The organism is Phyllobacterium sp. P30BS-XVII (genome assembly GCF_014138335.1).
Taxonomy (GTDB): Bacteria; Pseudomonadota; Alphaproteobacteria; order Rhizobiales; family Rhizobiaceae; genus Phyllobacterium; species Phyllobacterium meliloti.
The window spans coordinates 110,861-341,546 of sequence record NZ_JACGXO010000006.1; the positions used below are offsets into that span (position 1 = coordinate 110,861).

A 230,686-nucleotide genomic window follows, 5' to 3' on the forward strand; every position below is an offset into this window, starting at 1 on the left:
TATGCTGCGTGCAGTTGCTGAACACCCGCGCATTGATGTCGGCAGGATTATCGCAATGGATCAGTGGACTGACCTTGCCAGACGTTGTGCAGCCGATAAGCAGGAGCAGGGTGCACAACACAAATGGAATATGACGCGACATGGGATCGGTCCTCTCTCTGATTGTTCAACCAAAACCGGAAGTTTAGAGATAAGATCGAAAAACTGCGCAACCCACCCGAATTCAGCCATTGAATCTGCATCACATAAAAAGTGATCGCCAGATCATTGCCCGTTAACCAAAGTCACCTGATGTCAGCGATATCAACCTATTCTGTTAAGGTGCTGTCAACCTATCGGTGCGAGTTATAGACTTGGTGCAATCGTCCATGATGGGTTCTGGGGTTGCGCTGACATTCTTGTCTGTTTATCGATGCGTAAAAAGTGTGGGGACGGCGTCCAGCCGGTGGTTTGCATTGTCAAAAGCCAAAGCTTTTCGAATTGCTGGAGTTGTTGCGATGGGCGCCTTGATGGCTGCCTGTGCATCGTCACCTAAGGTGAAAGTCGGCAAACGTACCCACGGTAAGGAATATTTCGCAGAATCCGAATATGGCGTCAAAGCCAGCCCCCGCGTGGTTACGGATTTTCGCAACATGCCCCGCGGCGGTGGTCGCGATCAGCTCGGCCGACCCTATCAGGTTCGTGGCAAGTGGTATTACCCCAAGGAAGAACCCGGTTATAAACGTCAGGGTCTTGCTTCATGGTATGGCTCGGCATTTCATGGTCGTCTGACTGCCAATGGCGAAGTCTATGACATGAACCATCTGTCTGCGGCGCATCCCACCATGCCTTTGCCCAGTTATGCGCGCGTCACCAATCTTGCCAATGGCAGCTCGGTAATCGTGCGCGTCAATGATCGTGGACCCTATCATAGCAATCGCGTCATTGACCTTTCGCAAAAGGCAGCAACCATGCTGGACTATCAGCATACGGGTACGGCTGATGTGAAGGTCGAATATGTCGGACGTGCGCCGCTTGAGGGGCGCGATGATGGATTCCTTATGGCCTCCTATCGCGGTCCCGGCGTGCGCAATCCATTGGGCCAGCCAGATTCAGGCACAATGATTGCCATGAATGGTTCGACACCCACGCGGCGCAATACGGTTGAAATTCCGGGAATGCAGCCATCGCGTCCGGTAGGCGTTCAGGTAGCAAGCCTCAGCATGCAGCCGGTATCGTTTAATGATCAGGCTGCTAATCTTGGTGCGCCAGCGCAGCCGCAGACGGCGGATATGGCCGCAATGTCGGGAGGCGCCATGCCTTTCGGCTATGACATACAGCCGGTTCTGCCGCTGATCGGCCCCTATATCGATGACAAGCCTGCGGTGCTGCTGGGATCGCTCAAAGGCGGCTCCAAGCGCCCATCACCATTTGTCAGTTCCTATGCCAGCGAGCGCGTGGCGAGTGCCAATGGTACAGCCGTGGCGATGAACAGCCTTATTTCGCCGCAGGCTATTTCCGGCGCTTGGAAAAATCAGGCCAAGCTGGATGATGTCGCTGCGCCTGCGGGTGAATATGTGGATATCGGTCTTTTTGCTGACAAGGCCGCTGCTGGCCGTGTCATGCGAGCGCTTTCGCCGCTGGGTAAGGTCGATCTGTCCGAGGTCGCCAGCCCGGATGGTCCGCGCATTGCCCTGGTGGCGCGCGCCAATGCCGGGAAAAACACCGATGCCTTGCTGCAGGCTGCATGGAAGGCGGGGGCAGGCGATGCGTTTGTCGTACGCGATGATGGAAACTGATCTCCCACACCATAAACTATCCGTGAAACAGCAATTCCGCATGCTTGCCGCTGGCCTTCTTGTGGCACTGTCAGCCTATGGCTCAGCCCATGCGCAAGAGGCGCTGTTTGATACCAAGGCCAAGCAGGCTTTGATGCTGGAAGACCAGACCGGCACCATCCTTTATGCCAAAGCGCCGGATACGCTGATTGAACCGGCGGCGCTGGCCAAGCTGATGACCATGGAACTGGTTTTTCATGAGCTGAAAACCGGTAACATCAAGATTGATACGCAATATACGGTCAGTGAAAATGCCTGGCGCACGGGCGGTGCGCCTTCCGGCGGGTCGACCATGTTTGCCAAGCTCAAATCATCGATCAGCGTTGGCGATCTCATTCAGGGTGTCATTGTGCAGTCGGCCAATGATGGCTGCATCATTCTGGCGGAAGGCATTGCGGGTTCTGAGCAGAAATTTGCCGAGATGATGAATGAGCGGGCCAAGGAAATTGGCCTGAAGAACTCGACATTCCGCAACTCGACCGGCTTGCCAGATCCGCAGCAAAAAGTATCGCTGACAGATCTGGTTACACTGGCTCGCTACATCAAACACGAATATCCTGAGTATTACCGCACCTACACGCAGGAGAGCTTTACCTGGAACAATATTTTCCAGCGCAATCGCAATCCGCTGTTGCGGCTGGATATCGGTGCCGATGGCATGGGAACCGGCTATACGGAACAGTCGGGCTATGGTCTCGTAGGCTCTGCCGAACATAATGGGCGCCGCTATATTGTTGCGCTGAGTGGTCTTGCTTCGGACAAGGAACGGGCAGAAGAGGCCAAGAAGGTGTTTGAATGGGCCTACAACGCTTTTGAAGAGATCAGCATTTTTACCGAAGGCGAGACTGTTGGCGAGGCCAGCGTGTTTGGCGGTGTGAAGTCAAGCGTTCCCCTGAAAGCGCATGAAAAGATCAGCCTTTTGATACCAACCGCCAACAAGGACCGCCTCAAGGCCCATGTGGAGTATAAGGGGCCGCTCATTGCGCCAGTGAAGGCGGATGAACAGGTTGGCGTGCTGCGAATCTGGATTGGCGATGCCTTGGCGCAGGAAACACCTGTTTATACGGGAGAAGCCGTTGAATCAGGCGATTTGCAGAAGCGGACAATGGATGCCGTGCTGGAACTGACTACAGGCTGGACACGCCACCTCAAGCTTTAGTGCTTTCACGGCTCGACCTTTTCTTTCCCGGGCATTAGAACCAGCTGTAAAGAGTGACTCTTTAGCGAAAGACGGCTGACGGCGTGCAACAGGGACTATTCATTACCTTTGAAGGCGGCGAGGGCGCTGGCAAATCTACCCAGATCACCCGTCTGGCTGAACACATGCGCGCGGGCGGTGACGATGTGTTGGTGACACGCGAACCGGGCGGCTCGCCGGGTGCAGAGGCCGTGCGTCATGTGATCCTGAGCGGGGCCGCCGAGCCATTTGGTCCGGCTATGGAAGCCATGCTTTTTGCCGCCGCGCGCAACGATCACGTCGAGCAGGTCATGCGCCGGGCACTGAATACGGGCAGCATGGTGCTCTGCGACCGCTATATCGATTCCAGCCGTGTCTATCAGGGAGTCACTGGCGATCTGGATGCTGGTCTCATGCGCGCAATTGAGCGGGCAGCCATCAATGGATTGATGCCCGATCTGACTATTATTCTCGATCTGCCTGCGGAAACCGGATTGCAACGCGCAAATGCACGGCGCGGCGCAGAGACTGCTGATCGTTTTGAGAAAGAGACGATCGAAATGCATCGCAAGCGGCGGGATGCCTATCTGGCCATCGCCGAGGCGGAACCGGGTAGATGCAAGGTTGTTGCAGCCGACAGACCGGTTAACGATATTGCCGCCGATATTGCCGAACTTGTCGACCGGTTGAAGGCAAGCCGTACCATCAAGGCCAAGCCCAAGGCGGGAGCGGCACAATGAGCGATGCTGTTCTTGATGTTCCAGCCACGCATGATTCCATTGACGGCATTCCAGCGCCGTCAGCCAATCCAGCCTTGTTTGGCCATATGGCTGTGCGCTCGTTTCTGGCACAGGCCTATCAATCCGGCCATATGCACCATGCATTGCTGCTCGAAGGGCCACAGGGCGTCGGCAAGACCACACTGGCATTCCATCTTGCCGGCCACATGCTCAAACATCCGATTCAGCATGATGCGCCGCTGGAGCTTGATAACCCTGACTATTCCGTTGCGCCGTACCGGCAGATTGCCACGGGTACGCATTTGGCCATCTTGCATATCAGCCGTCCGCTTGATGCGAAAACCGGAAAATTCAAGACCGGCATTACTGTCGACGAGATCCGCCGCGTCACGCACTTTCTCAATCGAACAGCGCATGATGGTGCTTGGCGCATCGTGATCGTCGATCCGGCTGATGACATGAATCGAAATGCTGCCAATGCTTTACTGAAGACTCTTGAAGAACCACCGCAGCGTACGCTGTTCATTTTGATCTCACATTCCTCCGGGCGTTTGCTGCCGACAATCCGGTCGCGCTGCCAATCTATTCGCTTTGAAGGACTGGACCGCCAGGACCTGTTATCAGCGCTTGAAACAATCGGTCTTGGTGCGGATCAGGTGCCCGATACGGAAGCGCTCGTCGCCCATGCGGATGGCAGCGTACGCAAGGCGGCTCTGCTGGTGGCCTTTGGCGGCCTTGAAATATCCCAGACGATTGATGCCATCCTGACCAAACCGGTTTTCGATGTGCCGAAGGCCCAGGCGCTTGGAACGGCCTTGTCGGGCCGTGATTCCGAAATCCAGTTCGATCTCTTTCTTGAAGACATTTTCTCGCGCCTGGCGGCAAAGGCGAGGGCCGCCGCCGCAAAAGGCGCTGTTGCCGAGGCCAATCAATGGTCGACGCTTTGGCAGGAGATGCAGAGCGAAGCACGGGAAGCCGATGCTTTCAATCTTGATCGCAAGCAGTCCGTTCTTATCTTTCTGGACAGGATGCACCGCGCACTGCTTGCCGGTTGATCGGCTGAACGCATAGAAGCGGAATATTATTTCAATCAGATCATGAGTTTACGACCGGTATAGCAATCAGGCCAGACATGGGTTATGTCAGCCTGACGCCTTCCCAAGATGCCAATTCCGAAGCAAATCAGGTTACGTATGAGCCGCGAAACATTTTACATCACAACAGCCATTTCCTATCCGAATGGCAGTCCGCATATCGGTCACGCTTACGAGCTGATCGCGACGGACGCGATTGCCCGTTTCAACCGTCATGACGGTAAGGATGTGTTCTTCCTCAGCGGCACCGACGAGCATGGCATCAAGATGCATCAGACGGCACGCAAGGAAGGCATTACGCCGCGCGAATTGGCCGATAGAAATGCCAAGCTTTTCCGTGACATGGGCTATGCTTTGAATGCGTCCTATGATGATTTCATCCGCACCACCGAGGAGCGGCATTACAAATCATCGCAGGCGATTTGGCAGAAGATGGTGGAAGCGGGGGATATCTACAAGGATTCCTATGCCGGTTGGTATTCCGTGCGCGATGAAGCCTATTATCAGGAAGATGAAACGGAAGTGCGCGCCGATGGCGTACGTTATGGTCCGCAGGGTTCTCCGGTCGAATGGTTGGAGGAGGAAAGCTATTTCTTCCGCCTTTCAGCCTATCAGGATCGTCTTCTCACGCTTTATGCGGATAATCCGGGCTTTATCGGGCCGGATGAGCGGCGCAACGAAGTCGTATCCTTCGTCAAATCAGGGCTCAAAGACCTGTCCATATCGCGCACGACATTCGACTGGGGCATTCCTGTTCCCGGCGATGAAAAGCATGTCATGTATGTCTGGGTCGATGCGCTGACCAACTATCTTACCGCCATAGGCTATCCTGACGAGACCGCCGAAAAGTGGCGCTATTGGCCAGCCGATGTACACATTATCGGCAAGGATATTATTCGCTTCCATGCTGTCTATTGGCCCGCATTCCTGCTTTCCGCAGGCATTGAGCTGCCAAAGCGCGTGTTCGGCCACGGTTTCGTGTTCAACCGCGGCGAGAAAATGTCAAAGTCGGTCGGCAATGTCATCGATCCGTTCACATTGGTTGAGCATTACGGGCTTGATCAGGTGCGCTATTTCCTGCTGCGTGAAGTGCCTTTCGGTCAGGACGGCAATTACAGCCACGAGGCCATTGTCAATCGCACCAATGCGGACCTTGCCAATGATCTTGGTAATCTGGCGCAGCGCTCACTGTCGATGATCAACAAAAACTGTGAAGCCAAGGTGCCGCAGCCCGGCGCATTGACAGAGGTCGATAAGGCAATCCTTGATCAGGCCGTGGCGGCGCTGGAAACCGCCCGCAAGGCGGTTGGAAGCCAAGCCATGCATCTGGCGCTTGGAGCAATCTTTGCGGTGGTGGCCGAAGCCAACAGGTATTTCGCCTCACAGGAGCCATGGGCGCTGAAAAAGACCGATCCGGCGCGGATGGAAACCGTTCTCTATGTGACGGCGGAAGTGATCCGGCGCGTGGGTATCCTGTGCCAGCCGTTCATTCCGGGCTCAGCGGCGAAGCTGCTTGATGTTCTTGCTGTACCCGCAGACAAGCGTAACTTTAGCGACCTGCTTGGTGGCAGCGAACTTGTGCCCGGTGCGGCTTTGCCTGCACCGCAGCCGATTTTCCCGCGTTACGTCGAGACTGACAAAGAAGCCTGATAGGAACCGGATCTTTCATGCTTGTCGACAGCCATTGCCATCTGGATTTTCCGGATTTTGCCGAAGAACGCGATGCCATTGTCCAGCGGGCGCTGGATCTTGGCGTTGTGCGGCTCGTGACCATCTGTACGCGCGTTCGCAAGTTTGATGGCATCATCAAAATCGCCGAACAGTATGACAGCGTTTACGCCTCTGTCGGTACACATCCCAACAATGCGCATGAGGAACTCGACATTACTGCCGATGATCTCATTAAACTCGCTGAGCACCCGAAAGTGGTGGCGATCGGTGAGGCGGGGCTCGACTATCATTATGACTATGCACCGCCGGAAGCGCAGGCGCAGGGGCTTCGCACACATATTGCTGCTGCCCGTGTCACCGGCTTGCCGCTCGTCATTCATGCCCGCAGCGCCGATGAGGACATGATTTCAATCTTGCGGGAAGAATCAGGGAAGGGGGCCTTCCCTTTCATTCTGCACTGCTTTTCCTCTGGTGCCGAATTGGCGCGCGTCGGCGTCGAGCTTGGCGGCTATGTTTCCTTCTCCGGAATTTTGACGTTCAAGAACTCGCCCGAGATACGCGAAATCGCCAAAAATGTGCCGCGTGACCGGCTGCTGGTTGAAACGGACGCACCGTATCTTGCGCCAATGCCGCATCGTGGCAAGCGCAACGAGCCAAGCTTTGTTACGCATACCGCTGCTGTTCTGGCGGAGACCATCGGCGTCAGCGTTGAGGAAATTGGCCGGCTGACCACTGACAATGTGTTCCGCTTGTTCACCAAGATGCCAAGGCCCGCTCATGCCTGATCGCTTGCGCTTTACCATTCTCGGCTGCGGTTCGTCTCCGGGCGTGCCACGCATCAATGGTGACTGGGGCAATTGCGATCCTGACAATCCAAAAAACCGCCGGCGTCGCGCTTCACTGCTGGTGGAACGCATTGCCGATAATGGTGGCGTTACCACTGTGATTATCGATACGGGGCCGGACTTCCGCTCGCAGATGATCGATTTCGGCTCCGGACGGCTCGATGCAGTTGTCTATACCCATGCGCATGCGGACCACATTCACGGACTTGACGATCTCAGGACCTTTGTCATCGACCGGCGCAGCCTGATGGATATCTATGCCGATCTGGCAACGCAGCGCCGTCTCGTTGAGGGATTTGGCTATTGTTTCAAAACCCCCGAAGGTTCCAGCTATCCACCGATCCTGCGGCCACACGAGATCGTGCATCACGAAGCTTTTGAAATTGAAGGAGCGGGCGGTTCCATCCGTTTTCTGCCATTGCCGCAGGTGCATGGCGATATTCTGTCCCTGGCTTTCCGGATTGGTGATGTGGCCTATTGTTCCGATGTCAGCGCCTTTCCGGAGACGACAGCGGCGCAACTGGATGGCCTTGATATTCTGATCATTGATGCCCTTCAATATCGCACGCATCCAAGCCATTTTTCTCTAGATGAATCAATGGAGTGGATCGACAAGCTAAAGCCGCGTCGAGCAATTCTCACGCATATGCATGTGCCGCTGGATTATGAAACAGTCATGCAGGGCACGCCTGATAATGTGGAACCGGCCTTTGATGGCCTGTCATTTGAGGTTGAGGCATGAGCAAAAGCGTTGAGCGCGTTCGTCAGGCAGCCCACGAAGCGGGTCTTGAGATCGAAATCCGCCAGATGGCCGATTCAACCCATACGGCCGAAGATGCGGCTATCCAATGCGGTGTGACGGTTGCGCAGATTGTTAAATCGCTGATTTTTCAGGGTACAGATACGCAGCAGCTCTATTTGTTTCTGGTTTCCGGGCCGCGGCAGCTTGATCTTGCCAAAGCAGCAAAATTGACCGGCGAAACGCTGCATCGCGCCGATCCCAAACACATCCGCAAGGAAACCGGCTTTGCCATTGGCGGCGTATCGCCATTGGGCCACCTGATCGATATCAAGGCCTATGCGGACGACACACTGATGCAATTTGATGTTGTGTGGGCTGCAGCAGGCGGGACAAACTTCGTTTTTCCGGCAGAGCCGCAGGCACTGATGAAGGCGGCAAAAGCAGAAATCGCTGATATTACGAGTTAATTCGCTATTTTTTCTGTGTGATCCAATATTGGATAGTGTGTTTTAGTTTCATGTTCTGACCTTTGATAGATTGAAATACCGGGACGGCAATGTATTACTTGTCATCAGACTTCACGGTGTTATTGCCTCGCGAATTTGCCGAGCAAACGACCAGATATGGCAGGTAGAACATGGGATTAGTACCGCGCACGCAACCGACAGGTCCGAAAACAACAACAGCAGACGATGATTTTCGTCTGATACCGCTTTCAAACAGGCCGCTTTTTGGCGAAGGCTTGCAGTCAGGTATCGTTTTTGGTGGCCATTCTCTCGACGCGGTCATCGACAGTTCTCTATCGTGCTGTGGGAAGTACACCCTTAGAAACACACAGCACCACAGTGTTGCCGGACTGACGAGCGATGGCTGTCTGCTTTTTGCTGTAAATTGCCAGATTGGAGGCCGGTGTTGCACGGCAATGGGCGGTTACGACCCCATGGGCGAGCCCATTGTCCCGACACTGGCCCAGCAGACCCTGCTGAAAACGCGTTTGCCCAACGCCGATAATCTGATGGTATGGGACGCCAAACCCGGTTCCATCGGCCTCAAAATGAACGGCGCCAATCCCAACGCCAGTGTCTATTTCAACGCTCTGAAAAAGGAACTCAATTTCCATATCAATGCGAGTTGGGCTGATCCGGATATCAAGGCCCACACGAGTCTGACTGTTGATAAAGATCTGAAATTTGCCGGAGGCTCACTTGATGTCGAGGCTGCTGTAAAGGGTTTTAAAGCGATTGCCAGCACAGATTTCGACAACAAACTTCGCGCCACCAATAGTTCATTGCAACTCGCTGCTACTCATAGAAGCCTGACGGCGACGGGAAGCATGAAGACAGCCGGGAAGGAAACGACGCGGCAACTGGATCTCAGTTATCAAGCCACGAAGCGGGTTAAGATTACAGCGTCCTGGCTGCCTGATAATAAACCACAGCCAGCGCCCAAAGTGGAATTTCCGTTCAAGCCTGCATCATTCCATGACGCCAGCAAATTTCGCATCGAGCTTAAAATAGACCTTTGGTGACTATTCAGGTCGTTTTGGCATATGGTTTAGTTCCATAATCTATCTTATGCGATCTTTGTGCCGATATTCTGCAAGGCGTCTGCTCTGGCCCTCTTTCCCATTTGACTGCTCTTTCCAACGGCTTTGAATTGACCCTATCTCATCGCTCGCCAAATTGAATCTGCGTCGCTAAGCTTATTGCGAGTCGCACACGTGCCCTGGACTTGTAGACACAAGAAAGGATGACCACCGTGGATTTGAAAACTGTACGTGCCCTGAAAACAGAGATCGCCGAACAGATCATAAAACCTCTTATTACCGAAATTCGCGCCGAACACAGGATTGTCCGTTCGACGGCAATCCGTCGCCTGACTGGTGCTGAAGGCGGAATTGCGCTTGGCATTGCTGCTGGTGATGGCAAGAATGATTATCGGCTGGCTGTGCGCGTTCAGCGGCGTGCGCTTGAAACCAATATCCATCTGCGCGCTCAGATCGAGGAAGCTGCTCGCAATAAGGCAGATATCACCTATATCGGTACAGTTTTCAAAGGCGGTGCGGATGCAGCCCCCGCAGCCTTGCCGTGGCATCAGTTGCGGCAAAGACCTCTGCTGATTGGCGCTTCAATTGGACATTTTTCCATCACGGCAGGTACGCTCGGTGGTTTTGCGCAGCATACTGAGAGTGGCAAGACGGTCATTCTCAGCAATAATCATGTGCTGGCCAATGAAAACAAGGCGAAGATCGGCGATGCGATCCTGCAGCCTGGCGCCTATGATGGCGGCAAGAAAAACAAGGATAAGGTGGGCGAACTGCTCGCCTTTGTGCCCGTTAAATCAGGCATGAACAATCTGGTTGATGCGGCCATTGCTTCAATCGATGCAGATATCGGTTTTGATGCTGTTACCTTGACAGGCGCTGGCAAGCTCAAGGGATTGCGCAAGACCCCGCTCCGTCCCGGCGACAAAGTATTCAAGGTCGGCAGAACAACCGGTGTAACGCAGGGCACCGTTACGGCCATTGAAGTCGATGATGTGGTTGTCAGCTACGAATTTGGCGATATCGGTTTTGACAGCCAGATTGAAATCGAAACATCGGGCAGCGGTCCGTTCAGCTCCGGCGGTGACAGTGGATCGGTTATCATGGACGAAAAGGGCTATGCATGCGCCCTGCTGTTTGCCGGCAGTGATCAGGGTGGCACCAATGGCAAGGGCGTGACCTTTGCCAATGACCTTTCCATTGTGCTGGAACAATTGGGGCTGACAATGCCTGTCTGAGTGTGAAAACACCCTCGCCAGCTTTAATATGGTCTGGCTCTAGCCGCGGCCTGTAGGATGCACTAAATTAAGGGACATGAGCACCTCCATCGAACAAGCGCGGCTTGCCAAGCCGAAAGCGAAAGAGATTGCCGGATCGTGCGGGACCGTTGTCGGTGTCGGCCTGATCCGCATCGGTGACTCCTACGCCATCAAGGTCAATCTACGCGATCATGTGCCTGAAACAGCTGATTTACCCGACACCATTGATGGTGTGAAGATTGTCTATGATGTCATTGGCCCGATATCGCTGCACCAGCATTAACCGATCCTGTGGACAAATGCGGGCCTTTCGGGCTCCGTCATATCGGCCACCCTGCTCCTGTCCTAATGTGCTTGCATGAAACCATCACGCGACATCACCCGCCTTCTCGACATCATGCAAGCTCTGCGCACGCCTGTAACCGGCTGTCCCTGGGATATTGAACAGGATTTCAAATCCATCGCGCCCTATACGCTTGAGGAAGCGTTCGAGGTGATCGATGCCATTGAGCGTGATGATATTGATGATCTGCGCGAAGAACTGGGTGATTTGCTGCTGCAGGTCGTGTTCCATGCGCGCATGGCTGAAGAGATGAACGCCTTTAATTTTGGCGATGTGGTTCAGGCGATCACTCACAAGATGATCCGCCGCCATCCGCACGTTTTTGGCGAGGAAGCTGCGCGTGGCGCGGGCATGGCCAAAGGCATGTGGGACAAGATCAAGGCCGAGGAAAAAGCCGAACGGCGTGAACGCCGTGCTGCACTCAATCTTGGTGCCGTGGAGCCGAGCGGCTTCCTTGACGATATTCCGCATGGCTTCCCTGCCCTGATGCGTGCGCTCAAACTACAGCAGAAGGCCGCCAAGGTAGGCTTTGACTGGTCGGAGGCTGCGCCCATTCTCGACAAGATCGAGGAAGAAATCGGCGAGTTGAAACAGGCTATCGCCAATGGTGACAAAGAAAATACGGAGGAAGAATATGGCGACCTGCTGTTTGCCATTGTCAATCTCGGCCGCCATCTGAATCTCGAACCAGAAAGCGCCCTGCGCGGAACCAACGAAAAGTTCCGCTCCCGTTTTCACTATATCGAGCGCAAGCTGAACGAGCAGAAACAGACGCTCGACGCGGCAACGCTTGATGAGATGGAAGCGCTTTGGCAGGAAGCAAAAACCGCCAAATAACGCGTCAAGGCCAGCATTGATTACATACGAGCAGACAACTGTTCGATGAACAGCTCGTGTCCCGGTTTGCACGAGAGTGTCAAAACGCCGGGACCGCCCGGCTGTACTTCCACACCCTCGAAGTCGGGGATGACGATCTTTGCACCGCTGCGCATTAATTCTTCACCGCCAATGCCAACACAATATGCACCGGCTGTTACTGCCGATGTGACACCGCTGATAGCGTCCTCGAATACCATTGTTCTGGAGGCCGGAATGCCCAGCCGTTCAGCCGCAAGCAGATAAGGATCGGGATATGGCTTGCCGCGCACCAGATCATCGCGCTGAACAATCACTGAGAACAGCGACTGTGCATGGAGCAATTCAAGCACGCGATCGATTTTATACTGCCATCCACTGGTCACAACACCAATCGTGATCCCGGCGGCAGCGAGGCGGGCAATGGTCCGCTCAACGCCCGGGATGGGCTCGTAATCGGCAGTGTTCTCTATGTGGATGACGTGCGCCTGAATCTTCTCCTGGTCGGAGCGTGGTAGATCATGAAACAGCGTACGGATGGTGTGCGGTCCGAGCTGACCATGGATGTGGTTGTGGATATCGTCCTCGGTGATCTGGCGTCCGTAAAGCTGTGCGGCTTCGCGCCATGCATGTTCAATGACGGCTCTGGAATCAACCAGAACGCCATCCATATCGAACAAAACCGCCGATATCCTCACCGCAGTTTCACTCATTCCACCCTCATTTATTATGGGTTTAACTGTTGTTCCGGCGCAATAATTTCTCGTCGAGATTGGCGTGAGATGCGACAGTCATATCCATGGTGAGTGCAACAGAACCGTCGTCCAGATCCTTGCGCTTCACATTGCTGGAATGCTGGTAAATCCAGTCCATCAGGCGCATCTGGTCGGGCCGCAGGGTGATCTTGACATGCTCAAGCTTGCCGGCAATGCGGTTCTCGATTTCCTTGAGCAGAGCATCGACGCCCTCACCTGTGATTGCCGATACTGGAATGGGATGTTCAATGCCCTTGACCGCAGCGCTGAGACGCTGTGCGGACTCGCGGCCCGCCTCATCGAGTTTGTCGATCTTGTTCCACACTTCAAGAATGCGTTTTGTATCGCCGCGCTCAATGCCAAGGCTGGTCATGATTGCATGCACATCTTCCGACTGTGCGGCGGTATCCGGATCGGAAATATCTCTGATATGCAGGATAAGATCGGCTTCCACCACCTCTTCCAGCGTCGCCCGGAAAGCAGCGACGAGGTGCGTCGGAAGGCTGGAGATGAAACCCACCGTATCGGACAGGATAATCGTCTCACCATGTTCCAGCCGGATACGGCGCAGCGTCGGGTCAAGCGTGGCGAAGAGCATATCTTCAGCCACAACCCCTGCTCCGGTCAGCCGGTTGAACAGTGTTGATTTGCCCGCATTGGTATAGCCAACAAGCGCCACAACCGGATGCGGCACTTTTTTGCGCTTGCTCCGGTGCAATGTGCGTGTCTGTACCACTGTTTCCAGCTCGCGCTTGATGCGCAGGATCTTTTCCTGCAAGGCGCGTCTGTCGGCCTCAATCTGCGTTTCACCCGGACCGCCGAGGAAGCCGCCACCGCCGCGCTGGCGTTCAAGGTGGGTCCAACTGCGAACCAGACGGCCCTTCTGATAGGTCAGATGGGCAAGTTCCACCTGCAAGGCGCCCTCTTTCGTCTGCGCGCGCCGCCCGAAAATTTCAAGAATGAGCCCGGTTCTGTCGAGAACCTTGGCATTCCATGCTTTTTCGAGATTACGTTGCTGTACCGGCGTCAGCGAATGATCAACGATCACCAATTCCGCGTGGGAGGCTTCGATGATCTCGTGGATGGTTTCGACTTTGCCAGTGCCCAGCAAAGTGGCTGGACGCGGAGCCGAAACCTGCACGATGTCAGAATGAACAATATCCAGATCAATGGCACGCGCCAACCCTTCAGCCTCTTCCAGCCGCGCATCGTCGCTGCGCTGGAATTCCGGCTGGTGCTTCATGCGGCCATGGTCATCGTCCTTACCGCCCACGGAAAAGCGTTGCGGCAAAACCGGTACAATGACGATTGCGCGCGTGGCTTCTCTGGCGGTCTCACCATTATTGGTGGTTCCGCCAGGATTTTGCGCGTTACGCCGTGTTTCTTTGGTCAAATGTTATCTCAGTCGCTGTCTTCGGCCTCAGCTTCGAACATCTGGACAGGCTGGCTCGGCATAATGGTCGAGATGGCATGTTTGTAGACGAGCTGTGAATGGCCGTCGCGGCGCAACAGCACGCAGAAATTGTCGAAGGAAGTGACAATACCGGTCAGTTTGACGCCATTGATGAGGAAAATTGTCAGAGAAATCTTCTGTTTTCTGACGGAGTTCAGAAAAAGGTCCTGAAGATTCTGCGATCGTTCAGCCATTGTTTTTGTCCTTTTATGCGATCAGCAAACGTGTCTCATACAAAATTCGGCAACGGGAGCAGAAAAAACTACTCCTGCAGGAGGTGAAAAATAGCTTTGTTAGTCCCCTCATACTCCGGTTAACAGGATGGCGTTTTTTCCGCAATGTCAAAAAACGCTTCTCGTAACGAAAGTGCGATCGTTCCCGGGTGTCCATTTGCCACCGATTCGCCGTCAATCGCAACGATTGGCATGACAACTGTTGTGGCTGCCGTCATGAAAACCTCACGCGCCCGCTTGGCTTCCTCGACGGAAAAGCCGCGTTCTTCGATCTTTAGCCCGAGTTTTTTGGCCACATCGAAGATGGTTGTGCGGGTAATACCGCGTAAAATTCCGGTTTCTGCCTGTCTGGTCACCAAAACACCGTCCTTGGTGACAATCCACGCATTTGTTGCTGCGCCCTCTTTTACGGTGCCATCAGGATCAACAAACCATGCTTCCTGAGCGCCCTGCTCCTTGGCCTGCTGGCGCGCCATAACATTTGGTAAAAGGCCGATAGATTTAATGTCCACCCGCTCCCAGCGGTTCTCCGGCACGGTGATGACGTTGATGCCCTTCGCGGCCCGTGCAGCCGAGGCATTGGGATCAGTGCGTTTGGCAGTGATGACGATAGACGGCTGCGTATCAGGCGAAGGAAATACGTGGTCGCGCCTGGCAACACCGCGCGTGACCTGCAGATAAACCAGACCATTGCGGACACGATTACGCCTGACAACCTCGGCAATCACACCCTGCAGCGCCTTGCGGTTCATTGGCCAGGCTATCCGGAGTTCCGAAAGCGACCGGCCAAGCCGATCAAGATGGCGTGTCATGTCCATGATGTTGCCACGGGCAATTTCACAGACCTCGTAAACACCATCGGCAAACTGATAGCCACGGTCTTCAATATGAACACCGGCGCTGGCATGCGGGATATATTGACCGTTGACATAGGCAATGCGGGACATCGGTAGAACTCCTATTCGAACTGACCAAAGACGATGCGCATGGGTGTTGGCAGGTCGACGCGCTTGCCGGTGTCTTCCAGTGCGCCAGTTTCGATATCGCGGCTGAATACAGCGATACCGCCGCCCTTTTGATTGGCCACGAGCATGAATTTGCCCGATGGATCGATCACAAAGTTGCGCGGCCCAAGGCCCTGTGAGGCTGTCCAGCCGATCAGCGAAATACTGCCATCGGCACCAATCGCATAGCTGACAATGCTGTTGTGCCCACGGTTCGATCCATAGAGAAAGCGGCCATCGGGACTCACGGCGATCTCGGCGCAGGTATTGGTGTCCTTGAAGTCTGCCGGGATAGACGGAAGCGTCTGGCCAAGCGTCAATTCCGCGGTTTCCGGATCATAATGAAGAACTGAAACAGTACTGTTCAATTCATTGATAACGTAAGCTATTTTGCCATTCGGATGAAATGTAAGATGGCGCGGCCCTGCTCCATCGGGTAGCTGCGTGAATGGCGTTGCTGCCAGTTCAAGCTTTCCACCTTTGGCCGGAAGCTTGTAGGCCATGATCCGGTCAAGGCCGAGATCGCAGACAAATACCGTGCGGTTATCAGGGCTGACCACCGCACAATGACCGTGTTGGCGCTTGTCCGTGGGCAGGATCGCGTTCTTGCCCTCATGGATAGCGGCAGCAAAAGCTGGTTCCAGCCCACCATCAGCGCGGATTGCGAAAGCAGCTACCGCATTGCCCGGACGCTCGCCAAGATCGGCGACGGTATAGTTTGAAGCAAAGATGGTTTCGCCCAACTGGTCAAAGCCGAGATGGCAGGTCGTATTGCCGAGCGTCGGCTGCATATTGATATAGGACAGCGCGCCCGTTGCCGGGTTGATATCAAAAGCAACGGCCATGCCCTCGTTCCAGCTGGGAATTTCAACGGCTGCATAAAGACGTTTGCGCTTCTCATCAATGGCCAGATAGCCCGGATTGTCGATGGCGAGATACTCGCTGACGAGTGTGAGATCACCGGTTTTGTCATCAAAACTGAAGACGCTGATACCCTTTCCCTCATCGGGCAAAGCATTGCGATTCAGGTTGCCGACAAAAGCGTAAGTCTTTGACATGATTGGTCTCATGAGTTGGGGGCTGTGAGATGGAGGGTTTCTCCATCGAAAGGAATGATCAGCTTATGGGAATCGATATTCTGCGCCTGCGCATAAGCCTTGAGATCGTCGCGGGTGACCGTCGCGTGGTCAAGAGCTTCCATGTGCGTTGCGATGATTTTTGTCTTCTGCGGAGCAATCCGGCAAACCTCGACGGTCTGCTCGGCATCCATGACAATCAGAACGCCATCCCACTTGGCACCGCAGGAATGGGTAACGACAATATCAGGCTGTGTTGTCTCGATGGTTTGACGCACCGGCGGATAGAGGATTGTGTCACCTGCCCAGTAGATGGAGGGCTCGTTCTCCGCTTCGATCGTGAAGCCGATTACATTGCCCATGAGCTTGAGCACTTCCCCGGTGCCATGATTGCCGTCCCGGTGTGTCAGGCGAATGTTCTTCCACCTGATATCGGCGGTCAGCGGCGTGACATCCGTAAAACCAAAGGAGCGGATCGTGTCTTCGTCGCCCGGCTGGCAAATCAGGGGCAAATGCTTGGGAACCAGCTCCTGCGCCACAGGATCAAAATGATCCGCATGCAGATGTGAAACGAGAACAAGCTCGACACCTTCCAAGATTTCGTCTGTTGATACCGGAAGATCGGTCATCGGATTGGGCGAACGGCCTGTGAATGACGGACGGCTGTGTTTTGGTGCGAAGAACGGATCAATCAGGATCGTGGAACCGGCATAGTCAAGTTTTAGCGTGGCATTGCGAAGGAGTTGCAGTTTCATTTGTGCGCTTCTTTCTGCTGATCAGAAGAATTCAAGGCTGACGCGGAACATCTGCTCGACCTGTTTGACGGCTTCCGCAGTTGCGAAAATAACCACCCGGTCCTGCGGCTTGATGCGAACAGAACCATCGGGCCGGATCACCTCACCATTGCGATAGATCGCGCCGATACGCAGGCCATCGGGTAAATCGAGATCGCGTAAGGGGGCGCCGACGAGCGGTGAGGTTTCGAGCGCCTCTGCTTCGATAATCTCCGCCCGGCCCTTCTGGACACTGTGTACGGCCCGGATACGGCCCCGGCGCACATGTTGAAGCACACGCGAAATCGTGACGCTGCGCGGGCTGATATGGGCATCGATACCCAAAGATTTGCTCAGGTCCAGATAATCCGGGTTGTTGATAAGGACTAGGCTGGATTTGCAGCCAAGGCGCTTGGCCATGACGCCCGCCAGCATATTGACCTGATCATCATTGGTCAGCGCCACCAGAAGGTCCGCATCCTGAATTTCCGCTTCAAGCAGAAGTTTCTGGTCCAGCGCGCTGCCGTGCAGCACCATGGAACGGCGCAGACCATCGGCAATGGCATTGGCACGCGTCAGATTGGGCTCAATCAGCTTGACTTTGGTCTTGGGCTGTTTTGCCTCAATGGTCTGGGCAACATAGAGACCGACATTGCCACCGCCCGCTATAACGATGCGTGTGGCTTCAGGCTCCTCATGTCCGAACAAGGCCAGCGTGCGGCGCACCTGCGCTTTGGTCGTCGCCACATAGGCTATATCACCCGCAAAAAGCTGATCGACCGAACGCGGAATGAACAATTTGTCGTTGCGGATGATCGCCATGACCGTTGAAGGCAGATCGGGAAAAAGATCGCTCAGCTGGATCAGCGGCGTATTGATGACGGGACAGTCTTCCAGACACTCAATTGCCATCACCACAATATTCTCGTCGGCAAAGCGCACGACATCGCTCACACCAGGCAAGGCGATACGGCGCAGCACCATTTCACCCACCTCAAGTTCAGGGGAAATGATGACGTCAATGGGCATATGATCGCGGGAAAACAGATCCTGATAATGCGGCTGCAGATAGGCCTGCGCGCGGATACGGGCAATTTTGGTCGGTACGTTGAACAGGGCGTGCGCGACTTCGCAGGCAACGATATTGACCTCGTCATAGAGCGTAGCCGCGATGATCATATCCGCCTGTTCGGCACCGGCTGCTGCCAGAACATCCGGATGGGCGCCATGACCGACGAAACCGCGCACATCAAGCGTATCACGTATCACCTGAATAAGCTCAGCCGAGGTATCGATAACCGAAATATCATTGTCTTCGGCTGCCAGACGTTCGGCGATACCATATCCTACCTGCCCTGCGCCGCAGATGATGACACGCATCAGCCAGTCTTACCTTCGGCAATGACGGCCATCGCGTCCACTTCTATCAGAACATCGGGGTGAAACAGTGCAGCCACGCCAATCAGGCTGCTGGTTGGTGGACATTGCGTATTCACCCAACGATCACGAACAGCGCGTATCTGCGGCAACATGGCCTGATCAAAATCCCTGATATAATAGGTCAGCCGGACAATACTGCTGAAATCTGTGCCAGCTGCTTTAAGCGTTGCCTCCATATTGGCAAAGACCAGATCAAGCTGTGCGGCCACATCCTTCGTCGGAATTTTTCCCTCTGCGTCGAAAGGAACATGCCCTGAGAGCATAAGAAGCTTGCCGCCTTCGATCAGCATGGCCTGAGACAGGCCCGGTATGGACGGACCGGACGGATTGACAGGACGAAACATTCCTCACTCCCATGATAAAAGCCGATGCCGGAGAGCAAAGGCCGCCAACTTTCCCGCAAAACCGGGAGAGTCGCAACCGAATACTGCCGTGTTGAATGACGTCTTAGAGACGCATTGAACCGGTCAGACGCCGAGCGATTTCAGCTTACGATGCAATGCCGAGCGCTCCATGCCGACAAATTCCGCCGTACGGGAAATATTGCCGCCAAAGCGGTTGATCTGCGCAATGAGATATTCCTTCTCAAATCGCTCGCGTGCTTCGCGTAAGGGCAAAGCCATGATGTGCTGATCGGATTCAGTTGGAGCCTTTGGCAAGGTGTCACCGATTTCCGCTGGCAAAAGATCGGCAGTAATGACCGCTTCCGGATCATCGCCGCGTGCAAGGATGATCAGCCGTTCGATATTGTTGCGCAACTGGCGGATATTGCCCGGCCAGGAGTGTGACTGCAAAACAGCCATGGCATCCGGTCCGATCTTGCGCGGCTTGATGCCGGCCTGTTCGGCAATCTGCGTCATGAAGAACTCCACAAGCGCAGGGATATCATCGCGGCGGTCAGCCAAAGGCGGAACGATAACCGGAACTACGGCCAGCCGGTGGAACAGGTCTTCGCGGAAACGGCCCTCGGCAATCATGGCTTCGAGATTCTGCGCGGTTGACGAGATGATGCGCACATCCACCTTGATGCGCTTGGTGCCGCCTACCCGCTCAAACTGCTGATCAACAAGCACGCGCAGAATCTTGTTCTGCGTTTCGCGCGGCATATCGGCAATTTCATTGAGGTACAAAATACCGCCATGGGCTTCTTCCAGCGCACCGACCTTGCGTTCGCCGCCATCGGATTCGGTGCCGAACAGCTCCACTTCCATCCGCTCCGGCGTAATGGTTGCGGCATTCAAATTGACGAATGGCCCCTTTGAGCGGGCAGAAAGGGCGTGGATAGCGCGGGCGGTGAGTTCCTTGCCTGCCCCCGATGGACCTGTAATCATGATACGGCTGTTGGTCGGTGCAACGCGCTCAATCGTCTGGCGCAGATGATTCATCGACAGTGACGTGCCGAGCAGTTCAAAACTCTCGGTGGAACGCTTGCGCAGATCCGAAACTTCGCGACGTAGCTTCGATGTCTCCAATGCCCGTTCGGCAATGAGGATCAGGCGGTCTGCCTTGAACGGCTTCTCGATAAAATCATAAGCGCCGCGGCGAATGGCTGAAACTGCGGTTTCAATATTGCCATGACCCGAAATCATCACCACGGGAATCTCCGGATGACGGATTTTGATTTCGTCCAGCAGGGCAAGGCCATCGAGACGGCTGCCCTGCATCCAGATATCGAGAAAGATCAGCCGGGGAATGCGATCATCGATCGCAGCCAAGGCGCTGTCAGCATCAGAAGCCACACGGGTTTCGTGGCCTTCATCGCTCAATATTCCTGCAACAAGCTCGCGGATGTCGACTTCATCGTCGACGACAAGAATGTCAGATGCCATTTGAATTCACCTGTTTCGCCGATTGAGTGGTATGTTCGGCTGTCTGTGTATCGGTATGGGTAGTTGGAAATACCATGCGGATCATTGCACCACGTCCGCCGTAAAAATCTTCAGGGGCGTCGTGCAATTCAATTTGACCGTCATGTTCTTCGACGATCTTTTTGACAATTGCGAGGCCAAGGCCTGTGCCCTTTTCGCGTGTTGTCATATAGGGTTCGAGCAGGCGCTGCCGATGTTCCCTTGGCAAGCCTTTGCCATTGTCGGTAACTTCGACGATCAACTTATCCCCTTCTTGCTTGGAACGGACGCGGATATGCCCCTCCCCTAGCCCTTCTTTAACAACGGATTCAATAGCTTCCGCTGCATTCTTTATCACGTTTCCGAAGGCCTGGCCGATCAATCGGCCATCAAACTGACCCACAAGCGGAACGTTGCCAAAATCCCGCTCAAAACGGATATCACTGCGGCTGACTTCCACAAGAAATGAAGCCTCGCGCAGCGCTTCGCGCAGGTCCATCGCCTTGATTTCCGGCTTGGGCATCCGGGCGAAGGATGAAAACTCATCCACCATACGGCCGATATCACCCACCTGCCGGATGATTGTTTCCGTGCATTGGTCAAAAACCTCGCGGTCTTCGGTAATCACCTTGCCGTAGCGTCGGCGGATACGTTCGGCGGAAAGCTGGATCGGTGTCAGTGGATTTTTGATTTCATGGGCAATGCGCCGCGCTACATCGGCCCAGGCCGAGGAACGCTGTGCTTCCACAAGATCAGTGATGTCATCCACCGTCACGACATAGGAATGTTCTGCGGATTCGGCGTCTTCAACCGTGACCTGAACATTGAATGTGCGGGCGCTGCCGCGGCGCGACATAGACACCTGTTCGCGATAAACCGGGCGGCCCGTGGCGTGGGCCACTTCGAAAACCAGCCCGATCTCAGGCACAAGTGCCGTCAGATTCTTGCCAACGGCGGTGACCGGATCAAGCTCGAACATGGTTTCTGCAGATCGGTTCATGATGCCGATAACGCCATCACCGTCTACGCTGATCACACCGGCGGTGACACCTGACAGCACAGCTTCCGAGAAACGGCGGCGTTCATCGATCTGGTCTTTTGCTGCTACAAGATCACGACGTTGCGTCCCAAGCTGCCGCACCATGGTGTTGAATGTTTGGGAGAGCGAGCCAACATCGCCGTCGGAACGGCGCACGGGCACGGCAACATCAAGATTGCCGGTGGCGACATCACCCGCCGCCCCGATTAGCAAGCGAATGGGACGCACGAGCCTGTCGGCCACGGCAATACCTGTCCAGATTGCCGATAAGAGCAAAGTCAGGGTGAGCCCGAAATAAAGCAGAGCAAACAGAATCTGTGTGTTAACGCCATTGGCGGCGAGCTGGCGCGCTTCCGGCGTATTGCTCTCAATCGCCCGCATGGAGTTCAGAATGTCTCCGTCTACGGGCCGGACCGTATAAAGAAACATGTCGGGTATTTGCTGCAACTTCACCACAGCACTCAGCAGATTGGTCTGTTCCGGCGGTATCAGAACCGGCCTGCCATCTTCAGCTGTCTTCAAAATGGATTTCGCCACGGGCGGGATTGTTATGCTGGTGCGTATATCGGCACGAACGGCCACGTCTCCGCTGGAACGGATGATGAAAGCACCGATCAGACCACGGCCATTCGCCTGCTGGGTGAGGAACCGCGTGAAGCTGGTGCGATCAAGATTGTAGAGCGAGCGCTGCGAATCCACATCGCTGACCATTTCCAGCGTTGTTCCCTGCAAATTGCGGGCACTTTCCTGAATATAGGAATTGGCAAGGCTGATTGAGGAATTGACGATCGTCGTTGTTCGCATCTCGAACCAACGGTCAAGTCCAAGGTCAAGCGTAACGGACGCAACGATTGCAACAAGCATGGCCGGAACGGCGGCAACAAGCGAAAACAGCACAACAAGACGCACATGCAGGCGTGCAGCGGCCTTCCCCCGGTTTCTGGCCTGGCTGATACGATAGATTTCCCGGCCGATCAGAACAATCAGCGCGAGAATCAGCACGGCATTTATACTGGTGAGGAAGAAGGAAATGTTGCTGTCAGGACGAAGCGGTGTCATTCCGGTCAGGATGAAAAACGTTATGCCGGTGGTCAAAAGCGCCAGCACAACCGTGATAACACCAATACGGGAGTAAAAACGCTGCGTGTTGCCGCCAGCGGCAGCCGTGAGCGAATTCCCGAACTGATTGACCGAATTTGATAAGAGCATCGCTTATGCCATCCCAACCACGTTGCACTCATGCAACACATTGTGGCGGAAATGCAACGCCCTGTCGTTGAAAGTTGTGCAGAATTTACTTGGAGATTCACTAGTGAACCTGATTGACGCGTTAAAAGTCGGCGGAAATTCGATGAAATAGCCCGCTGGCTTACCCTAATATTTCCGTGCGCAATCCAAATTGTATGAATTTCAGAGAAAGAAAAGGCAGGCGTAATGCTCGCGTCAAAATTTAGCCGGAGTATTAATGCACGGGTAGGAAATATCGTTTTGCATTCAGGAGATACTCGTTGTTTAACATTCAAAAATTGACCTTGTCTTTGCTTGTCGTCTCGGCGATGGCTGTGCCCGCCATGGCGCAGGCGCCCGATATAACGGGCACCTATGTCAATGATACGGGACGCACGAAGGTCCGGTTGAGCGATTGCGGTGCGGGAATTTGCGGCACGGTGATCTGGATGAGCAACCCTGTTAATGACGTCAACAACCCTGATGCGTCCAAGCGCGATCGGCCGGTTGTGGGAATACAGGCAGTCACATTGAAGCCGACGGATTCGGGAACCTATACCGGTTCTCTCTACAACACAGAAAATGGCAAAACCTATTCCGGCAAAGCCAAGCTTTCAGACAAGGGCATTCAACTGTCAGGTTGTGTGCTTGGCGGGCTTCTCTGCAAGGATTCGACCTGGCGGCGGGTTGATTAAAGCCATCATCTCCACGGATTGCCGATGCGCTCAAAACCGCTGGTGATATTCGGCGCGGCCCTTTGCCTTTTGTGCTTTCCGCTTGCCCTGTTCTTTGCCGGGATTTCTGTCATGGCATCGGATGGCGGCGTGACGCCTGAATCGCGCATGATTTTTTACGTGATGTGCGGTTGGCCGATCAGCGCGCTTGGTGGTCCTATCGGCGCAGCATTGACCCACCGCCGGATCGGCGGATGGGCCTTGCTGTGGTTTGTTCCGTGCCTGGCCTATGCCATTGCCATTCTCGGCCTGAACGTGTTTGGCCATTGACGGCAGAACCGGCTGTCAGAGTTCCATGAAGGACTGAAAGCCGCCATAGATCATGCGCTTGCCATCAAATGGCATTTCCCATTTTTCGCTGTCAAGACGAGGATCGGCCATGACCTTCTTGTTAATCTCGTCCCGCTCCGCCCGTGAATTATAGACAATCCATGAGAATACAACGACTTCGTCGTCCTTGGCCTGTACCGCACGCGGGAAGGATGTGAGTTCACCATAGGGAACATCGTCGCCAATGCATTCGACGTAGGCGAGTGCTCCATATTCTTTCCAGACGCCGCCTGCCGCATTGGCCATGGCCTTATACGCGTCGATCTTGTCCTTGGGTACGGCGAGTACAAATCCATCAACATATGACATTTTGATCTCCTCACTTGTTTCAACTGCCCTAGGACGATTGAACGGAGCACTATCCGACATCGTTCCTTCATTTTTTTAAATGTATATCGAATGCCCAATGATCTGGCGAAATCGTGCAACGGCCCGCCCAACTTTTTCGGGGTGGGCAGGCCTGTTGCGGCTTGAAGCGTGATCAGAGCCCGTTCTTCTTCAGTATCTCGGGCGCATTTTCTTTGGTGATGGTTTCAGTACCAAGGACGATTTTCTTTTCAACCTTTTCGCCAGCAAGGACCTTTAAGGCCTGCCGCAATCCCTCAGCGCCCGGTGTTGGATAAAGGAATGTGGCGGCAAGCTCGCCTTTATTGACCCACTGGACACCTTCATTCGGCAGGCCATCAACGCCAAGGAACAGAATGTTCTTTTCACGCCCCGCATCCTTGGCGGCAAGATAAGCACCGTAGGCCATGGGATCATTATGGCCATAGACCAGACTTATGTCTTCGTGGTTGCGCAGGGCTGTCGCCATGATGTTGTAGGCCTGATCCTGTTTCCAGTCGCCGGACTGTTTATCCAAAAGATAGGTAATGCCCTTTTCCGCGTCGGTATATTTGTGGAAGCCGTTGCTGCGATCATGGCTCGCCTGCGTGCCGAGACCGCCCCAGATTTCAACAACAGTGCCCTTGGCTTTGCCCTTGCCGCCAAGCAATTCCACCGCATGTTGCCCGGCGGCTTCACCGATGACGACGTTATCGCCGCCAATCCACTGGGTGAACTTGTCCGTATCCACATTGCGATCAAGTACGATCACTGGAATACCGGCATCCATGGCCTTTTCCACAACGCCGGTCAGGCCAGCGGATTCCTTTGGCGAAATCAGGATAGCGTCAACCTCCTGCCGGATGAAATTCTCAACGTCTGCCACCTGTTTTTCCGTCTTGTCCTGTCCATCCGCTACAAGCAGTTCGACATTCGGGTGGTTCTTGGCCTCGGCCACCAGATCCTTGTTGAACTGGACGCGCCAAGGTTCAACGGTCGTGGTCTGGCTGAAACCGATGACGTATTTGTCTTTGGCCTCCGCGCTTGGCATGTGAAGCGCCAGTGGCGCTATGAAGGCGGTTGCCATTGCCAATTTGGCAAAATGTCTGCGTGTCAGATGCATGATTTCCTCCCTGTTATTTTCTGGCCCGATGTTCTTTGCTGTCAGTTCATTCACCCTGCCCTTGCCTGTTTTCTGGCTTGTCGGGCGCGGATTTCTTTGAAGGATTGGCTGTCATTAACTGGGAGAGGAAAAACAGCCACCCGCTGGAGCGTCGCTCCTGCAGCAACACCGCAACGATGATGATGATGCCTTTGAGCACCAGCTGCGTATTGCTGTCGATATTGTTCAGCTGCAGGATATTGCTGAGAAAACCGAAGATGAGCACGCCGACAAGTGTGCCGATCATCGAACCGCGGCCACCCATGAGGCTGGTTCCACCGATAACCACGGCGGCAATTGCATCAAGCTCCAGCCCCATGCCCGCATCGGGCTTTCCCTGCCGGTATTGCGCAACGTAAAGAATGCCTGCGAGCGCGGCGAGATAGCCCGAGATGGCGTAAACGGTGATTTTCACACGCCAGACCGGCACACCGGCAAGACGCGCGGCCTCTTCATTGCCGCCGATTGCGTAGATATAGCGTCCAAACTTCGTATATTTGAGGATCACCCAGAACAGCAGGATAATGCCTGCGAAGATCAATCCGGGCACAGGCACAAGTCCAAAGATCAATGAACGAAGGAATTCGAAATTCTCCGTGGCGTTGCTGCCTGTATAAACAGGCCAGACGGCCGTGTTCTGACCTGCAGTCAGGCGCGCAATACCAAGTCCAGCAACCATCATGGCGAGCGTCACAATGAACGGCTGTAGGCGACCGCCGACAATGACAAGGCCATTGACCATTCCCAGCATGAAACCAACCGCCGGAACCACGACCAGCACCAGCAGCACTCCGGCCTTTGCGTCGGCGCCCGATGCGACCCACCAGGCGATTGCCGCTGCGCCGATAATGGCGACGAGGGCAATAATGCGATTCAATTGCGTCTGATTATCCGTTTGCTCACCAACCGACCGGGCGCGAGCCTTTGCGATGAATAATCCCGCCCCCAGAACCACGAGAAATGCCAGAATGAAAATAGCGGGCACGCCAATCGAATAGGCTGCCGACCAGCCTTCATTGGTCAAAAGCATGGCGCAAACGACGGAACCGAGTGCAAGGACCGATCCGACGGACAGGTCAATGCCTGATATCAGGATCACCAGTGTCATGCCGACAGCGGTAATTCCCGTAACGGAAATTTGCCTGAAAACATCGGACAGGTTGCCATAGGACAGGAAAATATTGTGCCCTTTGGACGAAACGGGCGACGACAGGACGCCTACCAGAAACAGCAGTACCAATCCCCAATAAAGCTTGGTTGCGTTGAGGACGCTTTTCATGCGGCCCAGATTGCGTTGGGATGACTGCATGGCCTGCTCGCTTGTCTGTGTCATGCCGCGTCCCTCGAAAGGGCTGTTCCCAAGGGCGTTGCCAGCTCCATCACCCGCTCTTCGGAAAATTCGGTATTGTCGATGATGCCGGTGGCCTTGCCTTCACACATTACGAGGATACGACTGGAAAGTGCGAGAAGCTCTGGCAATTCCGAACTCACCATGATGATGGCTACACCTGAGAGCGCGAGTTTCTTCAAAAGGTCGTAGATTTCGTCTTTCGCGCCTACATCGATGCCGCGGGTTGGTTCATCCAGCAGCACGACGCTTGGCCGGGTTTCCAGCCATTTACCCAGCACGACTTTCTGCTGGTTGCCACCGCTTAACTGATCAATCTTTTGATCCGGACCATCGCAACGCACATGCATCGATTTTATCACCCGGTTTGCAACGGGATTTTCACGCCGCCGGTTGATCCAGCCAAGCGCTGCGAGCCATGGCAGTGAAGGCAACACGGCGTTTGACCGGATATCAGCATCCATCAACAGGCCGGTTCCCTTTCGGTCTTCAGTCAGGAAAGCAATACCCTTGGTCACTGAACGTCGAGGCGTCAGCGAGCGGGCGTTGAGATGCGCACCACCACGGATGACTGTGCCAAAACGCTCACCGGTGGCGGCTCCGAAAATGAGTTCGAGCACTTCTGTGCGGCCCGATCCGAGCAACCCGCCAATCCCAAGGATTTCGCCCGCATGGAGATCAAAACTCACATCATCGACGACATTATGCATTCTGCCGCGTGAATTGGGGCGGCGGAGGCCGAGATTGCGTGCGCAAAGCACGACCGGTCTGTCCGTTACGTCTGCCTTCGGTTCGGGAGCGGCGAGATCCCGGCCAACCATCATGCGGATGAGATCGCGTTCGCTTAAATCCTGCGCTTTGCGTGTGGCGATAAAATTCCCGTCGCGCAGAACGGTGATCTTGTCAGCCAGTGCAAATATTTCATTCATGCGGTGCGAGATGTAGATAATGGCGACACCATTTCGAGCCAGTTCGCGCACGAAATTGGCGAGCCGCTGTGCCTCGGTTTCCGACAATGCGGAGGTTGGTTCGTCCAGTATGAGTACATCCGCATTCAGGGACAAAGCGCGCGCAATCTCCACAAGCTGCTGCTCGCCCACCCGCAAATTCTCCACATCGGCGCGTGGATCGATATCGATGCCAAATCTGCCAAGCAGTTCGGCACTCTTCTTCTCGATGCTGCTCCGATCAATAAACAAGCCTGCGATAAGAGGTTCGCGGCCAAGAAAAATATTCTCGGATACGCTGAGGCTTGGGATGAGGTTAAGTTCCTGATGGATGATGGCGATGCCGTTGCGCTCGGCTTCCTTGGGTGAAGCAAAGTCGACCTCCTGCCCGCGCACAAGCATGTCACCGCCGCTGCGACGATGCACGCCACTGAGGATTTTCACCAGCGTCGACTTGCCCGCACCGTTCTCTCCCATGACAGCATGAATCTCGCCTGGATAAATATCGAGATCGACGCTGCGCAGGGCAACAATATGGGCAAATGATTTGCTGATGCCGCGCATTGATACGATCGGCAGCTGACTATCCAAAATGTTCCTCCCAAAACATTCTTTCAAGCTAATATGTAACATGTTAGATGTTATTGGGCGGGAGTCAAATGCTTCATTCCAATGAAATGAGGTTGGGTCGAATCTTTTGAATTGGGCATTTCGGGGAGCTTGGAACGTGCAGTTGGGATCAGGCGGCAAGAACTACCGGGAACAGAAAGTTGTCGCGGTCACACGCAAGGACCAGGTCTATTCGATCCTGCGCCAGGCCATCATTTCATCGCAGCTCGCTCCGGGCGAAGCTATCCGGAAAGAGCTTGTAGCCCTGCAGCTTGGTGTATCGCGCACCCCTGTCAGCGATGCCATCAATCGTCTCGCCGATGAGGGTCTGGTGGAGATCTACCCGCAAACCGGGACGTTCGTTGCAAGATTGCGCCTCGACAAGATCGAGACCGCCCAGTTTGTGCGTATTGCGCTGGAAACGGCTGCGATCCGGCGAGCAGCGGAGCAAAGCTCGCCAGAGACGGTCATCCGTCTTCAGAACAATCTGGCGCAACAGCGTAAGGCAGCTGATTCCAGAGATTTTGAAGGCTTCTACGCGCTTGATGAGGAGCTTCACGATATGATCTGCGATGCTGCAGGTCTGGTTGGCTTGCGCGAGATCGCCTCGAAGGAGCGCAGCCAGATCGACCGGGTGCGGCGCCTCCTCCTCCATTACGAAACGCGCATGGTTGAAACCCTGAAAGAACATGAGGCGATTGTCGCTGCCATTGCTGATAAGAGCGTTGAACGCGCGGTGGCTACAATGGAAGATCATATTTCCAAAATGGGAAAAATGCTGCTGCAGTTGCAGACCAAGCGGCCGGAACTCTTCGCCAGCTAGAAGCCTGCCCTACTCCGCATGGAGATCCCGTGCAATTGCCGGGCCGACCTGCAAATCCCGAAAGGTCGCTTCAAAGCTTGCCCGCTGCGGTGAACATGCCATGATACCAACCGATGCATCTGCATTGGAAAATGGTGCAAGGCGCGCAAGCTGCCATGGTGCATCATTGATCGCAAATTGCACACGCACGGCGTCGTCATGCCGGGTAAGCCTTATATGCACATTATCGCCGGTATGGGCGCCATGCAGCGGAATAACCGACCAGTCTGAAATCCGGTTTGTCACAACGACACTGAAATGCATCAAGCCATCTGTGTATTCGATGCCAGTCTTGATCCAGTTCCCGGCGTCAATGCGAAGCATAAGCCCCGCCTGATCATAAAGCTCCTTGTAGTCACCACGTACAGTGACGCTCGCGCTGAAGTCACCGCTGACCGGTGTCAGATAGGCGTGGCCATTGTCACGCTCGAATCCATAGAATGTTCGCTGCCAGAAATCGGTGTTTTGACCCGTTGAAAGCGAGAGTTCGCGTGCATCGCCCCGAAAGGATGCGGGCTCATTGAGCCAGTGGAACAGCATGGTCATGAATATCTCTCCGCAAGCGAATCCAATCGGGATATGGCGCAAACGGGTAATAGCAGATTGTCACGCGCGCAAAAACTGTGCCGCCAGCAGTGCAATCCTGCTTTTAAACAGGTGTTTTACGAGTGGAGTGTTTCAGGGCGTTTGTTAGTTGGTGTAAAACGAAAGGGTTGCTGAAAATACCCCTTCTCCGCCAGAACATTCAGTTCGCGATTTGCCGCCATCACCGCCAGTTCATCAACATCGTGGACGCCGCTTTCATAGATGGCGATCACGATCTTGGCGAGCTGGTTGCAACGCACATGGGTTTTCGGGCAGCGATCCAGCATCTTTGATGCCCGGTCATGGGCGTGCTGCATGATATCCCAATCCGTGGTGGAGTGGATGCGTTGGTCCCTGCTTGAAAAAGGCATGACACACTCCCTGATATGGCTAAGTCGTTTGCTGTGCCGCTATTGTAGCCAAGACTGGCAGATAAGATTTGCGGGGCTGAAATTCAGTAGATTCCTCTTTGCCTGGTATGGCAAATCACACTCTTTGAAATCATACATAACATCTTCGTGATGCCGGTTTCATGGCCAAACCGCGGTCATTTTTGTTGACCGTACCGCTCATGTTTTGTATGGCTCGATTGTTCCGTGGGCAGTTGCCGATACGACAAAAATTTGCTCTGCAAGCCTTACAAATCAAAGGGGTTTTTATGAAAATCAACTTTCCGACTATTGCCAGTGTCGCCGCGCTCGCGGTTGCCATCATTGCTTCACCCGCTCTGGCGCAAAATGCCGACGGTATTGTTGTGTACAACGCCCAGCACGAAAGCCTGACCAAGGAGTGGGCCGATGGCTTTACCAAGGAAACAGGCATCAAGGTGACGATCCGCAATGGCAAGGACATGGAACTGGCCAACCAGATCGTTCAGGAAGGTGCCGCCTCACCCGCCGATGCGTTCCTGACGGAAAACTCTCCGGGAGTGGTGCTTGTCGATAATGCCAAGCTCTTCGCGCCACTCGACAAGGCTGTGCTTGATCAGGTTCCAGCGAATTTCCGCCCTGAACATGGCCGCTGGACCGGCGTTGCTGCCCGTTCAACCGTATTTGCCTATGACAAGACGAAGCTGACTGAAGACAAACTGCCAAAGTCCCTGCTCGACCTTGCTGATACCAGCTGGAAAGGCCGCTGGGGTGCAGCACCAGCAGGCGCTGACTTTCAGGCCATCGTCAGTGCGCTTCTGGAACTGAAAGGTGAAGAAACCACAGCCAAATGGTTGAAGGCACTGAAAGAAAATTCAAAAGCCTATAAGGGCAACAGCGTTGCCATGAAAGCCGTTAACGCGGGTGAAATCGAAGGCGCCGTCATTTATCACTACTACTATTTTGGCGATAAGGCCAAGACAGGCGAAAACACCAAGAATGTTTCCCTGCACTACTTCAAACATGAAGATCCGGGTGCATTTGTCAGCATTTCCGGTGGCGGTGTCCTCGCTTCAAGCAAGCATAAGGAAGACGCGCAGGCATTCCTGAAGTGGGTTACGGGCAAGGCTGGTCAGGCAATCCTGAAGGACGGCGATTCCTTCGAATATGCCGTTGGCAAGGATGCTGCTTCCAATGCGGCACTCGTGCCCTTGGCTGATCTGCAGGCCCCGAAGGTTGAACCTTCCAAGCTCAACAGCAAGAAGGTCACTGATCTGATGACTGCTGCGGGTCTGCTGTAATCCTGACGCCGATAATCCGGCACTGAAAAAACAACCGGCACCCCCTGCAGCGACATTTGGTCCTGCGGGGGGTGTTCTTCTATTTTCCTTCAGATAAGAAGGCCAATCAGGCCGCTGCGAAGCGCCCATGCCCATGAAAGCAAATGTGAATTGGTATCATCAGGATCAATAAGCAGCACAGCCGCTACGCCGCTGCCGCCGGTGTCACTGAAAGTCAGGCGCCGCTTGCCGTTCCTGTCTGTTTTTGGCCTTGCGGGTATTGTCGCGGCTTTTAGCCTGCTTCCACTCGGGTTTGTTATCTGGGTTACTGTTCAGACCGGCTGGGACACGGTCATTGCATTGGTGTTTCGCGGCCGCGTCGGGGAACTCCTGATCAATACGGTCTTGCTGGAAGTCTGGACGATCCCGCTTTCAATCCTTCTCGCAGTCAGTCTCGCATGGCTCACGGAGCGCACTGATCTGCCCGGTGCGCGGCTTTGGGCATGGCTGGCCGTTGCGCCGCTTGCTGTACCGGCATTTGTCCACAGCTATGCCTGGATCAGCATTGCGCCAAGCCTGCATGGCCTGTCCGGCGGGGTTCTCGTTTCCGTGCTTGCCTATTTCCCGTTTCTTTATCTGCCGGTTGCTGCCCAGATGCGACGTGTCGATCCGGCCATGGAAGATGTCGGCGCATCGCTTGGGCTTGGTCCGTGGCGTGTGTTTTTCCGCGTATTGCTGCCGCAGCTGCGCTTTGCGATTTGCGGCGGTTCGCTGCTGATCGGTCTACACCTTCTGGCGGAATACGGTCTTTTTGTCATGATCCGGTTCGATACTTTCGCCACGGCAATCGTCGACCAGTTCCAGTCCACGTTCAACGGCCCTGCTGCCAATATGCTGGCGGGTGTATTGGTGTTGTGTTGTGCGGGTTTGCTGGGGCTTGAAGTCCTGATCCGCGGCAATGAACGCTATGCACGCGTGGGCTCAGGTTCAGCGCGGCCGATCACCAGACATCGGCTTGGCTGGTTTACCCTTCCCTGTCTGCTGATCCCTTTGACTACTACGGCACTGGCGCTCGGTGTTCCCTTTGTGACACTGACACGCTGGCTTATTGCCGGAGGAGCGGCTGTCTGGGATATTGATGCCATCAGCACGGCATTTTCCACTACACTTCTTCTGGCTGTTGCCGGAGCCCTTCTGGCCACGGTTGCGGTCATCCCCATGGCATGGCTTTCCGTCAGAGCGCCCGGCCGCGTCCAACGCGTGCTAGAGGCTTGCCATTATTATGTCGGTTCCCTGCCCGGCGTTGTTGTTGCGCTGGCTCTTGTAACGATCACGGTGCGCGTTGTCCTGCCGCTCTATCAGACCGTAGCGACGCTGCTTCTGGCCTATGGCCTGCTTTTTCTGCCGCGTGCATTGGTGGGCCTGCGCTCCAGCATTGCCCAAGCTCCCGTCGAGCTTGAACGCGCTGCTATGGCGCTTGGACGAACGCCCGCGCAGGCGGTGATGCAGATTACCATGCGACTGGCGACACCGGGCGCTGCCGCCAGCGTGGCGCTCGTTGCACTTGGTATTACCAATGAACTGACGGCAACGCTGATGCTCGCCCCCAATGGTACACGCACACTGGCCACGGAATTCTGGGCGCTGACCAGTGAGATTGATTATGCGGCGGCGGCACCCTATGCACTGATGATGGTTGTGCTGTCACTCCCGTTGACACTTCTGCTGCACGCCCAATCAAAACGGATTGTTGGACGATGACCTTTCTCGACATTCAGGGCGTAACAAAACGCTATGGCGTGACCTCAGCGGTTGATGATGTGACGCTCTCCATTGAAGCGGGCAGCCGCACGGCCATTGTGGGACCGTCAGGGTCTGGCAAGACAACATTGCTCCGTCTTATCGGCGGCTTTGAAGCGCCCGATGAAGGCCGGATAACACTTAAGAACGAGGTTCTGGCGGAAGGCCCCTCAATCGTTCCCGCGCACCGTCGCAGCGTCGGCTTTGTCACGCAGGATGGCTCGCTGTTTCCACATCTGACCGTTGCTGCCAATATCGGGTTTGGGTTGGACAAACGAAGCCCGGACCGTGATCGACGTGTTCTGGAACTCATGGACATGGTGGAACTTGACCGCGTCATGCTTCACCGTCGCCCGCATCAACTGTCGGGAGGACAGCAGCAGCGCGTGTCCCTTGCGCGCGCACTCGCACGGCAACCCCAATTGATGCTGCTCGACGAGCCGTTCTCGGCCCTCGATACGGGCTTGCGTGAAAACATGCGCAAAGTGGTTGCGGAAGTACTGAAAAGAGCTGGGATTACGACCATTTTGGTGACGCATGATCAGGCGGAAGCCCTTTCCTTTGCCGATCATGTTGCGGTGATGCGGCAGGGAAAACTGGTTCAGGCAGGCCCGCCGCGCACCTTGTATCTCAACCCGACAGACCCTACGACAGCATCCTTTCTCGGCGATGCCATTCTTTTGCCGGCAGAACTTGGTGACGGATGGGTTGATTGCGCCTTTGGCCGCCTCGCCGCAAAGACCCATAAGCGTCTTGGTGCTGCGGAAATCATGCTGCGCCCGGAACAGTTGAGCCTCGTCACAGTGCCCGAAAAGGAAGCCATGGCGGCGCTCGACAATACCGTTCGCTATGGCAAGGTGGTTGATATTGAATTCGGCGGCGCCGTATGCACGTTGATGGTTGCGATCCTTGATAATCAGAGCGCTTTCAATGGCGGGACACCCGCGCCGGTACAGATCAGATGTTCTGCAGTCAATTTGCCTTCAATTGGTGATCACGTCCGCATTGAAGTCCTTGGCGAGCCGCATATATTTGCCTGATGCGATTGCTGTTCCGATTATCGGAAGAGCAATATGCCAAACAAGCATGCTCCCCGGAAGGAACGCTCCATGTCGCTTTCAATGTACCAGATTTCAGTCCCGGTCTTTATCCGCGGCTTTTCAATCCTCTCGGCGCTGATTGCCAAAGCCGAGGCCTATGCCGCGGAAAAGAAGATCGACCCTAACGTACTCGTCAATGCCCGTCTTGCACCGGATATGCTGCCGTTCTCAGGTCAGGTCCAGCGTGCCAGCGATACATCCAAAGCAACGATTGGCCGCCTGACCGACGTCAAAACACCAAGCTTTCCTGATACCGAGACAAGTTTCGCCGATCTGAAAACGCGCATTGCCAATACGGTGGCTTTTCTGGAAGGCCTCGACGCATCGGCGCTTGACACCAGTGATCAGCGTGAAGTGACCTTGAGTTTCGGTGAAAACAAGGCACATCTCGACGGGCATGGTTACATGTTGAAGTTCGCTTTACCGAACTTCTTTTTCCACATCACCACGGCACACGACATCCTCCGGCACAATGGTGTTCCCATTGGCAAGCTGGATTATCTGGGTGCTTACAGCAACTGAATGTAGGCGTCAGAGCGACTAGCGCTGCCTGGCTTTGCGGGCAGCGTAGCGGCGATCACGTTCGGCCTTGCGTTCGGCTTCGTCAGCAAGAACGCGCGCGATGCGGTTGCTGGATTCAGCCTGCATCGCATTTGCTGCAGCCGCTGCTGCTTCGGCAGCTACGGCGGCTTCCGCAAGTTTACGGTCCCGCTCTTCCTGCTTTATCCGCTCGCGTTCTGCCTGCCGTGCTGCGCGCGCAGCGGCGATTGCTTCCCGTTCCGCACGCTTGGCCAACATTTCAGGGTCTGTCGGCTTTGGGGCTTTTTCGAACTTTTTGAGAAGCAGTTGCTTAGCCTCGGCCGCCGCTTTGCGGCGATCGGCAAATTCATTAAGGTGTTTCAATCCGGGGTAGTCCTTGTATGGGTCATCTGGATATCTGCTGGAGGCGCCCTCGGCAATATTGCCGGTTGCGCAACAGTGCGCCGCATCGTGCAGCACCGCAGATATGCATCCTGTAACCTACCCGGCACGCTGTGACAATAAAAGCTCGTCGCAAACCGCAATTGAATTATCAAGTTTTCAGGCTCAATGTAACATCTGGTGTCGATGACACAAAAAGAAGGTGAAAACCCGAGGGCTAATCACCATATCTGTGATGTATCGAGGCACAGAAACCTGTCGCTCTGAACAGGTGCCTAGGGGAGAGCAAAATGGCTCACATTGAATACCAGCTGCATGCCTTTGATCTTGATAGCAAATTTGGTTTTGCTGATGGTAACATGTTTGGGTCTTTGCTGCGCGAAAAGCTCGGCAAGCTGGCTCCCAACAAACGTGAGGTTCTGGTGGAATGCGTCAAACGCTTTCTGCTTCCGGCAATTCCGCGCCGTGTCAGGACCATGATTGTTGCCAAGGGACACAACCCGATCCGCCTTGTTGACGGCGAAACGATCGATGATGTGGAAGATGTGACCGTCGGCATCAAGGAAAAAGACGTGTTGCACATAGCAATTGAGCTTTTGCGCCGCACGAAAAAGTAACGCCGCATGGTTCCACGCGGCGCTTAGCGGTGATCAGTCGACAGCGACCATAACATCAGACGCTTTCACAACCGCGTAGGCGCTGTTGCCGACCTTGAGTTGCAATTCATCGACTGCCTCATTGGTGATGGATGCAGTGACGATTGATCCGCCCACATCGATACGCACATGAGCCGTCGTGGCTCCCTTGGTGACTTCGACGATGGTACCCTTCAAGCGATTGCGCGCGCTGATTTTCATGGTGTTTCTCCTGTTGTTTGCCGCACTTTAGACGGCGTGCAGTTCAATACAATGAATGAAAGAAAAGACCTCGAAAAATGAGGCTGTTCTTATCAAGATTTATGCGAAAGTTTATCATCCTGATCAGGCTGAATAGTCGGTATCACTGGCTGACTAAGGTTTAAAGAAGCGCTCTGTTTCTTCAATCGTCACGAGATCGCCTGATGACTGCCACTGATCGACACCTGATCGCAGCAGCGTTTCATTGTTTGCACGCCCTTCCAGCCCATCAGCGCTGACCACCAATCCCAGCCCCTGCCCAAGACCGGCAAGTGCGCGCACCATTTTCGCGGTTTCTTCCTCGTTCATGTTCTCAATGAAACGGCGGTCAATCTTGATCTTGTCGAGCTTGAATTCCTGAATGTGGTAGAGGTTGGAATATCCCGTGCCAAAATTGTCGAGGGTTAATTTTACTCCGGCTGCGCGCAGTGGTCCGAGTGCGAGCTTGGCGGCCTCCAGATCATGCACGACGAGGCTTTCAGTGATTTCAATATCCAGCTGCTGTGCGGCGAATCCGGTTGATTGAAGCAATTGCAGGATTGTCTTGCCAAACTCCCGGTCTCTAAGCTGTCCGGGAAGCACGTCTATCGACAAGGTAACGTTGGCGGGCCATTGCCGGGCTGCCATGAACGCTTTTTCAAAAATACGCTGACCAAGGGCGTAAATCAGCCCCGTTTCTTCCGCTATCGGCAAAAACCGGTCTGGTGGCACTTCCTTGCCATCTGCAGCAATCCAGCTGGGCACGGCCTCAAAACCGATCACCTTACCGGAACGCAGGTCAAATGAAGGACGGAAGCGGACATTGATACCATCATTGGCAACAGCGGCGCGCAAATCACGCTCAAGCTGTTCGCGCTCCTGCACCAGCCGGTCCATATCCTGTTCAAAAAAGCGGAACGTCGAACGGCGTTCTGCCTTGGCACGATAAAGTGCCACGTCAGCCTTACGAACAGCGTCTTCACCCGAGTGAGCATCCGTTGGCAGCAATGCGATACCAATGCCTGCGCCTGCATCATAATGGATTGACCCGACAACGATCGGCTCCCGCAATTCATCGACAATGCGCAAAGCGATATTGGCGGCAGATTCCGCTCCAGCCAAATGCTGGGCCAGAATAATGAATTCATCACCGCCAAGCCGTGCAAGAAGATCGCCATCGCGAATGGTACGCTGCAGCCTCTGGCCGATCACAACAAGCACGTCGTCGCCGACACCATGACCATAGGCATCATTGATCTGTTTGAAGCCATTGAGATCAAGAATGATCACGGCATGGACGGCGCCGGTGCGTGGTGGAGACGCAATCGCCATCCGCAACGCTTCCTCAAATTGCCGGCGATTGGCAAGGCCCGTCAAAGGATCTTGATAGGCCAGAATGCGGGCCTGTTTCTCCGCTTCGATCCGGCGCGCGATTTCACGTTTCTGCTCAAGATAACGCCTTATGGCAAAGCCGAGCAATCCGAGTGCAAGGACGGACCCGAGCAGCAATGTCTCATCCAGCTCGATCAGCAATTCGCCTGAACTGACGCTTCCTTCGGTTTCGAAAATATCGATCTGAAAAGCCACATAGGCAAGCACCAGCAAAATCGCCAGCAGAATACCCAAATCCTGTATGCTCACACGGTTGCGCACAACGAAACTCCAAAAGCGCGCATAAAATCCGACGGACTCATTCTCACGTTTTCCCTGCATAATCTGTTCGTTTCCAACCCCAGACCGATCATTTGTGTCCAGCAGCATTGCTGACTGCCCGAGCAGTTGCCGCAATGGGGCAATGTGATCAGAAATCACGCATTCCATTGCGGCAGCTCGTATCTCGCCGGTCTTTTATCCATTTTACTCTAGTTGAAGTAAAAGGCGTAAGACGCAAAGTTTCCTTCGAAGATATTGGTAATCTGGCTCCATTCGCCACTGGTCATGGCAGGGCCATCCTGCAGATACGGTACGGCAGCCGGGCCCGTTACCCAAAGCACAAAGTCGAAGGGTTTTGGATCATCGAAAACCTTTGCAAGGTTGATGCCTTTATCAAAGCGCCAGTGAGGAACGAGAATCTTGCCATCAAGGGCCGCTTCAAACTGCGAGAGCACGGCAAGCCAGGCCTGAATACGTTCAGGCGTCACCTCAAAGGATGGCAGAACGCCGCTCTTCTGTTTTGGTCCTGGCAGCCATTCGTGATCGTCATCGGTTTCCTTGTCAATCAGCGCCCAGGTTTCGCGGTTGAGAACAATGACCTTTTTCAGATGATCGCGTACCTCGCCCCACATCGCCTTGTCGGCAACGGGCCAGCGGATTGTGTGGATGAGTGTAACAAAATCGGCGATATCATCAGCTTGCGCTTTTCTGACACCGAACATCGTCTCGTCTTCGCCGCCCTTGCCATTGGCCTCTGACATGGTCGAGACGGCTCGCGGAAAGACAACACTGAAACTGCTGTTCCAGCTTTCGGAAAAATCGTGGGAAAGCCATGCCTTGGCGACAGCCATCAGAAGGTTATCATAGCCTTGCAGCCATTTCGCATCGGCGGTGTCAAAACCAACGATGAATGGTACAGGCTCGCCCTTCTCATCCGTATCTGAGAAAGCTCGGCCAATGTGATCCTCCGGCCCGACTGTCCCGTCACCATTCCAGTCAAACCGCGCAACGGATAGATCAACTTTCAGCTTTGCCGGCTTGTTGCCAACGGCTGCAAGCGCCTTGTCAGCGGAATCAAGATCAGCAATGAATGCTGCGAGAATCCCGCGAAACTGGTCGTAAGTGATGGGCTCCGGATTATAATTTCTGGCAATTTCGCTGGAACCGCGTCCGAGAAACATCTCATAGCCGTCCGACTTTGAAGCAAATCCATAACGATAAAGCGATTGTGACAGCTTTTCGAAGGCCCGGGCGGAGCGCACGAGTCCAAGACCTAGCTGCGCATCGGCGTTATCAGTGGCTTTGGCAGCCAGAGCAATCATTTGCTCATCGGCTTCGCCGATCCGGCCATTGGCCAGATATTTCTGGAACAATTCAGTTGCGGCACTTTCTGCCCGCGCTGCCGCCGACAGGTTAAAACAGGCAAAGCTTGCCACGACGATCAGGGAAATGAGTTTTTTCACGCAGATTTTCCGTTGTTGATGACATCAAACAACGGATTGATAGTCTGGAGAAACGCAAAAGTCTGCAAAATACAATCAAGCCGGTCAGTTATACACTTTTAGCTTTCGTGTTTTTAAAGCGAAAACTTATCGTCCTGTGTAAATTGATCTGTCTTTTCAGACTCTGATCGCAAGACTTCCTGCATACGATCCAGTGCGCGCATGGCAGCGAAAAGCACTTCCCGGTCATGCTGGTGTGCTTCGAAAAGAGCGACGAAGGCAGGATTGGTGATTTCATGCGGTTTTGGTGCCGCCTTGGCCTTGTTCAAGCTCTCATCAGCAGCGCGTCTTGCTTTATCGACCTGACTACGCGCCGCATCCACATCCGACAACGTCTTGAAATACTGGCTCATTGTGCGCTTTGCCGATTTTGGTGAACGTCCGACGGCACCGGAGAGCAACAGCTGATGGCCCTGCTCTAACGGAGTGCTGTTCCCGGCTCGCCCGGAAGATCTGCTGTTCAAGTCGGATATGCTTTTCATGGGCCATTCTCTTACGATTGGCCTGAGCATAGGGCATCAGTCCCCAGGCTGAAACGAAAGCGCGGTTAAAACATCGGCAAAAACAGGCACCGGATTCCGGTTCTGTCCCTCTTGCTAGAACCAGATTGCGTTTTGCCAGCCTCCCAACTCTTTGGGAGGCTCGCGCCTCCAGAATCATATTCTGGGTTTTGCGGGATGATGGGCGGTCTGCAACCATCGCATGTAAGCAGTTTTACACGGGTTCGAGCATACCAAACCATGCCACAAGCCCGAGCACGGCAAATCCCAGAACAATCTCCATAAGCGTTCCATACCATATCGCCTGTATCGAATTTACGTTGCGGGTTCGCATGCGCGGCACAAAGACATAGCGGTTTACAATGGCCAGCGCCGTCAGGAGGATTACAAGAATGATCTTCAACGCCAGCAATGCCTGATAGGGCGAGGAAAAGTCCGTTGGAACATGTCCAAGGGTAAGAATGGTGTTGATCACACCGGATAAGATCACAAGCGCAACAGCAATATGACCTGCAGTGGAAAATCGCATCAGTGCCAATTGTGCAGACTGATGATATCCGGGCTGGCGCAACAGACCGAGGACCAACAGGACGGGGATCAGCGCTCCGATCCAAGCGCCGCCCGATAGGACATGCACCATGTCATTGAAACGATGGGCCAAGCCAATCCAACCATCTTGCATTGTTGCGTGGCCTGAAAAAGCCAAACTTATCAGGAGCAATCCAGATGCGACCATCGTAACAGCACCCGCTTTTCCTGCTGGCAGCACGAGCGCGGGCGTAAGCAGCGTTGCTGCAATTGCCTGAATGAACCATGCGTTACCAACGCTGGTTTCGAGCAGAACGTCCCGGATCGTCGATAGATCAACAGCATCGCTCCAACCCTGCCCGATGGCTCCCGTCTGAAACGGAAGCGCCAGGAATGTCGATACAATAGCCAGAATAATGGCGCTGAGACGCGCGGTGCGAAGGCGTTGCCCGATGTCGAATCTAAGAGCTTGAGGTACAAGCACCGTCAGATAGGCAAACGCACCCCACAGGAACATCGCAGATAGGTTGCGAATAAGCCTGCACAGAATGAGCGCAGTTTCCGGTTCCATCAGGGCTTAACGGTGAAGGTGTAGCTGCCCTTTGTCTTATGGCCATCGGTTGAAAGCACCTGCCAGTTAACCGTGTATCCGCCCGCCGAAAGAGGTTTGGAGATTGGTATCACCAGTGTCGTGTTGTCGCCGGTTGCCAGCTTGGCCTTATCAGTCGCAACGGCGGCTTTGTCTGTTCCGGTCACGGTTGCTGACGAGAATTTCAGGTTAAGCCCTTCGGAAAATGTCAGATCAAGCTCAGTGGGCGATGTGGTGACAACAGCGTTTTCGGCGGGTGTTGCGCTCTTCAGATGTGCGTGAGCAAATGCCTCGCCCGCTATGCCTGTACTGAGAACGGCGGCAATGGTGAGAATATGGGTTAGCTTGGACATAGGAACTCCTTGAGGCGATGTTTGAAAAGACGCTGTTGCACAGTTGCAGCGCAAATTAAGCCGGAATTTGGCCTGTTCATGTCGTGTTGCCTTCTATAGGCGATGGCAAATTGGCACAGGCCCGCAACATCCATCTTCGCCCATCGCTGCGCAGTTCGGTGAAACTCAATGGCTCGACATCAACACGCCAGAATGCGGAAACGGGTGCCTGCAAAGTATAGAGAATGGCGGCGCGGATAACCAAGGCGTGGCTCACGACGATTGTATGGCCACCATCATCCAAATGTGCCTCCATCCAGCCCGAAATCCTTCGAAGAAGATCGTTGAAGGACTCACCCCCATGGGGTGCCGAATCGGGATCATTCATCCAGTTCCCTGCATTGTCAGGATCTGACGCATGAATATCGGTGAGCGACCTTCCTGCCCAACGTCCATAATCCATATCTGCCATAGCTGCATCGACTGTAGCTTCCAGCCCTAAAGCTTCGGCAGTCTGCCGCGCACGCAGCGCAGGGCTGGTCAAAAAATGGTGCGCATGGCGCAATTGACCGGCGAATCCAGCCGCGCGCTGTGTCTCTCCCGGAGTAAGCGCTTCATCAAGCGGAAATGCACCCGCATGCGTCGCCGATGTCGCTCCGTGACAAACAAATGTCAAACGCGTGGCTTTTGTCAAAATATCCCCTGCAAACTCTTGAGAAAAATACGAAAACAGCGCCATGGCCGTTCATTGACAGCGTGCAGCGCGCACAGATATAAACGTGGAGTTGCGGGTTTGGAAGCCGGTGAAATTCCGGAGCGGTCGCGCCACTGTAATTCAGTCAGCTGTTCATAGGCTGGTTGTAAGCCAGACCCTAACCGTAACATCATTCATTCCGTTATCGAACGCGTCATTCTGGGAGAAAGTTTATGTCCGATATCACTCTAGCGCCTGCAGCCGGCGTCACACCAATTCCTCTTGGTGAAGTTCTGCCATGGGCCATTTTTGGTGGCCTGCTTCTGCTGCTTGCGATCTATTTTATCGGCGCGGAAGAAGGCGCAATGTCACTCTTCTCGGGCATGTATGTGCATGAATTCGTGCACGATGGCCGCCATCTCCTCGGCTTCCCCTGCCATTAAGGAGATCGGTCAATGACTAGAAGTCTTTTGATCCGCGGCATGATCGCGGGTTTGCTGGCTGGTTTGCTGGCCTTTGGTTTTGCCCGGGTTTTCGGTGAACCACAGGTCGACCATGCCATTGCATTCGAGGAGAAGATGAGCCAGGCCGCGGGTGAAGTCGCCGAACCTGAGATCGTCTCCCGCGAAACGCAGGCCGGTCTTGGCCTTTTCACCGGCGTTGTTGTTTTCAGCACAGCTCTTGGCGGACTGTTTTCTCTGGTCTTCGCTTTTGCCCATGGCCGGGTCAGTTCATTCAGCCCGCGTGCAACGGCCGCCCTGCTCGCCTTGGCCGGTTACATCGCGATTGTGCTGGTGCCCGCCATCAAATATCCCATGAACCCGCCAGCTGTCGGTAGTCCTGATACGATTGCCGCCAGAACGGAACTGTTCTTTGTTATGCTGGTGGTATCTGTCGGTGCTCTTGCGGCAGCTACGGGACTGGCAAGCCGCCTGCGTGCCCAGCATGGTGCGTGGAATTCGGCATTGATTGCCGGTGCCGCCTATGTCGTTTTCATTGTTCTCGTGCAGTATCTTCTGCCGGCAATCCACGAAGTTCCGGAACAGTTTTCACCGACCGTTCTATGGAACTTCCGCGTTGCCTCGCTTGGCTTGCATGTGGTCATCTGGACGACCATCGGTCTTGTCTTCGGCGTTCTGGCTGAACGGGTTTTGGCTTCGCACCGTCCAAGCTACCGGTTGCAAACCGCGCGCTGATTGACTTGCCTGAACGCCTGCATTGCGGCGTTCAGGCCTGACTCCTATAGATGCGTCTGCCACCGCCGATTGGATAATTATGAGATCGGAAACTCCCCCCAAATATCCGCGACGCGCAATCGGCCCGCTTGCCGGAGCCATCATTGCCTGCATACTCCTGTTTTTGTCGCCAAACTCGGTTGCATGGGCACATCGCAGCAGCGCAGGCACAGATACATCAGGCATTTCCATTCCAAGTCTGTCCCATGGCGAAATGGCCATCATTGCCAACTATCGTAAGCCGATCCTTGATCTTGCAGCACGGATGACCCGCACGGATGAAACATTCCGGCGGCTCGTCAACTACACCAATATTCAATATAGCTATTGCCTCTGGGGCATTGTTCCCGGCAGTGTTGCCGACGAGGAGAGCCCTTTCAACGAGTGCTCGCATGCCTATCTGGCCGCAGTGAAGGCGGTGCTGGTCTATATGCGCGATATGCCCGAGCATAGGACCACTGTTGACGCACTGGTTTCCGATATTGATGCCGAACTTGTGCGCAATGGCGGGTCGTTTGTCATGTGCCAGTACAGCGGCGATCCCTATAATACCGCCAATATTATCCATCCGCGTTGGAGTGATATTCCGCGCCATCTGACCAGCCTGCTTTCGTTCCTGAGTTTTGCAGTTACGCTTCTTGCCGGGAGCTTTATCTTCCTGCAATTTACACGCGCGCCTCAACGCCCGCTTACCGCCTCGTAGAACGAATTTATCGGTTATTTGGCGACACGTGGGATGTCTTGAAGCGTCTCATTTCAACCTTGGAAAATCGGACGATGCGTCAGCTCTTCATCGCATTGCGCAACGGCACCTTGGTGTTTGCTGCTATTCTGCTTGGCGCAACGTCCGCCAGCGTTGCGGATGAAAATCGAACGCGACAAGTCAATGAGCAACTTGATGGCTTGGTGAGAGAACCTCTTTCGCTGAAGGTGACTTTGCAGGATGGCCGGCAGGCAACTCTCGATGCTTTTGTAACACGCCCGAACAAGTCGGGACGGTTTCCCATTGCCTTGATTACACACGGTACCAACGGAGATGCGAGTGATCGCAAACTTAACCCAAATCGCTTCTCTTCTCCCGCCATCGCATTTGCCCGGCATGGCTATGCCGCCGTTGTCGTTCTGCGGCAGGGATACGGCAAATCAACTGGCGATAATGAATATGTAGGCGGCACCTGCAAGTCCCCAAGGCATGCGAGGGCGGGTAGAGTTGCGCGTGACAATCTCATTGCCGCATTGAAAGCCATTCGGGACCAACCGTGGGCATCAAGTGATCAGACACTTCTTGTTGGAATGTCCTCTGGCGGTTTCGGAGTGCTTGCAACGGGTGCCTTGAATCCGCCGGGTGTGCAGGCTGTCATCAACTTTGACGGCGGACGCGGCGCTCCGGAGAAAGGGCGGTTTTGCGACCAGAATGGTCTCATCAATGCGGTCAGATCTTACGGACAAACAGCCCATATCCCAACTCTTTGGATATATTCCACTAACGACAAGTCATTCTCGCCAACTCTTGGCCGGAAAATGTTTGATAGTTACCGGCAAGCAGGTGGTGTGGCAGAGTTTTTTCAGACGGCTGCCTTCGAGGACGATGGCCACACCATTCTGATATCCGCTCCGGAAAGCTTCTGGTGGCAACGGGTCGCTCTCTTCCTGAAGAACAACAAACTTTCCAATGAAGAACTTGTCACTCTATCAAGCGCCAATTTGTCGCCACCGGACAACATGTCCTTGTCGGGATACGATGCATTTAAGGAATATCTGGCGATGCAGTCCTACGAAAAGGCGTTTGCAACAAACGTCGAGGGTGCCTGGGGTTGGACAACATGGGCACGAACCCGGGAAGAGGCCGCAAAGCGAGCAATTACTCTATGTCAGAAGGGTCGGAAAAAGAATGAGACTGAATGCACCTTGTATGCTGCGGGCAACCAAATGGCCGCCCATGAAAAATCTCATTGATTAATATCTTCCGTTCAATCTTCACTCCTTTCATAGCACTACATCAGGTCAACCGCTGGGCAATACGTCACATTTCCTATGGTGCGTGTTAAAGCCATATGTCCGGATCGTTTTGATCGATTGAACGTTACTGCCTATCGCCACACCTCGTCACAGCCAAGGACACCTCATGCCATCCTTTGATTATATTCGCCCCATTCTCCTGTTGCTTGGCTCCAATGTTTTCATGACATTTGCCTGGTACGGGCATCTCAAGTTTGAAAACCGGCCACTTTTTCTGGTTATCCTTGTTAGCTGGATGATTGCCTTTGCCGAGTATTGCCTGGCTGTGCCAGCAAACCGTTATGGCCATGAAATCTATTCCGCTGCGCAGTTGAAGACCATTCAGGAGGTAATTACCCTTCTGGTTTTCGCCGGTTTCTCGGTGATGTATCTGGGCGAAAAGATCACCATCAATCATCTCGTGGGTTTTGCCATGATCTGCGGCGGTGCATTTTTCGTGTTCAAAGGACCACTTTGAAATTCAGGCGGCAGCAAAGCGTCCCAATGCCTTGGCCTTCAGGTCGCGAAAGGCTTCCGAAGTCTGGTTCAGTCTCTGCTCCCAGTCGGCGTCAACCGCTTGACCTTCGATGGTCTTGAAGTAGACCGTCATCAGCGCAGCAATAGCGAATGGCTCGAGCAGCGCCATTTTCAATGACCATGCCAGCACAATGGCAAAGACAAATACATAGCCGAAACTTGGCCCGGATATCCAGTAAAGCATGGCGGCAGCGGGCGTGAGAGTAGCTACGAAAATACCTGCCGTCATGATCCAGACGATCAATGCCAGCCAGATCGCGTTCTTCACCATGAGCTTGCTGTTCTGGGCGTAAAGCACCACACCACGCATACCATTTTCGAACGGTGAGGCCGCAGTCATGCGAATATTGTAACCAAGAATGATTTCATCAACATAGGTAATCGAGATACGGATAAAACTGTTGAGCAGGCCGACCGCCGCCGTCAGCCCCGGTACAGGAATGAGCGCAGCGAGCCCGGTTGTCAGGGCGCTGATTGATTGCAGAACCGCTTTGATCAACTGATCGAACACGAAGAACAGATTTGCTTCAATAAACCGCTCCGCCACGAGCTTTCTGGCATAGGTCAATTGCCCCTGCCCGCCGGGTATCGGTTTGCCCTCAATCAGATGAACCAGCACGGCAATGTGGCCAGCCTTGAGGATGTAGAGAAAGTATTCGCGCAAACCATAAACCATTGCGGTCGCGGCTACGAAGCCAATGAATCCGCCGATCCCGGCGCACTTTGCAGGCGCTTCAGGATCTGACAGGACAAAGATATGGCCAGCACCATAGCCAACCACTGCGCCGCACGCGACAATGGCACAGTAGACTGCGGGTGTGGCTGTATAGATCACCATGCGTAATAAGACGAACGGCCAGGTTCGCGCCATGATAATCAGCGTTCGGAAGATACTGAAGTTCCACATTTGGTTTGTCTCACATGCGGGCGTTAACATGCGGCACGATTTGCATTATTACCTCTAAAAACACAATATACGATTTATGTGGGTATCTTACAGATTCCATGAATTCTACTTGACAGCCTGATCAAGAGGAACGCCTGAAAACTAGTTAGTCGATTAAATTATTAGCGTGAGCTGGGAGACGGGTTCCTTTCGCCTCCCAGCCACGCAACGACGTTGCCGCAAATGGCTAACCGTTACGAAATGTATAGGCGTAGCCATTGAGCGCCGGGGCACCGCCGAGATGGGCATAGAGCACCTTTGACCCTTTCGGGAAGAAGCCTTTATTGACCAGATCGATCATGCCCTGCATGGATTTTCCCTCATAGACAGGATCGGTGATCATACCTTCGAGGCGCGCGCAAAGTCTAATGGCTGCCTTGGTTTCCTCCGACGGTACGCCATAGATCGGATAGGCATAGTCCTCGTTCAGGATCACGTCTGCTTCAGTCAGATTCTTACCCAACTCGACCAGTTCTGCCGTGCGTTGTGCGATCTCCAGCACCTGCGCCCTGGTCTGGGCAGGGGTTGCCGAGGCGTCAATGCCGATGACATTGCGTTCACGCCCATCCTTGGCGAAACCAACCAGCATGCCCGCGTGGGTAGAGCCGGTGACGGTGCAGACAATGATATAATCAAACTTGAAACCAAGTTGCGCTTCCTGCGCCCGCACTTCTTCAGCAAAGCCGACATAACCAAGTCCGCCATATTTATGCACCGAAGCGCCGGCCGGGATGGCATAGGGCTTGCCGCCTTTGGCTTTCACATCTTCGATGGCATTTTCCCAGCTTTCGCGGATACCGATATCGAAGCCTTCATCGACCATTTCTACATCGGCGCCCATGATGCGGCTTAAAAGAATATTGCCGACGCGGTCATAGACGGCATCTTCATGCGGAACCCAGCTTTCCTGCACCAGACGGCATTTGAAACCGATCTTCGCTGCTGTTGCAGCCACCATACGGGTATGGTTTGACTGCACGCCGCCAATGGAAACAAGCGTGTCGGCACCGGAAGCAATCGCGTCCGGCACAATATATTCGAGCTTGCGCAGCTTGTTGCCGCCAAAAGCCAATCCTGAATTGCAATCGTCTCGCTTGGCGTAAAGCTCCACCTTGCCGCCAAGGTGTTGTGACAGTCGGCTTAGTTTCTCGATAGGCGTCGGTCCGAATGTCAGTGGATAGCGTTCGAATTTTTCCAGCATTGTTTTCCCCTTGATGGAACGTTGTTGCTGGCAAAACGCTACCATCCATCAGAAGAAAGGTGCTCTCATAGTTGAGCTTGCAATTTTCCAAATCGATCTGCAGAATTTGGAATAATACGAGAATCTCTTGTATCTCGGCTGAATAGTGGAAGATTCTTTCATGACTGGTGATCTTGATCGCATCGATATGAAGATGTTGCGGCACCTGCAGAAGAATGGGCGGTTGACCAATGCGGAACTGGCAACGCTTGCCGATGTCAGCCCGGCTACCTGCCATAGGCGTACCCAGCGGCTGTTCGATGAGGGATATATCCGGACAGTGCGGGCAATGGTGCAGCCGCAAAAAGTCGACCGTGGCGCGCTTGTCATGGTCGGCGTGGTGCTGGATCGTTCAACGCCTGAGAGTTTCGCCCAGTTCGAACAGGCCGTGACAAAACTGAGTTTCGTGCTCGATTGCAATCTCGTCGCTGGCGATTTCGACTATTTTCTGAAAATCCGCGTCAAGGACATGGCCGATTTCAACCGCATCCATGGAAGCCAGCTCATCGCCCTGCCCGGCGTTCGCCAGACCCGAACTTTTTTCGTCATGAAAGAAGTGATCGATAATGCACTGCTGGATTTCTGAAACGCGGCGTTATCGCCCCAGATCGCTCTTGGTGTTCTTGTAGATGTTCACGCCAAGCTCGCGGATTTTCTTGCGCAGCGTGTTGCGGTTGAGCCCGAGCAGTTCAGCCGCCTTGATCTGGTTGCCATGGGTGGCTGTCAGGCATGAGAGGATGAGCGGATATTCCACCTCCTCCAGCACGCGCTGATAAAGCCCGACCGGCGGCAGATCATCGCCGTAGGAAAGGAAGTAGCGCTGCATGTTCAGCTCCACCGCCTGCGCAATGGTGATGTCCTCATTGGATATGGAGTTGGAGGACGGCTCGGTCGGGCGAAGATCGGCTTTGAGTTCCGCTTCGATCACATCCGCATTGATTTCTTCCTGCGGATAAAGCGCCGCCAGACGGCGCACCAGATTTTCCAGTTCGCGCACATTGCCCGCCCAAGGATAGCGGCGCATCAGATCAAGACCATCGGCCGTGATACGTTTTTCCGGCAGGCCGTCCTTTGCCGCCATCTTGAAGAAATGCCGGACCAGATCAGGAATATCCTCGCCGCGTTCGCGCAGCGGTGGCAGGCGCAGCGGTACAACGTTCAGGCGATAATAGAGATCTTCGCGGAACATGCCCTGATTGATCAGCGTGCGCAGATCCTTGTTGGTTGCCGCCACGATACGCACATCTGTTTTGATCGGCGTGCGCCCGCCTACGGTCATATATTCGCCCTGTTGCAGCACCCGCAACAGCCGCGTCTGTGCTTCCATCGGCATATCGCCGATTTCATCGAGGAACAGCGTGCCGCCATCGGCCTGTTCAAACCGGCCGCTGGAGCGGTTCTGCGCGCCGGTGAAAGCGCCGCGCTCATGGCCAAACAGTTCGGATTCGATCAGGTCGCGCGGAATGGCGGCCATGTTAATGGCAACGAACGGACCTTTGCGGCGGCGGCCATATTCATGCAGCGCCCGCGCCACCAGTTCCTTGCCCGTGCCGGATTCGCCCGAGATCATCACGGTCAGGTCAGTCTGCATCATGCGGGCGAGAACGCGGTAAATATCCTGCATGGCGGGTGAACGGCCAACCAGAGGCATTGTATCCGGCTGTTCTTCGTTAGCCCATTTTTCCGGCTTCTTTTTTGGCTCCGCCAAAGCGCGGCCAACAATGCTGACAAGTTCGGTCAGATCGAAGGGCTTTGGCAGATATTCATAGGCACCCGCTTCCGAGGCGCGGATTGCGGTCATGAAGGTGTTCTGCGCACTCATGACGATAACGGGCAGATCGGGCCGCGATTTTTTGATGCGTGGCAGCAGATCAAAAGCGTTTTCATCCGGCATCACCACGTCGGTGATAACCAGATCGCCATCCCCGGCAGAAATCCAGCGCCACAGGGTGGCGGCATTGGATGTAATGCGCACATCATAACCGGCACGCGAAAGTGCCTGATTGAGGACTGTTCTGATTGCTGCGTCGTCATCCGCGACGAGAATGCTTCCCAAGCTCATGATCAGAACCCTGCCTTTTTCGTAATAATCATTTCATCCGCATGATCCTCGACCGAAGGATCGCTCTGCCATGCGGGCATCAGAATGCGGAATGTGGTCTTGCGCGGTACGGAATCACACTCGATCACGCCCCCATGATCGCCCACAATCTTGGCAACAAGCGCAAGTCCGAGACCCGAGCCATTCGGCTTCGTTGTGATAAACGGATCGAAGAGATGCGGCATGATATCAGGCGAAACACCTGCTCCCGTGTCCTGCACGCAGAATTCCAGCGGCAGCGACACGCGATTGCGGATACCTGGGATCGACAGGCGGATACCGGGGCGGAACGCCGTCGACAGCGTGATTTCGCCGGGCTCGCTCGTGCCGATGGATTCGGCTGCATTCTTCACCAGATTAAGGAACACCTGCACCAACTGGTCGCGATTGGCGAAAACATAGGGCAGCGACGGGTCATAATCCTCATGGAACTTGATATGGCTGGCAAAACCGTTCTTGGCGATGGCTTTCACGTGATCAAGCACGACGTGAATATTGACAGCTTCGCGCTCGATTGGTCGCTCATCGGAAAACACTTCCATACGGTCGACAAGCGAGACGATCCGGTCAGTCTCATCCGTGATCAGCCGTGTCAGCGCACGGTCATCATCATCGAGCCCGGTTTCCAACAGCTGTGCCGCACCGCGAATACCCGATAACGGGTTTTTGATTTCATGCGCCAGCATGGATGCAAGGCCAGTCACCGAGCGCGCCGCACCGCGATGGGTCATCTGACGGTCGAGCTTCTCAGCCATGGATCGCTCTTTGAACAGGATAACGATTGAGCCCGGTGCTTCGCTGACGGGCGTGACATAAAGATCAACGATCCGGTCTTGTCCAAGACGCGGCGACGATACATCCACACGATATTCATTGATGGGCGACGGGCTTTCGCGCACCTGTTTGACCAGAGCCAGCAACGGACTGCCGAACGGCAATAGCATTTCAAGCGTATTGCGGCTCAATATACTGGCACTGGAGCGGAAAAAGGCTTCCGCATCCGCATTGGCATAGGAAATATGCCCCGTCTCATCGAGCATGATCACTGGATGGCGGATGGCATTCAAAACAGTGCCTGCCAGCTTGTCGTCCATCGTAACATTGTCTGCCGATGTCATCATGCAACCTTCTTCATGTCGTGTTCGTCAGACCGCGAGAGCGCGGCATGCAGGCGTCCGGCAACCAGACGCGGGTCTGTCTCGGTCATAATCCCGGCGCGTTCAGCGGCGCTGATGGCAACACCGTGCTTTTCCAGATACCAGCCAAGATGTTTGCGCGAATGGCGAATACCTGTCTGCTCGCCATAATGGGCCAGCATCGCCTCGTAATGGGCGACAGCGTAATCTGCAATCATATCAGTGTTTTGCCCGCTCTGATTACCATGCACGATCAATCCGGGAAGCCATGGCTGTCCATAGGAACCCCGTCCAACCATGACGGCATCGGCACCAGAAGCTTCAAGAATACCGTTTGCATCTTCCCGGTTCAGCACATCGCCATTGGCAACAAGTGGTATTGAAACCGCCTCTTTCACGGCGCGGATTGCGCGCCAATCGGCCTTGCCCTCATAGAACTGGCAGCGTGTGCGCCCATGCACCGTCACCATCTGGATACCGGCCTGTTCGGCGCGGCTGGCAAGTTCCGGTGCATTGATGGTGTCATCGTCCCAGCCCAGCCGCATTTTCAGCGTTACAGGAACCTTGACTGCACCAATAGTCGCTTCGATAAGCGTCAAAGCATGATCGAGATCGCGCATCAGCGCCGAGCCGGAAAAACCGCCCGTCACTTTCTTGGCCGGGCAGCCCATATTGATATCGATGATATGCGCACCCTCGCCTTCGGCAATGCGCGCGGCTTCCGCCATCCATTTTGTCTCGCGTCCAGCGATCTGCACCACGTGCGTGCCAAGACCATCACCGCGCAAACGCAGCAGATTGCCGCGCTCGCGCGTGCAAAGCTCCGCGCTTGCAACCATTTCAGATACAACCATGCCCGCTCCCGCTTTCCACGCCAGCTGGCGGAATGGCAGGTCGGAAACACCGGACATTGGCGCAAGGAACACCCGGTTACGCAGGACAACGCCGCCTATATCGAGTGGTTGATGCAGATCAGTCACGTCACTATTGCCTGTTTCGTATGCAATTTTCCAATCGCCTATCCTTTAGACAGGAACACCTGGTTAGGCAAGGCAAAGAGCACCCAGAAGCGACTAGTTTTCGTTTAAACCTCTGGTCTTTCGCTTCGGCAACAGGTAACGCAGTTGGAAGTTACGGAGAGAAGTGTGGCGGCAGGTACAGACGACAGACAGATGCGGGTAGCAGCCGTCATTGTGGCGGCTGGTCGCGGAGAACGCGCGGGCCAAAGCGTTGAAGGACCAAAGCAATATCGCAGGATCGGCGGTGAAGCGGTTCTGGCGCACACGCTGCGGGCCTTTCTCGGCTGTCCGCTCATCGATCATGTTGTTGTGGTCATCCACAAGGAAGATGAAGCGCTCTTCGCGCAGGCAGCCGGTGAGTACGCTCTGCAGGTGACGAAAGTCACCGGCGGGCCGACACGGCAGGAATCAACCCGGCTTGGACTGCTTGCCCTCAAAGATAATGCTCCGGATCATGTGCTTATCCATGATGGCGTGCGCCCCTTCATTTCCGCTGATCTGCTTGAACGGGTGATATTTAATCTGACGCCGCATATCGGCGTGCTGCCGGTGCTTGCAGTTTCCGATACGCTGAAGGCAGCGGGCCATGACGCCATGGTCAGCGCCACGGTTCCGCGTGCCGGGCTTTATGCCGCGCAAACGCCGCAAGCTTTCCCCTATGAGCCCATCATGGCGGCACATGATGCTGCCTTTGCCATTGGCCGTTCTGATTTCACCGATGATTCCGCCATTGCCGAATGGCAGGGCTTGCCGGTGCGCATTGTCGAGGGCTCGGCTGACAATACGAAACTCACCTGGGCAAAGGATATTGATATGGCTGATGACCGCCTGTCCGAGAGACATGCCGCCTTCCCGGATGTGCGCACCGGCAATGGCTATGATGTCCACTCCTTCGAACCCGGCGATGGCGTGACGCTCGCCGGTGTGTTCATTGAGCATGACCGCAAGCTCAACGGCCATTCCGATGCGGATGTGGCATTGCACGCCTTGACCGATGCCCTGCTTGCCACACGCGGCGCAGGCGATATCGGCACGCATTTCCCGCCATCTGACCCGCAATGGAAAGGCGCTGCCTCGCATATTTTTGTCGAACATGCGGTAAAGATCGTCAAAGCTGCGGGCGGGCGGATCGCAAATGCGGATATCACCCTGATCTGCGAGGAACCGAAAGTTGGTCCTCATCGCGCGGCAATGACTGCGGCATTGTCAAAAATGCTTGGAATTACGCCCGATCGTGTTTCGGTCAAGGCGACGACAAACGAGAAAATGGGTTTCATAGGCCGCAAGGAGGGCATTGCCGCCATCGCCACGGCATCGGTGATCTATCCCGGCGGGTTGCCGGAATGAGCGGGCTCATCGCAGAGGCAAAAGCCATCGCGGTTCTTGAATCCTGCCGCGCCAAAGGCATTTTACTGGCGACGGCGGAATCCTGCACGGGCGGGCTGATTGCGGCCTCCCTTACCGACATAGCAGGTTCGTCCGACGTGGTGGATCGCGGCTTCGTCACTTACTCCAATGAAGCCAAACACGACATGCTGGGTGTCCCCTCCGAACTCATAGACACGCATGGCGCCGTATCGGAAGAAGTGGCGCTTGCCATGGCGGCGGGCGTGTTGAAACATTCCCGCGCCGGCATTGCCGTATCGGTCACGGGCGTTGCTGGTCCCGGTGGCGGCTCTGCCGCAAAGCCGGTTGGTCTTGTCTGGTTTGGTGTTGCCCTCAAAGGACAGGCCCCACAGGCTGTGCGCCATATTTTCCCGGATCATGGCCGCGCGAGCATCCGCCACGCTGCAGTTAATACGGCGCTTGATCTGGTGCTGAAAACACTTGCCAGAAATTAGCTGCGCGTTACGCGGTAAGCCATGCCGATTGCCTCCGGCGTCACAGGCTCAAAGCCAAATTTTGCATAAAGATATTTTGCTGGACCGTCCGCGACGAGACTGACATAGGCACCCTCCTGCCCTTCCGCATCGAGATAAGCCTTTAGCGCCGTCATGATCCTTTTGCCAAGCCCGCGAGCCTGATGTTCCGGATCAACAGCAATATCCACCACCTGATAAAAACAGCCGCGATCGCCGACGATACGGCCCATGCCGACAGCCTTGCCATCGAGTTTAATCGTCACGCCGCAAATCGTATTCGGCAACCCAATGGCCGCCGCTTCCCTGCTCTTTGGGCTTAAGCCTGAAATCAAACGCAACCGGCAGTAATCATCAATGGATGGTGTTTCCATATGAACTGTAAAATCGGAATCACTGCGGCTCATCCTTGTCTCCTATACTGATTGCGCTCTTGCTTTAACTGAATCGCCCCGCCGCGATCAATCGCTTGATGTGCCAAAAATATTGCATGTTCGTGGTTCAACATAACAGCTATGAGGGAGATGGGTGGATACGAGATAATCGCAAAGGGTGCAGAACTTGACTCTCCGCACTCCACATTCTTCGTCATCCTCGGGCTTGACCCGAGGACCCATTATTCAAAAGTGCCGAGTGTCCAGTTTCGTTTGATTTCTTAGCGGTGGGTCCTCGGGTCAAGCCCGAGGATGACGGTGTTGGGGGTGATGAAAGGGGGCTAAGTTCTGCACCCTTTGCGATTATCTCGCATCCACCCATCTCCCTCATGGTTGTTATGTCGAACCACGAACCACCAATAATACATCTACTTAGCCGGAGAAATAAATCAAATATGGGCTCTAAGGTCCCCGCCCATAAATCTGATCGGCGCGTTTTTCAAATGCTTCGGTGAATTTCCGGAAGGCAATATCGAACATCGATCCCATCAAAAAGCCGAGCGTGCGGCTTTTGAATTCATAATCGATATAGAATTTTACCTCGGAATGTTCAGGGTTAGTCAATGGCACGAACTGCCATTTATTGTCGAGATAACGGAACGGACCATCAATATATTTGGTCTCGATGACCTTCTCATCCGGTTTGAGCAGAACCTGACTGGTAAATGTCTCGCGGATCAGTTTGTAGCCGACAGTCATATCGGCGATCAGCAGGGTTTTGCCGTCCCGTTCCTTGCGCGAGCGCACTTTCAGGCTCTCGCACATGGGCAGAAACTGCGGATAGCTTTCCACATCGGCGACCAGATCAAACATCTGCTCGGCCCGATGCACCACGGGGCGTGTCGTATCGAATTTCGGCATTCAGTTAGCTTCTGTTGGCGTGCAGCGCCTCGCGTGCAGCCTTCAGCTTGGCGAAATCATCACCCGCATGGTGCGATGAACGGGTCAGCGGGCTTGATGCAACCACGAGGAAACCCTTGGTCTTGGCAATCGTCGCGTAGGACTTGAATTCATCCGGCGTGACGTAATTGAGAACCGGGTGATGCTTGCGGGTTGGCTGCAGATACTGGCCGATGGTCATGAAATCCACATTGGCAGAACGCAGATCATCCATAAGCTGCAGAACTTCGTTCCGCTCCTCACCAAGGCCGACCATGATGCCGGATTTGGTGAAAATTGTCGGATCAAGTTCCTTCACCCGCTGCAACAGGCGGATGGAGTGGAAGTAACGGGCACCCGGACGCACTTTGAGATAGTTGGAAGGCACGGTTTCGAGATTGTGGTTGAACACATCGGGGCGCGCAGCAACAACGATCTCCAGAGCGCCATCCTTGCGCAGGAAGTCAGGCGTCAGGATTTCAATAGTGGTGCCGGGTGAAATCTCGCGGATTGCGTTGATAACGTCGGCAAAATGCTGGGCACCACCATCCGGCAGATCGTCGCGATCCACAGATGTAATGACCACATGGGTCAGGCCCATCTTCTTGACTGCCTTGCCGACATTTTCAGGCTCATTCGGATCAAGCGCTGTCGGCAAGCCTGTGGCAACATTGCAGAACGCGCAGGCGCGTGTGCAAATCTCGCCCATGATCATGAAGGTCGCGTGCTTCTTGTCCCAGCACTCGCCGATATTGGGGCAGCCGGCCTCTTCGCAAACCGTGACGAGATTATGCGAGCGGACGATATCGCGCGTTTCCGAATAGCCCTTGGAAACAGGCGCTTTGACGCGAATCCAGTCCGGCTTCTTCAGAAGCTCCGTATCCGGTCGATGCGCCTTTTCAGGATGCCGCAGGCGCCGTTTTTGATCGATCGTATCGAGAACCGTTACCATCACAATGTCCTAGTTTGAGGATCTGGCTTTGCCAAAAATCCACAGAATGATAATTGCACCAGCAGTCGCAACGATCAGATTTCCAAAAAAGCCGTAAAAGTTGAAATTCAACAATCCGGCAAGTGTGCCACCAACGAAAGACCCGGCAATACCAACAAGAATATGGGTGAACAAGCCATGATTACGGCTCATTGCCTTTTCCGCGATATATCCGGCGATAAAACCGATAAGCAGCATTCCGAAGAAACCGACCCCGGGCATGCTCATGATACCAACTGGCTGATCCATTTTTCCTCGCTCGCTCTATCGTCCTGACGCAATCGCAATGGCGCGAAACACCAGAGCCCATATAACACCGAAAAGGAAACCACCCAACCCGCAGGCCAAAGTCACCGTCCACACTCCGGCCCAACCGCCAATGGCGTTGCCATTGATGGATATGGTGTTGGCGGAAAGCAGACTCAAGGCGGATGCTGCAAACCCCAGCCCAAAGCCGATCAGTGTCGACCATTTGAGGATTGCCCATGACAGGCGAACCCAGGGTTTACTATCCTTGATGGTGACCAACGGGCCGGTAATCCTTTCGCAAATCAGGCGTTCAACACGCGTCCATAGGCATCCAGCACACTTTCCTTCATCGTCTCCGACAGTGTCGGATGCGGGAAGATCGTGTGCATCAGTTCTTCTTCGGTGGTTTCAAGGTTCATCGCGACGACAAAACCCTGAATGAGTTCAGTGACTTCCGCCCCAACCAGATGCGCGCCAAGGAGCTGGCCTGTTTTCTTGTCAAAAACCGTCTTGACCATGCCCTGATCTTCACCAAGCGCAATCGCCTTGCCATTGGCAACGAAGGGGAAGCGGCCAACGCGGATATCATAGCCTTCGGCCTTGGCCTTGGCTTCGGTCAGACCGACGGAAGCAACTTGTGGGTTGCAATAGGTGCAGCCCGGAATTTTTGCCTTGTCCATCGGATGGACATTCGGCAATCCGGCGATTTTTTCCACGCAGATGACAGCCTCGTGCTCGGCCTTGTGCGCCAGCATGGGCGGACCAGCCACGTCGCCAATGGCATAAACGCCGGGAACATTGGTCTTGCCGTAGGGATCGATGACAATACAGCCGCGATCTGTCTTGATGCCAAGCGCTTCAAGGCCGATATTTTCAATATTGCCCTGAACGCCGACCGCCGAAACCATACGGTCTGCGGTGATCTTTTCGACCTTGCCATCCTTCTTTTCCACATGGGCGGTGATGGAGTTGGCCGATTTTTCAACCTTGGTGACTTTGGCATCAAGGATGATCTTCATGCCCTGCTTTTCGAACTGCTTGCGGGCGAAATTGGAAATTTCCGTATCTTCGACAGGCATGACCTGCGACATCACTTCGACTACAGTCACATCAACACCCATGGTGCGATAGAACGATGCAAATTCGATGCCGATAGCGCCCGAGCCCATGACCAGCAGCGACTTTGGCATTTCTTCGGGCTTCATCGCCTCGAAATAGGTCCAGATCAGCTTGCCATCCGGCTCGATACCCGGCAGCGCGCGCGGACGGGCGCCGGTTGCGATGATGATGTGTTTTGCCGTGTAGGTGCCCTCGCCCAAGGCATTCTTGGGCAATGGGGCCTGTGGCTCCATCGGCTTCTTGGTGGTCTTGGAGACGATGATTTCACCCGGCTTGGTGAGCTTGGCTTCGCCCCAGATGACATCGACCTTGTTCTTCTTCATCAGGAAGCCCACGCCGCCATTCATCCGCTCGGCAATGCCGCGCGAGCGCGCAACGATTGCCTTGAGGTCAGCTGTTACGCTGCCTTCGATCTTCAGGCCATAATTCTTGGCATGTTCGGCATAGTGGAAGATTTCAGCAGAGCGGAGCAGTGCCTTTGTCGGGATACAGCCCCAGTTGGAGCAGATACCAGCGAGATGCTCGCGCTCCACAATGGCGGTCTTCAATCCCAGCTGGGCGGAACGGATAGCAGCGATATAGCCGCCCGGACCGGAACCAATGATGATCACGTCGTAATTATTGGTCAAGACTCGGGTCCTCCTAAGACTGAACTAAATATCGAGTATGCCTCGAACGATTGGTGCAATGGCTTTGCCGATTGCCCGTGTATTGTCTCTATCCAGATGCACGCCATCGACAGGCGATGTTCTTGCCACCGATCCCGCATCGAAAAAGCCGCAAGCGGCCTCTTTGGCGGCATCGTCATAATAGGCTGAGAGCAGGCGCGACTGCTCGATACCCTGCTCGAACACCAGCCTGAATTCCGGCCCGCCCGTATCGCCAAGTGCTGGCGGCGACATGATCAGGATATCGGGTGCTCTCACACCAAGCTGGTAAGGCGCAGTGCGTACAATCTCGATCAGCCGCTGCATACCGCGTTTGGTGCCCAAGGCATTGCCGCAGATAAATGTCTTCATGTCGTTGGTGCCGAGCATGATGATGACAAGATCAAGCGGGAAATGCGTGCCAAGCGCCGTGGTCAGCGTCTTGGCAGCATTGCGCTCAAATCCTGAAAGATGATCGTCAAAGGCGGTTGTCCGCCCGTTCAGACCATCGGCAACAATATTCACGCTGTTGCCAAGCTCCGCCTGCAAAACCTGCGGCCACCGGTCCTCCAGCGCATGACGCCCTGACCCGTCGGGGATATACCCCCAGGTCAGAGAATCGCCATAGCAGAGAACCGTTTTCATTGGCGGCCTCAGACCAGCATGCCCATCGGGTTTTCGATGTGGCGCTTGAAGGCCTGCGCTAGTTCGGCACCCAAGGCTCCATCGACGGCGCGGTGATCGGTCGACAGCGTCACGGACATGACCGTGGCAACCTTGATCTCGCCCTTCTTGACGACGGCCCGCTCTTCACCCGCACCGATTGCCAGAATGGTGGCATGCGGCGGGTTGATGATGGCGGCAAAGTCCTTGACGCCAAACATACCGAGGTTGGACACAGCCGTTGTACCACCCTGATATTCCTCAGGCTTCAGCTTGCGATCGCGCGCGCGCTTGGCCAGATCCTTCATCTCGTTGGAGATGGTGGACAGGGTCTTTTCTTCGGCCTTGCGGATGATCGGTGTGATCAGACCGCCGGGGATTGAAACGGCAACACCCACATCGGAATGCTTGTGCTTGACCATGTTGGCTTCGGTCCAGGATACGTTTGCATCCGGAACATCGCGCAGGGCCAGAGCCATTGCCTTGATGATCATGTCATTGACCGACAGCTTATAGGCAGGAACATCGCCCTTTTCGGTCTTGCGCATGGGCGACGCCGCATTGATCTGGGCACGCAGCGCCAGAAGCGCATCGAGTTCACAATCAACCGTCAGGTAGAAATGCGGAACGGTTGATTTTGCTTCGAGCAGACGCTTGGCAATCGTCTTGCGCATGCCGTCATGCGGCACCAGTTCGTAGGAACCTTCCTCGAACAGTTTTAGCACCGTATCGTCAGACATAGGCTTCGGCGCTGCTGCAGGTGCAGCGGATGCTGCGGCGGCAGGTGCGGCTGCCTTGGCACCGCCACCGGAGATTGCTGCCTCAACGTCCTTCTTGATCACACGGCCATGCGGGCCGGAACCCGTAACGGCAGACAGATCAATCCCGGCATCCTTGGCTATGCGGCGTGCAAGCGGTGATGAGAAAGTGCGACCTTCACCCTCCCCCTTGTGGGGAGGGTCGGTGCGCAGCACCGGGGTGGGGGTTGGAGCAGCTGCACCATTTCCCCCCTCCCGCGCCTGCGGCGCGACCTCCCCCACGGGTGGGGAGGTGGGAGCGGCACTCGCCTTGGTTTCTTCCTTGGGAGCCTCTGGCTTGGCAGGAGCAGCGTCACCGCCACCCTTGGCAGCAGCGGCAACATCTTCGCCCTCGCCCGCCAGAATGGCGATCAACGCATTGACCTTGACGCCTTCAGTACCGGCAGGAACCACGATCTTGGCAACAGTGCCCTCATCGACAGCTTCGACTTCCATCGTTGCCTTGTCGGTTTCGATCTCGGCAATCACATCGCCGGGACCAACCTTATCGCCTTCCTTGACCAGCCATTTGGCAAGATTGCCCTCTTCCATCGTGGGAGAAAGCGCCGGCATGGTGATATTGATCGGCATATCGATTTCCTCCCCTTTACGCTGTGTATGTCACAGCTTTGACGGCCTCGACGATTTCAGCAATGTTCGGCAATGCCAGCTTTTCCAGATTTGCCGCATAGGGCATCGGAACGTCCTTGCCGGCAATTGTCAGGATCGGCGCATCGAGATAATCGAATGCCTGCTGCATGACGCGGGTAGCGATTTCCGTACCGACCGAAGACTGCGGATAGCCTTCCTCGATGGTTACGCAACGGCCGGTTTTCTTGACCGATTCCACAACCGTTGGAATATCCATCGGGCGGATCGTGCGCAGATCGATGATTTCAGCATCGATGCCAAGCTTTGTCAGCTCTTCCGCGGCTTTGACCGTATAGTTCATGCCGATACCGAAGGAGACGAGCGTAACATCCGTGCCCTTCTTGTGAATGCGGGCCTTGCCGATCGGCAGGACGAAATCATCAAGCTTCGGCACATCGAAGGAATGACCGTAGAGGATTTCGTTTTCAAGGAAGATGACCGGGTTCGGATCGCGGATCGCGGCCTTGAGCAGGCCTTTCGCGTCGGCAGCCGTATAGGGCATGACGACTTTCAGACCCGGAATATGGCTGTACCATGCGGCATAGCACTGGGAGTGCTGGGCAGCAACGCGGGCAGCCGCACCACTTGGACCACGGAATACCATCGGCGCACCCATCTGGCCGCCCGACATATAAAGTGTCTTGGCTGCCGAATTGATGATCTGGTCAATCGCCTGCATGGCAAAGTTGAAAGTCATGAACTCAACAATTGGACGCAGGCCGGTCATCGCAGCACCAACACCCACACCGGCAAAGCCATGTTCAGTGATCGGTGTATCGACAACGCGTTTTGGACCAAATTCGTCGAGCAATCCTTGCGTGATCTTGTAGGCGCCCTGATATTCGGCGACTTCTTCACCCATAACAAAGACGTTGGGATCACGGCGCATTTCTTCCGCCATGGCGTCGCGCAGTGCTTCACGCACAGTGGTCGAAACCATTTCGGTGCCTGCCGGAATATCCGGATCAGCGGCAACTTCGGCCTTTGGTGCAGCCGGAACGGTTGCAGCAGGCTTTTCAGCTGCGGCTTCCTGCTTGGGCGCTTCTTCCGCCTTGGCAGGTGCTTCAGCAGCAGCAGCCTTTGGCGCGCTGGCAGCATCGGCGCTTTCGCCTTCACCAAGCAGAACGGCAATGACCGTGTTGACCTTTACATTGTCGGTGCCTTCGGCAACAAGAATCTTGCCGATTGTGCCTTCATCGACAGCTTCCACTTCCATCGTCGCCTTATCGGTTTCGATTTCCGCGAGAACGTCGCCGGAAGTGACCTTGTCACCTTCCTTTTTCAGCCATTTCGACAGTTTGCCCTCTTCCATGGTCGGCGAGAGCGCTGGCATCAGAATATCTACAGGCATGATCGCGCCTCCCTTAGAGCAGAATGTCGGTGTAGAGCTCGGATGCATCCGGCTCCGGATCGGACTGGGCGAAATCCGCTGCATCAGCAACGATATCGCGCACATCCTTGTCGATGTTCTTCAGGTCGTCCTCGGTGGACCAACCCTTTTCGATCAACCGGTTCTTCACCTGCTCGATGGGATCGTGTTCGGAGCGCATTTTCTGCACTTCGTCCTTGGAACGGTATTTCGCCGGATCAGACATGGAGTGACCGCGATACCGGTAAGTCTGCATTTCCAGGATCATCGGGCCCTTGCCGGAGCGTGCCCATGCCGTGGCTTCTTCGCCAGCAGCCTGAACCGCACGGACATCCATGCCGTCGACCTGAATACCGGGAATATTGAAAGAAATGCCGCGACGGGAGAAATCAGTTTCGGCCGAAGCGCGGGAAACCGAGGTGCCCATGGCGTAGCGATTGTTTTCGATGATGTAGATGACAGGCAGCTTCCACAGCGCCGCCATATTGAAGCTTTCGTAGACCTGACCCTGGTTGGCAGCGCCATCACCGAAATAGGCCAGAGAGACATTGCCGTTTTCGCGGTAGCGATTGGCAAAAGCGAGGCCCGTACCAAGGGAGACCTGCGCACCGACGATACCGTGACCGCCGTAAAAATGCTTCTCTTTCGAGAACATATGCATGGAGCCGCCCTTGCCTTTGGAAAGGCCGCCGCGGCGTCCGGTCAACTCAGCCATCACACCCCGGGCACTCATGCCACAAGCCAGCATATGGCCATGGTCGCGATAACCGGTAATCACCTGATCACCCTCGATCAGCGCTGCCTGCATACCGGTGACAACAGCTTCCTGACCGATATAGAGATGGCAGAAACCACCGATAAAACCCATACCGTAAAGCTGACCGGCTTTTTCTTCGAAACGCCGTATCAGCAGCATCTCGCGGTAGGCTTCAAGCTCTTGCTCTTTTGTGAACTGGATTGGTTTTGGTGCTTTGACAGCAGAGGTCTGCGCGGGACGCGCAGGGCTTTTTTTCGCCCTCGTAGCCATATCTCACTCCCTGTTATTTTGTCTGGTGACAATAGCAGCAGGAGCAGAACTTACAATATGCAGATTTGAATAAGAGCTATGCAAATAAGATGTTCAAAATGCACAATAAAAGGCGAATTAACCGGATATCAGTTAATAGTCAAATCACCGGAGCCACGCATGATTGTGACTTCATCCGGCCGCGAAACATTCAGCGCTTTGCGGGCTTGTTCATCCAGCATATCCCGCTCAATTGTCCCATCATGCATAAGTTGCACCTCCCGTTCAAGCTCTATGCGCGAAGTCTTGACCGCATCGTACTGCGCCCGCAGCAGCTGGGTCTGCTCCTGCAGCTTGATCGTGGAATAGAGGCCGTATTCACCGTGATAGGCGTGGAAACCGAAATAGGCGAAAAACATGGCGGCAAGGATCGGCACGACAAGCCGTCCGCGATTGGTTTTCCGTCTCTGTTTTGTCCACATGGCAATGACCCGAAGGAATGCGGAATCAGGTCATCATGGCCTGATTAATCACAGCGCCATAAAACAATGTTTTGCTTAACAGGCGATTAAATTCGGGTTTTGATTGAGGTGATGGGAGGCTGCGGAGGGGCTGCATGAATGTGGTTCGTGGTTCGTGGTTCGACAAGCTCACCATGAGGGAGAGAGGTGATGAACGGGAGTCATTTTCTGCAACGTTGGCGATTATCGTTGCAGACCTCACTCTCCCTCATGGTGAGCTTGTCGAAGGGCGCGACAATGGTTCTGCAACCACCCATTTTCAAAAAAATCGTGCCAACTTATCCAACACCATCTCACCTCGCTTATTCTGATGGTGTCCTTTCCGGCGGGAATGCTCCGGAAAACTTTCTGAAGTCAGGAAAGGATCGGTGATTTCACCTGTGGGGCTGTTAACCCTGCAGGGGAAAGGTTTTATCTCACAAGGGTAAAACCAGTCATCGGGACGGGTGATCCGGGAGTTTTCTTGACAAACAGGAAAATATCCGGGGAACGCACTGATTACACTACCAATACCAAGACTTCCGCGTTCCCCTTATGGATCGCCCGTCTTTCCCACCTCATCAATAGCCAGACGCAAAAGCGGGCGTGGTAATGGGGAAGGTATATTTCCCAACTGCAATGTTGGTGGAAACATTCGCCCCCCTCTGCCTTGTCAGGCATCTCCCCCACAAGGGGGGAAATCAGCCTTCAATACCATCTTGCACAATTTGAAACGTTTCCAGTTGTGCAAAGCGTTCATGCCAATGTGATCTCCCCCCTTGTGGGGGGTCCGAAGGACGGGCGAGACCCGTGGCTCGCCCCGGTAGGGCGACAGCCCAGAGGGGGGTGAATGCCGCCGGTTCGTGGTTCGACAAGCTCACCATGAGGGAGAGTGGTGGATGTAACGCCAATTACCAAAATTGCAGAACTTTGACTCCCTTACATCCACCCAAGTCCCTCATGGTGAGCTTGTCGAACCACGCACCACAAACCACATCCCATCAAACAAAAAGGGCGCCATCTCTGGCGCCCTGATGCAGAAGCATACAGCAATCAGATGCTGCGGAAGATGCCACGACCCGCATAACGGGCCTGCGGTCCAAGTTCCTGCTCGATACGGATCAGCTGATTGTACTTGGCGACCCGGTCAGAACGGGCAAGCGAGCCGGTTTTGATCTGCCCGCAATTGGTGGCAACGGCGAGATCAGCAATCGTTGAATCTTCCGTTTCGCCAGAGCGATGTGACATGACGGCGGTATAGGCTGCACGGTGAGCGGTATCGACAGCGTCAAACGTCTCCGACAGGGTGCCGATCTGATTGACCTTGACGAGGATGGAATTGGCCACACCCATCTTGATACCATCGCGCAGACGCGACGAATTGGTGACAAAAAGATCATCGCCAACCAGTTGGCACTTGTCGCCAACCAGATCCGTCAGATATTTCCAACCTTCCCAGTCATCTTCTGACATGCCGTCTTCGATGGTGATGATCGGGTAATCGGCGACAAGCTTGGCAAGATATTTTGCCTGTGTCTTCGGATCACGGGTCTTCTTTTCGCCTTCATAGACGTAATTGCCGTCCTTGAAGAACTCGGTGGCAGCACAATCCAGACCAATGGCGATTTCTTCACCCGGCTTGAAACCGGCCTTTTCAATCGACTCAACGATGAAGTCGAGCGCAGCCTGCGCGGTCTTGAGGTTCGGTGCGAAACCGCCCTCGTCGCCGACATTGGTGTTATGACCGGCATCCTTCAGACGCTTCTTCAGCGTGTGGAACACTTCGGAACCATAGCGCACGGCTTCGGCAATGGACGACGCGCCCACGGGAAGGATCATGAATTCCTGAAAATCGATCGGATTATCAGCATGGGCGCCGCCGTTGATGATGTTCATCATAGGAACAGGCAGGACATGGGCGTTTGGTCCGCCGAGATAGCGATAGAGCGGCTGGCCGGATGCTTCGGCAGCAGCCTTGGCAACGGCAAGCGATACGCCGAGGATGGCATTGGCGCCGAGACGGCCCTTGTTCGGTGTGCCATCCAGATCAATCATGGTCTTGTCGATATGGATCTGGTTTTCAGCGTCGAGGCCACCAATGGCATCAAAAATTTCGCCATTGACCGCATCAATGGCCTTCTGGACGCCCTTGCCGAGATAGCGTGTGCCGCCATCGCGCAGTTCAACCGCCTCATGCGCACCTGTCGATGCGCCGGAGGGTACGGCAGCGCGGCCAAGAGAGCCGTCTTCGAGAATGACATCGACCTCAACAGTCGGGTTCCCGCGACTATCCAGAATTTCACGGCCAATAATATCGACAATAGCAGTCATAAGGCTTTTCCTTCAATTTGCATTGGGCGGCATTCGCAACGAGTGGTCCGATTCCAACATCCGCATCCCATTGATAAAGCCACCGAAGCGAATGTTAGAATCAAAGGACCACTCGAATCTCTAAGGTTTTCAGTGGAACTTTAAATTTGACATTTGCTTCGTGCGTGATGTCGCCAAGGATGCAAATGTCAAATTCGTTTCACTGGAATAGCGAATGAAGATGACAAGGAAAATCCCCATTGAGACGATTTGTCGATCAAAACAGAAAAAAGGCCGTCAGAGACGACCTTTTTCCATAATAGATGGTCCAGCCGTCACCAAGATGAGCTACGCCGCCTTGTAATAGGAAGCAGAGAGGTCGCGCGCCTTGCGCCCGTCATTCTCCGTCAATTCCTTGATTGTGTGGGTCGGCGCCTGTTCCAGCTGGGGCCGCGTGAACGGCACGACATATCCATCATTATTGGTGTCATAATCCAGCATGGACCATGGAACGGCATGGTATTTTTCGCCAATTCCGAGGAAACCGCCGAAGCCAACAACGGCAAACATGATTCCATCGGCTGATTTGTCCAGCATCACGTCTTCAATTTCACCGATCTTTTCACCGGTTGTATTGTAGACATTCGTGCCGATGACGCGTGTGGCACGGATCGCTGTTGTATGACCTGAATTGGTTGGCATTTGCTCACTCCTTTTCTGTTGTCACTGAAAGGGGAATGAACAAAGCCGCCCATGGTTGCATAAAAATTCAGGTTTTTTACCCGGAACCTTTTAGAGGCCCTTGGCGATGCGGTCGAATTTCAACAGCGTCTCCAGAAGACGCGGCATCTGGTCGAGCGGTACCATGTTAGGGCCATCGGAAGGGGCGTTATCAGGGTCCTGATGCGTTTCAATGAAGACACCGGCAACGCCAACGGCAACAGCCGCGCGGGACAATGTTTCCACAAATTCGCGCTGACCACCGGTCGAGCCACCCTGCCCGCCCGGCTGCTGTACTGAATGTGTCGCATCGAAAATAACCGGTGCGCCGAAGCCAGCCATGATCGGCAGCGAGCGCATGTCAGAAACCAGTGTGTTGTAACCGAAAGACGCGCCACGCTCCGTGACCATGACATTCGGGTTGCCGCTTTCCGTTACCTTGGCGATGACATTCTTCATGTCCCAGGGCGCGAGAAACTGACCCTTCTTGATGTTGACGATCTTGCCTGTCTTGGCAGCCGCGATCAGCAGATCGGTCTGGCGGCAAAGAAATGCCGGAATCTGCAACACATCAACCACTTCACCCAGAATGGCGCATTGCTCTTCCGTGTGAACGTCGGTCAGTGTCGGCAGACCGAATTCCTTGCGGATATCGGCGAAAACCGGCAGCGAGTTCTCAAGACCAAAGCCGCGCTTGCCCGTCAGCGACGTGCGGTTGGCCTTATCGAAGCTTGATTTGTAAACCAGCCCGATACCGAGCTTGCCGGTCATCTCTTTCAGAGCGCCCGCCATATCGAAGGCGTGCTGACGGCTTTCCATCTGGCATGGACCAGCAATCAGCGAAAACTGACCGGTATTGGAAAAGGCAACCGAGCCGGCGGATACGGTGGAATTCAGGGACATCAGGCAGCCTCAAATATAATGGCAGCGCCCTGTCCCGGTGCCTTATGCACAATCAGGCGGGAGCCGCGCTTTTCGGTGGAGATATTGTTGTTGGCAAGCAAAGTTTCAACCGCAGCCAGATCGCGCACGCCGATCACAAAAGCCTGCAGGCGCAAACCGCGCTCGTTTTCAGAGGCATCAAGACCGAGGAATGAACGCAGACCCGCAGGCGTCAGCACGGTGATGTTGGCATTTGCAGCACGAATATCCATGCCGAAGGAGTGAGCATTCACATCGCGCTGGTTGACTAGCTCCTGCAACAGGTACTGGAAATCCGTTGGATTGACCTCTGACAGCACAATCTCGCGCAATCCCAATGCGCCATTCTTATGGGTCTGCAGCGTCGTCCGGTCGACTTTCAGCGTATTGATGCGCTGGATCGTAAAGAAAAAGACATCCGGTGCCCGAAGATCCGAGGCAAAGGCCAGACGGAAACTGGCGGTGTCTTCCTTGCCCTCAGGCGTTTTGAAAGCCCTTGAAAAATCAAGAACCTCGCCAGCCGAAATGCCTGACTTCACAAATTCCTTGTGATCTGCCTTGGCATCCTGCGTACCCATCACCAGTCCAGAAAAGCCATCCTGCCCATTGCGGAAACGGTAGGCTTGGTCACGGGCAACAAAGACATTGCCTTTGCGTGCCTCGTCTTCGCAGGTCTCGCGCTGGCTGATGGCAAGCGGTTCAAGAAACGTATTGTCGTGGAAGTACACGCAGGCATTTTCAGTGCCAAACGGATGCACGCCAACCGGCGCGACCGTAAAGCCCAGTGCTTCAAGCCGGGCACGCGCAGTATCCAGCTCCACCACGGGCAGAACCAGATGATCGACGGGACGAGATGTGCGGGGAGAGATTGTGGTCATGGGTAAAGGGTGTGCCTCAATGCTGATTGCAATTCAAGCCACACCCTTCTTCTGATCAAACCAACCGGCTCTGATCCATTGCCGCCTGAATGAAGGAGGCAAACAGCGGATGCGGTTCGAACGGGCGAGATTTGAGTTCTGGGTGATACTGAACGCCGATAAACCATGGATGGTCAGGATATTCGATGGTTTCAGGCAGAACGCCATCCGGCGACATGCCCGAAAATACCAGACCACACTCTTCCAGACGGTCCTTATAATCGATGTTCACTTCGTAGCGATGACGGTGCCGCTCGAAAATATCCGTCGACCCATAAATATCGGCAATGCGGGTTCCGGATTTCAGCATGGCTTCATAGGCGCCCAGACGCATGGTGCCGCCGAGATCGCCAGCCTGCGTGCGTTTTTCCAGCATATTGCCTTTGAGCCACTCGGTCATCAGACCGACGACGGGTTCCGTGGTCGGGCCGAATTCGCTTGACGATGCTTTTTCAACGCCAGCCAGTGAACGGGCTGCCTCAATCACCGCCATCTGCATACCGAAGCAGATACCGAAATACGGAACTTTTTTCTCACGGGCGAATTTTGCCGCCAGAATCTTGCCTTCCGAACCACGCTCGCCAAAGCCACCAGGCACCAGAATGCCATGCACCTTCTGCAGATAGGGCGTCGGGTCTTCCTGTTCAAAGATTTCCGATTCGATCCAGTCCAGATTGACCTTCACCTTGTTGGCCATGCCGCCATGGTGAAGCGCTTCGATCAGCGACTTGTAGGCATCTTTCAGGCCGGTATATTTGCCGACAACGGCAATAGTGACCTCGCCTTCCGGATTGTGAATACGGCTGCTCACCTCGTCCCAACGTTCCATGCGAGGCTTGGGTGCGGGATCAATGCCGAAAGCTGCCAGAACTTCCGAATCAAGACCTTCCTTGTGGTAGGCCATCGGAACATCATAGATCGTATCGACATCCAGCGCCTGAATAACCGCCGATGAGCGGACATTGCAGAACAGCGAAAGCTTGCGACGTTCAGATTCAGGAATCTCACGATCCGCGCGAATGAGCAGAATATCAGGCGCAATGCCGATGGAACGTAGTTCCTTGACGGAGTGCTGGGTTGGTTTGGTTTTCAGTTCGCCCGCTGCGGGGATATAGGGCATCAGGGTCAGGTGGATATAGACAGCGCTGCCGCGTGGCAGATCATTGCCCAGCTGACGGATTGCTTCCAGAAACGGCATCGCTTCGATGTCACCAACGGTTCCACCGATTTCGCACAGGACAAAATCATAGTCCTGATTGCCATCCACGATGAAATTCTTGATCTCGTCGGTGACGTGCGGAATCACCTGAACAGTCGCGCCGAGGTAATCACCCCTGCGTTCCTTTTCGATGATGTTCCGGTAAATGCGTCCGGTGGTGATGTTATCCTGCTTATTAGCAGGACGCCCCGTAAAGCGCTCATAATGACCAAGATCGAGGTCAGTTTCAGCACCATCGTCGGTCACAAAGACCTCGCCATGCTGATACGGCGACATCGTGCCGGGGTCGACGTTGAGATAAGGATCAAGCTTGCGAATCCGTACACGGTATCCACGAGCCTGAAGGAGGGCTGCCAAAGCAGCTGCGGCGATGCCTTTTCCGAGGGAAGAAACCACGCCGCCAGTGATGAAAACATATCGGGCCATGGGCTTATCTCGTTAGTCCTTTGTGAGTGATTTGGCCACAAAAAAATCGGCATCAAAGCCGTTTTTCCCGTCCAAATATTTTTTCAAAACAAACAAAACGGCCAGACGCGATGTCTGGCCGTTTCAATCTGGCGGTAATTAATTCTTACAGAACAACCACTTCGGTGCCGACACTGACGCGGTTGTAAAGATCGATCACGTGATCATTGACCATGCGGAAGCAACCGTTCGAAGCGGAGCTGCCGATAGTCCAGGGCTGCACGGTACCATGGATGCGAATATAGGTATCCTTGTTGCCCTGTGAAAGGTACAACGCACGGGCGCCAAGAGGATTGCCCGGACCGCCATCCATGCCGTTCTCATACTGGGCATAATGCTTTGGTTCGCGCTGGATCATTTCCTTGGTCGGAATCCAACGGGGCCATTCGCGCTTGGTGCGGATTTCAGCAGTGCCCTTGAATTCAAGACCTTCTTTGCCGACAGCAATACCATAACGGCGCGCCGTGCTTGAAGATTCAACCAGATAGAGGAACTTTTCCTTCGGATCGATCACGATCGTGCCAGTTTTGTACCCGGTGAAGGCAACATCCTGCGGCAAATATTTGGGATCAAGCGAGTAGTTGCGCTTGGCAGCAACACGTGCTGGCTTGCGAGCCTGCGAAACCTTGGTGGGCTTTGCCGTAGAAGCTGTTGGTGTTGCATCGACAGCAGGGGCTGCCGTCTCGTTGATTACAGATTGCGCGGATGCTGGTCCGGCCAATGCCAGAGCAGAGATTCCAATAAGCAGAGAGCGACGTGAAATCATAGTGTTAGTTCCCGGATAGTATGCATGCGCCATCAGCGGCGCTTGCCCGGCCCTCTAGGCCAAACCTGATTATGGCGTACCCGAAGACTGCTTTCTTCTCAATGCAAATCACCGTGAAGAATGAGGCAGACTGATTCTTCACCCGCAAGGGTTGCGGAAGCGCAACACATTTGCTGCGTGTCCGCAAAGATTCACTTTTTCAGCCCGTTACTGGGAATTTGGAACAGGATTGGCAGGCTGCGCCGGTGTAACCGGTGCTGCTGGTGCAGGCGCTGTTGATTCGGCAGGTGCTGGGGCTGCTGGCGCAGGAGCGCCCGAAGCCGGTGCGTTTGCATCCGAAGCTGGTGGCGTCGTCGTTGGCGCACCCGGAAGCTGATTAAGAATACCGCCGGAACCAGCTGGCTGTCCGCCCGTTGCGGGCTGGCCACCGGTTGTTGTCGGAATACGGTTCAGAATATCCGTTGGGCTTTCCGCATAGCGCGACATGATGCCAAGCGCCAAAGATGTGATGAAAAAGCCCGTTGCAAGGATTGCCGTTGCCCGTGTCAGCACATTGGCTGCACCGCGCGCGCTCATGAAACCTGAGCCACCGCCAATTCCAAGACCGCCGCCTTCAGAGCGCTGCATGAGCACAACTCCAACGAGGGCAAGTACAATCAGAAGATGAATGACGATAACGACGGTTTGCATGGGGTATTTTCTGCTTTCTAGGTGTCGGACGCGGCTCTTTACACCGTATCTCGTAATAAACCAAGCCCGTGAATTGACAGTTTTCTCGGCTGTTGGGGCCTTTTAGAGCGAATGATATGCTTCACAGATGGCCAGGAAGTCCGCAGCTTTCAAGCTTGCACCGCCAACAAGGGCGCCATCGACGTTGTCAATACCGAGAAGTTCAACCGCATTGGATGGTTTGACCGAGCCGCCATAAAGGATACGCAGTTTCGCGCCTTCTCCGCCAAAACGCTTGATCAAAGCCGCACGGATCGAGGCGTGAACCTCGCGCACATCGCCAGCAGTTGGTGTCAGACCTGTGCCGATGGCCCAGACGGGTTCATAGGCAATAACAGTATTTTTGGCCACGGCCCCATCAGGAATGGAGCCTGCAAGCTGTGTCGCGATCACATCAAGTGTCGCACCGGATTTGCGCTGCGCCTCGGTTTCACCAATGCAGATAATGGCGACGAGCCCCGCACCCCAGGCAGCAACGGCCTTGGCATTGACCATTGCATCGGTCTCGCCATGGTCGGTACGGCGTTCCGAGTGGCCGACGATCACATGGGATGCTCCAGCGTCTTTCAGCATATCGGCAGACACATCCCCCGTATGCGCACCCGACTTCTTTGCATGGCAATCCTCGCCGCCAATGGCCAGCGCCTCGCCTTCCACCGACTGGGCAGCGCGGAAGACAAGCGTAGCGGGCACACAGATCAGTCCGTCGATCTTCTCGCCAATCGCCGAATTGGGCCTGTTGACGATCATGCGCAGTTCATCCAGAGACTCTCCGGTCCCGTTCATTTTCCAATTGCCAGCAACGAGTGGACGGACATCAGGGGTCATTCGGCGTTCCTCAAGACGATAGATTTGATGATTTCTCGGTTATTTGATTGTCTGACTAGCAAATTCACTTGATAAAGCAATCGACACAAGCCCTCCATGACGCTATTCCCCTAGTGGAGCGAATTTGACATTCGCATCCTTCGTGACATCAAGCGCGGAGCGAATGTCAAATTCAAAGCTCCACTAGAACCATAGAGTTGCTTGTGGTCCTTTTATTCTGACATTTGCCTTAATGGCTGTATCAGCGGGATGCAAATGTCAGAATCGGACCATGAGGCAATTCTTTTGAGCCTCATACTGTTACGGTGACTTTCTATGCTCGATTCTTTGCGCGATGTGGCCCAGACCTGGGTAGCTAAGGTACTTCTCGGTCTTCTTGGCATCAGTTTTGTTGGCTGGGGCGTGTCCAATACAATTCTCAGCGCCGTTGGCAATGGTTCCGCCATTAGCGCCGGTAGCTCGAAAGTTTCCCCGGTCGAGTATCGCCTAGCCTATGATCGCCAGCTTGCATCGCTGCAGCAGCGCTTTGGCCAGCGGTTTACCCGTGAACAGGCTGATGCCATTGGTGTGAGCAATCAGGTTCAGTCGCAGCTGGTTGCCGGTGTGGTCCTTGATGAAGAGGCCCGCAAGATGTCGCTCGGTCTTTCCAAAGACCGTCTGGCACAGCTTGCCGCCGAAGACCCTGCTTTTCAGGGCCCCGACGGTCGTTTCAATCCTGCGCAGTTTGATGCCATATTGCGCAATGCCGGCATGACCCCGCAGGGTTATCTCGACAGCCGCAGCAAGATTGCGCGCCGCCAGCAGATAGTCGAAGCTGTGGCTGACGGCATTACCGTGCCCGATACGCTGCTCAAGGCCGTAGCCACCTATAAGGGTGAATCGCGCACCATCGATTATGTATCGATGCCGAAATCATTCATCACCGACATTCCCGCGCCAAGCGATGCGGATCTGAAGACCTATTTCGATGCAAACAAGGAAGCTTACGGTGCTCCGCAATACCGCAAAATCACCTATGTAAAGCTCGAACCAAAAGATATTGCTGATGAGGCATCGGTTTCGCCTGAGGAAATCAAGGCTGAATACGACAAGAACATCGCCCGCTATACCTCGCCGGAAACCCGCACCATCGAGCAATTGACCTTTGCCAATGCTGAAGCGGCCAAGGCAGCGCATGACCGTCTGGCTGGCGGGACTTCGTTCGAAGACGAAGTAAAAGCTGAGGGTAAGACCATGAACGATGTGGGTCTTGGCACCTTCCAGCGCAATGCCCTGCCCGACCAGACGATTGCTGATGCAATCTTCAAAATGCAGGCTGGCAATGTCAGCGATGTGATTACCGGCGCGTTTGGCCCGGTCATTGTTCGCGTAACCGCTGCAACACCTGAAGTGGTCAAGCCGCTGGCTGACGTCGAGAAGGATATTCGTGAAACGATTGCCCTGACCCTTGCCGCTACATCGGTCATGTCCGTGCATGATGCCTATGAAAATGCCCGCGCCGATGGTGCGACCATGGCGGATGCTGCAGCCAAGCAGAATCTGAAAATGGTGACGATTGACGCCGTTGATCAGTCGGGCCGTGGACCGGATGAAAAGGAAATTCCCAATATTCCGTTCGGAGAAAACCTGCTGACCGCCGCTTTCCTTGCCGATCAGGGTTTTGATAATGAGCCGCTCAATGTCGGACCGAACAGTTTCCTTTGGTATGATGTTGCAGGCATTACGCCCGCACGGGAACGCACGCTTGATGAAGTGAAGGCGCGTGTGACGGAAAACTGGCGCACAGCCGAGCTTGAAAAGCGTCTGAACGAAAAAGCCGAGGAAGTGCGCAAGCGCGTTGCTGCGGGTACCTCGCTTGACGATATTGCTGCCGAACTCAAACTCACCAAGGAAACCAAGCGTGGCATCACGCGCCAGTCCAAGGACACGGATCTGGGTGAAGGCGGCGTTGCCTCGGTGTTTGATGGCGCCGATGGTCTGGTTGGTGTAACCGAATCTGCGGCTGATCAGTCGAAGCTGATCTTCAAGGTTACGGAATCAATTGAACCGATGAATGTGGGTGCGGATTCGCTGAGTAAAGCCGAGAAAGATTCGTTCACCTCGCGGCTCTCCGACGATCTGCTCGACCAGTTGGTCATGCAGTTGCAGACCGTCTACCCCGTATCCATCAACAAGACTGTTATTGATCAGGCGCTCGCCCGCCAATGATTGCTGTGAGATCGAGAAATGGCTGAACTGAAACGTTTCATCGGTATTACGGCGGCGGGAAAGGTTCTTTCCCGCGAGGAGGCTGTTGAAGCTTTCGATATCATGATGTCCGGGCAGGCCACCCCTGCACAGATCGGCGCCCTGCTGATGGCACTGCGGGTGCGCGGTGAACAGGTTGATGAGATTGCAGGCGCCGTCTCCGCCATGCGCTCGAAAATGCTCACCGTAAAGGCGGTGCCCGGCGCTATCGATATTGTCGGTACGGGTGGTGATCAGTCCGGCTCCTATAATGTTTCAACCTGCGCTGCCTTTGTCGCTGCCGGTGCCGGTGTGCCGGTTGCCAAGCATGGCAATCGCGCCTTGTCCTCGCGCTCCGGTGCGGCCGATACATTGGCTGCGCTTGGGATTAATATTGAAATCGGTCCGGATCTGATCTCCACCTGCATCAAGGAAGCAGGCATTGGCTTCATGTTTGCGCCATCGCATCACCCGGCGATGAAGCATGTGGGCCCTGCCCGCGTTGAGCTTGGAACCCGTACGATTTTCAATCTGCTCGGCCCTTTGACCAATCCCGCAGGCGTTACGCGCCAGTTGGTTGGTGTTTATGCGCCCGAATGGGTGGAGCCTATCGCGCAGGTGCTGAAGAATCTCGGTTCTGAATCCGTGTGGGTTGTGCATGGTGATGGTCTTGATGAAATAACTACCGCAGGTGTGACCAAGGTTGCGGCGCTTGAGAACGGTGTTATCCGTACATTCGAGATTGAACCGGAGACGTTTGGATTGCGCCGCGTTGATCCACAGGATCTCAAAGGTGGGACTGCCGATGAAAATGCGGTGTCGCTGTTGTCTGTTCTTGATGGTGCGCATGGCGCCTATCGCGATATCACCCTGTTCAATGCCGGGGCCGGACTGGTTATTGCGGGTGCCGCAGACGATCTGAAAACCGGCATCAGCATGGCTGCCCATTCAATCGACAGCGGTGCAGCGCGAAATGTGCTAAAGAAGCTGGTCCACGTATCCAACAGCGAGGCAGTCTGATCATGGTCGATATTCTTCGCAAGATCGAAGCTTATAAGCGCGAGGAAATTGCCGCCGCCAAGGCGCAGTTTACCGTTGATGAGCTGAAGGCGCGGATCGGGGATCAGGAAGCGCCGCGCGGTTTTCATCAAGCACTCGTGGCAAAGCGTGCGGCCAATGAATTCGGCCTGATTGCGGAAATCAAGAAGGCCAGCCCGTCCAAAGGTTTGATTCGTCCGGATTTCAATCCACCCGCATTGGCAAAAGCCTATGAAGAAGGCGGTGCGGCCTGTCTTTCCGTGCTCACCGATGCGCCGTCATTTCAGGGGGCACCGGAGTTTCTGACCAATGCCCGCGCGGCGGTAAGTTTGCCTGCGCTGCGCAAGGATTTCCTGTTCGACACCTATCAGGTGTTTGAAGCCCGCAGTTGGGGTGCCGACTGTATCCTGATCATCATGGCCAGCGTCGATGATGCATTGGCAAAGGCGCTGGAAGAGACAGCCTTTTCATTGAATATGGATGTGCTCGTTGAAGTACATGATGAAGCCGAGATGGAACGGGCACTCAAGCTCACCTCGCCGCTTCTTGGTATCAACAATCGCGATCTGCGCACGTTCAATGTCGATCTTGCCGTATCGGAGCGGCTTGCCAAAATGGTGCCAGCTGACAAGCTGCTCGTCAGCGAAAGCGGTGTGTTCACCCATGCGGATTGCCAGCGTCTGGCGAAATCCGATATCGGCACCTTCCTGGTCGGTGAAAGCCTGATGCGTCAAAGTGACGTGGCCGCTGCAACCCGTGCGCTTCTGCATGGCTCATCGGAACAACAGACAAGCGCCGCATGAACACGACAAAGCTGACCCATCTCGACAGTTCTGGCGCGGCCCATATGGTCGATGTCGGTGATAAGGCCGAGACCGAGCGGGTTGCTGTCGCCGAAGGTTATGTGCGAATGCAGCCAGAAACCCTTCATCTCATCCTCACTGGCAATGCCAAGAAGGGTGATGTGATCGGCACGGCCCGTATCGCCGGGATTATGGCCGCGAAGAAAACCCACGATCTTATTCCGCTTTGCCATCCGCTGCTTTTGAGCAAAATCACAGTCGATATTGATGCGGATACAGCACTGCCGGGCCTGCATGTGCGCGCCACGGTCAAACTATCAGGGAAAACCGGCGTTGAGATGGAAGCACTGACAGCCGTTTCCATTGCCTGTCTGACCATCTATGACATGGCAAAAGCTGCCGATAAGGGCATGATAATCCAAGGTATTCGCCTTCTGGAAAAATCCGGAGGAAAATCCGGCGACTGGTCAGCGGACGGGAATTGAACATGGCAGGCCTTCTTCCCGTTGATGAAGCGCTGCGGCGCATCCTTGCCAATGTTGATCTGCTGGACTCCGAGACTGTAACGCTTGGCGAAGCCGGTGGGCGCGTTCTCGCTGTAGATTTGCATGCCAAACGCCAGCAACCGCCGTTTGCAGCCTCCGCGATGGACGGTTATGCGGTGCGTGCTGATGATGTGGCCAATGTACCGGTTCGTTTGAAGCTTGTGGGCCAATCTGCCGCCGGTCATGCGTTTCAGGGCTTGCTGAACGCTGGCGAAGCGGTGCGCATCTTTACCGGTGCGCCAGTACCTGATGGTGCTGACAGCGTGGTCATTCAGGAAAATACAACTGCCCATGGCGATGAAGTCGAAATTTCCGAGACCATTGCCTTTGGCCGCAACATCCGCAAGGCGGGTCTCGATTTCAACAGTGGTGACGTGCTGCTCGACGCTGGACGACAGCTTGACTCGTCCGCGCTCGCCCTCGCCGCTTCGGCCGATCATCCGCAATTATCCGTTATCAGGCGTCCGCGTGTAGCGATATTGGCAACCGGTGATGAACTCGTCAGCCCCGGTGAACCCTATCGCCCCGATCAGATCATCGCATCCAACAGTTTTGGTCTGGCTGAAATCGTGCGCAATGCGGGCGGCATCGCCATTGATCTTGGCATTGCCGAGGATCGTCTGGAAGCCTTGAGCGATGCACTTGATCGTGCCATTGCCGCCAAGGCCGATATTCTGGTGACATTGGGTGGTGCGTCAGTCGGTGATCATGATCTGGTGCAGCCAGCTTTAGCGGCGCATGGCATGGAACTGGATTTCTGGAAGATTGCCCTGCGACCCGGCAAACCGCTGATGTTCGGACATCTGCAAGACATGCGCATTCTCGGGCTTCCCGGTAATCCTGTTTCGAGCCTGATCTGCGCGCATATTTTCCTGACGCCGCTTATCCGCGCGTTCATGGGATTGCCACATGCGCCTGATCTTCGCGCTGCAGTCCTGGGCGTCGACATGCCTGTTAATGACCAGAGGCAGGATTATATCCGCGCCCGCATCGTTACCGGCGCTGACGGTACATTGACCGCAACGCCGTTTCCCCTGCAGGATTCGTCCATGCTGAAATTTCTCGCCGACGCCAATGGCCTGATCATTCGCGAGCCGCATGCAACCGCGCTTGCAGCCGGTTCGCCCTGCACCATCCTGATGCTGCGATAGACCAGACCTCTGGAGTCATGGGTCAGTCCACAACTCCAGAGCGGCATTGCCTGAGAGCAACCCAAGGCAATTTTAATACAAGAATCAGGCGGTTATCCGGTGCTCTTTCCGGTCGCTTTCCGTTACATTGGCAAGATCGATCGCCTTTTGCAACTTAGCCGCATGTCTAAATGATGGCTCAAGGGTTTTGCCCTGTTTGACCGCCTCGACAAATCGCTGATAGTTCGTTGCAACCGGTTCGACCTCGACCTCTTTCCACGTTGCCGTTTCGATATCATCGCCAAGGCAGACGAGCAGTTTCGAACCGTCATGACGATGCACCACTTCAAACGCACCCTTGTCGCCATAGACGCGCAGACGCAGTTCGTTGACATGCCCCGTGGCCCAGCGGCTTGAATGCACCACGCCAAGCGCGCCATTGGTGAAGCTGACCGTCATGGTAAAGCTGTCATTGGCATCAAGTTCATATTCGCCAATGCGGTTATTGGGCGCCTTGTCGAAGGCTTTAAGACGGCAAAAGACCTCATCGATTTCCGTATCGGTGCCATAGACAACAAAATCGAGAATATGGACACCGACGTCACCGAGCGTGCCATTGGAGCCGTGCTTTTTCGACAGGCGCCAGAGCCAGCGGCTTTCCGTCTGCCAGTCACCCCACATTTTCGCGACAAGCCAGCTTTGCAGATAAGATGCTTCGACATGCTTGACCTTGCCGATCTGGCCGCTTGTCACCAGTTTGCGGGCCGCCTGTAACTGCGCAACATTGCGATAGGTCAGGTTGACCATGCCGACGAGATTGGCCGCCTCGATCTTATCGGCCATTTCCTTGGCATCTTCGTAATTGGCTGCAAGCGGCTTCTCACAAAACACGTGTTTTCCTGCCGCGACACACTGCAAGGTTGTGGCGTGATGGATACTGTCGGGAGTGACATTGGCGACCGCATCAAACTCGCCCCATGCAAGCGCTTCTTCGAGTGAGGTAAAAGCGCGTTCGATATTGTATTCGGCGCGGAATGCTTCAGCACGGCCGGGATCGACGTCAACCGCACCTGCCAGCGTTACTCCATCGATAGCAGCGAAAGCCTTCGCGTGGGAATTGGCCATACTGCCGGTACCCAAGATCAAAAGACGCATTGGTCCAGTCCTTCAAATGAATGTGCCGTGCACTGAAAACAGGCGCAGGCATTGATATGACAGCTGTTTGAGGTGGCCGCGCAAACGGCCACCATGTCGGATCAAAATCCTAGCGGAAACCTTCCTCGCCAGCCTCATGCAGGCTGCCGCCACGTGCGGTGATCGGCTCGATAGCCTTTTCAACCGGCACATTCGGCGCAGTATTGAGCAACGGATAGCGATTGGGGTTGTACGCCCAGTTCACCGCATTGCGCAGCACCAGCCCGACATTCGCATCGTGATAGGTCGGATAGGTTTCATGGCCGGGGCGGAAGTAAAAGACATTGCCCGCCCCCTTGCGATAGGTAAGGCCCGAACGGAACACTTCACCGCCCTGGAACCATGACACGAACACCGTTTCAAGCGGTTCCGGCACAGAGAATGGCTCGCCATACATTTCTTCATTTTCCAGCTCGAAATAGCGTGGCAGACCCTTGGCGATGGGATGGCCGGGGTTGACCACCCAGAGCCGCTCGCGCTCACCGGCTTCGCGCCAATGCAATGCACAGGGCGAACCCATCAGGCGTTTGAAAATCTTGGAGAAATGGCCCGAGTGCAGGACAATGATGCCCATGCCTTCCCAAACGCGCTTGGCAACGCGTTCAACGATTTCATCGGCAACATCACCATGGGCGCGGTGCCCCCACCAGATCAGGACGTCGGTTTCATCCAATGCCTTCTCGGTCAAGCCGTGTTCCGGCTCCTGCAAGGTGGTTGTCTTGACAGAAATATTGCCATCGGACTTCAGCAGCTTGGCAATCTGGTTGTGCATGCCTTCAGGATAGATTTCGGCGACGGTCTTGTTCATCTTCTCATGAACATTTTCGCCCCAAACGAGCGTGCGGATAGTCATTTTGTCTTCCTATTCATTGCGTATGCGTGGTTGGGAGGATGCTTTGGTTCAGTCTTAGTTTGACGCTGCCGGCCTGCCCGATTGATCGAAGCGGTGGACATTGTCGTTGATCGGCGAAATGTGGAGCAGTTCGCCGGGCTGCTGGCTTGCAGTCCCGTCTTGCCTGACGACAAGCGGGTCCTTCGCGCCAATATCGATGTAGAGATAGGTTTCGGAGCCGAGATTCTCGGAAAGGATCAGCTTGCCATTCCAGGCGCCATCCTTCGGCTTGATTTCAAGATGCTCAGGCCGCACGCCAAGCGTATGGGCACGATACGTATCGGCGTGCTTTTCCGTCAGGAAATTCATTTTCGGCGAACCGATGAACCCGGCAACAAAGACCGATTGCGGCTTTTCATAAAGCTCAAGCGGTGTGCCGACCTGCTCGACTATGCCGTCACGCAGCACGCAGATGCGATCGGCGAGCGTCATTGCCTCCACCTGATCGTGGGTAACGTAGATCATTGTGGTTTCGTGCATCTTTGCATGCAGTTTGGCGATCTCAAGCCTTGTCTGCACCCGCAGTGCCGCGTCCAGATTGGAGAGTGGCTCATCGAACAGAAACACTTTCGGATCGCGCACAATGGCCCGGCCAATGGCCACACGCTGACGCTGACCACCGGAAAGCTGCTTTGGCAAGCGGTCGAGATAGGCGGTGATCTGCAGCATTTCCGCCGCTTCGTTCACCCGCCGCTTGATCTCGTCGGCACCGCCCTTGGCGAGTTTCAGACCAAAAGCCATGTTGTCGAACACGGTCATATGTGGATAAAGCGCATAGGACTGGAACACCATGGCAATACCGCGCTGCGATGGGGTCAGGCTGTTGACCACCTTGTCATCAAAGGCAAGCGTGCCCGCAGTGATATCCTCAAGCCCTGCGATCAGGCGCAGCAGCGTTGACTTTCCGCAACCGGATGGACCAACGAACACCATGAATTCGCTTGGGCTGATTTCGAGATCAACGCCCTTGATAACATCGAACGTACCGAAGGACTTGCGAACATTATTGAGATGAATAGCTGTCATTTGAATTACCCCTTCACGCCACCGGCGGTGAGACCGGAAATAATCTTGCGTTGGAAAATCAGGACGAGAACAACGAGCGGCACCGTCACAATGACGGATGCGGCCATGATCGTGCCCCACGGGATTTCATGTGCGCTGGCTCCTGATAGAAGCGCGATGGTGACTGGCACCGTGCGCACCTCTGTTGAGGAAGTGAATGTGAGTGCAAACAGGAACTCGTTCCATGCCGCGATGAAGGCAAGCAAGCCTGTCGTCACCATGGCTGGCCACATCAGCGGCAGAAAGACCTTGGTGATGATGACCCACGGTGTTGCCCCGTCGACAATCGCTGCCTCCTCGATTTCAATTGGCAGGTCCCGCATAAAGGTGGTCAGCACCCAGACGGTGAATGGCAATGTGAAAATCGTATAGGAGAAAACGAGGCTCCACAGCGTGTTGTAGAGACCAAGAAACCGCACCACTTCAAACAGGCCTGCCAGCACCGCAATCTGCGGAAACATCGAGACGGACAGGATTGTCAGCAGAAGCAGCGAGCGGCCACGAAACCGCACACGCGCCAGTGCAAAAGATGCGGTGACGGCAATCAGCAGGGCAAGCAGCACCACCAGAGTGGCAACGATAAGCGAGTTCAGCAGATTGCGGGTAAAGCTACCCGCGTTGATAACTGAAACATAGTTCTCGAAAGAGAACGATGTTGGAAAATACTCGACGGTGAAAAGCGCACTGCCGGTTTTGAAGCTGGTGATGATCGCATAATAGAACGGAAAGACCGCCAATACGACAATCAGGGTGACGAGCGCGTAAAACGCTGTGTTTTTGGTGAGATTCCAGATCATCAGCGGTCTCCTCCATCGAGGCGTACACGGCCAAGCCAGATCGCCAGCACAGTCATCAGCGCAATGGTCAGGAACAGCAGCGTTGATTGCGCCGAGCCATAGGCGAATTTGTCAAACTCGATCAGATTTTCGCGCGCCAGCACCGACATGGTTTTTGTCTGCGAGCTGTTGGGCGTGAGCACATAGATCAGGTCGAAAATGCGCATGGCATCGAGCAGGCGGAAAATAATGGCGACCATCAATGCGGGTTTGATCAATGGCAGTGTGATGCGGAAGAACTGCCGGATCGGATGAACACCGTCGATGTGTGCGGCCTCATAGATGTCTTTTGGCACCATCTGCAGCCCGGCAAGGATAAGCAGCGCCATGAATGGTGTGGTTTTCCAGACATCGACGATCAGCACCGCAGTCATCGCCGTATCGGCACTTGCCGTCCAGGCAATGGGTTGGCTGATAAAGCCAAGACGCAGGAACAGATCGTTGAGAATGCCGAACTGGTCGTTGAGCATCCAGCCCCAAAGGCGGGCTGATACAATGGTCGGAATTGCCCATGGGATCAGAATTGCAGCGCGGACAATGCCCCTGCCCTTGAATTCCGCATTCAGGACAAGCGCAACGATCATGCCAAAGAAGGCTTCAAGCGCTACGGAGATGACACTGAAACGCACGGTGTTCCACACGGCGTTCCACCAGGTCGGATCAACCAGCAGGCCCGAAAAGATTGTGCGGCCGCTTTTCAGCTGTATCCATGAAAGATAATTCTTGAAACCAACCCATTTCGCCGCGCCCATATTGGTGAGCGAAGCGTCGGTGAAAGAGAAATAGATCGTCCGAAGCAATGGCCAGCCCGCAACAATGGCGAGCGCGATGATCATCGGGATGAGAAACAGCTGCGCTGAACGGGCGCGCTGTCGCATAAGTTCTGAACGTGCGGTGGAAGGCGTCATAATCGTATTCCTGCCCGTATAGTTTTGGCCCGTAAGGTTCTGGTTGAAGCGAAAGCGTCAGGCAAACGGTGCGAACAGGGTTCGGGAGGTGATGAACACCATCCGCACCGTGCCCTTCTGCTGGCAGATAGCTACCAGCTGTCTCCTTTGAGTTCGGTCAGCTTGGCTTCGAGAACCTCGAGATTTTCCGCAGCGGTGCCATTGCCCGACAATGTGTCGTGTACGGCGCTCCAGAACATGTTGGACACTTCGTTGTATTTCACCTTCGTTGGCGCCGAGGGGCGCGGAACCGAGTTTTCAAATACGGCTTTCCAGTTTGGAATCAGCGGCTGTGCTGCTGCAACATCCTTGTCGTCATACAGCGCCTTGATGGTTGGCATGCTGGCAAGCGCGATCGCCCGCGCCTTCTGCTGTTCGGGAGAGCCGAGGAACATGGCAAGCTTGATCGCCTCCTCGGGTGATTTCGAATATTTGGAAACCGCAAGATTCCAGCCGCCAAGCGTTGCCGCTGAATTTTGACCTTCCTTGCCGCTTGGCAAAGGTGCCACATCGAACTTGCCCTTGATCGTGCTGCCATCGGCACCGCCAAGCGCATAGGCGTAAGGCCAATTGCGCATGAAGACAGAATTGCCCGTCTGCCAGACACCGCGTGCCTCTTCTTCCGTATAGGCGAGCACACCCTTTGGCGAGATTGAATCGACCCAGCCCTTGGCCCGATCAATAGCGGTGGCCGCATCGGGGTTGTTTATGGAGATCGTGCCATCAGCCTCAATGATCTGTCCGCCGCCCGATGATTTCACCCATTCAAGCGCATTGCAGGTCAGGCCTTCATAGGCATTGGCCTGAAATACAAAGCCGTAAATGCTTTTGTTACCGGCGGCGCGCTCACCATCCTGAATTTCCTTGGCGGTTGCCGCCATCTCATCCCAGGTCTTTGGCACAGGCTTCTTGTACTTCTCAAGAAGATCCTTGCGGTAATAGAGCGCCGGAGCATCCGTGAACATCGGCAAAGCCACAAGCTTGCCATCCACGGTCTGGCTTTCAATGATCGAGGGAATGTGCTGGTCGATAACGTCTTTGGCTGCAGGCTTCAGATCAAGAAACTGGTCGGCCAATTGCGGCGCCCAGATCACGTCGGTGCGGTAAACATCAATATCGGTATTTCCGGCAGCGAGCCAAAGACGGTACTGGCCGAAATTATCGGAGCTATTGGCGGGCATGGCAACAATTGAAACCTTGTTGCCCGTTTCCTTTTCAAACTTGTCGAGCTGGCTGCGCAGAAACTCGCGTCCATTGCCCGTATCACCCGACACGATGGCAAGATTGGCGGCAAATGCTCCCGACGCCAGCAAAGTGGTGGTCAAAAGGGTCGCAATAAATGATTTGGCTTTCATGATTTCCTCCCAAAAATCTGATGGAATCGGATCACTTGCATCGTGGTGACGCCAGTTTCCCCTCGTAAAACTCCTCCTGAAGCGCTTTGGTAAACTCATTCAAACCATAAATTCAAAGCGCTTTGAATGAAAAATGGCAAAGCTGTTTTAAACTGTCAAGCCGCAAATTGGCTATTGCCTTGGAGCCCTACATTCCCAGATTGATCATTTTCCAATATTACTATTGAATAACAAGCTATTGTGTCCGAACGCTCACATCATAAAAAGCGGGCATGTCCCTTGTTGAAACTCGGGGCTGATAACCATAGATCACAATATTGCGAGAAATTGCTCAAAGCGCTTTGAATTTTTACTCTGGTTGTGTTTATTATTTGCGGTCATATCTGCGCTGCGGACATAGCGTTCCGGTCACCGGAATGTTTGGCTGCTTTGCCTGATCGAATTGAATACTGGATTGCTGCCATGAAACTTAAGGAACTGGCCGACCAATTGGGACTCTCGCAGACAACAGTCAGTCGCGCCCTGAACGGCTATCCTGAGGTTAACAAGGCAACCCGTGAGCGCGTCAGCGAGGCCGCGCTCAAATTCGGTTACAGTGCCAATGCCAATGCGCGCCGCCTTGCCATTGGTCGCATCGGTGCTATCGGCATTTTGATGCCGCGCGATCGCAGTGAACGTTTTGGCCCGCACACAAGCGAGTTTTTCTCCGGTCTGGCCGAGCAGCTTTCACTGCATGAAATGGACCTGCTGATGAGCCCGAGCATCAACAATGATGAACTGGCAGCCTACAGGCGGCTGATTTCCAGCAAGCGCGTCGATGGCATTATCGTAACCGGCCCTACCCTGATGGATGAACGGGTTGCCATGCTCACCGAGGCGAAATTTCCCTTTGTGCTGCATGGACGCACCAATATCACAGCGCCGCATGCCTGGCTCGATATCGACAATGCCGGTGCATTCAGGCAGGCAACGTCGCATCTGCTTGATCTAGGGCACCGCCATGTCGCGATGATCGACGGTCTCAAGGGGCACACATTCTCAGAGCACCGTGAAATGGGATATCGCGAAGCGCTGGTGGAACGGGGCCTTCCCATTGATCCGCGTTTCATCGTGCATGAGCGCTTTTCCGATGAAACGGGTTTTCATGAGGCGCAGCGGCTTTTATCCTACACTCCGCATCCGACGGCTATCCTTGCCGGTTCCATGATGACGGCGCTTGGCGTCTTCCGCGCCATTCGCTCCAGGGGTTATGAATTGGGCAAGGAGGTCTCTGTCATCGCCCATGATGACGTTTTTCCCTATCTCAACGCCAGCAACATGGTCCCGGCCATGACGACAACCCGCTCCTCGATCCGCTCCGCCGGTTCGCGCATTGCTGAACTGCTGGTGCGGGTGCTGGATGGCGAGCCAGTTGAAAACATCCACGAGATATGGCCCGTCGAGCTTGTCCTGCGCCAGTCAAGCGGACCACCCATCGCTCCGCGGCGTTGAAGCGAGCGTTTAGCGATTCGGGTAATTGATGTCGTAATACTGTGATATCCGATTGGTGATCGATCAAAAAGCGCCTTCGATTCAGCCATTTTCATCACCATACAGCTAGTATTGACGCTTCGAGTACAGTCGCAACGGAATATTAAGCACTTGTAGAACAATGCTGGAACAGATAGTGTTTGTTCTGGTTTTGTTTTTCCGATTCCCTGCTAAAGGATCGCCGATGCTCACGCGTAAACAACATGAACTTCTTCTCTTCATTCATGAGCGTCTGAAGGAGACGGGTATCCCGCCATCCTTCGACGAAATGAAGGATGCGCTGGATCTGGCTTCCAAATCCGGCATTCACCGGTTGATCACTGCGCTCGAAGAACGCGGCTTCATTCGCCGGCTTGCCAACAGGGCACGCGCGCTGGAAGTCCTGCGCCTGCCGGACTCCATTGCTCCGGGGCTCAACGCCCAGAGAAAGTTCGAGCCAAGCGTCATCGAGGGCAGTCTCGGGCGCAATGTTGCACCGCCAAAGCCGCAGCCGCGCGCTTCCAACGACATGGACATGCCTGCCAATGTCAGCATTCCCGTCATGGGCCGGATCGCTGCGGGTGTGCCCATCTCCGCCATCCAGAACCAGACCCATATGCTGAGCCTTCCGCCGGATATGATCGGCAGCGGCGAGCATTACGCGCTGGAAGTTAAAGGCGACTCGATGATCGAGGCGGGTATTTTTGATGGCGATACCGTCGTCATCAAGCGCGGCGATACGGCCAATCCCGGTGAAATCATCGTGGCTCTTGTTGATGATGAAGAGGCAACCCTTAAGCGTTTCCGCCGCAAGGGAGCATCGATTGCCCTTGAAGCGGCTAATCCTGCCTATGAAACGCGGATTTTTGGACCGGATCGCGTGCAGGTACAGGGTAAACTCGTCGGACTTATCAGGCGTTATTGATCCAGACCGGCATCCCGTTCATCGCTGTTCGGGGTGCTCGCTTTTGTTTTTGGCTTATGTACACGTTCCGGCATGTTGCGTGCCGCTCTTGAGTGAACGCGGTAAGTGTTCCATGGCCGGTCTGGCGGCCCAATGGCATAGGTCAGGCTGGCTGAGATCAACCTTTGATCCAATGCTTGTTCGATCCTGGAAGCATTCATTGCTTCCCCATACCCCTGTGTGACCGGCCCCTGTGTGACCGGGTCCAAGCGGATTTCCGCGGCGCCATTCAAAGCAAGATCGTGCAATGTACCAACCAATGTGCCGGGATTGCTACAGCTGACATCCCTTCCCGCAAAGGCCAGAACGACAATATTTCCTTCACTACAGGCTGCGTCCCTGTATGCAGCTTTATCCGTATAGGCGATGATAAGCCCTCCCGGTTCGCGCGCCGTACAAAGCTTGTCCGCGCATTCAAACATTCCGTCTGTAGCTTGCGCATTGGCCTTGGCGGGTTTGATAATCTGCGCAAGCCCATAACCCTGCTGCCAATTGTTCAGGATGAATGCGCCGCCTTGCGGCCGATTGATCATCAGTATTTCGCCATTGCGCAGTCCGACCAGTCTGCCATCCTCCGATATGACAATATCCGGCGATATGGCGCGCAGCATGACGAGCGCGCCGACGGCCAATAGTGGCAGGCTGCACAGGCGCAGCCACGACGACAGGAACAAGAGGACAATCAATCCCGCACTCAGGAGCAGCAGGCTCATTTGCGGCATTGGGCCAAGATGGCCGCTGGGCGAAAGGGCCGCGACATGATTGGCAATGATGGTGAAGAGTTCAATCCCCCGCTCCATGACACGGAAGGGCAGCCAGTCCATATCGAAAGGCATGAGCAGCAACGCCAGAACGGCGAAGGGCATGACAAGGATGGATATGACAGGCAGAGCCAGTGCGTTGCCGATCAAACCAAGTGGTGCCGTATTGTTGAAATGATAGACGGCAAAGATCGCACTGGCTGAACCGGCGACCAAAGACGTCATGGCGATGCCATTGATATGATCGACGATCCTGTCCGGCAATTGCAAAAGCAAACCATTGCGGCGTTTGCGCCGGCTGTTCCCCAATGCTCTGCGTGGGGACCACCAGCCATAAAATGCGATCAGCGCTGCCGTGGCGGAGTAGGACATCTGAAAACTCGGTCCCAGAATTTCGTGTGGTGCGATGGCGATTGTAACGAGTGCCGCCAATGCAACATTGCGCAATGACAGTGCCGCGCGGTCCGCGATCATGGCGATGAGTATCACCGCCAGCATGACAAAGCTGCGCTGGGCAGCAACATCGAGACCAGAAAGCAGCAGATAAAATGCGCAGGCCAGCAGCGCGGCAAAGGCTGAGAACTTCTTGATCGGATATCGCGCGGAGAATTCCGGGAAGAATGCCAGCGAGGCACGCAAGGCCCCCATGACGATCGCCGCAACAAGCGCCATATGGAACCCGGATATAGACAGGACATGCGACAGACCGCTGAGCCGCATGGCATTGTTCGTCGCTTCACTGATGCCGTCGCGCTGTCCGGTGATCTGCGACGCAGCAATTGCCCCCGGCTCCCCCTTGATCTGATGCTGAATATGATTGGTGAGTTGCTGACGCATGCCCGCCACCATCAGCAATATCTGGTCTGCAATCCCGGCGGGTTTTGCAAGCGATACAATTTCCGGCTTGCCCAGAAAGAACCCGTTGCCGCCAATGCCGCGATAGTAGTTATGGAATGCAAAATCGCAATTGCCCGGCCGTACGGGTCCCGATTGCGGACGCAGATGCACCAGACCATGCAGGCTGGTGCCGGGCCCGGCATCGGGTGGCAAGGAACGGGCAGATATAACAAGCCGTTCTGGCTTATAGAGAAGCTGCGGACGTTCGGTTGCAATGACATCCATGGTCAGCCGCCAGCCACCACGTTCGGGCCGGGCGATCGCCACAATGCGGCCCGTCAAACGGGTGGTAATGCCGGAGCCAAGCATGGTTGTATCAAGGCGCATGGTTTCAAACTTGGCGCACAGCATGCCGGTGATAATGCACAGCGCGATGGTCAGGCAGAGACTTATCAGCCGCCTGTTAACAGCCAGCAGTTTCAGCCCTGACAATGCGGTCAATCCGAAGAGAATGGCACTCAGTCTGGGTTCCGTTGGCAGGCTGAAATAGACAACAGCGCCACTCCCGGCAAAGACAGGCACAAACAGAAAGAAATTGCCCCGATCATATTCCCGGCTAAATGCGAGAGGAATGCTCGATGGTATGTGCCGAACCCAATGCCATCTGGTCGTCACCGCGCGGCGCGTCTTTGCTAGAAGATTGCTCCGCTCGGGAAAATCAGGTTCGTCTTGAGGTATTTGAGTCGCAAAATCGCGCTCATCGACGGCTGGACGATCAAAAAAGTGCCGTTCACTCGTTTGTGTACTGGTGACAGGGCGCCGCATTTGCCTCCAAATCTGCCAATGCCCTTGCACAGCAGCGCTCCTATGCTACATCAACGCCAGATCAAATCGATTGGAGGTTAGGCTAATAGCCGAAGCCTCCGCTGGAGTACTTATGTCATCACCCGTTGTTACCCGTTTTGCACCCTCCCCGACCGGATACCTCCATATTGGTGGTGCCCGCACGGCCCTGTTTAACTGGCTCTACGCCAAGCATACGGGCGGCAAGATGCTGCTGCGCATCGAAGATACGGATCGCGAACGCTCATCAGAAGCGGCGGTGACAGCTATTCTTGATGGCCTGAAGTGGCTCGGCCTCGATTGGGATGGCGATGCGGTCTCGCAATATGAGCGTGCGCCGCGCCACCGGGAAGTCGCTGAAGAGCTGGTTGCCAAGGGCAAGGCCTATTATTGCTATGCTTCACAGGCAGAGCTTGAGGAAATGCGCGAAAAGGCCCGCGCCGAAGGCCGACCACCCCGCTATGATGGCCGCTGGCGCGATCGTGACCCGAAGGAAGCACCTGAAGGCGTCAAGCCGGTTATCCGCATCAAGGCACCGCAGGAAGGTGAAACCCTCGTGCGCGACCTCGTGCAGGGCGATGTGCGCTTTCCCAACAAGGATCTCGATGATTTCATCATCCTGCGCTCCGATGGCAATCCGACCTATATGCATGCGGTTGTGGTTGATGACCATGACATGGGCGTTACCCACATTATCCGTGGTGACGATCACCTGACCAATGCCGCACGCCAGACGGTTATCTACGATGCCATGGGCTGGGATGTGCCTGTCATGGGCCATATTCCACTGATCCATGGTGCGGATGGCGCAAAGCTGTCCAAGCGTCACGGGGCGCTGGGTGTGGAGGCCTATCGTGCGATGGGCTATCTGCCTGCCGCCTTGCGCAACTATCTCGTGCGTCTTGGCTGGAGCCATGGCGATGATGAAATCATGTCCGATGCCCAGATGATCGAATGGTTCGAAATCTCCGATATCAATCGCGGTGCATCGCGTTTCGACTTCCAGAAGCTGGAAGCCATCAACGGCCACTATATGCGTTTTTCCGATGATGCCGATCTGGTCAAAGCCATGATCGATATCCTGCCCGAAATCGAAGGCGGCGCGGACATTCTGTCGCGGCTCGATGACCGGACCAGGCAGCAGCTGCTGGCAGCGATGCCCGGCCTGAAAGAGCGCGCCAAGACCCTTGTGGAACTGGCGGACAGTGCAAAATACCTTTTTGCGCAACGCCCGCTTGGTCTGGATGAAAAAGCTTCCGGCCTGCTCAATGAAGAAGGTAGAAGCGTATTGGCAGGCGTTTTTCCGGCGCTTGCCGCTGTCAATGACTGGACTGCCGAGGCTCTGGATGCTGCGGTGCGTGTTCATGCGGAAAATACAGGGCTGAAACTTGGAAAAATCGCCCAGCCGCTGCGTGCCGCCTTGACGGGAAGAGCAACATCTCCGGGCGTTTTTGATGTTTTGGCGGTGCTTGGCCGTGAAGAGTCATTGGGCCGTATTGAAGACCAGATAAAAGGTTAATCCGTAGCCCCGACGGTGCATTTTTTGCATTGCAACATTGCGCCGTTCGGGTACGGTGACGTGCCTGAGACAATCAGGAGAAATACCTCGTAAAGAGGGTCAGTGCTTTGGGCCAGTGTGAAGCATACTGGAATTTGAAGTAACTCGTGTCCTTTCGTTTCCGAAGCTCAACGAGAGCCTATTGCTCAAGCAGCGGGTTTTGGAATTGGTACACGGGATGTCAGCGGGAGCTGAAGCAAGAAAGGAACGGCAATGTCTGAGAATAGCGTCAACATCGATCTGAATGGTCACGAGTTTGCGTTACCGATAAAACAAGGCACCATCGGACCTGATGTCGTGGACATTGGAACACTCTACAAGAACACCGGTGCGTTTACTTACGATCCGGGTTTTACATCCACAGCCTCCTGCGAGTCGCAGATCACCTATATTGACGGTGATGAAGGCATTTTGCTGCATCGCGGCTATCCAATCGAACAACTCGCTGAAAAAGGCGATTTTCTCGAAACCTGCTATCTGCTGCTATACGGCGAACTGCCGACAAAGAGCCAGAAGCATGATTTCGATTATCGTGTAACGCATCACACCATGGTGCATGAGCAGATGTCGCGCTTCTTCAGCGGCTTCCGCCGTGACGCCCATCCCATGGCTGTCATGGTTGGCTGTGTTGGCGCCCTGTCCGCCTTCTATCACGACTCAACCGATATTTCCGATCCGCATCAGCGGATGGTCGCGTCGATCCGCATGATCGCGAAGATTCCGACCCTGGCTGCGATGGCCTATAAGTATCACATCGGCCAGCCCTTCGTTTATCCGAAGAATAATCTCGATTTCGCAACCAACTTCCTGCACATGTGCTTTGCTGTGCCATGCGAAGATTACGTGCCAAATCCGGTTCTTGCCCGCGCAATGGACCGGATTTTCATTTTGCACGCTGATCACGAGCAGAATGCATCGACATCAACGGTCCGCCTTGCCGGATCATCTGGTGCCAATCCGTTTGCCTGCATCGCTGCGGGTATTGCCTGCCTCTGGGGCCCTGCCCATGGCGGTGCCAACGAAGCAGCGCTGAACATGCTCGGCGAAATCGGGACAGTTGATCGCATTCCCGAATTCATCAACCGCGCCAAGGACAAGAATGATCCGTTCCGCCTGATGGGCTTTGGTCATCGCGTTTACAAGAACTACGATCCGCGCGCCAAGATCATGCAGCAGACGACGAAGGAAGTTCTGGCCGAACTCGGCATCAAGGACGATCCATTGCTCGATGTTGCGATGGAACTGGAGCGCATTGCACTCACCGATGAATATTTCATCGAAAAGAAGCTCTATCCGAATGTCGATTTCTACTCCGGCATTACCTTGAAGGCACTTGGCTTCCCCACCACTATGTTTACTGTTCTGTTCGCCGTTGCCCGCACGGTTGGCTGGATCGCCCAGTGGAAGGAAATGATCGAGGACCCGCATCAGAAGATTGGCCGCCCGCGCCAGCTTTACACCGGTGCGACCCAGCGTGATTACGTGCCAGTCGGCAACCGCAAGTAAGCGCAGTCAAATCTCATGAAAAGGCGCCGATTGGCGCCTTTTTTGTATTCTCTATCACGATTGGCGTTTGATGTATTCGAGTACTTTTTCAGCAGCAATATCGCCGGAAGGCCTGTCTGTTCGCATCAACTCAGCAATCTCGTCAAAACCGTCGAGTTGCAGCGAACGGGCGTAACCAGGCCGCAGCAACTGCTCGATTTCCCGCGCGAGCGGACCGGGACGAACAAACTGGTTGAAATATTCCTGAACGACGCGCTTATCGGCAATGATATTGGGCAAGGCCGCACTCCAGACCTTGATGCGCGGCGCAATGAACATCCGCGCCAACCAGTCAGGCCTATAGGATAAAACCGTCGGGATGCGCGCCAATGCCAGCTCGAGCGATACGGTGCCCGAAGCTGCCAATGCGGCATCGGCTTGTGCGAAAGCTTTCAACCGCTCTGCTTCGCCCACCACAATGTTGGGCTGGACCTTCCAGTCCGCAGTCAATTGCCGCGCGAGTTGTTCAACTTTGGGAAGCGTCGGCAAGGTCAGTGTGAAACGGTTTCCGCGGCTCGCCAGTAGTTCAATAGCTTCGCCGAAAGGTTTGGAAAGACTGGTAATTTCCGCCTTGCGCGACCCCGGAAGAACCACAAGATGATGTTCTTTCCTTTCGGAAAAATGAGCCTCGCGTGCGCGATTTTGCTCCGCGGCTGTCAGCAAGGGCGCGTGCGTCACAAGACGGTGGCCGACATAGGTGGCGGGTGGTCCATCAAGGTCCTTCAGCGCCTGCACTTCGAACGGCAAAATCGCCAGAACATGATCGATGTAGCCGCGCATGGCTTTGGCGCGTTCCGGCCGCCACGCCCAAACCGATGGGCTGATATAGTTGATAATCGGGATTGAGGGATCAGCAGCCCTCACCTTGCGCGCTACCCGGTGGGTAAAGTCAGGACTATCGATAATAACAAGGCAATCGGGTTTCGCCGCAACGATTGCACCAGCCACCTGCGATATGCGGCGGATGAGCTGCGGTAGTTTCGTGACGATTGCCGTCAACCCCACCAAAGCAATTTCATGCTGATCAAACAATGAGTTGAGACCAAGCGCCTGAAGATGTTCGCCGCCGACACCCATTAGCGTCACGTCGGCGGGATATTGCCGCCGCAGGGCCTGAACCAGATCAGCACCAAGCAGATCGCCGGACTCTTCACCCGTAACGATGGCAAGGCGTAGCGGCTTGGACGTGGTCATTATTCGGCCTCCTGCGCGAAGGTCTCGATAAAAATACCGGCTTCATTGGCTGCGGCAATTGTTTCGGAATAACCGAGGATCAACGTCCGCCGGGCTTCGATGGCAATGCCCTTCAAACCGGCTTTGACTGCGTTCTCAACGGTACTGATGCCAATGGCGGGCAAATCTGCGCGCACTTCCTGCTGCGGCTTGGCGCATTTGACCAGAATACCGCCCTTGCGGTTGATCCGTTTGGCGATACGCAGTTCGGCCACCCGCTGCAGCATGGCGTCAGTACCCTCCACGCCTTCAAGTGCCACTACACGCCCGCCAACGGCGATCGCCGCCTGCCCGATATCAAGTGAACCGATCATGATAGCCGCCTGACGGGCCGCCTGCATATCTGCAATGCTCGCGCTATCAGCTTTCTTGCGGGTGATCGTTCCGACATCCGGCGCAAGAATATCCGGAACAATTTCGTGGGCACCAACAACCCGGAAACCATAGGATTCGATGGTCGAAATCACCGCTTTGAGCAATCCGTCATCGCCAAGCCGGAATGCGCGCATGAAACGATAGAGCGCGACGAGGTTGCCGTTACCGGGACGCAAGGCTGCCGCGAATTCCGGCCTATGGCGAACGCCACCGGCCAGCACCACATTGGAAATGTCGGATGATTTCAGAATTTTCATCAAACCACCAAGCTCGACTATCGAAATCTCCGCATGTTTGCGTGCGTTGATTTCAGGCGAGGCTTCCCCTTTGATCGCTATGATAAGGGGATCAGCACCCTGGCTGTGCAAGCTTTCGGCTATTGCAATGGGAAGAAGCCCATTGCCGGCAACAATCGCTGTACGGCCTGTTATGGCCGCGGGCAATGCTGGATCGGTGGGTTTAGCTGTTGTCGTCACTGTCGCTGGTCTCGATTCCGGAACCGAGGGGCGGCGTGCAGTAGTGACGTTTGGTATCAGCGAGAATAAAATCGATCAGATCGATAACCGCTGGCGACTGAGAAAACTCAAGCCGTACATCTTCCGCGCGTTTGTAAACCGGTTTGCTGCGGTCAAACAGCATACGCACCGCGTGACGAAGATTGTGGATCTCCGGGCGCGCCATTCCCGAGCGTTTCATGCCAACAATATTCAGACCGGCAAGATAGGCGTGGTTGCCGATAGCCATGCCATAGGGCACCACGTCCTTGGCAACGGCCGCAAGGCCGCCAATGAAAGCATGATGACCAACACGCACAAACTGATGCAGTGCCGCCCCACCGCCGATAATGACATTATTACCAACCGTGACATGACCGCCGATCATCACATTGTTGGAAAAGGTCACGTTATCACCAATGTCGCAATCATGCGCCACATGCGAATAGGCCAAAAACATGCAATTATTGCCGACGGTCGTATATCCACGGCTGCTATCCGTACCGCGATGCATGGTGACACCTTCGCGAATGGTGCAGTTCCTGCCGATGGTGAGCGTCGTATGTCCGCCCTTATGCTTGGTGTTCTGTGGTTCGCCGCCCAAAATTGCGTTTGGATAGACTTTGGAACCATCGCCAAGCGTCGTCGCGCCCATAATGACCGCGTGGTTTAATATGCTGACATCGTTGCCGATAACAGCTTCCGCGCCAATATGGCAGAATGGACCGATATTTACCCTGTCGCCAATCTTTGCGCCCGCTTCAATAATGGAAGTGGGATGAATGCTGGAATTGGACATCAAGCGCCGGTCTCGTCGTCATCGGGGAAGCTGACCATGGCTGCAACTTCGGCCTCTGCAACCTTGACGCCATCAACTTCAGCCACACAGCTGTATTTGTGGATATTGCCGCGCTGCTTGACCTTGGTCACGCGCAGCTTGAGCTGATCGCCGGGAACAACAGGCTTGCGGAACTTGGCGCCATCAATGGTCATGAAGAAGACCTTGCCGGGCTTACCGCTGCCATTATGGAACAACACGATTGCGCCAGCAGTCTGGGCCATAGCTTCAATGATCAGAACACCGGGCATGATTGGCAATTCGGGAAAATGTCCGGCGAAATGCGGCTCATTGATGCTGACATTCTTGATGCCCGTTGCTGACTCATCGCGATCAATATCAACAATGCGATCAATCAACAGAAAGGGATAGCGATGCGGCAGGTTTGCCAGAAGCTTCTGGATGTCCGCGACGCCAAGAGTGCTCGCCTGTACATTTTCATTCATCTGAACTGCTCTCCTTCTTGGTTCGGGACATCGCGCGAACACTCGCAATCTCGCGGAACCATTGCTTGAACGGCTGGGCGGGCGCACCGGCCCACCGCTCGCCGTCCGGAATATCATTCATAACGCCGCTTGCCGCAGCGATTTCAACGCGTGAACCGATGTTGACGTGATCCTTGATACCGACACTGCCGCCGAGCATTGTCATATCACCGAGCACGACACTGCCGGAAATGCCACATTGCGCAGCAATCACGCAATGGCGTCCAATACGAACATTGTGGGCAATTTGCACGAGATTGTCGATTTTCGTGCCTTCACCGATAACCGTATCCGCCAAAGCGCCGCGATCAACCGTGGTGTTGGCACCAATCTCGACATTGTCCTGAATAATAACGCGGCCAAGCTGGGGCATTTTTTCGAGCCCGGCCTTGCCTGAAACATAACCAAAACCATCTTGTCCAATGCGCACGCCCGGATGCAGCAGCACACGATTGCCCAGAAAGGCATATTGAACCGAGCAGCTTGGCGCGATGTAGCAATCACGGCCGATCTTACAGCCATTGCCAATCACCACATTGGCGGCAATGACCGTTCCTGAACCGATTGCCACGCCTTTGCCAATGATAACGCCGGGTTCGATGGTAACACCCGCCTCAATCTCAGCGGTCGGATCAATGATCGCATGGGGCGAAACGCCAGTCTCGTCGCCGCTCCAAAGATGCGCATTTACCGCTCTTGGATAGAGCGCGCGGCCAATGGCAGCAAAATCCTGTTGCGGATGGAGGGTAACGATAATGGCAACGTTTTTTGGAATGCTTGGCTTGACTTCGTCGGTGCAGAGAACGCCTGCGGCCTTCAAACCTTCGAGGTTTTGCGCATTCTTCTTGCCATCGATGAAGACAAGGGCATCTGGTCCTGCATCTGCGAGAGAAGCAAGACGTGTCACCGGGCGGTTAGCCAGAGAACTGTCCACAAGAACGCCATTGGCCAGATCGGCGATCTGACCAACTGTCATATTCAATAGTGGCTCATAAAAGATCGGATCGGCCATCGACTAACTTTCTCCCCCGGGGAAGTATGCTCCCCCGGGAGGTCAGCAATCTATCAGAATTTGCTCGACATGCCGAAGTTGAAGTTCTGCACCTGATCGCCGTCCACTTTCTTGACTGGGAAAGCGTAGTCGAAGCGCAGCGGTCCGAACGGCGACGCCCACATAATACTTACACCTGCAGAAGCACGCCATTCCATACCGTCGTCAGCTACATAGCGCTGGCCCTTGTTATTCTTGAGCTCATTGCCATACAGTGTCGCAGCGTCGGCGAACAGAGCACCACGAATACCAAGGCTCTCAGGAACGATCGGCAATGGAAACTGAGTTTCCACACTCGCATTAAAGTACGTTGTGCCACCGAGGAAACTACCCTCGCTATCCTTAACGCTGCTATCCCGTGGACCAATACCGGCATATTTGAAGCCGCGGATCATGTCCTGATTGTTCTTGAACAAGTCAAACACGCGCAGATCGTCGCCAAATCCTTCAATGTGACCGGCGCCTACGCCAACCAGACCGACAATATCCATTTCCTGGGAAAGCGTCTTGTAATAGCTACCCTTGAACGTTGTCTTCAGGAAGTTCGCGTCACCGCCAACACCAGCATATTCCTGATTAAACTTGGCATAGATACCGTCATGCGGATTTTTACGATCGTCAATCGTATCATAGACCAATGACCAGCTAACCGATGATTTGATCCAAGCGCCGTGATCGGCCGCATCAGCAAAAGCCTGCGAAATCTCATTCAGATTAACAGAACCGTCAGGATTGCGCGCATCGCTATCAATCTCATATTTTTCCTGCGAAAGGTTGTACGCAACACCAGCAGTCAAAGTTTCAGTGATTGGCAAGCCAAAGCGGATCGTACCACCGGTCAAATCGGTTTCATACTTGTTGTTAACGCCAGACTGACGCTTGAACAGATCAAAACCAGCAGAAATACGCTGACCGAGGAAATAAGGTTCGGTGAAGGACAGCGAATAGGTACGGTTGTTGTTCAGACCGCCACCGGCGCCGATACGAATATACTGACCACGACCAAGGAAGTTGCGTTCGGTGATCGAGCCTTCAACTGTCGGTCCGGGGCTTTCACCACCGGTCGTATAACCACCACCGATGGAGAATTCACCGGTAGATTTCTCAACGACGTCCACAACGAGCACGACCTGATCAGGCTGCGAGCCTGGAGCAGTCGAGATGTTGACGGTCTGGAAGAATTCAAGGTTTTCCAGACGCTTCTTGGCGCGCTGGATCAGAACCTGATTGAACGCATCGCCTTCGCTCACATCGAATTCACGACGGATAACGTAGTCGCGTGTTTTCTCGTTGCCGCGGATTTCGATACGCTCGAGATAGGCGCGCGGCCCCTGATCGATGTTATAGACAACCGAAATCGTGTGGTTTTCGAAATTGCGATCGCCGCGTGGTTCGACCTTGGCAAAGGCATAACCCTGACCTGCAACCTTTTCCGACAGCTTGATGATCGAATCTTCAACTTCCTTGGCGTTGTATGTATCGCCTTCGGATGTCTGCACGAGACCATTCAGTTTGGATGTATCAACACCCTCAACCGAACTCTGGATTTCAACGCCGCCGAACTTGTACTTTTCACCTTCTTCAACCGTGACGGTGATCGTGTACTCATTGGTCGCCGCATCAAGATTGGCTGTCGACGAGACAACGCGGAAATCCGCATAACCACGATTGTAATAGAACCGACGCAGTGATTCTTCGTCAGCGCGCATGCGGTCTTCACTGTACACGTCATTGCGTGTCAGCCAGGACAGTGGGTTGGAGCGCTTTGTCGAGATAACGTCGCGCAGACGGCGTTCACCAAAAGCCTGATTACCGACAAACACGATATTGGCGATCTTGGTGCGGTCGCCTTCATTGATTTCGTAAACAACGTTGACGCGGCCCTGACCCAGATCCATCAGGCGCGAACTAACCGTGGCATCACTGCGACCGACATTGCGGTAAGCGGCGCGGACGGCCTCGGTGTCGGCATCGAGTGTTGTCTGGTTGAATGCATCGCGTGACTTCAGCTGTACGGCCTGAGCCAGCTGCGCATCCTTGATCTTCTTGTTGCCCTGGAAAATGACCTGATTGACAACCTGATGCTCGGAGACAGTAACGACAAGCGCGCCGCCAGCCTGCGTAATGCGCACATCCCCGAACAGGCCCGTTGCGAACAGGCGCTTGGTGGCTGCATCAATATCATTGTTGGAGAAAGGCTTGCCGGGCGTAATGCCGAGATTGTCCTTGACCGTCTGGGCATCAACACGGGTATTCCCGCGCACTTCAATGCGGCTGACTGTTGCTGCATGTGCTGCTGTAATCCCCGCAATCGTGGTGACGATTGCTCCCGAACTTACAAGAGCCGCTGAAATGGCGAGCGCCGACGCTGCACCAACGAATTTTGAACTTGCCGCCATAGGCCTACTAAACCTTTGTTTCTCGTTGTCCCCGGGCGAGATCCCGGACTAAGCACTTACTCGCACACCGTCATAGCCGGTTTTTACATACACGCAAGGCTTACGGTTAAAATCTATTTACTTCACACGAAAGCGTGGCATCCATGCCACGCCATTCACAGCTTATAGTAAACAGATCATAACGCTTTTCCAGCCCACGCCTGTAATTTTCACTAATGTTTAATTTTCGTCACCGACAGGCGAAAAGATCATTAAACACAACAAATCCCATAAATCCGAGCACCAATAGGAAGCCCACCCGGAAAAAAATCTCCTGAACAGCCGGTTTTACCGGTCTGCGGATGACTGCTTCGACGGCATAAAAGATCAAATGTCCCCCATCGAGCGGTGGCAAAGGGAAAAGATTGAGCAAACCAATGCCGATCGACAGCATTGCGGTCAGCTGAATCAGCCAATCGACCCCCTGACTGGCCGCCTGCCCCGCCATTGTGGCAATCTTGACTGGTCCACCCAGCTGGCATTTGTCCTCGCGTCCGGCAAAGAAGCGGCTGAAGAACTGGCCAGTGCGGGCAATAATGAAACCGCTCTCACGCACGGCCTGACCGACTGATTCGATTGGGTTATAGGTAATGCGGCGGAAATTGCCGAGTTCCTGATTGTTTACGACACCGATAACAGCAACTTTTACCGTGTTGCCCAAGGCGTCCTTTTGTTCCGCAAGTTCCGGTGTTGCGGTCAGGTTCACTTCCTGCCCGTTGCGTTCCACAACAAATTTCAGAGAATCGCCTGCCCGTGCAGAAACATGGCGCTGTACGTCGGCAAAAGTTTGAACCTTGTCGCCATCGACACTGATAAAGCGATCGCCGGGCTGAAATCCCGCCACGGCAGCGGGGCCACCCGGACGCACTTCAGCGACCATGGGATCTGCAACCATGCGACCATAGAGAGCAAAAAAGACGGAAAAAATTGCAACGGTAAGGAGAATATTGAATGCAGGTCCGGCAAAGACGGTTGCTGCGCGCTTCCAGACCGGTTGGGTATGGAAGGCAACAGCCCGCTCTTCGGCACTCATGTTTTGGGTCGCAGCAACCGGTGAGCTTGCTACGCTCTCGTCACCAGCAAACTTGACATAACCGCCCAAAGGGATCGCCGACAGTTTCCAGCGCGTACCGCTGCGGTCATTGAAGCCGAACAGTTCCGGGCCAAAGCCGATGGAAAAAGCCTGAACGCCGATGCCGCACCAACGCCCGACGAGGTAGTGTCCCATCTCGTGAACGAAGACCACAACCGTTAGTACAATCAGAAAGGGTAAAATCGTACCAATAAGCAAACTGTGCGTGCCGAAAAGATAGCTCAGCGTATCCGTCAAAATGTCCTCCGGGCCTTGCCCAACCCCTCAAAGGGATCGCCGGGTTTGGCCTGCTAGAAAAGAATATCGTAAGGCGTTTCCGGTTTCACCAGAATTGCCCCGATGAGGTACAGCAATGCCGCAGCCGCCACAAGTCCATCCACCCGGTCCATCACGCCACCGTGACCGGGAATCATCTGGCCCGAATCCTTCACACCAAATTTGCGTTTGACCCATGATTCGCCGAGATCACCGATTTGAGCTGTTACCGACAGCACAAAGGCGATGAGTGGAATGGGAACACCGCCAGCCGGTGTTATGAATGCCGCGCAAGCCACGCCAGCTGCAATACCGGCTGCAGCGCCGCCAATGGCCCCTGCCCATGTCTTATTGGGTGAAAAGCGCGGCGCAAGCTTTGGGCCACCAAGCGCGCGCCCGTTGAAATAGGCGAAAATGTCAGTCGACCAGACAACGGCAAAGAGGAACAGAATGGCCGCAAACCCATCGCCCGTGTCGCCGCGCACGAAGGTCAGGGCTATGGACGGAAATCCCGCATAGAGCAGTCCTGTGGCCGGCCAGATGCCGGATTGCCTGCCACCAAGGATAGCCACCAGAGCCGATCCGGCCAGCAAAACAGCGATGATCAGCAAACCGTTATGCGACAGCATCAACATGCCCAACACGATGATGAGGCAGGCCCAGGAAACGCTACGGGTCAGGACGTTTGAACGGGGTTCCGTAATGGCATGCCATTCATAAAGAACGCCGAGCCCGATAGCGCAGGCCATCAGCGTGAACGGTAAGCCGCCAACCCATGTCAGCGCCACGGCAATCGCGATCAGAATAATCGCACTGAATGTGCGCTTGTATAAATTGGAAAAACGGCCGGGGCCCTTATCCGGTGCAGATGCCCCTGAAGCCGTCACAGGGCGATTTCCTGCTGATTGACACCGCCAAAGCGCCGTTCGCGCATATGAAATGTCTCAATCGCCTCGGCCAGATGCGTCGAGCGGAAATCCGGCCAGTAGCACGGCAGGAACATGAATTCCGAATAAGCAGCCTGCCAAAGCAGGAAATTGGAAAGGCGCATCTCACCGCTGGTGCGGATGATCAGGTCAGGATCAGGAATATCCGATGTATCCAGCCGCGCCGAAATGGCTTCAGCGGTCACATCCGCCTGCGCCAAAGCGCCGGAGGCAACTTCAGCGACAATTTTCTGCACTGCCCGGGTGATTTCGTTGCGTGAACCGTAATTAAAGGCAATGACAAGGGTCAGCGCTGTGTTCTTCTCGGTCAGGGTCTCGGCTTCACCAAGCAGACCGCGAATATCCTTGGCCAAGCCTTCGCGCTCGCCAATGACGCGCACACGCACATTTTCGCGGTGAAGATCAGCCAGATCGCGCCGGATGAACAGTTTGAGCAATCCCATCAGATCAGAGACTTCAGAACGTGGGCGCGACCAGTTTTCCGATGAGAATGCAAACAGGGTCAGAAACGGAATACCCATTTTTCCGGCAGCGCGAATGGTTTCACGCAAAGCCTCCACGCCAGCCTTGTGTCCGGCAGCACGCGGCAGGCCACGAGCCTTTGCCCAACGGCCATTTCCATCCATGATGATGGCAATGTGGCTCGGATTGGACATGGCACTCAACCTCCCGTGGTATTAAAGGACGAAAGCGAACTAAACCTGCATGATTTCCGCTTGCTTGACCGCAACGACCTTGTCCATTTCCGTGATCGTCTCATCTGTCAGTTTTTGTACCTTGTCGGAAAGGACCCGGTTGTCGTCCTGACTGATGGCACCGTCTTTTTCGAGCTTTTTCAACTCGTCCATACCGTCCCGGCGAACATGGCGGGCGGCCACTTTTGCCTGTTCGACATATTGATGAGCAATTTTCACCAGTTCCTTGCGGCGCTGTTCATTAAGCTCCGGCAATGGGATACGCAGATTATTGCCATCAGTGATTGGGTTGAGACCAAGGCCAGACTCGCGAATTGCGCGCTCGACCTTGCCGACCATCGACTTGTCCCAAACCGATACGGCGAGCATGCGGGACTCTGGAACTGTAATATTGGCAACCTGATTGAGTGGCATGTTTGAGCCATAGGCCTCCACCACAATCGGCTCCAGCAGGCTCGGCGATGCGCGCCCGGTGCGCAGACCATTAAGGTCATGTTTCAATGCCTGCACAGCACCATCCATACGGCGCTTCAGATCATTCAAATCGAGTGCATCACTCATGTTTACTGCTCCTATATTCTTTCCGGTATTCCGGTCAGCCCCAGCGAGATCGACAATTAATCGTCGGATACGATTGTCGCACGCCCTCTGCCCTGCAGAATTTCGGCAAAACCACCCTTTTCGTGGATTGAATAGACAATTATTGGGATATTGTTCTCGCGCGCAAGGGCTACTGCGGTTGTATCCATAACAGTAAGCCCGCGATCAAGCATCTCCTTGTGGGTAAGTTGGTCATAGCGGACAGCATTGGGGTCTTTTTTGGGATCGGCGGTATAAACGCCATCAACCTGGGTGCCCTTGAAGAGGGCGTCAGCCCCAACTTCGGCAGCGCGCAGGGCTGCAGCCGAATCTGTCGTAAAGAATGGATTGCCTGTGCCGCCTGCGAAAATCACCACTTTTCCCATGTCCATATAGGCTGTTGCCTGTCTCTGGGAGAAAGTTTCGCATAATTCAGGCATGGCGATGGCGGAAAGAACGACCGTGTCGATACCGATCTTGACCAGTGAGGTGCGCAGGGCCAGCGAATTGATCACCGTCGCCAGCATACCCATATGGTCGCCCGTAACCCGGTCGCCGCCTTTGGAAGCAACTGCGACGCCGCGGAAAATGTTACCGCCGCCGATAACAACGCCAACTTCGACGCCAAGAGCCCGCGCTTCAGCAATATCACTGGCAATACGGTCAGCAACCGCAACATCGATACCAAAACCCTGATCGCCCATGAGGGCTTCACCGGAGGCTTTCAGCAGAACGCGTTTATAGACAGCCGTACCAACCATAAGACCTCCCGTAGAGTCGCGCATTTCAGATATTCGAAGCCCGGATACACCAAGGGCACCGCGTTGTCACGCGGTGCCCTCTGATTTCGTCAGTTGTGAAATTACTTCTTCACAGCTGCTGCAACTTCCGCTGCAAAATCGGTCTCTTCCTTTTCGATGCCTTCGCCAAGAGCAAAACGGACAAATGCCGTGATCTTGGCTGGTGCGCCAATTGCCTTTTCCGCATCTTTGAGCGCGGCTTCGACAGTCAGGTCAGGATTGATAACGAAAGCCTGCGAGAGAAGAACAACTTCCTCGTAGAACTTGCGCAGACGGCCTTCGACCATCTTTTCGATGATGTTTTCTGGCTTGCCGGACTGGCGGGCGGACTCGGTGAAAACAGCCTTTTCACGCTCGACAGCAGCCGGATCGACTTCAGCCGCAGTCAGGGCAAGCGGGTTGGTCGCAGCAACGTGCATGGCAACCTGACGGCCAAATGCGTTTGCAGCATCTGCGTTGCCTGATGTTTCGATGGCAACCAGAACGCCGAGCTTGCCGAGACCATCGGAAACGCCGTTATGGATATAGGTAGCCACAACGCCTTCATTGACGCTGAGCGCTGCCGAACGGCGGAACGACAGGTTTTCACCGATCGTGCCAACAGCATCCTTGATGGTGTCAACAACGGACTTGCCTGTCGACGGATAGGTTGCGGCGGCAACAGTTGCCGTCACGCCATCAGTGCCAAGCGCGACGTTGGCAACATTGCGAACGATGTCCTGAAACGCGTCATTGCGGGCAACGAAGTCTGTCTCGGAGTTGACTTCCACAACAACCGACTTCTTGCCGTTTGTTGCAACGCCAACCAGACCTTCAGCAGCCGTACGGCCAGCCTTCTTGTCAGCCTTCGAAATACCCTTGGCACGCAGCCAGTCAACAGCAGCTTCCATGTCGCCATTGGTTTCAGTCAGGGCTGCCTTGCAGTCCATCATGCCAGCGCCGCTGATTTCGCGGAGTTCTTTTACCTGTGATGCAGAAATGCTCATTATGTCGCCTCTTCTCAAAGCGAAGGCATACTGGGGAAACCAGCATGCCAACTTTGCGGCGCGTCATGCGCCAATACAATTGTTTTTAGTCACCCGTTACGACGGGTATATGAAGCCTCAAGCGGAGGCTTCACCGTCCTGTGCAGGAGCCTGTGCTGGCTCTTCGAGAGCTGGCTCAACAGGAGCTTCTTCCTGAGCGCCGATATCGATGCCCATGGAGCCCTGCTGACGCAGAATGCCGTCGAGTGCAGCCTTGGCAACCAGATCGCAATAGAGCGAGATGGCGCGCGAGGCGTCGTCATTGCCGGGGATCGGGAAATCGATCTGGTCCGGATCGCAGTTGGAATCGATAACAGCAACAACTGGAATACCAAGACGCTTGGCTTCCTGAATCGCAATCGCTTCCTTGTTGGTGTCGACGATGAAGATCAGATCCGGGATCGAACCCATGTTCTTGATACCGCCGAGAGCGCGGTTGAGCTTCTCGCGTTCACGATCGAGGTTCAGGCGTTCCTTCTTGGTGAAGCCCTGTGCATCGCCAGAAAGAAGTTCGTCCAGCTTGCGCAGACGCTGAATGGAGTTCGAAATCGTCTTCCAGTTGGTCATCATGCCGCCGAGCCAGCGGGCATTGACGTAATACTGGGCCGAACGGGTTGCCGCATCGGCAATGATATCGGAAGCCTGACGCTTGGTGCCGACGAACAGAACGCGGCCGCCACGGGCTACGGTGTCGGAAACCTTCTGCAGCGCGCGGTGAAGCAGCGGAACAGTCTGGGCCAGATCGAGAATGTGAATGTTGTTGCGGTCACCATAAATGTATGGTGCCATTTTCGGGTTCCAGCGATGTGTCTGGTGGCCGAAGTGAACGCCAGCTTCGAGGAGCTGACGCATGCTGAAATCAGGCAATGCCATCTCTTAGTTTTCCTTTTCCGGTTTAACCTCCACAGGAAAGAGGCGGGAGACCCGCCACCGGAGGCCATATCGGATTTCTCCCGATATCAACCCAAATCCCGTGTGTGGAATGAAGCGGCTGTTAATCGATATTCCCGGCAAACGCAAGAGCAAGCGCGAGAAAAGGCGATTTTAGCCACTTTGGGCGCTGTTGCCATGGCTTATGACTATCGTTCAATATTCAATCTCAGGATTGTTCGCTATTCTTTTGCAAATCACAGTTGGGGAGATTCTTTGATCAACGCCATGGGCCGTGAGGCCTATTTGATTATATGAAGCCGGATATCAGCGGTTGTGGGGAGTAGGTTGCAAGAAGGTTGTCCGTGGTTCGTGGTTCGTGGTTCGACAGGCTCACCATGAGGGAGAGTGAGGATGCAATGATAATCGCAGAGGTTGCATATTAAAAATTGCGGATGGTGCAGATTGCAAATGGTGCAGTTCGCAGACTGTGCAGATTGCAGACAGTGCAGAACTTGACTCCCTTTCATCACCCATCTCCCTCATGGTGAGCCTGTCGAACCACGAACTACGAACTACGAACCATGCAGCGGCGGTGCCCACCCCCCTCTGTCCTGTCGGACATCTCCCCCACAAGGGGGGAGATCAGCCTTCAATATCATCTTGCACAATCTGAAACTGTTCCGGTTGTGCAAAGGCGTTGATGTCGATGTGATCTCCCCCCTTGTGGGGGAGATGTCCGACAGGACAGAGGGGGGTGATTGCATCTCCAACATTGCAGCCACAGAACGTATCTCCCCATCACCAAAGCAGCGTAATTCTTATTTCGTACACTTCGGTGCGTCGAAAAGCTCAAGATTGACGAGCTTGCCGGTCATGGAAAAATCACCGTAGTCCATCTTGAGATCGCGGGTGACGCCGTTGCGATAGAGCTTGAAATTAATGCGGTAGCTTGGAAGGCCTTCGGATTTGTCTGAATCATCGAAATAAGCGATGGATACCGGCCAGGTGTTTTCCTTCTCAAGCGGTCCCATCTTTTTCGTTTCGTCATCCGGATCGCTCGTGGCTGGCTTGCCGATGACCACCGTCGTTGCCATCACCTTGTCGGCATCCTCCGAACCATCAAACAGTTTGGTCTGGTAGAACACGTCTCCGGCAATCGCCTTCCCGATCAGTTCCTGCATGTGGCGCGTGGGAAACTGCGACAGTTCCAGATTTTCCTTGCTTGCATCGGGCTTGGTCAGGGAAATTTCCGTCTTGTCTTTTGCCAATAGGGCATCGCCGCGCACTTCCTTGGTCAGGCTCTGGTCGACAAACGTCTTGTTGACGAAGCGGAATTTCGCGCCGTCACCCGACTCAAACGTTGTGGTCTGCTGATCAGTGACCCGTTGTGGCTGCTCTTCCATGTCGACGCGCGTCACAAAGCGAAAATTTGTCGTGTAACCTTCACAATCCGAACCATTGAATTCATATACCATGCGGCCTGTCAGCCCCGTGATACCACTGCTTTCCTGCGCATTATCAAGCTTGAGATCGTAGATGGCGCGGTGTGGTACGAGAGTCGCTGTTCCAGCAGCAAAGGCCATGGATGATCCGGAAAGACCGAGGGCGCTCATGCTGAAAACGAGGACGGGGAATAGACGCATTGACAAGATTCTCCAGTTTTCGAATGTGCATATTAAAAAAACTCTTGGCGGAAGCGAGGCAAAAATCGCAACTTCATTCACAATCAATTGCGATTCCGCAACATAAGGATAGGAAATCCCATGAGCAGCACCATCGACAGCCGTCTAAACGAGCTTGGCATCACCCTCCCCGTCGCCGCAGCACCGGCGGCCAATTACGTCCCGTTTGCACAAAGCGGCTCCTGGCTTCTGACATCAGGACAGTTGCCACTGGCAGGCGGTAAACTTATTCACACGGGTTTGCTCGGTGCTGATCTTACGCTCGCGCAGGGTCAGGAAGCGGCAAAAGCCTGTGCCATCAACATTCTCGCACAGGCAAAGGCCGCGCTTGGCGATCTGGAAAAGATCGAGAAAGTTGTAAAGATTACCGTATTCGTGGCCTCATCTGCCAATTTCACCGAACAGCATCTCGTCGCCAATGGCGCTTCCGATCTGCTGGTTGCCGTACTCGGCGACAAGGGCCGTCACGCACGCTCAGCTGTTGGCACTGCCGTTCTGCCACTCAATGCGCCTGTGGAAATCGAAGCTATTATCGAGGTTCGCTGATTATGGCATCTTTGGACTGGCTGACGAAAACGCCGATTGCCCACCGCGGATTGCATGACCTCAACAAATCCCGTTGGGAAAATACGCTTTCTGCGTTTGACGCTGCGGCAAGCGCCGGTTTTGCCATTGAATGCGATGTGCATCTGTCTTCCGATGGCGAAGCCGTTGTTTTCCACGATGGAACGCTGGACCGACTGGTTGGCAAATCAGGCAATATTCATGACGTTTCGGTTGCCGATGCCGCAGCCTTGCGGGTGGGTGGCACCAAAGATCATGTGCCGACGCTGGCTGAAGCGCTGAAACTTATTGCCGGACGCGTTCCTATTGTGATCGAACTCAAGGGCATTCCGGGGCGTGATGATGGTCTGGTTAAGGCCGTGGCCAGAGATTTGGCTGACTATAAGGGCGATGCGGCCATCATGTCCTTCGATCACCATCTCATCAGATTGTTTGGCAGGGATGCCCCCGGCATTCCCGCCGGGCTCACCGCCGAGGGGCTGAAGGATAGCGATCTGGAAGCGCATTTCGCCATGCTGGCCTATGATATCGATTTCGTTTCCTACAATGTTCATCATCTGGAAAACCGGTTTATCGGTTTTGTGAAGGGTAAGCTGGGTCTCCCGGTGATTTCCTGGACAGTGCGCAGCCCTGATGACAAGGCGATAAGCGATGCGCATGTCGATCAGATCACGTTTGAGGGATTTGATCCGCGAACGGTTTGAATGGGCTCATCTTCTGCCTCGCCGCCTCTTGTATCGCCGGGTGAAATACCTAGTTTAAACAAAGGCAGCGAGGCGATTTTATCCTGCCGGCAACGTCAGGAATCTAATTCACCAATGTCAAATCTTGATCAGGGCGAGTTTACCTTGCGCGTCGGCGATGGCATCGGCGCGTTTACACCACAGGAATGGTCGCAGCTTTCCGGCACATCGAGAGATGCACCTGACTATAATCCCTTTCTTTCCTACGCCTTCCTCTCCGCATTGGAAGATTCCGGCTGCGTCGAGCGGAAATCCGGCTGGCTTCCGCAATTCCTCCGCTTGGAAGACGCAGCTGGAACCGTCATAGGCGCGGTGCCGTGCTATCTGAAGGGTCATAGCCAAGGCGAATACGTCTTTGACCATGGCTGGGCCGACGCCTTCGAGCGCGCAGGTGGACGATACTATCCAAAGCTGCAGGCGAGCATTCCTTTCACCCCTGCGACCGGCCCTCGCCTGCTTGCACATCGTGATTGGGATGGTCCTGCTGTTCGCGCTGCCCTAGCCAATGGTCTGCGGCAATTGACAGGACAACTCGGCGTTTCCTCAGCGCATTCAACCTTTGTGAATGATGACGACCTGCCCGCTTTCAACGAAGCCGGGTTCCTGCATCGCATTGATCAGCAGTTTCACTTCTTCAACGAAGGCTATGAAACCTATGATGATTTTCTGGAAACTCTGGCAGCACGCAAACGCAAAGCTTTGAAGCGTGAGCGGCGTGAAGCGCTTTCCAATGGCATTGCAATTGATCATCTGACCGGCAGCGCTTTGACCAAACCTGTCTGGGACGACTTTTTCACCTTCTATACGGATACCGGCAACCGCAAATGGGGTCGCCCTTACCTCAATCGTGAGTTCTATCGCCTCATTGGCGAGCGCATGCCCGATGATATCGTTTTGATGATGGCACGGCGTGACGGCCGCTATATCGCTGGTGCCATTAATTTCATTGGTTCCAACAGGCTCTTCGGCCGCCATTGGGGTTGCATCGAGGATCACCGGTTCCTGCATTTCGAGGTCTGCTACCATCAGGCCATTGATTTCGCCATTAAACACAAGCTGCAAGTGGTTGAAGCAGGTGCGCAGGGTGAGCACAAACTTGCACGCGGCTATTTGCCGGTAACGACTCATTCTGCCCATTATATCGCGCATGAGGGTCTGCGCCGTGCCATTGCGGGTTTTCTCGAGCAGGAGCGCAATGAGGTCGCCATGATGAGCGAAGTTCTCAATGAACATGCTCCGTTCAAGAAATCCGACTGTTGAACGCTTGACCTTGCAGCGTCACATGGCAAACATCCGATTCATCACTGAGACAAAACGGGTGCCCCATGAGCCAGACCTATGACGACAACAATGTGTTTGCAAAAATCCTGCGCGGTGAAATCCCTTCGCACAAGCTTTACGAGGATGCCGACACCTACGCCTTCATGGATGTGATGCCGCAAGGTAATGGCCACTGTCTGGTGATACCGAAAGTGCCATCGCGCAATATTCTGGATGTTGCACCGGCCAGCCTCGCGGCGGTGATCGCTACAACGCAGAAACTCGCGCGCGCTGCCAAATCGGCGTTCAATGCGGATGGCGTAACGGTGATCCAGTTCAACGAACCGGCCTCCGGTCAGACGGTCTTTCACCTGCATTTTCACATTATTCCACGTTTTGAGGGTGTCGCATTGAAACCCCATACCGGACAGATGGAAGATCAAGGTGTGCTCGCGGCAAATGCGGAAAAGATCAGGCAGGCACTGGCGAAAGTCTAGTTGACCGCACCAACTGTTTGCTTGCAAACAAAGCAATACCAAACACAGCAAAACCTCCGATAACATCGACGAGATGATGCCCGCCATGCACAAGAATGGCGGGTAGCATCAATATGTTGATGATCAGAAATACCGGGAATGCAAATGCCATCCTGAACATGAACCAGACTGCCATGCACGCCATAACCGTGTGAAACGAAGGAAATGCTATCAATCCGAGCGCGTCTTTCGGTGACAGGAATGTGGGGCCCTCAAGTGCGAGCCGGTTCAATTCTGCACCATAACTGCTTCCAACAACCATATCCAACGTACTGGAAATGCTGGCTGGCAGCATTTCGAACGCTGCGGGTCCCGAACTTGGAAACATTGCCCAAAGTGCTATGGAAATCAGGGCGCCTATCAATCCTGTTAACAGGAAGCGATGCAACCCGTCCCTTTGGCCAGAAAATCCCAGAATAAGAATGATCAGAATGAGTTGCGGCATTGAACTCGCGTAAATCCAGCGCAAGAGACTGCCGAGTGCAGGCATAGAAGCAACATAAATGACGGCGTCAGTCCACGAGAACCCAAGGTAAGCATCAAACTTCGTCAGGATGTCATCGATACGGCGGGGGCCAACCGGCAGTAACAGGTAGTTGAAAACTGAACCCACAATCGTGAAAAGAATGAACAGACCCGACGCGGTTGCCGCCAAAGCAATCTTTTCTTCCGGACGCACCGTACGATAAAATTGTCCGACACCGATTGCGGTTAGCCCGATGGCGGACATCAGGGCATAATTGATCCAGTCTACGCCAACGCCTCTGACAGGAATGAGGATGGCGTCGAAAACCAACAAGGTGGCGATGATGCCAGCGCAAATCTTTTCAGCCGGATGCAAATTCATCTTGGAGCCCTTTATGCGGGTCCAATATACCCAGCCTCGTTTAAGGATGGCTGAATCCAAATGATTCAAGTTTTATGAAAAATAGAGCCCCGTAATAAGAACAATTTCGGCGGCGATTACACTTACAATGACATGACGGCCAAGGCGCAAATAGGCCAGAAACCCGACGGCGGCTGCGCTAATACGCAGGAAAATCGAGGATTCAGCAAGCGATCCACTCGGATAAAGAATAAGTTGCGCGATTACACCTGCAACAAGCGCTGTGGCGACAGCGCGCACGGCAATGAGCGCATCGGAATCCTCACGCACCTTGCCGCCAATCAAAACACCGAGATAACGCCAGATATCGGTTGGCAGCCAGCCAGCCAGCAGAATGAAGAGATAGGGCCACCACCAGTCGGTCAGGCTATGCCAGGTCATGATGCGCGCGCCCTCGCCCAATACACATACCCCATGGTAGCCGCGCCCCCGGCAAAACCGGTCAGCAAAAGATCATAAGCTGGTGCCAGATGATGAATGAGCGGAAACAATACGAGGCCGGACACCATGGCCACATGGATAGACCGGTCACGCGCCGACCCCCATAGTGATGTCAGAAAGTACATGGGTGTCAAAAAGAACAACGCTGCAAAGACAATCGGCGGAAAATCCGTCGAGAGAAAATAGACAAGCGCGACAACAAGCGAATTGGTCACTGTCAGCGTCATGCCGAGCCCGGCAAAGTAACTCGTACGCATATTGCGGGGAATGTGCTGGAACCGCTCCATGCCCATCACCCAGGCGGTAACAGCAATGAAATGCGACAGAAACAGCAGTGTAATCTTTCGTGTCTTTGGTCCGCGCATTTCCGGAATAAACGCAGCCACCATCGGCATCAGCCGTATTGATGACAGGGCGACAGCAATGGCTGCTCCGAGAAGCGAATAGCCTCCTGATATTGCGCCGATCAGAACAATATTGGCCGGGAGTGCCCAGATTGCCGCGACCATGAAGCTCGCCTGCAACAGCGAAACGCCGTTCTCACTGGCAAAACCGGCAAAACCCACATGCGCCGTCATGAGGATGAAGGCCGGTATGCTGAAAATCATCGATACGCCGGAGAGAAACCATGAGAACCGGGTTCTCAGGCTATCGTCTTCCTGTTCTGGCGAGGGAGAAAATTCGGAATCGGCCATATCCAACCGATAACCCGATCCCGTCATGCCAGCAAGAAAAAGGCCGCTAAAAGCGGCCTTTTCATTATTTCTTGCGTGGTACTTTCGGTACCGACGCCTTGCCGCGTGATGGCGGTGTCGGATCATCGGCAATGGATGGTCCCGCCGTCACTTTTTCAAGCACCGGCTTTTTCGGAGAAGGCTTCTTCTTCGCCACCGGCTTTTTCGGAGTTGCAATCTCCTGCTTGGGCTTCACCGCCACTTCATCGGCGAGGTAATCCAGAACAAGCCCCTTCGAGCCATCGGCCTTCTCGGCAACCGAGACGACAACCGTGCCACCCTTCTTCAACCTGCCAAACAGGACTTCATCAGCCAATGGCTTCTTGATGTATTCCTGAATGACGCGGCCAAGCGGACGGGCGCCCATGCGGTCGTCATAACCCTTTTCGGCCAGCCAGGCGATTGCTTCAGGCTTCAGATCAAACGTCACGCCGCGATCGGCAAGCTGTGCCTCAAGCTGGATGACGAATTTCTGGACAACCTGATGGATAACCGGAACCGGCAATGGACCAAACGGAATGATGGCATCGAGACGGTTGCGGAACTCCGGCGTAAACAGCCGGTTGATCGCTTCCATGTCATCGCCTTCACGACGCGACGAGCCAAACCCGATGGCCGAACGTGCCGCATCGGACGCGCCTGCATTGGTTGTCATGATCAGAATGACGTTGCGGAAATCAATCTGCTTGCCATTGTGATCCGTCAGCTTGCCATGATCCATAACCTGCAACAGGATGTTGAACAGATCCGGATGTGCCTTTTCGATTTCGTCGAGCAACAGCACGCAATGCGGATGCTGATCAACGCCATCGGTCAAAAGACCACCCTGATCAAAGCCGACATAGCCGGGAGGTGCGCCGAGCAGACGCGAGACCGTGTGACGCTCCATATATTCAGACATGTCGAAACGCAGGAGTTCCACACCGAGCGACGCAGCCAGCTGCTTGGCAACTTCGGTCTTGCCGACGCCGGTGGGACCCGAGAACAGATAGGAGCCGATTGGCTTCTCCGGTTCGCGCAATCCGGCACGGGCCAGCTTGATCGAGGATGACAGGGCTTCAATCGCTAGATCCTGACCATAGACAACGCGCTTCAGCTCAGCCTCAAGATTGGACAGAACAGCTTCGTCATCCTTGGAGACGGTCTTTGGCGGGATGCGGGCCATCGTGGCAATGGTTGCCTCGATTTCCTTCACGCCAATGGACTTCTTGCGCTTCGACTCAGGCAGAAGCATCTGGCTGGCGCCGGTTTCATCGATCACATCGATTGCCTTGTCGGGCAATTTGCGGTCGTTGATATAGCGTGCCGACAGTTCCACCGCCGATTTGATTGCCTCCACCGTGTACTTGACCTTGTGGAAGTCTTCAAAATAAGGGCGAAGACCCTTCATGATCTCAATGGCATCCGGGATGGATGGTTCATTGACATCGATTTTCTGGAAACGGCGAACAAGCGCCCTGTCCTTTTCAAAGAACTGGCGGAATTCCTTGTAAGTCGTTGAACCGATGCAACGAATGGCTCCTGACGATAGCGCAGGCTTCAGAAGGTTAGACGCATCCATTGCGCCGCCTGAAGTAGCGCCAGCACCGATGATCGTGTGAATCTCATCGATGAACAGGATCGCACCCGGAAACTCCTCGAGTTCCTTGATGACCTGCTTCAGGCGTTCTTCGAAATCACCGCGATAGCGTGTTCCGGCAAGCAGCGTGCCCATATCCAGCGAAAACACCGTGGCATCCGCCAAAACGGAGGGAACCTTGCCTTCGACAATCCGCTTGGCGAGACCTTCGGCGATGGCTGTTTTGCCAACACCCGGATCACCCACATAAAGCGGGTTGTTCTTGGAACGGCGGCAAAGAATCTGGATTGTCCGGTTGATCTCCTGATCACGGCCGATCAATGGATCGATCTTGCCCGCTTTCGCCCGGTCGTTCAGATTGTTGCAGTAGGCCGTCAGGGCATCCTGCTTCTTCTTTGTTGCGCCCTCTTCCGACTCGGCAGCATGGTTTTCTTCATTGTTGCTCTCCGCACCCAAGGGGGTGCGCGGCTCGGCAGCGCCGGGGCGCTTCGAGATGCCATGGGAGATGTAGTTGACCGCGTCGTAACGTGTCATCTGCTGTTCCTGCAGGAAGAATGCCGCATGGCTTTCCCGCTCGGCGAAAATCGCCACAAGAACATTGGCGCCGGTTACTTCTTCACGATTGGAGGATTGAACGTGAATAACGGCACGCTGGATGACGCGCTGGAAGGCGGCAGTTGGCTTTGAATCCTCATCATACCCGGTGACAAGGTTGTCCAGCTCGTGATCGACATAATCGGTCACGGTGCGGGTTAGCTGTGCGAGGTCAACATTGCAGGCGCGCATGACACTGCTCGCGTCCTGATCATCAATGAGCGCAAGGAGCAGATGCTCCAGCGTTGCATATTCATGATGATGCTCGTTCGCGATCGTCAGCGCCTGATGGAGGGCCCGCTCCAGACTAGGTGAGAAAGATGGCATGAAACCTCACTTTTTCTCCATCACGCATTGCAGCGGATGTTGGTTTTGCCGCGCATAGTCCATGACTTGGGTCATCTTGGACTCCGCGACCTCATAGGTAAAGACACCACACTCTCCAACTCCATGATTATGCACATGAAGCATGATGCGCGTGGCATCTTCTTTGTTTTTCTGGAAAAAGCGTTCCAGAACGTGAATGACGAATTCCATGGGAGTATAATCGTCATTCAGGAGCAACACCCGGTAAAGACTCGGCTTCTTGAGTTTGGGCTTGGTTCTTGTGATGACAGCTGTTCCCCGGCCGGGGCCATTGCCGCTGCCTTTGTCGTCATCTTGCATTGTTGGTGCAAACCGCTTCATCTCTTCCAATACCCGCATTTGGTGGTCATGTGTTGCCCTGTGTATCCTATGTAGGTTGCAACGCGTCGATTTTAAGCCCTCTCTCGAAGCATGCAATATCAACTTGTCGCTGCACAGCCCGTTTTGGGCGTTAGAAACAAAAAAAGTCCGGTTGCGCGGGCAACCGGACCTTGTCAGACCCAGAAATAAATCTGGAATTATTTGGTGACCTTGGCAACCGCAGCCTCGTAAGGCTTGTAGGCTTCCTTGGCGAGGTCGGCATAAAGCTCACCGAACTTGGTGGCCTGAGCAACGAAAGCTTCGTAAGCCTTCTTGGAGAATGCAGTCTGCGCTTCGAAAAGCTGCTCTACCGACTTGGTCGTGCCAAGCTTTTCAACGAGCGCTGTACCGTCTTCGAAAGACTTCTTGGAGTAGTCAGCGGCTTCATTGGCAATTGTCTGCAGGCCCTGCGAAAGCACGGATACACTCTTCAGGGAGTTGTTGACGAATTCCTTGCCGGACTCATTGAGAGTTTCAAACGGATTGGCCATGATAAATCCTTCCTTGGATGAATTTTCCTCTTGGCACTCAATTAGTGTGCAATGCACAAAAAGTCAATTTTATTGTGCGCTGCAATAATTCTTGACGATTTTAAAAGATCGAACACCCGCAAATTCGTGAACTTTCCGGTTACCATAAACAGTTTGGTAACGCTGTTGCGGCTAAAGTTCGACGATCCGTATCTGGCGAAACATTACGTCAGTTGAATTTCATATACGCTTTCGTACGAGCAGGTGTTGATTGTGCTTTACCCAGCCCGCCAAGGTTCCAGACTTTATACCAAACTGACACATGCATTCCTGGCCTTGGCGCTTGCTTCCGGAATAGGTTTCATAGAAACCCCGAAAGCCGAAGCATCATCAAAGGCATCAGCCATTGTTGTCGATGCCAATACGGGCAAGACGCTCTATTCATCCAATGCGGATGCGCAGCGTTTTCCAGCATCGCTGACCAAGATGATGACGCTCTATATGCTGTTTGAAGCCATGGAAGCCGGCAAGGTGTCAAAGTCGACGCCCATTCCGGTTTCTGCCTATGCTGCTGGCCAGCCACCGACAAAAATCGGGTTCAAACCCGGTCAGACAATCAGCGCTGAAGCAGCGATTCTCTCCGTCATCACCAAATCGGCCAACGACTCCGCCACCGCAATCGGCGAGTATCTCGGCGGTTCGGAACAGCGCTTTGCCCAGATGATGACCAACAAGGCGCGCCAGCTCGGCATGCGCAACACCACATTCCGCAATGCATCGGGCCTGCCAAACCCACAGCAGCGCTCATCAGCGCGCGATCTGGCCTTGCTCGGTATCGCCCTGCGTGAGCATTTCCCGCAATATTACGACTATTTCTCGACCCGCGCCTTCAACTATCGCGGTCGCCGCATTGCCGGTCACAACCGTCTGCTCGGGAAGGTGCGCGGCGTTGATGGAATCAAGACCGGCTATACCCGCGACTCCGGTTTCAATCTCGTTTCTTCGGTCAATGTAGACGGCAAGAAAATGGTCGCTGTTGTCATGGGCGGCACAAGTGGCGGTGCCCGTGATGCCCAGATGGCCAAGCTGATTGAACAGTATCTTCCAGGCGCATCGCGTCGTGACGGCGGCAATCTGCTTGCTTCCCGCAAGAACAGCAAGGTTCAGGTCGCAGCGGTTGATCTTCCTGATGAGGAAGATGCACCAATGCCGGTGCAGCGTGACGAAGTTGTGGCGCAAACCAACAATGTCGTCACCGCAACGGCCTATGCCTCCGCTCCTGCTCAGTCATCTCCTGCGGCCCAGATCCTGCGTGTTCCAACTCCAACAGCGCGCGTCGATACAGCTGAAGAAGACGTTGCAGAGGTTGATCCTGTGACCACTGCTTCGGCTCCTGAAAAGGGTTCAGCCAGCGGCTGGATGGTGCAGATCGGCTCGATGGGCAGTGCTGACGAAGCCAAGGCAATTCTTTCCCGCGCTGCATCTGAAGTCGGTGGTCCTGTGGCGTCACTCTCGATCTATACGGAAAAATTCCAGAAGGGTTCGGCGACGTACTACCGCGCCCGTTTTGCCGGGATTGCTTCTGCCAAGGCGGCGAACAGTGCCTGTGTTGCGCTGAAGCGCCAGAATTTCAACTGCTTTGCGATTGCGCCGCAATCGTAAGGCAAACGATCCGAAAGACCCAAGTGTCTGAAGTAGAGGGTTTTGCGAATGTCTATTGTCAATGATTTCCATCGCCCAGCCGGTATCACTGGCAAGGAATCACGGTCGCTGTTTGGCGGTTTGCAACAGGCGGCCCAACGTATCGCCGATCTCCGGCGTGGAAATTCGCCGTTCAAGACAATGGATCTGGTGAATATTCTGCTTTGTCAGGCTGCCAGAACGCGCCGGGCAGCAATGCCGCAAGTCAATGTGCGTATTCACTCTGGTAATCGCAACGGCGTTTCGGCAGTCCGTTTGAAAATTTCCTGAGACCCGCCTGAGCTTGTTTTAAAGCAACCCCAACGACGCGAGTTCGTTGCGCAGTTCCGGTGGCAGTTTGGCCCGGCCTTTGCCCTGCCCTTCATCTGCAGGCGCATCTTCACTTGTCAAATACCGCCACCCCTGAAATGCCCGGCGTGGCTGCCATTCCGTCACGATGATGCGCGGATCAAGCACCAGATGACAGCGTGAGATACCCTCATCATCGGTAAAGGTGCGGATATCAGTGAGTATCTGGCGGCATTGGACATTGCCCTTGATCACCCAATAGAGCGATCCGCCAGCCAATAATTCCTCGACACGTTTGGGAACCATGCGCGTGGTGTGAAACTGCTCCGGCGACAGACCGGCGCGCCTGCGCTCATCCAGCCGGAAATCGATCCATGCCGCAAGATCTTCGATCGCAGTGCAGCCGACGCAAAGTTTAACGAGATTGAGAGCCATGGGAGAGAGAATTGACGCTTTCGCGTGCCAAGGTCAACCAAAACCCATGGGTTCTCCACAAAGGGTCAGCGAACGAAGTGATTTCGTCCGCTGACTTCGGTAAACACTTAGTGACCGGTTGCCGCAATGGCGCTTCCACCAACGGCTTGCCGTTTGGAAACAACAGCCGGATGATCCGGCGCAACAACCGGCACTTCCGTTCCCTCCGCGTCATATAGCTTGCCGTTGAGGAAGTAATCGCCATCGTGCAGTTCGGCGATATCCTGATAGCGCAGCACGCGTTCTGTTCCCGCAACAAATACCGACTGCTGATCCGAGTTCCCGGCGGTCAAATGGTTGAACACGATGTTCAATGTAATTGCCATGAGCGCCGCCGAGCTGATGCCCGAGTGAAAGATGGTGGCAAACCAGCTGGGGAAATGATCGTAGAAGGTTGGTGAAGCAATCGGGATCATGCCGAAGCCAAGCGATGTGGCGACAACAATCAGGTTCATATTGTTTTTGTAATCGACCTTGGAGAGCGTCCTGATGCCGCTTGCGGCCACTGTGCCGAAAAGAACCACTCCGGCACCGCCAAGTACAGCACTTGGCACAGCGGCGACGACGCGGCCCATGACCGGCAGCAAACCAAGGCCGACCAGAAATAGCCCACCCGTTGCCACCACATAGCGGCTCTTTATGCCCGTTACCGCAACCAGTCCGACATTCTGGGCAAAGGCGCTTTGGGTGAACGAACCGAAGACCGGCGCAATCAGGCTTGAAAGCATGTCGGCGCGCAGACCATCGCCAAGACGGCGTGAGTCCACCTTGGTCTCGATGATCTCGCCGACGGCCAGAATGTCAGCCGATGTCTCGACCAGGGTCACCATGATAACGATGAACATGGAAATGATCGCGGCGAGCTGAAAGGTCGGATAACCCCATTGGAAAATCGTCGGCAGGGCAACAATCGGCCCATCGCTTACTTTCGAGAAGTCGGTCATGCCAAGTGCCAGTGCAATCAGCGTTCCGATGACGATGGCCAATAGGATCGAAAGCCGTGAAATCCTGGCACTGCCAACCTTACTGAGCAGAAGCACGATGACCAAAGTCAGAGCCGCCAGCGCAATATTGGCCATGCTGCCAAAATCCGGTGACTTGCTGTTGCCGCCCATCGCCCAACGCGCTGCAACAGGCATAAGTGTCAGGCCAATGGTCGTGATGACAATTCCCGTGACCAATGGTGGAAAAAAACGGGTGATTCTTGAGAAGATTGGTGTGATCAACAACCCTATGAACGAGGCGACCATCACGGCACCCAGCACAGCCTCAATGCCACCGCTGCCTGTTATGGCAACCATTGTTGCCACACCGGCGAATGATACGCCCTGAACAAGCGGTAATCGGGAGCCAAAGAAGGGCAAACCCATTGTTTGCAGGATCGTGGCCAGCCCTCCGGCAAAAAGCGATGCGGTGATCAGCAGACCGATATCGTTCGGCGACAATCCCGCCGCCTGTCCCAAGATCAAGGGAACGGCTATGATCCCGCCATACATGGTCAGGACATGTTGAAAGCCGTAGGCCAGATTGGCCGCTATTCCCAGATTTTCGTCTTCAGGTCGTTCTTGCGGTGTATTCCCATGTAAATTTGATGCCAAGGTAGTGTCCTCCCAATACCTTTGTGCAGCCCAACCAGATGTCACTGATCGGGCGGGATGAAACTATGGCACCATTTTGGGATTTGACTGTATCTGATTTATTGAAAGTGTTTTCGGCAATGCGCGGGTATTGTGCAGATATCAGCACTCGACCACATTTACGGCAAGACCGCCGAGACTGGTTTCCTTATAACGCTCGTTCATGTCACGCCCTGTCTGGCGCATGGTTTCGATACAGGCGTCGAGCGGTACGAAGTGCGTGCCATCGCCTTTGATGGCGAGTGAGGCAGCGGTCACAGCTTTGACCGCGCCAAGCGCATTGCGCTCGATGCAAGGCACCTGCACGAGACCGGCGACGGGATCGCAGGTCATGCCAAGATGATGTTCCAGCGCGATTTCTGCCGCATTCTCGATCTGGGCAGCCGAACCGCCCATAACGGCGGCGAGCCCGGCAGCTGCCATGGCAGAGGCGGAACCCACCTCGCCCTGACAACCGACTTCCGCGCCTGAAATGGACGCATTGTGCTTGATGACGCCGCCAACGGCAGCTGACGTCAGCAGGAAGTCGCGTATACCATCGGCATCCGCATCATCATGGAAATGCAGGTAATAGCGCAGCACTGCCGGGACGACGCCCGCAGCGCCATTGGTTGGTGCGGTGACAACCCGCCCGCCAGCCGCGTTTTCCTCGTTGACGGCCATGGCGTAAACCGAAAGCCAGTCATTGGCCAGAAGCGGATTCATGCGGTTCTGCCGCCATTCTTCCTGCAGCCGGTCATGCAGATAACGGGCGCGGCGCTTGACCTTGAGCCCGCCGGGCATAATGCCTTCCTGCTCCAGACCACGATCAATACAGGAGCGCATGGCCGACCAGATGCGATCAAGACCGGTATTCAGATCGTCGCGGCTCATGAAAACTTCTTCGTTGCGGCGTTTCATTTCCGCAATGGACAATCCGCTTTCCTCGCTCATGGCAAGCATCTGCGCGGCATTCTTGAACGGGAATGGAACCGGGTCTTCAGCTTTGGGAGCCGTCCGGGTCTTGGCGCTTTCAAGCTCTTCTTCGGTGACAACAAAGCCACCACCAATCGAATAGAAAATACGGCGCAGCAACAGGCGTTCATCCGCATCATAGGCTTCGAAGGCCATGCCATTAGCGTGACCCGGCAATGGCGTCCGGCGATCCATGATCAAATCCGTAGCCGGATCGAAGCGATAGGCAGGATGTCCTTCCGGGCGGATACGCTTTTCCTGCTTCACTGTCTCCAGCAGCGCATCCATCTGATTGGGATCAATCGTGGCGGGCAGAAGACCGCACAGGCCCAGAATAACCGCGCGATCCGTCGCATGGCCGACACCGGTGAAGGCCAGAGAACCGTGCAGATGCACGCGCAACCGGTCAACCTTCACGCCCGTGGGCCGTGGCCATTGTCCGCTTTTCAATTCTTCCAGAAACAACCCGCCAGCCGTCATCGGGCCCATCGTGTGAGAACTCGAAGGACCAATGCCGATTTTATACAGATCGAAAACCGACAGGAACATTCGGACTACCTCAACAGGTGAAATTGCATATAGCGTATAATGGCTGCTCCAGCGTCTGCGCCGAAGCCAGCCACCGACCTAGCGTTGTGTTTCTACGACATGCCAGACCAAAGAAAAAGGGTGCAGTCGCGCCGCACCCTTACATCAGAAAATTATTCCGGCTCAACTGGTATGGAGCCTGCTATTTTACTCAGTGAATGACGACCAGATAGGTCACAAGCAAAATCACTGCAAAACCAATGACTGCCCAAGCTGTAATGCCCCAGCAGGATTTTTGAACGCTATCGTCCATGAATTTTGTATTTCCCTGTTTCTCTTGGAAGGACGCGATTCTTCTGAAACGCTCCGTCTCTGGGAGAGTGGATATAACTGCCCATCCCCCTCTTCGCAACGCTAAAGGTGGCAAAATCAGGGCGAACAGACGCATGGCTGAAATGCGCCAAGCGCATGACACCAATGATATCAACATCTTAAATGGAAATATTGCCGACGGCACCGTTTACGATTGGGGTAAAATCATGTTGAGTGCAACGGTAAAACGAGTAACTTGCCGTTCATAGCCTTCATCTCACACTGAGAGAGCCCGCATGGAATCCGCACGCTTAATGTCCTACTGGGTTGATGCGCTGGCCCTCGCTTATTTCTTTGGCGTCTGGTGCCTCTATTCGCACACGACAGCGAACGGATTTCTCAATCGGCGCTCACTGACATCGGAAATGAATCTGGCAAGGCGGCAATGGATGACCACCATGTCCAGCCGCGAGCTTCGCATGATCGACACCAGCATCATGATTGGGTTGCAGCAAGGCACCGGCTTTTTTGCGTCAACATCGATTCTCGCCATTGGCGGCTGTTTCGGCCTGCTGAATTCATCCGGGCGGGTGGTCACGCTTTTCCACGACATACCGTTTCTGGGCGAGACAACCGAGCGGCTGTTTGAAACCAAAGTTCTCGGCCTGCTGGTTCTCTTCGCCTATGCGTTCTTCAAGTTTGCCTGGGCATACCGGCTGTTCAACTACTGCTCAATTCTGATCGGCGGCGTGCCGATGGCGCGTGACAAGGCGCCTGATGATCCGCAGGTGGTCTTTGCTGTCAACCGGGCGGCAGAGATCAACATTCTGGCTGGCCAGCATTTCAACAGTGGGTTGCGCGGGATATTCTTTTCCATCGGCTATCTCGGATGGTTCCTCGACCCCATATTGTTCATGATCACAACGAGCCTTGTTGCGGTTGTTCTCTTGCGCCGTCAGTTTTTCTCGAACGCCCGCGATGCGCTCATGCGCAATAATGCCGACACCGATTCATAGTCCGCGCGGCAGGTAGCGCCAGACGACAATTGCCGTGAATACCATCAGCATTCCAAGCGCGATGAAAATCGCGCCAAGGCTGAAAAATGTCAGAATAATCGAATAGAAGAACGCTGGTAAAAGCTCGGAGAAATCGAGATAGGTTCGGTAAACCGAGGTCATTTGTGCCCGCTCATGCGGATGAACCGCGCGAATGAATGTCGTTGACGCCAGCGTATCCAGCGCGACACAGAAAAAAGCGCCGGTCAGCAGCATGAGCGCGGCAATCATCGGGAATTTTTCACCGGCAAGTCCGGCACCGGCCAGCGCCAATGCCAGAAGGACGAAGACACCTGAAATCGTCCGCATCAAACCCTTGGCCATGCCAACCTTGCCCCATAGGATCGACCCGAGCAGAAACAGGTTGCCAAGCGATACGAGCAGACCACCCGCAAGCTTGCCCTGCCCCGTCGCCACCATGAGAATAGGGCCATAGACAAAGAACGTGCTCCAGTAGCACGACCGCGAGAATGCAATGAGCCATGCCAGCCGCAGACGTGGCTGGGCAACAAACCGCCTGACATTGGCAATGGGATTGGCGGCGCGGCTCGGACCTTTCTGCAGGGCCGGATTGTCGCTCAGGCGGAAATACCAGAACAACGTCAGCAGCAGCAGGGAGAAGCCTATTGAAAGCAGGAACGGCGCGATCATGCCCATCGTGCTGTAGAGGAAAACGCCAAGGAATGGCCCCGCTGTCCACGCAACGGTGGCCGTTGCCATGCGCACGGATTCGGCGCGGACCAGTTCGCCCCTCTTGATATGATCCATGATGTAGAGGCTTAGCGTGATCGACAATGCGCCCGCGCCAAAAGTGCGCAGGAAAAGCCCAGCCGCCTGTCCCGGCACCGTATCCAGCGCAAAGGCAGCGCAGCCGAGCATCAGCGACACCGCACCAGATGTATAGACCCAGCGGCGCGGAATGCGGACAATCAGCAGCGGAATGGATAGTGTCACCATCAATCCGAGCATCGACATGCAGGTGTAAAGGATACTGACGCTGCGTTCGCTCTGCAGCAGATCATAGGTCTGGATCGGCACCACGCTGGTGATAATCGCACGGGCCATGGACTCGATGCCAAAGAGGATCGCAAACACCCGAGCTGTCGGACGTTTGGCCGTACTGATCCAGATAGGATGGCGAACTTGATTGATCACGGGCTTGGCTATCGGGGATGTGCTGATTCGAGCGCCCTTGGACAATCGGACGCCACGCAAGGGATAGCAGTCAATCAAGCGACATAATATGTCTGTTTCACTGAAACTGTTGAAATAAGTGCGAAATGTTGCCCATCCAACCCATCGGAAAGCCGTGGATTTTGTTTTCCAACTCCCTTAGCTTGCACCAAGTTGCATTAATCGAGATTCCCGTATGAGCCAGACCGAGACGTTGACCCAGCCCGCCAAATCCCGTCTTGGCAAGCTGGACCTTCTGCGCGGGATCGCGCTCATCGCCATGGCGACCTACCATACGGGCTGGGATTTCGAGTTTTTCGGCTATATGGAGCCCGGCACCACGGGCCATGGCGCGTGGAAGCTGTATGCCCGCATCATCGCTTCGACCTTTCTCGTACTGGTCGGTTTCAGCCTTGTTCTGGCACATCGCAACGGCATTCGCTGGCGGCCCTTTGGTATCCGCCTTGCGCAGATTGTTGCGGCATCGCTCGCGATCACGCTTGTTACCCGGTATATCACCCCCGATAGTTTTGTGTTTTTCGGCATTCTGCACGAGATTGCCGCCGCCAGCGTGCTCGGCCTGTTGTTCCTGCGCCTTCCGGCCATCGTGATTGCCGTGGCGGCGGCCGCTGTTGTCGCCGCACCGCATTATCTGGCATCGGCCACGTTCGACGCGCCGGTTTTCTGGCCGCTGGGCCTGTCGGAAATGCCAATCCGCTCAAATGATTACGTACCGGTGTTCCCGTGGTTCGGTCCGGTACTCGCCGGAATGGCCCTTGCCAAAACTCTACTGCACTTCAATCTCACGCGAATTTTCGCAGGGAATATCCGTCCTGGCTGGCTCGACCGTGGATTGCGGTTCATCGGCCAGCACAGTCTGGCGTTCTATCTTATCCATCAGCCTGTGCTGATGGGCTGTGTTTTTCTGATTGCACAGGTGTTTCCCCCTGCAACGCTGACGCCACACGAGGTTTTTGACCGGGAATGCACGCGCACCTGTTCCGTGGAGAATGACAAGGCGTTCTGCGAGCGCTTCTGCACCTGCACCATGAGCCAGCTGGAAACGCAGAAGATTTTCGATGATGTCTATGCGGGCAAGCGCACGCAGGACAATGATCCGCAGATACAGGATATTACCGGTATGTGTACCAATGAGGCGATGCAGCCTTAAATGGTGTGGTTCGTGGTTCGACAAGCTCACCATGAGGGAGAGTGTGGATGCAACGATAATCGCGAAGGTTTCGGCATAAATCACAAAGGCTCAGGCACAAAGGTTGGGCATAAGGGTTGCAGAATAAAGCTCCCTTACATCCCCACTCTCCCTCATGGTGAGCCTGTCGAACCACGGAACCACACCACACATCTGAAGATATCTATCTCAGGTATTCACACCCAGCTCTGCCAAGCGCTCAATGCAGGCTTCCTCAACCTGATCGAGTTCCGTCAGTGTCTCTTCAATATCCCGGCGTTTTTGGCGAAGATCAGCACGCTTTTCTTCCACGCGCTTCATCAAAAGGTGCAGTTGACCCATTTCACCCGGTGGCTCGGTGTACATTTGCACGATCTCGTGGATCTCGGCGATGGAAAAGCCGAGGCGCTTGCCGCGAAGGATCTGCTTGAGAAGATGCCGGTCTGATGGACGAAACAGGCGGGTGCGTCCACGGCGAACCGGATGGATCAGCCCCTCGTCCTCGTAAAAGCGCAATGTCCGCGTCGAAACGCCAAACTCCCGCGTCAGCTCAGTAATGGAATAATATTCGCGCATGACAGACACTGCTCTGTTTCTCTTTATTTCACACGAATGTTTGGCCACGCAATTACGTAAAAGTCAATTGCACCTTTGTTCGCACAAATGAACGTTGGTCACAAACCTTACGTAAGAGGCGTTTCAACCCAGTGCAAACCACCAGGTTGCCAATCCCAAAAATGAGAAAAAGCCGACAACGTCGGTTACAGTCGTTACAAAAACCGCCGATGAAATAGCCGGATCAGCTCCGAACTTGTCGAGCAGCAAGGGAATCAGGATGCCACCCAGTGCCGCCGCCATCATGTTGATGATCATGGCTGTGGCGATAATTCCGCCAAGTTCGGCGCTCTGGAACCAAAGGCCTGCCACCATGGCGATCAATAGCGCGAACACCATGCCGTTAATCAGGCCAACCGAAGCCTCGCGGCGGATGATGCGGCCCGCATTGTAGATGTCCATGTGCCGGGTCGCCAAAGCGCGCACGGTGACGGTCATGGTCTGGGTCGCCGCGTTGCCGCCCATTGATGCTACGATTGGCATAAGGACCGCAAGCGCAACCATCTGCTGGATCGTACCGTCGAACAGCCCGATGATGGATGCGGACAGAAACGCGGTGAACAGATTGACGACCAGCCATGGCGTGCGTGAACGGGATGTTGAAAAGACCGAGTCGGAAAGTTCTTCGTCGCCGACGCCGCCGAGGCGCATGATATCCTCTTCGGCCTCTTCCTGAATAACGTCGACGATGTTCTCAATGGTCAGCACGCCCACGAGCCGCTCATTCTCATCAACAACGGCTGCAGATAGAAGATCGTACTGTTCAAAGATTTGCGCCGCTTCTTCCTGATCCATGGTCGCAGGAATGGCGTGACGCGTCTCGTGCATGATCTCGTCGATCTTCGCATCACGACCGGCGCGCAGGATACGATCAAGATCAATGGCACCGAGCAACCGGAACATCGGGTCGATGACGAAAATCTGCGAAAAGGATTCAGGCAAATCCGCGTTATTGCGCATGTAGTCGATGGTCTGTCCGACGGTCCAGAATGGTGGAACCGCAACAAACTCCGTCTGCATACGGCGACCGGCGGTTTCTTCCGGATAGCCGAGAGAGCGACGAAGGCGAACGCGTTCGGTAAATGGCAGCTGCGCCAGAATCTCGTCGCGGTCTTCCTGGTCAAGATCCTCAAGAATGTAGACCGCGTCATCGGAATCAAGGTCCTGAACCGCTTCAGCGATCTGCTGATTCGGCATGGCGTCGACGATTTCGAGGCGCACGGCCTCGTCGACTTCCGTCAGTGATGCGAAATCGAATTCATCGCCAAGAAGCTCGATGAGTGCCGAGCGCTGCTCTGATTGCAACGCCTCGAGCACATGGCCGAGTTCGGACTGGTGCAGCTTGCCGACGTGGGACCGCAGAAACAGAACATCGCGATCCGCAATGGCGGCGCCGACACGGGCAAGATAGGAAGAGCGGACAGCGCCGTCTTCGCCGTAAATGTCGACGTCCCGCTCTTCATCGGCGGACTGAGGCAATGTTTCAGTTTCGTCCATCGGTCCGCACCTGCCTTCCTGACATGTCGTACACTGTCAGACTGTCAGTTAGCCCATAACCCCTGAAATCCAAATCGAATTCTGCAGGATTATGCGCAATTTCAGAGGGTTACTACTACCCTGCTCAACCATTGGACGCAAAGCACTGATATCAGGCGGCGCTGTCTTCCCAGCCGCTGATTGCCTTGACCTCAAGAAAGTCTTCCAGTCCCCAATGACCGCCCTCACGGCCAATGCCGGACTGCTTGTAGCCGCCGAAAGGTGCGTCTGCCTTATGCGAAGCGCCGTTCACACGAACCATACCGGCACGCAGCTGTTTCGACACGCGTTTGATCCGTTCACGATCACCCGATTGAATATAGGCGGCGAGCCCATAAGGCGTGTCATTGGCGATTTCGACGGCCTCTTCTTCCGTGTCGAACGGGATCATGGCAAGCACCGGTCCAAAGATTTCTTCACGGGCAATCGTCATATCGTTGTTTACATCAGCAAACACGGTTGGACGAACGAAATAGCCGCGATTGAAACCTTCCGGACGGCCAGTACCACCGGCAATCAGGCGCGCACCTTCCTTGATGCCCTGCTCAATCAGGCCCTGTACCTTGTTGAACTGTGCTTCGGAAACGAGCGGGCCCATATGGTCGCCATCCTTTGCCGGATCGCCAACCACGGTCGCCTTGGCTGTGGCGGCAGCCACTTCCGTTGCCTTGGCGTAAACCGAGCGTTCCACCAGCATGCGCGTTGGCGCATTGCAGGACTGGCCCGTATTGTTGAAAACATGCAGAACGCCGCGCGCGACCGCAGCTTCAACATCGCTGTCGGCAAAAACAATATTGGGTGACTTGCCGCCAAGTTCCAGCGACACGCGCTTGACCGTATCGGCAGCTGCCTTGGTGACGGCAATGCCTGCGCGGGTCGAGCCGGTGAAGGACATCATGTCGATACCCGGATGTGCAGACATGGCAGCACCGACCGACGGGCCATCGCCATTGACCATGTTGAAAACACCAGCCGGCAGGCCCGACGCATCGATCATTTCGGCAAATACAACTGACGAGATCGGTGCAATTTCAGAAGGCTTGAGCACAACGGTGCAACCGGCAGCGATAGCAGGCACAACCTTGAGGATGACCTGATTCATTGGCCAGTTCCATGGTGTGATCAGGCCGCAAACCCCGATTGGTTCATAGGCGATCAGGACATTCCTGTTGTGTTCATCCAATGGCCGTTCGAATTTGAAATCCCTCAGAGCGCGCATGAAAGCCTTGAGGTGGCTGGTGCCCGAGGCCGCCTGCTCTTCCAGCGCCATTTTGATCGGCGCACCCATTTCCGAGGAAATCGCCTGCGCCATATCGTTGATACGCGCTTCATAGACAGCGGTCAGGCGTTCAAGCCACGCGATACGCTCTTCGCGGCTTGTCACGCTCCATGTGGTAAATGCCTTGCGTGCCGCAGCAACGGCAGCATCGACATCGGCGGCTGATCCAACCGAAATGACGGCAAATGCCTGCTCATCGGCAGGATTGATGACTTCAAGGTCTCTGGCCACGGCTGGAGCTGTCCATTTTCCATTGATATAGAAATCGGTCTTGCGAAGCATGGTTGGTCTCCTGCCTGTGGGATGTTGATTGAGAGCTGGTCGATGCCGCTCATTGTTCGATTGAAGGTGTAGCCGATGAATAGGTTGCCAGCCAACAGCAATATCGAACAAAGAGGCGAAAATAGCGGCGTACTCTTATCGGTTCACGATTTCTTCCGCTGATGGAACTGACGGCCAAGGCGCAGGAAATTGCCCAGCATTGCATGGCCATATTCCGTCAGCACCGATTCCGGATGAAACTGTACGCCAAAGGTCGGGTGCTCATTGTGTGCGAGCCCCATGATTTCGCCCTTGTCCGAACGTGCTGTTACAGTGAGCGCGGCGGTGTTTTCATCGGCAACGACAATAAGCGAATGGTAACGCCCTGCCTTGAATGGGCTTGGCAGTCCCTTGAACACCCCTGTTCCATCGTGCTGGATCAGTGATGAACGGCCATGCATAGGCTCTTGCGCCCGCAAAACCCTGCCACCAAAGGCTTCGCCAATGCACTGGTGGCCAAGGCAGATGCCCAGAATAGGAAGCGTACCGCTGAACTTTTCAATGATGGCCAGCGACTGGCCCGCTTCATGCGGTCCGCATGGTCCCGGCGAAATAACGAGAGCCGAGGGCTTTAGCGTTTCAATGTCGGCAATCGAGATCGCATCATTGCGTACAACCTGCGTCTCCTCGCCAAGTTCGGCAAAATAGCGCGCCACGGTGAAAACGAACGAATCGTAATTATCAATGATGAGGATCATGACCCGATATCTCCGGCCATATCGAACACATCGAAAATCCGCACCGCCTTATCGAGCGTCTCCTGATATTCCGCTGCCGGATCGGATAGCGCCGTGATACCTCCACCCGCCTGAAATACAGCCTTGGCACCCTGAAACAGCACTGTGCGGATAGCGATATTGGTATCCATATTGCCATTGAAGCCGATAAAGCCGATCGAACCGCAATAAATGCCCCGCGCGACATGTTCGGTTTCCGTGATGATCTCCATCGCCCGCAATTTTGGTGCGCCGGTGATCGAACCGCCGGGGAATGCCGCGCGGATCAGGTCGGGCAATGTCCTGTCATCGGCCAGACGGCCCGTCACCACGGAAACCAGATGATGCACACTGGCATAGGATTCCAGACCGCACAGCACAGGCGTTAGAACAGAATGGGGATTGCAGACGCGCGAAAGGTCGTTGCGCATCAGATCAACAATCATCAGGTTTTCAGCGCGATCCTTTTCCGAAGCCAGCAGTTCATCCGCGTGCTGCCGGTCGATGTCAGGATCAGCCGAGCGCGGCACTGTTCCCTTGATTGGCCGTGTTTCAACATTCCTGCCGCGCACCGACAAAAACCTCTCCGGCGAACTTGAGGCTATCACCAGATCGTCATGTTCAAGATAGGCGGCAAATGTTGCAGCATTGCGCTGGCGCAAGGCTTTGTAGAACGACCAGACGGGATAATCATCAGGAAGATCAGCGCTAAAGCGCTGCGCGATGTTGGCCTGAAAAATATCGCCGTCGAGAATGTATTCAACCACCCCAGCGACAGCCCGCATATAGGCCTCACGCTCGAAATTGGATTGCCAGACTTCTCGCGCAATGCGCGGTCTTGGAGAGCTGTGCTGTCCCAGTTGTTTTTCGAGCGCGGCAAAGAAGGCGTCCGAACGCTCTACGGCACGAGCCGTCCGTTGTTCCCCCGCCTGCTCCGGCAAGCCCGATGAAACCAGCCAGACCTTTTGTTTCAGATGATCGAAGGCAAGAACGACATCATAAAAACTCCAGACCGCATCCGGAACGTCGCCTTGCGGCTGCTTTACCGGTTCGGGAAGATTTTCCAGCAAGCGTCCGAATTCATAGGAAAAATAACCGATTGCTCCACCGTGGAACGGGGGAAGATCGGGCTGATCCTCGAGCCGGTACAGGTCCAGATAATAGGAGAGCGCCTCCAGTGGCGGAAGTTGCGATGCTTCATCGTTCCAGTGGACTACACCGTCTCTTACCGCCAGTTTTCCGAAGGGATCGGCGGCCACATAGGAATAACGGCCAAGCTGGTCATGACGCATGGCACTGTCGAGAAAGCTCAAGCCGCCGAATGGCCTGAGGCGTTCGGCGGCTTCTACAGGTTCCAGCCATGGAATTTCCCGGATATACATCCGTTGCTATCTCCCGGTGATTTCACCCGCTTTTGCGGGTTGAAAGAAGGATACTTGTCTCGGTCAGGGTGATTCCGTCAATATGGCGAATGTCCCGCAAAGTATGATCGAAGGCTTCAAGGGTTTCGACTTCGATTTCCGCGACAATATCCCAACGTCCATTGGTCGTATGCAGCGCGCGAATCTCGGGAAATCCCTGCAGACGGCGGATAACTTTCTCCGCACCTTGGCCCGCCACTTCGATCATGGCAATGGCACGCACACCATAAACACCCGCCCCGGCTTTCAGCGTCACGGTAAAACCCTGAATGGTGCCATCAGTTGTCAGCTTGTCGACGCGTGCGCGGACGGTGGCGCGCGAAATACCCAGCAATGTTGCCATCGACGAAACGGGCATGCGGCAATCATCCCGGAGCAAAGACAGCAATCGGCGGTCGAGATCATCCATATCATATTCCAATTTGTACAATTCTGTTGCGCAATCTGCACATTAAGTTGCGCATTTCTATCAGGATGCTGTCTATTTGTCACCGCCTCGGGCTGGCAGTATACTGGCGCTTACGGAGAAAACTCCGGCTTCCATCTATTGACCAATTGAACGCGAAAGTGGCGCTTGTTGATGAACATGCTCGGCAAATTTGAGAACGACCCAAAACAGAAATTGATGATTGTCGGCGCCCCTATCGAGGAAGGCGCCGGTCGTCTCGGTGCCCTGATGGGACCTGCGGCGCTGCGCACTGCCGGTCTCGTCCGCACATTGGAAGAAATGGGCCATCCTGTTGATGATCATGGCGACCTTCGCCTGCCCGATGTACTGCCCGTCGTCCCGCCAGTTGCCGGTCTTGCTCACTACATCGAAAAGATTGCCGCGTGGTCGCGTATGCTCTGCGTTGAGACCTATGAAGCGATGAAGGCGGGGGAATTTCCGGTTATTCTCGGTGGCGACCATTCCCTTTCCATGGGTTCCGTCGCTGGTGTTGCCCGCTACTGTCAGGAAAACAATCGCGAACTCTTCGTGCTCTGGCTCGATGCCCATTCGGATTTCAACACACCCGCCACATCGCCATCGGGCAATATGCATGGCATGTCTGCGGCGCTCCTGTGCAACGAACCTGGCCTTGAAGGCGTGTTTGGCGATGAGCCGCATGGCCTGATCAAACCTGAAAACCTGCATCTTTTCGGCATTCGCTCCATCGATACGGTCGAGCGGAAGCTGCTGCGTGAACGCGGCATTGATGTCATCGACATGCGCCAGATCGATGAGTTCGGCGTGGCCAAGCTGATGCGCCGCATCATTGAACGCGTGCAAAAGGCCAATGGCATCCTGCATGTCAGCTTTGACGTGGATTTCATCGATCCATCGCTCGCACCCGGTGTCGGCACGACAGTTCCCGGCGGCGCGACCTATCGCGAAGCGCATCTCGCCATGGAAATGCTGCACGATTCCGGCGTTGTCGGTTCGCTCGATATCGTTGAACTTAACCCGTTTCTCGATGATCGCGGCAAGAGCGCCATGCTGCTTGTCGATCTCGTCGCCAGCCTGTTCGGCCGGCAGATTTATGAACGGCCCGCCCAGTCAGACCAGAGCACCACTGCTCTCAACGTATAAGAAAATTGGCAAATAGGAGGATATTTTGCTGCAGACAGCCGCCCAACTGATTTCGACCGAGTCCCGTCTTGGCGCTCATAATTACAAGCCGCTTGATGTGGTTCTGTCGCGCGGTGAAGGCGTGCATGTCTGGGATATCGATGGCAATCGTTATCTCGATTGCCTCTCGGCCTATTCGGCTGTCAATCAGGGCCATTGCCATCCCAAAATCCTCCGCGCAATGACTGAACAGGCATCAAAGCTCACGCTGACCTCACGCGCGTTTCGCAATGACCAGTTGGCTTTGTTCTACGAGGAACTGGCGGCGCTCACAGGCTCGCACAAGATTTTGCCGATGAACAGCGGCGCCGAAGCCGTCGAGACTGCCATCAAGGCCGTTCGCAAATGGGGCTATGAGGTCAAGGGCGTGCCAGAGAATGCCGCCGAGATCATCGTCTGTTCCGATAATTTTCATGGCCGCACCATGGGTATCGTCGGTTTCAGCACTGACCCATCGGCGCGAGAGAACTTTGGCCCTTTTGCGCCGGGCTTCAAGGTCGTGCCATTCGGCGATATTGATGCGTTTGCGGCAGCACTGACACCCAATACGGTGGCTTTCCTCGTTGAGCCTATTCAGGGTGAAGCCGGTGTCAAAATCCCGCCAAAGGGTTATTTCCCCAAGGTGCGCGAACTTTGCACTGAAAATAACGTCACGCTGATCCTCGATGAAATCCAGACGGGCCTTGGCCGTACCGGTGCCCTGCTTGCCGAGCAGCATGAGGCTATCGAAGCGGATGTCACGCTGATCGGCAAGGCATTGTCAGGCGGTTTTTATCCGGTTTCAGCTGTGCTTTCGAACAGCGATGTGCTCGGCGTTCTGAAACCCGGTCAGCATGGAAGCACATTTGGCGGCAATCCGCTTGCCTGCGCCATCGCCCGGGCAGCGCTGCGCGTGCTGACTGAAGAGAATATGATTGAAAATTCGCGCATCGAAGGTGAATATTTCCTGCAGCAGCTCAAGGGCATCCGCAGCAATATTGTGCGTGAAGTACGTGGTCGTGGCCTGATGCTGGCGATTGAGCTGCATCCGGAAGCCGGTGGTGCCAACCGGTTCTGCTACGAGTTGAAGGAACGCGGAATTCTGGCCAAGGATACCCATGGCGATACGATCCGCATTGCCCCGCCGCTGGTGATCACGCGCAATCAGGTGGATTGGGCGCTGGAACAGTTCGATGAAGTGCTAACCAGCATGAATTGAGGACGACACCCTCCTTCTCCGTCATCCTCGGGTCAAGCCCGAGGATGACGGAAAGGGAGGCGTTGCAACGCTATTTGCCAACGTTGCAGAACCTAGGCTCCCTGCAATCCACCAATCTCCCTCATGGTGAGCTTGTCGAACCACGAACTACACATCTTTCTTACATCCTCACCCGCTCAGCCTTGGGATCATACATTGGCTTCAGCGAAGCCTCGGCTTTCACGCGCTCTCCGGCAATCTCGATCTCATAGACGGATGAAAGCACCTCTTCTTCGCTCTCGCCCTTGCTGGCGACATAGCCAAGGCCAATTGCACCGCGGAGATGATGCCCGTAATTGCCTGAGGTGATCGTTCCGACAATCTCGCCATCGCGCACAATGGCTTCGTTGTGGAACAGCAACGGTTCGGGATCAGTAAGGCGGAATTGCACCAGCCGGCGATCCAGCCCATTCTCTTTCTTCCTCAACACCGCATCGCGGCCGATGAATTCACCCTTGGCGGTTTTGACGGCGAAGCCGAGCCCTGCCTCCAGAACGTGATCCTCATCGGTGATATCATGGCCGAAATGGCGGAAAGCCTTTTCGATGCGGCAGGAATCCAGCGTATGCAGGCCGCAAAGCTTCAAGCCAAGCTCCTGCCCTGCCTCTTCCAAAGCCTCGAAAACATGGGCGGTCTGGTCAGATGATACATAAAGTTCCCAGCCGAGTTCGCCGACATAGGTGACGCGATGCGCCCGCGCCAATCCCATGCCAATCTCGATTTCCCGTGCTGTTGCGAAGGGATGACCTATGTTGGAGAAATCATTTGGGCTGATCTTTTCGATGAGGTCGCGGGATTTCGGCCCCATCAGGCAAAGCACGGATTCCGCCGCCGTCACATCGGTGACGACAACAAACTCGTCTTTGAGGTGTTTGCGCATCCAGGCGAGATCGCGTTGCAGCGTCGCGCCCGGAACCACCGCAAAGAATGCTGTTTCCGACAGGCGTGTGATGGTCAAATCGCTTTCAATGCCGCCGCGATTATTCAGCATCTGCGTGTAAACAATTCTGCCCGGTTCGACATCAAGCTGGTTGGCGCAGAGCTTTTGCAGGAAAGCGAGTGCATCGCGGCCCTCAATACAGATTTTGCCGAATGACGTCATGTCGAACAGACCGACACCACCGCGCACCGCCAAATGTTCCCCACGCTGGTTGTCGAACCAGTTCTGGCGCTTCCACGAATAGCGATACTCCCGCTCCTGACCGGGTTTTGCAAACCAGTTGGCGCGCTCCCAGCCCGCTACCTCGCCAAACACCGCACCGCGATCCTTCAGATGCTGATGTAGCGGCGATCTGCGCACATTGCGCGATGTCGCCATCTGCCTGTAGGGAAAATGGTCGGCATAGAGCAGGCCAAGTGTCTCGGAGACACGTTCCTTCAGATAGCGTCGGTTCTTCTGGAATGGCTGGGCACGGCGGATATCGACTTCCCAGAGATCGAAAGGCGCTTCACCATCGTGAATCCACTGCGCCAGCGCCATGCCAGCGCCACCCGACGAAACGATACCAATCGAATTATAACCTGCCGCAACCCAATAGCCGCCAAGCTCCGGCGCTTCGCCGAGATAATAGCGATCATCCGGGGTGAAACTCTCAGGACCATTGAAAAAGGTATGAATGCCCGCCGTGCCGAGCATCGGCATGCGGTTAACGCCCATTTCAAGGATTGGCTCAAAATGCTCGAAATCCTCTGGCAGTTGATCAAAGCAGAAATCCTCGGAAATGCCGTTCATGCCCCAAGGTTTCGCCACGGGTTCGAAGGCACCGAGCATCATTTTTCCGGCATCTTCCTTGTAATAGGCGCACTCATCGGGAACGCGCAGCACCGGAAGTCGTCCAAGCCCTTGAATGGCTTCGGTGACAAGATAAAAATGCTCGCAGGCATGTAGCGGCACCGTGACGCCAGACATCGAAGCGAGATCACGCGCCCACATCCCGGCGCAATTGATCACCACATCGGTTTCAATCGTGCCATGTTCCTGGCCCTTGGCCCATGAAACGCCCGACACCCGGCCATTCTTTTTGCTGATATCGGTGACTTTCACATTCTCGAATATTTTTGCGCCGCGTTGTCTCGCGCCCTTGGCCAGCGCCATGGCGATATTGGCTGGATCGCATTGCCCGTCCAGCGGCAAATGCACTGCACCAACCACATCCGAGATATTAAGATGCGGGTACATCTCTTTGACTTCATTTGGAGAAATCTCGCGCACATCAACATTGAAGGCACGCGCAAGTGATGCCTGCCGGTAAATCTCGTGCTTACGCTCTTCCGTCAGGGCGACGGTGATCGATCCCACCTGCCGCATGCCCGTGGCAACGCCGGTTTCCTCCTCGAGCTTCACATAAAGATCGGCTGAATATTTGGCGAGGCGCGTCATGTTCTGCGAGGCACGCAACTGGCCGATCAGGCCAGCGGCATGCCAAGTGGTGCCCGATGTCAGTTGTTTGCGCTCCAAAAGGACGATATCCGTCCAGCCGAGTTTCGCCAGATGATAGGCCACGGAACAGCCGGAAACACCACCGCCGATGATGACAGCCCGGGCTTTCGAGGGGAGCGAACTCATGCGCGGATTCTTTCGTTATTGGGGTCCCAGAGCGGTTGATCTGGGTGAACGGTGGCCTTGAAGCGCTCGCCGAAAATCTCGACTTCGACTTCCGTGCCGGGTTCGGTGAGTTCGGTTTTGAGCATGCCAAGGGCTATGGATTTATCGATCCGGTGGCCCCAGCCACCCGATGTGGTTTCACCCACAATGCTGCCCTTGTGCCAAAGCGTCGACATGTAAGGCGCATCACAATCACCGGCATCGACGGTCAACGTGACGAACCGCTTTGTGACGCCCCGCTGCTTTTCGCTTTCCAGCGCGGCTTTGCCAAGAAAGTCGGGCTTCTCCCATTTGATGAAGCGTTCGAGCCCGCTTTGCAGCGGCGTATAATCAGTGGAAAGATCGCCCTTCCAGGCGCGATAACCTTTTTCCAGCCGCAGCGAGTCGAGCGCATACATGCCGAACGGCTTTAGGCCATATGGTTGCCCCGCCCGCCAGACCGCATCGAAGATTGCTGCAGTGTCAGCAATCTTGCTGTGGATCTCCCAGCCAAGTTCTCCGGCAAAGGAAACACGCACCAGCTGGCAATAGTGCCCGGCAATCTGCGTTGTCTGGTGCGACAACCACGATTTTGTCAGGTCCGCATCACAGATACCGGCAAAGAGATCGCGGGCTTTGGGGCCCGTGACGATCTGGCAGGAAAATTCCTCCGTGACATTGCTGATTGTGATGGAGCTGCCCCTGGGTAGATGGTTTTGCAACCATTCAAGATCATGCCATTCAGCAACACCTGCGGTGATCAGGAAAAACACGTCCTCATCCAGCGCCATGATCGACATTTCGGTGACGACCCGGCCCTTGGTATCAGCGAAATAGCCAAGGCCTATGCGGCCCGGTTTTGGCACCAGACCGGTAATCAGGCTCGCAAGCCAGTCACGCGCACCCGCACCGCTCACCTTGAAGCGGGAAAAGCCGGGCAGATCGAGAATACCGACCGCATCGCGCACCGCATGGCATTCTTCGCGGATACGCTGCTGCCACGGGCCTTCGCGCGTAAATGTCTGGGTGGATTCCTCCGACGTATCGTCGCCGGGCTGCGCATACCAGTTTGCCCGCTCCCAGCCATTATAGACGCCGAATTGCGCGCCGAGCTTGGCAATACGATCATGCAATGGGGAAAGCTTTTTGTTGCGCCCGGCTGGCCATGTGTGGCGTGGGAAATGAATGGCATATTCGTGGCCGTAGACTTCAACACCCTTGGCCACACTGTAATCATGATCGGCAAAGGCAGTGAAACGCCGTGGATCGCAGGACCACATATCCCATTCCGTCGCGCCTTCCGTCACCCATTCGGCCAGCACCTTGCCCGCGCCGCCCGCCTGCGCAATGCCGAAGGTGAAAACACAGGCTTCAAACGCATTGGGAACACCGGGCATAGGCCCGATCAACGGATTACCATCAGGCGCATAGGGTATCGGACCATTGATGACCTTTGACAGGCCAGCCGTTCCGAGAATGGGCACGCGGGCAATGGCATCGTTGAGATGCCAGTCGAGCCGTTCCAGATCATCGGGGAAAAGCTGGAAGGAAAAATCATCCGGCATCGGATCATCTGATGTTGCCCAATGCGCCCGGCAATTGCGCTCATAGGGGCCAAGATTCATGCCGTTCTTTTCCTGCCGGAGATAGTAGGAGGAATCCACGTCACGCAGCAGCGGCAGTTTGTGCCCCTGCTCGCGGCTCCATGCGGCAATTTCGGGGATTTCATCGAATAGCAGATATTGGTGGCTCATGACCATCATCGGCACATCACGGCCAAACAGCCTGCCGATTTCCTGCGCGCGGTATCCGGCCGCATTCACCACATATTCACAGCGGATTTCGCCCTGCGGCGTGGAAATCACCCATTCATCGCCATCGCGCCGTGCGGCGGTTACAGGGCAAAAGCGGATGATTTTTGCACCCATATCGCGCGCGCCCTTGGCCAGAGCCTGCGTCAGCTGGGCGGGATCAATATCGCCGTCATTGGGATCGTAGAGCGCGCCTTCCAGATCATGGGTCGACAGGAAAGGATAACGTCCGGTGATTTCATCGACACCGAGCACATCAATATCCATGCCTTGGTAGCGGCCCATGCTCTTGACCCGCTGAAACTCGCGCATTCGCTCCTTGCCATGGGCAAGCCGCAGTGATCCCGTAACATGGTAGTTCATGGGATAATCGACTTCCTGCGCCAGCCCCCGATAGAGTTCAGCCGAATAACGCTGCATGTTCATCACAGACCACGAGGCGGAGAAGGTCGGCACATTACCAGCCGCATGCCACGTGGAACCGGATGTCAGCTCGTTCTTTTCCAGAAGCACGCAATCGGTCCATCCAGCCTTGGCCAGATGATACAGGCAGGAGACGCCGATCGCCCCGCCGCCAATGATGACGACCCGCGCCGACGTTGGAAATTCAGACATGCAAAGTCTCCCGTGGTCTTATGCTTTTTGTTTGCAGGCTAAGCCCGTGCGATTTCATCGAGGTACCACTGGATGTACCGCAATTCGTTCTGCTCCATCGGCGCGATGGGACCCGGCACGAAGTAGTGCGAGCGAACGCCGCGCGCCGTGTGTTCGATGATTGTCTTGTCCTCGGCGGTGGTCACTTTCCAAAGCCAGGTGAGCTTTTCAAGGTTGTAATCCCTGCCCGCTTCCGCGTCGCCGCGCACCAGCCAGATCAGTTCCATTTCGCAGGTTTCTGCCGTCTTCGGAATAAAACGATAGATCATGCCATGGTCAGGATAGCAGACAAGAAAGCTGGTGCCGCCAAGGTGAATGGAGGTCACGCCGCCATCAAATTCGGTGAAACGTCCCATCAGCGGGCCGACGGGCGAACCATCCTCACTGCCGCTGGATACGCCATCATAGAGCGCATAACGGAACGTATCGATGGTTTCCTGACCCTGCGCTGAATTCTGCCAGTGATCGCCGGTGGCAATGTCAATGCCGAGCGCGCAGGTGCGTTGCTCCATGCGGGCATTCAGTTCGGTGATTTTCTCCAGCGGCTGCTCCAGCGCATGGGTCTGCGAATATTCAGGATGCGCCGGACCGCAGTGGTAGCACTCCACATAGTTCTCAACTGCCAGTTTCCAATTGGCATCAACCGGATAGGTCTCGCGGTGCGCCACCTTGGCGTCGGCCCAGCCATATTGGCCGCAGGTGGTGCGCAGCGACTGCTCGATGATGGAGAAATCCAATGGTTCGTCAGCGAAGCAGATGAAAATCAGCCCTTCGGCCACCCGCACATGCAGTCTTTTCAGGCCGTGGGCACTGCGGTCGAAATCGCGCGGCATCAGCCGGGCCGCCCGCAGGCTGCCATCATTCATATAGGTCCACGCATGGTAAGGGCAGACGAAAAAGCGGGCATTGCCCTTCTGCTTGGTGCAGACCTCGGCGCCGCGATGGCGGCAGACATTGAGGAATGCGTGGATCGAACCATCGTCGGCGCGCGATACAATTACCGCTTCCGTATCGATCTTGAACAGCTCGAAATCGCCCGCATTGGGAATGATGCTGGCGTGGCCAATGCAATGCCAGTGGCGGCGGAACACGCGCTCCATATCTCTGGCATAGACATCCGGATCCATATAGAAGGCGCGCACCAGACCGTGACCCGGCCGGTGTTCCGCAATCATGCGATCGATCTTGTCGCCCGCCGGTGCAATCCCGGCCACTGCCTGTTCTGCGCCCATCTTTGCCTCGCTCAAAAAGATTGTTCCCGAACGCTTATTGTTTCTCGGATGCGTCGCAGATTAGAATGATTCCGCATTGGGCACTGTTCAAGCGATGGTTGCTCATGAAGACATGAATTATTCTCAACAGTCGAAATTGCAGGTGCCAGCCGATGATGTCGAAGCCCAGAATACCGCCGCTCGGCTCATTGCGTGCGTTTGAAGCCTCGGCGCGATTGCTGAGTTTTCGCCTTGCGGGTGATGAGCTTGGCGTGACCCAATCGGCGATCAGCCATCGCATTTCCGAACTTGAAGCAATTCTGGGGGTGAAACTGTTCGAGCGGTTGCCGCGCGGCGTGGCGATGACCGATGCCGGGACGCTCTATTATCCCTATATGCGCGATGCCTTTGAAAAGATCGCGCGCGGCACGGCGCTGATCAACCGGCTTGGCACGACGGATGATCTGGCGCTTGAAACCTACGCGACCTTTGCCATTCGCTGGCTCATTCCGCGTCTGACGGATTTCCGCAAGGTCAATGCAAACCTTGCCATCCGCATTGGCACCAGCCAGCTTGACTGGGAACTCAACATCGACAGCTGCGATATCGGCATTATCCACACCACGCGGCCCGAACGGATGAACCTGCATTATCGCCTGTTGGTGAAAGCAGAAATGTTTCCGGTCTGCAGTGCGCAGGTTGCGGCAAAGATCGCGGGCGATAACAGTGTCAAAGCATTGAACAAGGTGCCGCGCCTTGCACTCTATACGGCGCCTGAAGATTGGGGGACGTGGCTGGATGCGGCAGGCATTGCCGACACCGGTCAGGCTGTGACGCTGAAATTCGACACCTATCTCGCCGCCCTGCAATCGGCGCTGGATGGTCAGGGACTGGCCATCGCACCGGGTTTTCTCGTGGCGGATGATCTCAAAGCAGGGCGTCTGGTGGCACCCTTCCCGCTGAAAGTCCCGCAACCCGGTGCCTGGTACATGATCTGCCGCAAAGAGCGCGTCAATGAAGCCCGCATCCGCCAGTTTGAGAAATGGCTGGTGGAACAGTTTGGGGTTGTGTGATCGTGAGTTTTGGTTGTGTAACCACCCGGTATTTCTGTAACCCTACTTCCGCTTAATCCCAATCGCTCTGCCCACCCGCGCAGGTAGCTCCAGTTTTGAGTGGGCCTGCTTGTAAAACTCAAGCTTGGGCAGCACGTCCTCCGGAAACGGCACAACCTTGGGCCCGTTCATATCCACATGCAGCGACAGAACTTCCGAGGTCGCGGCTACCCAGCCATCGCGGTGGATGATCTCATTATAGGTGTGCAGGCGCTTGCCGTCGAAATCGATCAGCTGGCTCGTCACAGTCACCACATGATCCAGATGGATCTCCTGCACATAGCAGATATGGACCTCGGCGGTGTAAATCGTCAGCTTCCGCTCCGCCGCATATTTTGGCCCGAAACCAAGCTCCGCAAGGAATTCATCACCACCACGATCAAACACCACATTGTAATAGGCCATGTTCAGATGGCCGTTATAATCGATCCATTCCTTTTCCATGGAGATCGGCGCGGAGCGGTATAATTCACCTTCTGACATGCGGCTGTTCCCTTATTGGTAAAACTCGGTGGCATTTGAAGCATGGCCGCCATCCCGTCACTTTGTCAAAAGCGACTGATAATGGCGGCAGCCTAACGATTGGCATTTGTGCGCAAACTGCTCGGCGTCTTGCCTTCAAAGGTGCGGAATGTGCGGGCGAAGGCTGCGGCGGACGAAAATCCCGTGCGTGCAGCGATATCCGCAAGCGGTGTTTTCGTGTCTGTAATCAACCGCCGCGCGATCTTCAGGCGCAGGCGCAGATAATAGCGGCCGGGACCCTCGCCGACCGCTTTTGCAAATATCTTTTCAAGACTGCGGGCGCTGAGACCGCAACGTTTGGCGATTGCCCCAATGGTCAACGGCGCATCGAGATGTCCTTCCATCAGCCGGATTGCAGTGGCGAGTTTCGGATGCACATCATCAAGCCGCCCCAGAGAAACAAGCGGCTGGGCATCATTGGACGCATGGGCTTCGTCATAGATAAAGACGCTCGCCACATCAAGCGCAACGGACATGCCGCAGCGCGAACGGATGAGATGCAGCATCAGGTCAAAGGTTGGCGATGCGCCGCCTGTGGTGAAGACTGGACCATCAATGACATAACGATCCGGCCGCACATCGGTTTCAGGAAATTCGGCGGTGAACTCCTCCATATCTTCCCAGTGGGTTGTAGCGCGGCGTCCGCGGAGCAACCCTGCCCGGCCGAGCAGCCATGACCCCGCTTCAATGCCACCGATCATCTGGTAGCGGTGCGTGGCACGGCGCAGACTGGCGGTAAAGGTCGTGCGCGAAATATCCGATGTGCCGAAGCCGCCGATCATCAGCAGCATATCGGCTTTGTCAGACGGATCGAACACGCCGGAGACGGCTATCGGGAGGCCGCAGGTGGTGATGGCAGGGTTTCCATCCAGCGAAACGATCTGCCATTTGAACAGGTTGCTGCCCGAGACGCGATTGGCTGCACGCATGGGATCAATTGTGGATGCCACACACATCAGCGATGCACCGCTGAAGACGAGGACCGTCACTTCGAGCGTTCTGGTGTTGGGCAAAAAGAGTGGCGACGTTTCGCTATTCATCAAATCAAATTCGTATATTGCAAAGCATTGCTTTGCAACAGCTGCATGATTTGCCCAACGAAAAAATGGGAGCAAAGCAATGGGACTCACCCCCAATCGCGACGTATTCATTACCTGCGCCGTCACAGGTGCCGGTGACACAACAGGCCGGTCAGACAAGGTTCCGGTCACTCCGCGCCAGATCGCCGACGAGTGCATTTCCGCCGCCAATGCGGGTGCCGCTGTCGCTCATATCCATGTGCGTGATCCGAAGACCGGCAAGGGTTCGCGCGACATTGCGCTCTATACGGAAGTGGTCGATCTGATCAAGGCGTCAGGCGTCGACATGGTGCTGAACCTCACCGCCGGTATGGGCGGCGACCTCACTCTTGGTTCCACCGAACAGCCCATGCCGCCCTCACCCGTCGGTACGGATATGGTCGGCGCCACGGAACGTCTGGTGCATGTGGCAAAGCTGCGCCCGGAAATTTGCACGCTTGATTGCGGCACGATGAATTTCGGCGAAGGCGATTACGTGATGACCAATACGCCTGCCATGCTGAAAGACATGGCGGCGCAGATCAAGGCGCTCGGCGTGCGCCCGGAAGTCGAAATTTTCGACACCGGTCATCTGCTCCTTGCCAAATGGCTCTATGATCAGAAGCTGCTGGAAGACCCTGTGATGGTGCAGCTCTGCATGGGCATTCCATGGGGCGCGCCAGATGATATCAACACGCTGCTGGCACTCACCAACAATCTGCCATCCAACTGGACGTTTTCTGCTTTCTCCATTGGCCGCAACCAGATGCCCTATGCCGCCATGGCAATGCTGGCGGGCGGCAATATCCGTGTTGGCCTTGAAGACAATATCTGGCTCGACAAGGGCGTTCTTGCCACCAACGGCCAACTGGTCGAGCGGGCGGTGAAAGTTGCCGAAGGCATGGGTGCAAAAATCCTCGGCCCTGACGAGGTTCGCGCCCGCATGAAACTGACAAAGGGCTGGTGAAATCATGACGACAATTCGCAAAGCGGCAGCCGTCGGCGGCGGTGTCATCGGCGCGGGCTGGGTCGCCCGCCTCATCCTCAACGGCATCGACGTTTCGATCTTCGATCCTGATCCGGAAGCAGAACGCAAGGTCAGCGAGGTGATGAAAAACTCACGCCGCGCTTACAGGACCATGGTTCCCGATGGTCTGCCGAAAGAAGGCAAGCTGACTTTTGCCAAGACCATTGCCGAAGCTGTCGCCGGTGCCAATTTCATTCAGGAAAGCGTACCGGAACGGCTTGATCTGAAACACAAGGTGCTGGCGGAAATCGACAAGCATGCGGCTGTTGACGCAATCATCGGTTCATCCACATCAGGCATTTTGCCATCGGACATGCAGACATCAATGCAGCATCCGGAGCGTCTTGTCGTCGGCCATCCCTATAATCCGGTTTATCTGCTTCCCCTCGTGGAAATCGTTGGCGGCAAGCTGACATCGCCGGAAGCCATCGAAACAGCCCGCGAACTCTATGCTTCTATCGGTATGAAACCGGTTGTCATCCGCAAGGAAATCGAAGCCTTTGTCGGTGATCGCCTGCTTGAAGCCGTCTGGCGCGAGGCGCTGTGGCTGATCAAGGATGATATTACCACCGTCGAGGAACTCGACGATATCATGCGCTATTCTTTCGGCATTCGCTGGGCGCAGATGGGCATGTTCCAGGTCTATCGCGTGGCGGGCGGCGAAGCAGGTATGCGCCACTTCATGGCGCAGTTCGGCCCCTGCCTCTCATGGCCATGGACCAAGCTGATGGACGTGCCTGAACTGACCGACGAGCTGGTCGACAAGATCGCCACCCAGTCGGATGAACAGGCACATGGACTTTCGATCCGCGAACTGGAACGCATCCGCGACGATAATCTGGTTGCCATCATGGATGCCCTCTCCCGCCAGAACAAGGGCAAGGGCTGGGGTGCCGGTGCGCTCTACAAGGATTACACGAAGCAGCTGTCAAAGCTGGCAAAAAAGCCCGCCATTTCAAAAGCTGCTGAAAAAGCCAAATCCACCAAACCGAAGAAGAAGGGTTAAGCCATGGATTTCGGTCTTTCGGAGGAGCAAAGGCTGATTGTCGAGACAACCCGCGCCTTTGTTGAAAACGAGCTTTACCCGCATGAAGCGGAAGTCGAGCGCACGGGTGTCCTGCGCAAGGAATTGGCTGACGAACTGAAGCAAAAGGCGATTGCCGCCGGTCTTTATGCGGCGAACATGCCTGAAAGCGTTGGCGGTGCCGGTCTTGATACGGTGACATGGCTGCTCTATGAAAAGGAACTTGGCCGCGCCAACTACGCGCTGCACTGGTCCTGCGTCGGGCGTCCCTCGAACATTCTGCTCGCCGGTACAGACGCACAGAAGGAAAAATACCTTTACCCCTGCATTCGCGGCGAAAAGTCCGATTGTCTTGCCATGACCGAACCCGGCGCGGGTTCGGATTTGCGCGGCATGAAGGCAACAGCCGTGGAAAAAGGCGGCGACTGGATCGTCAACGGTACGAAACATTTCATCAGCCATGCGCTGGAAGCGGATTTTGTCATCCTCTTCGTAGCCTCGGGTGAAGAAGACACGCCGCGCGGCAAGAAGAAAAAGATCACTGCCTTCTTCGTCGACAAGGATCATCCGGGGATGACCATTCGCGAGGGTTATCGCAATGTCTCGCACCGGGGCTATACCAACGCCGTCATCGAGTTCGATGATTGCCGCCTGCCCGCCGACGCCATCCTTGGCGAAGTGCATAAGGGATTTGAGGTCGCCAATACTTGGCTCGGTGCCACACGGCTGCAGGTTGCGGCCACTTGCCTTGGCCGGGCGGAACGCGCGCTTGGCCACGCCATCGAATACGCGGCGCAGCGGGTGCAGTTTGGCCAGCAGATCGGCAAGTTTCAGGGCGTTTCATTCAAGCTCGCCGATATGGCGACGGAACTGAAAGCCGCTGATCTGCTGACTTTCGAAGCCGGATGGAAATTCGATCAGGGCACAGTGACCGATCAGGACATGGCCATGGCCAAGCTGAAAGCAACGGAAGTGCTCGCCTTCGTTGCCGATGAGGCCATCCAGATTCATGGTGGCATGGGATTGATGGATGACCTGCCGCTTGAGCGCATCTGGCGCGATGCCCGTGTGGAGCGTATCTGGGAAGGCACATCCGAAATCCAGCGCCACATCATATCCCGCGCCCTGCTTCGCCCGCATGGAGCCTGAACGTGATGAGGTCGGGCTTTAGTGTCGTCACCCCCCTCTGTCCTGTCGGGCATCTCCCCCACAAAGGGGGTGGTCGCTAGTGCCAAAACTTGACCGTCTGCTTCGACCCAAAACCATTGCAGTCTTCGGCGGCCTTCAGGCCGCTGAAGTCATCAGGCAATCGCAGAAAATGGGATTTTCAGGCGAGATATGGCCTGTGCATCCCAAGCACGATGAAATTCTTGGCCTGAAAGCCTATCGCTCGGTTGCCGATCTGCCCGGCAGCCCGGATGCGGCGTTTGTCGGCGTCAACCGGTTTCTGACCATCGATATTGTCAGGCAGTTGCGCGAACGCGGCGCGGGCGTTGCCGTATGCTATGCGTCGGGCTTTCTGGAAGCTGGCGCCGATGATGCAGACGGCGCAAGGCTGCAGGATGAGCTGATCGAGGCGGCGGGCGATATGCCGATCATCGGGCCAAACTGTTATGGCCTGATCAATTATTGCGATGGCGCCCTCCTCTGGCCCGACCAGCATGGCGGTCGCAGGCTTGCCGCCGATGAGCGCGGTGTTGCCATCATCACCCAATCATCCAATATCGCCATCAACATGACCATGCAGACGCGTGGATTGCCGATTGCCCATGTGATGACTGCAGGCAATCAGGCGCAAACGGGCCTGCCCGATATGGCCATTGCCCTGCTTGAGGATGAGCGGGTCACAGCGCTCGGTCTTCACATCGAAGCGTTCCAGTCGGCGGAAAAATTCGAGGTTTTGGCAAAACGCGCGCGAGAACTGAACAAACCCATCGTTGCCATGAAAGTCGGGCGTTCGGCGCAGGCGCGCGCGGCAACCGTTTCACATACGGCCTCGTTAGCTGGATCGGATGCGGCATCGGATGCATTTTTGAAGCGCCTCGGCATTGCCCGGGTGAATTCCATTGCATCATTCCTCGAAACGCTGAAATTCCTGCACGTGCATAAACAGCTTGATGGCAATAGGCTTTCGTCCATGAGTTGTTCCGGCGGCGAAGCCTCTGTCATGGCCGACAGTGCCGAAGGCCGTGCTGTTCACTTTCCAGTCCTCACACCCGAACATCGGGCCAAAGTGAAATCGACGCTGGGGCCGCTGGTCGCCGTTGCCAATCCGCTCGATTACCACACCTTTATCTGGAACAATGAACCGGCGCTTACCGAGACCTTTACCGCCATGGTGTCGGGCGGCTTTGCGCTTAATTGCCTTGTGCTTGACTTTCCCCGCAAAGACCGATGTTCCGATGTGGATTGGTGGGCAACCGTGCGGGGGTTTGAAGCTGCCCTCAAAACCAATAATGCCAAGGGCGCCATTGTCGCCTCCCTGCCGGAAAACATACCGGAGGAATATATTGCCGGACTGATGGCGAGGGATATCGCACCGCTTTGCGGGATCACGGAGGCGTTTGACGCTGCTGAAGCCGCAGCCTTTATCGGGCAGGCATGGAAAACGCCGTTGCCTCAGCCCGTTGTTTCTCCCGAAGAAATCCATGCGGAAAACCTGACACCGGATGAGGCTGAAGCAAAAGCCATCCTTAGAAGGCACGGTTTGCCTGTGCCAATAGGTCAGCATTGCCAAAGCGTCGAAGAAGCCACTGCGGCGGCGAAAGGACTGACCTTTCCGGTGGCATTGAAAGCACTTGGCGTTGCGCACAAATCCGAGCTTAATGCCGTCAGGCTTAATCTGCGGGATGAACAATCCGTGCGTGCAGCCGCTGATGATTTAATCAGTATCGGTAGTGGGCTTTATGTCGAACGCATGGTGACAGACACCATCGCCGAACTCATTGTTGGCATTGTCGATGATCCGCAATTCGGACCGCTGATGACGCTCGGCACAGGCGGTGTGCTGGTTGAACTGCTGAAAGACAGCGTGACGCTGCTGCTGCCATCGAGCCGAGCCGAGATCGAAGCCGCCCTGCGTTCACTGCGCATGTTTCCGCTGCTCGATGGCTATCGTGGCAAACCGAAAGCCGATCTTGATGCGGCCTTGGATGCCATTCTTGGCATTGCCGATTTTGCGGTGAAGAATGCCGGCAGGATCGTTGAACTCGATATCAATCCGCTGCTTGTCTGCCGCAGCGGCCAAGGCGCATGGATAGCCGATGCGCTGCTTATAACAAGGGGAGAGTTGCATGAGTGATGTGATCAGAACGCGCCGCGAAGGCGGTATTCTCGAAGTCACGCTGGATCGTCCGAAGGCCAATGCCATCGACCTCAAAACCAGCCGTCTACTGGGAGAAACCTTCCAGAAATTCCGTGACGATCCTGAATTGCGCGTGGCGATTGTCCAGACCGAGGGCGACAAGTTCTTTTCTGCCGGCTGGGACCTGAAGGCGGCGGCAGGTGGTGATGCTGTTGATGGCGATTATGGTGTCGGCGGCTTTGGTGGATTGCAGGAACTACGCGACCTTAACAAGCCTGTAATCGCCGCCGTCAACGGCATGGCGGTGGGCGGCGGGTTTGAACTCGCCCTCTCCTGCGATCTTATCTTTGCCTCTGATCATTCCAGTTTTGCCCTGCCTGAGATTCGTGCCGGGACGCTGGCCGATGCCGCAACGGTGAAACTGCCCAAGCGCATTCCCTATCATGTCGCCATGGACCTGCTCTTTACCGGCCGCTGGATGGACGTTGCCGAGGCGCATCGCTGGGGTCTCGTCAACGAGGTTCTGCCCAAGGACAGACTGATGGAGCGTGTCTGGGAGATCGCGCGTCTGCTTGAAAGCGGCCCGCCACTCGTATTCGCCGCTATCAAGGAAGTGGCGCGTGAAGCAGAGGATATGGGTTTTCAGGACGCCATGAACTGGATCACCAAGCGTAAATTCCGCACCGTCGATGCACTTTATGCCTCGGAGGACGGTCAGGAAGGTTTTAAAGCCTTTGCCGAAAAACGCGATCCCGTGTGGAAAGGCAAATGAGCACGGATTATTCGGTTCTGATTGATGCGGAAACCTGGGCTTTCATCGAGCGGACCAACAGCTTTTATCCGCCCGATGCCGTCGATACGACCGTCGCCCGGCAACGCGAGGTCTATAACCGGATGTGCCGGGCATTTTTCGTCGGCTATCCCCAAAGCGTTTCATCCGCTGATCGCTTCGTTGATGCCGATGGCAGGAAAATCCCTGTCCGCATCTATGACAAGGAGAACACCGAAGCCGAAGCCATCTGCCTGTATTTTCACGGTGGCGGCTTTGTCGTCGGTGGTCTCGACAGCCATGATGATGTCTGTGCTGAGATTTGTGAGGCCACCGGCTTTCGCGTTATCTCCGTCGATTACCGCCTTGCGCCTGAACATGTGCATCCCGCATCGTTCGAGGATTGTCTGGCAGTCTTTGAGCATGTGGCGGCAACAACTGCCGTGCCGATTGTTCTGTGCGGCGACAGTGCTGGCGGCAATCTGGTTGCTGCCGTTTCGCACCATGTGCGCCACAGTGATCGCGCGCCGATTGGTCAGGTGATGATCTATCCGGGATTGGGCGGTGCGCAGAATGAGGGTTCGTATATCACCCATGCGGAAGCACCTATGTTGACCACACGCGATACGGTCTACTACGCCAAGGTCAGAAGCGGTGATCACGACTGGTCAAACGACCCCCGCTTTGCCCCGCTCGTTGACACGGATTTTTCCAACCTTCCCGATACGATTGTGATCTCTGCCGAATGCGATCCGCTATCGGATGATGGCAGGCACTATTGCGAGCGGATATCTGCTTCCGGCGGCAAGACGATCTGGAACAATGAGCCGGGTCTGGTGCATGGCTATCTGCGAGGGCGCCACAGTGTCGAGCGTGCCCGCTCCAGCTTCCGCCGCATATGCACTGCGGTGCATTTGCTGGGCCAAGGCCGCTGGCCGGGCCAGCTTTGAGTTAGATATCGTGAGTGGTTGATGGTGTGGTGAGTGGTTGGTGGTTCGTGGTTCGTGGTTCGTGGTTCGTGGTTCGTGGTTCGTGGTTCGACATAACAACCATGAGGGACAGTGAGGATGCAACGCTAATCGCAATATCGTTGCAACATATGGTTCCCCGCGCCCCCATTTCCGTCATCCTCGGGCTTGACCCGAGGATGACGGAGAGATGGGTGGGTTAGAGGGAGCTATATTCTGCAACGGTTGTGATCTCCCCAAACCAAATGAAAGCGGACCCTAATTCCCCGCACTCGCCATGCGACGGTTTTTCACCGCGCCTTCCAGCCAGCCCAATTCCATCTCAGGAACCGATGATAGAAGCAGGTCCGTATAGGCATCGAATGGTGGTTTGAGCACCTGCGATTTCGGGCCATAGCGCACCACCTCGCCGCGATACATGACGGCAACGGCATCGGCGATGGATTTTACCGTGGCAAGATCGTGGGTGATGAAGAGATAGGCCACGTGTTCATCCGCCTGCAGATCAAGCAGCAGCTTTAAAATGCCATCGGCCACGAGCGGATCGAGCGCGCTCGTCACTTCATCGCAGATGATCAGCTTCGGCTTGGCGGCAAGAGCCCGGGCAATACACACGCGCTGTTTCTGTCCGCCTGACAGTTCGGCGGGATAGCGGTCGGCAAAGCCCTTGCCCATCTCGATCTTGTCCAGCAGTTCGGCAATACGCTTGTCGCGTTCCTTGCCGCGCATACCGAAATAGAATTCGAGTGGCCTGCCGATGATCGTACCAATGGTCTGGCGCGGGTTCATCGCCACGTCGGCCATCTGATAGATCATCTGCAATTCGCGCAGATCGTTGCGGGTGCGATTGGCGAGACGCGGTGAAAGCGTGCGCCCATCAAAGGTGATCGTGCCTTCCATCGGCGGCAGAAGGCCGGTGATCGCGCGTGCGAGTGTCGACTTGCCCGAGCCGGATTCGCCGACAACCGCGAGTGTCTGGCCGAGATGGAGGTCCACCGAGACATTTTTCAGAACTTTAACCAGCCCGCCCCCATAGGCGGCCGTGATGTTCTTCACGGACAGGATGGGCGTGCCCTCGGTTGTCTTTTCCTGATGCGGGATGTGATGCACCGAAACCAGCTGGCGCGTATATTCCTGATGCGGTTGCTTGATGATCTGGCGGGTGTCGCCATATTCGACCATCTTGCCGTGGCGCAGCACCATGATGTCATCGGCGACCTGCGCCACAACGGCAAGATCGTGGGTGATGTAGAGCGCGGCGACGTTCGTGTCGTGAATGGCATCCTTGATCGAAGCAAGCACGTCAATCTGGGTGGTCACATCAAGCGCGGTGGTCGGTTCATCAAAGACGATCAGATCCGGTTCCGAACAGAGCGCCATGGCGGTCATCGCCCGTTGCAACTGCCCGCCTGATACCTGATGCGGAAAGCGTTGGCCGAAAGTTTCGGGGTTCGGCAGGCCCAGCTTTTTAAACAGGCCAACCGCACGTTTTTCCGCTTCAGCGCGCGTGGTGATCTTATGCTGAAGCGCCGCTTCAATCACCTGATCCATCAGCTTGCGTGCCGGATTGAAAGCTGCTGCCGCCGACTGCGCGACATAGCAGACTTCGCGGCCACGGATTTGCCGCAGCGTCTTTGCGCCGCCTTTGAGGATATCGCGGCCATTGAGCAGCACTTCGCCGCCGGTGATACGGACACCACCACGCCCATAGCCCATGCCCGAAAGACCGATGGTGGACTTTCCAGCACCAGATTCGCCGATCAGACCCAGCACCTTGCCGCGTTCAACCTTCACCGAGATATCATCGACTATCACCACATTGCGTGGCGGTTCGCCGGGCGGGTAGCTGGTGGCTTCTATTCTCAAATTACGGATATCGAGAAGAGGGCCTGACTTGTCCTTAGCAGGGGCTTTAGCCATTGCCGCGCCCTCCCTTCAAGCTGGTGGTTCGGTTGAGAATCCAGTCCGCAACCAGATTGACGGAGATCGATAGAATAGCGATGGCGGCAGCCGGAATAAGCGCGGCGGGAATGCCGAACACAATCCCTTCCTTGTTTTCCTTGACCATACCGCCCCAATCCGCATCCGGCGGTTGAACACCAAGGCCGAGGAACGACAGCGCTGAGAGAAACAGCACAGCAAAGATGAACCGCAGGCCAAGTTCGGCAATCAACGGTGTCAGTGCATTGGGCAATATTTCGCGGAAAATAATCCAGATACGCCCCTCGCCGCGCAGCTTTGCCGCCTCGACGAAATCCATGACATTGATATCGACAGCCACCGCCCGCGCCAGCCGGTAAACGCGAGTGGCATCGAGAAGCCCCATGACGAAAATCAGCGTGGTGATATTGGCTGGTAGAACCGAGAGCACGACAAGCGCAAAGATCAGGGTCGGGATCGCCATGATCAGATCGACAAAGCGCGACATGAGCTGATCGAACCAGCCGCCGATAACCGCAGCAGCAAAGCCAAGCACCGATCCCAGAATGAAGGACAGAGCCGTTGCCATGGCAGCAATGAAGATGGTGATACGCGCGCCGTAGATCATGCGCGAAAGCAGGTCACGACCAAGATTATCCGTACCGAGCCAATATTTGGCCGACATGGGTTCCCAGACATCGCCGACGGTCTCGCCAACGGAATATGGGGCAACCCATGGCGCGAAAATCGCCGCGAACAGAAAGATGGCAGTGATGATCAGACCGATCCAGGCGCTGATGGGAATGTTTTTAACGTTCAACATGGCGCGGCCTCACTTGGGATGTCTGAGGCGGGGATTGGAAACAATCGCCACGATGTCAGCAATGATATTGAGGGTGATATAGACAGCCGCGAAAACCAGCCCGCAGGCCTGAACAACAGGCACATCGCGCTTGGCCACATGGTCCACCAGATATTGCCCCATGCCGGGATAGACGAAGATAACTTCGACCACGACCACACCGACAACAAGGAATGCCAGATTGAGCATCACCACATTGACGATTGGCGCAATGGCATTGGGAAAGGCATGGCGGGTGATGATCTGAAGCGGCGTCAGCCCTTTCAGCTCCGCCGTCTCGATATAGGCCGATTGCATGACGTTGAGGATGGCAGCTCTGGTCATGCGCATCATGTGCGCCAGAACCACCAATGTCAGGACCGTGACTGGCAGGGCAATGGCGCTCAGCCGTTCGCCGAGCGGCATACCGTCATAAACGGTTGAAACGCTCGGGAACCATTGCAGGCGCACGGCAACGAAATAGATCAGCAGATAGCCGGTGAAAAATTCAGGTAGCGAGGTGGAGGCAAGTCCAAGGCCCGAAATGAGCTTGTCCACCCAGCCATTGCGATAGCGCACGGCCAGAAGGCCAAGCGCGATTGCCAAGGGGATCGAGACAACAGCCGCCCAGAAAGCGAGGAACAAAGTGTTCCATAACCGCCCTTTGAGCGACGTCGCAATGTCCTGTCCACTGGATAGCGCCGTGCCGAGATCACCGGTCAATATGCCGCCAAGCCAATGCAGGTAGCGGATATAGGCCGGATCATTCAGCCCCATGTCACGCCGCAGGTTTGCCAAAGCCTCCGGTGTGGCCGACTGGCCAAGAATGGATTGCGCCACATCGCCCGGCAATATCTGGGTGCCTGCAAAAATCAGCACCGAGACTGCCAGAAGAAGGAGAAGGCCCATGACTATGCGTTGGGCCACCAGTTTGAGGACAGGACCGCTCATCCGTTAGGCCATCAGCCAGCAGCGGGACAAGGCATAGCCACCGCTCATTTCCTGATTGCCGTCCTTTACCCAGCCGCCAACCTTGGCACTGGTCGCATCAATGAAGTCGTTGAACATCGGCACGATCACACCGCCCTCGTCACGGACAGTCACCGACATGTCACGATACATCTGCTTGCGCTTGGCAGGGTCCAGCTCGGCGCGCGCTGCAATCAATGTCTTGTCGAACTTTTCATTGAAGAAGCGTGTGTCGTTCCAGTCTGCGGTCGAAAGATAGGCGGTTGAATACATCTGGTCCTGCGTCGGACGGCCACCCCAATAGGATTCCGAGAATGGCTGCTTGTTCCAGACTTCTGACCAGTAACCATCGCCGGGTTCGCGCTTGACTTCGATCTTGATGCCAGCCTTTGCCGCGCTCTGCTGGAATAGCTGTGCCGCATCGATGGCGCCCGGAAAGGCAACATCGGATGTGCGCAACAGCACCGAACCGTCATGGCCGGATTTCTTGAAGTGGAAAGCTGCCTTGTCAGGATCGTAGGCACGCTGTTCGATATCATCCGAAAACAGCGGATAGGCCTTGTTGATCGGGAAATCATTGCCGATCGAACCATAACCGCGCAGGATTTTCTGCACCATGTCTTCGCGGTTCATGGCGTATTTCAGGGCGAGACGCAGGTCGTTATTATTGAACGGCGCTGTGTTGCAATGGGCGATGAACACATAATGCCCCTTGCCCGCCACGTTCTGGATGGTCACACCGGGAACGCGCTTAACCAGATCAACAATCTTCGGCTCAACGCGATTGATCATATGAACCTGTCCGGACTGCAGCGCGGCAGTGCGGGCGGTGGCATCATTGATGACGATGATTTCGATCTGCGCCGCGTGGCCACGATTATCGCCGTCCCAATAGCTCGCGAACTTCTCGCCGATATGGCGCACGCCCGGCTCATCCTTGACGACCTTATAAGGCCCGGTGCCGATACCGGCATTCGGCTTGTCCTTACCGCCATTGGGCTGGATCATCAGATGGTAGTCATCCATCAGGAACGGCAGATCGGCATTAGGCTCTTTCAATGTGAAAACAACGGTATCGCCGTCTTTCTTCACATTATCGATGCCCTTCATGACACCAAGCGCACCGGATTTCGAGTTGGCATCGGAATGGCGTTCCATTGTGGCAACGACGTCATCAGCCGTCATTTCCTTGCCATTGTGGAACTGTACACCCTTGCGGATCTTGAAGGTCCAGACCTTGGCGTCGGGTGTCGAGCCCCATTCTGTGGCAAGTTTGGGATTGAGCGTGCCATCGGCCTGAATTTCAACAAGCTGCTCGCCCCATTGGCGGCCGAATTTATAGGGAACCTGGCTCTGCCATGTTGCCGGGTCCATGCTATCGGTCGAAGCGCCACCCTGCATACCGGCTTTCAGCGTACCGCCCTTAACCGGGCCTTCGGCCAGAGCCGCACTGGAAAGCAATGAATTGGCTAAAACGGTGGTGACACCGAGAGCGGCAGCGCGGCCAAGAAAATCACGGCGCGACAAATGTCCGCGTGCGACCTTGCGGCTCAGATAATCGAGTTCTTTTGACATACCCATTCCCCTTTTGTTGCTTGGAACGCATGGCGCCCAAATTCGGTTTTTGTGAATTATGCGACTTGATACCCGTGAATTTCAACCGTCAACGTGACTTTTGACTATAACCTCCAGCAATCAGATGTGTTGACGCGCGATGGTCTCGGCGAAATTTCGCTCGAAAACCAGTTCGTCATTTTCGTAGGCTTCAATGCGGCCTGTCAGATGAAAGTTCTGCTTGTCTGACCGCATCGTGGTGAACGTTTCTGTACGGACACGCCATTCATCGCGGCCGGATAGTTCCGTCCAATGAGTCTCGCCATAGGCGGAAAGCGGATCGTCTGGATGGATTTCCCAGCGTTCGCGCGCAACACTGCCATGGATCAGCCCATGCTCTTTGTCCCGTGCTTCACCAAAATCATCCATGATCGACAGAACGATCTTGCCGCTGACCTGATCATGTTCGATCAGGCGGCTGTTTGTGCCCTTGCGCAAGGTGTCGAGTTGCCATGGCGACGCTGCTTCCGGCTCCGGAAAAGTCCATTCGTCACGATTTGCGAGATCGCGTGATGGCAAATCCAGCCTGCCCCCATGCAGCGTCAGGCTGACGGTCTCGGGCGACGGCCAGACCATTGGCCAATAGCTCGATGAAACGGCAATGCGCAGGTGATGACCGGCAGGAACACGGTAGGCAATGTCATCCAGCTTGAACCGGATTTTGACTTCTTCACCCGGCGTCAGGCTTTCCGGCTTTTCATGGCTGTTGCGATGGCAGAGATTGAACACACCATAGGTGATGCGTGTCGACGCACCATCCGGGTGTACATCGCACAGGCGCACGGCAACCATGGCGACAGGTTTGTCGCTGGAAAGCGTTAGCGTGATTTCAGCTGCGCCGACAATATCGACAGCCTTTTCAAGCAGAGCACCATCATAACAGACGGACAGCGCATCATCGCGGCGCTGATCGCCGGGAAGTTCCGGACCAAGCCAGATGGCGCAATATTCACCGCCCATCATGCCGCAATCCTGCGGTGACGCGATAAGATGGGCAAATTCCTTGACGGGCTTGTTACCCAGAGATTTCTCGGCAGTCAGATGAAGCACTTCATTGCGGATGGTCTTTGATGGCCATTGCGGCTCGGCAATCCAGTAACCGGGGCGTTCCGTGTACCAGCTTTTCGGACGGACGGAATCCATCAGATAGCCGCGATAAGCAGGATCATTCTCAACGCCCGTATCGATGTCCTTCAGCCAGCGATCCCACCAGCGCAAGGCCTCCTGCAGGAAGCCGATGCGCGGTTCGGGCACGGCAAAATGCGGATATTTATGCACCCACGGCCCGACAATGCCTTTGACCGGCGCAGTAATGCCTTCCATCAGGCGCGGTACGGCGTTCTTGTAACCATCACCCCAGCCGCCAATCGCCAATGTGGCGGCTTTGACAGCGGAGAAATCCTCGCAGATTGAACCGCGCTTCCAATAGGCATCGCGCGTCTGGTGCATCAGCCAGGTCGCAGGCAGAAACGGTTCGTGATCGAGCCGGTCGAGCCACATGCTGCGCCATTTGTCGCCAACAAGCAGCGGATCGGGCGAACGCGAGGAATAGGCGAGCATGGTCGCGCCCCATCCCAGATTTTCGTTCAGCAGCAATCCGCCCTTATAGTGGATATCATCGGCATAGCGGTCATCCGTCGAGCAGAGCGTGATGATGGCTTTCAGCGCTTCGGGCTGCAAAGCCGCCACCTGCAATGAGTTGAACCCGCCCCAGGAAATGCCCATCATGCCAACCTTGCCCGATGACCAGGGCTGTGCGGCGATCCATTTGATCACCTCGCAGGCATCATTGAGTTCCTGAACCGAATATTCGTCCTCCATCAGCCCTTCGGAATCGCCATTGCCGCGCATATCGACGCGCAGGCAGGCATAGCCATGTCCGGCAAAATATGGATGGGTGAGATTATCGCGCGCCGTGGTGCCATCGCGCTTGCGATATGGCAGGAATTCGAGAATGGCGGGAACCGGATTTTCAACTGCGTCTTCGGGCATCCAGACCCGGGCCGAGAGGCGGCAGCCATCGGGCAGAACAATGCCCAGATCGGCTTCTTCTCTCACTTTGTGCTGAAAAGTCTCGACTGTCCGCATTACCATCTTTCGTTCCTGCAGCGGAGCGGAAAACAGACCCGGTCATTTGTCTTGGCGACAATGACCAATGCACACCGGGCAGACCACCCGGTGAAAACATGAATCCCATTTTCTCGTCTTTTGCGAGGTGTTCCTTTGTATCATACTATGCGCATCTGTCCGGCTATGCGGACCAAACACTTGCGACATATGTTCGGTCATTTGCGTCACCGTGAAAAAGTCTCATCCCAGCCTTGATGGTATGAGCTTTTCCAAGCGGCGGAAGAGAAAGACAATGATGCCGGTAATGACGAGATAGCCAGCGGCCAGCAGCAAAAGCGGCTCATAGGTGATGAACGTATCCTGTCTTACGCGCGATGCCACCGAATAGAGATCAACAACCGTGATCGTGGCAACAAGTGGTGTTGATTTCAGCTGTAATACCGCCTCACCCGCCAGTGTCGGCAAAGCGCGGTGAATGGCCTGCGGCAGCCAGATGCGACGAAAAATCGTGAAACGGCGCATACCGAAAGCGCGGGCGGATTCCAGTTGCCCTTTGGGCACACCGGCAAACGCGCCGCGCATGACCTCACCCTCATAACCCGCATAGGACAGGGAGAGCGCCAGCACCGCATAGGGCCATGCTTGTCTCAAGTACGGCCAAAGTTCGGAACTGCGTATCCATGGATATTGCGGAAACAGTGAACCCAGCCCGTAATAGAGCAGCCAGAGTTGCAGGAGCAGCGGCGTGCCGCGAATGACCGTGCAGAACACCCGTGCCGGCACGGCAAGGATTGCCGGGCCCGCCGCTTGTGCCAATCCAAGCGGTACAGCCAGCAGGAAGCCGATGATCACGGTCACAATCAGTATCCAGATCGTGCGCCACAGGCCTTGCAAGATCAGATCGCCATAATTGGGCAGCCAGTCCCAGCGCATGAAGAATATGGCCGAAGCGACAAGCGCAACACCAATCAGGATCAGCACAATGCGATGCGGTGGCAGTTTGCGTGCCTGCCCGCTCGTGTCGCTGTCCTTGTGGATCGGGAATGTCTCGATGGGCGCTTCAAGTGGCGTTTCTGTCATCACCGTGCCTCCTTGACCGAAGGCATGCCGCGCCGCGCCCACTGCTCGACCTTGGCTAGAATGAGGTTGGAAAACAACGTGATGGCGAGATAAAGAACGCCCGCTGCGATGAAAAACAGGAAATAGGCCTTTGTCGTGCCCGCTGCCTGACGGGTCACAAGCGTGAGTTCGCTGAAACCTACAACGGCGAGCAGTGCCGTGTCCTTGGTCGATATCAGCCACAGATTGGCAAGCCCCGGCAGTGCATGCGGCAGCATGGCGGGCAAGGTAATGCGGCGCATCATCAGCGTTGGCGACATGCCATAGGCCCGCGCCGCCTCGATTTCCCCCTGCGGAATGGCTTTGATAGCCCCGCGCAGCACTTCCGTGGCATAGGCACCTTGCACGAAGCCGAGCACCACGATGCCCGCAACCAGCCCGCTAATATCAACGCGCTGATAGCCAAGCCATTCCAGTATACGGTTGATCATGTCGGTGCCCGCATAATAGAGCAGCAGGATCAACACCAGTTCCGGCACCGCCCGCACAATAGTCGTATAGATCGCCGCGATATCGCGAACGAGTGGCCCGCCATAAAGCTTGCCATAGGCACCGAATGTGCCAATCAGCAATCCCATGCCAAAGGCACCCACGGCGATCTGCAGCGAATTCGCCAGACCACGCAGCAGATTGCCACCCCAACCCGGCGGATTGGGAGACAGAAGATCAAACATGCCGGCTATACCAGCTGGAATAATCGATGCGTCGGCCAAGCGATCCTCGATTCAAAGCAATGAAATGCACCCATATCCCGGTGAGGGAATTAGCGCTGGTTGCAGATTTAGTATGCCGTGGTTCGACAAGCTCACCATGAGGGAGAGTGGTGGTTGCACGGAGCCAAGTTCTGCAACTTTGGTGACTATCGTTGCATCCTCGCTCTCCCTCATGGTGAGCTTGTCGAACCACGCACTCCGTTCATGCAAAGAACACGCTGAAGGGTTAACCATCGGCCATCTCCTCTCCACAAGGGATTGGGTGCATTGTGTAGACTTACGTCATGGACGGATATGAAAAAGCCGGAGCAGGCAAACACCCGCTCCAGCCAGCGGCTTACCCGCCATACACATCGAAGTTGAAGTACTTCTTTGAAATCTCGTCATACTTGCCATTGGTGCGGATGCCCTTGATGGCGGCATTGATCTTGGTCTTCAGCTCCGTATCACCCTTGCGCAGACCAACACCGACACCGGGTCCCAGAACTTCAAGATCGGGTGCAACCTTGCCCTTGATCTCGCAGCAGGCCTTGCCCGCATCGGTCTGGGCAAACGTTTCGAGCGCCAGCGCATCGGCCTGTGTCGCATCAATGCGGCCGGCGGCCAGATCCTGATTGGCCTCATCCTGCGTCTGGTATTCCTTGATTTCAGCGGCTGTCGCGCCAAAATGCTTCTTCACATAGACCTGATGGATTGTTGAAACCTGCACACCGATGACCTTGCCCTTCAATCCTTCTGGCGTAGCATCCATCTTGATGTCCTTGGAGCCGAGGATGACCGTGGGGGTGTTGTAATATTTGTCGGAAAAATCGATCGTCTTCTCGCGCTCGGCGGTAATTGACATGGAAGCGGCGATCATATCGATTTTCTTGGTGGTCAAAGCCGGAATGATGCCATCCCACGAGACGGGCGTTATCACGCAGTCAAGCTTGGCCTCAGCGCAGATTGCCATGGCAATATCGACTTCCCATCCTTCCCATTTGCCCGAAGCATCGGGCGAGGCAAAAGGTGGATAGGGTTCAGCAGCGATACCTACCTTGAGTTGTTCGGCGCTGGCGACACCCATTCCGGCAACCAGCACAGCGGCAGCAACCGCTGATTTCAAGAAAGCTCTCATTTTTAACTCCATTTGTTTTCTTGTTCCCCAGGATTATTCCCTGTATTTTTTCATGCAATTTATGAAACAGTGCGAATAAACTGCTTCAAACGTTCAGATTTTGGTGATCCAAACAATTCTTCCGGTGGTCCCTCTTCTTCGACAATGCCGTTATGGAGATACATGACATGGCTCGCCACTTCCCGGGCAAATTTCATCTCATGCGTCACCAGAAGCATGGTTCGCCCCTCCTTGGCGAGATCACCGATAACCTTCAGAACTTCGCCGACAAGTTCCGGATCGAGCGCCGATGTCGGCTCATCGAACAGCATGACACGCGGCTGGATCGCAAGGGCGCGGGCAATGGCACCGCGCTGCTGCTGACCACCGGAGAGATAGGCAGGATAGACATCGCGCTTGGCCGAAAGTCCAACCCGTTCAAGCAATTGCTCGCCAATGGCCATGGCCTCGTCGCGCTTCATGCCAAGCACATGAACAGGCACTTCGATGACGTTCTGGATCAGGGTCATGTGCTGCCAGAGATTGAAATTCTGGAACACCATGCCAAGCCGGCTGCGGATACGTTCGATCTGGCGACGATTGGCGGGGTACTGCCCGCCCTGGCCATCGCTGACCATCTGCACATCCTCGCCATTGATGCGAATGACGCCGCTTGTCGGGTTTTCGAGGAAATTGATACAGCGCAAAAAAGTTGACTTGCCGGAACCGCTGCCGCCAATCATCGCCACCACATCACCGTCTTTGGCGGTCAGCGAAACGCCCTTGAGAACTTCAAGGGCGCCGAATTTCTTGTGCAGGTTCCAGACGTGGATGGCTTCGGCCTTTTCGGCCGGGACGGATTGGAGAGGCTCCGTCTGAGCGGATGCGTGTAACGCTTCCGTCATTGTGCGGTTTCCATGGGTTGTCTGGCATCTGCTGTCATCATTATTGCCTGTTTTGTCAGCATGAGGCGAAACTGCCTAATTTCGAACATCACACCACTTGCGCTCTAATTATGCAAGCGTATAAATACTCCCAGATGCAATTTTTACGAGAGAGCAGTCGATGAGCGCATTCGGTTCCCAGTCCATGGCCCTTCCCCTGAAACGCGTCATCATGCGCATGCCTGACCGCGTCATGGCAGGTGCCGAGCGCGATGTCTGGCATTATGGCCCGCAATTCGATCCGCGCCGCGCATCCGAACAGCACCGCGTGTTTGCTGATCTTGTCGCGCAATCAGGTGCGGACATTACATGGATCAGAGACGGCAATGATGGATTGTCGGATTCCATATTCACGCACGATCCCTCTCTCGTCACCGACAAGGGTGCAATTCTTCTGCGCATGGGCAAACCCCTGCGGCTTGATGAAACCGATCTTCACCACGAAACCTATAGCCAGATGGATGTGCCGGTTCTTGGCCGCATCGTTGCGCCGGGCACCGTAGAAGGCGGCGATTGCGTCTGGGTAGACAGCAAGATGCTGGCCATCGGACGGGGCGTGCGCACCAATCAATCCGGTATCGAGCAGATGGCCGCCATTCTTGAGCCGCTTGGCGTGAGCGTTCTCGGTTTTGACCTGCCGCTGTGGCAGGGTGAAGAGGCCTGCCTGCATCTTATGTCCATCATCTCGCCGCTGGCCGAAGACCTTGCTCTTGTCCATCTGCCCCTGCTTCCTGCCGCCTTCTATCAGCTGCTGAAAGAGCGCGGCATTCGCCTGATCGCAGCGCCGGAAGAAGAATTTGCTGCCAGCAATGGGCTTAACCTCAACGTGCTGCCAACCGCGCCCTATGAGGTGATTGCTGTGGCAGGCTTTGAGAAGACCAAGGCGGCAATGGAAGCCGCCGGCTGCACCGTCACAACCTTCGAAGCCGATGCATTGTGCATTGCCTGCGAAGGCGGCCCCACCTGCCTCACCCGTCCGGTCTTCCGGCAATGAAGACACAATCGGCCACTCGTAAAACCTTTCGCCGTGAAGGCGAGGACAAGCGCCGCGAGGATTTGATCGCCGCAACGCTTGAATGTGTGGCCGAGCGCGGACTTGCCGGTGCAACCGTACGCGAAATCGCCCAGCGGGCCGATGTTACAGCCGGGCTGATCCGCTATTACTTTCCCACCAAGGATGATTTGATCGGCGCGGCCTATCGCGCCGTCATGAACCGCATGACCGTGCAGGCCAGCGATGCCTTGCAGAATGCCGCTGATGATCCCCGCTCGCGCCTGCAGGCCTTTGTTACCGCCAATCTTGGCGAGCCGATCATGGACCCGCACAATCTGTCGCTATGGGCAGGTTTCATTGCCCTTGTTCATGCGGACCCTGCCATGGCCGCCGCGCATCGTGACGGCTATCTCGGTTTTCGCGACGAGCTGGAAATCCTGATCCGCGAAGCCCTTGCTGCTTCGGGAAAACCTGCGGGGCCGAGCCATACCCGCCGCCACGCCATCGCCATCAATGCGATCATCGATGGATTATGGCTGGAAGGTTGTCTTGCCGGCGATATTTTCGCCGATGGGGAATTGGCTGAAACCGGCATAGCCGCTATTGAAGCCGTACTTGGAATCTCACTTCATACTCAAGGAGCCGAATGATGCGCTATGCGTCTGTGACCGACCGTCTGGCCGGACTGGGATCGGATAAATGGGCCGTGCATATCCGTGCGCGCGAAATGCAACGCGCTGGCCAGGAGATCATCGAGCTGACCATCGGCGAACCTGACATTCCGACCCCGACCGACATGGTGGATGTGGCCGAGCGCGCCATGCGTGCGGGGCGCACCGGCTATTCCAACGGTCGCGGCGAACCCGCTGTTCTTGCAGCACTTTCGGCCAAATATACCGCACGCACCGGCCGGGCTATCGGCCCTGAACATATTATGTGTTTTCCCGGAACCCAGACGGCGCTGTCGCTTGTCATGCTCGGTCTTGCCGAAGAAGGCGACGAGATCATCACCGGCGATCCACTCTATGCCACCTATGACGGCGTTGTCCGCGCAACCGGCGCAACGCGGGTTTCCGTTCCCCTGCGCCCCGAAAACGGCTTTCGCATGCAGGCTGCCGATCTGGAAAAGGTCATCACACCGAAATCCCGCGTTCTCCTGCTCAACACGCCGCACAATCCAACCGGCGCCGTGCTGAGTGAAAAGGAAGTGGCTGAAATCGGCGAAGTCTGCCGCAAGCATGATTTGTGGATCGTCTCCGATGAAGTCTACGAACTGCTGATTTTTGACGGCAAATTCGCCTCGCCGCTTGACCGCCCGGAGCTGGCTGACCGGACCATTGCCGTCGCCTCCATTTCCAAATCCCATGCCGCGCCGGGTTTCCGCAGCGGCTGGTGCGTTGGCCCGGCGGAATTCACCCAGAAACTTCTGCCTCTATCGGAATCCCTGTTGTTTGGCGTTCAGCCCTTTATCGCCGATATGACCGCCTATGCGCTTGGCCAGCCTTCGGCAGCAGCGGCAACCATGCGCGAAAGCTATTCCCGGCGCGCGCAATTGATCTCCAAGCGGCTTGACGGGATCGCTGGCATTGGTGCCGACATGCCACAGGCAGGCATGTTCATCCTCGCCAATATTCGCGCAACGGGTCTGAGCGGCAATGATTTCGCCATGCGGCTTCTCGAAGAAGAACATGTGGCGGTCATGCCGGGCGAGTCCTTTGGCGACAATCTCGCCGGTTATCTGCGCCTTAGCCTCAGTGTCGCCGACGACAAGATCGACGCAGCCTGCGCCGGTATTGTCCGTCTTGCCTCCCGCCTCCAGCAACGGAAATCCGCATGACAACGGTTGGTGAATCCCTCGTCCATCTGCTCGAATCCTATGATGTCGACACGGTTTTCGGCATCCCCGGCGTTCATACAATAGAACTCTATCGCGGCCTTGCCGCCTCAAAAATACGCCATATCACGCCGCGCCATGAGCAAGGCGCTGGCTTCATGGCCGACGGCTACGCACGCGCAACCGGCAAGCCCGGCGTCGCCTTTGTCATTACCGGCCCCGGCATCACCAACACCATCACGGCCATGGGACAGGCCCGTGCCGATTCCATTCCGATGCTGGTGATCTCCGGCGTCAATCAGCGCGAATCCCTTGGCAAGGGCATGGGCTTCCTGCATGAACTGCCCAATCAGCGTGCCATGCTGCAGACGGTTGCAATGTTCTCGCATCGCGTTGAAACAGCGGATGAATTGCCGATTGTGCTTGCCCGCGCCTTCGCGCTGTTCGCCTCGCGGCGCCCCGGCCCTGTCCATATCGAGATACCGCTGGATGTGATGGCGCTGCCACTGGATGGTGCGAGCCGCCAGCTATCGGATGCACCTATTCCGCAGGCATCCGCAGAAACCATGGCTGAACTGACCCGTCAGTGCCTTGGCGCTGAACGTCCGGTTATCCTGATTGGTGGCGGCGCAAAGCGTGCCGCGGCAGAACTAAAGGAATTGGCGGAAAAGCTGGATGCGCCTGTGGTGGCAACCACCAATGCACGCGGTATCCTGCACAATCACCCGCTGCTCATCCCGGCCAGCGCCAGCCTTACCGCCGTGCGCAAGCTTCTCGCTGAAAGCGATCTGGTGATCGCCATCGGCACCGAAATGGGACCAACCGACTATGACATGTATGGCGATGGCGGCTTCCCGGAACTCAAACGCCTTGTACGCATCGATATCGACGCCGGACAACTGGATCGCCGCCCGGCGTTCATGCCCATCGAAGCATCGGCGCAGGAAACCGTCAGATCACTGGCAGCCACATTGCCCGCACGGCGCAACACCAAATCAGGTGAAGACCGCGCGCTGACGACACGCGATGCGGCATGGGCGGAAATCGGCCCGAGAACGCAGAGCCATGTGCGCTTTCTCAACGTCCTGCGCGACACACTGCCGGATTCCCTCATCGTCGGCGATTCCACACAGGCGATCTATTCTGGCAATCTCTATTACGACCACGATCGCATCGGTGGCTGGTTCAATGCAGCGACGGGCTTTGGTGCCCTCGGTTTCGGCCCGCCTGCTGCCATTGGCGCAGCGCTCGGCAAGCCTGAGACATCAACGATCTGTATAGTCGGCGATGGCGGTTTTCAGTTTGTGCTGGGAGAACTTGGCGCGGCAGTCGATGAAAAAGCGCCTGTCATCTTCGTCGTCTGGAACAATCAGGGCTATCAGGAAATCGAGCGCGCTATGCGTGACGTACACATCAACCCGGTTGGCGTGCGTCCATCGGCACCCAATTACCTCAAAATCGCCGAAGCCTATGGCGTGGCTTCGATCAAGCTGCAAAAACTGGAAGAACTGCCCGCCGCGCTGCTGACAGCCAAGGCGAGCAAAAATCCATATCTGATTGAAATCGATGAAACATTGATTGGTTGATGGCACAAAGCTATCAACCGTTCCCATTTATAAGGGTAACATATGCCTCGGGGGCGCGGATGCCGCGCCATGCATCTCTCACCCCGCTAGTTCGGTGGCGACGAAACCGGGTCAAGGACAATGATCCTCTCCGTGGAAAAATAGTCCATCAAACCTTGCACATTCCCCGGTACATTCTGACCCCGGAAATATTCACCAGCTGCAAGATAGAGATACCCACCTCCCACAATGTTTCCAGGCCATGATTTCTGTATCGTCATGACGGTTGGGTTCCTGTCAGGTTTCGGGCGCCACATCGCTGCATGCTCGGCACGCATTTGATTATAGCGGCGATAATCCGAAACAAGTGGCTTTGCGAGAAATATCGTAGGCAGCGCGGTTGTTAGAATCAGAGCAATCATCGACAAACGATCAGACCTTGTTGGGTCTGCACTGTGTTGCCCTCGCCACACATAGGAAAGCACCTTTGCGAATCCGGCAAGTGATATCCATATCAGAGCCTGTCGCATGGTCGTATGGCGGCCGCAACAATCCATTCCAAACTGATAAAGACTGGCAAAATAGGAAAGATAGGCGGTGCCGATCGCGGCGATTCCCAGCAAGCCCGCAAGCAGCGCATCCTGCCGCGTGTTTGTCATGAATCGGAAAAGGAAGAATGCTGAAATCGGTAATCCGAACTTTGGCAATACACCTGCAATCGCATATTGCCCCCCGACGACATTCGTTCCCCAAAAAAACACCTGATAGGGGAAAGTGCTAAGGGACAATTTCAGGCTAGCAAAGAAATTCCCGGCGACATTATGATCACCAAAGATTTCGAAGCTAGCTCCTACCCTGCTGACAACAATGCTATGGATAACGACTGAGGATATCAAGAGTGGTATAAGACCTCTTATGGCATAGTTTCCGGAAAGACGGAGACCAACACAACGTAAAGCAAGCCAGACAAAAAGCGCAGCGCAAGAAAAACTTGCCGCAAAAAAAGCTCCGACCTCTGAGCACATACTGACAATAGAAAGGGCTACTGCAATATACAGAGCCTTCTTGGGTATATCCAAATCGGATATCAGGATAATGCCGCATATAAACAACAGTGCTGATAGGGTCGGTATATAAGCCAGAGCGCCCTGAACCCAATAGAGGACGTCATAATTGTTCTCACCAGCTATGCACAGAAGCACTATGCCGGCACAGAACGCCAATCCCTTGAGACGGTCTGTGCCAGCAGTCAAAAAGGCGGGCGATAATGTTGATGTGATCAAAATTGACCATAAAAGCAACAAAACCTTGGCGATATGCCTGCGGTCGGTGATCTCGGCGATTTCTAGGTAGCCGTAGAGCATTATCTCTGAAATTGGCCTCGGACTCCAATGCAGGATTCTATGCTCTAACCCCTCTAACCCAAGCCGATTAAAGAGGTTGGTTGTAACAATCTCGTCCATCTCCCATCGACCAAGGGGAATAAGGCCGACAAAAGCGAAAATACTCAATCCAATAAAACAGAGAGCAGCAATACTGTAAAAATTGGATAACCGGTCTGTGGTTTCAAACTCATGATTCATACTATGATCCATTCGAAACACGTGTCAGGGAGGTTTCAAAGGCGGCATGCGCGAACTGAGAAACTTCCTCCACGACATAAATCGGCCGATGTTTTGCCTCGATATACATTCGCCCGATGTACTCCCCCAAGACACCAATCGAAATGAGTTGGATGCCGCCAAAAAGCAACACCGCACACATGATGGAGGAGTAGCCTGCAGTCGTAGATCCGAAGATCAACCATTTGACGATTATCTGAATTACGTAGAAGAACGACAGCAAGGCTATCCCCGTGCCAATATAGGTCCATATTCTCAGGGGCATTGTGCTGAAGCTCGAAAGTCCCTCGAGCGCAAAATTCCACAATTTCCATATATTGAACTTGGTTGTACCCCTCGCGCGGGCGGGACGTTCATACGGCACGCCAATTGTGGAAAACCCTGGCCACGCAAACAATCCCTTCATGAAACGATTCCGTTCGGGCAGATTGCGGAGAACTTCGATGAGTCTGCCGCTGATCAGACGAAAATCCCCGGCATTTTCGGGGATTGGAATGAACGTTGCCACATTGAATGCCCTGTAAAAGAGTTTTGCAAAAATCCTCTTGGAGTAGGAGTCGTCAAATCGCGTTGCTCGCGCGCCGTAAACCGTGTCGAAACCCTGCTTCCAATATTTAATAAAATGCGGGATTATCTCCGGCGGATCCTGGAGATCGACATCCATGATAATGGCGGCATCGCAATGAACATGATCAATCCCGGCAGTCATCGCAGCCTCTTTGCCAAAATTTCGGCTGAGCTTGAGATAGTTAATTCGCGGATCGCGAACTGACAGACGCTTTAATACGTTTATCGTAGCGTCAGTTGATCCATCATCGACGAAAAGAAAGCTGAAGTTTGCAACGGCAGCATTCACTCGAATAGTGAACTCCCGCACAAAATGCTCGATCGATTCTTCCTCGTCTTTGACTGGTACAATAATGACGATATCCGACAAGCGCGACTGACTGCTCATAAACCTTTAACTCTTTGTATTTTGCCTATCTGAAAAGACCCACTTGCGCGATATTGCATATCCAACGATCGGAGCAACCAGCATACCTACCGCAATTGCAACAGGTTTACTTTTGGCAATATGATCAAATACAAATGCAACTGTATTGTTTATAAAAAGACAAATTATGGATGTTAAAATATACTTGTATAAACTTCCGGACATTTTAAATGTATAAAGTGCATGACCTGCATAAGATACCAAAACAGCAATGAGAAATGCTGCGGTATTGACTTTCAGTACACTCAAATCCCGATCAAAACTCAGAAGAATCATAGCCATTACAGCGTGCGTCATTGTGGCTATTGCACCTACGATGATGAATCGCACCGAGGAGTGGCCAAGAATATTCAATATTGAATAACCTCGGAAATACATGTGCCAAACATGCGCTCAATACCGGATTGTCGGACACAGGACGTTTTGCCGTAAAGGCGATTGAGTGAGACGCCAAGACAAATTGCGCAAAGTATCAAAACTCCACTTAGTATATTCCTTAGAATTCTCGGAACCATCACTACTGCGTCCAACATTTTGCAAACAATCTAACCGGGAAACTGATCACCCATGGAGCCCGCAATCCAGATAGAGATATTTGCGCGAAAGACTGATATATCCGACGCAGAGCCTCAAATCGTTGGGTTTTGGCCCTTTTCAACCGCAGCAACGACCAAAATCTACGCCTACGCTTCCGGGAAATGAGGGTTATTCCAAAAATAAAATTAGCTCTCAATGCAGACCATACCCTCAATTTACAAAGCAATAGGCAACAGCTTTTGTTTGTCATGCGGGCTAAGATTTCACAATCCGTATAACTACTTAGCCATACAGACGCGATTTGGGTCAGACTCAAATCCTGATATTTGGCAAGGGTGGTTTTCTGTTCGTCGTGGGTTGGCGTGCGTCCATCGGCACCCAATTACCTCAAAATCGCCGAAGCCTATGGCGTGGCTTCGATCAAGCTGCAAAAACTGGAAGAACTGCCCGCCGCACTGCTGACAGCCAAGGCGAGCAAAAATCCATATCTGATTGAAATCGATGAAACATTGATTGGTTGATAGCATCTAGTGGAGCGAATTTGTCATTCGCACCCGGCGAATGACAAATTCAAAGCTCCACTTTGCCATCAACCTTTTTGCCTGTTATGGCCGGTGGATTGTCTTGACCTCAAGAAAGTCCTCAAGCCCGAACCTGCCACCTTCACGGCCATTGCCTGACTGTTTGTAGCCACCAAATGGACTGCCATAACGGTGCGCACCGCCATTAATATGCACCATACCCGCTTTCAGTTTTGACGCCACGCGTTCGGCCCGCTTGGCATCACCCGTCTGCACATAGGCGGCGAGGCCATAGGGCGTGTCATTGGCAATGGAAATCGCTTCTTCCTCCGTATCAAAAGGAATGAGCGAGAGCACCGGGCCAAACACCTCTTCGCGGGCAATGCGCATATCGTTACGCACATCGGCAAAGATCGTCGGGCGGACGAAATAGCCGGTTTCGTAACCTTCCGGCTTGCCTGCTCCGCCTACCAGCACGCGCGCGCCTTCCGAAATGCCAGCTTCAATGAGGCTCTGTACCCGGCCATACTGGATATGGCTGACGAGCGGACCGATATGGTCGCCATCCTCCTGCGGATCGCCGACACGCGCTTCCTTGCCCGTGGCTTCGGCAATCTTCACTGCCTTGTCATAAACGGACCGCTGCACCAGCATACGTGTTGGCGCATCGCAGGACTGGCCGCTATTGTTGAAACATTCGAGCACGCTGCCCGCAACACGGTCTTCCAGATCGGCATCCTCAAACACAATGTTTGGCGATTTGCCGCCCAGTTCCAGTGTCACGCGCTTGACGGTTTCCGCCGCATCCTTGCTGACTGCAATACCGGCGCGAGTGGAGCCGGTGAAGGACATCATGTCGACGTCCTTGTGCTTGGACAGCGCAGCGCCAACCGCCGCGCCATCGCCATTGACGAGGTTGAACGTACCGGCAGGAAAGCCCGCCTCATGCACCATCTCGGCATAAAGCAGCGCGTTGAGCGGGGTGAATTCGCTTGGTTTGAGCACGCAGGTGCTGCCCGTTGCCAGTGCCGGAATAACTTTTAGCGCAATCTGATTGACAGGCCAGTTCCATGGCGTGATCAGGCCGCAGACACCGATGGCCTCGCGCACGAGAAGGTCGCCATTGGGCAATTCCTCGCGCATGTGCAGGACCTTCAGCGCATCGATAAAGCCCTGAAGATGACCAACACCGACATCGGCCTGCTGCTGTGTGCTCATGGTGATCGGCGCGCCGAGTTCCGCCGTGATGGTTTGCGCCATCTCATCATACCGGCGCTTGTAGATATCGAGCAGCTTTTCCAGAAGCGCCAGACGTTCCTCGACGGAGGTCTGGCTGTAGGTCTGAAACGCTTTCTTGGCCGCCGCCACGGCGCGATCGATATCCGCTGGTGTTCCCATGGAAATGATCGCAATTGGCTTTTCCGTTGCCGGATTGATCACCTCAAGATCATTGGCCACAAGAGGCGGCACCCATTCGCCGTTGATATAGAAATCCCGCTTGATGAGTATTTTTGCCTCCTCTTGAATGCTGTTCGTTCTGCAAATGGTATGGGGCTTTTGGTTTGGATGCCAGATGGAAAAACGACGGATTGTTTAGGTAGTATTGCTCTGCATGTATGTGGTTCGTGGTTCGACATAACAACCATGAGGGAGACTGGGGATTGCAGGGAGTCAAGTTCTGCACTTTCGCGATTAGCGTTGCAGCCACCCCTCTCCCTGAACCACCCCTCCACACACACTCAATCCGCTGATCGCAACAGCGCTTGGGCCATGCAGTGAATGCCACCGCCGGTTTTGGAGATCTCGCTCATATCAACAGCTGCCACTTCAAATCCCCGTGCGCGCAGCTTATCGATCAGCGTCTTGCTTGATGTTGGTGCGATGATCCGGTCATTGCCCAGCGACATGAAATTGCAACCGAGATTCATCGTGTCCTGAAACGGTACATCGATGATCTCGTGGCCCTTGGATTTCAGCCAGTCGACAATGCCGGGTTCCGTGCAGGCAAGACAGACCGCCGTGAGCTTTGGTGCAATTGGCACCACCATCAGATCGATATGCACGTAATACTCATCGATGAAGGCAAGGCGCGTTTCCCAGCCCTCCTTGCGGAACCATTCTTCCACCTGCCGGGCGCCCTCCTCCTGCGTGCGTGCGCCGCCGCAACCGATAAGAACACATCCCTCTTCGATCACATTGAAATCGCCGCCCTCAAAAGTCCCTGCCGTCACCATGTCATAGATGGGAATGCCGAGCCGTTCATAGGTGCGGATCGCGGCATAGTTCTCGCCGCGCCGCCACCAGTTGGCCATGGCGGTGATCACAGCGCCGTAAGGGGTCATCACACTGGAATCGCGTGAATAGACCTGCATCGGCAGTTCGGGTTCCGGCTCATGCCAATGGATGTTGACACCGAAATGCTCGTAGGCCGCGACCAGTTCCTTGTGCTGCGCCTGTGCGGTCTGAATGTTGCATGGCGCTTCGCGCAGATGTTTGCGCGACAGCGAGCTGGTTGCCATGTGCCGCAGAAATGCCGGAGAACCCAGCAGCACATCGGTCAGCGGGTCGGTTTCATTGCGAAAACCCCAGCCTTTCAGCGGTGCGGTGCCGCCATTCGGATTGCGGCGCTTCAATGTAAATGCGTCGGCCTCAAAGCCCTGTTCGTGGCGTGTCATTGGTCCTGTCTCCTCGTCAGGGGCGTGTGGGTATCCACCATTCCCGCCCGCGTGCAGTGGTCACATATTCCGGCCAGCGGAAATGAATTGGTGGCTCATAATCGCAAAGCGGCGCTATCCAGTTCGAACCACCAATGCCGCCGCCGGTGCGTTCGATGAATTCGTCCTTTGCCCGTTTGCGGGCATCACCATCCTCAAGCAGGCGCAGGGCAGTCAGTGCCACCGTCTTGGCGGCGGTGGTCACCATCGGATCAATTGTTTCCGGGATACCGCCCAGCGCATTCATCACCCAGCCCGGATAGGCAAAGCCCTTGGGCGCCTTCAATGCGGGACGTGCCACATAGAAGCGCACTGTCGGTGCGTGCCATGTCATATCCGTATAATCATCGGAGGTGGAATTGATCTGTGATGGCGGCAGGTCACGGCGCAGGATCGCTTCGGCATCCCTTGGCGCTATCAGCGCTTCGCATTCATCAAGGAAAGGGTCCCGCATTGCCTCAATCCCGGCATTGACCTGAATTTCCCGTGCCACCGCCTTTGCCGTCTCGCTCCAGCGCGGCGCACCGACTGTCCGCAGGGCATCCCATGTGATTTCTGCCATGGCATGATTGGCAAGGCCGGGACGTGACTTGCACACCCAATGCCGTTCCACCCGGCAACCGCTCATAGCGGCTGCATGTTCGGCATTGCGGTCAAGCACTGATGTCACCTGCTCGGCCATGGCTATGGTTGGCACACGCATCATGTACTGAATTTCGGCGAGCCCAGCAGGAAGATTGTCAGCGGTTGCCTGCCCAGCGGTCAGGATTGCCTCGCTGATCGACCAACCGCCCTGATGCGGCAGCATGGAATCCCGCAAGGCTTTTGACGCCATATACATCATCATCAGCGCATCATTGGCACCGGGTGCCCGCACCGCCGAATGGGATTGCGGGATCGGTGCGCCGTCGCTGAGCCCCCAACTTTCAGGCTGATCGCAGACAAAACGGTAAATCATTGAGTAGGCAGCGCCGCAGTGCGTGTCCCAACGCACCGTATTGCACAGCGGCAGCATGTAGAACGGATGGAACGAGATCATTCCATCAAGCCCATCATAATAGCCCTTGGCGGCGTGAATGGGTTTTGAGCCGCGCACTTTTTCCGCCGGTTCGCCGGTAAAGCGCAATGTGCCGGGAATACCGTGCTTTTCCATGGCGGCTTTCGTTGCCAGCAGACCGCCAAGACTGGATATGCCGAGCCCCGAATGCGGGTCAGTGTGCCCGCCCGCATGTTCGTTCAAACCGGGCCTTGGCCGCTGGACTGTTGCCGCGTCCTGACAATTGCCGGGCACCGCATCATATTCCGCATACATGCCAATGGTTGGGGATTTTCCCGTAGTGGCTCCCCGGTTGGTCCAGTGGGCACAGAATGCCGTGGGCATACCGCCTGAACCGGTCTCCACGTCAAAACCCTCACGACGCAGCAGCGATACATACCAATCCGCCGATTGATATTCGCGCCAGGCGGTTTCGCCGAAATCGAAAATAGTGCGGGTCCAGGCTGAGAGATCAGCTTGGCGCTTTTCGACAAAATCCAGCGCTGTGGTTCCTGCTGCCGTGGTCACGATCCATCTCCCGTTGCCGCGAGATAATCATCTGGAAGGCGGGACAAAAAGTGATATGTTTTTTCAAAACGTGCAAATTCTATTCACCTCATCATTGGAATCCCGTTCATGCGCATTCCCTCCACGCAAGCCCTGCGGTCCCTTGAAAGCTTTGCCCGGCATGGCAGTGTCTGGCGCGCAGCGGATGAACTGCACCTCACCCGCAGTGCCGTCAGCCATCAATTGCGCCTGCTGGAGCGCGATCTCGGCTTTGAACTGCTGCAGCGCGATGGCAAGGGTGTTGCCCTCACCCCGCGCGGGCGCAAATATGCCAATGATGTGCGCAAGGCGCTGATTGTCATTGACGATGCCGGTGGCAGACAAAGCCCTGCCGGTGTGGGCGGTTCGCTATGCGTCAGCTCGACAGCGGGCTTTGCCTCGCTGTGGCTGTGTACCCATATTGCCGAGTTTCAGGAGAAATATCCTGAAGTATCACTGCGCATTGTCACGCCGCGCAAGCTTGATGATGTAACGGATTCATCTGTCGATATTTTTATAGCGTTCGGCGACGGAAACTGGCCCAACCGCGCGGTGGAGCTGCTCTGTGAGGTGGAGTTCACGCCACTATGCAGCCCGGTTCTGATCAACAAAATCGGCGGTATTGCTGAGCCAAAGGACCTGTTGCGCGCGCCTCTGCTGCATCTGGGCGATTTCGAAGACTGGACCCGCTGGATGGCGCTGGCCAATGTAGAAAACCCTGACTCCGAACGCGGCATCATCTTTTCCGATATGAATCTTGTCTATTCGGCTGCCATTACGGCGCAAGGCGTGGCCATGGGCGATGAGCTTACCTGCCGCAAAGCCATGAAGGCAGGTCAACTCATCCGCCCGTTCGACCTTGGCATCAAGTCGCCGAAATCCTATTTCCTCGTCACCGATTTCGCTAAAGCCGAGCATCCAGCCCAGCTGGCGTTCACGGAATGGCTGAAATCACGGCTGTCGCAAACGCGCAACGCCTAGACACCCGAACGGTGTTTTCTCATGCTGGCGTGAATTTCATTCACGTATCGCGGCAATATATTTCAATTGTCGTCACCGCAGATTGTGCCTAGGCTTTCCTAAAAAGCAGGGGAAAGAGGTCCATCAATGCCTCAAGGCATACAACTGGGCGACGCAAAGGCCGCCGAGATCAAGGCTGTATCCATTGGCAAGACATTCGGTGCATTCCGTGCGCTGAAAGACCTGTCGCTCGACATCGGACGCGGCGAGTTTTTGACCCTTCTCGGCCCTTCCGGTTCGGGCAAGACGACCTTCCTGATGATCCTTGCCGGGTTTACCGCCCCAAGCGAAGGCCGGTTGATGATGGACGGCAAGGACATCACGGATGTACCCGCTGAAGACCGCTCCTATGGCATGGTGTTTCAGGGCTACGCCCTTTTCCCGCATCTTACCGTCGAACAGAACATCGCCTTCCCGCTGAAAGTGCGCGGCCGTTCCTCTGCCGATATCAAGCGACGGGTCGGCGAAATGGTCGTGCGCGTTGGTCTTGTGGGCCATGAGAAAAAACTGCCAACAAAGCTTTCCGGTGGCCAGCAGCAGCGCGTGGCGCTTGCTCGCGCCTTGGCATTTGAACCATCGGTGCTTTTGCTGGATGAACCTTTTTCGGCCCTCGACAAGAATTTGCGCGAGATGATGCAGGAGGAAGTCAAACGCCTGCATCAGGAAACCGGCACGACTTTCGTTTTCGTCACCCATGATCAGTCTGAGGCGCTCGCCCTCTCCTCGCGGGTTGCGATTTTCAATCATGGCGAGTTGTTGCAGGTCGGACGCCCGCAGGATGTCTATGAGCGGCCAGCCAATCGTTTTGTTGCGGAGTTTCTCGGCGAGATCAATCTGCTGCCGCTCGGGGCCCTCAGGCTGGATGGCGATAAGGCGGCGGGCCAGTTTGAGGACCGCACGATTGTGCTCAACCAGACCGGCCCACAAATCGGCCAGAACGCCGTTGCCGCCGTGCGCCCTGAACATATGACCATCGCCGCCACGCGGCAAAACCCTGATCATAACGCCATCGCCTGCCGGATCGAGGATGCAACCTATCTCGGCGCTGTAACCAAATACCACCTGAAAACCCGCAGCGGAACATCCATCGCCGTGTCTATGCCGACAGCCGCAACCGCAGGCCTCGCCCATCGCGCGGATGTCTGGGTGTCATGGCCCACAGAACAGGGATTTTTGCTACCGCAGCAATCATAAAACGACGCATCCGGAATGTGACAATAACAATCCAAAGGGGAACACAATGGATCACGCATTTCAAAAAGACTGTCTGGAAATACTGGCCGACAAGGTGGAACGAGGCGAGATAAGCCGCCGCCGCTTCACCCAGATCGCCGCCATGCTGCTTGCAGGCGCGCCTGCCCTGCTGCGCTCCAACCGCGCTTTGGCCCAATCAAAAGATCTGGTTCTGGTCAATTGGGGCGGCGATGCCATGACCGCCTATGACAAGGCTTACGGTCAGCCATTCGCCAAGGAGAGCGGTATCGCCGTGAAGATGGATGGTTCCGGCCCGACGGAAGGCGCTATTACCGCGCAGTTCAAGAGCGGCAAGCCCAGCTGGGACCTGATGGATGTCGATCCCTTCTCCGGTATTACATTGGGCAAACAGGGCATGCTCGAGCCTATCGACTATACTATTGTTGACAAAAACAAGATGCGCCCCGGCTTTGGCTGGGATCACGCGGCTTCCACCTATTTCTTCTCCTATATCATTGCCTATGATTCATCGAAATTTGGCGATCAGGTGCCAACGGGCATGGCGGATTTTTTCGACGTAAAGAAATTTCCCGGCAAACGCTCGCTCTACAAATGGGGCTCGGCCATGTGGGAAGCCGCATTGATGGCCGATGGCGTCGCTCCGGAAAAGCTCTATCCGCTCGATCTGAAGCGCGCCCATGACAAGCTCGCGGCGTTCAAGGAAAACGTTGTCGCCTATTGGGGTGGCGGTGCGGAAAGCCAGTCTGTTCTCATGGATGGCGAAGCTTCCATGGCGCTGATCTGGTCAACGCGTGCGCAACTGCTTGAACAGGATTCCGGCGGCAATATCAAATTTGTCTGGGATCAGGGGCTGATTTCCCCCGGCGCACTGGCTGTGATGAAGAACAATCCCGGCGGCAAGGACAATGCAATGAAGTTCATTGCCAGTGCCCAGACGCCCGAACGGCAATTGCAGATGTTCGAACTGCTCGGACAAGGCCCCGCCAATCCGGCCACCGATGCACTCATTCCGGCGGATAAGAAACGGGTCAATTGCGTTGATCCAGCCAATATGACCAAGCAAATCCCGCTCAATATGGAATGGTATGCGGAGCACTATGCCTCGGCTTTTGATGAGTACACGAAAGTCATCTCGGCGTGATGAAGTGCGTTATCTCCCCCCTTGTGGGGGAGATACCCGCACCGCCTGCTTGTGTGCCATTTAAGAAGGACGCTGAATGACCGGAAAGTCGGTTTTACCCAGAACGATATTGCTGCTTGCGCCGCTGCTGCTGTTTCTCGGGCTTGCTTATGTCGTGCCGTTTCTCGGTGTCATCAGATGGAGCGTGACACTGCCGGAACCGGGGCTTGGGCAATATCACGCAGTGCTCACCGATCCTCTGGTCCAATCTGTCTTTATCCGCACCTTGCGTATCTGCCTGTTCGTCACGGTCGCGGCGCTCGTCATGGCCTATGCCATTGCCTATGTCTGGGTGCGCGGAACACCGGCACAGCGCATGCTGGCGGAATTCTGCATTCTCGTGCCATTCTGGATTTCGGTGCTGACGCGGGCTTTCGGCTGGCTCGCGCTCCTTTCCAATCGCGGCCTGATCAATACGTGGCTACAGGCGGCAGGCATCATCAGCGAACCGCTGGCGCTTGCCCGCAATGAATTTGGTGTCATCATCGGCATGACGCATTTTCTCATTCCTTTTGCTGTTTTTCCCATAGCATCCGCCATGCGCAGCATTGATGAGCGCGTGCTTCTGGCCGCCCGCGGCATGGGTGCCTCGCGCAGCCGCATTTTCTGGAGCGTGTTTGTGCCCCTCACCTATGGCGGACTGATCGGCGCGGCGCTGATTGTGTTTGTTTTCGCGCTGGGCTTCTTTGTTACTCCGGCCATTCTCGGCGGCGGGCGCAGCGTCATGGTGGCGGAGCTGGTTTATCTCAGGATTTTCCAGAGCCCGGACTGGGGTCTTGGTGCGGCGATCAGCGTCGTGCTTGTGGTCTTCATCGGTGTCCTGCTCGCCTTGATGCGGCGTTTCATCAAACCTGCGCATCTGGTGGGCTGAGCCATGCAGTCATCACGCCCCGGTCCCGTCCTGCTCATTATCGCCGCAGCCGTTGCGCTGTTCCTGCTGATGCCGCTTCTGGCTGTGGTGCCCGTATCGTTCACGCCGCAGCGGTTTTTGTCGATGCCAAATGGCGTGCTGTCACTGCGGCATTATCAGGCGCTCATCGATAATCCCGCTTGGGGGCAAAGCGTCTTGCTCAGCCTGCGGATCGGCATTCTCTCCAGCGCCATCGCAACGGTGCTGGCCACCATGTTCGGGCTTGGCATCTGGATGTTTCAGCCGCGCTTTTCCGCGCTGCTGATCGGCTTTGTTCTCCTGCCGCTGATCGTGCCGCCCGTCGTGTCAGCCATGACGCTGTATTTCCTGATGACCACCCTTTCCGCCTTCAACAGCTTTATCGGTTATGACACATGGATCGGTGTTGCCCTCGCCCATGCGGTGATGATCACACCCTTTGCCGTGGTTCTTATTCTGGTGGCGCTGTTTCAGGTGGACCGCCGCATTGACCTTGCCGCGCGCGGCCTTGGTGCAAACCTTACCACCCGTGCCTTTCGCATCATCATTCCCAACATCAGGTTCGGCATTGCCACCGCCGCGCTGCTTTCCTTTGTGTTGTCGTGGGAAGAGATCGGCGTCACCCTGTTTATCACCAGCGTCAACGCCATTACTCTGCCGCGTCTGATGTGGATGGGCCTGCGCGACAATATTGATCCTGCCATCGCCGCTATTTCCGTGCTTCTGATCATCGTGACCGCCGTCATCCTGGCTTTAAGGATTTTCATCGAACGGCGCGGGGCATCGGAGACGAAATGACAGCAGATGATATTCTGGCCGCGCTTGAAGCTATTACCGGCGCTGGAGGCATCAAAAAAGGTGAGGCCTTGCGGGCAATTCATCCCGGTTCCGATGAGCATAATCTCAATGCCGATCTGATGGTCATCCCGCGCACAACGGGTCAGGTTGTAGAAATCCTAAAATTTTGCAACCAAAACGCGATATCGGTTGTACCTCATGGCGGACGTACCGGCCTTGCCGGAGGTGCTGTGTCGGCTAAAGGCGAAATTATCCTCTCGCTGGCCGCGCTCAACCGCATTGAATCCGTTGAAGCGGCGGCAGGAACTGCCATTGTCCAATGCGGCGTCACACTGCAAGCCTTGCAGGAAGAAGCTGCCAAGGCGAAGCTGACCACCGGCATTGATATTCCCTCACGCGGCAGCGCCACTATCGGCGGCATGATTTCCACCAATGCGGGCGGCATGGAAGCCTTTCGGCAGGGTGTCATGCGCCAGCGGGTGCTGGGGCTTGAGGTGGTTCTGCCCGATGGCTCCATCATGAGCGACCTTGCACAAGTGACGAAGAGCAATGAGGGTTATGACCTGAAACAGCTCTTTATCGGGGCGGAAGGCACGCTCGGCATTGTCACCCGTGCCGTTATCAAGCTCGCTCCGGTTGATGAGTTCACCGCTACGGCGCTCGTTGCCTGCGAAACCGCCAACAAAGCCGTCTCGCTGTTTCAGGCCCTCCGGCACAACCGTTCGGTCACTCTTTTGCGTACCGAGTTCATGGGGGAGCGCTATTTCCGCGTTGCCGTTGAAGCGCTTGGGCCAGCATCGCTCGCAGCGTTCACCGAGGCACCTGTTTATCTCATTGTCGAGACAGAAGGACTTGACCAGCAAGGCGCACAGTCATCGCTGGAAGATGCGCTGGCTATGGCTATCGAAAACGATCTGGTGCTCGATGCAATCATTGCCCAGAGCGGCAAGGAGCGAAACGACATCTGGAATATCCGCGAAGACAGCAATGTCATCACCCGCGCTCATCCACATGGCTACTGGTTCGATATTTCCGTGCCGTTGCAGCATCTTGACGCCTATATCAGGCAGTTTGACGCGGGTGTTGCCGCACTTGGTCCCGATGTAAAAGGCTTTGCCTTTGGTCATCTCGGTGATGGCAACCTGCACATCTGTGTCGCCGGGGAGAACGGCAATCCTGACAAGGACGCGGTTAAATCGGTCGTCTATGCCAATCTGCGTGAGATGGGTGGCTCCTTCTCCGCCGAGCATGGAATTGGCCTTGAAAAGAAGCCGGAACTGCACGCGCTTGTTGATCCGGTAAAGCTTTCGTTGATGCGGGCAATCAAGCGGATAATTGATCCATGCAACATCATGAATCCGGGGAAGGTTGTTGATGTTTCCTAGTAACGCATCTGTTTTGCGTGGTTCGTGGTTGAACATAACAACCTTGAGGGAGATACCTCTTCCCGTCATCCTCGGGCTTGACCCGAGGACCCACGCAAATGACAACAAAACAAGCGCTCCGTCTTCATGGGTCCTCGGGTCAAGCCCGAGGATGACGGAGATTGGTGGATGTGAGGAGGCAAAATCGGCGGCGTCTGCGATTAGCGTTGCATCCCCACTCTCCCTCATGGTTGTTATGTCGAACCACGAACCACGCCCCCTCACCCCAAACCCCAAACCAACCATGTCGCAGCCAACAAAACATGTGGCGCGTTCGGGCTTCTCGACCACCCCAGGCGGGGTTATCGTTTCTCCATGGTCCAGCTTTTTTCTATCGGCATTATCGGGACCGGGTGCAGTTTCTGCGTCCGGTGCGTCGGCAGATGACCATCTCCAAGACAGATATCAAAAACCAATAAAAGGGGTTCTCACATGAAGACATTATTGATGAGCGGCGTCATGGCATTCACCCTGCTGGGTGCGGCAGGTGCTGCTTCAGCCGCCGAATGCGGCGATGTGACGATTGCCAGCATGAACTGGCAGTCGGCGGAGGTACTCGCCAATCTCGACAAGATCATTCTCAACCAGGGTTATGGCTGCAATGCCGATATTGTTCAGGGTGATACGATCCCGACGCTGACCTCCATGACCGAAAAGGGCCAGCCTGATATCGCCCCTGAAGGCTGGGTGGATTTCATGCGTGATATCCTCGACAAGGCGGTGGCAGACGGCAAGCTTGTTTATACGGGCAAATCGCTGTCAGATGGCGGTGTTCAGGGCTGGTGGATACCAAAATATCTCGCCGACGCCCATCCTGATATCAAAACCATTGACGATGCGCTGAAACATCCGGAACTGTTCCCGGCGCCGGAAGATGCATCCAAGGGCGCTGTCTTCAACGGTCCTCCCGGCTGGGGCGGCACATTGGCAACCACCCAGTTCTTCAAAGCTTATGACGCGGAAAAGCAGGGCTTTACGCTGGTTGATACGGGTTCGGCTGCCGGGCTCGATGGTTCTCTCGCCAAAGCCTATGAACGCAAACAGGGCTGGGTTGGTTACTATTGGGAACCGACTGCACTTCTCGGCAAATACCAGATGGTCAAGCTCGACCATGGCGTGCCTTTTGACGCCAAGGAGTGGAAGCGCTGCAACACTGTCGCCGATTGCGCAGACCCGAAGAAGAATGCATGGGAACTGGCCGAAGTCGATACGGTTGTCACCAAGAAATTCAGCGAGCGCTCCGGTCCTGTGATGGACTACCTGAAGGCTCGTTCGTGGTCCAACAAGACAGTCAACGAGCTTCTGGCGTGGATGACTGATAATCAGGCCACCGGCGAAGATGGCGCGAAATATTTCCTCAAGAACCACGAGGATATCTGGACCAAATGGGTCAGCGCCGATGTCGCAACGAAGGTAAAAGCTTCGTTGAAGTGAGTAGTGAGTAGTGAGTAGTGAGTAGTGAGTATCTCCCCTCTATTTGGGGAGATACAATGGTCTGGCACCGCTTTTCCGCCAATTGATATCGGGTGGCGTGGTTCGTGGTTCGACAAGCTCACCATGAGGAACAGTGTAGAAGAAAGGGAGCCACCTTCTGCACCCTTTACGCTGCAATCTTTGCGATTAGCGTTTCATCATCCCTCCCCCTCATGGTGAGCTTGTCGAACCACGAACCACCCATCACGGTCATACAACCAATATTGAACCACGCACCGTGCTACACTCAAAAACGCATCAGAACCTGATCGCGTAACGCAAACCATCATAGATCGCTGCATGGATATTGCGGGCATGAACGGCATCGCCAATGCGCAACAGATCGAATTGCCCATCAGCCTGCCGCTGCGGAAAAATGGCACCGCCATTGACCAGACGATCATAATCCACCGCGCCGCCATTGCGTGAAAGTGGTTTTAATTCACGGTAGAGATCATCAATCGGCAAAGTGCCGTGTTCGACCACCACCTGATCCACCAGACGCTCCTCGCGATATTCAGGATCAAAATCAGAACCCAGAACAGCGACAAGCTGGTTGCCATTGCGGGTAACGCTCACCAGCCGCGTGTTGATTGTCACCCGCACACCATGTTGCTGGAAGGTCCGCATATAGGGCACATGGTTCATGCCACCCATTTCAGGCGCAAAGAAACGCTCCGGGCTGACAAGTTCAAGTTTTGAACCTGAGCGTGCGATCATCTCCGCTGCGCTCATGCCCTGATGCCCGCCATTATCATCGTAAAGCAGGATATTTTCGCCGGGCTTTACCGCGCCAGCCAGAATATCCCAGCTTGATGTCACCAGTTCATCACCCGCCTGCAGCGGCGGATTTTGCGGCAAGCCGCCCGTTGCGATCACCACCACGTCAGGCGCAAGACCAAGAACGTCCCCAAGTTCCGCCCAGACATTGTAGCGCATGGACACACCAAGCCACTCCAGTTCCTCAAGGCGCCAGTCGACAATGCCGATCATCTCCCTGCGCCGCGGATTCTGCGCCGCTAGCCTGACCTGCCCGCCCGCCTGATCCGATGCTTCCAGCACCGTAACGCTATGGCCGCCTTCTGCCGCAACGCGCGCCACTTCCAGCCCTGCGGGTCCCGCACCAACAACAACGACATTGCGACTGTCTTTGGCCTTAGCAATGGTGTGCGGCATGGTGCCTTCACGCCCCGTTGCCGCGTTGTGAATGCATAGTGCCTCTCCGCCCTCATAAATGCGGTCAAGACAATAGGTTGCGCCGACACATGGCCGGATACGGTGTTCTTCGCCTGCCTCAATCTTACGGACAATATGCGGATCGGCAATATGCGCCCGGGTCATACCCACCATGTCGAGTTTCCCCTCGGCAATGGCATGGCGCGCGGTGGCGACATCGGCAATGCGCGCCGCATGGAAAACCGGAAACTTTGTTTCCTGCCTGACCTCACCGGCAAAATCGAGATGCGGCGAAGACCGCATGCCCTGAATGGGAATAACGCCGTTGAGCGCCGCGTCCGTATCGATATGGCCGCGAATAATGTTGAGGAAATCGAACTTGCCCGATGCTGCAAGACGCCGTGCAATCTCCACGCCTTCCTGCCGCGACAACCCCTGCTCCCAGTCCTCATCAGCCACCATGCGGATACCGACGATAAAATCCGGCCCAACGGACCGGCGCACCGCATCAATCACAGCCCAGGTAAAACGCAGGCGATTATCAAGCGAACCGCCATATTCATCGTCACGCCGGTTGGTGGCGGGCGACCAGAACCCGTCCATCAGATGACCATAAGCTTCGAACTCGATGCCATCGAGCCCGGCAGCCTGCATGCGCTGCGCCGCCGCTGCATAATCGGTAATGATCCGCTCGATATCCCAATCCTCCGCTTCTTTCGGAAAAGCCCGGTGGGCGGGTTCGCGCACCGGCGACGCCGATACCACCGGCAGCCAGTCGGCCTTGTTCCAACTGGTGCGGCGGCCAAGATGTGTCAGCTGGATCATAACGGCGGCGCCGTTTTCATGACAATCGTCGGCAAGCTCACGCAGCCACGGCACGATCTCGTCCTTATAAGCATGAAGATTGCCGAATGCCGGAGGAGATTCCCGAGAAACAACAGCCGATCCCGCCGTCATCGTCAGGGCAAGACCGCCTTTTGCTTTCTCCGCATGATAGAGCCGGTAGCGCGTTTTCGGCATTCCATCTTCCGAATAAGCCGGCTCATGACTGGTCGACATCAGGCGGTTTTTCAGTCTCAGATGTTTAAGCTGATAGGGCTGCAGAAGCGGATCGTCATGTGAGGACAATAGTATCGGTTCCCGTTGTTTTCATGATCCTACAACAGGCGCCAGTCCGCATGTTTCTCTCGCGCGACCTATTGTGGTGTGGATTCGTCATATGAATTTCACCTTACGAACATCCTCATCCAGTTTCGCCGCTATAAATTGGAATCGAAAGTGCCACCGACATTCACAACCGCTTGATTGGAAAAAAATTCTCTAAATTCAGGTGAAACACATGCGTCTAGAAATAGATGAAAAAATCTCATGCCTGAATTTCTCATAGATTCAATCGACAAATGATGGATGTTTCCGATGATCAGCGAAATTACCTGCCCCGAAAACAAGAGCACCCTTTGCACCGAGATCATGAGCGGATTGCCGGAATGGTTCGAAGAACCGGCGGGCATCAGCGCGTGCGCTAAACTGGTGATGGACCTGCCGGTACTGGCAAGCGTGGAGCAAGATATCTGCAACGGATTTATTGCCCTGAAATATCACCCGCCGGCAGCCGCAGAAATCTTTGTCATTGCAACGCGCAAACAATGCCATGGCCAGGGAATCGGTCGTTCCCTGCTACGAGCAGCCGAGGAGCATGCCCGGCAATCCGGCTGCTCTTTGCTCACGGTCAAAACCCTCGCGCCACGCGGCAAGCATGAACCGCACCTCGACGATACGCGCGCATTCTACGACAGGAACGGCTTTCTCAAAGCGGAGGTCTTCCCTACATTATGGGCTGAAGGACATCCTTGCCTCTTTATGGTGAAACCTCTGAACTAATGCAGAGCGCTGCCATCTTTCGACCAAGAGTCCTGCTTACGAACCTGACCTATCATACGGTCGGGGGTTTCAGACGATACCGCTTCATGCTACCGCGCGTATTCTTGCGGTGTTGATGGAATGCGATGCTGCTTGGAATCGCAGTGACAACAGGTGTATAGGCAGGTCAAATGCTGTATCGACGAAACCTCATAGAAAGACGCGCATTCATATGACCATCGCGAGTTCGAAAAAAATCACGGCATGTGAGGATATCTCCAGCGCCGTCGGCAACTTCCGCCTCGCAGCACTCCTGGGTTGGCAGGATGTGGCTCAGCGCTACCGCCGGTCGAGCGTCGGTGCTTTCTGGCTAACCATCAATATGGGTGTTCTCATCGCGGCCCTTGGAACGATCTTCGGCACCATTTTTCGCTCCCCCATGTCGGAATTTCTACCCTTTATTTGCGTTGGTCTCATTCTCTGGGGTTACTATTCTCAATTGGTCAACGACGGCTGCGTCTGTTTCATATCCAATGCAGAAACCATGCTGCAGCTTCCGTTGCCTTTCTTTACCTACGTCTTGCGCACATGGTGGAGAAACTCGATTATCCTTTTCCATAACATCGTAATTTTCCCAATTGTCCTTCTGATCTTCGGAAAGTTTGTTGGATGGACCGCGCTGCTTGTTATTCCAGCTTTCGTCCTCGTTTCGCTCAATATGCTTTGGATAATGGTCATACTGTCGGTGATCTGCACGCGCTATCGCGACCTAACCCAAATCATTCAGAACATCATGCAAGTCGGCATGTACGTCACGCCGATCATGTGGCAGCCACATCAATTGCCGGAAGACAAGTCAAGCGTCATACTGGACCTCAATCCCTTCTATCATCTGATCAGTGTCATCAGGGAACCGTTGCTGGGTGGAATGGGCACTCCACTGAATTGGTACGTGGTTATCGGCATGGCCATCATCGGCTGGATTGTCGCGCTGCTTTTTCTGAACCGTTACCGTTCACGCATCACCTATTGGCTGTAAAACGCCACTCTATCCAATTGCGAAGGCAATCATGACCTCAATGATTCTCGAAGACGTCACAGTCGATTTCCCGATCTATAATGCGAAAAGCCGTTCCCTCAAGAACCAGGTGATGAGCCTGGCGACAGGCGGCACAATTGGTTCAAACTCTGAAGGCCACGTCGTTATTCGCGGACTCGATTCCATCAATCTCACTCTGAACGAGGGAGAAAGACTTGGCCTGGTCGGCCATAACGGATCGGGAAAAACGACACTGCTGCGCGTCATGAGTGGCGTTTACTATCCTTCCGGCGGACGCATCGCGATCAATGGAAAGTGCACCTCCCTGATCAATATTTCCCTTGGTATCGACGCTGAGGCGTCTGGCCGGGAAAACATTGGCATCCGCGGTGCTTTGCTTGGTTTCTCTAAGCGGGAGATGGCAGCAAAGCAGGCTGAGATCGAAGAATTTTCAGAGCTCGGTAACTTCCTGGAAATGCCCGTTCGTACATATTCCACAGGTATGCAGCTTCGTCTGGCATTCTCGATTTCAACGGTTATCCAGCCTGAAATCCTCATCATGGATGAATGGCTGGCGGCTGGTGATGAAAGCTTTCACAACAAGGCCAACGAACGTCTGCATGAACTTGTGAACAAAACCAAAATTCTTATTATCGCAAGCCATTCGAAAGACCTGCTGACCAAGAACTGCACGCGCATTGTTTGGCTGGAACATGGTAAGATCAAAATGGATGGAGACGCAGAGACTATTGCCGATGCGTATTTTGGAAACCAGTGAAGAAAAACACGTTGAGCTGTTGTTTTTGCATTCAACGATCAACCCATCGTTGAATGCATGAAGCCTATACGCCCTTTAAGCGTGATAGCTTCTGCCATCAGGCGAACCAAAGCGCCTTTGGGAACCCTTCGCTTCGTTATCCGCAAGTTCGCTGAATCAATCCGGATATTCGGCCTATCCAGAACATTCGGTCGAATTGTTGCATTCGTGCGTTCCGGAAAATTCGTTGCTCTTTTTGCAAACCGCCGTGCGACATTGCTTTCGACTGTTACAAACGAAAACAAGCATCGCCTTTCTTCTTTCTATCCCGGCGAGACCCATCGGCCTGCATCGGAATTTATGACGCCCCGTGTCCTGATCGTGGCGGAAATGTCGATTCCACAATGCAAGAAGTACCGCGTCACGCAAAAGGCCGAGCTGTTTTCGAAGATTGGCATCGAGGCATCAGTGGTCGACTGGACCCATTCTGACGAAGCCCGGACACTGCTACAGACCCATTCAATCGTCATATTTTACCGCGTTCCCGCCGTACCTGAAGCTATCTTATTGATAAAGGAAGCCAAGCGGCTTGGCATTCACACATTCTGGGAAGTCGATGACCTGATTTTCGATCCAGAAGGATACCTCTCAAACAAAAATATCGAAACTCTGTCGCCAGGAGATCGAAAAGGTGTCCTCGAAGGGATGAGACTTTATCGGGAAGCGCTGCTCCTGTGCGACGAAGGTATTGCGTCCACCAAAGCCCTCGCAAAAGCCATGAGCGAGGTTACGAATAGAAATGCCGTCATTGTGGAGAATGCACTCGACAGCGATACAATACTAATCGCGGAAAGAATTCGCAAAAATCAGACGGCAACGCCAAAAGAGCCGAAGCAGGACATCACAATTGTCTATGGCTCAGGCACCAAGACGCACGACATTGATTTTCTGGCAGCCAGTGATGCGCTTTTCAACGTTCTGTCGGAGCGCTCCAACGTAAAACTTCGAATTATAGGTTCTTTGAATATAGAAAGCCGGTTCAATATTTTCTCTGATCGGATCGAACGTTTTTCATTCGTGAGTTTTGATCGCTATTCGCAGCTTGTCGCCGAAGCAGATATTTCAATCGCACCGCTTGAAGATTCAGTTTTCAATGATGCTAAAAGCAACATCAAGTTTCTGGAGGCTTCTGTCCTCGGTATACCCTCTGTCTGCTCTCCTGCTGATGCGTTTCGTACCGCTATCGTTGACGGAGAGAATGGATTTCTTGCGGCTGATACAGCGCAATGGCAGCAAAAACTGCTTCTGCTTGTCGACAAGCCGAATCTTCGCAGAGAAATGGCCCACAGGGCGCTCGAAAGCGTCAATCAGGCCTATGCGCCCGAGCAGATCGCGCATCGGCAATTGGCACCGCTTATCGGGCGTTTTCAACAGCGCAAGCAGGGTATAACCCGAATCCTCTTTGCGAATGTGTATTTTTCTCCGCAATCGTTTGGTGGAGCGACGATCATTGCGGAAGAGATGGCTCAAAGGCTCGCCCGGGAAGAGGATGTGGAGATCTACATCTTCACTTCATGGTCGCATGATCATGCTTCAAATTACGATCTGGTTCGTTATAGCGCAAAAGGCGCTACCGTTTTCGCGGCAAAAGTGCCTGTTGTTCGCACACGCTTGATGGATATCAAAGACGATAACATGGGGCAGGCTTTTGCAGATGTTCTCAATGCAGTTCAACCTGATATTGTCCAGTTGCATTCGATTCAAACGCTGGGGGTCGAACTGGGCGCAGCGTGTAAGGCTGCGGGCATACCCTATACCATAACGCTTCACGATGCCTGGTGGCTGTGTGAACGCCAGTTCATGGTAACAGGTGAAGGCAAGTATTGCTTTCAAACACGCATCGATCCAAACGTTTGTGCAAAATGCGTTCCGGACAAGAGTTTTAACGAACATCGCACCCGGATCGTTCGCAAAGGTCTTGCAGAGGCTCAGGGCCTCATCTCTCCAAGCGACTACTTTAAAAAACTGCATATGCAGAACGGGTTGAGCGACGAGCAGATTTTTGTCAATAAAAACGGGGTCAAGTTCCCCTTTCCGACCTTTACGCGCAAACCATCAGACCACATCCGCTTCGGCTACGTCGGCGGATCAACACCGATCAAGGGGTATGATCTCGTCCGCGAGGCTTTTTCGGCGCTTCCGGAATGTGGCATCGAACTGGTCATGGTGGATAATACGCTGAACAGTGGCTATAGCAGCGTCAATCTCAAGGGGCTTGCTCCCCACAATCCTGTTCGCGTTGTGCCTGCCTATACGCAGGATAGCATCGACGAATTCTTCTCCGGAATTGACGTGCTTTTGTTTCCATCCCAATGGAAAGAAAGCTTTGGCCTGACAGTACGCGAAGCGCTGCTGCGTGATATCTGGGTGATTGCCACGGATTCCGGCGGCGCCGTAGAAGATCTCATAGAAGGCGAAAACGGAAACATCATTCCCATTTCGCCCGACAGCTCCCATCTGCGAGCGGCAATGGAAAAGGTTATCGATAACCGGGCTGCGCTTTCGAGCTACGTCAATCCATACAAAGATCGCATACAGAGCTTTGATGGGCAGGCAGACGAGCTCTACGATTATCTCCGCTCGCTTCTGCGCGCTGAACAGCAACGATAGAAAATTCAACTGGGAACATAAAAGCAAAAAGGCAGCCGATCGGCTGCCTTTTTTGTTTTAAATCAATCGCTTGGCGAGAGATTTTGGTGCGGTCGAGAAGACTCGAACTTCCACGTCTTGCGACACAGCGACCTCAACGCTGCGCGTCTACCAATTCCGCCACGACCGCACTGTGGTAGAAGCCGAACGTGTCGGCTCGCGGCATGTAGCAAATCAATTTCAGCTAAACAAGCCCTGTTGGCATTTAACGCTAATGTTTTTCGCAAAGCCGCCGAAAAGTTATGTCGCACCCGTCAGACTGGAAATCTTCTAAGAAAAAGTCCATATGCGGCTCACCTTCTGCATCCCGTGTGAATCGGTGCTTTTGGCTGCCTGAAACAGCCACATCGGCTTCAGTTCGATGCGGATGGAGCGAAATTCGAAAGTTTGGTTTCCGATCATGAAAAGTAACCGTGACGATCTCGTCCCCGCATTTTTGCCCACAGGCGAATCGCATCCGGTGGAATGGCTGGTGGCTGACGGGCTCACCGATTACGAAACTGCCCTCAGTTTCATGGAAGAGCGGGTGGCTGCGATTCGTGCAGGAACGGCACGAGAGCTTGTGTGGCTCGTTGAACATCCACCGCTCTATACGGCAGGCACCAGCGCCAAGGATGGCGATCTGCTCACCGCTGATCGCTTTCCTGTCTATGCGACAGGTCGCGGCGGCGAATACACCTATCATGGCCCCGGCCAGCGAGTTGCCTACGTGATGCTGGATCTCAAAACACGGCGCGAGGACATCAGGGCATTTGTGACGGCGCTGGAGCAATGGATCATTTCCACCCTTGCCTCGTTCAATGTGCGCGGCGAGCGCCGCGAGGATCGCGTCGGTGTGTGGGTGACACGGCCGGAACGCCCTGCGCTGTCAGATGGCTCTCCAGCCGAAGACAAGATCGCCGCTATCGGCATCCGCCTGCGCAAATGGGTGAGCTTTCATGGCATTTCCATCAATGTGGAGCCAAACCTTACGCATTTCGACGGCATCGTGCCCTGCGGCGTGCGTGCGCATGGCGTCACCAGCCTTGTCGATCTGGGGTTGCCTGTGGGGATGGATGATCTCGACCGCGCAATGCGCGACGCATTTGAGGATGTGTTTGGAGCGGTTGAGCGCTAATTCATTTGCATCGAGATTGTGCGTGGTTCGACATAACAACCATGAGGGAGGGTGGGGATGCGACGATAATCGCAAAGATTGCAGATTTAAGATTGCAAAATTTAGCTTCCTTATCCTGCGCTTGTCGAAGGGCCTCATGGTTGTTATGTCGAACCACGAACCACACCCCAACCACCAACCCCTCTAATGCAGCCCTATCTTACGCAAACTCCATGATCACCGCATCGACAGCCAAACTATCTCCCTGTTTGGCGTTGATGGCTGAAACGGTCAGATCGCGATCGGCGCGCAGGACGTTTTCCATCTTCATTGCCTCAACAATTGCCAACGTGTCGCCTGCCTTCACTTCCTGACCTTCGCTCACATTGATCGAGACGATCAGGCCGGGCATGGGGCATAGCAGCATTTTTGACGTATCGGGCGGCAGCTTCACCGGCATCAGCTTTTCCAGCGCGGCGACATGGGTCTGCATGGCATGGCCAATGACCGACATGCCCTTCCAGTCAATGCGCACGCCATTGAGCACCGGGCGCAACTGTGCCTTCACCGAGCGGTCATCAATATAGCCGTCCCAGACCGCATCGCCGGGCCGCCAATCGCTGCGGATGGTGATGTCCTCCCCACCATGCAGCGAGAGTTCAATCTTGACTGGCGGTTTGGCAATGCTCTGGTGAATGCTCACCGGCACGTATTCATCATTGATCCGCACGTCCCATTCGGCGCGGATCTTGCCCGTATGTGGCCGTAGACGGTCACTGAGGCCATCGAGACGTCCCTTGCGGACCAACTCCACACTGAGAGCGATGGCGGCCAATACGTCCCTGTCCTCGGCTGTGGGGGCGATGGGATGGAAGCCATCGGGGAACTCCTCGGCGATAAAACCGGTGGATAGCCGCCCTTCCCGCCAGCGCGGATGCTGCATCAGCGCCGCGAGGAACGGGATATTGTGTTCAATACCGTCGACAACGAATGTATCCAGTGCGTCGGCCATCGCATCAATGGCTTCAAGGCGGGTTGGTGCCCAGGTGCAGAGCTTTGCCACCATGGGGTCATAGAACATGGAAATGTCGGAACCTTCGGTCACACCGGTATCATTGCGGATGATGGCCTTACCAACCGGGCCCTCACTCGGCGGGCGATAGCGGGTCAGGCGACCAATCGAAGGCAGGAAATTGCGGTACGGGTCTTCCGCGTAGAGGCGGCTTTCAATGGCCCAGCCATTCAGCTTGACATCCGACTGTTTCAGCTTGAGCTTTTCGCCCGCTGCAATCAGGATCATCTGCTCGACAAGATCAACGCCGGTGATCAGCTCTGTTACCGGATGCTCCACCTGCAAGCGCGTGTTCATTTCAAGGAAATAGAAGTTGCGGTGCTTGTCGACGATGAACTCGACCGTACCGGCGCTTTGATAGTCAACGGCCTTGGCCAGTGCCACGGCCTGCTCGCCCATCGCCTTGCGGGTTGCCTCGTCAAGGAAGGGTGACGGCGCTTCCTCAACCACTTTCTGGTTGCGGCGCTGCACGGAGCACTCGCGCTCGCCCAGATAGATGCAGTTGCCAAAGTTATCGCCGAGCACCTGAATTTCGATATGGCGCGGTTCAACGACGAATTTTTCGATGAAAACCCGGTCGTCGCCAAAGGAATTGCGCGCTTCCGAGGTGGCCCGTTCAAACCCGTCGCGCACTTCGCTCTCGTCCCACGCAATGCGCATTCCCTTGCCACCGCCACCGGCGGAAGCCTTGATCATCACGGGATAACCGATTTCGCCAGCGATCTTTTCCGCATGGGCGACATCGGTAATGATGTCGAGAAAGCCCGGCACGGTGTTGACCTTGGCGGCATTGGCAAACTTTTTCGATTCGATCTTGTCGCCCATGGCGATGATCGCCTTGGGTTTTGGCCCGATGAAAATGATACCTTCCTTCTCAAGCGCCTCGCAGAAGGAGGCACGTTCGGACAGGAAACCATAGCCGGGATGAACCGCTTGCGCGCCGGTTGCCTTGCAGGCGGCAATGATCTTGTCCGCGACGAGATAGCTTTCGGAGGCCGCCGCGGGACCGATATGCACCGCTTCATCGGCCATTTCGACATGAACGGCATCACGATCCGCATCGGAATAGACGGCGACCGTGGCGATCCCCATTCTCCTTGCCGACTTGATGACGCGGCAGGCAATTTCCCCACGGTTTGCAATCAGGATTTTCTTGAACACTTTTATGGACCTCCCGCACACATGCATCTTTGGTTCTATTGCCAATGGCAGCTTTGCTCAACAGGTAAGATCGCTAATTGAAAGCGGGCTCCGGAGCCTTCTGCTTTTTGCCCTCGCGCCAGACCACATAGGCACCCGACGCGATGATAATGGCGATCCCAAGCCATTTCGAAGCGGTGGGAAACTCCTGAAACACGAACAGGCCGATGATGACGGCCATGACGATCTCCAGATACTGGAATGGCGCCAGAAGCGAAGCTGGTGCGAGACGCGAGGCCTGCACAACCAGAAGATGGCCACCCGTGGCAATTGCCCCGATGGCAAACAGCAGAAACCACGACATGCCGGTTGCCGGCGTTCCCAGCGTCATATCGCTGACACCGAACCAGGCACCGAAGAAAAGCGCGACAATCACTGTCACCGTACCGCCAATGCCCGCATAAAGCTGCATGACAAGCGGCGTATCATGGGCGCCAAAGCGCCGATTGAGAACGAGATAGACGGCAAAGAGCGCCGCCGTGCCCAGCGGCAGCAGCGATACCCAGCCAAAAAGCTCCCAGCTTGGCTGGATAACGATTAGCGTGCCGATAAACCCGATGGCAACGGCAATGCGCCTGCGCCAGCCCACCGTCTCTTTCAGGACGACGGCGGAGAGCAGCGTCAGCATCAGCGGCTCGACAAAGAACACCGCCATGGCATCAGCCAGCGGCATATATTTGACGGCGGCGAAAAAGCACAGGCTGCCAATCCCCATCAGAAAGCCGCGAAACAGATTGCCCCAGAGATTATGGGGTTTCAGCGACCGCATACCTGTCAGCGCGACAATAATCAGCAAAGTCAGGATCGTCTGAACCACGAAGCGGGAGAGCGTCACGGTCGCAGGTGGCAGGCTATCAACAGTTGAAAGCCATTTGGCGATCGCATCCATCATCGGCAGGATAAACATGGCACCGGCCATCGTTCCAACGCCCCTCATCTGCGGTGAGGTTGTGTTTTCCATGCTGTCGACCTTTCCGGGACAAATAGCTCAGGCGAGGCCTTCTGGCATATCGGCTCTGTGGAAAAATGCAATCGCCCGGAGAATGGAATACTGACGCAAAATGGCGGCAGATTTGACTTTTCAGTCAGTAAATGTTGCAAAAGGCCCCTCCCACACCCGCAAAAACAAGAAAAAAATGGAGAATCCCCATGACTTTTTCCAATAATATCATGACTGACGTGCCTGATATGGACACGACAGGCGGCCGCCTGTCGCGCGCCCGAGATGCCAAGTCCATGACGGTGGCAGAACTCGCCGAACGCATTGGCGTGAAAGCCGAAACGCTTGCCGCCTGGGAATCCGACCGGTCGGAGCCGCGCGCCAACAGATTGTTCATGCTGGCTGGGTCACTGGGCGTTACGCCAACATGGCTGATGCACGGGGTCGGGCAATCACCCGATGAAAGCGAAACAGCCGACGATAATCAGGTGCTGAAAAGCCAGATTGCAAATCTCAAGCTTCTGCATGAAGCGCTTGGCGAGCGCATTGACGAACTCGAAAAGGTGGTCTCAAGCCTTAAAGCGGCTTGAAACCTGGGTTATCAGACCATAGTTCTGTGGTGAACGCCGGAACAGATCGCGAACTCCCATCGCGTTTCCATGCGAACCATGTAAAGATTGCTGGTGATTCGCAGCCCCTGTAGCATTGGCCAAAATACGATATGGATGACAATAACGACCTCTTTTCAGCGATAGTCAAAACAGCACGGGAACGTCAGGCAGCGGTTGCACAGCCTAAGCCCGAACCGGTTGTGACCCCGACAGCCCCAGTGACGCCAGTCACGTCAGCGACACCAGTCACGTCAGTGACGCCGGTGGTTCCGCCTGTGAAAATCGCACCTGCTCCAGCGGCGAAAGCATCCCCGCGTTCAACACCCGCGAGCAGCGGCAGCTATAGTGCTGCGGATATTGAGGTTCTCGAAGGGCTTGAGCCGGTTCGCCGCCGCCCCGGCATGTATATTGGCGGAACGGATGAGCGGGCGCTGCATCACCTTTTCGCCGAAGTCATCGACAATGCCATGGACGAAGCGGTGGCTGGTCATGCCAATTTCATCGATATCGATCTTGAGGAGAATGGCTATCTCTCGGTGACAGACAATGGCCGCGGCATACCGATTGATCCACACCCCAAATTCAAAGACAAATCTGCTCTCGAAGTCATCATGACGACGCTTCATTCCGGCGGCAAATTTGACTCGAAGGTTTATGAGACTTCCGGTGGTCTGCACGGTGTCGGTGTTTCCGTGGTCAACGCCCTGTCCGATCATGTTGAAGTGGAAGTGGCGCTCAACCGGCGCCTTTACCGGCAACGGTTCTCGCGTGGCCATCCTCTTGGGCCACTGGAAGATATTGGCGAGGTCCACAATCGCCGTGGCACGCGCGTCACTTTTCATCCGGACCCTGATATTTTTGGTCAGGGCGCCAAGTTTGATCCTGCCCGGCTTTTCAAGATGGCGCGGTCAAAGGCCTATCTCTTCGGCGGCGTTGAAATCCGCTGGAACTGCGCACCATCCCTGCTTGATCCGAAGGACCCGACGCCTGACAAGGCGGTTTTCCACTTCCCTGGCGGGTTGAAGGATTATCTCGGTGCGTCGCTCGGCAAGGATTTTCAGGTCACGCGAGAAATGTTCTCGGGCAAGACCGAAAAGGCCAGTGGCCATGGCGCGCTGGAATGGGCCGTTGCCTGGTATGGCGGTGATGGCTTTGTCAATTCCTATTGCAACACCATTCCGACCGGAGAAGGCGGCACGCACGAGGCGGGCTTGCGCATCGCCCTTACCCGTGGCCTGAAAGCCTATGCGGAACTGACGGGCAACAAGCGTGCCTCGATCATCACCACTGATGATGTGATGATTTCCTCGGCGGCGATGTTGTCCGTGTTCATCCGCGAGCCGGAATTTGTCGGCCAGACCAAGGACAAGCTGGCGACCGTTGAAGCGCAGCGCATCGTTGAAAACGCCATCCGCGATCCCTTCGATCACTGGCTTGCCGCCTCGCCGCAGGAAGCATCAAAACTGCTTGAATGGGTGGTGGAACGCGCCGACGAGCGGGTAAAGCGCCGTCAGGAAAAGGAAGTCAACCGCAAGTCCGCCGTGCGCAAACTGCGTTTGCCGGGCAAGCTCGCCGATTGCAGCCAGACGGGCGCGCTTGGCGCTGAACTTTTCATCGTCGAGGGTGACTCCGCCGGTGGTTCGGCCAAGCAGGCGCGCGATCGCGCCACACAGGCAGTTTTGCCTCTGCGCGGTAAAATCCTCAATGTGGTCAGCGCCGGTCGCGAAAAGATGACGGCCAACCAGCAGATCGGTGATCTTATCCTCGCACTCGGCTGCGGCACGCGGTCGAAATATCGCGATGAGGATTTGCGCTATGACCGCGTTATCATCATGACCGATGCTGACGTCGACGGTGCGCACATCGCCTCGCTGCTGATCACGTTTTTCTATCAGGAAATGCCGGATCTTATCCGCAACGGCCATCTCTTCCTTGGCGTTCCGCCACTTTATCGCATCGCTCAGGGCGGCAAGGTCGCCTATGCGCGCGATGATGCCCACAAGGATGAGTTGATGCGCACGCTGTTCACCGGCAAGGGCAAGATCGAAATCGGACGATTCAAGGGCCTTGGCGAAATGCGCGCCGACCAGCTCAAGGAAACGACGATGGACCGCAAGAAGCGCACGCTCCTGCGCGTTCAGATCGATGAAGAGTGGATCGAGGAAACCCGCGTTGCGGTGGATGATTTGATGGGCACCAAGCCCGAAGCCCGTTTCCGGTTTATTCAGGACCGCGCTGCATTTGTGGAAGAGCTGGATATTTGAACATCCGCTTGAGCCAATCAGTCTGGAATGGCGGTGCTTCGGTGCCGCCATTTTTGTTGGGAGGGGTGAATGCTGGTGGTTGTGGTGCTTGTTCGACACACCAAGAGGGAGATGCGTGGGTTGCACAACCATTGTTGCGCCCTTCGACAAGCTCAGGATGAGGGAGAATGTTGGCTGCAATGCTAGTCGCAGAGATTGCAGTGCAAAAGGTTGCAGAACTTGACTACCTGCAACCCATCCATCTCCCTCATGGTGAGCTTGTCGAACCACGCACAACAATCGCTGCAACCACTCATTCTCAAAAAAATCACACCAACTTATCCAACACCATCCCACCTCGTTTATTCTGATGGTGTCCTTTCCGGCGGGAATGCTCCGGAAACCTTCTGAAGTCAGGAAAGGATCGATGATTTCACCTGTGGGGCTGTTAACCCTGCAGGGGAACGGTTTTGTCTCACAAGGGTAAAACCAGTCATCGAGACGGGTGATCCGGTTATTTTCTTGGTTGAAACAGGAAAATCTCCGGGGAACGCATGACTACACTACCAATACCAAGACTTCCGCGTTCCCCTTTTGGGTCGCCCGTCTTTCCCACCTTTCAATAGCCAGACGCAAAAGCGGGCGTGGTAATGGGGAAGGTATATTTCCCAACTACAATGTTGGGGGATGCAATCACCATCTTCCGTGGTTCGACAGGCTCACCATGAGGGAGTTGGGTGATGCAAGGCCAACCGTAGAGATCGCAGCGCAAAAGGTGCAGAACTTGGCTCCTGCAACCCTCCCTCTCCCTCATCCTGAGCTTGTCGAAGGGCGCGACGATCGTTTTGCAACCCACCCCTCTCCCTCATGGTTGTTATGTCGAACCACGCACCACAAACCACAACCACAAAACAAAAAGGGCGCCATCACTGGCGCCCTGATGCGGAAACAAACCTGATTAGATATGCAGTGCGTGACCCAGTGCCTTGAGTGCGGCTTCCTGAAAGCCCTCGCCCTGTGTCGGGTGTGCGTGGATTGTCCCGGCAATGTCCTCCAGACGCGATCCCATTTCCATGGCGAGCGCAAAGGAAGCCGAAAGCTCGGAGACCCCATGCCCCACCGCCTGAATACCGAGGATCAGGTGATTGCTTGCAGCAGCCACCACCCGCACAAACCCCTCCTCGCCTTCCTTGGTCATGGCGCGGCCATTGGCGGCGAAAGGAAAGAGCCCGATCTTGATCTCATGCCCGGCAGCTTTCGCCTCATCAGGCGACAGGCCTACCGTGACGATTTCGGGGTCAGTGAAACATACGGCAGCAATGGCACGCTTGTCCCAGCTGCGGTTTTCGCCCGCAACGATTTCCGCCACCATTTCACCCTGCGCCATGGCACGGTGTGCGAGCATGGGTTCGCCGGTGACATCGCCAATGGCATAGACGCCACGCATGGATGTGCGGCATTTGTCATCGATGCGGACAAACCGGCCATCCATATCGATGTCGATCTCTTCCAGCCCCCAGCCAGAGGTGACAGGCTTACGGCCAACGGTGACGAGTATCTTGTCGGCAGGGATTTTCTCATCCTTGCCATCAGCCGTTTCAATCAGCAGCGCATCGCCTTTGGTGGCAACGCCCTTGGCCTTCACGCCCGTTAATACGGTGATGCCAAGCTCGTTCAGGTGTTTGACCACCGGACGGGTCAGCTCCGCATCATATTGCGGCAGAACCTTTGACTGTGCTTCGACCACTGTCACCTTGGAGCCAAGCTTTGCATAGGCAGTGCCAAGTTCAAGCCCGATATAGCCACCACCGACAACCACGAGATTTTCAGGAATCTCAGGCAGGGACAGCGCTTCAGTCGAGGAAATGACATTGCCGCCAAAGGGCAGCGATGGCACTTCAACCGGCGCTGATCCTGTTGCAATCACCACATTTTCCGCGCGGATGATCTGTTGGCCCGTCAGCGTTTCCACCTCGATTGTCTTGCCATCGCGGAACTTTGCCTTACCCGTGACGATCTTGACGTTTGCCTTTTTCAAAAGACCGGCGACGCCATTGTTCAGGCGGCTGACAATGCCGTCCTTCCAGGCGATGGTCTTGGAAAAATCAATCGCGGGTTCGGTAACGGAAATACCAAGCGGCGTCTGCTTTGCGGCGAAATGCGCGACTTTCGCGAATTCATCCGCCGCGTGGATCAGCGCCTTGGAGGGAATGCAGCCGACGAGCAGGCATGTACCGCCAACTTTTGCTGCCTCGACAATCACCGTATCGACGTTGAGCTGACCGGCGCGAATGGCGCAGACATAGCCGCCGGGACCAGCGCCGATGACCAGCAGCTTGCAGGAAATATCTTTCATCGGATCAACCCTCCACGAAAATCAGCGCTGGCGTTTCGAGCAGCGTCTTGATCCGCTGAATAAAGACTGCGGCATCCCAGCCATCGATGACGCGGTGATCGAAGCTTGAGGACAGGTTCATCATCTTGCGCGGGATAAAGGCCGCACCATCCCACATGGGTCGCGTCATCATCTTGTTGACGCCGATAATGGCGACCTCCGGATAATTGATCACGGGCGTGGTGACGATGCCGCCCATGCTGCCGAGCGAGGTGATGGTGATGGTCGAGCCGGTCAGTTGCTCGCGCGTTGCCGTGCCGGTTTTGGCCGCATCCGCCAGAAGATTGACCTCGGCGGCACAACCCCACAGATCACGCGCTTCCGCATGTTTGACGACGGGAACCACTAGACCCGAAGGGGTCTGTGCGGCAATGCCGATATGCACGCCGCCATGCTGATGAATGATATTGGCGTCATCATCATAGAGCGCATTCAGCTGCGGCTGTTCGGCAATGGCTTTGACCATGGCACGCATCAGGAAGGGCAGCAGCGTCAGCTTTGGCTGGTCGGCGCGCTTCTTGGCATTGAGCAAGGCACGCAGCTCTTCCAGCGACGTAACGTCGATTTCTTCCACATAGGTGATGTGCGGGATGTGCGATTTGGCAATCGCCATTTTTTCCGCAATCTTGCGGCGCAGACCCACCACCTTGATTTCCTTGACCGATGTATCGGGTGCAAGACCTGAGATCACAGGCTTTTGCGAACCACGGGCAAAGAAGGTATCGAGATCTTCATGGCTGATACGCCCGGCCGGACCAGTGCCAGTCACCTGCCTGAGGTCAACACCCGCATCACGGGCCCGCAGGCGCACGGCCGGTGAAGCAAGTGCCCTGTCGCCCTCGGCACGCGGTGCGCCGATGGTCACAGGCGCAGCCAAAGGCGTGTGAACAACCGGAGCCACGGGTTTTTCAACCGGCTTATCCGCCCTGATCTCGGGCTTTGGCTCGGCCTTGACGGGTTCAGCCTTTGGCTGCTCCGCCTCGGCTGGCTTCGCCGGTTCCGGCGCCGGGGCATGGCCCTCGCCTTCGATCTTCAGGCGGATAATCGGCGAACCGATGGCAATCACCTGCCCGATCTCACCGCCCAGCCAGATAATTTCGCCGTCCACAGGCGATGGAATTTCAACGGTTGCCTTGTCGGTCATGACGGCGGCAAGGACCATATCCTCGCGCACGAGATCACCGACCCTTACATGCCATTCGACAAGTTCGGCCTCTGCAACGCCTTCACCGACATCCGGCAGCTTGATGACATATTCACCCATCGCCAGCTCCTACCCTTCCAGCGTTTCAACGAATGCGCGGCCAACGCGCGCGGGACCGGGGAAATAATCCCACTCCTGCGCATGCGGATAGGGCGTATCCCAGCCCGTGACCCGCGCGACCGGTGCTTCAAGATTGTAGAAACAATGCTCCTGAACGAGTGCCGCCAGTTCCGCGCCAAAGCCTGATGTCAGCGTTGCTTCATGCACGATGACGCAGCGGCCCGTTTTGGCGACTGATTCTACAATGGTTTCGAGATCAAGCGGCAACAGCGTGCGCAGATCGATGATCTCCGCGTCGATACCGGTTTCCTCGGCGGCAGCTTCCGCCACATAGACCATGGTGCCATAGGTGAGAACGGTCAGCTCTTTGCCCTCGCGGCGCTTGATGGCCTTGCCCAGCGGCACCGTGTAGTGACCATCAGGAACCTCACCCAATTCATGCTTGGACCAAGGTGTGACCGGGCGGTCATGATGGCCGTCAAATGGTCCGTTGTAGAGCCGTTTTGGCTCAAGGAAGATGACCGGATCGGGGTCTTCAAGGGCTGCAATCAACAGGCCCTTGGCGTCATGCGGATTGGATGGCACCACCACTTTAAGGCCGGACACATGCGTGAACAGCGCTTCCGGGCTCTGGCTGTGCGTCTGTCCGCCGAAAATACCACCACCGGCAGGCATACGAATGACAATCGGGCAGGTAAAGCCGCCATTGGAGCGATAACGCAGCCGCGCCGCTTCCGATACGATCTGATCATAGGCCGGATAGACGTAATCGGCGAACTGGATTTCAATGCATGGCTTCAAACCATAAGCAGCCATGCCGATGGCGGTGCCAACGATACCCAATTCACTAATCGGTGCATCGAAACAGCGCGTCTTGCCATATTTCGCCTGCAGACCATGGGTGCAGCGGAAAACACCGCCGAAAAACCCGACATCTTCGCCGAACACGACCACATTGTCGTCGCGTTCCATCATCACATCCATCGCATCGCGGATGGATTCAATCATTGTTTTACGCGGCATTGATCAAACTCCCGCCTGCTGACGCTGACGACGCAGATGCGGCGGCATTTCCTCATAAACCCCTTCGAACATATCGCGCGCCGATGGCTTGCCACCCGCATGCAATGTTCCGAAGCTTTCGGCTTCCTTTTGCGCTGATATCACAGTGTCGAGGATTTCTGCCTCGGCCTGCGTATGGCGCTCTTCCGACCAGACACCGCGTCCGATCAGGTGGTTCTTCAGCCGCATGACCGGATCACCTAGCGGCCAGGCATCGGATTCGGTTTTTGGCCGGTAGGCGGAAGGATCATCCGAAGTGGAATGCGCACCGGCGCGGTAGGTTACATATTCGATAACCGTCGGCCCGAGATTGCGCCTTGCCCGCTCGATAGCCCATTTGGCCACGGCAAAGACGGCAAGATAATCATTGCCGTCAACGCGCAACGCGGGCATGCCGAAACCAAGACCGCGCGCAGCGAACGTACCCGCACCGCCACGGGCAATGCCCTGAAAGGTGGAAATCGCCCACTGGTTGTTGACGATGTTCAGAACAACCGGGGCTTTATAGGTGGACGCAAAAACGAGGGCAGCGTGGAAATCCGACTCCGCCGTCGATCCATCGCCGATCCAGCCTGCAGCAATCTTCGTGTCATTCTTGATCGCCGATGCCATGGCCCAGCCGACAGCCTGAATATATTGCGTTGCAAGATTGCCTGAAATCGAGAAGAAGCCATGTTCCTTGGAGGAATACATGATGGGCAGCTGCCGGCCCTTCAGCGGATCTTTCTCGTTGGAATAAATCTGGCACATCATTTCGACCATCGGATAATCATTCGCGATCAGGAGACCGGCCTGCCGATAAGTCGGGAAATTCATGTCACCCGGTGCGAGCGCCTTGCGGAAGGCGCAGCTGACAGCTTCTTCGCCCAGATGCTGCATGTAGAACGAGGTTTTGCCCTGCCGTTGTGCGATCTGCATGCGCGCATCGAATGTGCGCAGCGTCATCATATGGCGCAGGCCTTCAACCAGCTGCTCATCCGAAAGCTCGCCGGCCCACGGGCCAACAGCTTCACCATCCCGGTTCAAAACACGAATGATGGAAAAGGCCAGATCGCGGATTTCCTCCGGATTGGCATCAACGGGCGGGCGGCGCACCGAACCCGCTTCAGGAATGTTCACATTGGAAAAATCCGGCTCGCCGCCGGGGCGCACGGCCGGTTCAGGCACATGCAGGCTTAGTGGACCAAATTCACTAAGGGAATCATCAGACATTCAGCAGACCTCCCAGTCAGGCGATTTTTCACGTAGTCTAACATGAAATATTAGGTCAGTAATACTGTCTTATTATTCCGCCCTCTCCTCCAAGAGCTGCAGAAAATTGGTAACATCCGGATATAACCATCTGAAATAAATAGTTGTTCCGGACGAACGGTGGTTTTGTTTTCGCTCAGCCTATCGCAAAAAAGCAATATTGCATCACAGAATACGCGAGCCGCGTCTTCATTCGTTCATCCGGGCATCTGATTTTGTAATCAAATGCGTGCTCAACTGCGAAAACAGGGTTCAGGCAGCAGCCATCGCCAGCGCGTGATCCCGCGCATTCTCTCGAATCGCCTCCAGATAAATCTTGCGCAGCAGGGACTGCATATCATCGTTTGCCACGGCGAAATCACCCGGTAGTCCATGATTATCAGGCACAAGATGCTCCATCATGCGCCGGGTAACTTCCTGTGGTCCAATCGCCAGCTTGCCATTGGCCACATCACGCCAGGCATGAAGCGCGATGCGCAGCGGTTGATGGGTGCTGTCAGGCAGGCCTGCCGCCGTGAACAACGCGCCCAGCGCCGCATCGCGGCCATCAATCAAAAGGTTGCGCACCCGTGAAAGGGTATGGCCGGACAATGAAACCAGAATAGAGCCAAAGAAATCGATCTTGCCCGAAGCGACAATGCGGATGACGAAGGCGGTGGTCAGATCACCGCGCAATTGCAAATGCTCAATCAAGGCCGGATATTGTTCCGGAGGCGTTGCGGCCACGAGGCTGATCGACGCCTTAACGCAGGCCTCACTGGTAATACGTTTTGCCCGGCGCTCGCCCATCAGCGCCATGACAATATCCATCCGGCACAAGGCTTCAGCAACTTTCAGGGCCAGCGCATGGCGGCAATCGGCGGGTAATCTATTATCATCAGCCAGAAGCGCACGGATATCGGCCACATGGCCAAAGCGCTCGATCAGGCGACGAAAACTGATATCGGCGATATGGGCGCGGGTATTGGCAAGCAGCGCAAGGATTGCGACTGGCTCAGCGATCTCGATAAGAGCCGCACTGACAGCGAAGGAAACCTTCGCCCTGCCCGCAATCACCTTCTGGGTTTCGCCGCAGCCACCGGCGATGCAGTCGATCAGGTCAATATCCGTCAGAACCATAGACCTTGCGAGCATATAGGCAGCGATTTCGATCTGGTCGCGGGCAAGGCTGGCAACGATATGCACAGGCGCATGGGCGCTGGTTGAAAACGCTTCCGCCAGCGCAAGGCGCACCTTTGGCGAGGGATCATCAAGCAGCAGCGTCAACGCCGCTTCCGCCGCACAGCGGTCTTCAAAAGCACGGCCAGTTTCGAGATAGATATGAGCCAGAGCCCCTGCAGCGTGGCAACGTTGTGCCGCCGCAGCATGTCCGACCATTGCCAGATAATGCTGTATTGTCATGAACTGTTAAACCCCAAGCCTTTTATTAAGACGGAGGCTAATGGCAAAAGGTTTACGATCGGTTCACCATATCGATTAACCATACTCAATTGACGTTCTCAGAGAAGTTTTCTCCTGCCCGTTGCGAAGCCGGTAAAGCCGCCCTAGTCTTTTGCAAAAATTTGCATCGAGGAGACGCCAAACAAATGGCCGGACTATATCTGGAAGAATTCGAAGTCGGGCACGTCTTCAATCACAGCCTGCGCAAGACCATCACCGAAAGCGATAATATGCTGTTTTCGGTCATGACCCTGAACACACAGCCGCTGCATATCGATTTTGACTTTGCCGCCAAGACAGAATGGGGCAAGCCGCTGGTCAATTCCCTGTTCACGCTGGGGCTGATGATCGGTATTTCGGTTAATGACACCACCATCGGCACCACGATTGCCAATCTTGGGATGACTGACGTTACCTTCCCTTCTCCGCTGTTCCATGGCGATACGGTGCGGGTGGAAACATCCGTTCTGTCAACACGGCCCTCCAAATCCAAGCCGGATCGCGGCATTGTCGAGTTTGAGCACCGTGCCTACAACCAGAACGGTGTTCTTGTTGCCAAATGCACGCGTCAGGCGATGATGAAATCGAAGAGTGCTGCCTGATGCGCTCGCTATTGTTTGTTCCGGGCGATTCGGAAAAGAAGCTGGAAAAGGGTCTGACCAGTGGTGCGGATGTGCTGCTGATCGATCTTGAGGATTCGGTCAGTGCCGAACGCAAGGAAGCGGCCCGGCAGATCGCCGCGGATTTTCTGAAAACCAATCGCGATAAAACCACGCCGCGTCTGTTTGTGCGGATCAATGATCTGACCAGCGGACTGGCGGATGCCGATCTCGATGCGGTGATGCCCTCTTTGCCGCACGGCATTCTTCTGCCCAAATCCAACAGCGGCAAGGATGTGACGCGCCTTTCAGCCAAATTGAATGTGCATGAAGCTCATGCAGGCGCGGCAGAAGGCGCGACACAGATCCTTGCGATCATCACCGAAACAGCACTGGGCACGCTATCCACTGCAACGTACCCCGACGCATCCTCCCGGTTGATCGGGTTGAGCTGGGGTGCGGAGGATTTGTCCGCGGTGATCGGCGCCCGCGCCGTGCGTGATGATAATGGGCGCTATACGGATGTGTTTCGATTGGCCCGTGCGCTGACGATTCTGGGTTCCTCTGCCGCCGATGTCGCTGCGATTGATACTGTTTATATCAATTACCGGGACGATGAAGGTCTTGCGCGCGAATGTGCGGAAGCCGAACGCGATGGCTTTACCGCCAAACTTGCCATTCACCCGGCACAGGTACCCGTGATCAACGAGGTGTTTACCCCCTCCGCCGAGGCTGTCCAGCACGCCCAAAAGATTATTCAGGCATTTGCCGATGATCCCACTGCCGGGGTGATTGGCATTAACGGCCAGATGTTCGATCGCCCGCATTTGAGAAGAGCTGAGCGGTTGATGGCAAGAGTGGGTGGTTAGACAACAAGATTGCAGGACTGTTGTGGGTGGTTCGTGGTTCGTGGTTCGACAAGCTCACCATGAGGGAGAGTGTGGATGAAAGGGAGCTATTTTCTGCAAACTCTGTGAGGAACCGCAACGTTGGACATTATCGTTGCATCACCCCTCTCCCTCATGGTGAGCTTGTCGAACCACGGACCACGAACCGGTGAAATTACATCACTCCTCCCATTTGGGGCGGAACATCTGAAATGTCTCTGATACTGTGGCGAAATCCATGTAACCGAGGCGGGAGACCGGTTGGGCCTTGGTCATATCCACAAGACCATCTTTGAGAATTGCCTCGTTGATATGAACGCCGATCACCTCGCCCGTGACCATGATTGCCTGAACCGGATTGCCGTGGCGATCCTTCGGATGCTGGATATCGGTCACAACACATTCCAGCGTTGCAAAGGCTTCGGCCACACGCGGTGCGCCGATGAGATTGCAATCGGCGGCATGAAGCCCGGCATATTCAAATTCGCTGATACCGCGCGGGGCATTCACCGATGTCTTGTTCATGGCAACCGACAGGTTGGCGCTGACCAGATTGGCGGCAAATTCGCGTGTTTCCTCGATGAAGGTCACACTGTCCTTGCGCCCTTCCGAAGAAAACATGATCAGGCACGGTTTGGTGCTGATCATGTTGAAGAAGGAGTAAGGCGCCAGATTAACCCTGCCATCAACTGAGCGGCTTGATATCCAGCCGATAGGACGCGGTGCAACAATGGCCTTCAGCGGATCGTGCGGCAGGCCATGGCCGTCATCGAATTTGTAGAACATGCTGGATCAGGCCTTCCATGGTCCGGAATATTCCGACAGGATGTCCTTCACATCAGGGCGCGGGCGCTCCGGCACTTTCGTATCGCAGGTGCCGATATGGACAAACCCCGCAACCCTTTCGTGTGGTGCAAGGCCCAGCAAAGCCCGGCCCTTTTCATCGGAAGAATACCAGTTGCTGATCCAGTTGGTGGCGTAGCCAAGGCCGTTGGCCGCATGAACAAGGTTCATTGCCGCTGCACCCGAGGACAGGAACTGTTCCCATTCAGGAATATGATGATCCACCTTGGAAAAGATCACGCCGATGACCAGCGGCGCACGCGCAAAACGTTTCAGCTCCTGCTCGCGGCGCTGCTCGGTCAAGGGTCCTTCCCGCTCTTCAGCCAGTTCAGCCAGATATTTGCCCACTTCAACGCGGGCATCGCCACGATACAGCACAAAGCGCCAGGGGGTCAGCCGGCCATGATCGGGCACGCGCGAGGCAATGCGGATCATGGTTTCAATATCCGCATCGCTTGGACCCGGAAGACCGATGGCCGAGATGGGGGTGGAGCTGCGCTGCGACAAAAACTCTATAATGGGAGAAGGCATAGAATGATCCATGGAATGATGTACCAGGTCCTGTTTTTCGAATGGGCGGACAATGTCTTGGTTTCATCACCTGTGTAAAGTCACGATCGTGCGAAAAAGCCTTGAAATTGCCACCCGCTTGAGATCAAAACAGCGAATGGGCAAATTCTTCAATCAGCAAGCGGCCATTGGCTCCGGCAAACACAGGCAATTGCTTGTGGCGCTGGCTATGAGCCTGCTTGCCCCGGCAAACTTGTTTGCCGGGAGTGCGTCGGCACAGTCGCTCGCGCCTGAAGTAAAGATGCCGGCGATTCCCGCCATCAATGAATATGCCAATCCGAAAGCGCCAGCCAACAACCCCATTGCCAATGAGCCGGAACTGGTTCTGTCGGCAAAGCTTGCGGAAAATGGCGAAAATATCGGGCGCGGCCTTGTCTGGCGCATATTCTCACCGGAACCTGATCCCGACGGCAAGTTGCAACTTCTTGCAACTTCGAAGGGCGGTACCACCTCATTCAATCTGGCACCGGGCAGTTATCTCGTCCATGTGGCCTTTGGCCGGGCCGGTGCCACAAAACGCATCACCATGACACGCGCCAAGCGCAACGAGACAATGATTCTCGATGCGGGCGGGGTTAAGCTGAATGCCGTGCTTTCCGGCGGCGGACGCATTCCGCAGGATCAGCTGCGTTTCTCGATCTATGAGGACCACGAGGATGCAACCGGCGAGCGGGCACTGATCATCCCTGACGTGAAGCCGGAAAGCGTCGTACGGCTCAATGCCGGGACGTATCAGATCGTTTCCAATTACGGCACAGCCAATGCGGTCATCCGCGCGGATATTCGCGTCGAAGCGGGCAAGATCACCGAAGCCAATGTGGAACACCGCGCGGCGCAGCTGACCATGAAACTGGTACGTGAAAACGGTGGTGAAGCGCTTGCGGATACGGCCTGGTCGGTACTGACGACCTCAGGCGATATCGTGCGTGAAAGCGTTGGCGCGTTTGCATCCATTGTTCTGGCAGAAGGCGAATACATCATCATCGCCAAGAACAAGGACAAGATTTACCAGCGCGACTTCAAGGTCGTTGCCGGGCGCAATCAGGATGTTGAAGTGCTGGCAACAGGCGGTGCCAGTGCCGCCTCAACCGCCAATCAGCCTGTTGGCGGCGACGAGCCGCTGGATTAATGCCTAGCGGGATTTGGCCGGATCGAGCGAAAACACCGCGCCATACATATAATCCAGCAAAGCTTTGCGATCGACCAATGGTGCAAGTTCGGACCAGTCCATTGTCCGGCCTATGCGCACATTGATGGCTTTTCCCGACAGTTTACGGAATTCCCGGATAAGCAGCGAAATACGCAGGGTCATGGAAATCTTGCTGGCAAGATGGAAGAAGCGACCATTCTGCCCGCCGAAATAAACGGGAATGACCGAAGCCTTGGCTTGCTGCACCAGCTTTGCCGGAAAAATCTTCCATGGAAGATCCTCTGCCCGGCCAAAGCCCTTGCGTGCCGTCGCAACGCCGCCTGCCGGGAAGACGACAATGGTGACGCCTTCTTTCAAAAGGCGCACGGCTTCGTGACGCGTCGCCATATTCATCGCCACGGCTTCCTTGGTCTCGTCAAAACAGACCGGCAGTGCATAGGGGCGGATTTCCGGCACTTTCATCAGATCATTATTGATAAGCACCCGGAACGGACGCCCGAGTTGTTCGGCCAATGCCAGGGCGGCGATGCCATCGCCAATACCGAAAGGATGGTTGGCAACGATCACCAGCGGTGTTTCAGGCAATTGCTGCGGCGGCCATTGATCCTGAACATCGAGTTTGATGTTGATCAGGTCCATCATGCGGCAGAAGACATCAATACCAACAGGGACAATGTCCGTGCGCCACGCATTGTAGAGCCGCACATAATGATCGCGGCCCGACAGACCTTCAATCGAACGGATCAGCCATTGCGTTGCGCGTGACTGGGTGTCGTTGGCATAGGAGAGTTCTCTGAACTGCACGTTTGCATCCCGGCAAATAGTGAATCGGCTGAATAATCACGCCATTCCATGACAGCGTGATGAAGCACGCCGCTCAATTACATGAGCCGTCAGCGAGCCGCAACCAAAACTCCTGCACCCACCATCAACACACCTGCACCTTTGTTCATAAGCCGGATGCGTTCAGGCCTCTTCAACGCACTCCTGGCCTTCAATGCAACAATGACATGGCCGCCAACGACAATAACTTCAATCAGAGCGATGACGAGCAGCAGAATGAGGGTATCGGTTATCGACAAGGGTTTTATGCCAAGCACACCGGGGAGCAGGGCAAGATAGAATATTGGCATTTTGGGGTTACTGATATTGAGCAAAAAGCCAGTCAAAAACAGCCTTGCGAGCCCACCCTTCATTTGGCGGGGTGCCGCATCCGGATTGGATCGCCACATCGAAATGCCCGTATAGGTGAGATAGGCAGCGCCAGCATATTGCAGCAGTCGCAGGTTTTCATTCATATATTGCGAAATCGCATTAAAACCGATGGCGGCAAGGACGACAAAACAGAAAATGCTGCACACAACGCCTGTACCGTAAGCTATCCCATGGGATGGGCCATTCGACACTGTTTTGGACAGGATCGTGATATTATCGGGTCCGGGACTGACCGCGAAAACAAAGAACGCCAAACTGAATGTCAGGATTGTCGCAATATCCATTGTGTTCCCCAGACGCTGTTCAGTCGTTCAGGACAAATACGGTTATGGCAATCTAGCAGCAGAGGCGTATCGTTGAAATCCGTAGGATTACGAAGGTGCCTAGGGATGCGACAGCGTGATGAAAGTCACCACGCTGTCATAAAATGTTCGGGTTTACTCGGCGGCCAGACGCAGGAGATCGGGCGGCGTTGCTTCATGGCTGAGCTGCCTGATTGCATCATCAAGGCTGAGTGACATCTGATTCTGCGAGCCAAGACGGCGCATATTGACCGTACGCTCTTCCGCTTCACGCATGCCGCAGACGAGAATGACCGGTACTTTCTGCAAGGAATGCTCGCGCACCTTGTAGTTGATCTTCTCGTTGCGGAAATCCGTGATGACCTGAAGACCGGCAGCCTTCAGTTCCTTGGCAACCTGCCTGCCATAATCATCGGCTTCCGTGGTGATTGTGGCAACCACAACCTGCACCGGCGCGAACCATAGCGGCAGATGACCGGCAAAGTTCTCGATGAGAATGCCGAGGAAACGTTCCATCGAGCCGCAGATGGCACGATGGATCATCACCGGCTGTTTCTTTTCCGAGGTTGAGTCGATGTAGAATGCACCAAAACGTTCAGGCAGATTGAAATCCACCTGTGTCGTTCCGCATTGCCACTCGCGGCCAATGGCATCTTTCAGCGTATATTCGAACTTGGGACCGTAGAAGGCACCCTCGCCCGGCAGAATGCCGGTTTTGATATCGTTCGACTGCTGCTGGATCTGCTCCAGAACGCCCATCATGACCTCTTCGGCGCGATCCCAGAGCGCGTCCGAACCGACACGCTTTTCGGGACGTGTCGAAAGCTTGATGGTGATCTCGTCAAAGCCGAAATCCTTGTAGACCGACAGGATCAGATCATTGATGCGCAGACATTCGGCCGCCATCTGTTCGTCCGTGCAGAAAACATGCGCGTCGTCCTGTGTGAAGCCACGCACGCGCATCAGACCATGCAATGCGCCTGAGGGTTCATAACGATGCACATTGCCGAATTCTGCAAGCCGTACAGGCAGATCACGGTAAGACTTCAAGCCATGTTTGAAGATTTGCACATGACCGGGGCAGTTCATCGGCTTGAGCGCAAAAATGCGTTCATCATCGGTTTCGTCGCCGGCAACCGTCACCTTGAACATGTTGTCGCGATACCAACCCCAGTGACCCGACGTCTCCCACAGGGATTTGTCGAGCACCTGCGGTGCATTGACCTCCTGATAGACGCCATCGAGACGGCGGCGCATATAGCTGACCAGTGACTGGAACATGCGCCAGCCCTTGGCATGCCAGAACACAACACCGGGGCCTTCTTCCTGAAAATGAAACAGGTCCATTTCGCGGCCAAGCTTGCGGTGATCGCGTTTCTCGGCTTCCTCAAGCACATGCAGATAGGACTGTAATTCCGCATCGGTCGCAAAGGCCGTACCGTAAATGCGGCTGAGCATCGGATTGTTGCTGTCGCCGCGCCAGTAAGCACCGGCCACCTTCATCAGCTTGAAGGCATTGCCGACCTGCCCTGTCGAGGACATGTGCGGGCCGCGGCAAAGGTCATACCAGTCGCCCTGCGCATAAATCTTCAGGTCCTGATCTTCAGGAATGGCATCGACAAGCTCGACCTTGTAGGCCTCGCCCTTGTCGGCAAAGACTTTGCGAGCCTTTTCGCGTGACCAGATTTCCTTGGTGAACGGCTTGTTGCGGCCAATGATCTCGCGCATCTTCTTCTCGATGACCGGCAGGTCGTCGGGCGTGAAGGGCTCGTTCTTGGCAAAATCGTAGTAGAATCCGTTCTCGATCACCGGACCAATGGTAACTTGCGTACCCGGAAACAGTTCCTGCACGGCTTCGGCCAGAACGTGGGCACAGTCGTGCCGGATCAGCTCAAGCGCGCGCGGATCATCGCGGGTCAGGATTTCAATGCTGCCGGAAGCCAGCAGCGGGTCGGAAAGATCGCGCACAACGCCATCAACCGCATAGGCGACTGCCTTCTTGGCAAGGGATTTCGAGATTGATTCAGCAAGTTCCGCACCAGATATGGCAGCATCATAATTGCGCTTCGAGCCATCGGGGAATTGCATGGATACAGTTTTGGAAACTGTCTGTGACATCAGATTGCTCCTATCCAGTCCCGCCAACGGTTGCGGGTGGTGTTTGGTAACCGGAACGGCTCCGGCGAGCGGACTTTTAATCAGAGTTATGACCGGCGTAAAGTACCTGTCGATGAAAAGGGGATTGGGCTGCCTTACTTTACCTCAAGCCCCCCCCCTTTCTCCGTCATCCTCGGGCTTGACCCGAGGACCCACGGTAAACAGCAGGAATACATCCGCAATTTCAAGTTTCACGTAAGGGCAAACGCTGAATGCGCCGTGATCTCGGCTACTCAGTCGTGGGTCCTCGGGTCAAGCCCGAGGATGACGGAGAGTGGGATGTTTAGCAGAGATGGGTGTCAACGCTGCTTGCCCACCCCCCAGTAGCGCCAGGGCATATACCACACAAACCGCGCATCGAGTAATGTCGGCACCGGATCATGACCATGGGTGCCACCGGGTCCGCAACGGACAAAGCGGAAGAGCCCCATCCAGCCACCCGTCCACAACCCATAGCGGGCAATGGACTCATAAGCATATTCGGAGCAAGTCGGCAGGTGACGGCAGGAATTGCCGATAAAGCCTGACAATGTCAGCTGGTAGAGCCTGACAAAGCCGGTTCCAAACAATCGCCCGGGGGTTTTCGGCCAGACACCGCCCCAGTTACGCGAATATTTTTTGGGTTTCCCGGCGGGATCATCAGCCAAATGCTCACACATGAGCGTCAGGCCGCAGCTTCGGCGTTTTTCTTCTCGATCTGGTCGAGGCAATCCACCACGGCCTCGAAAGTCAGCATGGTGGAATTGTGCCGCGCCTTGTAATCGCGCACCGGCTCAAGAAACTTCAATTCCTCGAAACGCCCTTCCGGCGGTGCTCCATTTTCTTTCAGCATTTTGAACATGGCATCGCGCACATCGCGCAATTCCTGGCTTGTCGCCCCGATCACATGGCGGGCCATGATCGACGAGGATGCCTGACCAAGGGCGCAGGCTTTGACGTCATGGGCAAAATCCGTCACCACACCGTCTTTGACCTTCAGATCGACAATCACCGTCGAACCGCAGAGTTTGGAATGGGCTTTCGCCGATGCATCGGGACTATCCAACCGTCCAAGACGTTGAATATTTCCGGCAAATTCCAGAATACGCGTATTGTAGACGTCGTTGATCATAATGGACTTCCGCACCTCATCCGAACCAAAGTGCAACCAGAGCATTGTCTGGCATTTGGCCCTATGAATCCTGAATTCACTCTCTATATAGTATTTGAGCGGGCCAGCATAAAGCACCATGGCGTAAATTCTGCGACAATGGTATTTGTGATCGCCCAGGCAGAAGCTTACGGGCCAAGCCGGCTTCAATACACCGCGTACTCGTTACGGAACGATTATCGTGTATTGCCGTTTAACTCGTCGCTCCTCTGAGGGCGACTACGGGAGATCGCGATGGATGCGGTAATAAAAAGTTTGCAGTCAACGACTGTCAATCAGAACAATCTACGACGTCCGACACAGGAAGAAGCGGAAGCAGCAGTGCGCACGCTGTTGCTCTGGGCCGGTGACAATCCGGATCGTGAAGGTCTTCTGGATACGCCGCAACGCGTCGCCAAGGCCTATAAGGAGCTGTTCTCGGGTTATGATGAAAGCCCCGAAGACGTGCTCGGCCGGACCTTTGAAGAGGTCGCCGGATATGACGATATTGTCTTTATAAAAGACATTCCGTTCTTTTCCCATTGCGAGCATCATATGGTTCCCATCATCGGCAAGGCGCATGTTGCATATCTTCCCGATGGCGAAAAAGTGGTTGGCCTGTCCAAGATTGCCCGCGTGGTCCACATGTTTGCCCGTCGTCTGCAAACGCAGGAGAGCATGACGGCGCAGATTGCCAATGCCATTCAGGATTCGCTGCGCCCCCGTGGTGTAGCCGTCATGATCGAGGCCGAGCATATGTGCATGGCCATGCGCGGTATCCGCGTCTCCGGCTCGACAACAACCACGACCACTTTCACCGGTGCGTTCAAGGCTGATGTCAATGAGCAGGTTCGCTTCATGACACTTCTCAAGGGCCGCTAGGCGCTTTCATTTCCAGAATTGGCATTCATGAGCAACGGTTCCTTTTCGTCTCCCCTTGCGGACAAACATGACAATGAAGAAGGCGCGGTGTTCGCACCGCGCTTTGACGCTGCCGGCCTTGTAACCACCATCGTTACCGATGCGCATGATGGTCATCTCCTCATGGTGGCGCATATGAATGCGGAAGCATTGCGCCTCACTTTGACGACCGGCATTGCCCATTACTGGTCCCGTTCGCGTCAATCACTCTGGAAAAAAGGCGAGACGTCAGGAAATCTGCAATCAGTCGTAGAAATGCGCACCGATTGCGATCAGGATGCTCTTTGGCTCAAGGTGACAGTGGCTGGAAATGGCCCTACCTGCCACACTGGCCGCAGATCATGTTTCTACCGCCAAGTCATCAGCGAAAATGGTACATCCCATCTGGTCATGACACCTGCGGCGTAGCTCAACATTTGCTACCAGGCACTGTCGAACGACTGCTCTCATTTTCGTTGGTTGGCTAAGCGGCCATAATTCCGCAATATTCATGCTTTGGATACCAAAGTGAGGGGATAATGTGCGAATACGACTTTAGGAGTGCAAGCCATGCTCGAATGGGCATCGCGACGGTTGCGTGCGGCGGAACCGATTGGCGTCACTGACGGTCCGAAGGTACCTGTTCTGGACCCGTCCCCACATGTTGAAAAAAGAGCCCCCATTGCGCTGGCGCTTGGCGGCGGCGCGGCGCGCGGCTGGGCCCATATCGGCGTTTTGCGAGCGCTCGATGAAGCGGGTATCGAAATTTCCATGATTGCGGGAACGTCGATCGGCGCGCTTGTCGGTGGCTGCTATCTCGGCGGCAAACTCGATCAGTTGGAAGAGTTCGCCCGCAGCCTGACCAAACGCGGTATTTTCAGCCTGCTGGATCTGCGTTTCGGCGGCAATGGCATTTTCGGCGGCATGAAGCTTGACCGCCGCTTGCGCGAGCATCTGGCAGAACTTGCCATTGAGGATTTGCCAAAGCCTTTCGTTGCGGTTTGCACCGAGATCAATACGGGTCATGAAATCTGGCTGACCCGCGGCAGCCTGATCACTGCCATGCGTGCTTCCTATGCCCTGCCCGGTGTGTTTGAACCCGTTGCCTGCAATGGCCGCATACTGGTTGATGGCGCGCTGGTAAATCCTGTGCCGGTCTCCGTCTGCCGCTCCTATGAACAGCCGCTGGTTGTGGCGGTGAACCTGCATTACGACCAGTTCGGCCGTGCAGCGGTGATCAAGCATTCGGCGGAAGCACCGAGTGCGCAGGATGTCGAACCGGAAGGTGCAGGCAGCCATTTTCGTGCAGCGAGAGCAACACGGCTTGGGATAACAGGCGTAATGATGGAATCCTTCAACATCATTCAGGACCGGATTTCACGCGCCCGCATGGCAGGCGATCCGCCCGATATCGCGCTGCTGCCGAAAATCGGCCATGTGGGGCTTGCCGAGTTTCATCGGGCCGATGAGGCGATCAAACTCGGCTATGAGGAAACCATGGCCCGGCTCGGCGAACTCGAGCGCATGCAAAAGGTTGTTTTTTAAACCGCCAATATCAACGCAACCGCTTCAGGCGGTTGCGATATAGCTACGAATTTCTTCGGACTCGCGCTCGACCTCTTCGATACGCAGTTTCACCACGTCACCGATCGAGACGATGCCATGCAATGCCCCGTCTTTTTCGACAGGCAGATGGCGGAAGCGTCCGCGGGTCATCATTTCCATCACCTGATTCACCGTGTGCATTTCCGAGCAGACACTGACCTTGATGGTCATGATATCCGAGATCGGACGCCAGAGTGCATCGGCACCATCGGCAGCAATGGCGCGCACAACATCGCGCTCTGACAAGATGCCCTTGATGGCTCTCTTTTCATCAACGATTACAATCGCACCAATCTTGTGCTTTGCAAGTGCAGCAACCGCATCACCGAGTGTCGTGTCGGGTGCAGCGCTAAAAACGTCGTAGCCTTTGCGTTCCAGTATCAATTTGACTGTCATGTACGTCCTCCTTGCACATTAGCCTAACTCCTGACCGCCGGAATCCTCCTTTATCCCTGCGGCCAATACGCCATGGTGCGCGTATGTTGCACCCAATGCAACAGCTTTGCAATTATTCCAACAGTTCAGCGCCGGTCCGTGCGATCGAACAGGGCAACACCGAAAAAGCCAAGGAGAAAGCCGCCAATATGCGCTTCCCAGGCTATGGTTGCCGCGCCCTGGCCCGGCGTGAAGGCAATAAGGCCGGTTGCGATATTGGTAACAAACCAGACAGCGACAAAGACAAGAACCGTGCGGGTTCTCAAGGCAACCGCGATTGGCAGGATCGGTCCGGTGAACGCAGCAGAATTGCGCTGGGTTGAGCGGCGGAAGCCGAAACGCGCCGCAGCACCCATCATGCCTGAGATGGCGCCCGAAGCGCCGACCAGAGGGATCGGGCTTGCCGGATAAATGGCAAAATGCAGCATGACCGCAGCAATCGCCGTGACGATCCAGAACAGCGATGTACGCAGCGGTCCGATACGCGCAGCGAGCGGCGAGCCAAACGCAGCCAGCCAGATCATGTTGAGCGCGATATGGGCAAAACTGCCATGCATGAAAGAATAGGTGATGGTGGTGAGCCACGCCGCCGGTGAATAAAACCCGCCAAACTGTGAAAACCGCGCCGGGATGAAAGCATAATCCAGCAGGAAATTATTGTCCTGCGCGTCGGTCAGCACATAATTCTCGATCAAAAACACGGCGATGCAAATCGCAAAAATGGCAAGGATGACGCCGGGAATGTTGAAGATCGGCTCGCGTGCCGGTGGCTGATTGTGCGCGTTCGTAGGCTCGGTCATTCTTCCCGCCGCTGATTCACTTTGAGAACTCTGCTTAGCAGCAAACTCACCAAACAAAAATAAGGCCGTTCAATGAACATGAACGGCCTCAATTTGAATACTTCAACAGATAACTCTACTCGCCACCCTTGTCGCACAGGCTACCCAGCAGCTCAATCTAAACCATTTATTAACCTTAACTGCCCCCTACGGTGGACACAGCCGCATCATCAATGGCGCTTCCCCACCAGCGGTGCCAATGTCCCGAGCAGTGTTAATGATGATGGGGCTGATGGCTGGTGCTGCATGGGTTCGTCGTGCGTGGTTCGACAAGCTCACCATGAGGGAGAGTGGGGATGCAACGCTAATCGCATAGAGTGGAGAGTGGAGCATAGATGTAACAGCGTAAGGGTTGCAGCGCAGACGTTGCCGAATTTGGCTCCCTTTCATCACCCCTCTCCCTCATGGTGAGCTTGTCGAACCACGAACAACCCATCCACCACGCAAATTAGAAATTAACGGGTCCCGGAAGCATCATATGCAGCATGATGGAGCGAGCGAGCTTTTCGCCTATTGGAACGATCTGCGCGGAACCCGCGCAGCGCCGGAGCGGCGGGAAATATCGCCTGCCCTCATCCGCTCGCGCCTGTCCGACACGTTCATCCTGCGCGCAACTGGAGCGTCTGAATCACGTTTCCGGTTGGCCGGAACGCGCATCTGCTCGATCTATGGACGGGAACTCAAAGGCCAGACATTTACCTCAATCTGGCAGGCCAAGGACAAATCGGTTATTGCGCGGATCATCTCCAGCAGCCTGACAACCAAGACCGTCGTGCAGTCCACCTATGAGGGCAAAAGCAGCCGTGGCCGCAAAATGCTGTTCAATCTCATTCTCCTGCCACTGGCAAACGAGGTAAATGAACGGCATCTCCTCGGCATGATCACCGCCGCTGGCAAACCGTTCTGGCTGGAATCCGATGCAATCATCGAGAACAGTCTCCGGTCGATATCCATGGTCGATCCGCTTCAATCAGCTGTTGTGCCGGTCAATCATCCATTACAGGAAGACCACAGACTTGTGGTGGCCAACAGGCTGTTGCCTGCCCCCAATGGCAGCCGCCGGGTGAGGCATCTGATGGTTTTCGACGGCGGAAAGATGCCGGATTAAGCTAGCGAACTCTCATCAATCCTCATCCTGTTACCTCGCCGTTAAGACTTGTGTTCTACTTTGGATTGAGCAAAATCCAATTTCAACTTCCCGGACAGTTCATGCATTTAACCCGTGACGATACAAATCCGACTATCGGCGCCACGGGAAAGTTTCATCGCGTGAAGGTGGAGCTTTATGGCCGCTTCATGCTGGAAGACCGCACCGAGCATGTCTGTCAGATCGACGAGATGTCACCCGGTGATGCGCTGTTCACGACGGAAGTCATGGCAAGCACCGGCGAGCGTGTCATCGCCTATATCGATCATATTGGCCGGGTTGAAGGTCATGTGGAGCGTCTGGTCAGTGGCGGCTTCCTGCTTGCGCTCATTGCTTCAGACCGCAAGAAGAACAAGATCGCAGCGCAACTGACCTGGCTTTCCAACAAGCATGAACTTGATATGCCCGAGGACCGGCGCCACCAGCGCATTGCACCAAGCAATCCGATTTCCATGCTTGGCATGTCCGATGGCCGCGAATATCCCTGCCGTATCATCGATCTGTCGATTTCAGGTGCTGCCGTGGAAATCCGCATGCGCCCCGCCCTGAACAGTCAGGTTGTTCTGGGTTCCATGCGCGGGCGTGTCGTGCGCCATTTCGAAGAAGGGATTGCGATCGAGTTCGCAAGCGTCCAAAGCCGCGAAACAATCGAAATCGCCTTCGAGAACTAGACGGCTTCAGGAACCGGTATAGGGCGTACCGTCCTTGTGGACGAACCGGCCATCGGAACTCCCGCTCATCATATCAATATCGGAACAGGTGATAAGGTCTTGCGGGTTGCGCGACCCTACCTCGAGATAAACAGCCATAGCCGACGATCTGTTGATCATGTGATGGCCATTACCGGTGTTTTTGGCAAATGTTGCGCAGTCGCCTGCTTTCAATATCGTTTCGCCACCATCTTCGATAAGCGTCACTTCCCCTTCAAGGATATAGACAAGCTCGTCCTCATGGCTGTGCCAATGACGCTGGCTCGACCAACTTCCGGCCGGTAATGTCATCAGATTAACGCCGAAATCGCTCAGACCACCCGCATCGCCAAGACGCCGCCGCGTGCGCGCAGCGCAGGGTGCATCGAAAGGCGGCGGATAACCTGAACCCGGACGGACAGGCACGGTGGCAAGATCGATCTTGGGCATGGAACGGCTCCTCCTTTGCGAACCCGCACGTTAAACGAAAGCCGCCCTTAAGAACAATCCATCACTACCTTCCGTCTTGGTTACCAAAAGCATACATTTTGGCCGAATGTGGGCGACGCAGCTTTAAGCGATTGTCAATCACACTTTATTCGGAAAAACAGAACTTTAACCCCTATATACTTTGTACATCTCCACTTATTCTTACTTTAAATAAAATGGTAATATTTAATAATACTTTGCAAACGATCAATAGTTTATTTTTTACTACTTATTTTTCTCACATTTATTTCTTCTATTTACCGGCTGGTCAATGTCTCCATGCCATTCTCGCCTTAACCGGGGAGACGACGGTAATGATAAAAAGCATGATTTTAGCGGGCGCAGCCCTTCTTATGATGACAATGAGTGTACAGGCTGGACCGGCACGGTCCTCGGCAACAGTGATGCAAACCGGCGGGCGTACATCGCAGCCGATCGGTCATTATGATTTTTGCCAGATCTATCAGGATGAATGCCGCATCAAAAGCATCAGCGATACGCCTGTAACGTTGACGCCAAAGGTCTGGGCACAGCTGGTTCAGATCAACACCACTGTGAATACGCAGATAAAGCCTGAAACCGATATGGAAATCTGGGGCAAGGCGGAAGTCTGGTCCTATCCAACCACCGTCGGCGATTGTGAGGATTATGTTCTGCTCAAGCGCAAGATGCTGATCGAGCGTGGAATGCCTGTTAATTCGCTGCTGATCACTGTTGTCAGGCAGATGAATGGCGAAGGCCACGCAGTTCTTACCGTGCGCACGGATCGCGGTGACTATGTGCTCGACAATCTGGAAGCGCAGATCAAGCCGTGGAATGAAACGACCTATGACTATCTGAAGCGTCAGTCGATCTACAACACAGGCGCATGGGTTTCGATCAGTGACGACCGCCAGGTTCTCGTTGGCAGTATCGCCCAGTAGGATTTACACATCCGCTTTCATGGCAAGCCAGTTCCGGCAACGGAGCTGGCTTTTTCATGAAGCCTATAGATCAGATGGGCTCCATGCCGCGCATGAAGCGCCTGCCATTCTCGACATAATGGGCGGCTGAAATCCTGAGTTGTTCGATGGCCGCGTCATCCAAAGTGCGAATGACCCGGGCGGGCGAGCCGACGATCAGCGAATTATCGGGAAATTCTTTGCGTTCCATCACAAGCGCACCGGCTCCCACCAGCGAATTTTTGCCGATCTTCGCGCCGTTGAGAATAATGGCACCCATGCCGATCAATGTGTTCTCGCCAATGGTGCAGCCATGCAACATGGCGCGGTGGCCGATGGTGCAGCCCTCGCCGATTGTCAGCGGATAGCCCATATCCGTATGCATCACCGTGTGCTCCTGCACATTGGTGTTGCGGCCAATATGGATGGGTTCATTATCACCGCGCAAAACCGACCCAAACCAGATGCCGGCATTCTCGCCAAGGAAAATCCTGCCAACCAATACGGCATCGGGCGCGATCCAGTTTGACTCCCGGTGTTCAAATTCGGGCGCGTGGCCATCGAGCGTATATATGGGCATAAATCCTCCTGAGATTCGCTGATGCCAGCTTAGCCACCCAAATGCATTCTTCACAGACGATTAACCATAAATCAGCACTTTGCCGCTAGTCTTCCCCTGATCTCAGGCAGTTTCAAAAATCTGCCAACAGGACCGGAAGAGCGATGCAAACCTCTGCACAGCGCGTGGAACCGATAACCGGCAGCCCTTTTCTGCAACGTGTCTTCTATGGCCTTATTGCATTGGCTCTTTTCACGGCAGCACTGGTGACAGCCGGGCATTATTTCGGCCACACCATTTCGCTTGGCGGACATACGGAAGATACGACGCCGCACGAGATCGTTATCGGCAATAGTGTGCTTGAATTGCCCGCCAATGCCATCCGCTTCCGGGCGCAGCGCCGCGATGGAGTGGCCCAAAGGGTCGATCTCTATCTGCATTGGCCCGACATGCAGGGTTATCAGCCGACATTTATCAAGGATTTCAATGGTGCAGGTGAGACAAAAACACTGCTGTTTTTGACCTTCGAGCCACGCGCCACATCCCGCGACATGTCGGGCCGCTATGGCCAGATCTATAGCACGCTGACCGATGGTCCCGGCATCAAAGGCCCATCCGGACTAACCATCCAGAATTTCCTGACGACAAGTGGCTTCGTGAGCGAACAGCTTGTCACCTCATCGCAAAGCAAAAATCGCGAATTGTTTGTTGCCCGCTGCCTTGACGAGGAAACATCAAAAGCCAATCTGGCATCGTGCCAGCGGGATATCTTCATTGGTGAGGATTTGCAGTTGACCTACCGTTTTCCGCGCGAATTTCTCGCGAACTGGCAGGAATTGGACCAGAAGGTCCTGAGCTTTGCGCAAGGTCATCTCAAAACACCGAAGTGACGCCACATGGGGCGGCACTTCCATTCACGACAGCGTTTTGCTGTCAGAGATCCATGTCCAGGATAGCCATGGAGAAGTTGTAGGACAGTTCGCCCTCGTCTTCATCCTTGTAGATCAGGCCGAGAAATTCATCACCAAGATAGAGTTCAGCTGAGTCGTCCTTGCGTGGACGCGCCTTTACCGTGAGGTCCGTGTTTCTGAATGTACGCTTGAAATAGCTGTCGAGTTTTTTCAGTTCTTCGGGTTTCACGCGGTTTCTCCTGTCGAATAGATAATCTGGAAGCGGGCTTGTGGCATGCGATAACCGGCCCTGTAAAGGGCCGGTGTTGTCGTTTCTGGCAGCTGAAGTCTTCTGCTTCAGTCGAAATTGGTGACAAGCTGGTCCATGGCGCGGGACGGTTCCGTGCAGCCGGCTTCGCCAACGACGCGGGCGGGAACCCCGGCAACGGTGACATTATGCGGAACGGGTTTCAGCACCACGGAACCGGATGCGACTTTTGAGCAATGGCCGATTTCAATGTTGCCAAGAATATTGGCGCCAGCGCCGATAAGAACGCCATGGCGAATCTTTGGATGGCGATCGCCGGTTTCCTTGCCCGTACCGCCAAGCGTCACGCCCTGAAGGATCGACACATTGTCTTCGATGACCGCGGTCATGCCCACAACAATGCCGGTGGCATGGTCAAAGAAAACACCCTGCCCCATGGGCACGGCGGGATGAATATCCACCTGGAAAACCGAGGAAGAGCGGCTCTGCAGATAGAGCGCAAAATCCTTGCGGCCCTCATTCCACAGCCAATGCGCCAGCCGGTGCGTCTGGATTGCCTGAAATCCCTTGAAATAGAGGATTGGCTCGATGAACCGGGTGCAGGCGGGATCGCGGTCATAAACAGCCTGAATGTCAACGCGCAGCACTTGCGACCAGTTGGGCGTCGCTTCCATCATCGCGGTAAATGTCTGGCGCAGCAGTTCCGATTCCACATCCGGATGATCAAGCCGCTGCGAAATGCGGTGAATAACCGCCTGTTCCAACGACTGATGGTTGAGAATTGTGGTGTAAAGAAACGTGGCAAGAAGAGGCTCCTGACGGATCGTCTCTTCGGCTTCGGCACGGATGGAAAGCCAAATCGGGTCCATCTGCTTGACTGAACCGGCCAATTTCATCGGGTTGCTTGCGGACATGTCCTACTCCAGGCAATCAGCCAATATTCTTGCTTCATCCTCTAGCATACGGCAAAAATGATATTCTGACACTTCAAATTCCTGAACTCTGGCCCCAAGAAAAATTGAAGATATGATCGACTTGTCTGAACATCATCCGGCACTGCCAGAGGGTCTGCATTTCACGCATTCGGACTACACCGCTACCATTTTCTTCGACAGGCCCGCCAGAAAAAACGCCATCACCGCCGCGATGTGGGCTGCATTGCCGCAACTCATGGCTCATTTGGACGGCAATCCTGATGTGCGCCTTGTGGTTTTTGAGGGTGTGGGAAGCGATTTTTCCGCCGGTGCCGATATCAGCGAATTTGAAGCCGTGCGCAAAGATGCGCAGACTGCACGTCTTTACGAAGCACAGAATGTCCAAGCTTTTGAAGCGGTTCGCAACTGTTCCAAACCCAGCATAGCAGCCATTCGCGGCATCTGCTTTGGCGGCGCCTTCGGCATTGCGGCGGCTTGCGACCTCAGACTGGCAACGGATGATGCACGGTTTTGCGTTCCGCCGGCAAAGCTCGGCCTTGCCTATCCGCGTCAGGCAATGGGCGATATTGTCGAGGCTGTTGGTCCGCAAATGGCGCGTTTTCTCACTTTTACCGGCGCTGTCATCAACGCGGAAGCGGCGTTCAAAAGTGGGTTTCTGCTTGAGATCACCGACGCTGGACAACTTGACGAGCGCATAGCAGCGATTTCTGCGGAGATAAGCGGCAATGCACCGCTCAGCATCAAGGCGTCCAAACAGGCGATCCGCGCATCCATTACACGCGAACCTGCCGATCTCGATCAGGCGGACCGTCTGGGTGACATGACTTTCGAAAGTCTCGATTATGCCGAGGGACGCGCGGCCTTTCGTGAAAAACGCAAGCCGCGTTTCAACGGCACATAAGCGTTAAAGCGGGTGTTCTTTGAGGAATTTGACGACGGCTTCCTTGAACACCTTGTCGCCCACCGCAAGCATATGATCGCGGTTTGGGATATCGATGGCCTCGCCATGCGGCATCAGGGCCGCCAGCTTATGCGGACTACCACCGATATCGTCCTTGGTGCCCACGGCAACCAGCGCCGGCTGGGTGATGCGTGCCATATTGGCTTCGCTGACTTCCTCCTTCGAGGTGATCACACAGGCGGCTAGGGCAATCTTGTCGCTCTTGGTTTTATCGGCAAACATACGGAACATTTTTCCGCGCGGATGCGTCACCGATTCAGCGTCATCAGCCAAGAGTGCCTCGGCAATGGGATTCCAGTCACCGGCGCCTTCGACCATGCCGATACCAAGCCCGCCAAAAATGACATCATGCACCAGTTCAGGATGTTCCAGCGCCAGAAAGGCGGTAATGCGCGCGCCCATGGAATAGCCCATCACATGGGCTTTTTTGATACCGAGATGCTTGAGTAATGCAGCAGCGTCACCCGCCATCAGTGTCGGCGTATACAGTGATTTCTCGTGCGGCTTGTCGGATTGGCCATGACCACGGTTGTCAATGGCAATCGCCCGGTAGCCAGCGGCTGTCAGCGTCGGAACCCAACCCGGTTGAACCCAATTGTAAAAATGCGAGGAGGCAAAGCCATGGATGAGCAGGATCGGTTCGCCCTCGCCTTCATCAATATAAGCGAGCTTCAATCCGTCATTGTCAAAGAATTTCATAGGGTCGGGACTCGTTGATTTGGTGCAAAAGTAAGAGGATTTTTGCAGGGATACAAGTTTGTGCGCATAAATGTGGTTCGTGGTTCGACAAGCTCACACGAATACAGTCTATTTCCTCGCACACTTGCCGCAAACTGCTTCAATGGCTGGATGATGAACCTTATCACCAACCGCAACGCCCAACCGCCGGGCCGTGCCAGCCTTGACTTCGATAACGAACCGCGCGGCGCCGCCTGAGGAAATTGTCGCACGGGAAAACGGCACCGCATTTTCGCGAATAGCCGAGACGCGCCCGTTTTCATCGAGGAAAATCATATCGAGTGCCGAAGGCGTGTTTTCCATCCACATGGTGACCAGACGGCTTTTCTCAAACACAAACAGCATGGCGCTGTTGTCTTTCAGATCGGTGCGGAACATCAGGCCGCGCTCGCGCTCCTCATCCGTATCGGCCACCTCGACCTGAAAGGGCACATCGCCCTTTGCGGTGTTGATGACAAGCGGCGCCGCGTCGATTGCCAGATGCATCGGCTGCTGATCGGCTGCGCGCACGGGCAATACGGCAAAAGCGAGCACAAAAAAGCCGATCAGGAGAGATCGGCACAATCTGATCGATCGAGTCATCGGGAGATCTTTAATGGGATGCCGGCAGTTGCGTGCCGATATCGGGGTGAACCTCGGATGCCATCAGGCCCTTGTCGCCATTGCCAAAGCGAATGAGGACGACCTGTCCCGGACGCAGTTCGGTCAGACCGAAGCGGCGCAGGGTTTCCATATGAATGAAAATATCCTCGGTGCCTTCGCCGCGGGTCAGGAAGCCAAAGCCCTTGGTCCGGTTGAACCATTTGACCAGAACGCGTTCCAGACCACTTGAAGGCGTGACAGTGACATGTGTGCGCACTGGCGGCAGTTCCGTCGGGTGAACGGCGGTGGAGCTGTCCATAGAAAGGACGCGAAAACACTGCATACCGCGCTCGCCCTGCTTGACCTCGCAAACAACGCGCGAACCCTCAAGCGCAGTCTGAAAGCCATCACGGCGCAGGCAGGTCACATGCAGAAGAATATCTGGCAGATCAGAATTATCAGGGACAACAAAACCATATCCCTTGGCGACGTCGAACCATTTGATAGCGCCCGCAACCTCGATGAGGTCGAGGCCATCGGACAATTGTTCATCATCGGGGGAATGCTGGGCTGATACTGGTCTGTCTGACATGAAGCGAGCCCTCCTCTCCTGAAACCAAACACTGATTCTCTTAATTCAGAATAACACCTGTCCGACGGATGAGGGCAAGTATCATCTGACTGTTTTTGTTGAAAAACAGGTGCAAATCTCTTCAACACCCGGTCAACCGCCCTTCACAAGACCGTTAATTTGTGGAGCCACCAAAATAATGTTACCAAAAAGTCGTAGGCGTTTCGCCTGAGCAATCGGATGATTGCCCCAATCTTTCACACACTGACGAACATCCAAGGGAAAACGATGCGCTATCTTCACACAATGGTCCGCGTCCGCGATGTTGCTGAATCGCTGGATTTTTACTGCAATAAATTTGGCCTTGAGGAGATCAGGCGTACGGAAAACGAAAAAGGCCGCTTCACGCTGATCTTTCTGGCGGCACCTGACGATAAGGGTCGCGCGGTTGCTGAACGGGCACCGGAACTGGAACTGACATTCAACTGGGACCCGGAAACCTACACGGGCGGGCGCAATTTCGGCCACCTCGCCTATGCCGTCGAAAACATCTATGAGACCTGCCAGACTCTGCAGGACAAGGGTGTTACCATCAATCGCCCGCCGCGCGATGGCAATATGGCCTTCATCCGCTCGCCCGATGGCATTTCCATCGAACTCATCCAGAAAGGTCCCGCTCTGCCGCCGCAGGAGCCGTGGCTGTCCATGCCGAACACCGGCAGCTGGTAATTCCGCTTATTGCCGTTCATCGCCGCTCCTGATGGGGCGGCGCTAACCACGGGCACTCTCTCTAGGTACAACTCCCAATACCTTGTACATCTCATTTAATGTAGTTACATTATATGAAGATCATATGGGATGAACCGAAGCGCCAGCAAAACCTCGCCAAGCACGGCTTGGACTTTGCTGATTTGTTGATCGAGTTCTTTCTGGATGCGCATATTGAAAATGCCAGGAATGGCCGTTTTTTAGCCATTGGTGATTATAACGGACAGACCATCGTCGCAGTCGTGTTCAAACTGCTCGGATCAGAAGCGCTTTCAGTTATTTCCATGCGATACGCAAGCCGGAAAGAAAGGAGCCGTTCATGACAGCAAAATGGCCCAGTTTCATCACCAAAGACCTTGGTAAGACTCCCGAAGACGATGCGGAAATGACGCGTCGGTGGGAAGTCTATGACCGGGAGATGCAGGCTCTCATAGCTGCCGGAGGCGTTCATATGGACGATGACGGCTGGTGGGTTGACGATGCGACTGGTGAATTGATTGGCCCCGACCCGGAAATCGAGCGGCCTCTTACGGATGAAGAATTGACGCGTGCGCGGCCCTTCAAGGATGTATTTCCGGAATTGTATGAAAGCATTCAACGCGCCCGCGGGCGTCCACCCGTCGATACTCCCAAAAAGCAGATAACGCTTCGCGTCGATCAGGATGTGATCGCCAAGTTCAAAGCGACGGGCAAAGGCTGGCAAAGCCGTATCAACGAAGTGCTCAAACAGGCAAAGGTGAAATAGGTCGGCAATCTTTGTCTGGTCTAGTTTACCCTGCCGGTGCGTTGCGCGCAGCGTCCAACAGCGCATTGATGCTTACAATACGGTCATCGACAATATTGCAGATACTTTGAAGAGCGTTCTGCTGCCGTTCATTGTCTATATCGGACGTGGCCATAGAGAGGACTTCAACGAGGTGTGTGACCTCCCTCAGCATATTACCCGCATCAAGGAGTTTGGCTGATTGATTGCTCATGATTTGGCCTCGGAAAAATTGATGTTCTTTACATTTTGCTTTCGCGGTTGATAAATATCGATCAGGGCCTTTGCCCTTTTTCAGTATAATGAAAAAAGATATGGGTAACATAAATCGTTGCATGTCGTTGCGTCAAACGATTTCTGTTATTGTAAGCTAAAATGGTTATAGGAAAATAGTTTGATAAACCCCGATCAATGCAGAGCAGCGCGGGCACTGGCCAATATGTCCCAAGATGATCTGGCCAAGGCTGCCAAAGTGGGCCTGTCGACAGTTCGCAATTTCGAAACTGGCCGGTCCGTACCCGTCACCAATAATCTGGAAGCGATAACGCGGGTGCTTCAAGAGAAAGTTGTTTTCCTCGCAGATGGAGAGAATATTGATGGTGCTTCCGGTGTGAGGCTTCGCAGCCCGATGAGTCCATCTACTCCATAAGTCTATATTGCCGCCAATCGACTGTTATGAAAAAGTCGCAGTTGGACGATGCAGGGGAAAACGCGTTGCTGACAACTGGGAACCAGATCAAAGCTGCACGTGCATTGGCAGGTATGGGACAAAAATCCCTTGCCGATGCGGCCAGTGTTGGAATCAACACGATCCGTAACTTCGAAGCATCAGGCAAAGAGGTCGTCCAGGGCAGGATTGGCACTCTGGAAGCAATACGAAATGCACTTTTCAAGGCCGGTGTGGAACTGCTCGATGATGGGCAGCCATCAACCAGCGGTCCTGGCGTCAGGCTTCGGAAAGAATGACAAATTGATCTCCCCTGCCCAATGCCGCGCAGGTCGTGCCCTTCTCCAATGGTCTCAACAACAGCTTGCGGACGCGGCCCATATCGGCGTCGTGACCGTACGGCAGTTCGAAAGCGGTGCGGCTGAACCGCGCCACGCGACACTTGATGTCATGAAACGCGCTTTCGAGGCCGCCGGGGTCATTTTTGAAGCTCGCGGTGAAATGGTTCCCGGCGGCCCCGGCGTTCGTCTCGCGGAAAGATAAATTGGTACGTCTAAGGTCTATATTGCCGTCAGCACATTGCTGTGGGACAGTTGGTTGACGTCGATTGTTGGAGAAAACATTGCTCACGACTGGCAATCAGCTTCGTGCCGCACGCGCACTTATTGATATGGATCAAACAACACTCGCCAAAAGTGCGGGTCTGAACATCAACACCATAAGCGCCATGGAAAAGAAGGGAGCGACTGGACTTACAAGCGGGCTCGACAAAATATACAAAATCATGCGCGTTCTTGAGGCAGCCGGTGTGGAATTCCTGAACCATGGCCAACCCGGCGTGCGCCTACGTAAGGACAGATGATTTGATTTCTCCTGCACGGCGCAGCGCGGTCAGCGCCCTTCTCTCCGTTTTGATGAGGGTAGCAGCTATCGCTGTCACAACAATCTTGGGAATGCTGGCGCTTTACGGATGGCTGCTTCCAGCATTGCACGTTCAAACGCCATACGCTCTGGCGATTGGAGTCTTAGTGTCAGCTGTGATGGCCTTTTATGTTGTCCGACGGACACACAGTCTTTTACCAGCTTTTGTCGGCGCTTTAGGCGTCGCTCTTCTTGTTGGTTATATCTCCATGGTTCTACTACTGAATATATTCGGCTCGTAGTGTACGGGACTCCATGGACGGAACCATACTGCCTCTTTGGCGGTCAACTAATCACCAAGGATTTCCCAATGACCAGCCAATCGCACGGGAAAATAATCTAATCTTCCGCCACATGCGAGTTGGCGACGCAGCTCAAATCGCCGCGTTTTTTGCGGAATTGCAGGAACTCCACGGATAGCTTTATCTTGCCGGAACCACTGCCTTCGCCTTCAACTCCTGCGCATAGTCAAGCACCATTTGGCGGCGTTCGGGGGTGCCGGGGTGGGTTTCGAGAATGCTGGTCGAACTGTGGTCGTTGAGCTTGTCCTCTGCCATCGCAAAGAAACGTGAAATGGCGGTCGGATCGTAACCCGCCTTCAACATCAGCTCGACACTGTGCCGGTCGGCTGCGCTTTCATAGGCGCGGGAATAGGACAGCGCCAGCAGGCCGCCGCCCTGCACCAGAATATCATGGGTACTGTCACCAATATCACCGCCGATCAGCATGATCAGCCCGGTCACGCCTGCCGCACGGTAAAGCTGGCGCAGACTATGCTTTAGCTCCACATGGCCAATTTCGTGGGCAAGCACGCCCAAAAGCATTTCCGTGTCGCCATCGGCGAGTTTTATCAGTTCATCGGTGATGATAACCGTACCATCGGGCAGTGCAAATGCATTGGGGCCGATAACACCGCCTTCACGAAATTGCAGATCAAAACCACCTGCCCCACGATCCGACTTGGCTGCGATTTTCCCAAAGCCATCCTGCAATTTGCTTTTTTGATCATCCGGCAGAGTGCTTGCCGAGAAGACTGTCGTATCCAGCGTTTGCAATGTGCCTTTGGACATAAGCTCCGGCACAACTGGCGGCGTAACCAGAACGGCAACCTCAACCAGAGCTGGCACAGCAAAGCGATAGATGGAGAAGGCAAAAACGATTGTCAGGACAACAAACAGCAGCAGGCGCGGGTGAAAACCTTCCGCGCGGTGTACCCATCCGGCACGGCTGCCCTTTTGCGAGGCAACCAGCCTGTCGATGGCGTCATTATCAGATGTCTGGAAATTGGTCTGATCGCCAAAGGTCAGCCGCCGCGGAATGGAGCCGACCCGATCACTGATCTCGGTGTTTGCGAAGGTGGCTGCGGACAGAACTGTCCCATCCGCAGCAATGACAGAGACTGTATCATCGGCAAATATGAGACTGGCCTCCCTGCCCGCGCTTGAACCTTCGCGGTACCAGAGACCAGTCGTTATTTTGCCGGTGTCAGAAGCCAAAATCGATGCCCTCTATATCCATGAACTCCGACCCGACGGCCGAGCCGGTATCCTTGATATCGGAGAAGATTTCGCCGACATCGCCATCAAACACAATAGCGGTGTAATCGGCATGGAAGCGGGCGAGCCTGACAGCAGCCCATGGCCGCATCAGCCCGAACGTCAACAGCGTCACGATGAGATTGGAAATAACCACCCAGGCATAACGCCATCTTGGCATATCCGAGAAGAGATAATGACGATTGTCAAACGTGGTGGCGCTAAAGCCGGCATTGCGGATGCCTGCGGTGTAAAGCAAGCCCGTTACGGCGTAGATAAGCAAAATCGGAATGAAAATCAGATAGACTATGAGAATGAATGCAAGTTCGCCGGTCTGATCACCGGGAATATTCATATTCCTCATGGCCTGCAGTCCAGCCGATGCGCCCAGAGCAACGATTGCGAAAAGGACCAGTCCAATAAGGGTGAGGACCGCCGGTAAAACCCAAACGCGATAAAGCGAACCAAGTGTTGGATCAGGCGAAAATTCCTTGCCGCCATACCGCAGGTTGCCCAGCGTATAACGCAACATCCAACGGCTGGCGATTGGCGCGAGGATACCAAGAGTAATGCCAGACACTATGCTGCCAAGAAAGAAGGCTCTTACAGCGCCCCAATAGCCGCCAACGAAATCAAAACGCACATTGCGATAGCTCGTCACACGCGCACTGAAGCGAAGGCCACGCACGATCAGCCACGGAACCGCGATGAGGAAAACAAGCGCCAGCATGAAACCGGCGATCGGCAGAAAATGCAGCAACAGGTTGTAGATGATGAGATAGCCGATGACGATGATGCGACCGAGCAAAATCTGCGTTGGCCGGGCGTGATAATCGAACCAGCTATCTGCGAGTTTGGTATTGCCGTAGAAATAGCGGTTACGCCGCACCTTGGCCCAGGCAGAATAAATGCCGAGAGTGATAATCGTCAGAAGTACATTGACGATCCAGATGCCAAAATACTCCTTTGCACTACCGGAAAACGAAAATCGATGACCTGTGTATTCAGCCGGGCGGCCAAAATGACTTTGCGGTGAGCCTTCCATGTTTCCCCCGAAACAGTTTTGTCCAACTGGACCCCAAGAACTTGCTTAGCCTGACTTGAGGCG

At 55.0% G+C, this 230,686-nt stretch carries 227 protein-coding genes and 1 tRNA gene (1 of these 228 only partly in view); 94 read left to right on the forward strand and 134 right to left on the reverse strand.

Going from position 1 to position 230,686, the window contains the following annotated elements:
* A protein-coding gene (locus FHW17_RS17280; protein WP_162700305.1) for a hypothetical protein crosses the window boundary here: on the reverse strand, nt 1-142 show its 5' portion. It extends 20 nt beyond the left edge of the window; 142 of the gene's 162 nt are visible here — the first part of the coding sequence; it begins with the start codon at nt 140-142; its stop codon lies off the left edge, out of view.
* Between the two features lie 355 nt (nt 143-497).
* On the opposite strand from FHW17_RS17280, the gene FHW17_RS25380 reads away from it, so the two are divergent.
* The 12 genes from FHW17_RS25380 (at nt 498) to mazG (ending at nt 12,068) form a co-directional block, all read left to right on the forward strand.
* Complete coding sequence (locus FHW17_RS25380; RefSeq protein WP_182510410.1) at nt 498-1,778, forward strand: septal ring lytic transglycosylase RlpA family protein; 1,281 nt, start codon at nt 498-500, stop codon at nt 1,776-1,778.
* Between the two features lie 22 nt (nt 1,779-1,800).
* Nucleotides 1,801-2,976 carry a D-alanyl-D-alanine carboxypeptidase family protein gene (locus FHW17_RS17290; RefSeq protein ID WP_348643753.1) on the forward strand — a complete coding sequence of 392 codons (1,176 nt, stop codon included), beginning with the start codon at nt 1,801-1,803 and terminating at the stop codon, nt 2,974-2,976.
* 83 nt (nt 2,977-3,059) lie between these two features.
* On the forward strand, nt 3,060-3,734 hold the full coding sequence (gene tmk / locus FHW17_RS17295) for a dTMP kinase (protein ID WP_112526791.1): 675 nt from the start codon (nt 3,060-3,062) through the stop codon (nt 3,732-3,734).
* A complete protein-coding gene (locus FHW17_RS17300) occupies nt 3,731-4,789 on the forward strand; it encodes a DNA polymerase III subunit delta' (protein ID WP_182510411.1) in 1,059 nt (352 codons plus the stop codon). The genes tmk and FHW17_RS17300 overlap by 4 nt, the downstream gene beginning before the upstream one ends.
* 138 nt (nt 4,790-4,927) lie before the next feature.
* A complete protein-coding gene (gene metG, locus FHW17_RS17305) occupies nt 4,928-6,478 on the forward strand; it encodes a methionine--tRNA ligase (protein ID WP_182510412.1) in 1,551 nt (516 codons plus the stop codon).
* Nucleotides 6,479-6,495: 17 nt separating this feature from the next.
* Nucleotides 6,496-7,284, forward strand: a complete 789-nt coding sequence (locus tag FHW17_RS17310) for a TatD family hydrolase (protein WP_112526796.1) — start codon at nt 6,496-6,498, stop codon at nt 7,282-7,284.
* Nucleotides 7,277-8,086, forward strand: a complete 810-nt coding sequence (locus tag FHW17_RS17315; protein ID WP_182510413.1) for an MBL fold metallo-hydrolase — start codon at nt 7,277-7,279, stop codon at nt 8,084-8,086. Before FHW17_RS17310 ends, FHW17_RS17315 begins: the two co-directional genes overlap by 8 nt.
* Nucleotides 8,083-8,553, forward strand: a complete 471-nt coding sequence (locus tag FHW17_RS17320; protein ID WP_182510414.1) for a YbaK/EbsC family protein — start codon at nt 8,083-8,085, stop codon at nt 8,551-8,553. The genes FHW17_RS17315 and FHW17_RS17320 overlap by 4 nt, the downstream gene beginning before the upstream one ends.
* A 527-nt stretch (nt 8,554-9,080) precedes the next feature.
* Nucleotides 9,081-9,614: a hypothetical protein gene (locus FHW17_RS17325; protein WP_182510415.1), complete on the forward strand. Its 534-nt coding sequence runs from the start codon at nt 9,081-9,083 to the stop codon at nt 9,612-9,614.
* Between the two features lie 230 nt (nt 9,615-9,844).
* Nucleotides 9,845-10,867 carry a hypothetical protein gene (locus FHW17_RS17330; RefSeq protein WP_112551989.1) on the forward strand — a complete coding sequence of 341 codons (1,023 nt, stop codon included), beginning with the start codon at nt 9,845-9,847 and terminating at the stop codon, nt 10,865-10,867.
* A gap of 76 nt (nt 10,868-10,943) precedes the next feature.
* Nucleotides 10,944-11,171, forward strand: a complete 228-nt coding sequence (locus tag FHW17_RS17335) for a hypothetical protein (protein ID WP_112526807.1) — start codon at nt 10,944-10,946, stop codon at nt 11,169-11,171.
* Between the two features lie 75 nt (nt 11,172-11,246).
* On the forward strand, nt 11,247-12,068 hold the full coding sequence (gene mazG, locus FHW17_RS17340; RefSeq protein ID WP_182510416.1) for a nucleoside triphosphate pyrophosphohydrolase: 822 nt from the start codon (nt 11,247-11,249) through the stop codon (nt 12,066-12,068).
* A gap of 20 nt (nt 12,069-12,088) precedes the next feature.
* Here mazG and FHW17_RS17345 read toward each other — a convergent pair whose 3' ends face one another.
* From FHW17_RS17345 to FHW17_RS17390, 10 genes are all read right to left on the reverse strand, one after another.
* Nucleotides 12,089-12,799, reverse strand: coding sequence for an HAD family phosphatase (locus FHW17_RS17345; protein ID WP_182510417.1), 711 nt, complete (start codon nt 12,797-12,799; stop codon nt 12,089-12,091).
* Between the two features lie 22 nt (nt 12,800-12,821).
* A complete protein-coding gene (gene hflX / locus FHW17_RS17350) occupies nt 12,822-14,234 on the reverse strand; it encodes a GTPase HflX (protein WP_112526813.1) in 1,413 nt (470 codons plus the stop codon).
* A gap of 8 nt (nt 14,235-14,242) precedes the next feature.
* The gene (gene hfq, locus FHW17_RS17355) at nt 14,243-14,488 is read right to left on the reverse strand and encodes an RNA chaperone Hfq (protein ID WP_091885912.1); all 246 of its coding nucleotides are present in this window, start codon (nt 14,486-14,488) and stop codon (nt 14,243-14,245) included.
* A 119-nt stretch (nt 14,489-14,607) separates the two neighbouring features.
* Nucleotides 14,608-15,474, reverse strand: coding sequence for a D-amino-acid transaminase (locus tag FHW17_RS17360; protein WP_182510418.1), 867 nt, complete (start codon nt 15,472-15,474; stop codon nt 14,608-14,610).
* A gap of 11 nt (nt 15,475-15,485) precedes the next feature.
* Nucleotides 15,486-16,589: a lactonase family protein gene (locus tag FHW17_RS17365; protein WP_182510419.1), complete on the reverse strand. Its 1,104-nt coding sequence runs from the start codon at nt 16,587-16,589 to the stop codon at nt 15,486-15,488.
* Between the two features lie 8 nt (nt 16,590-16,597).
* A complete protein-coding gene (locus FHW17_RS17370; RefSeq protein ID WP_182510420.1) occupies nt 16,598-17,362 on the reverse strand; it encodes an MBL fold metallo-hydrolase in 765 nt (254 codons plus the stop codon).
* A 21-nt stretch (nt 17,363-17,383) separates the two neighbouring features.
* Nucleotides 17,384-18,760: a Trk system potassium transporter TrkA gene (gene trkA / locus FHW17_RS17375; protein ID WP_182510421.1), complete on the reverse strand. Its 1,377-nt coding sequence runs from the start codon at nt 18,758-18,760 to the stop codon at nt 17,384-17,386.
* Nucleotides 18,760-19,164: a RidA family protein gene (locus FHW17_RS17380; protein WP_113097135.1), complete on the reverse strand. Its 405-nt coding sequence runs from the start codon at nt 19,162-19,164 to the stop codon at nt 18,760-18,762. Before FHW17_RS17380 ends, trkA begins: the two co-directional genes overlap by 1 nt.
* A gap of 123 nt (nt 19,165-19,287) precedes the next feature.
* Entirely contained in the window at nt 19,288-20,649 is a 1,362-nt protein-coding gene (locus FHW17_RS17385; protein ID WP_091885929.1) for a sigma-54 dependent transcriptional regulator, read from the reverse strand.
* Nucleotides 20,639-22,915 carry a PAS domain-containing sensor histidine kinase gene (locus tag FHW17_RS17390; protein ID WP_182510422.1) on the reverse strand — a complete coding sequence of 759 codons (2,277 nt, stop codon included), beginning with the start codon at nt 22,913-22,915 and terminating at the stop codon, nt 20,639-20,641. The genes FHW17_RS17385 and FHW17_RS17390 overlap by 11 nt, the downstream gene beginning before the upstream one ends.
* Before the next feature lie 299 nt (nt 22,916-23,214).
* Between FHW17_RS17390 and FHW17_RS17395 the strand changes: the two genes are divergently transcribed.
* Both FHW17_RS17395 and FHW17_RS17400 read left to right on the forward strand, forming a co-directional pair.
* Nucleotides 23,215-23,628 carry a DUF2147 domain-containing protein gene (locus FHW17_RS17395; RefSeq protein WP_091885934.1) on the forward strand — a complete coding sequence of 138 codons (414 nt, stop codon included), beginning with the start codon at nt 23,215-23,217 and terminating at the stop codon, nt 23,626-23,628.
* Between the two features lie 24 nt (nt 23,629-23,652).
* The gene (locus tag FHW17_RS17400) at nt 23,653-23,937 is read left to right on the forward strand and encodes a hypothetical protein (RefSeq protein WP_112526829.1); all 285 of its coding nucleotides are present in this window, start codon (nt 23,653-23,655) and stop codon (nt 23,935-23,937) included.
* A gap of 15 nt (nt 23,938-23,952) precedes the next feature.
* Here FHW17_RS17400 and FHW17_RS17405 read toward each other — a convergent pair whose 3' ends face one another.
* The 4 genes from FHW17_RS17405 to FHW17_RS17420 all read right to left on the reverse strand — a co-directional run bounded on the left by FHW17_RS17405 (nt 23,953) and on the right by FHW17_RS17420 (nt 28,369).
* Nucleotides 23,953-24,306 (reverse strand): DUF1428 family protein, encoded by a 354-nt coding sequence (locus tag FHW17_RS17405; RefSeq protein WP_113097133.1) that lies wholly within the window; start codon nt 24,304-24,306, stop codon nt 23,953-23,955.
* Between the two features lie 172 nt (nt 24,307-24,478).
* Nucleotides 24,479-25,408, reverse strand: a complete 930-nt coding sequence (locus tag FHW17_RS17410) for a substrate-binding domain-containing protein (protein ID WP_246706898.1) — start codon at nt 25,406-25,408, stop codon at nt 24,479-24,481.
* 82 nt (nt 25,409-25,490) lie between these two features.
* Nucleotides 25,491-26,771 carry an ABC transporter permease gene (locus FHW17_RS17415; RefSeq protein ID WP_182510508.1) on the reverse strand — a complete coding sequence of 427 codons (1,281 nt, stop codon included), beginning with the start codon at nt 26,769-26,771 and terminating at the stop codon, nt 25,491-25,493.
* A gap of 41 nt (nt 26,772-26,812) precedes the next feature.
* Nucleotides 26,813-28,369: a sugar ABC transporter ATP-binding protein gene (locus FHW17_RS17420; protein WP_246706887.1), complete on the reverse strand. Its 1,557-nt coding sequence runs from the start codon at nt 28,367-28,369 to the stop codon at nt 26,813-26,815.
* A 136-nt stretch (nt 28,370-28,505) separates the two neighbouring features.
* Between FHW17_RS17420 and FHW17_RS17425 the strand changes: the two genes are divergently transcribed.
* Nucleotides 28,506-29,210 (forward strand): GntR family transcriptional regulator, encoded by a 705-nt coding sequence (locus FHW17_RS17425; RefSeq protein WP_182510424.1) that lies wholly within the window; start codon nt 28,506-28,508, stop codon nt 29,208-29,210.
* A gap of 9 nt (nt 29,211-29,219) precedes the next feature.
* Here FHW17_RS17425 and FHW17_RS17430 read toward each other — a convergent pair whose 3' ends face one another.
* Both FHW17_RS17430 and FHW17_RS17435 read right to left on the reverse strand, forming a co-directional pair.
* Complete coding sequence (locus tag FHW17_RS17430) at nt 29,220-29,795, reverse strand: DUF1349 domain-containing protein (RefSeq protein WP_182510425.1); 576 nt, start codon at nt 29,793-29,795, stop codon at nt 29,220-29,222.
* 116 nt (nt 29,796-29,911) lie between these two features.
* The gene (locus FHW17_RS17435; RefSeq protein WP_112526839.1) at nt 29,912-30,205 is read right to left on the reverse strand and encodes a hypothetical protein; all 294 of its coding nucleotides are present in this window, start codon (nt 30,203-30,205) and stop codon (nt 29,912-29,914) included.
* 287 nt (nt 30,206-30,492) lie between these two features.
* On the opposite strand from FHW17_RS17435, the gene FHW17_RS17440 reads away from it, so the two are divergent.
* The 4 genes from FHW17_RS17440 to FHW17_RS17455 all read left to right on the forward strand — a co-directional run bounded on the left by FHW17_RS17440 (nt 30,493) and on the right by FHW17_RS17455 (nt 34,904).
* Entirely contained in the window at nt 30,493-31,503 is a 1,011-nt protein-coding gene (locus FHW17_RS17440) for an iron ABC transporter substrate-binding protein (protein WP_112526841.1), read from the forward strand.
* A 201-nt stretch (nt 31,504-31,704) separates the two neighbouring features.
* Nucleotides 31,705-33,243 (forward strand): iron ABC transporter permease, encoded by a 1,539-nt coding sequence (locus tag FHW17_RS17445; RefSeq protein WP_348643757.1) that lies wholly within the window; start codon nt 31,705-31,707, stop codon nt 33,241-33,243.
* Entirely contained in the window at nt 33,240-34,322 is a 1,083-nt protein-coding gene (locus FHW17_RS17450; protein WP_182510427.1) for an ABC transporter ATP-binding protein, read from the forward strand. The genes FHW17_RS17445 and FHW17_RS17450 overlap by 4 nt, the downstream gene beginning before the upstream one ends.
* A 69-nt stretch (nt 34,323-34,391) precedes the next feature.
* On the forward strand, nt 34,392-34,904 hold the full coding sequence (locus FHW17_RS17455; protein WP_113097190.1) for a DUF1993 domain-containing protein: 513 nt from the start codon (nt 34,392-34,394) through the stop codon (nt 34,902-34,904).
* Nucleotides 34,905-34,922: 18 nt separating this feature from the next.
* On the opposite strand, the gene FHW17_RS17460 is transcribed toward FHW17_RS17455, so the two are convergent.
* On the reverse strand, nt 34,923-35,285 hold the full coding sequence (locus tag FHW17_RS17460; protein WP_182510428.1) for a DUF6481 family protein: 363 nt from the start codon (nt 35,283-35,285) through the stop codon (nt 34,923-34,925).
* Nucleotides 35,286-35,593: 308 nt separating this feature from the next.
* On the opposite strand from FHW17_RS17460, the gene FHW17_RS17465 reads away from it, so the two are divergent.
* Nucleotides 35,594-35,920 (forward strand): hypothetical protein, encoded by a 327-nt coding sequence (locus FHW17_RS17465; RefSeq protein WP_091885969.1) that lies wholly within the window; start codon nt 35,594-35,596, stop codon nt 35,918-35,920.
* 33 nt (nt 35,921-35,953) lie between these two features.
* Here FHW17_RS17465 and FHW17_RS17470 read toward each other — a convergent pair whose 3' ends face one another.
* The 7 genes from FHW17_RS17470 to FHW17_RS17500 all read right to left on the reverse strand — a co-directional run bounded on the left by FHW17_RS17470 (nt 35,954) and on the right by FHW17_RS17500 (nt 41,976).
* Entirely contained in the window at nt 35,954-36,160 is a 207-nt protein-coding gene (locus tag FHW17_RS17470) for a molybdopterin-binding protein (protein ID WP_091885971.1), read from the reverse strand.
* 153 nt (nt 36,161-36,313) lie between these two features.
* On the reverse strand, nt 36,314-37,891 hold the full coding sequence (locus FHW17_RS17475) for an EAL domain-containing protein (protein ID WP_162730287.1): 1,578 nt from the start codon (nt 37,889-37,891) through the stop codon (nt 36,314-36,316).
* A 149-nt stretch (nt 37,892-38,040) separates the two neighbouring features.
* Nucleotides 38,041-39,294 (reverse strand): hypothetical protein, encoded by a 1,254-nt coding sequence (locus FHW17_RS17480; protein ID WP_227986665.1) that lies wholly within the window; start codon nt 39,292-39,294, stop codon nt 38,041-38,043.
* A 113-nt stretch (nt 39,295-39,407) separates the two neighbouring features.
* A complete protein-coding gene (locus tag FHW17_RS17485) occupies nt 39,408-39,815 on the reverse strand; it encodes a hypothetical protein (RefSeq protein WP_162700309.1) in 408 nt (135 codons plus the stop codon).
* Nucleotides 39,816-40,047: 232 nt separating this feature from the next.
* A complete protein-coding gene (copD, locus tag FHW17_RS17490; RefSeq protein ID WP_246706888.1) occupies nt 40,048-40,932 on the reverse strand; it encodes a copper homeostasis membrane protein CopD in 885 nt (294 codons plus the stop codon).
* Entirely contained in the window at nt 40,932-41,303 is a 372-nt protein-coding gene (copC, locus tag FHW17_RS17495; protein WP_112526853.1) for a copper homeostasis periplasmic binding protein CopC, read from the reverse strand. The genes copD and copC overlap by 1 nt, the downstream gene beginning before the upstream one ends.
* 76 nt (nt 41,304-41,379) lie before the next feature.
* Nucleotides 41,380-41,976 (reverse strand): histidine phosphatase family protein, encoded by a 597-nt coding sequence (locus FHW17_RS17500; RefSeq protein WP_246706889.1) that lies wholly within the window; start codon nt 41,974-41,976, stop codon nt 41,380-41,382.
* 233 nt (nt 41,977-42,209) lie between these two features.
* On the opposite strand from FHW17_RS17500, the gene FHW17_RS17505 reads away from it, so the two are divergent.
* The 5 genes from FHW17_RS17505 (at nt 42,210) to FHW17_RS17525 (ending at nt 45,687) form a co-directional block, all read left to right on the forward strand.
* Nucleotides 42,210-42,419 (forward strand): CbtB-domain containing protein, encoded by a 210-nt coding sequence (locus tag FHW17_RS17505; protein WP_091885989.1) that lies wholly within the window; start codon nt 42,210-42,212, stop codon nt 42,417-42,419.
* Between the two features lie 12 nt (nt 42,420-42,431).
* A complete protein-coding gene (locus FHW17_RS17510) occupies nt 42,432-43,172 on the forward strand; it encodes a CbtA family protein (protein ID WP_112526858.1) in 741 nt (246 codons plus the stop codon).
* Nucleotides 43,173-43,251: 79 nt separating this feature from the next.
* Nucleotides 43,252-43,914 (forward strand): hypothetical protein, encoded by a 663-nt coding sequence (locus tag FHW17_RS17515; RefSeq protein WP_112526860.1) that lies wholly within the window; start codon nt 43,252-43,254, stop codon nt 43,912-43,914.
* Nucleotides 43,915-43,952: 38 nt separating this feature from the next.
* Complete coding sequence (locus FHW17_RS17520) at nt 43,953-45,167, forward strand: CocE/NonD family hydrolase (RefSeq protein WP_210275933.1); 1,215 nt, start codon at nt 43,953-43,955, stop codon at nt 45,165-45,167.
* Nucleotides 45,168-45,336: 169 nt separating this feature from the next.
* On the forward strand, nt 45,337-45,687 hold the full coding sequence (locus tag FHW17_RS17525) for a DMT family protein (protein WP_112526864.1): 351 nt from the start codon (nt 45,337-45,339) through the stop codon (nt 45,685-45,687).
* A 3-nt stretch (nt 45,688-45,690) separates the two neighbouring features.
* Here the strand turns inward: FHW17_RS17525 and FHW17_RS17530 are convergent, their stop codons facing one another.
* Nucleotides 45,691-46,653 (reverse strand): hypothetical protein, encoded by a 963-nt coding sequence (locus tag FHW17_RS17530; RefSeq protein WP_182510430.1) that lies wholly within the window; start codon nt 46,651-46,653, stop codon nt 45,691-45,693.
* A gap of 226 nt (nt 46,654-46,879) precedes the next feature.
* Nucleotides 46,880-47,893, reverse strand: a complete 1,014-nt coding sequence (locus tag FHW17_RS17535) for a 1-aminocyclopropane-1-carboxylate deaminase (RefSeq protein WP_112526868.1) — start codon at nt 47,891-47,893, stop codon at nt 46,880-46,882.
* A gap of 160 nt (nt 47,894-48,053) precedes the next feature.
* Between FHW17_RS17535 and FHW17_RS17540 the strand changes: the two genes are divergently transcribed.
* A complete protein-coding gene (locus tag FHW17_RS17540; RefSeq protein ID WP_182510431.1) occupies nt 48,054-48,518 on the forward strand; it encodes an Lrp/AsnC ligand binding domain-containing protein in 465 nt (154 codons plus the stop codon).
* A 9-nt stretch (nt 48,519-48,527) separates the two neighbouring features.
* Here FHW17_RS17540 and ntrC read toward each other — a convergent pair whose 3' ends face one another.
* From ntrC to dusB, 3 genes are read right to left on the reverse strand one after another with little or no spacing between them, the layout of a single operon-like run.
* The gene (ntrC, locus tag FHW17_RS17545; protein ID WP_112526872.1) at nt 48,528-49,994 is read right to left on the reverse strand and encodes a nitrogen regulation protein NR(I); all 1,467 of its coding nucleotides are present in this window, start codon (nt 49,992-49,994) and stop codon (nt 48,528-48,530) included.
* 2 nt (nt 49,995-49,996) lie between these two features.
* Nucleotides 49,997-51,154: a nitrogen regulation protein NR(II) gene (locus FHW17_RS17550; RefSeq protein WP_182510432.1), complete on the reverse strand. Its 1,158-nt coding sequence runs from the start codon at nt 51,152-51,154 to the stop codon at nt 49,997-49,999.
* Nucleotides 51,151-52,149 (reverse strand): tRNA dihydrouridine synthase DusB, encoded by a 999-nt coding sequence (gene dusB, locus FHW17_RS17555; protein ID WP_182510433.1) that lies wholly within the window; start codon nt 52,147-52,149, stop codon nt 51,151-51,153. The genes FHW17_RS17550 and dusB overlap by 4 nt, the downstream gene beginning before the upstream one ends.
* 192 nt (nt 52,150-52,341) lie before the next feature.
* Here dusB and FHW17_RS17560 point away from each other — a divergent pair, with 192 nt between their 5' ends.
* Nucleotides 52,342-53,535 carry a bifunctional 2-C-methyl-D-erythritol 4-phosphate cytidylyltransferase/2-C-methyl-D-erythritol 2,4-cyclodiphosphate synthase gene (locus FHW17_RS17560; RefSeq protein WP_182510510.1) on the forward strand — a complete coding sequence of 398 codons (1,194 nt, stop codon included), beginning with the start codon at nt 52,342-52,344 and terminating at the stop codon, nt 53,533-53,535.
* A complete protein-coding gene (locus FHW17_RS17565) occupies nt 53,532-54,029 on the forward strand; it encodes a CinA family protein (RefSeq protein WP_182510434.1) in 498 nt (165 codons plus the stop codon). The genes FHW17_RS17560 and FHW17_RS17565 overlap by 4 nt, the downstream gene beginning before the upstream one ends.
* Here FHW17_RS17565 and FHW17_RS17570 read toward each other — a convergent pair.
* From FHW17_RS17570 to FHW17_RS17620, 11 genes are all read right to left on the reverse strand, one after another.
* A complete protein-coding gene (locus FHW17_RS17570; RefSeq protein ID WP_112526882.1) occupies nt 54,026-54,454 on the reverse strand; it encodes a GNAT family N-acetyltransferase in 429 nt (142 codons plus the stop codon). The two genes, FHW17_RS17565 and FHW17_RS17570, sit on opposite strands and share 4 nt — an antisense overlap.
* 429 nt (nt 54,455-54,883) lie before the next feature.
* Nucleotides 54,884-55,342 (reverse strand): type II toxin-antitoxin system RatA family toxin, encoded by a 459-nt coding sequence (locus FHW17_RS17575; protein ID WP_182510435.1) that lies wholly within the window; start codon nt 55,340-55,342, stop codon nt 54,884-54,886.
* Nucleotides 55,343-55,346: 4 nt separating this feature from the next.
* Nucleotides 55,347-56,312, reverse strand: coding sequence for a lipoyl synthase (lipA, locus tag FHW17_RS17580; protein ID WP_112526886.1), 966 nt, complete (start codon nt 56,310-56,312; stop codon nt 55,347-55,349).
* A gap of 9 nt (nt 56,313-56,321) precedes the next feature.
* Nucleotides 56,322-56,600: a GlsB/YeaQ/YmgE family stress response membrane protein gene (locus FHW17_RS17585; protein WP_182510436.1), complete on the reverse strand. Its 279-nt coding sequence runs from the start codon at nt 56,598-56,600 to the stop codon at nt 56,322-56,324.
* Nucleotides 56,601-56,615: 15 nt separating this feature from the next.
* Entirely contained in the window at nt 56,616-56,813 is a 198-nt protein-coding gene (locus FHW17_RS17590; protein ID WP_182510511.1) for a hypothetical protein, read from the reverse strand.
* Between the two features lie 89 nt (nt 56,814-56,902).
* On the reverse strand, nt 56,903-58,348 hold the full coding sequence (lpdA, locus tag FHW17_RS17595) for a dihydrolipoyl dehydrogenase (RefSeq protein ID WP_182510437.1): 1,446 nt from the start codon (nt 58,346-58,348) through the stop codon (nt 56,903-56,905).
* Between the two features lie 24 nt (nt 58,349-58,372).
* Nucleotides 58,373-59,011 (reverse strand): SGNH/GDSL hydrolase family protein, encoded by a 639-nt coding sequence (locus FHW17_RS17600; RefSeq protein ID WP_112526890.1) that lies wholly within the window; start codon nt 59,009-59,011, stop codon nt 58,373-58,375.
* An 8-nt stretch (nt 59,012-59,019) separates the two neighbouring features.
* A complete protein-coding gene (locus FHW17_RS17605) occupies nt 59,020-60,417 on the reverse strand; it encodes a pyruvate dehydrogenase complex dihydrolipoamide acetyltransferase (RefSeq protein ID WP_182510438.1) in 1,398 nt (465 codons plus the stop codon).
* A 16-nt stretch (nt 60,418-60,433) separates the two neighbouring features.
* Complete coding sequence (locus tag FHW17_RS17610) at nt 60,434-61,828, reverse strand: pyruvate dehydrogenase complex E1 component subunit beta (protein WP_113097110.1); 1,395 nt, start codon at nt 61,826-61,828, stop codon at nt 60,434-60,436.
* Between the two features lie 13 nt (nt 61,829-61,841).
* The gene (gene pdhA, locus FHW17_RS17615) at nt 61,842-62,873 is read right to left on the reverse strand and encodes a pyruvate dehydrogenase (acetyl-transferring) E1 component subunit alpha (RefSeq protein WP_112526896.1); all 1,032 of its coding nucleotides are present in this window, start codon (nt 62,871-62,873) and stop codon (nt 61,842-61,844) included.
* Nucleotides 62,874-63,001: 128 nt separating this feature from the next.
* On the reverse strand, nt 63,002-63,334 hold the full coding sequence (locus FHW17_RS17620) for a septum formation initiator family protein (RefSeq protein ID WP_112526898.1): 333 nt from the start codon (nt 63,332-63,334) through the stop codon (nt 63,002-63,004).
* Between the two features lie 134 nt (nt 63,335-63,468).
* Here FHW17_RS17620 and FHW17_RS17625 point away from each other — a divergent pair, with 134 nt between their 5' ends.
* A complete protein-coding gene (locus FHW17_RS17625; protein ID WP_182510439.1) occupies nt 63,469-63,684 on the forward strand; it encodes a hypothetical protein in 216 nt (71 codons plus the stop codon).
* A gap of 721 nt (nt 63,685-64,405) precedes the next feature.
* Here FHW17_RS17625 and eno read toward each other — a convergent pair.
* From eno to tpiA, 8 genes are all read right to left on the reverse strand, one after another.
* Nucleotides 64,406-65,683: a phosphopyruvate hydratase gene (gene eno / locus FHW17_RS17630; RefSeq protein WP_113094766.1), complete on the reverse strand. Its 1,278-nt coding sequence runs from the start codon at nt 65,681-65,683 to the stop codon at nt 64,406-64,408.
* A gap of 327 nt (nt 65,684-66,010) precedes the next feature.
* Nucleotides 66,011-66,364 carry a PRC-barrel domain-containing protein gene (locus FHW17_RS17635; RefSeq protein ID WP_112530000.1) on the reverse strand — a complete coding sequence of 118 codons (354 nt, stop codon included), beginning with the start codon at nt 66,362-66,364 and terminating at the stop codon, nt 66,011-66,013.
* A 90-nt stretch (nt 66,365-66,454) separates the two neighbouring features.
* On the reverse strand, nt 66,455-67,288 hold the full coding sequence (gene kdsA / locus FHW17_RS17640) for a 3-deoxy-8-phosphooctulonate synthase (protein ID WP_182510512.1): 834 nt from the start codon (nt 67,286-67,288) through the stop codon (nt 66,455-66,457).
* Complete coding sequence (locus FHW17_RS17645) at nt 67,285-68,181, reverse strand: VOC family protein (protein ID WP_182510440.1); 897 nt, start codon at nt 68,179-68,181, stop codon at nt 67,285-67,287. Before FHW17_RS17645 ends, kdsA begins: the two co-directional genes overlap by 4 nt.
* 55 nt (nt 68,182-68,236) lie before the next feature.
* The gene (locus tag FHW17_RS17650) at nt 68,237-69,865 is read right to left on the reverse strand and encodes a CTP synthase (protein ID WP_112530006.1); all 1,629 of its coding nucleotides are present in this window, start codon (nt 69,863-69,865) and stop codon (nt 68,237-68,239) included.
* Nucleotides 69,866-70,010: 145 nt separating this feature from the next.
* Nucleotides 70,011-70,670 (reverse strand): L,D-transpeptidase, encoded by a 660-nt coding sequence (locus tag FHW17_RS17655; protein ID WP_182510441.1) that lies wholly within the window; start codon nt 70,668-70,670, stop codon nt 70,011-70,013.
* A 207-nt stretch (nt 70,671-70,877) separates the two neighbouring features.
* Nucleotides 70,878-71,360 (reverse strand): preprotein translocase subunit SecG, encoded by a 483-nt coding sequence (secG, locus tag FHW17_RS17660; protein WP_112530010.1) that lies wholly within the window; start codon nt 71,358-71,360, stop codon nt 70,878-70,880.
* A 102-nt stretch (nt 71,361-71,462) separates the two neighbouring features.
* Nucleotides 71,463-72,227, reverse strand: a complete 765-nt coding sequence (tpiA, locus tag FHW17_RS17665) for a triose-phosphate isomerase (protein WP_112530012.1) — start codon at nt 72,225-72,227, stop codon at nt 71,463-71,465.
* A gap of 315 nt (nt 72,228-72,542) precedes the next feature.
* Here tpiA and FHW17_RS17670 point away from each other — a divergent pair, with 315 nt between their 5' ends.
* From FHW17_RS17670 to glp, 5 genes are read left to right on the forward strand one after another with little or no spacing between them, the layout of a single operon-like run.
* Complete coding sequence (locus FHW17_RS17670; protein ID WP_182510442.1) at nt 72,543-74,435, forward strand: SurA N-terminal domain-containing protein; 1,893 nt, start codon at nt 72,543-72,545, stop codon at nt 74,433-74,435.
* 18 nt (nt 74,436-74,453) lie between these two features.
* Nucleotides 74,454-75,473 carry an anthranilate phosphoribosyltransferase gene (trpD, locus tag FHW17_RS17675; protein ID WP_182510443.1) on the forward strand — a complete coding sequence of 340 codons (1,020 nt, stop codon included), beginning with the start codon at nt 74,454-74,456 and terminating at the stop codon, nt 75,471-75,473.
* Nucleotides 75,473-76,294: an indole-3-glycerol phosphate synthase TrpC gene (gene trpC, locus FHW17_RS17680; protein WP_182510513.1), complete on the forward strand. Its 822-nt coding sequence runs from the start codon at nt 75,473-75,475 to the stop codon at nt 76,292-76,294. Before trpD ends, trpC begins: the two co-directional genes overlap by 1 nt.
* Entirely contained in the window at nt 76,291-76,779 is a 489-nt protein-coding gene (moaC, locus tag FHW17_RS17685) for a cyclic pyranopterin monophosphate synthase MoaC (RefSeq protein ID WP_182510444.1), read from the forward strand. Before trpC ends, moaC begins: the two co-directional genes overlap by 4 nt.
* Before the next feature lie 2 nt (nt 76,780-76,781).
* Nucleotides 76,782-77,990, forward strand: coding sequence for a gephyrin-like molybdotransferase Glp (gene glp / locus FHW17_RS17690; RefSeq protein WP_182510445.1), 1,209 nt, complete (start codon nt 76,782-76,784; stop codon nt 77,988-77,990).
* A gap of 84 nt (nt 77,991-78,074) precedes the next feature.
* Here the strand turns inward: glp and FHW17_RS17695 are convergent, their stop codons facing one another.
* The 6 genes from FHW17_RS17695 to FHW17_RS17720 form a co-directional block, all read right to left on the reverse strand.
* Nucleotides 78,075-79,124 (reverse strand): Gfo/Idh/MocA family oxidoreductase, encoded by a 1,050-nt coding sequence (locus tag FHW17_RS17695; protein ID WP_112530025.1) that lies wholly within the window; start codon nt 79,122-79,124, stop codon nt 78,075-78,077.
* 109 nt (nt 79,125-79,233) lie between these two features.
* Nucleotides 79,234-80,016, reverse strand: coding sequence for a ThuA domain-containing protein (locus FHW17_RS17700; RefSeq protein WP_182510446.1), 783 nt, complete (start codon nt 80,014-80,016; stop codon nt 79,234-79,236).
* 54 nt (nt 80,017-80,070) lie between these two features.
* On the reverse strand, nt 80,071-81,081 hold the full coding sequence (locus FHW17_RS17705; RefSeq protein ID WP_112530029.1) for an ABC transporter ATP-binding protein: 1,011 nt from the start codon (nt 81,079-81,081) through the stop codon (nt 80,071-80,073).
* Nucleotides 81,082-81,086: 5 nt separating this feature from the next.
* Nucleotides 81,087-81,917, reverse strand: coding sequence for a carbohydrate ABC transporter permease (locus FHW17_RS17710; protein ID WP_113094777.1), 831 nt, complete (start codon nt 81,915-81,917; stop codon nt 81,087-81,089).
* Nucleotides 81,917-82,864 carry a sugar ABC transporter permease gene (locus tag FHW17_RS17715; protein WP_112530033.1) on the reverse strand — a complete coding sequence of 316 codons (948 nt, stop codon included), beginning with the start codon at nt 82,862-82,864 and terminating at the stop codon, nt 81,917-81,919. Before FHW17_RS17715 ends, FHW17_RS17710 begins: the two co-directional genes overlap by 1 nt.
* Before the next feature lie 131 nt (nt 82,865-82,995).
* Complete coding sequence (locus tag FHW17_RS17720; protein WP_112530035.1) at nt 82,996-84,258, reverse strand: ABC transporter substrate-binding protein; 1,263 nt, start codon at nt 84,256-84,258, stop codon at nt 82,996-82,998.
* Nucleotides 84,259-84,720: 462 nt separating this feature from the next.
* Between FHW17_RS17720 and FHW17_RS17725 the strand changes: the two genes are divergently transcribed.
* Nucleotides 84,721-85,749 (forward strand): substrate-binding domain-containing protein, encoded by a 1,029-nt coding sequence (locus FHW17_RS17725; protein ID WP_112530037.1) that lies wholly within the window; start codon nt 84,721-84,723, stop codon nt 85,747-85,749.
* A 223-nt stretch (nt 85,750-85,972) separates the two neighbouring features.
* The gene (gene lexA / locus FHW17_RS17730) at nt 85,973-86,692 is read left to right on the forward strand and encodes a transcriptional repressor LexA (protein ID WP_091886158.1); all 720 of its coding nucleotides are present in this window, start codon (nt 85,973-85,975) and stop codon (nt 86,690-86,692) included.
* Here lexA and FHW17_RS17735 read toward each other — a convergent pair.
* Entirely contained in the window at nt 86,686-89,154 is a 2,469-nt protein-coding gene (locus FHW17_RS17735; protein ID WP_182510447.1) for a ComEC/Rec2 family competence protein, read from the reverse strand. The genes lexA and FHW17_RS17735 overlap by 7 nt on opposite strands.
* Nucleotides 89,155-89,266: 112 nt before the next feature.
* On the opposite strand from FHW17_RS17735, the gene gltX reads away from it, so the two are divergent.
* On the forward strand, nt 89,267-90,691 hold the full coding sequence (gltX, locus tag FHW17_RS17740) for a glutamate--tRNA ligase (RefSeq protein WP_112530041.1): 1,425 nt from the start codon (nt 89,267-89,269) through the stop codon (nt 90,689-90,691).
* A gap of 252 nt (nt 90,692-90,943) precedes the next feature.
* Nucleotides 90,944-92,236, forward strand: coding sequence for a citrate synthase (gltA, locus tag FHW17_RS17745; RefSeq protein WP_091886125.1), 1,293 nt, complete (start codon nt 90,944-90,946; stop codon nt 92,234-92,236).
* A gap of 54 nt (nt 92,237-92,290) precedes the next feature.
* Here the strand turns inward: gltA and lpxB are convergent, their stop codons facing one another.
* The 13 genes from lpxB to rpsB form a co-directional block, all read right to left on the reverse strand.
* Nucleotides 92,291-93,472 carry a lipid-A-disaccharide synthase gene (gene lpxB / locus FHW17_RS17750; protein WP_182510514.1) on the reverse strand — a complete coding sequence of 394 codons (1,182 nt, stop codon included), beginning with the start codon at nt 93,470-93,472 and terminating at the stop codon, nt 92,291-92,293.
* Nucleotides 93,469-94,359, reverse strand: coding sequence for a UDP-2,3-diacylglucosamine diphosphatase LpxI (gene lpxI / locus FHW17_RS17755; RefSeq protein WP_112530045.1), 891 nt, complete (start codon nt 94,357-94,359; stop codon nt 93,469-93,471). The genes lpxB and lpxI overlap by 4 nt, the downstream gene beginning before the upstream one ends.
* A complete protein-coding gene (gene lpxA / locus FHW17_RS17760) occupies nt 94,343-95,176 on the reverse strand; it encodes an acyl-ACP--UDP-N-acetylglucosamine O-acyltransferase (protein WP_182510448.1) in 834 nt (277 codons plus the stop codon). Before lpxA ends, lpxI begins: the two co-directional genes overlap by 17 nt.
* Complete coding sequence (fabZ, locus tag FHW17_RS17765) at nt 95,176-95,661, reverse strand: 3-hydroxyacyl-ACP dehydratase FabZ (protein ID WP_091886136.1); 486 nt, start codon at nt 95,659-95,661, stop codon at nt 95,176-95,178. The genes lpxA and fabZ overlap by 1 nt, the downstream gene beginning before the upstream one ends.
* On the reverse strand, nt 95,654-96,712 hold the full coding sequence (lpxD, locus tag FHW17_RS17770; RefSeq protein WP_112530049.1) for a UDP-3-O-(3-hydroxymyristoyl)glucosamine N-acyltransferase: 1,059 nt from the start codon (nt 96,710-96,712) through the stop codon (nt 95,654-95,656). The genes fabZ and lpxD overlap by 8 nt, the downstream gene beginning before the upstream one ends.
* Before the next feature lie 53 nt (nt 96,713-96,765).
* Nucleotides 96,766-99,150, reverse strand: a complete 2,385-nt coding sequence (gene bamA / locus FHW17_RS17775; protein WP_182510449.1) for an outer membrane protein assembly factor BamA — start codon at nt 99,148-99,150, stop codon at nt 96,766-96,768.
* 229 nt (nt 99,151-99,379) lie between these two features.
* Nucleotides 99,380-100,519, reverse strand: a complete 1,140-nt coding sequence (gene rseP, locus FHW17_RS17780; RefSeq protein WP_113094785.1) for an RIP metalloprotease RseP — start codon at nt 100,517-100,519, stop codon at nt 99,380-99,382.
* Between the two features lie 53 nt (nt 100,520-100,572).
* Nucleotides 100,573-101,424 (reverse strand): phosphatidate cytidylyltransferase, encoded by an 852-nt coding sequence (locus tag FHW17_RS17785; protein ID WP_182510450.1) that lies wholly within the window; start codon nt 101,422-101,424, stop codon nt 100,573-100,575.
* Nucleotides 101,421-102,140, reverse strand: a complete 720-nt coding sequence (locus FHW17_RS17790) for an isoprenyl transferase (protein WP_112530057.1) — start codon at nt 102,138-102,140, stop codon at nt 101,421-101,423. The genes FHW17_RS17785 and FHW17_RS17790 overlap by 4 nt, the downstream gene beginning before the upstream one ends.
* Nucleotides 102,141-102,179: 39 nt before the next feature.
* Nucleotides 102,180-102,740 carry a ribosome recycling factor gene (gene frr, locus FHW17_RS17795; protein WP_112530059.1) on the reverse strand — a complete coding sequence of 187 codons (561 nt, stop codon included), beginning with the start codon at nt 102,738-102,740 and terminating at the stop codon, nt 102,180-102,182.
* A 56-nt stretch (nt 102,741-102,796) separates the two neighbouring features.
* On the reverse strand, nt 102,797-103,519 hold the full coding sequence (gene pyrH, locus FHW17_RS17800; protein WP_112530061.1) for a UMP kinase: 723 nt from the start codon (nt 103,517-103,519) through the stop codon (nt 102,797-102,799).
* Between the two features lie 101 nt (nt 103,520-103,620).
* On the reverse strand, nt 103,621-104,544 hold the full coding sequence (gene tsf / locus FHW17_RS17805) for a translation elongation factor Ts (RefSeq protein ID WP_112530063.1): 924 nt from the start codon (nt 104,542-104,544) through the stop codon (nt 103,621-103,623).
* Between the two features lie 117 nt (nt 104,545-104,661).
* Nucleotides 104,662-105,456 (reverse strand): 30S ribosomal protein S2, encoded by a 795-nt coding sequence (gene rpsB / locus FHW17_RS17810; RefSeq protein ID WP_112530065.1) that lies wholly within the window; start codon nt 105,454-105,456, stop codon nt 104,662-104,664.
* Here rpsB and FHW17_RS17815 point away from each other — a divergent pair.
* A complete protein-coding gene (locus FHW17_RS17815) occupies nt 105,397-105,771 on the forward strand; it encodes a hypothetical protein (RefSeq protein WP_162700200.1) in 375 nt (124 codons plus the stop codon). The two genes, rpsB and FHW17_RS17815, sit on opposite strands and share 60 nt — an antisense overlap.
* Nucleotides 105,772-106,274: 503 nt before the next feature.
* On the opposite strand, the gene FHW17_RS17820 is transcribed toward FHW17_RS17815, so the two are convergent.
* The gene (locus tag FHW17_RS17820) at nt 106,275-107,069 is read right to left on the reverse strand and encodes a cell envelope integrity EipB family protein (RefSeq protein ID WP_227988158.1); all 795 of its coding nucleotides are present in this window, start codon (nt 107,067-107,069) and stop codon (nt 106,275-106,277) included.
* A 150-nt stretch (nt 107,070-107,219) separates the two neighbouring features.
* Between FHW17_RS17820 and FHW17_RS17825 the strand changes: the two genes are divergently transcribed.
* From FHW17_RS17825 to FHW17_RS17840, 4 genes are all read left to right on the forward strand, one after another.
* Nucleotides 107,220-107,684 (forward strand): RidA family protein, encoded by a 465-nt coding sequence (locus FHW17_RS17825; RefSeq protein ID WP_091884544.1) that lies wholly within the window; start codon nt 107,220-107,222, stop codon nt 107,682-107,684.
* Between the two features lie 2 nt (nt 107,685-107,686).
* Nucleotides 107,687-108,406, forward strand: a complete 720-nt coding sequence (locus FHW17_RS17830) for a glycerophosphodiester phosphodiesterase (RefSeq protein ID WP_182510451.1) — start codon at nt 107,687-107,689, stop codon at nt 108,404-108,406.
* A 114-nt stretch (nt 108,407-108,520) separates the two neighbouring features.
* Nucleotides 108,521-109,705, forward strand: a complete 1,185-nt coding sequence (locus FHW17_RS17835) for a GNAT family N-acetyltransferase (protein ID WP_113094788.1) — start codon at nt 108,521-108,523, stop codon at nt 109,703-109,705.
* A 65-nt stretch (nt 109,706-109,770) separates the two neighbouring features.
* Nucleotides 109,771-110,202: an HIT family protein gene (locus tag FHW17_RS17840; RefSeq protein ID WP_112529295.1), complete on the forward strand. Its 432-nt coding sequence runs from the start codon at nt 109,771-109,773 to the stop codon at nt 110,200-110,202.
* Here FHW17_RS17840 and FHW17_RS17845 read toward each other — a convergent pair.
* From FHW17_RS17845 to FHW17_RS17870, 6 genes are all read right to left on the reverse strand, one after another.
* The gene (locus tag FHW17_RS17845) at nt 110,177-111,088 is read right to left on the reverse strand and encodes a phosphatase PAP2 family protein (protein WP_112529293.1); all 912 of its coding nucleotides are present in this window, start codon (nt 111,086-111,088) and stop codon (nt 110,177-110,179) included. The genes FHW17_RS17840 and FHW17_RS17845 overlap by 26 nt on opposite strands.
* A 72-nt stretch (nt 111,089-111,160) precedes the next feature.
* On the reverse strand, nt 111,161-111,508 hold the full coding sequence (locus FHW17_RS17850; protein WP_112529291.1) for an AzlD domain-containing protein: 348 nt from the start codon (nt 111,506-111,508) through the stop codon (nt 111,161-111,163).
* Nucleotides 111,505-112,146 (reverse strand): AzlC family ABC transporter permease, encoded by a 642-nt coding sequence (locus FHW17_RS17855; protein ID WP_112529323.1) that lies wholly within the window; start codon nt 112,144-112,146, stop codon nt 111,505-111,507. The genes FHW17_RS17850 and FHW17_RS17855 overlap by 4 nt, the downstream gene beginning before the upstream one ends.
* A 181-nt stretch (nt 112,147-112,327) precedes the next feature.
* The gene (gene clpA, locus FHW17_RS17860; RefSeq protein ID WP_112529289.1) at nt 112,328-114,802 is read right to left on the reverse strand and encodes an ATP-dependent Clp protease ATP-binding subunit ClpA; all 2,475 of its coding nucleotides are present in this window, start codon (nt 114,800-114,802) and stop codon (nt 112,328-112,330) included.
* A 6-nt stretch (nt 114,803-114,808) separates the two neighbouring features.
* Nucleotides 114,809-115,141, reverse strand: coding sequence for an ATP-dependent Clp protease adapter ClpS (gene clpS, locus FHW17_RS17865; protein WP_162700234.1), 333 nt, complete (start codon nt 115,139-115,141; stop codon nt 114,809-114,811).
* A gap of 218 nt (nt 115,142-115,359) precedes the next feature.
* Complete coding sequence (locus tag FHW17_RS17870) at nt 115,360-115,692, reverse strand: phasin family protein (protein ID WP_112529285.1); 333 nt, start codon at nt 115,690-115,692, stop codon at nt 115,360-115,362.
* 309 nt (nt 115,693-116,001) lie between these two features.
* Here FHW17_RS17870 and FHW17_RS17875 point away from each other — a divergent pair, with 309 nt between their 5' ends.
* Together FHW17_RS17875 and FHW17_RS17880 are read left to right on the forward strand one after the other, a co-directional pair.
* Nucleotides 116,002-117,333: a D-alanyl-D-alanine carboxypeptidase gene (locus tag FHW17_RS17875; RefSeq protein ID WP_246706902.1), complete on the forward strand. Its 1,332-nt coding sequence runs from the start codon at nt 116,002-116,004 to the stop codon at nt 117,331-117,333.
* 48 nt (nt 117,334-117,381) lie between these two features.
* Nucleotides 117,382-117,642: a hypothetical protein gene (locus tag FHW17_RS17880; RefSeq protein WP_112529283.1), complete on the forward strand. Its 261-nt coding sequence runs from the start codon at nt 117,382-117,384 to the stop codon at nt 117,640-117,642.
* An 18-nt stretch (nt 117,643-117,660) separates the two neighbouring features.
* Here FHW17_RS17880 and FHW17_RS17885 read toward each other — a convergent pair whose 3' ends face one another.
* The 3 genes from FHW17_RS17885 to FHW17_RS17895 form a co-directional block, all read right to left on the reverse strand.
* Nucleotides 117,661-118,095, reverse strand: a complete 435-nt coding sequence (locus tag FHW17_RS17885) for a DUF1489 family protein (RefSeq protein WP_091884850.1) — start codon at nt 118,093-118,095, stop codon at nt 117,661-117,663.
* A 107-nt stretch (nt 118,096-118,202) separates the two neighbouring features.
* Nucleotides 118,203-119,732 carry a nucleobase:cation symporter-2 family protein gene (locus FHW17_RS17890; RefSeq protein ID WP_182510452.1) on the reverse strand — a complete coding sequence of 510 codons (1,530 nt, stop codon included), beginning with the start codon at nt 119,730-119,732 and terminating at the stop codon, nt 118,203-118,205.
* 141 nt (nt 119,733-119,873) lie between these two features.
* Entirely contained in the window at nt 119,874-121,274 is a 1,401-nt protein-coding gene (locus tag FHW17_RS17895) for an L-serine ammonia-lyase (RefSeq protein WP_112529279.1), read from the reverse strand.
* Nucleotides 121,275-121,699: 425 nt separating this feature from the next.
* Between FHW17_RS17895 and FHW17_RS25385 the strand changes: the two genes are divergently transcribed.
* Entirely contained in the window at nt 121,700-121,834 is a 135-nt protein-coding gene (locus tag FHW17_RS25385) for a hypothetical protein (protein ID WP_255784400.1), read from the forward strand.
* 27 nt (nt 121,835-121,861) lie between these two features.
* On the forward strand, nt 121,862-122,581 hold the full coding sequence (locus FHW17_RS17900) for a DUF599 family protein (RefSeq protein ID WP_112529275.1): 720 nt from the start codon (nt 121,862-121,864) through the stop codon (nt 122,579-122,581).
* On the opposite strand, the gene FHW17_RS17905 is transcribed toward FHW17_RS17900, so the two are convergent.
* The gene (locus tag FHW17_RS17905) at nt 122,576-123,775 is read right to left on the reverse strand and encodes an MFS transporter (RefSeq protein ID WP_112529319.1); all 1,200 of its coding nucleotides are present in this window, start codon (nt 123,773-123,775) and stop codon (nt 122,576-122,578) included. The genes FHW17_RS17900 and FHW17_RS17905 overlap by 6 nt on opposite strands.
* Nucleotides 123,776-123,989: 214 nt before the next feature.
* Here FHW17_RS17905 and FHW17_RS17910 point away from each other — a divergent pair, with 214 nt between their 5' ends.
* Complete coding sequence (locus FHW17_RS17910) at nt 123,990-124,964, forward strand: DUF1624 domain-containing protein (protein ID WP_112529273.1); 975 nt, start codon at nt 123,990-123,992, stop codon at nt 124,962-124,964.
* Nucleotides 124,965-125,171: 207 nt separating this feature from the next.
* Here FHW17_RS17910 and FHW17_RS17915 read toward each other — a convergent pair whose 3' ends face one another.
* From FHW17_RS17915 to FHW17_RS17940, 6 genes are all read right to left on the reverse strand, one after another.
* Entirely contained in the window at nt 125,172-125,558 is a 387-nt protein-coding gene (locus tag FHW17_RS17915) for a MerR family DNA-binding transcriptional regulator (RefSeq protein WP_112529271.1), read from the reverse strand.
* A gap of 123 nt (nt 125,559-125,681) precedes the next feature.
* Nucleotides 125,682-127,094: a magnesium transporter gene (gene mgtE, locus FHW17_RS17920; RefSeq protein WP_182510453.1), complete on the reverse strand. Its 1,413-nt coding sequence runs from the start codon at nt 127,092-127,094 to the stop codon at nt 125,682-125,684.
* A gap of 151 nt (nt 127,095-127,245) precedes the next feature.
* The gene (locus FHW17_RS17925; RefSeq protein ID WP_182510454.1) at nt 127,246-128,694 is read right to left on the reverse strand and encodes an aldehyde dehydrogenase family protein; all 1,449 of its coding nucleotides are present in this window, start codon (nt 128,692-128,694) and stop codon (nt 127,246-127,248) included.
* 143 nt (nt 128,695-128,837) lie between these two features.
* Entirely contained in the window at nt 128,838-129,431 is a 594-nt protein-coding gene (locus FHW17_RS17930) for an aminodeoxychorismate/anthranilate synthase component II (RefSeq protein WP_182510455.1), read from the reverse strand.
* Complete coding sequence (pabB, locus tag FHW17_RS17935; protein ID WP_182510456.1) at nt 129,428-130,831, reverse strand: aminodeoxychorismate synthase component I; 1,404 nt, start codon at nt 130,829-130,831, stop codon at nt 129,428-129,430. The genes FHW17_RS17930 and pabB overlap by 4 nt, the downstream gene beginning before the upstream one ends.
* A 22-nt stretch (nt 130,832-130,853) precedes the next feature.
* A complete protein-coding gene (locus FHW17_RS17940) occupies nt 130,854-131,279 on the reverse strand; it encodes an Lrp/AsnC family transcriptional regulator (protein ID WP_105732917.1) in 426 nt (141 codons plus the stop codon).
* A gap of 171 nt (nt 131,280-131,450) precedes the next feature.
* Here FHW17_RS17940 and rocF point away from each other — a divergent pair, with 171 nt between their 5' ends.
* Both rocF and rocD read left to right on the forward strand, forming a co-directional pair.
* Entirely contained in the window at nt 131,451-132,440 is a 990-nt protein-coding gene (gene rocF, locus FHW17_RS17945) for an arginase (RefSeq protein WP_112529262.1), read from the forward strand.
* Nucleotides 132,441-132,468: 28 nt separating this feature from the next.
* On the forward strand, nt 132,469-133,677 hold the full coding sequence (gene rocD / locus FHW17_RS17950; protein ID WP_112529317.1) for an ornithine--oxo-acid transaminase: 1,209 nt from the start codon (nt 132,469-132,471) through the stop codon (nt 133,675-133,677).
* Between the two features lie 160 nt (nt 133,678-133,837).
* Here the strand turns inward: rocD and FHW17_RS17955 are convergent, their stop codons facing one another.
* Genes FHW17_RS17955 through FHW17_RS17965 form a run of 3 tightly spaced genes read right to left on the reverse strand, consistent with a single transcriptional unit; the run spans nt 133,838 to nt 139,997 of the window.
* Entirely contained in the window at nt 133,838-136,282 is a 2,445-nt protein-coding gene (locus tag FHW17_RS17955; protein ID WP_182510457.1) for an FAD-dependent oxidoreductase, read from the reverse strand.
* Nucleotides 136,279-138,726, reverse strand: a complete 2,448-nt coding sequence (locus FHW17_RS17960) for an FAD-dependent oxidoreductase (protein ID WP_182510458.1) — start codon at nt 138,724-138,726, stop codon at nt 136,279-136,281. Before FHW17_RS17960 ends, FHW17_RS17955 begins: the two co-directional genes overlap by 4 nt.
* Nucleotides 138,727-138,764: 38 nt before the next feature.
* Entirely contained in the window at nt 138,765-139,997 is a 1,233-nt protein-coding gene (locus tag FHW17_RS17965; RefSeq protein WP_112529256.1) for an aromatic ring-hydroxylating dioxygenase subunit alpha, read from the reverse strand.
* A gap of 152 nt (nt 139,998-140,149) precedes the next feature.
* On the opposite strand from FHW17_RS17965, the gene FHW17_RS17970 reads away from it, so the two are divergent.
* Nucleotides 140,150-141,049 (forward strand): LysR substrate-binding domain-containing protein, encoded by a 900-nt coding sequence (locus FHW17_RS17970; protein ID WP_112529254.1) that lies wholly within the window; start codon nt 140,150-140,152, stop codon nt 141,047-141,049.
* Nucleotides 141,050-141,091: 42 nt separating this feature from the next.
* On the opposite strand, the gene FHW17_RS17975 is transcribed toward FHW17_RS17970, so the two are convergent.
* Both FHW17_RS17975 and FHW17_RS17980 read right to left on the reverse strand, forming a co-directional pair.
* Entirely contained in the window at nt 141,092-141,571 is a 480-nt protein-coding gene (locus FHW17_RS17975) for a thioesterase family protein (protein ID WP_091884606.1), read from the reverse strand.
* A 92-nt stretch (nt 141,572-141,663) separates the two neighbouring features.
* A complete protein-coding gene (locus tag FHW17_RS17980) occupies nt 141,664-142,650 on the reverse strand; it encodes a GlxA family transcriptional regulator (protein ID WP_112529315.1) in 987 nt (328 codons plus the stop codon).
* Between the two features lie 79 nt (nt 142,651-142,729).
* On the opposite strand from FHW17_RS17980, the gene FHW17_RS17985 reads away from it, so the two are divergent.
* The 6 genes from FHW17_RS17985 to FHW17_RS18010 all read left to right on the forward strand — a co-directional run bounded on the left by FHW17_RS17985 (nt 142,730) and on the right by FHW17_RS18010 (nt 149,742).
* On the forward strand, nt 142,730-143,635 hold the full coding sequence (locus FHW17_RS17985) for a 3-keto-5-aminohexanoate cleavage protein (protein WP_112529250.1): 906 nt from the start codon (nt 142,730-142,732) through the stop codon (nt 143,633-143,635).
* Nucleotides 143,636-143,639: 4 nt separating this feature from the next.
* Nucleotides 143,640-144,701, forward strand: coding sequence for a carnitine 3-dehydrogenase (locus FHW17_RS17990; protein ID WP_112529248.1), 1,062 nt, complete (start codon nt 143,640-143,642; stop codon nt 144,699-144,701).
* A gap of 3 nt (nt 144,702-144,704) precedes the next feature.
* Nucleotides 144,705-145,868, forward strand: coding sequence for an acyl-CoA dehydrogenase family protein (locus tag FHW17_RS17995; RefSeq protein ID WP_112529246.1), 1,164 nt, complete (start codon nt 144,705-144,707; stop codon nt 145,866-145,868).
* A 79-nt stretch (nt 145,869-145,947) separates the two neighbouring features.
* Nucleotides 145,948-148,020, forward strand: coding sequence for an acetate--CoA ligase family protein (locus tag FHW17_RS18000; RefSeq protein ID WP_182510459.1), 2,073 nt, complete (start codon nt 145,948-145,950; stop codon nt 148,018-148,020).
* A complete protein-coding gene (locus tag FHW17_RS18005) occupies nt 148,013-148,795 on the forward strand; it encodes a carnitinyl-CoA dehydratase (RefSeq protein WP_112529242.1) in 783 nt (260 codons plus the stop codon). The genes FHW17_RS18000 and FHW17_RS18005 overlap by 8 nt, the downstream gene beginning before the upstream one ends.
* The gene (locus tag FHW17_RS18010) at nt 148,792-149,742 is read left to right on the forward strand and encodes an alpha/beta hydrolase (protein WP_182510460.1); all 951 of its coding nucleotides are present in this window, start codon (nt 148,792-148,794) and stop codon (nt 149,740-149,742) included. Before FHW17_RS18005 ends, FHW17_RS18010 begins: the two co-directional genes overlap by 4 nt.
* Before the next feature lie 276 nt (nt 149,743-150,018).
* Here FHW17_RS18010 and FHW17_RS18015 read toward each other — a convergent pair whose 3' ends face one another.
* The 9 genes from FHW17_RS18015 to FHW17_RS18055 all read right to left on the reverse strand — a co-directional run bounded on the left by FHW17_RS18015 (nt 150,019) and on the right by FHW17_RS18055 (nt 161,007).
* On the reverse strand, nt 150,019-151,680 hold the full coding sequence (locus FHW17_RS18015) for an ABC transporter ATP-binding protein (RefSeq protein ID WP_182510461.1): 1,662 nt from the start codon (nt 151,678-151,680) through the stop codon (nt 150,019-150,021).
* Complete coding sequence (locus FHW17_RS18020) at nt 151,673-152,503, reverse strand: ABC transporter permease (protein WP_112529236.1); 831 nt, start codon at nt 152,501-152,503, stop codon at nt 151,673-151,675. The genes FHW17_RS18015 and FHW17_RS18020 overlap by 8 nt, the downstream gene beginning before the upstream one ends.
* A 9-nt stretch (nt 152,504-152,512) precedes the next feature.
* On the reverse strand, nt 152,513-153,472 hold the full coding sequence (locus tag FHW17_RS18025) for an ABC transporter permease (RefSeq protein WP_091884631.1): 960 nt from the start codon (nt 153,470-153,472) through the stop codon (nt 152,513-152,515).
* Between the two features lie 3 nt (nt 153,473-153,475).
* Nucleotides 153,476-155,065: an ABC transporter substrate-binding protein gene (locus tag FHW17_RS18030; protein WP_182510462.1), complete on the reverse strand. Its 1,590-nt coding sequence runs from the start codon at nt 155,063-155,065 to the stop codon at nt 153,476-153,478.
* Nucleotides 155,066-155,185: 120 nt separating this feature from the next.
* A complete protein-coding gene (locus FHW17_RS18035) occupies nt 155,186-157,192 on the reverse strand; it encodes a CocE/NonD family hydrolase (protein WP_182510515.1) in 2,007 nt (668 codons plus the stop codon).
* 222 nt (nt 157,193-157,414) lie between these two features.
* Nucleotides 157,415-158,254: an ABC transporter permease gene (locus FHW17_RS18040; protein ID WP_112529234.1), complete on the reverse strand. Its 840-nt coding sequence runs from the start codon at nt 158,252-158,254 to the stop codon at nt 157,415-157,417.
* Nucleotides 158,254-158,967 carry an ABC transporter permease gene (locus FHW17_RS18045; protein WP_112529309.1) on the reverse strand — a complete coding sequence of 238 codons (714 nt, stop codon included), beginning with the start codon at nt 158,965-158,967 and terminating at the stop codon, nt 158,254-158,256. The genes FHW17_RS18040 and FHW17_RS18045 overlap by 1 nt, the downstream gene beginning before the upstream one ends.
* A 376-nt stretch (nt 158,968-159,343) precedes the next feature.
* The gene (locus FHW17_RS18050; RefSeq protein WP_112529232.1) at nt 159,344-160,123 is read right to left on the reverse strand and encodes a transporter substrate-binding domain-containing protein; all 780 of its coding nucleotides are present in this window, start codon (nt 160,121-160,123) and stop codon (nt 159,344-159,346) included.
* A gap of 59 nt (nt 160,124-160,182) precedes the next feature.
* Nucleotides 160,183-161,007: an ABC transporter ATP-binding protein gene (locus tag FHW17_RS18055; RefSeq protein ID WP_112529230.1), complete on the reverse strand. Its 825-nt coding sequence runs from the start codon at nt 161,005-161,007 to the stop codon at nt 160,183-160,185.
* A gap of 160 nt (nt 161,008-161,167) precedes the next feature.
* On the opposite strand from FHW17_RS18055, the gene FHW17_RS18060 reads away from it, so the two are divergent.
* Genes FHW17_RS18060 through FHW17_RS18075 form a run of 4 tightly spaced genes read left to right on the forward strand, consistent with a single transcriptional unit; the run spans nt 161,168 to nt 165,460 of the window.
* A complete protein-coding gene (locus FHW17_RS18060; RefSeq protein ID WP_182510463.1) occupies nt 161,168-162,040 on the forward strand; it encodes an arginine deiminase family protein in 873 nt (290 codons plus the stop codon).
* Complete coding sequence (locus tag FHW17_RS18065) at nt 162,037-162,690, forward strand: TetR family transcriptional regulator C-terminal domain-containing protein (RefSeq protein WP_112529226.1); 654 nt, start codon at nt 162,037-162,039, stop codon at nt 162,688-162,690. Before FHW17_RS18060 ends, FHW17_RS18065 begins: the two co-directional genes overlap by 4 nt.
* Nucleotides 162,690-163,877, forward strand: a complete 1,188-nt coding sequence (locus FHW17_RS18070) for an aminotransferase class I/II-fold pyridoxal phosphate-dependent enzyme (protein ID WP_113094825.1) — start codon at nt 162,690-162,692, stop codon at nt 163,875-163,877. The genes FHW17_RS18065 and FHW17_RS18070 overlap by 1 nt, the downstream gene beginning before the upstream one ends.
* A complete protein-coding gene (locus FHW17_RS18075) occupies nt 163,874-165,460 on the forward strand; it encodes a 5-guanidino-2-oxopentanoate decarboxylase (RefSeq protein ID WP_112529224.1) in 1,587 nt (528 codons plus the stop codon). The genes FHW17_RS18070 and FHW17_RS18075 overlap by 4 nt, the downstream gene beginning before the upstream one ends.
* An 86-nt stretch (nt 165,461-165,546) precedes the next feature.
* On the opposite strand, the gene FHW17_RS18080 is transcribed toward FHW17_RS18075, so the two are convergent.
* Genes FHW17_RS18080 through FHW17_RS18090 form a run of 3 tightly spaced genes read right to left on the reverse strand, consistent with a single transcriptional unit; the run spans nt 165,547 to nt 168,433 of the window.
* Nucleotides 165,547-167,022, reverse strand: a complete 1,476-nt coding sequence (locus tag FHW17_RS18080; protein WP_182510464.1) for a hypothetical protein — start codon at nt 167,020-167,022, stop codon at nt 165,547-165,549.
* Nucleotide 167,023: 1 nt separating this feature from the next.
* Nucleotides 167,024-168,016 (reverse strand): glycosyltransferase family 2 protein, encoded by a 993-nt coding sequence (locus tag FHW17_RS18085; protein ID WP_112529220.1) that lies wholly within the window; start codon nt 168,014-168,016, stop codon nt 167,024-167,026.
* Nucleotides 168,017-168,022: 6 nt separating this feature from the next.
* Entirely contained in the window at nt 168,023-168,433 is a 411-nt protein-coding gene (locus tag FHW17_RS18090) for a GtrA family protein (protein WP_112529218.1), read from the reverse strand.
* Between the two features lie 521 nt (nt 168,434-168,954).
* Here FHW17_RS18090 and FHW17_RS18095 point away from each other — a divergent pair.
* Nucleotides 168,955-169,113: a thiamine pyrophosphate-dependent enzyme gene (locus tag FHW17_RS18095; protein ID WP_162700231.1), complete on the forward strand. Its 159-nt coding sequence runs from the start codon at nt 168,955-168,957 to the stop codon at nt 169,111-169,113.
* An 84-nt stretch (nt 169,114-169,197) separates the two neighbouring features.
* On the opposite strand, the gene FHW17_RS18100 is transcribed toward FHW17_RS18095, so the two are convergent.
* The 3 genes from FHW17_RS18100 to FHW17_RS18110 form a co-directional block, all read right to left on the reverse strand.
* Complete coding sequence (locus FHW17_RS18100) at nt 169,198-170,622, reverse strand: aldehyde dehydrogenase family protein (protein ID WP_113094813.1); 1,425 nt, start codon at nt 170,620-170,622, stop codon at nt 169,198-169,200.
* Nucleotides 170,623-170,852: 230 nt separating this feature from the next.
* Nucleotides 170,853-171,788, reverse strand: a complete 936-nt coding sequence (locus FHW17_RS18105; RefSeq protein ID WP_182510465.1) for a dimethylarginine dimethylaminohydrolase family protein — start codon at nt 171,786-171,788, stop codon at nt 170,853-170,855.
* Nucleotides 171,789-171,804: 16 nt separating this feature from the next.
* On the reverse strand, nt 171,805-173,391 hold the full coding sequence (locus tag FHW17_RS18110) for an amidohydrolase (protein ID WP_182510466.1): 1,587 nt from the start codon (nt 173,389-173,391) through the stop codon (nt 171,805-171,807).
* Nucleotides 173,392-173,499: 108 nt separating this feature from the next.
* On the opposite strand from FHW17_RS18110, the gene FHW17_RS18115 reads away from it, so the two are divergent.
* The 7 genes from FHW17_RS18115 (at nt 173,500) to FHW17_RS18145 (ending at nt 181,369) form a co-directional block, all read left to right on the forward strand.
* Nucleotides 173,500-174,390 (forward strand): LysR substrate-binding domain-containing protein, encoded by an 891-nt coding sequence (locus tag FHW17_RS18115; protein WP_182510467.1) that lies wholly within the window; start codon nt 173,500-173,502, stop codon nt 174,388-174,390.
* A gap of 126 nt (nt 174,391-174,516) precedes the next feature.
* Entirely contained in the window at nt 174,517-175,623 is a 1,107-nt protein-coding gene (locus FHW17_RS18120) for an ABC transporter ATP-binding protein (protein ID WP_182510468.1), read from the forward strand.
* A gap of 46 nt (nt 175,624-175,669) precedes the next feature.
* Nucleotides 175,670-176,785, forward strand: a complete 1,116-nt coding sequence (locus FHW17_RS18125; protein ID WP_112529206.1) for an ABC transporter substrate-binding protein — start codon at nt 175,670-175,672, stop codon at nt 176,783-176,785.
* Nucleotides 176,786-176,861: 76 nt separating this feature from the next.
* Nucleotides 176,862-177,695, forward strand: coding sequence for an ABC transporter permease (locus FHW17_RS18130; protein ID WP_112529204.1), 834 nt, complete (start codon nt 176,862-176,864; stop codon nt 177,693-177,695).
* A gap of 3 nt (nt 177,696-177,698) precedes the next feature.
* Complete coding sequence (locus FHW17_RS18135; RefSeq protein ID WP_182510469.1) at nt 177,699-178,511, forward strand: ABC transporter permease; 813 nt, start codon at nt 177,699-177,701, stop codon at nt 178,509-178,511.
* The gene (locus FHW17_RS18140) at nt 178,508-179,896 is read left to right on the forward strand and encodes an FAD-binding oxidoreductase (RefSeq protein WP_182510470.1); all 1,389 of its coding nucleotides are present in this window, start codon (nt 178,508-178,510) and stop codon (nt 179,894-179,896) included. Before FHW17_RS18135 ends, FHW17_RS18140 begins: the two co-directional genes overlap by 4 nt.
* Nucleotides 179,897-180,367: 471 nt before the next feature.
* Nucleotides 180,368-181,369, forward strand: a complete 1,002-nt coding sequence (locus tag FHW17_RS18145) for an ABC transporter substrate-binding protein (RefSeq protein ID WP_113097813.1) — start codon at nt 180,368-180,370, stop codon at nt 181,367-181,369.
* A 297-nt stretch (nt 181,370-181,666) separates the two neighbouring features.
* Here FHW17_RS18145 and FHW17_RS18150 read toward each other — a convergent pair whose 3' ends face one another.
* Nucleotides 181,667-183,712: an NADH:flavin oxidoreductase gene (locus tag FHW17_RS18150; protein ID WP_182510471.1), complete on the reverse strand. Its 2,046-nt coding sequence runs from the start codon at nt 183,710-183,712 to the stop codon at nt 181,667-181,669.
* Nucleotides 183,713-184,000: 288 nt separating this feature from the next.
* On the opposite strand from FHW17_RS18150, the gene FHW17_RS18155 reads away from it, so the two are divergent.
* The 4 genes from FHW17_RS18155 (at nt 184,001) to FHW17_RS18170 (ending at nt 188,910) form a co-directional block, all read left to right on the forward strand.
* Complete coding sequence (locus tag FHW17_RS18155; protein ID WP_113097822.1) at nt 184,001-184,465, forward strand: GNAT family N-acetyltransferase; 465 nt, start codon at nt 184,001-184,003, stop codon at nt 184,463-184,465.
* A gap of 115 nt (nt 184,466-184,580) precedes the next feature.
* On the forward strand, nt 184,581-185,483 hold the full coding sequence (locus FHW17_RS18160) for an ABC transporter permease (RefSeq protein ID WP_246706891.1): 903 nt from the start codon (nt 184,581-184,583) through the stop codon (nt 185,481-185,483).
* Nucleotides 185,484-185,514: 31 nt separating this feature from the next.
* Entirely contained in the window at nt 185,515-186,261 is a 747-nt protein-coding gene (locus tag FHW17_RS18165; protein ID WP_112529192.1) for an ABC transporter ATP-binding protein, read from the forward strand.
* A 339-nt stretch (nt 186,262-186,600) separates the two neighbouring features.
* The gene (locus FHW17_RS18170) at nt 186,601-188,910 is read left to right on the forward strand and encodes a glycosyltransferase (RefSeq protein ID WP_162730339.1); all 2,310 of its coding nucleotides are present in this window, start codon (nt 186,601-186,603) and stop codon (nt 188,908-188,910) included.
* A gap of 84 nt (nt 188,911-188,994) precedes the next feature.
* Here FHW17_RS18170 and FHW17_RS18175 read toward each other — a convergent pair.
* A tRNA-Leu gene (locus FHW17_RS18175) sits at nt 188,995-189,079 on the reverse strand.
* Nucleotides 189,080-189,349: 270 nt separating this feature from the next.
* On the opposite strand from FHW17_RS18175, the gene lipB reads away from it, so the two are divergent.
* On the forward strand, nt 189,350-190,066 hold the full coding sequence (gene lipB / locus FHW17_RS18180) for a lipoyl(octanoyl) transferase LipB (RefSeq protein WP_182510472.1): 717 nt from the start codon (nt 189,350-189,352) through the stop codon (nt 190,064-190,066).
* A 199-nt stretch (nt 190,067-190,265) separates the two neighbouring features.
* Here the strand turns inward: lipB and FHW17_RS18185 are convergent, their stop codons facing one another.
* On the reverse strand, nt 190,266-192,278 hold the full coding sequence (locus FHW17_RS18185; RefSeq protein WP_182510473.1) for an acetyl/propionyl/methylcrotonyl-CoA carboxylase subunit alpha: 2,013 nt from the start codon (nt 192,276-192,278) through the stop codon (nt 190,266-190,268).
* Nucleotides 192,279-192,351: 73 nt separating this feature from the next.
* A complete protein-coding gene (locus tag FHW17_RS18190; RefSeq protein WP_112529184.1) occupies nt 192,352-193,278 on the reverse strand; it encodes a DMT family transporter in 927 nt (308 codons plus the stop codon).
* Nucleotides 193,279-193,466: 188 nt separating this feature from the next.
* Here FHW17_RS18190 and FHW17_RS18195 point away from each other — a divergent pair, with 188 nt between their 5' ends.
* Both FHW17_RS18195 and parE read left to right on the forward strand, forming a co-directional pair.
* Entirely contained in the window at nt 193,467-193,847 is a 381-nt protein-coding gene (locus tag FHW17_RS18195; protein ID WP_182510474.1) for a helix-turn-helix transcriptional regulator, read from the forward strand.
* A gap of 131 nt (nt 193,848-193,978) precedes the next feature.
* Nucleotides 193,979-196,132 (forward strand): DNA topoisomerase IV subunit B, encoded by a 2,154-nt coding sequence (parE, locus tag FHW17_RS18200; RefSeq protein ID WP_182510475.1) that lies wholly within the window; start codon nt 193,979-193,981, stop codon nt 196,130-196,132.
* 937 nt (nt 196,133-197,069) lie between these two features.
* Here the strand turns inward: parE and lpdA (FHW17_RS18205) are convergent.
* The 5 genes from lpdA (FHW17_RS18205) to FHW17_RS18225 form a co-directional block, all read right to left on the reverse strand.
* Nucleotides 197,070-198,467: a dihydrolipoyl dehydrogenase gene (gene lpdA / locus FHW17_RS18205; RefSeq protein WP_113097808.1), complete on the reverse strand. Its 1,398-nt coding sequence runs from the start codon at nt 198,465-198,467 to the stop codon at nt 197,070-197,072.
* Between the two features lie 4 nt (nt 198,468-198,471).
* On the reverse strand, nt 198,472-199,770 hold the full coding sequence (locus tag FHW17_RS18210) for a dihydrolipoamide acetyltransferase family protein (protein ID WP_182510476.1): 1,299 nt from the start codon (nt 199,768-199,770) through the stop codon (nt 198,472-198,474).
* Nucleotides 199,771-199,779: 9 nt separating this feature from the next.
* On the reverse strand, nt 199,780-200,793 hold the full coding sequence (locus FHW17_RS18215; protein ID WP_112529844.1) for an alpha-ketoacid dehydrogenase subunit beta: 1,014 nt from the start codon (nt 200,791-200,793) through the stop codon (nt 199,780-199,782).
* A gap of 3 nt (nt 200,794-200,796) precedes the next feature.
* A complete protein-coding gene (locus FHW17_RS18220) occupies nt 200,797-202,044 on the reverse strand; it encodes a 3-methyl-2-oxobutanoate dehydrogenase (2-methylpropanoyl-transferring) subunit alpha (RefSeq protein ID WP_112529846.1) in 1,248 nt (415 codons plus the stop codon).
* 291 nt (nt 202,045-202,335) lie between these two features.
* Entirely contained in the window at nt 202,336-203,484 is a 1,149-nt protein-coding gene (locus tag FHW17_RS18225) for a DUF2336 domain-containing protein (protein WP_182510477.1), read from the reverse strand.
* Between the two features lie 89 nt (nt 203,485-203,573).
* Here FHW17_RS18225 and FHW17_RS18230 point away from each other — a divergent pair, with 89 nt between their 5' ends.
* Nucleotides 203,574-204,125: a MaoC family dehydratase gene (locus tag FHW17_RS18230; protein WP_348643754.1), complete on the forward strand. Its 552-nt coding sequence runs from the start codon at nt 203,574-203,576 to the stop codon at nt 204,123-204,125.
* Nucleotides 204,125-204,991, forward strand: coding sequence for a CoA ester lyase (locus FHW17_RS18235; RefSeq protein ID WP_182510478.1), 867 nt, complete (start codon nt 204,125-204,127; stop codon nt 204,989-204,991). The genes FHW17_RS18230 and FHW17_RS18235 overlap by 1 nt, the downstream gene beginning before the upstream one ends.
* Before the next feature lie 198 nt (nt 204,992-205,189).
* On the opposite strand, the gene FHW17_RS18240 is transcribed toward FHW17_RS18235, so the two are convergent.
* Together FHW17_RS18240 and FHW17_RS18245 are read right to left on the reverse strand one after the other, a co-directional pair.
* Nucleotides 205,190-205,795: a flavin reductase family protein gene (locus tag FHW17_RS18240; RefSeq protein ID WP_112529854.1), complete on the reverse strand. Its 606-nt coding sequence runs from the start codon at nt 205,793-205,795 to the stop codon at nt 205,190-205,192.
* A gap of 6 nt (nt 205,796-205,801) precedes the next feature.
* Entirely contained in the window at nt 205,802-206,383 is a 582-nt protein-coding gene (locus FHW17_RS18245; RefSeq protein WP_112529856.1) for a nitroreductase, read from the reverse strand.
* A 208-nt stretch (nt 206,384-206,591) separates the two neighbouring features.
* Between FHW17_RS18245 and FHW17_RS18250 the strand changes: the two genes are divergently transcribed.
* Nucleotides 206,592-207,551: a hypothetical protein gene (locus FHW17_RS18250; protein WP_182510516.1), complete on the forward strand. Its 960-nt coding sequence runs from the start codon at nt 206,592-206,594 to the stop codon at nt 207,549-207,551.
* A 3-nt stretch (nt 207,552-207,554) separates the two neighbouring features.
* On the opposite strand, the gene FHW17_RS18255 is transcribed toward FHW17_RS18250, so the two are convergent.
* The 5 genes from FHW17_RS18255 to FHW17_RS18275 form a co-directional block, all read right to left on the reverse strand.
* Complete coding sequence (locus FHW17_RS18255; RefSeq protein WP_112529860.1) at nt 207,555-208,376, reverse strand: lysophospholipid acyltransferase family protein; 822 nt, start codon at nt 208,374-208,376, stop codon at nt 207,555-207,557.
* A gap of 89 nt (nt 208,377-208,465) precedes the next feature.
* Nucleotides 208,466-209,071, reverse strand: a complete 606-nt coding sequence (locus FHW17_RS18260) for a LysE family translocator (protein WP_182510479.1) — start codon at nt 209,069-209,071, stop codon at nt 208,466-208,468.
* Nucleotides 209,072-209,224: 153 nt separating this feature from the next.
* Nucleotides 209,225-211,207 carry a threonine--tRNA ligase gene (thrS, locus tag FHW17_RS18265; RefSeq protein WP_182510480.1) on the reverse strand — a complete coding sequence of 661 codons (1,983 nt, stop codon included), beginning with the start codon at nt 211,205-211,207 and terminating at the stop codon, nt 209,225-209,227.
* Between the two features lie 338 nt (nt 211,208-211,545).
* Nucleotides 211,546-211,893, reverse strand: coding sequence for a membrane protein insertion efficiency factor YidD (gene yidD, locus FHW17_RS18270; protein WP_246706892.1), 348 nt, complete (start codon nt 211,891-211,893; stop codon nt 211,546-211,548).
* A gap of 17 nt (nt 211,894-211,910) precedes the next feature.
* The gene (locus FHW17_RS18275) at nt 211,911-212,357 is read right to left on the reverse strand and encodes an iron-sulfur cluster assembly scaffold protein (RefSeq protein WP_112529868.1); all 447 of its coding nucleotides are present in this window, start codon (nt 212,355-212,357) and stop codon (nt 211,911-211,913) included.
* Nucleotides 212,358-212,630: 273 nt separating this feature from the next.
* On the opposite strand from FHW17_RS18275, the gene folE reads away from it, so the two are divergent.
* The 3 genes from folE to FHW17_RS18290 all read left to right on the forward strand — a co-directional run bounded on the left by folE (nt 212,631) and on the right by FHW17_RS18290 (nt 214,820).
* Nucleotides 212,631-213,257 carry a GTP cyclohydrolase I FolE gene (folE, locus tag FHW17_RS18280; RefSeq protein ID WP_112529870.1) on the forward strand — a complete coding sequence of 209 codons (627 nt, stop codon included), beginning with the start codon at nt 212,631-212,633 and terminating at the stop codon, nt 213,255-213,257.
* Nucleotides 213,258-213,284: 27 nt separating this feature from the next.
* A complete protein-coding gene (gene hisI / locus FHW17_RS18285; RefSeq protein WP_113097800.1) occupies nt 213,285-213,704 on the forward strand; it encodes a phosphoribosyl-AMP cyclohydrolase in 420 nt (139 codons plus the stop codon).
* A 141-nt stretch (nt 213,705-213,845) separates the two neighbouring features.
* Entirely contained in the window at nt 213,846-214,820 is a 975-nt protein-coding gene (locus FHW17_RS18290; RefSeq protein ID WP_091884722.1) for a patatin family protein, read from the forward strand.
* Between the two features lie 24 nt (nt 214,821-214,844).
* On the opposite strand, the gene FHW17_RS18295 is transcribed toward FHW17_RS18290, so the two are convergent.
* Nucleotides 214,845-215,276, reverse strand: coding sequence for a CBS domain-containing protein (locus tag FHW17_RS18295; RefSeq protein ID WP_112529875.1), 432 nt, complete (start codon nt 215,274-215,276; stop codon nt 214,845-214,847).
* 125 nt (nt 215,277-215,401) lie between these two features.
* Entirely contained in the window at nt 215,402-216,115 is a 714-nt protein-coding gene (locus FHW17_RS18300; RefSeq protein ID WP_112529877.1) for a rhomboid family intramembrane serine protease, read from the reverse strand.
* Nucleotides 216,116-216,632: 517 nt separating this feature from the next.
* Here FHW17_RS18300 and FHW17_RS18305 point away from each other — a divergent pair.
* Both FHW17_RS18305 and FHW17_RS18310 read left to right on the forward strand, forming a co-directional pair.
* Complete coding sequence (locus FHW17_RS18305) at nt 216,633-217,262, forward strand: PAS domain-containing protein (protein ID WP_182510482.1); 630 nt, start codon at nt 216,633-216,635, stop codon at nt 217,260-217,262.
* A 101-nt stretch (nt 217,263-217,363) separates the two neighbouring features.
* Nucleotides 217,364-217,972 carry a PilZ domain-containing protein gene (locus tag FHW17_RS18310; protein ID WP_182510483.1) on the forward strand — a complete coding sequence of 203 codons (609 nt, stop codon included), beginning with the start codon at nt 217,364-217,366 and terminating at the stop codon, nt 217,970-217,972.
* 6 nt (nt 217,973-217,978) lie between these two features.
* Here FHW17_RS18310 and FHW17_RS18315 read toward each other — a convergent pair whose 3' ends face one another.
* Nucleotides 217,979-218,440: a cupin domain-containing protein gene (locus FHW17_RS18315; RefSeq protein ID WP_182510484.1), complete on the reverse strand. Its 462-nt coding sequence runs from the start codon at nt 218,438-218,440 to the stop codon at nt 217,979-217,981.
* Between the two features lie 392 nt (nt 218,441-218,832).
* Between FHW17_RS18315 and FHW17_RS18320 the strand changes: the two genes are divergently transcribed.
* Nucleotides 218,833-219,402 (forward strand): transglutaminase-like cysteine peptidase, encoded by a 570-nt coding sequence (locus FHW17_RS18320; RefSeq protein ID WP_246706908.1) that lies wholly within the window; start codon nt 218,833-218,835, stop codon nt 219,400-219,402.
* A 70-nt stretch (nt 219,403-219,472) separates the two neighbouring features.
* Here the strand turns inward: FHW17_RS18320 and FHW17_RS18325 are convergent, their stop codons facing one another.
* Entirely contained in the window at nt 219,473-220,000 is a 528-nt protein-coding gene (locus tag FHW17_RS18325; RefSeq protein ID WP_182510485.1) for a gamma carbonic anhydrase family protein, read from the reverse strand.
* Between the two features lie 143 nt (nt 220,001-220,143).
* On the opposite strand from FHW17_RS18325, the gene FHW17_RS18330 reads away from it, so the two are divergent.
* Complete coding sequence (locus FHW17_RS18330; protein WP_112529890.1) at nt 220,144-220,869, forward strand: hypothetical protein; 726 nt, start codon at nt 220,144-220,146, stop codon at nt 220,867-220,869.
* A 43-nt stretch (nt 220,870-220,912) separates the two neighbouring features.
* Here the strand turns inward: FHW17_RS18330 and FHW17_RS18335 are convergent, their stop codons facing one another.
* Both FHW17_RS18335 and cysE read right to left on the reverse strand, forming a co-directional pair.
* Nucleotides 220,913-221,119 (reverse strand): DUF3126 family protein, encoded by a 207-nt coding sequence (locus FHW17_RS18335; RefSeq protein WP_091884745.1) that lies wholly within the window; start codon nt 221,117-221,119, stop codon nt 220,913-220,915.
* Between the two features lie 107 nt (nt 221,120-221,226).
* The gene (gene cysE, locus FHW17_RS18340; protein WP_112529892.1) at nt 221,227-222,051 is read right to left on the reverse strand and encodes a serine O-acetyltransferase; all 825 of its coding nucleotides are present in this window, start codon (nt 222,049-222,051) and stop codon (nt 221,227-221,229) included.
* 112 nt (nt 222,052-222,163) lie between these two features.
* Between cysE and FHW17_RS18345 the strand changes: the two genes are divergently transcribed.
* Nucleotides 222,164-222,973 carry an enoyl-CoA hydratase-related protein gene (locus tag FHW17_RS18345; RefSeq protein WP_112529894.1) on the forward strand — a complete coding sequence of 270 codons (810 nt, stop codon included), beginning with the start codon at nt 222,164-222,166 and terminating at the stop codon, nt 222,971-222,973.
* A gap of 3 nt (nt 222,974-222,976) precedes the next feature.
* On the opposite strand, the gene FHW17_RS18350 is transcribed toward FHW17_RS18345, so the two are convergent.
* From FHW17_RS18350 to FHW17_RS18360, 3 genes are all read right to left on the reverse strand, one after another.
* Nucleotides 222,977-223,732: an alpha/beta hydrolase gene (locus FHW17_RS18350; RefSeq protein WP_112529896.1), complete on the reverse strand. Its 756-nt coding sequence runs from the start codon at nt 223,730-223,732 to the stop codon at nt 222,977-222,979.
* Nucleotides 223,733-223,840: 108 nt separating this feature from the next.
* Complete coding sequence (locus FHW17_RS18355) at nt 223,841-224,257, reverse strand: DUF192 domain-containing protein (protein WP_348643758.1); 417 nt, start codon at nt 224,255-224,257, stop codon at nt 223,841-223,843.
* A 106-nt stretch (nt 224,258-224,363) separates the two neighbouring features.
* Nucleotides 224,364-224,945 (reverse strand): cold-shock protein, encoded by a 582-nt coding sequence (locus FHW17_RS18360; protein WP_091884757.1) that lies wholly within the window; start codon nt 224,943-224,945, stop codon nt 224,364-224,366.
* A gap of 267 nt (nt 224,946-225,212) precedes the next feature.
* Between FHW17_RS18360 and FHW17_RS18365 the strand changes: the two genes are divergently transcribed.
* The 3 genes from FHW17_RS18365 (at nt 225,213) to FHW17_RS18375 (ending at nt 226,437) form a co-directional block, all read left to right on the forward strand.
* Entirely contained in the window at nt 225,213-225,653 is a 441-nt protein-coding gene (locus tag FHW17_RS18365) for a VOC family protein (protein WP_091884886.1), read from the forward strand.
* 113 nt (nt 225,654-225,766) lie between these two features.
* Nucleotides 225,767-226,015, forward strand: coding sequence for a BrnT family toxin (locus tag FHW17_RS18370; RefSeq protein WP_112529900.1), 249 nt, complete (start codon nt 225,767-225,769; stop codon nt 226,013-226,015).
* Nucleotides 226,012-226,437 (forward strand): BrnA antitoxin family protein, encoded by a 426-nt coding sequence (locus FHW17_RS18375; protein ID WP_112529902.1) that lies wholly within the window; start codon nt 226,012-226,014, stop codon nt 226,435-226,437. Before FHW17_RS18370 ends, FHW17_RS18375 begins: the two co-directional genes overlap by 4 nt.
* A 25-nt stretch (nt 226,438-226,462) precedes the next feature.
* Here FHW17_RS18375 and FHW17_RS18380 read toward each other — a convergent pair whose 3' ends face one another.
* Nucleotides 226,463-226,669, reverse strand: coding sequence for a hypothetical protein (locus tag FHW17_RS18380; RefSeq protein WP_162700414.1), 207 nt, complete (start codon nt 226,667-226,669; stop codon nt 226,463-226,465).
* A gap of 180 nt (nt 226,670-226,849) precedes the next feature.
* Between FHW17_RS18380 and FHW17_RS18385 the strand changes: the two genes are divergently transcribed.
* The 4 genes from FHW17_RS18385 (at nt 226,850) to FHW17_RS18400 (ending at nt 227,984) form a co-directional block, all read left to right on the forward strand.
* A complete protein-coding gene (locus FHW17_RS18385; protein WP_112529906.1) occupies nt 226,850-227,104 on the forward strand; it encodes a helix-turn-helix transcriptional regulator in 255 nt (84 codons plus the stop codon).
* 26 nt (nt 227,105-227,130) lie between these two features.
* Nucleotides 227,131-227,421 carry a helix-turn-helix transcriptional regulator gene (locus tag FHW17_RS18390; protein ID WP_348643755.1) on the forward strand — a complete coding sequence of 97 codons (291 nt, stop codon included), beginning with the start codon at nt 227,131-227,133 and terminating at the stop codon, nt 227,419-227,421.
* Nucleotides 227,422-227,425: 4 nt separating this feature from the next.
* A complete protein-coding gene (locus FHW17_RS18395; protein WP_182510486.1) occupies nt 227,426-227,665 on the forward strand; it encodes a helix-turn-helix transcriptional regulator in 240 nt (79 codons plus the stop codon).
* Between the two features lie 79 nt (nt 227,666-227,744).
* On the forward strand, nt 227,745-227,984 hold the full coding sequence (locus FHW17_RS18400; protein ID WP_182510487.1) for a helix-turn-helix domain-containing protein: 240 nt from the start codon (nt 227,745-227,747) through the stop codon (nt 227,982-227,984).
* 481 nt (nt 227,985-228,465) lie between these two features.
* On the opposite strand, the gene FHW17_RS18405 is transcribed toward FHW17_RS18400, so the two are convergent.
* Nucleotides 228,466-229,539, reverse strand: coding sequence for a M48 family metallopeptidase (locus FHW17_RS18405; protein WP_113097786.1), 1,074 nt, complete (start codon nt 229,537-229,539; stop codon nt 228,466-228,468).
* On the reverse strand, nt 229,529-230,623 hold the full coding sequence (locus FHW17_RS18410) for a DUF898 family protein (RefSeq protein WP_182510488.1): 1,095 nt from the start codon (nt 230,621-230,623) through the stop codon (nt 229,529-229,531). The genes FHW17_RS18405 and FHW17_RS18410 overlap by 11 nt, the downstream gene beginning before the upstream one ends.
* Between the last annotated feature and the right edge of the window lie 63 nt (nt 230,624-230,686).

Bases quoted from the DNA above. Each gene is read 5' to 3' on its own strand.
- FHW17_RS25380 (WP_182510410.1), top strand. From the start codon at position 498: ATGGGCGCCTTGATGGCTGCCTGTGCATCGTCACCTAAGGTGAAAGTC.
- FHW17_RS17300 (WP_182510411.1), top strand. From the start codon at position 3,731: ATGAGCGATGCTGTTCTTGATGTTCCAGCCACGCATGATTCCATTGAC.
- metG (WP_182510412.1), top strand. From the start codon at position 4,928: ATGAGCCGCGAAACATTTTACATCACAACAGCCATTTCCTATCCGAAT.
- FHW17_RS17310 (WP_112526796.1), top strand. From the start codon at position 6,496: ATGCTTGTCGACAGCCATTGCCATCTGGATTTTCCGGATTTTGCCGAA.
- FHW17_RS17315 (WP_182510413.1), top strand. From the start codon at position 7,277: ATGCCTGATCGCTTGCGCTTTACCATTCTCGGCTGCGGTTCGTCTCCG.
- FHW17_RS17320 (WP_182510414.1), top strand. From the start codon at position 8,083: ATGAGCAAAAGCGTTGAGCGCGTTCGTCAGGCAGCCCACGAAGCGGGT.
- FHW17_RS17335 (WP_112526807.1), top strand. From the start codon at position 10,944: ATGAGCACCTCCATCGAACAAGCGCGGCTTGCCAAGCCGAAAGCGAAA.
- mazG (WP_182510416.1), top strand. From the start codon at position 11,247: ATGAAACCATCACGCGACATCACCCGCCTTCTCGACATCATGCAAGCT.
- FHW17_RS17345 (WP_182510417.1), bottom strand. From the start codon at position 12,799: ATGAGTGAAACTGCGGTGAGGATATCGGCGGTTTTGTTCGATATGGAT.
- hfq (WP_091885912.1), bottom strand. From the start codon at position 14,488: ATGGCTGAACGATCGCAGAATCTTCAGGACCTTTTTCTGAACTCCGTC.
- FHW17_RS17360 (WP_182510418.1), bottom strand. From the start codon at position 15,474: ATGTCCCGCATTGCCTATGTCAACGGTCAATATATCCCGCATGCCAGC.
- FHW17_RS17365 (WP_182510419.1), bottom strand. From the start codon at position 16,589: ATGTCAAAGACTTACGCTTTTGTCGGCAACCTGAATCGCAATGCTTTG.
- FHW17_RS17370 (WP_182510420.1), bottom strand. From the start codon at position 17,362: ATGAAACTGCAACTCCTTCGCAATGCCACGCTAAAACTTGACTATGCC.
- trkA (WP_182510421.1), bottom strand. From the start codon at position 18,760: ATGCGTGTCATCATCTGCGGCGCAGGGCAGGTAGGATATGGTATCGCC.
- FHW17_RS17380 (WP_113097135.1), bottom strand. From the start codon at position 19,164: ATGTTTCGTCCTGTCAATCCGTCCGGTCCGTCCATACCGGGCCTGTCT.
- FHW17_RS17385 (WP_091885929.1), bottom strand. From the start codon at position 20,649: ATGGCATCTGACATTCTTGTCGTCGACGATGAAGTCGACATCCGCGAG.
- FHW17_RS17390 (WP_182510422.1), bottom strand. From the start codon at position 22,915: ATGCTCTTATCAAATTCGGTCAATCAGTTCGGGAATTCGCTCACGGCT.
- FHW17_RS17400 (WP_112526829.1), top strand. From the start codon at position 23,653: ATGCGCTCAAAACCGCTGGTGATATTCGGCGCGGCCCTTTGCCTTTTG.
- FHW17_RS17405 (WP_113097133.1), bottom strand. From the start codon at position 24,306: ATGTCATATGTTGATGGATTTGTACTCGCCGTACCCAAGGACAAGATC.
- FHW17_RS17410 (WP_246706898.1), bottom strand. From the start codon at position 25,408: ATGGCAACCGCCTTCATAGCGCCACTGGCGCTTCACATGCCAAGCGCG.
- FHW17_RS17430 (WP_182510425.1), bottom strand. From the start codon at position 29,795: ATGACCATGCTGTTCCACTGGCTCAATGAGCCCGCATCCTTTCGGGGC.
- FHW17_RS17435 (WP_112526839.1), bottom strand. From the start codon at position 30,205: ATGCCTTTTTCAAGCAGGGACCAACGCATCCACTCCACCACGGATTGG.
- FHW17_RS17440 (WP_112526841.1), top strand. From the start codon at position 30,493: ATGAAAATCAACTTTCCGACTATTGCCAGTGTCGCCGCGCTCGCGGTT.
- FHW17_RS17450 (WP_182510427.1), top strand. From the start codon at position 33,240: ATGACCTTTCTCGACATTCAGGGCGTAACAAAACGCTATGGCGTGACC.
- FHW17_RS17455 (WP_113097190.1), top strand. From the start codon at position 34,392: ATGTCGCTTTCAATGTACCAGATTTCAGTCCCGGTCTTTATCCGCGGC.
- FHW17_RS17465 (WP_091885969.1), top strand. From the start codon at position 35,594: ATGGCTCACATTGAATACCAGCTGCATGCCTTTGATCTTGATAGCAAA.
- FHW17_RS17470 (WP_091885971.1), bottom strand. From the start codon at position 36,160: ATGAAAATCAGCGCGCGCAATCGCTTGAAGGGTACCATCGTCGAAGTC.
- FHW17_RS17475 (WP_162730287.1), bottom strand. From the start codon at position 37,891: ATGCAGGGAAAACGTGAGAATGAGTCCGTCGGATTTTATGCGCGCTTT.
- FHW17_RS17485 (WP_162700309.1), bottom strand. From the start codon at position 39,815: ATGAAAAGCATATCCGACTTGAACAGCAGATCTTCCGGGCGAGCCGGG.
- copD (WP_246706888.1), bottom strand. From the start codon at position 40,932: ATGGAACCGGAAACTGCGCTCATTCTGTGCAGGCTTATTCGCAACCTA.
- copC (WP_112526853.1), bottom strand. From the start codon at position 41,303: ATGTCCAAGCTAACCCATATTCTCACCATTGCCGCCGTTCTCAGTACA.
- FHW17_RS17505 (WP_091885989.1), top strand. From the start codon at position 42,210: ATGTCCGATATCACTCTAGCGCCTGCAGCCGGCGTCACACCAATTCCT.
- FHW17_RS17510 (WP_112526858.1), top strand. From the start codon at position 42,432: ATGACTAGAAGTCTTTTGATCCGCGGCATGATCGCGGGTTTGCTGGCT.
- FHW17_RS17515 (WP_112526860.1), top strand. From the start codon at position 43,252: ATGAGATCGGAAACTCCCCCCAAATATCCGCGACGCGCAATCGGCCCG.
- FHW17_RS17525 (WP_112526864.1), top strand. From the start codon at position 45,337: ATGCCATCCTTTGATTATATTCGCCCCATTCTCCTGTTGCTTGGCTCC.
- FHW17_RS17530 (WP_182510430.1), bottom strand. From the start codon at position 46,653: ATGTGGAACTTCAGTATCTTCCGAACGCTGATTATCATGGCGCGAACC.
- FHW17_RS17535 (WP_112526868.1), bottom strand. From the start codon at position 47,893: ATGCTGGAAAAATTCGAACGCTATCCACTGACATTCGGACCGACGCCT.
- FHW17_RS17540 (WP_182510431.1), top strand. From the start codon at position 48,054: ATGACTGGTGATCTTGATCGCATCGATATGAAGATGTTGCGGCACCTG.
- ntrC (WP_112526872.1), bottom strand. From the start codon at position 49,994: ATGAGCTTGGGAAGCATTCTCGTCGCGGATGACGACGCAGCAATCAGA.
- FHW17_RS17550 (WP_182510432.1), bottom strand. From the start codon at position 51,154: ATGATGACATCGGCAGACAATGTTACGATGGACGACAAGCTGGCAGGC.
- FHW17_RS17560 (WP_182510510.1), top strand. From the start codon at position 52,342: ATGCGGGTAGCAGCCGTCATTGTGGCGGCTGGTCGCGGAGAACGCGCG.
- FHW17_RS17565 (WP_182510434.1), top strand. From the start codon at position 53,532: ATGAGCGGGCTCATCGCAGAGGCAAAAGCCATCGCGGTTCTTGAATCC.
- FHW17_RS17570 (WP_112526882.1), bottom strand. From the start codon at position 54,454: ATGAGCCGCAGTGATTCCGATTTTACAGTTCATATGGAAACACCATCC.
- FHW17_RS17575 (WP_182510435.1), bottom strand. From the start codon at position 55,342: ATGCCGAAATTCGATACGACACGCCCCGTGGTGCATCGGGCCGAGCAG.
- lipA (WP_112526886.1), bottom strand. From the start codon at position 56,312: ATGGTAACGGTTCTCGATACGATCGATCAAAAACGGCGCCTGCGGCAT.
- FHW17_RS17585 (WP_182510436.1), bottom strand. From the start codon at position 56,600: ATGGATCAGCCAGTTGGTATCATGAGCATGCCCGGGGTCGGTTTCTTC.
- FHW17_RS17600 (WP_112526890.1), bottom strand. From the start codon at position 59,011: ATGAAAACGGTTCTCTGCTATGGCGATTCTCTGACCTGGGGGTATATC.
- FHW17_RS17605 (WP_182510438.1), bottom strand. From the start codon at position 60,417: ATGCCGATCAATATCACCATGCCGGCGCTTTCTCCCACGATGGAAGAG.
- FHW17_RS17610 (WP_113097110.1), bottom strand. From the start codon at position 61,828: ATGCCTGTAGATATTCTGATGCCAGCGCTCTCGCCGACCATGGAAGAG.
- pdhA (WP_112526896.1), bottom strand. From the start codon at position 62,873: ATGGCTACGAGGGCGAAAAAAAGCCCTGCGCGTCCCGCGCAGACCTCT.
- FHW17_RS17620 (WP_112526898.1), bottom strand. From the start codon at position 63,334: ATGTGGACAAAACAGAGACGGAAAACCAATCGCGGACGGCTTGTCGTG.
- FHW17_RS17625 (WP_182510439.1), top strand. From the start codon at position 63,469: ATGAATGTGGTTCGTGGTTCGTGGTTCGACAAGCTCACCATGAGGGAG.
- eno (WP_113094766.1), bottom strand. From the start codon at position 65,683: ATGACTGCTATTGTCGATATTATTGGCCGTGAAATTCTGGATAGTCGC.
- FHW17_RS17635 (WP_112530000.1), bottom strand. From the start codon at position 66,364: ATGCCAACCAATTCAGGTCATACAACAGCGATCCGTGCCACACGCGTC.
- FHW17_RS17645 (WP_182510440.1), bottom strand. From the start codon at position 68,181: ATGACCACAATCTCTCCCCGCACATCTCGTCCCGTCGATCATCTGGTT.
- FHW17_RS17650 (WP_112530006.1), bottom strand. From the start codon at position 69,865: ATGGCCCGATATGTTTTCATCACTGGCGGCGTGGTTTCTTCCCTCGGA.
- FHW17_RS17655 (WP_182510441.1), bottom strand. From the start codon at position 70,670: ATGATTTCACGTCGCTCTCTGCTTATTGGAATCTCTGCTCTGGCATTG.
- secG (WP_112530010.1), bottom strand. From the start codon at position 71,360: ATGCAAACCGTCGTTATCGTCATTCATCTTCTGATTGTACTTGCCCTC.
- tpiA (WP_112530012.1), bottom strand. From the start codon at position 72,227: ATGACCCCTGATGTCCGTCCACTCGTTGCTGGCAATTGGAAAATGAAC.
- FHW17_RS17670 (WP_182510442.1), top strand. From the start codon at position 72,543: ATGCTCGATTCTTTGCGCGATGTGGCCCAGACCTGGGTAGCTAAGGTA.
- trpD (WP_182510443.1), top strand. From the start codon at position 74,454: ATGGCTGAACTGAAACGTTTCATCGGTATTACGGCGGCGGGAAAGGTT.
- moaC (WP_182510444.1), top strand. From the start codon at position 76,291: ATGAACACGACAAAGCTGACCCATCTCGACAGTTCTGGCGCGGCCCAT.
- glp (WP_182510445.1), top strand. From the start codon at position 76,782: ATGGCAGGCCTTCTTCCCGTTGATGAAGCGCTGCGGCGCATCCTTGCC.
- FHW17_RS17695 (WP_112530025.1), bottom strand. From the start codon at position 79,124: ATGCGTCTTTTGATCTTGGGTACCGGCAGTATGGCCAATTCCCACGCG.
- FHW17_RS17700 (WP_182510446.1), bottom strand. From the start codon at position 80,016: ATGACTATCCGCACGCTCGTTTGGGGCGAAAATGTTCATGAGAAGATG.
- FHW17_RS17705 (WP_112530029.1), bottom strand. From the start codon at position 81,081: ATGACAGCTATTCATCTCAATAATGTTCGCAAGTCCTTCGGTACGTTC.
- FHW17_RS17710 (WP_113094777.1), bottom strand. From the start codon at position 81,917: ATGATCTGGAATCTCACCAAAAACACAGCGTTTTACGCGCTCGTCACC.
- FHW17_RS17715 (WP_112530033.1), bottom strand. From the start codon at position 82,864: ATGACGCCTTCCACCGCACGTTCAGAACTTATGCGACAGCGCGCCCGT.
- FHW17_RS17720 (WP_112530035.1), bottom strand. From the start codon at position 84,258: ATGAAAGCCAAATCATTTATTGCGACCCTTTTGACCACCACTTTGCTG.
- FHW17_RS17725 (WP_112530037.1), top strand. From the start codon at position 84,721: ATGAAACTTAAGGAACTGGCCGACCAATTGGGACTCTCGCAGACAACA.
- lexA (WP_091886158.1), top strand. From the start codon at position 85,973: ATGCTCACGCGTAAACAACATGAACTTCTTCTCTTCATTCATGAGCGT.
- FHW17_RS17735 (WP_182510447.1), bottom strand. From the start codon at position 89,154: ATGCGGCGCCCTGTCACCAGTACACAAACGAGTGAACGGCACTTTTTT.
- gltX (WP_112530041.1), top strand. From the start codon at position 89,267: ATGTCATCACCCGTTGTTACCCGTTTTGCACCCTCCCCGACCGGATAC.
- gltA (WP_091886125.1), top strand. From the start codon at position 90,944: ATGTCTGAGAATAGCGTCAACATCGATCTGAATGGTCACGAGTTTGCG.
- lpxA (WP_182510448.1), bottom strand. From the start codon at position 95,176: ATGTCCAATTCCAGCATTCATCCCACTTCCATTATTGAAGCGGGCGCA.
- fabZ (WP_091886136.1), bottom strand. From the start codon at position 95,661: ATGAATGAAAATGTACAGGCGAGCACTCTTGGCGTCGCGGACATCCAG.
- lpxD (WP_112530049.1), bottom strand. From the start codon at position 96,712: ATGGCCGATCCGATCTTTTATGAGCCACTATTGAATATGACAGTTGGT.
- bamA (WP_182510449.1), bottom strand. From the start codon at position 99,150: ATGGCGGCAAGTTCAAAATTCGTTGGTGCAGCGTCGGCGCTCGCCATT.
- FHW17_RS17790 (WP_112530057.1), bottom strand. From the start codon at position 102,140: ATGTCCAATCCGAGCCACATTGCCATCATCATGGATGGAAATGGCCGT.
- frr (WP_112530059.1), bottom strand. From the start codon at position 102,740: ATGAGTGATGCACTCGATTTGAATGATCTGAAGCGCCGTATGGATGGT.
- pyrH (WP_112530061.1), bottom strand. From the start codon at position 103,519: ATGGTTGGTACGGCTGTCTATAAACGCGTTCTGCTGAAAGCCTCCGGT.
- tsf (WP_112530063.1), bottom strand. From the start codon at position 104,544: ATGAGCATTTCTGCATCACAGGTAAAAGAACTCCGCGAAATCAGCGGC.
- rpsB (WP_112530065.1), bottom strand. From the start codon at position 105,456: ATGGCATTGCCTGATTTCAGCATGCGTCAGCTCCTCGAAGCTGGCGTT.
- FHW17_RS17820 (WP_227988158.1), bottom strand. From the start codon at position 107,069: ATGAGCGCCCTCGGTCTTTCCGGATCATCCATGGCCTTTGCTGCTGGA.
- FHW17_RS17825 (WP_091884544.1), top strand. From the start codon at position 107,220: ATGAGCAGCACCATCGACAGCCGTCTAAACGAGCTTGGCATCACCCTC.
- FHW17_RS17830 (WP_182510451.1), top strand. From the start codon at position 107,687: ATGGCATCTTTGGACTGGCTGACGAAAACGCCGATTGCCCACCGCGGA.
- FHW17_RS17835 (WP_113094788.1), top strand. From the start codon at position 108,521: ATGTCAAATCTTGATCAGGGCGAGTTTACCTTGCGCGTCGGCGATGGC.
- FHW17_RS17840 (WP_112529295.1), top strand. From the start codon at position 109,771: ATGAGCCAGACCTATGACGACAACAATGTGTTTGCAAAAATCCTGCGC.
- FHW17_RS17845 (WP_112529293.1), bottom strand. From the start codon at position 111,088: ATGAATTTGCATCCGGCTGAAAAGATTTGCGCTGGCATCATCGCCACC.
- FHW17_RS17850 (WP_112529291.1), bottom strand. From the start codon at position 111,508: ATGACCTGGCATAGCCTGACCGACTGGTGGTGGCCCTATCTCTTCATT.
- FHW17_RS17855 (WP_112529323.1), bottom strand. From the start codon at position 112,146: ATGACGGCGCATGTGGGTTTTGCCGGTTTTGCCAGTGAGAACGGCGTT.
- clpA (WP_112529289.1), bottom strand. From the start codon at position 114,802: ATGCCATCTTTCTCACCTAGTCTGGAGCGGGCCCTCCATCAGGCGCTG.
- clpS (WP_162700234.1), bottom strand. From the start codon at position 115,141: ATGCAAGATGACGACAAAGGCAGCGGCAATGGCCCCGGCCGGGGAACA.
- FHW17_RS17870 (WP_112529285.1), bottom strand. From the start codon at position 115,692: ATGGCCAATCCGTTTGAAACTCTCAATGAGTCCGGCAAGGAATTCGTC.
- FHW17_RS17880 (WP_112529283.1), top strand. From the start codon at position 117,382: ATGTCTATTGTCAATGATTTCCATCGCCCAGCCGGTATCACTGGCAAG.
- FHW17_RS17885 (WP_091884850.1), bottom strand. From the start codon at position 118,095: ATGGCTCTCAATCTCGTTAAACTTTGCGTCGGCTGCACTGCGATCGAA.
- FHW17_RS17895 (WP_112529279.1), bottom strand. From the start codon at position 121,274: ATGTTCCTGTCGGTTTTCGATCTGTATAAAATCGGCATTGGTCCTTCG.
- FHW17_RS25385 (WP_255784400.1), top strand. From the start codon at position 121,700: ATGGCTGAAATGCGCCAAGCGCATGACACCAATGATATCAACATCTTA.
- FHW17_RS17900 (WP_112529275.1), top strand. From the start codon at position 121,862: ATGGAATCCGCACGCTTAATGTCCTACTGGGTTGATGCGCTGGCCCTC.
- FHW17_RS17910 (WP_112529273.1), top strand. From the start codon at position 123,990: ATGAGCCAGACCGAGACGTTGACCCAGCCCGCCAAATCCCGTCTTGGC.
- FHW17_RS17915 (WP_112529271.1), bottom strand. From the start codon at position 125,558: ATGCGCGAATATTATTCCATTACTGAGCTGACGCGGGAGTTTGGCGTT.
- mgtE (WP_182510453.1), bottom strand. From the start codon at position 127,094: ATGGACGAAACTGAAACATTGCCTCAGTCCGCCGATGAAGAGCGGGAC.
- FHW17_RS17925 (WP_182510454.1), bottom strand. From the start codon at position 128,694: ATGCTTCGCAAGACCGATTTCTATATCAATGGAAAATGGACAGCTCCA.
- FHW17_RS17930 (WP_182510455.1), bottom strand. From the start codon at position 129,431: ATGATCCTCATCATTGATAATTACGATTCGTTCGTTTTCACCGTGGCG.
- pabB (WP_182510456.1), bottom strand. From the start codon at position 130,831: ATGTATATCCGGGAAATTCCATGGCTGGAACCTGTAGAAGCCGCCGAA.
- FHW17_RS17940 (WP_105732917.1), bottom strand. From the start codon at position 131,279: ATGGATGATCTCGACCGCCGATTGCTGTCTTTGCTCCGGGATGATTGC.
- rocF (WP_112529262.1), top strand. From the start codon at position 131,451: ATGAACATGCTCGGCAAATTTGAGAACGACCCAAAACAGAAATTGATG.
- FHW17_RS17955 (WP_182510457.1), bottom strand. From the start codon at position 136,282: ATGAGTTCGCTCCCCTCGAAAGCCCGGGCTGTCATCATCGGCGGTGGT.
- FHW17_RS17960 (WP_182510458.1), bottom strand. From the start codon at position 138,726: ATGTCTGAATTTCCAACGTCGGCGCGGGTCGTCATCATTGGCGGCGGG.
- FHW17_RS17965 (WP_112529256.1), bottom strand. From the start codon at position 139,997: ATGGGCGCAGAACAGGCAGTGGCCGGGATTGCACCGGCGGGCGACAAG.
- FHW17_RS17970 (WP_112529254.1), top strand. From the start codon at position 140,150: ATGATGTCGAAGCCCAGAATACCGCCGCTCGGCTCATTGCGTGCGTTT.
- FHW17_RS17975 (WP_091884606.1), bottom strand. From the start codon at position 141,571: ATGTCAGAAGGTGAATTATACCGCTCCGCGCCGATCTCCATGGAAAAG.
- FHW17_RS17980 (WP_112529315.1), bottom strand. From the start codon at position 142,650: ATGAATAGCGAAACGTCGCCACTCTTTTTGCCCAACACCAGAACGCTC.
- FHW17_RS17985 (WP_112529250.1), top strand. From the start codon at position 142,730: ATGGGACTCACCCCCAATCGCGACGTATTCATTACCTGCGCCGTCACA.
- FHW17_RS17990 (WP_112529248.1), top strand. From the start codon at position 143,640: ATGACGACAATTCGCAAAGCGGCAGCCGTCGGCGGCGGTGTCATCGGC.
- FHW17_RS17995 (WP_112529246.1), top strand. From the start codon at position 144,705: ATGGATTTCGGTCTTTCGGAGGAGCAAAGGCTGATTGTCGAGACAACC.
- FHW17_RS18005 (WP_112529242.1), top strand. From the start codon at position 148,013: ATGAGTGATGTGATCAGAACGCGCCGCGAAGGCGGTATTCTCGAAGTC.
- FHW17_RS18010 (WP_182510460.1), top strand. From the start codon at position 148,792: ATGAGCACGGATTATTCGGTTCTGATTGATGCGGAAACCTGGGCTTTC.
- FHW17_RS18015 (WP_182510461.1), bottom strand. From the start codon at position 151,680: ATGGCTAAAGCCCCTGCTAAGGACAAGTCAGGCCCTCTTCTCGATATC.
- FHW17_RS18020 (WP_112529236.1), bottom strand. From the start codon at position 152,503: ATGTTGAACGTTAAAAACATTCCCATCAGCGCCTGGATCGGTCTGATC.
- FHW17_RS18025 (WP_091884631.1), bottom strand. From the start codon at position 153,472: ATGAGCGGTCCTGTCCTCAAACTGGTGGCCCAACGCATAGTCATGGGC.
- FHW17_RS18030 (WP_182510462.1), bottom strand. From the start codon at position 155,065: ATGTCAAAAGAACTCGATTATCTGAGCCGCAAGGTCGCACGCGGACAT.
- FHW17_RS18035 (WP_182510515.1), bottom strand. From the start codon at position 157,192: ATGCGGACAGTCGAGACTTTTCAGCACAAAGTGAGAGAAGAAGCCGAT.
- FHW17_RS18040 (WP_112529234.1), bottom strand. From the start codon at position 158,254: ATGACAGAAACGCCACTTGAAGCGCCCATCGAGACATTCCCGATCCAC.
- FHW17_RS18045 (WP_112529309.1), bottom strand. From the start codon at position 158,967: ATGTTTGATCTTCTGTCTCCCAATCCGCCGGGTTGGGGTGGCAATCTG.
- FHW17_RS18050 (WP_112529232.1), bottom strand. From the start codon at position 160,123: ATGAGAGCTTTCTTGAAATCAGCGGTTGCTGCCGCTGTGCTGGTTGCC.
- FHW17_RS18055 (WP_112529230.1), bottom strand. From the start codon at position 161,007: ATGACGGAAGCGTTACACGCATCCGCTCAGACGGAGCCTCTCCAATCC.
- FHW17_RS18060 (WP_182510463.1), top strand. From the start codon at position 161,168: ATGAGCGCATTCGGTTCCCAGTCCATGGCCCTTCCCCTGAAACGCGTC.
- FHW17_RS18065 (WP_112529226.1), top strand. From the start codon at position 162,037: ATGAAGACACAATCGGCCACTCGTAAAACCTTTCGCCGTGAAGGCGAG.
- FHW17_RS18070 (WP_113094825.1), top strand. From the start codon at position 162,690: ATGCGCTATGCGTCTGTGACCGACCGTCTGGCCGGACTGGGATCGGAT.
- FHW17_RS18075 (WP_112529224.1), top strand. From the start codon at position 163,874: ATGACAACGGTTGGTGAATCCCTCGTCCATCTGCTCGAATCCTATGAT.
- FHW17_RS18080 (WP_182510464.1), bottom strand. From the start codon at position 167,022: ATGAATCATGAGTTTGAAACCACAGACCGGTTATCCAATTTTTACAGT.
- FHW17_RS18085 (WP_112529220.1), bottom strand. From the start codon at position 168,016: ATGAGCAGTCAGTCGCGCTTGTCGGATATCGTCATTATTGTACCAGTC.
- FHW17_RS18090 (WP_112529218.1), bottom strand. From the start codon at position 168,433: ATGTATTTCCGAGGTTATTCAATATTGAATATTCTTGGCCACTCCTCG.
- FHW17_RS18105 (WP_182510465.1), bottom strand. From the start codon at position 171,788: ATGACACGCCACGAACAGGGCTTTGAGGCCGACGCATTTACATTGAAG.
- FHW17_RS18115 (WP_182510467.1), top strand. From the start codon at position 173,500: ATGCGCATTCCCTCCACGCAAGCCCTGCGGTCCCTTGAAAGCTTTGCC.
- FHW17_RS18120 (WP_182510468.1), top strand. From the start codon at position 174,517: ATGCCTCAAGGCATACAACTGGGCGACGCAAAGGCCGCCGAGATCAAG.
- FHW17_RS18125 (WP_112529206.1), top strand. From the start codon at position 175,670: ATGGATCACGCATTTCAAAAAGACTGTCTGGAAATACTGGCCGACAAG.
- FHW17_RS18130 (WP_112529204.1), top strand. From the start codon at position 176,862: ATGACCGGAAAGTCGGTTTTACCCAGAACGATATTGCTGCTTGCGCCG.
- FHW17_RS18135 (WP_182510469.1), top strand. From the start codon at position 177,699: ATGCAGTCATCACGCCCCGGTCCCGTCCTGCTCATTATCGCCGCAGCC.
- FHW17_RS18140 (WP_182510470.1), top strand. From the start codon at position 178,508: ATGACAGCAGATGATATTCTGGCCGCGCTTGAAGCTATTACCGGCGCT.
- FHW17_RS18145 (WP_113097813.1), top strand. From the start codon at position 180,368: ATGAAGACATTATTGATGAGCGGCGTCATGGCATTCACCCTGCTGGGT.
- FHW17_RS18155 (WP_113097822.1), top strand. From the start codon at position 184,001: ATGATCAGCGAAATTACCTGCCCCGAAAACAAGAGCACCCTTTGCACC.
- FHW17_RS18160 (WP_246706891.1), top strand. From the start codon at position 184,581: ATGGAATGCGATGCTGCTTGGAATCGCAGTGACAACAGGTGTATAGGC.
- FHW17_RS18165 (WP_112529192.1), top strand. From the start codon at position 185,515: ATGACCTCAATGATTCTCGAAGACGTCACAGTCGATTTCCCGATCTAT.
- FHW17_RS18170 (WP_162730339.1), top strand. From the start codon at position 186,601: ATGACGCCCCGTGTCCTGATCGTGGCGGAAATGTCGATTCCACAATGC.
- lipB (WP_182510472.1), top strand. From the start codon at position 189,350: ATGAAAAGTAACCGTGACGATCTCGTCCCCGCATTTTTGCCCACAGGC.
- FHW17_RS18190 (WP_112529184.1), bottom strand. From the start codon at position 193,278: ATGGAAAACACAACCTCACCGCAGATGAGGGGCGTTGGAACGATGGCC.
- FHW17_RS18195 (WP_182510474.1), top strand. From the start codon at position 193,467: ATGACTTTTTCCAATAATATCATGACTGACGTGCCTGATATGGACACG.
- parE (WP_182510475.1), top strand. From the start codon at position 193,979: ATGGATGACAATAACGACCTCTTTTCAGCGATAGTCAAAACAGCACGG.
- lpdA (WP_113097808.1), bottom strand. From the start codon at position 198,467: ATGAAAGATATTTCCTGCAAGCTGCTGGTCATCGGCGCTGGTCCCGGC.
- FHW17_RS18210 (WP_182510476.1), bottom strand. From the start codon at position 199,770: ATGGGTGAATATGTCATCAAGCTGCCGGATGTCGGTGAAGGCGTTGCA.
- FHW17_RS18215 (WP_112529844.1), bottom strand. From the start codon at position 200,793: ATGCCGCGTAAAACAATGATTGAATCCATCCGCGATGCGATGGATGTG.
- FHW17_RS18220 (WP_112529846.1), bottom strand. From the start codon at position 202,044: ATGTCTGATGATTCCCTTAGTGAATTTGGTCCACTAAGCCTGCATGTG.
- FHW17_RS18225 (WP_182510477.1), bottom strand. From the start codon at position 203,484: ATGACAATACAGCATTATCTGGCAATGGTCGGACATGCTGCGGCGGCA.
- FHW17_RS18235 (WP_182510478.1), top strand. From the start codon at position 204,125: ATGCGCTCGCTATTGTTTGTTCCGGGCGATTCGGAAAAGAAGCTGGAA.
- FHW17_RS18240 (WP_112529854.1), bottom strand. From the start codon at position 205,795: ATGTTCTACAAATTCGATGACGGCCATGGCCTGCCGCACGATCCGCTG.
- FHW17_RS18245 (WP_112529856.1), bottom strand. From the start codon at position 206,383: ATGCCTTCTCCCATTATAGAGTTTTTGTCGCAGCGCAGCTCCACCCCC.
- FHW17_RS18250 (WP_182510516.1), top strand. From the start codon at position 206,592: ATGAGCCTGCTTGCCCCGGCAAACTTGTTTGCCGGGAGTGCGTCGGCA.
- FHW17_RS18260 (WP_182510479.1), bottom strand. From the start codon at position 209,071: ATGGATATTGCGACAATCCTGACATTCAGTTTGGCGTTCTTTGTTTTC.
- thrS (WP_182510480.1), bottom strand. From the start codon at position 211,207: ATGTCACAGACAGTTTCCAAAACTGTATCCATGCAATTCCCCGATGGC.
- FHW17_RS18275 (WP_112529868.1), bottom strand. From the start codon at position 212,357: ATGATCAACGACGTCTACAATACGCGTATTCTGGAATTTGCCGGAAAT.
- folE (WP_112529870.1), top strand. From the start codon at position 212,631: ATGGATGCGGTAATAAAAAGTTTGCAGTCAACGACTGTCAATCAGAAC.
- hisI (WP_113097800.1), top strand. From the start codon at position 213,285: ATGAGCAACGGTTCCTTTTCGTCTCCCCTTGCGGACAAACATGACAAT.
- FHW17_RS18290 (WP_091884722.1), top strand. From the start codon at position 213,846: ATGCTCGAATGGGCATCGCGACGGTTGCGTGCGGCGGAACCGATTGGC.
- FHW17_RS18295 (WP_112529875.1), bottom strand. From the start codon at position 215,276: ATGACAGTCAAATTGATACTGGAACGCAAAGGCTACGACGTTTTTAGC.
- FHW17_RS18300 (WP_112529877.1), bottom strand. From the start codon at position 216,115: ATGACCGAGCCTACGAACGCGCACAATCAGCCACCGGCACGCGAGCCG.
- FHW17_RS18305 (WP_182510482.1), top strand. From the start codon at position 216,633: ATGCAGCATGATGGAGCGAGCGAGCTTTTCGCCTATTGGAACGATCTG.
- FHW17_RS18310 (WP_182510483.1), top strand. From the start codon at position 217,364: ATGCATTTAACCCGTGACGATACAAATCCGACTATCGGCGCCACGGGA.
- FHW17_RS18315 (WP_182510484.1), bottom strand. From the start codon at position 218,440: ATGCCCAAGATCGATCTTGCCACCGTGCCTGTCCGTCCGGGTTCAGGT.
- FHW17_RS18320 (WP_246706908.1), top strand. From the start codon at position 218,833: ATGATGACAATGAGTGTACAGGCTGGACCGGCACGGTCCTCGGCAACA.
- FHW17_RS18325 (WP_182510485.1), bottom strand. From the start codon at position 220,000: ATGCCCATATATACGCTCGATGGCCACGCGCCCGAATTTGAACACCGG.
- FHW17_RS18330 (WP_112529890.1), top strand. From the start codon at position 220,144: ATGCAAACCTCTGCACAGCGCGTGGAACCGATAACCGGCAGCCCTTTT.
- cysE (WP_112529892.1), bottom strand. From the start codon at position 222,051: ATGTCCGCAAGCAACCCGATGAAATTGGCCGGTTCAGTCAAGCAGATG.
- FHW17_RS18345 (WP_112529894.1), top strand. From the start codon at position 222,164: ATGATCGACTTGTCTGAACATCATCCGGCACTGCCAGAGGGTCTGCAT.
- FHW17_RS18350 (WP_112529896.1), bottom strand. From the start codon at position 223,732: ATGAAATTCTTTGACAATGACGGATTGAAGCTCGCTTATATTGATGAA.
- FHW17_RS18355 (WP_348643758.1), bottom strand. From the start codon at position 224,257: ATGCATCTGGCAATCGACGCGGCGCCGCTTGTCATCAACACCGCAAAG.
- FHW17_RS18360 (WP_091884757.1), bottom strand. From the start codon at position 224,945: ATGTCAGACAGACCAGTATCAGCCCAGCATTCCCCCGATGATGAACAA.
- FHW17_RS18365 (WP_091884886.1), top strand. From the start codon at position 225,213: ATGCGCTATCTTCACACAATGGTCCGCGTCCGCGATGTTGCTGAATCG.
- FHW17_RS18370 (WP_112529900.1), top strand. From the start codon at position 225,767: ATGAAGATCATATGGGATGAACCGAAGCGCCAGCAAAACCTCGCCAAG.
- FHW17_RS18375 (WP_112529902.1), top strand. From the start codon at position 226,012: ATGACAGCAAAATGGCCCAGTTTCATCACCAAAGACCTTGGTAAGACT.
- FHW17_RS18380 (WP_162700414.1), bottom strand. From the start codon at position 226,669: ATGAGCAATCAATCAGCCAAACTCCTTGATGCGGGTAATATGCTGAGG.
- FHW17_RS18390 (WP_348643755.1), top strand. From the start codon at position 227,131: ATGAAAAAGTCGCAGTTGGACGATGCAGGGGAAAACGCGTTGCTGACA.
- FHW17_RS18410 (WP_182510488.1), bottom strand. From the start codon at position 230,623: ATGGAAGGCTCACCGCAAAGTCATTTTGGCCGCCCGGCTGAATACACA.